Origin of the sequence: Polaromonas sp. (assembly GCF_029945925.1) — a bacterium.
Taxonomy (GTDB): Bacteria; Pseudomonadota; Gammaproteobacteria; order Burkholderiales; family Burkholderiaceae_C; genus Polaromonas.
The window spans coordinates 1-190,411 of record NZ_JAQSDN010000042.1; the positions used below are offsets into that span (position 1 = coordinate 1).

Sequence of the window (190,411 nt, forward strand, 5' to 3'; positions counted from 1 at the left end):
TGGTCGGTGTGAAAGGATTCGAACCTTCGACCCCTTGCACCCCATGCAAGTGCGCTACCAGGCTGCGCCACACACCGTCAAGCTTCAAATTATAGCGTGCTTGTTTGGGCTGTTTCAGTAAGTGGCACTGAGCAGATCGCGAATTTCGAACAATTCGCGGCGCAGCAGCTGCAGCCTTTGCTGCGCCGCACTGCCATCAGGCAAGGGCGCCATGTCGGACGCGCTGTCTTCAAAGTCCATCGAGTCGCCAAAGTCATCAAGAATCGAGTCGCCGGCTTCCACCACGTCCACACCTTCCAGCATGACTTCACCGTTGCGGCGCTTGTCACGTTCGGTCTGCACGATCTCCTGCAGCTTGTTGCGCGCACCGCTGATGGTGAACCCCTGGTCGTACAGCAGATCACGTATGCGCCGGATCATCAGCACTTCGTGGTGCTGGTAGTAGCGGCGGTTACCGCGCCTTTTCATCGGGCGCAACTGCGTGAACTCTTGCTCCCAATAACGGAGCACATGAGGTTTGACGCCACATAAATCGCTGACTTCACCGATCGTGAAGTAGCGCTTGGCGGGAATGGGGGGGAGAGTTTTCTCCAATTAAATCAATACGCTATGAGGTGAAGCTACAAATCTACTCTAACAGGAAACTTAGTGCAAATAGTTACAAACACCAAAATCGGATGTGTTGTTTAAGCCACAAGCGGTAACGCGACGGCCCCAGCCGGAAAAGTGATGGATAAAGCGTCCAGAGACGCATGTCTGCGCACCGGCGAGGTCAGGGGAAATCAGGTCCCTGGATCGCCATGTGCATGAAAGAGCCCATTGCCGGGAAGGCGGGTGGCAGCCTGGATCGGGGGACGGGGCTGGCGCCTGAGTTGGCGGCACTGCCGCCCTTCAACCGGGTGCGGTCTGGCCCTGGATCTGCTCTTTGAGTTTGTGGCTGGCGTGAAAAGTCACCACCCGGCGGGCCTGGATGGGGATGGATTCACCGGTACGCGGGTTGCGACCCGGACGCGGCGCCTTGGTGCGGATCTGGAAATTGCCGAAGCCGGAAATCTTCACATCGTTGCCATCGACCAGGCTGTCCGACACAAGGTCGAAAAACGCGTCGATCATGTCCTTGGATTCGCGCTTGTTCAGGCCGATCTGCTCAAACAGCAACTCCGCGAGATGGGCTTTGGTCAGCGCCGGGCTCTCAAGACTTTCAACGGAAAATTCCACGACGCGCTCCTCGCTGTTAACTGTTGTTATTGTGTTCCCGGAACCTAGGCACGCAAACGCGCCTGCAGGCTGCTGCCGAGATTGTCGAGCACGGCCTTGATCGCCGCCTCAATCTGCTCGTCGGTCAGTGTAGCGTCGTCGCTGCCAAGCACCAAGCGCACGGCCAGACTTTTCTCACCGAGCTGCATCGCGGCATTGGCCTGTTGCGGCCGGTAGATGTCGAACAGCGTCGCCGATTTGAGCAGGCCATGCGTGTCTGCGCCATGGATGGCAGCCATCAACGCCGAATGGGTCACCGCTTCGGCAACAATCACCGCGATGTCACGCTCGACCGGCTGGCGCTTGCTCACCGGCTGGAAGCCGGGCATAGGACGCTGCAGCACGGCATCGAGCGCCAGTTCGAAAACAATGGGCGCCTGCGCCAGCTCGTAGCCCTGACGCCACTGCGGATGCAGCTCGCCGACAAAACCAACCTCCACGCCGTCGATGGCAACGCTGGCGCAACGGCCCGGATGCATGGCCGGGTGGGCCGCAGGTGCAAACACCGGCTGCAACGGCGCCAGCAGGGCCTGCACGTCACCCTTGACGTCGAAGAAATCCACACCCTTGTCGGACGTGCTCCATTGCAGGGTCTCGCGCGGCCCGTAGGCCAGGCCGGCCACCCGCATCGGCTGGTCAAAACCGGCGACGGTGGTGTCGGTATTCTGGCTGCGCGCGTCGCGCAGGAAGACCCGTCCCAGCTCAAACACATTGACGCGACCGGCTTTGCGGTCGAGATTGAACTTGAGTACCTGCAACAGCGAGCCGATCAGCGACGAGCGCATCACGCTCATCTGGCTGGCAATCGGGTTCAGCAACTTAATGGGGTTGGGGTTGCCGGCAAGCTCATGCTCCCAGCGCTCTTCGACAAAACTGAAGTTGATGGTTTCCTGGTAGCCCAGGGCCGCCAGCGCGCGGCGCACGGCAAAGGCACTGCGCCGCGCCTCCGGACGGATACGCGCGGTGATCGGTGCCAGCGGTGGCGTGGCCGGCAGCTGCTGGTAACCCACCATGCGCACCACCTCCTCGATCAGGTCTTCTTCGATCTGCAGGTCAAAGCGGTAGCTGGGCGGTGTGACGGTCAGCGTGCCCTCGCCTTCCGCCACGGGCAAGCCCAGGCGCCTGAGCGCATCGGCGCACTGCGCCTGCGTCAAAGGCATGCCGATGACCTTGGCGGCCCGCACCACACGCAGCGTCACCGGTTCGGCCTTCGGCAGATTGGCCTGCACATCGTCGATGGGGCCACACACCGTGTCCGGCGTACCGCAGATGTCCAGGATCAGTTGCGTGATGCGTTCGATGTGTTCCACCGTCTGTCCGGGGTCCACGCCACGTTCGAAACGGTGGCCGGCATCGGTCGAAAAGTTGTAGCGGCGCGAACGCCCGGCAATCGCCTTGGGCCACCAGAACGCGGCCTCGACATAGACATGTTTTGTCTCGTCGGACACGGCTGTTGCATCGCCGCCCATGATGCCGGCCAGCGACTCCACCTGGCTGTCGTCGGCAATCACGCCGACTTTGTCGTCCACCGTCACCGTGGTGCCATTGAGCAGCTTGAGCGTTTCGCCGGGTTGGCCCCAGCGCACATCGAGTCCGCCATGGATCTTGTCCAGGTCGAAAATATGCGAGGGCCGGCCCAGCTCGAACATCACGTAGTTCGAAATATCCACCAGCGCCGTCACGCTGCGCTGGCCGCAGCGCGCGAGCCGGTCCACCATCCACGGCGGGGTGGCAGCTTTTGTATTGACGTTGCGCACGATGCGGCCGGAAAAACGGCCACACAGATCAGGCGCGCTGATGCGGACCGGCAACTTGTCCACGCTGGCCACAGCGACCGACGGAAAAGACGGGCTCACCAGAGGCGCGCCGGTCAGCGCAGCCACTTCACGGGCAATGCCGTACACGCTCAGGCAGTGCGCGAGATTGGGCGTGAGCTTGAGGGTGAACAGGGTGTCATCGAGTTTCAGGTGTTCGCGGATGTCCTGGCCCACGCGCGCGTCCGGCGCCAACTCGAGCAGTCCGCCATGGTCGTCGGACAGCTTGAGTTCGCGGGCAGAGCACAACATGCCCTGGCTCTCCACGCCGCGCAGCTTGCCGACCTTGATCAAAAACGGTTTGCCGTCGTCGCCGGACGGCAGTTCGGCACCGACCAGCGCACACGGCACCTTGATGCCGACACGGGCATTGGGTGCGCCGCAGACGATGTTGAGCAGGGAGTCCTGCCCCACATCAACCTGGCAGACGCGCAGGCGGTCGGCATCGGGGTGCTGCACCGCTTCCTTGATCTCGCCGACCACGATGTGGGTAAAGGGCGGCGCCACCGGCTTGAGTTCTTCGACCTCCAGACCGGCCATGGTCAAGGTCTCGGCCAGGGCCTCGGTGCTCAGCGGCGGATTGCAGAATTCGCGCAACCAGGATTCGGGAAATTGCATTTTTATAAGGCCTGATGGGTTACTGGAATTGCGACAGAAAGCGCAGGTCACCGTCGAAGAACAGCCGCAGGTCGTTAACACCGTAACGCAGCATGGTCAGCCGGTCCGGACCCATGCCGAAAGCAAAACCGATGTAGTGCTCGGGGTCCAGCCCCATGTTGCGCACCACCGTCGGGTGTACCTGGCCGGAACCGGCCACTTCCAGCCAGCGGCCCGCCAGCGGACCGGTCTGGAACTGGATGTCGATCTCGGCGCTCGGCTCGGTGAAGGGGAAAAAGCTGGGGCGAAAGCGCAGCACCAGATCGTTGGACTCAAAGTAGGTGCGACAGAAGTCGGTGAAAACGACTTTCAGGTCCTTGAAGCTGACGTTCTGGCCTATCCACAGGCCCTCGCACTGGTGGAACATCGGCGAGTGCGTGGCATCACTGTCCACCCGGTAAGTGCGGCCCGGCGCGATCACGCGGATCTCGGGCATCACGCCGCCGGCGTCAATCAGCGCGCGATGTTTCTTGACATGCTGCACGGCATAACGGACCTGCATCGGACTGGTGTGCGTGCGCAGCAGGTTGGGCGCGGCTTCCGTGCCGCCTTCCACATAAAACGTGTCGTGCATGGAACGCGCCGGATGGTCTTCGGGCGTGTTCAGCGCGGTGAAGTTGAACCAGTCGGTTTCAATCTCGGGGCCCTCGGCCACATCGAAGCCCATGGAGCCGAAAATCGCCTCGATGCGCTCCAGCGTGAGCGACACCGGGTGCAAGCCGCCAGCTGGCCGCTGGCGGCCCGGCAGTGAGACGTCCAGTGCCTCGGCCTTGAGCTGCACCTGCAGTTCGGCGTCCGCCAGCGCCTGGCGGCGCGCTGTCAGCGCGGCTTCGATGGCCTGCTTGGCCAGGTTGATGGCGGCGCCGCGGGATTTTTTCTCTTCCACGGGCAGCGCGGCCAGGCCCTTCATCAGCTCCGTGATGCGGCCGGACTTGCCGAGGAACTGCGCCTTGGCGTTTTCCAGGTCGGCAGGCGTGACGGCCTGCGCAAAGCTGGTTTTGGCCGAATCCACCAGAACATCGAGTTCGTTCATATATTTCTTGTCATTAACAAACCAGCCCGGACGCCGCCTTCGCCTGTCGCCCGGACAAAGAAAAAGGGCCAGAGCCTTTTCAAGCTCTGGCCCCCGTCTTTTGTGCGCAACCAGCTATCAATTCAATAGCTGGGTGCCCCTCAAAAATCAAGCAGCAAGCTTGGCCTTGACCTGCTCCACGATGGCGCCAAAAGCAGCGCTGTCGTGAATCGCCATGTCGGACAGGACCTTGCGGTCGATCTCGATGCCGGCTTTTTTCAGGCCGTTGGCAAACTGGCTGTAGGTCATGCCGAATGAGCGGCTGGCAGCGTTGATACGCGCAATCCACAACTGGCGGAACACACGTTTTTTGTTACGGCGGTCACGGTAGGCATATTGCCCGGCCTTCATCACCGCTTCTTTGGCGATGCGATAGACATTGCCGCGGCGGCCGCGGAAACCTTTTGCAAGGGCTAAAACTTTTTTGTGGCGGGCGCGAGCCGTTACACCACGTTTGACGCGAGGCATGTGAGTACTCCTTGTTCGTCGTTAATTAAATGCCCATGCCGGGCAGCATCTGCGCCATGTGACCCATATTGGTCTCATGGACAGCAACTGCACCACGCAGGTGGCGTTTGTTCTTGGTGGTCTTCTTGGTCAGGATGTGACGTTTGAAGGCTTGGCCGCGCTTGACGGTACCACCTGGACGAACGCGAAAACGTTTCTTCGCGCTGCTCTTGGTCTTCATTTTGGGCATGTGAATGCTCCTTTTCATTTGTGCTCGTGAGGCGCTGCGAACCTTACGCAGACTTGATGGCCCCGAGCCACTTGTAGTGGCGAGTGTTTAATTCACCACTTGTCCGTGGCGAGTTTTAAGTTCACCACTGGCTGGTGGCGGGCTTTGACACCTGCCACCTTCGCAAAGGCAGGATTTCCCTGCCTTCACCGGACATGCTTTCGCATCCCCGAAAAACCTGCCGGTAAAAACACCCGCAGGTTGAACTCCTTGTCGGCGACAGCCCGCCCTCAGGCGCCTGTCGGTGCAGCCGGTGCCGCCGGTGCCGCTTCCGCGGGTGCCGCTGCGGGCTTGGCAGCCACCTTCTTCTTGCCCGGCGCGATCATCATGACCATTTGCCGGCCTTCGAGCTTGGGGAACTGCTCCACCAGAATCAAATCAGCCAACTCGTCACGGATACGCGCCAGCAGGGCTAGGCCCAGTTCCTGGTGCGTGATTTCGCGACCGCGAAAGCGCAGGGTAATCTTGCACTTGTCGCCCTCTTCCAAAAAGCGCTTGATATTGCGCAGTTTGATGTTGTAGTCACCATCGTCGGTGCCAGGCCGGAACTTGATTTCCTTGACCTCGATCACCTTCTGCTTGGATTTCGCGTCCGCGGCCTTCTTCTGCTCGGCGTACTTGAATTTGCCGTAGTCCATCAATCTGCACACCGGCGGAACCGCCGTGGGAGATATCTCAACCAGATCCACGTCATGTTCACCGGCGAGGCGCAAGGCTTCCATGATGCTGACAACACCCAGAGGTTCGTTGTCTGGCCCGGTCAGACGTACTTCGGGGGCCATGATTTCACGGTTCAAGCGATGCTTGCGTTCTTCGCGGTGGCGGCGGTCACGAAATTCAGTAGCGATGGTTCTAATCCTTTAACGTTTGCTATAAAAGCTATAGCAGCTTGCGCCCGCCCAACAAGGACGACAGGCCAAAATCATTCACAAATGTGTCAGAAATCAGGCTTTTTGGGTAATGTCAGAAGCAATTGTTTGCGCAAAGGCTTCGAGTGACATGACGCCAAGGTCTTTATTACCCCGGGCGCGCACGGCAACTGCGCCGGCTTCCTTCTCCTTGTCACCTACGACAAGGATGTAAGGCAGCTTTTGCATGGAGTGCTCCCGTATTTTATACGTAATTTTCTCGTTGCGCAGATCAAGATTGACCCTAAGCCCTTGATTTTGAAGCCTTTTAGCTATTTCACGACAGTAATCGGCCTGGGCATCGGTGATATTGAGCACCGAAACCTGCACCGGCGCCAGCCAGGTGGGCAGCGCGCCGGCATGTTCCTCGATCAGAATCCCGATGAATCGCTCCAGGCTGCCGACGATGGCCCGGTGCAGCATCACCGGGCGGTGCCGGGCACCGTCTTCGCCCACATATTCGGCGTCCAGCCGCTCCGGCATCGAAAAATCAACCTGCATGGTGCCGCACTGCCATTGCCGGCCAATCGCATCTTTCAGCGTGTATTCGATTTTGGGGCCGTAAAACGCGCCGTCGCCGGGTGCGATTTCGAATTCGCAACCGGAGGCGCGCAGGCTTTCCATCAGCGCATTTTCGGCCTTGTCCCAGCTCTCGTCGGAGCCGATGCGCGCTTCAGGCCGCGTCGCCACCTTGTAGATGATGTTCTTGAAGCCGAAGTCGGTGTAGACCTTCTGCAGCAGGGTCGTGTAGTCGACACATTCCTTGAGGATCTGCTCTTCGGTACAGAAGATGTGGCCGTCGTCCTGGGTGAAGCCGCGCACACGCATGATGCCGTGCAGGCCGCCCGAAGGCTCGTTGCGGTGGCACTGGCCGAACTCGCCGTAACGCAGCGGCAGGTCGCGGTAGCTCTTGATGCCCTGCTTGAATATCAGGATGTGGCCGGGGCAGTTCATCGGCTTGAGCGCGTACTCGCGCTTTTCGCTCTCCGTCGTGAACATGTTGTCGCGGTACTTGTCCCAGTGGCCGGTTTTTTCCCACAGCGTCTTGTCAATGACCTGCGGGCCCTTGACCTCCTGGTAGCCGTTGTCCTGGTAGACCTTGCGCATGTACTGCTCGACACCCTGCCACACCGTCCAGCCCTTGGGGTGCCAGAACACCAGGCCAGGCGCATGGTCGTCGATGTGGAACAGGTCGAGTTCACGGCCCAGCTTGCGGTGGTCGCGTTTTTCCGCTTCTTCCAGCATCAGCAGGTACTGCTGCAGCTCGTCCTTGGTCGCCCAGGCCGTGCCGTAGATGCGCTGCAGCATTTCGTTGTGGTGGTCGCCGCGCCAGTAGGCGCCGGCCAGCTTCATGAGCTTGAAGAACTTCAGCTTGCCGGTGCTGGGCACGTGCGGGCCGCGGCACAGGTCTTCGAACTTGCCCTCGCGGTAGAGCGACACGTCTTCGTTGGCCGGGATGCTCGCAATGATCTCGGCCTTGTAGTGCTCGCCCTGCTCCTTGAAATAAGCCACAGCCTCGTCGCGCGGCAACACGCGGCGCGTCACCGGCTCGTCTTTGGCCGCCAGCTCGGTCATCTTCTTTTCGATGGCCGTCAGGTCTTCCGGCGTGAAGGGGCGTTTGTAGGAAAAATCGTAGAAAAACCCGTTCTCGATCACCGGGCCGATGGTGACCTGGGCATCCGGAAACAGCTCCTTGACCGCGTAGGCCAGCAGGTGGGCGGTCGAGTGGCGAATCACCTCCAGGCCTTCCGGGTCCTTGGCGGTGATGATGGACAGCGGGCTGTCGGCAGAAATCAGGTAGCTCGTGTCCACCACCTTGCCGTTGACCTTGCCGCCCAGCGCAGCCTTGGCCAGGCCGGCGCCAATGGAGGCGGCGACCTCGGCCACCGTCACGGGCTGGGAAAATTCGCGGATCGAGGCGTCTGGCAGCGTAATTTTGATCATGGTGGGCAGGCTCTGGAAAACAAAAAGCGCGGGAACTGCCGCGCTTGGTAAAGGATGGGGATGGAGGCTTGCTATCTATTGAGTAGCTACAAATCACCAAGGGATGCGGCTAGCGCCCGGGGCGACTCCAAACTGGAGGCGTGATCGTAGTTCGCGGTGTCATAACCCGCGCGATCCTTCCTGTTTCCGGTTTGATTGATTGCATGAGGTTATTTTACGGCAGCTTCGGGCTCAGGCCCCACCCGGCACGCCCGGAGGGGAAAAAGCCAGCCCCAGGCAGCGCGGGCACTCGGTGATGACCGTCTGTTTTTCGACCTCGAAATCCTCGGTGATGTTTTCACTGTCCATGCGGAGTTCGCCCGTTGCGTTGCAGTCGGGGCAAGGCGTACGGTTGAATCCCATGGTGGCCTCTGACATGGCACGCTCCCGGCAGTGTGGGTTCTGGATCAGCCGCACTCTACGCGAAAACCCGGCACATGCCAAAAGGAAAGGCCCGGGCAAGCGCATCGCTTGGGCCGGGCTACCGGTCGCCTCGCGAGGCAACCGTTATTTCAATGATCCGCTCAGTGGAACTGCTCTTCTTCGGTCGAGCCGGTCAGCGCGGTCACGCTGGACTTGCCGCCCTGGATCACCGTGGTGACTTCGTCGAAGTAGCCGGTGCCCACTTCCTGCTGGTGCGACACAAAGGTGTAGCCACGCTCGCGTGCGGCGAACTCGGGCTCCTGCACCTTCTCGACATAGGCCGACATGCCGCGCTTGACGTAGTCCTGGGCCAAGTCGAACATGTTGTACCACATGGAGTGAATGCCGGCGAGCGTGATGAACTGGTACTTGTAACCCATGGCGCCCAGCTCTTTCTGGAACTTGGCGATGGTCGCATCGTCCAGGTTTTTCTTCCAGTTGAACGATGGCGAGCAGTTGTACGCCAGCATCTTGCCCGGGTGAACTTTGTGCACAGCGTCGGCAAACTTCTTGGCAAAAGCCAGATCAGGCGTACCGGTTTCGCACCACACCAGGTCGGCGTAATGGGCGTAGGCAATGGCGCGGCTGATGGCCTGGTCAATACCCTTTTTGGTCTTGTAGAAACCTTCTGAGGTGCGCTCGCCCGTCAGGAAAGGCTTGTCGTTCTCGTCATAGTCGCTGGTCAGCAGGTCAGCCGCTTCAGCGTCGGTGCGGGCAATCACCAGTGTGGGCACGCCGCAAACGTCGGCGGCCATGCGCGCGGCGATCAGCTTCTGGTTGGCTTCCACCGTCGGCACCAGCACCTTGCCGCCCATGTGGCCGCATTTCTTGACCGAAGCCAGCTGGTCTTCCCAGTGCACGCCGGCCGCACCAGACTTGATCATGGCCTTCATCAGCTCAAAAGCGTTGAGCACGCCGCCGAAACCGGCTTCCGCGTCAGCAACGATGGGCGCGAAGTTGTCGATGTAGCCCTTGTCGCCGGCATCAATGCCCTTGGAGTGCTGGATTTCGTCGGCACGGCGGAAGGTGTTGTTGATGCGCTCAACCACCTGCGGCACGGAGTCGACCGGGTACAGCGACTGATCGGGGTACATGGACGAGTAGCTGTTGTTGTCGGCTGCGACTTGCCAGCCCGACAGGTAGATCGCTTTTACGCCGGCTTTCACTTGCTGCATGGCCTGGCCACCCGTCAGCGCGCCCAGGCAGTTGACGTAGGGCTCGGTGTTGACCAGGTCCCAGAGCTTTTCGGCACCGCGGCGGGCCAGCGTGTACTCGATCGGGAAGGAACCGCGCAGGCGGATCACGTCGGCAGCGCTGTAACCGCGCTTGATGCCTTTCCAGCGGGGGTTGGTCGCCCAGTCTTTTTCGAGGGCGGCAATCTGCTGTTCGCGGCTCAGTTGTTCGGTGAGGGTCTGTGGCATGAGGTCACTCCGGAGGTTGAAAAATGGGGGGTACAAACAGCGCTGCACTATCCATGCCTCTGCCGTTTGCTCTGGCGTCAACTTTAAGTCTTCTACAAGACTTTGTCAGCCTCTTATGTCTTATATAAGATAAAATTTATTTTCAATGAAATCAAAGGCTTTTTCATATTATTTCATGATGAGAAAAGTATTTTCTTATATTGAGAAATATTACTGCGCTGCAGCATTTTGATATTTCGTAATGCGGAATGTTTTTACCGGATCATGAAATTACGAGTTCGGACGGCTCAGCCGTTTTATCGCTGCGGGCGACATGGTGGGGCAGGCAAGCAGAGTCCACCCACAGACGACCGCAGTCCTCCGTCTACCCTCACCCCGCGACCTCAGGGACGCTGCCGAAGGTGGCCGAGCCAGTCGCCACCGGTGATCACCGGTTGGCCCGCCGCGCGGGCCGGGTTGATTTCATAAACCAGGCAATCCAGTTCCACCGCGCCGGACAGCGCCTGCGGCTGGCCCAACTGCACCCTCACCGCCTGCTTGCGGTATTCGCCCGTCTGCTGCGGCCAGACCTCCTCGATGGCGTCGAGCTGGCGCTCCAGTTCGGCAGTGATGGCATAGACCTCGCCGGTCACGCGAGCCGGGCCGCCCAGCACCACGCCCGGGTAAGGCCCCAGATCGTAGAGCACGCCGGCCACGCTGGCCATGCCGACATAGTGCGGCGCCGGGTGCAGACGCGTGATGTCACGCACACCGCCGCGGCGCAACGTGCCGTACACAAAGACATGGCGGCTGGCGGAAGGCGTCGTCGGTTCAGGCATGAAAGTAAGGCATGATTTCGGGCAAGTAGAAAAGTGACCTGGAAGAACAAGCATCCCGGACTCTGCGGCGCACAGCAGCCAACAGCGCTGATGGCGGCCGCAGGAGCCACTCAACCCTCAACGGAAAACCCGGTGGAATGAACCGCATTGTGGCCTACGCCTGCCTGGCGCTCAGCATGTCCCTGGTCGGCAGTTATGTCGCGCTGTCCAAACCACTGGTCGCGGTCTTCCCGGTCTTCCTGCTGGCCTGGCTGCGTTTTGGCATTGGCGGGGCGGCCATGCTGCACTGGCTCAAAAAACCGGCCGGAGAAGCCCCGATGACGCGGCAGACCCGGCAACTGGTGTTCCTCGAATCCTTTCTCGGCAACTTCCTGTTTTCGATCTGCATGCTGTTCGGTGTGAGCCTGAGCAGCGCGGTGGCCGCCGGCGTCATCATGGCCGCCATTCCGGCCGCGGTGGCGGTGCTGAGCCGGCTCTTTCTCGGCGAACGCATCCGCCCCCGGGTCGCGCTGGCCATTGCCTGCGCGGTCTTCGGCATCATGCTGGTGTCGCTATCAAAAACAGAGCTGTCTGCGCAAGCACAGAAAGGGCTGGAGCCCGATTTGACATCAAGCCGGGTATGGCTGGGCAACCTGCTGCTGGTCGGTGCCGTGCTCTGCGAAGCCGCTTATGCGGTGATCGGCAAAAAACTCACCGGCGCGCTCGGCCCCAAACGCATCACCGCGCTGATCAATCTCTGGGGCTTTGCGCTGGTGACACCGCTGGGCCTGTGGATGGCCTGGGGTTTTGACTTTGCCGCCGTGGCGCCCGGCAGCTGGCTGCTGCTGCTGTTTTATGCGCTGGCCGCCAGCGTCTGGACCGTGTGGCTGTGGATGACGGGCCTCAAAGGTGTGCCCGCCAGCCAGGCTGGGGTGTTCACCGTGATGCTGCCTGTCAGCGCGGCGCTGGTCGGCGTGGGCGTGCTGGGGGAGTCCGTGGGCGCGGCGCAGTTGGCCGCTTTTGCACTCGCGCTGGCGGGCGTGGCGCTGGCCACCTTGCCGGAGAAAACGCGTCCCTGAGCGCAGCCCGGAGAAGCGTCAGGCGTCAGGCAAACAGGGTCTTGTGCTGCTCCCGCAGCACGTTTTTCTGGACCTTGCCCATGGTGTTGCGCGGCAGCTCGCCGACGATGAAGCAGCGCTTGGGAATCTTGAAGTTGGCAAGCTGCGCCTTGAGCCGGGCAATGATCTGCTCGGCGTCCAGCTTCGCGCCAAGCTTGGCGATCACGATGGCCACGCCGACTTCGCCGAAGTCCGGGTGCGGCACGCCGACCACCGCGCTTTCGGCCACGCCCGGCATGTCGTTGATGTAGCCCTCGATCTCGGCCGGGTAGACGTTGTAGCCGCCGCTGATGATCAGGTCCTTGCTGCGCCCGACGATGGTGATGTAGCCGCGCTCGTCGATCTTGCCGACATCGCCGGTCTTGAAATAACCATCGGCGGTGAACTCTTCCTTCGTTTTCTCGGGCATGCGCCAGTAACCCTTGAAGACGTTGGGGCCCTTGACCTGGATGCCGCCGATCTCGCCGGTGGGCAGCGGCTGGCCGGCATCGTCCTGCACCCGCAGGCTCACGCCGGGCAAGGCAAAGCCGACGGTTCCGCCGCGCCGTTCGCCTTTGTAGGGGTTGGAGGTCAGCATGGCCGTCTCGCTCATGCCGTAACGTTCGAGAATCGTGTGGCCGGTACGCTCCTGCCATTCGGTGAAGGTTTCAATCAGCAGTGGTGCGGAGCCCGCGACGAACAGGCGCATGTGGCGGCAGGTTTCGCGGTTCAGCCCGGGCTCGGCCAGCAGGCGCACATACAGCGTGGGCACGCCCATGAACACCGTGGCCTCGGGCAGCTTCTGCACCACCAGCTTGGGGTCGAACTTCGCCAGCCAGATCATCTTGCTGCCGTTGATCAGCGCGCCGTGGATGGCCACGAACAGGCCGTGCACGTGGAAGATGGGCAGCGCATGGATCAGCACGTCGCCGGGTTCCCAGGCCCAGTAGTCCTTGAGCACCAGCGCATTGCTCAGCATGTTGCAGTGCGAGAGCATGGCGCCCTTGCTTCGGCCCGTGGTGCCGCTGGTGTAGAGGATGGCCGCGAGGTCGTCCGCGCCGCGCTGAACCACCTCGTGCCGGTCGCTGCAATGCGCAGCGCGCTCCAACAGCGAGCCGCTGCGGTCGTCGTCGAGCGTGAAGACGTTCTGCGTGCCGGCCTTGAAGGCGATCTTGCTGACCCAGCCGAAGTTCTTTGAGCTGCACACCACCACCGAGGGCTCGGCGTTGCCGATGAAATACTCGATCTCTGCGCTCTGGTAGGCGGTGTTGAGCGGCAGGAACACATAACCGGCCCGCAGCGTGGCCAGGTAGAGCATCATGGCCTCGACTGATTTTTCAACCTGCACGGCAATACGCGCACCGGCCGGAAGGTCCAGCGATTGCAGCAGGTTGGCCATCATGGCGGTCGAGCGTTCGAGGTCGCGCCAGGAATAGTTCAGGCCGGTGTCGGTTTCCACCGCCACCGCATCAAGGTCTTCCGGAAAGGCTGCGCGCAGGGCGGCAAACAGGTTGTTGTTTTTCATCGCGTGGTTACCTGGAAATCGAAAAAGTCAGAGGTCGCCGCCCACCGGGAAAAGCGGCGGACGTTTTTCAACAAAGGCCGACACACCTTCGCGGTGTTCGGCGGAGTCGGCGTAGGCATATGCCGTTGCTATCATATAAGTAGCAGGCTGCGCCCGCCCTTCCTGGGCCAGAGCCCGAAAAGTCTGTTTGTTCAGGCGTGCCGCCGCGGGTGCCAGCCTGGCCACACGGCCGGCCGTCGCCAGGGCCTGCGCCCCCACCTCGCCGTCCGGCAGCACGCGGTTCAGAAAGCCGCGCTGCAGCAAGGTGGACGCATCGAGGACCGCCGCTGCCAGCAGCATCTCGCGCGCCGTCAGCTCGCCCGCGGCGCGCATCACGAGCGCGGCCTCGCGCGGCGCCATTGGAAAACCGAGCTTGCCGATCGGTGCGCCGAAGGTGGCCGACCCGCCGGCCAGCCGCATGTCGCAACAGCTGGCGATCTCCATGCCCGCGCCCATGCAGGCGCCCTCGATCTGCGCCACGATAGGCAGGTCGCAGTCGAGCATGGCCTGCAGGCCGCCCCAGACCTCGTTTTCATGGAAGCTGCGCAGGGCGGCTTCGTCAAAGCGGAAGTCCGGGTACTCGGCGATGTCGCCGCCCGCACAGAAACTGGCGCCCTCCCCGCGCAGCAGCACACAGCGCACATCGCCGCGCTGCTGCAGGCCGGTGAACACCTCGCGCAGCTGCTGCCACATGGCACGCGACATGGCGTTGAGCTTGCCCGGATGGGACAGGGTGACCATGGCGATGGGGCCATCCGTGGCCAGCAGAACCTGTCCTGTCATGCAAGTCTTGAGTTCAGTCCAGCTTGGCGCCGGACGCCTTCACCACTTGCGCCCATTTCTTGACCTCTGCGCTGATGAAGCTGCCGAACTGCGGCCCGGCCAGCCCGGTGAACTCGGCACCCTGGCGCGCCCAGACGGCCTTGGCTTCGTCGGTGGTGCAGGCCTTGCGGATTTCCTCGATCGCGCGCGCCTGTGCATCGGCCGGCATGCCCTTGGGGCCCCAGACACCGTACCAGGTCGTCACGTTGTACTCGGGCAAGCCCATCTCGGCGGCGCTCGGCACATCGGGAATCGCCGGGTTGCGCTTGTTGCCCGACACCATCAGCGCCTTGATGCGGCCGCCGGCAATGTGGCTGGCCGATGAACCCAGGCCGTCGAACATCATTTCGACGTCACCGGCAATCAGGCCCTGCAGGGCCGGGCCGGCGCCGCGGTAGGGAATGTGGGTGATGAAGGTTTTGGTCTGCTGCTTGAACAGCTCACCGGCAAGGTGGTGGGATGTGCCGGCGCCGGCCGAGCCGTAGTTGAGTTTGGCCGGATTCTTGCGGGCGTACTCGAGGAACTCCTTGAAGCTCGGCACCGGAAGTTTTTGCGGGTTGACCACGACAACCTGCGGCACGCTGGCCACCAGGATCAGCGGCACCAGGTCTTTTTCGATGTCGTAGTCGAGCTTCGGGTACATGCTGGGCGCAATGGTGTGGTGCACCGCGCCCATGAACAGGGTGTAGCCGTCGGCTGGCGCCTTGGCGGCAATGCTGGCCCCCAAGGTGCCGCCCGCGCCGCCGCGGTTGTCAATGATCATCTGCTTACCGGTCAGGCGTGCAAACTGCGCCGACATGGGACGCGCAAACGCATCGGTACCGCCGCCTGCGGGAAAGGGAACAATCATGGTCACCGGCTTGGCGGGCCAGCCCGATTGCGCATGGCTGCCCAGGGAGAACGCGGCAACGCCGGCGGCCGCTGCACGCAGCACGTTGCGCCTGGACGCGTTGATGTCAAAGCTCGATGTCATGTCGGTCTCCTGTCATTGTTGAACCAAAAAAAAATGAAATGGGTGTCTCGATCAAATATACAAATCTTCGATGTCACCCGATACGGGGATTTTCCCCTGTGACAGCAGCGCCCTGTGCTTGTCCAGGCGTTTGAGGTCATAGAGGTAGTTGACCATCAGGCCGCAGGACTGCTTGAGTCCCTTGGCCGACGGATCGCCCATCCAGTTGAGCCGCTCGATGCGCGCACCGTTGCCCAGGTGAAAACGCGCCACGGCATCGAGCGGCTTGCCGTCGTCGAGCTCGCGCCCCAGGTAATGCGCCGCGCAACGCAGCAACATGCGGCGCACCGGCGACTTGTCGTCCAGAGACGGCGCATTGTCGGCGGCGGTGAGGAAATGCTGCGCGGTGGGGGGTTCAAAGCCGATGGCCCGGCCCAGCGCGGTGCGTTCCTTGTCATCGAGCAGCGCCAGCATCGCGCCGGCATTTTTTCCCAGCCAGTGACGGAAGCCGGGGATCGGCGAGAGGGTCGCAAAGTGTTTGAGCCTCGGAAATTCGGCACGCAGAGTTTCCACCACGCGCTTGATCAGCGAGTCACCGAAACTCACGCCGCGCAGGCCCGCCTGCGTGTTGCTGATGGAGTAAAAAATCGCGGTGGTCGCCCTGGCCAGATCCGCCGGTGCGGCCGACTCGTCCAGCAGCGGCGTGATGCCGGCGGCCATCTCGTCCATCAGGGCCACCTCGACAAAAATCAGCGGCTCGTCAGGCATGCGCGGGTGGAAAAACCCATAACAGCGCCGGTCGCTGTCGAGCCGGTTTTTCACATCGGCCCAGCTCTTGATGTCGTGCACCGCCTCGTACTTGATCAGCTTTTCGATCAGCGATGCCGGTGAGTCCCAGCTGATGCGGCGCAGGTCCAGAAAACCCACATCAAACCAGGTCGAAAACATGTACTCCATCTCGACATCGAGCGCCTGCAGCCGCCTGTCCGCCTTGAGGTAAGGCAACATGTCGGCGCGCATGTCGACCAGAAAACGTATGCCTTCCGGAAACGCGCTGAAGCGCTGCAGCAGACGCCTGCGCGGCGACACCGTGGCGCGGCGGTAGCGCACTTCCGCTACCGCCTCGTCGGGCGTGCCCACCGCGGCGGCAAACTGCGCTTGCGCCAGCTTGACCTTCTGCGCATCGGCCACAAACTGCTCGCTCATCAGCAGCCACATGTCGCGCCGCTCGTTCAATGCGGCCCCGGCATACCAGCCGGCCACACCCTTGGCGCGGCGGCCGCCTTCAACTTCGCTGACCTGCGGGTCCACGATGGCCTTGAGCTCCTCCAGCGTGCGGCGCAGGACGCGCGGCGACAGCGCCTCCTCCTTTTGCCGCAAGGTGGCCTTCAGGCGTTCGCGGGTAGAGCGGACTGGCGACGGCGCCTCCGGCGAGGCGACGGACGCTACTTTTTTAGGAGCATCTGGCGCAGGCACCGCGGCGGCTTCAGCCGGTTTGGAGCTCACTTTTTTCTCGCTTGAAAAGCGCGACACGCTGCGGTTGAGCCAGTCGGCGGCGGTCATGAGGCCACCCTCGTGCGCTGATGGCGGGCCAGTTCGCGCAAGGCTTCGCGCTGGCGCGTCAGGTGGGTGCGCATGGCCGCGTCGGCACCTTCGCTGTCGCGGGCCTTGAGCGCGGCAAACACCGCCATGTGCTCCGACAGGCTTTGCGCCAGCCGCCCGGGCGCATGCAGCTGCTGCGCACGCGCCAGCTTGAGGATCTTGCGCAGGTCGGCAATCGCCGTGGCCAGCCAGCGGTTGTCGGCCAGCGTGATGATGGCTTCGTGGATCGCGAAATTGGTGTCGTAATACTCGTTGATGCGACCGGCCTTGGCGTGGCCGGCCAGCCGCTCGTGCAGGGTATCCAGCGCCGCCAGATCGGCGCCGCTCGCATTGCGCGCAGCTTCGTAGGCGCAGCGGCCTTCCAGCAGCGCAATCACCGGAAAGATATCGTCCAGGTCTTTCTCGGTGACTTCGCTGATGAAGCAGCCGCGCCGCGGCTCGTGGCGCAGCAGCCCCTCCGCCGTCAGCACCTTGAGCGCCTCGCGCAGCGGCGTGCGGGAAATCTGCAGCCGCTCGCACAGGACCAGCTCGTCCAGAAAACTGCCGGGCGCGTAGGTGCCGTCAAAAATCTGCTCACGCAGGGTGGCAGCCACTTCCTGGTGCAATGAATTCTGGACGAGTCGCATGGTGGTATCCGTTGGTCGTCGTGTGGCGGAGAAGGCCCGGTCGGGTCTGGCGGTTGGCGGTTGGCGGGAGCCTCGCTTCTGCCGGCCCCTCGTTCCCCCGTTCTTTTTGGCTATCTGATCCGTAATTTCCTGTAATTACGCATAATTATGATGAGCAAGCCCGTGGAGCGCAAGCTGCCTCAACGACAAACCAGCAGGTGAAAACCCGTGGTTTCTGCGATGTCAGGAAAGGGAGGCGACCGCTGCCACAAGTGTTTCGGGCCTGAATCAGCTATCAAAAATATAGCTGCATGCAACCGACCAGCAAGGGATGCCACCGTTTTCAGGCTCTTCTTTCAGCCCACAACCAGAGCCAGACGCCGGCCGCGATCATCGGCAGGCACAGCCACTGGCCCATGCTCATGCCCAGCGCGAGCACGCCGAGGAAGTCATCGGGCTCGCGGAAAAACTCGGCAATGAAACGGAACACGCCGTAACCGACGAGAAACGCCGCCGACACCTGTCCGGTCTTGCGCGGCTTGCGTGCATACAGCCACAGTAGCACAAAAAGCAGCAGCCCTTCCAGCAGGAACTGGTAAACCTGCGAGGGATGGCGCGGCAGCATGGAGCCGCTGTGTTTGAACACCATGCCCCAGGGCAGATCGGGGCTGCTGAAACGGCCCCACAACTCGCCGTTGATGAAGTTGCCGACCCGCCCTGCCGCCAGCCCGGTGGGCACGCAGGGCGCGACCAGGTCCATCACCTGCAGCCAGGGCTTTTGCCGCGTGCGGGCAAACCAGACCTGCGAGACCAGCACGCCGATCAGGCCGCCGTGAAAACTCATGCCGCCCTGCCAGACGTAAAAAATTTCAAGCGGATGCGCCAGGTAATAACCGGGCTTGTAGAACAGGCAGTAGCCGATGCGCCCGCCCACCACCACCCCCATCACTCCCAGAAAAAGGATGTCCTCGATGTCCTTGCGGCCCCAGGCGGCCGCCCCGGTCATCGACGCATAGGGTTCATGTCGCAGGCGGCGCAAACCAAGAAACAGGAACAGGCCGAAGGCCGCCAGGTAAGTCAGGCCATACCAGTGGATGGCCAGCGGCCCCAACTGCAGGGCGACAGGATCGATGGTGGGGTGAATCAGCATGCGGCTTATTGTGCCAGTGTGCGCCCGCGGCAGGCGAGGCGCAGGGCCGTCAGTCCGGCAGCGCCGGGGCAAACGCCAGTAGGCGCTGAAGGCAGGGGTTGGCAGCGTCCGCAGGCCAGAACAGGCTGGTCTCGCAGACCGGCACGGGTCGACCTTTTTTACCCGCCACGCTGCGGTACACCACGCCGGGCCGCTGGAACTGCCGCACACTGTCGGGCACCCAGGCCACACCCAGGCCGGCCGACACGAGGTTCACGATGGTCTGCATCTGGATGGCCTCCTGCGCCACCTGCGGTGACTGCGCGCCGGCATGGTACATGCCGAAGATCGCGTCATACAGCGAGGGCAGGATGCGGCGCGGAAAAATCACCAGCGGCAGCGCCAGCACCTCGTCGAGCGCCAGGGACGCCTTCGCAGCCAGCGGATGCTGCTCGGCCAGCGCCAGCACCAGCGGTTCCCGGGCAATCAGCCGGCGCGTCAGGCCCGGCGGCGCAAAACCCGGGGAATGCAGCATGACTCCGGCGTCGATGTCATGGTGTTCAAAAGCCTGCAACTGCATGTCGCCGGTGGCCTCGAGCAGTTCCAGATGGACCTGCGGGTCATGTTCGCGAAAAGCCCGCACCCAGGCAGGCAGCAATGAAAACCCGGCGGTCGATACGAACGCCAGCCGCAGGCGGCCGACTTCACCGGCCGCCGCCGCCCGCGCCTGCTCGGGCAGGGCCTGCGCGCGCGCCAGCAGGTCCAGCACCTGCGGCAGCAGCGCCACGGCCGCCGCCGTCATGTGCACGCTGCGTTTGGTGCGATCGAACAGCCGCACCGCCAGCAGCTTTTCCAGATGGGCAATCGCCTGAGTCAGCGGCGGCTGCGTCATGTGCAGGCGCGCCGCGGCACGGCCGAAATGCAGTTCTTCGGCCACAGCCGCAAACTGGCGCCAGAGCCGGAGTTCAATGGTCGGGGTAGTCATACGCCATACATATTAATGCAACCTGAAAAATATATTGGAGGCGCTTGACGAGGCGGCGCATACTCTGCCTTTTGCCTCACCTTCCCCTCCTTCCCCACCTTCCCCACCGCAGAGACACCCCATGACACAACAGGACAAAGACAGCGTCGGCGACGCTATCAACCGCCGCAGCAAAAACATCACCGAAGGCACCTCGCGCGCACCGAACCGTTCGATGTACTACGCGATGGGTTACGAGGCCGAGGACTTCAAGAAACCCATGGTCGGCGTCGCCAACGGGCACAGCACCATCACGCCCTGCAACAGCGGCCTGCAAAAACTCGCCGATGCCGCGATTGACGGCATCGAGGAAGCCGGCGGCAATGCGCAGGTGTTCGGCACACCGACCATTTCCGACGGCATGGCCATGGGCACCGAGGGCATGAAGTACTCGCTGGTCTCCAGAGAAGTGATCTCCGACTGCATCGAGACCTGCGTGCAGGGCCAGTGGATGGACGGTGTGCTGGTGATCGGTGGCTGCGACAAGAACATGCCGGGCGGCCTGATGGGCATGTTGCGCGCCAACGTGCCGGCCATCTACGTCTATGGCGGCACCATTCTTCCGGGCCACTACAAGGGCAAGGACCTGAACATCGTCAGCGTCTTCGAGGCCGTGGGCGAACACGCGGCCGGCCGCATGAGCGACGAGGACCTGCTGCAGATCGAGCGCCGCGCGATTCCCGGCACCGGCAGCTGCGGCGGCATGTACACGGCCAACACCATGTCGTCCGCCTTCGAGGCGCTGGGCATTTCCCTGCCCTACTCGTCGACCATGGCCAATCCGCACGACGAAAAAATGAACTCGGCCAAAGAGTCGGCCAAGGTGCTGGTCGAAGCGATACGCAAGAACATCAAGCCGCGCGACATCGTGACCAAAAAGTCCATCGAAAACGCCGTCGCCGTGATCATGGCGACCGGCGGCTCGACCAACGCGGTGCTGCACTTCCTGGCCATCGCCCATGCCGCCGGCGTGGACTGGACCATCGACGACTTCGAACGCGTGCGCCAGAAAACCCCGGTGCTCTGCGACCTCAAGCCCAGCGGCCAATACCTCGCGGTGGACCTGCACCAGGCCGGCGGCATTCCGCAGGTCATGAAGATGCTTCTCAAGGCCGGCCTGCTGCATGGCGACTGCCTGACCATCACCGGCCAGACCATTGCCGAGGTGCTGAAAGACGTGCCCGATGCCCCGCGCGCGGACCAGAAAGTGATTCGCCCCATCGACAAGCCAATGTACGCCCAGGGTCACCTGGCCATTCTCAAGGGCAACCTCTCGCCCGAAGGCTGCGTCGCCAAGATCACCGGCCTGAAAAACCCGGTGATGACCGGCCCGGCCCGCGTGTTTGACGACGAACAGTCAGCGCTCGAGGCCATTCTGGCCGGCAAGATTGTCGCGGGCGACGTGATGGTGCTGCGTTACCTCGGCCCCAAGGGCGGCCCCGGCATGCCGGAAATGCTGGCACCGACCGGCGCGCTGATAGGCGCGGGCCTGGGCGAAAGCGTGGGCCTGATCACCGACGGCCGATTTTCGGGCGGCACCTGGGGCATGGTGGTGGGCCACGTCGCACCGGAAGCGGCCGCCGGCGGCAACATCGCCTTCATCAACGAAGGCGACTCGATCACCATCGACGCCAAACAATTGCTGCTGCAACTGAACATCAGCGACGCCGAACTGGCCAAACGCAAGGAGGGCTGGAAAGCACCCCTGCCGCGTTACATCCGCGGCGTGCAGGCCAAGTTCGCCTTCAACGCCTCCAGCGCCAGCAAGGGCGCGGTACTCGACGACTATTGAGATCGCAACAGCGCACCGTCTATTAAAAAAGCCCCTGCAGGTCTGCAGGGGCTTTTTATCGAATCACCCGTAAGAGGAGCGAGCGAAGCAAGCGGGTTCCCCTTCAAGCAGGGGCCGCGGGTCCGGCTCCGCCGGCCCGCAGGCGCAGCGCCCCCTCGGGGGGCAGAGAGCTACACGCAGTGAGCGAACGTGGGGGCTCTATCTACTTCCTTTTTTTGAGCATCCCCATGGCATCGCGTTGCCGGTCAATCCGCTCCTTCTTGCGTTTTTCCATTTTTTCCATGGCATTCTTTTCGGTGAGGCCGGACTTGTCCGCCCACCACCACCAGAGCACCGCCAAGCCGAACGGCGCCAGCACCACCCACCAGGGCCAGCCCGCCACCGGCGCGACCTCCAGGTACTTCAAGGCAATGCCGACGATGCCCAACAACAGAAAAAACATGGCTGACTCCTGAAAAACCTGTGGTAACCCTTTGAAAGCAAGGTCAACCCGGCCCACTACAATGACGTTGAACGACTGTAACCGAATCCATAACTCCCCCCACGAGGTTTAACGATGAAACGTCTCTGCTTAGTGATTGCTTCCCTGGCCGCAGGTTTTGCCGTGTCCACCCCGGCGCTGGCTGACCTGCAACTGGCGACCGCCAAAAATTGCATGGCCTGCCATGCCGTGGCGACCAAGCTGGTGGGTCCGTCCTACAAGGATGTGGCAGCCAAATACGCGGGTCAGAAGGACGCCGTTGACAAGCTTGCTGTAAAAATCGTCAAGGGCGGTGCTGGCGTGTGGGGCCCTGTGCCCATGCCGGCCAATGCCCAGGTCAATGCCGACGATGCCAAGAAACTGGCGGCCTGGGTCATGACGCAAAAATAAGCCCGGCCCTCCAGCACAAAAAAGCCCGTTGGATCAACGGGCTTTTTTCATGGGCGAGGCGCTCCTGGCACCGCCGCTTAAAGGTTTTCCGACAACTGATCCAGGATCGCCGGGTTTTGTGGCCACCTCACATCGCTTTGCGATATGAGTGTCCCCCAATCCCGCCACAGCTTCGCTGACGCGGCTTGCGCCGCCCTCGATCAAAGGTTTTCCGACAGTTGATCGAGGATGGCGGGATTTTAGCTACGGCGTGACAAGCCCTGCGGGCAATTGTCAGCCTGCGCTGAAACCCGGCTCAAAGGTTTTCAGACAACTGATCCAGGATCGCCGGGTTTTCCAAAGTCGAGGTGTCCTGGGTGATGGCCTCGCCCTTGGCGATGCCGCGCAGCAGGCGGCGCATGATTTTCCCGCTGCGGGTTTTCGGCAAGTTGTCACCGAAACGGATGTCTTTCGGCTTGGCAATCGGTCCGATCTCCTTGCCGACCCAGTCGCGCAACTCTTTCGCAATCGCCTTGGCCTCGTCGCCGGTCGGCCGCGAACGCTTGAGCACCACAAAGGCCACAATCGCTTCGCCCGTCAGGTCGTCCGGCCGGCCCACCACCGCGGCCTCGGCCACCAGCGCCGAATGCGACACCAGCGCCGACTCGATTTCCATGGTGCCCATGCGGTGGCCGGAGACGTTGAGCACGTCATCGATGCGGCCGGTGATGCGGAAGTAGCCGCGATCAAGGCTGCGCACCGCGCCGTCGCCGGCCAGGTACATGGTGCCGCCCATCTCCTCGGGGAAATAGCTTTTCTTGAAACGCTCGGGATCGTTCCAGATGGTGCGGATCATCGACGGCCAGGGGCGCTTGACCACCAGCATGCCGCCGGAGCCGTTGGGCACGTCCTTGCCGAGTTCATCGACGATGGCTGCCATGATGCCGGGCAGCGGCAAGGTGCAGCTGCCGGGGACCAGGGGCGTCGCGCCCGGCAGCGGCGTGATCATATGGCCGCCGGTTTCGGTCTGCCAGAAGGTGTCGACCACCGGACAGCGCTCGCCACCGACGTTTTTGTAGTACCACATCCAGGCTTCGGGGTTGATGGGTTCGCCCACCGTGCCGAGAATGCGCAGGCTGCTCAGGTCAGAGCGCGCCGGATGGATTTTTTCGTCGGCTTCGGCCGCCTTGATCAGCGAACGGATCGCGGTCGGCGCGGTGTAGAAAATGCTGACCTTGTGTTTTTCGATCATCTGCCAGAAGCGGCCTGCGTTCGGGAAGGTCGGTATGCCCTCGAAGATCACCTGGCTCGCCCCAGCCGCCAGCGGGCCGTAAGCCACGTAGGTGTGGCCGGTAATCCAGCCGATGTCGGCCGTGCACCAGAACACATCGGACGGCTGGATATCGAAGGTCCAGTCCATGGTCAGCTTGGCCCACAGCAGATAACCGCCTGTGCTGTGCTGCACACCCTTGGGTTTGCCGGTCGAGCCGGAGGTGTAGAGGATGAACAGCGGATGTTCCGCGCCGACAAATTCCGGCTCACAGGTGGCCGGCTGCTTTGACGTGACCTCGTGCATCAGGCTGTCGCGCCCGGCCACCATATTGCAGGCCGTGGCCGTGCGCTGGTAGACGATCACGTTCTTGATCGACTCGCAGCCGCCCATGGCGATGCCTTCATCGACGATGGCCTTGAGCGGCAACTCCTTGCCGCCGCGCAACTGGTAGTTGGCGGTGATCACCGCGACCGCGCCGGCGTCCTGGATGCGCTCCTGCAGGCTCTTGGCGGAGAAGCCGCCGAACACCACCGAGTGGGTGGCGCCTATGCGCGCGCAGGCCTGCATGGCGACAACGCCCTCCACCGTCATCGGCATGTAGATGATGACGCGGTCGCCCTTTTTGATGCCCATGGCCTTGAGCGCGTTGGCGAACTGGCAGACCTTGCCGTGTAGTTCCTTGTAGGTGACGTTGGTCACCTTGCCGTCGTCGCTCTCGAAGATGATGGCCTTCTTGTTCTCGGTGGCGGTGCCGAGGTGGCGGTCCAGGCAGTTGCAGGAGGCGTTGAGCTCACCGTCGGCAAACCATTTGTAGAACGGCGCGTTCGACTCGTCCAGTGTCTGGGTGAAGGGCTTCTTCCAGCTCAGGTTCTCGCGCGCCAGCCGGGCCCAGAAACCCTCGAAGTCTTTCTCGGCTTCGGCGCACAGCGCCTGGTAGGCGTCCATGCCGGAAATGCGGGCGGATTTGGCCAGCTCCGGATTGGGGAAAAAGACCCGATTTTCAACCAGTGTGGATTCGATGGCGGATGATGAAGGCGCGCTCATGGTGATGGTCTCCTGGGTTTATAGTTGAATCGCTGCTAAATGTCATGTTCGGCACTTACAGTGCACTGACGGCGTCTCTCCCCATTTAACACCAGACTCACCCGCCCGCCTACAATCCGGCAAATCCGTAGAAACCCCAAGCACCATGTCCGAACCCCAACCCATCCCCCCCAAGGCTTCGCCGTTGCGCCCCATTCCCAACATCATTTTCGCCAGCCGCTGGCTGCAGTTGCCGCTGTACCTGGGGCTCATAGCCGCCCAGGCGGTTTACGTCTTTCACTTCTGGGTCGAACTTGTGCATCTGTTGGAGGCGGTCTTTGGCAGCCAGACAGCGCTGCAGGCCCTGGTCACCAGCATAGGTTACAAGTCCGACATCCAGGTGAGCGAGCTCAACGAAACCATCATCATGCTGGTGGTGCTGGCGCTGATCGACGTCGTCATGATCTCCAACCTGCTGATCATGGTGATCGTGGGCGGCTACGAGACCTTTGTGAGCCGCATGAACCTCGAAGGCCACAGGGACCAGCCCGAATGGCTCAGCCATGTCAATGCCTCGGTGCTCAAGGTCAAGCTCGCCACCGCCATCATCGGCATCAGCTCCATCCACCTGCTCAAGACCTTCATCAACGCCGCCAATTACGATGTGAAGGTGCTGATGTGGCAGACCATCATTCACGTGGTGTTCCTGCTCAGCGCCCTGGCCATTGCGCTGACGGACAAGCTGATGAGCCGCGCCGAGCCCCCCGCCCACTGACCCCTCGCACGAAAGCACCGCATGACCATCCTGCTGTTCATAGGCGGCCTGATCGGCCTGGTGGCGGGCGCCGAGCTGCTGGTACGCGGCGCATCGAAGCTGGCGCTGTCTTTTGGCATTTCACCGTTGGTCGTCGGACTGACCATCGTGGCCTTCGGGACCAGCGCGCCGGAGATGGCGGTTTCCGCCGGCGCGGTCCTCAATGGCCAGACCAACCTGGCCTTGGGCAACGTGGTCGGCAGCAACATCTTCAACGTGCTGTTCATTCTGGGCCTGTCGGCGCTGGTCACCCCGCTGGTGGTCAACATCCAGCTGATTCGCCAGGAGGTGCCCATCATGGTAGGCGCCAGCCTGCTCCTGCTGGTCTTTGCCCTGGACAACAGGCTGGGCTTCATCGATGGCGCCATCCTGTTCGCGCTGTTGATCTCCTACACCGTGTTCCTGATCATCCAGTCGCGCAAGGAGACACGGGCGGCGCAGGACGAATACGCCGCCGAGCTCCTTCCGGCCCGGCCCGGCGGCTGGGATGCCAGGCTACCTGTCCAGCTGCTGCTGATCGTCGTCGGGCTTGGCTTGCTGGTGCTGGGGTCTGAATGGCTGGTGAGCGCGTCGGTGGTTTTTGCCAAAGCCCTGGGCATCAGTGACCTGGTCATCGGCCTGACCATCGTCGCGGCGGGCACGTCCATGCCCGAGGTCGCGACATCGTTGATGGCCGCGATCAAGGGCGAGCGCGACATCGCCGTCGGCAACGTGGTGGGAAGCTGCACCTTCAACATTCTGGGATGCCTCGGTCTGGCCGCCATGCTCTCGGGCAACCTGGGGCTGGTCGTGCCCACTGCCCTGCTCAACTTCGACCTCTGGGTCATGATGGCAGTCGCCCTGGCCTGCCTGCCCGTGTTTCTGACCGGCCGCGAAATTGCGCGCTGGGAAGGTGGCGTGTTCGTCCTTTACTATGTGGCCTATGTCGTTTATCTGGTTCTGGCCAACCAGCAGCACGGTGCGCTGGGCGTATTTTCCATGGCCATGATGGGGTTTGTGATTCCCATCACCGTGGTCACGCTGATCGTGGTGCTCATCCGGCGTGCGCCGCCGGCACAAAACCCGCCCTGAGGCATGGGGGTGACCGGCATGCCACCGGGCCGGCACGGTGCGGTGAGCGCAGGGGCTTGAAGCCGCCTGGGAGATGGGCCTGCGGCCGCCACGCCGGGATATTCACACCTCTCGAAGGGCCAATGCAGATGCAGCCCCTAGAATGCCATTGACACTGAAAAATTAAAAACTTTGCTACTGCTGATCATTTTCCTTCCGCTGCTTGTAGGCACTGTGCTGACAGCCTGGTCCGGCTCAGCCGCACAACCGTCTTCCAGCCAGCGCAGCCGAACCGCCTGGCTGGCAGCCGGCGTCACTGCCACCAGCTTGATCCTGCTGCTGGCCCAGGCGCCCGCCATCATGGGCGGACAGGCACAAACCAGCTTCACCGCATGGGTGCCCGAGATCGGCCTCAATCTCGGCCTGCGGCTGGACGGCCTGTCGCTCATGTTTGCGCTCTTGATCACCGGCATCGGCCTGCTGATCATCTGTTACGCGCATTTCTACCTGGGCAAGGAAGATCCGGTCGGGAAATTTTTCAGCACCCTGATGCTGTTCATGGCCGCCATGCTGGGCATTGCGCTGTCGGACAACCTGCTGCTGCTGATCGTGTTCTGGGAACTGACCAGCATTTCCTCTTTCCTCCTGATCGGTTACTGGAACCACCGCGCCGAGTCGCGCGAAGGAGCGCGCATGGCGCTGGCGCTCACTGGCGGCGGCGGCCTGGCCATGCTGGGCGGCTTTGTGCTGCTGGGCCAGATGGCCGGCACCTACGAGCTGAGCCAGATGCTGGACCAGGGCGCACGTATCCAGGCCGATAGCCGTTATCCCGCGGCGCTGATCCTGATTCTGCTCGGCTGCTTCACCAAAAGCGCGCAGTTCCCTTTCCATTTCTGGCTGCCCCAGGCCATGGCAGCACCCACACCGGTGTCGGCTTACCTGCACTCGGCCACCATGGTCAAGGCCGGCATCTTCCTGATGGCCCGCCTGACCCCCGTGATAGGCGGCACCGAACTTTTCTTCGGCATCGTATCCGTCACCGGGCTGGTCACAATGGCCTTTGCAGCCTTCATCGCCATTTTCAAGCACGACCTCAAGGCCCTGCTGGCGTATTCAACCATCAGCCACCTGGGGCTGATCACCTTCCTGATCGGGCTGGGTTCGCCGCTGGCGGCCGTGGCGGCGATGTTTCACATCCTCAACCATGCCAGCTTCAAAGCAGCGCTGTTCATGGTTGCCGGCATCGTGGACCACGAGACCGGCACGCGGGACATGCGCCTGCTCGGCGGTCTGCGCCACCTCATGCCCTGGACCGCAACGCTGGCCATGGTGGCCGCCGCCGCCATGGCGGGCGTGCCGCTTTTCAACGGTTTCCTGTCCAAGGAAATGTTCCTGACCGAAACCGTGAGCTTCGCCCAGGCCGGCGGCTGGCGCTGGCTGGTGCCCGCCGTCGCCACATTGGCCGCGCTGCTCAGCGTGGCCTACTCGGTGCGGCTGGTTCACGACATCTTCTTCAACGGACCAGCACGCGACCTGCCCCATGCGCATCCGCACGAACCGCCCCTGGGCATGAAAGCCCCGGTGATCCTGCTGGCGGGGATCTGCGTGGCGGTCGGCCTGCTCCCTTCGCTGCTCCTCGGGCCCATGGTGCTGGTCGCCGCCACCGCCATGCTGGGCACCGCCCCACCCGCCTACCAGCTGGCGATCTGGCACGGCCTGAACCTGCCGCTGCTGCTGAGCGTGCTGGCGCTGGCCGGCGGCGCCGGCCTGTATTTCATGCTGGCGCGCGGCCGCCTCCTGCACCGCCTGAATTCCGAAAACTGGTTCGGCCTGCTGACCGGTCTGCATCTGTTTAGCCGCGGCTCGGACCGGCTCTTCAACATCGCCGGCCGCCTCACCGCCAAGCTGGAAACAGCCTCGCTGCAACGCTACATCGCCTGGATGCTGATCACCACGGTGGCGGTGGCGGCCGTGCCGCTGCTGTCGGGTGAGGCACCCGGTACCGGTTCGCGTGTTTTATTGCCGGTGTCGCTCGCTGCGCTGGTGGTCTGGGGCCTGCTGCTGCTGGCTTGCGCCTGGCTGGTCCTGTACCACCACCAGCGTTTCCAGTCGGTGGTGGTCGTCGGCGTGGTCGGTCTGGTGACAGCGCTGGGTTTCGTCAGTTTCTCGGCCCCCGACCTCGCGCTCACACAACTGACCGTGGAAGTGGTTTCCACCGTGCTGCTGCTCATGGGGCTGGCACTGCTGCCCCGGCATTCTCCGCACGAGTCGTCCACCGGGCGCCGCACGCGCGACGCCGCGCTCGCGCTGTGCGGCGGCGCGGGCATCGCCTGGCTGGCCTGGGTCATGCTCACACGCGACCACGATTCGATCGCCTGGTACTTCCTCAACCAGTCGGCCATTGCCGGCGGAGGCACCAATGTTGTCAACGTGATCCTGGTTGACTTCCGCGGTTACGACACCTTCGGCGAGATCACCGTGCTCGGGATCGCGGCCATCGGTGTGCTGGCGCTGATGGACGGCATGCGAACACGGCGCCCGGCAACCGATGACCAAGGCCTGGCCTGGACTTTTGCCGCCCAGCCGCTGATGCTGCGCGTGGCTGCACGTGTGGTGCTCCCGCTGGCGCTGGTAGTCACGCTCTACATCTTCATGCGCGGCCACAACCAGCCCGGCGGAGGCTTCATTGCCGGGCTCATCACCGCCGTGGCACTGGTGCTGCAATACATGGCCATGGGCCAGTCGCGCGCCGAGGCCCTGCTGCGGGCCGATGGCGGAAGCCGCTTCGTGCGCTGGATCGGCATGGGCCTGGGCATCGCAGGGCTCACGGGTGTCGGGGCCTTTGTGTTTGGCCAGCCCTTCCTGACCAGCGCCCATGGCCATCCCCATGTCCCCTTGCTGGGAGACATCCCACTGGCCACCGCCGCGCTGTTTGACCTGGGCGTGTACATCACCGTGGTCGGCGCCACGCTGCTGACGCTGTCCACCCTGGGCATGGTCACCCGCGAATCCGGCAGAACCCAGACGCCACGCGCCACCGGGGGGGACCAGGCATGAGCCTCGAGTTTCTGGTGGCCAGCGGCATCGGCGTCGTCACGGCCACAGGCATCTACCTGATCCTGCGCGGGCGCACCTGGCCAGTGGTGCTGGGCCTGAGTCTGCTGGGTTATGCCGTCAACGTGTTCATCTTCGCCATGGGCCGCCTCTGGCAGGATGCCGCGCCCATTCTGTCGGCCACGGGGCGCGTCGCCGACCCGCTGCCCCAGGCGCTGGTGCTGACGGCGATCGTGATCGGCTTCGCCACCACGGGCTTTGTGATTGAACTGGCGCTGCGCAGCCGCCACGAGTCCGGCAGCGACCATGTGGACGGGCACGAGCCCGATCATGGCCCTGGCAAGGCCAGGGACGAGGCGGCATGACCGACCTGCTGAACGCGCTGTTTTCCACCCACCTGCCGGTGTTGCCGGTGCTGTTGCCGCTGTTCACGGCCGTGGCCCTGCTGCTCATGGGCGACCAGGGTGGCGAAGCCAGCCACGGCGGGCCGCTGCTGCAACGCAGGCGCCTGCTCAGCCTGGTCTCGGTCGTGTTCGGTGCCGTACTGGCCTGGCGCCTCATGACCGAAGCCGCCACAGGAACACTGACCGTTTACCCCCTGGGCGGCTGGCCGGCGCCCTTTGGCATCGTGCTGGTCATCGACCGGCTCAGCGCCCTGATGCTGGCCCTGACCTGGACCATCGCGGTACCGGTGCTGTGGTACGCCGCCGGTGGCTGGGACACGCACGGCCGCCACTTTCACACCATGTTCCACTTCCTGCTCATGGGGGTGTCGGGCGCTTTCGTGACGGGCGACCTGTTCAACCTGTTCGTGTTTTTTGAAGTGCTGCTGATTGCTTCCTATGTGCTGCTGGTGCATGGCCAGGGGCGGGAGCGTTTCAAGGCAGGCGTGCATTATGTCGTGCTCAACCTTGTGGCCTCGGCGCTGTTTCTGGTTGGCCTGGCCATCGTCTACGGCGTGACCGGCACCCTCAACATGGCTGACCTGGCGCTGCGTGTGGCCCAACTCGGCGCCCCGGAGGCCACCCTGTTCAAGGCCGGGGCCTTGGTGCTGCTGATCGTGTTCGGCCTCAAGGCGGCCATCGTGCCGCTCTACCTGTGGCTGCCCGGCACCTATGCCGCAGCCAGCGCACCCGTCGCCGCGATGTTTGCCATCATGACCAAGGTCGGTGTGTACGGCATCATCCGCGTGCATGCGGTGATTCTTGGTGAAGGCGCAGGCCACGCCGCGCTGGCCGCCGAGCCCTGGCTGCTGCCGGTCGCGCTGATCACCATGACGCTCGGCGTGCTGGGCGCGCTGGCGGCGCACAGCCTGACGCGGCTGGTGTCCTACCTCACCGTGGCGTCCGTCGGCACCATCCTGGCCGGTATTGGCCTCTTCACCCCGCAGGCCATGTCGGCCGCGCTTTATTACATGGTGCACAGCACGCTGGTGATTGCTGCGCTTTTCCTGCTGGTCGAACTCGTGGCCTCCCAGCGCGGTGAAGCCGGCGGCCGGCTGCAGCCGGCCACACCCGTGGGACAGCCCGTGCTGCTGGGCTTGATGACCCTGCTGGGTGCGGCCTCCGTCGCTGGCCTGCCGCCGCTGCCCGGCTTTCTCGGCAAGTTGATGATTCTCGAAAGCTCGGCGCCTACGCCGGCCCACGCGTGGGTCTGGACGGTGGTGCTGGTGGTGAGCTTCCTGACGCTGATCGGTCTGGCGCGAGCCGGCTCCATCCTGTTCTGGAGCGTGCTGCCGACGCACGGCCTGGCGGTCCGCCCGGGCACCAGCTCGCGCCTCACGCTGGCGACGCTGGGCCTGCTGGCGCTCAGCGTGCTGCTTGCCGTGGCGGCCTCCCCGCTCAAGCGGTACACCGACGCCGCAGCCTTGCAGCTGGCCGACCGGGCCGCTTACGCCCGGGCCGTGCTGGGCCCGGTCGGCGGGGCAGAGGCCGCCACCACACGGCCCTACCGCGGCGGCGAGGGCGAGGTGCGGCTGCCCGCAGCGAAAGGCCAGTGATGAAAAAAGTACCCTGGTTCGCCCACCCCTGGCTGTCCGTGCTGCTGGCCGTCAGCTGGCTGCTGCTGCAACATACGCTGGCACCGTTTCACCTGATCTCGGCCGTGCTGATCGGCCTGCTGGTACCGCGCCTGCTGCACAACTTCCTGCCGGTCACAACAACCCTGCGTTTTGCACCTGCACTGCGTCTGGCGCTGGTCGTGCTGTGGGACATCGTGGTGTCCAACATCACGGTGGCGCGGCTGGTGCTGGGGCCCCTGTCCAGGCCGCAGCCAGCCTGGGTCACGGTGCCACTGGCACTGAGCCACCCGACAGCCATCTCCCTGCTGGCCAGCATCATCACCACCACGCCGGGGACGGTCTCCTGCCTGATCGACGAAGAACGCAAACACATTCTGGTTCATGCACTCGATTGCAGCGATCCGCTCCAGATGGCGGCCGACATCAAGGCGCGGTACGAAAACCCGCTGCTGGCCATTTTCGAACCCCGGCCAGACACCCCCGGAGCAAGCCCATGAGTATCCTGATCCTCGCGCTCAATGTCGCCGTCGGCGCGATCTCCCTGTCCATGGCACTGTGCGCCTGGCGCCTGATGCGCGGACCCCACATCACCGACCGCATACTGGCCATCGACACGCTCTACCTCAATGCGGTGGCGCTGGTCGTCCTGCTGGGCATCCGCCTGCAGACGCCCGTGCTGTTTGAGGCGGCCCTGGTCATGGCCATGCTCGGGTTTGCTTCCACCGTGGCGCTGGCGCGTTACCTGACCCGCGGCGACGTGATCGAATAAGACGAAGGGCATGACCATGGGACTTCATCCTGTCGCTGAATGGCTGGCCGCCTTTTTCCTGCTGGTCGCGGCCTTCTTCTCGCTGGTCGGCGCGATCGGCCTGGTACGCCTGCCAGACTTTTTCATGCGCCTGCATGCGCCCACCAAGGCTTCCACGCTGGGTGTGGGTGGCGTGCTGCTGGCCAGCATGATCCTCGCGGCGGCTCAGGGACGGGCCGGCTTCGCGGAACTGCTGATCACGCTGTTTGTCTTCGTGACCGCGCCGGTGTCGGCCAACATGATGGCGCAGGCAGCACTGCACCTGCGCCTGCCGGGCAAGGCCCCGGTCCCTGACGACGTGGTGCCCGAGCGCCGTCCGTCCTGAGGCTGCGCGGTCGGCGCTGTTGCGCTGGAAGAAAAGTGACGCCCAACGCTCTGGTTATGTGACAAATCGGCCCGTAGCCCTTGTCCTACCTGCGCAGACAGCTATCAATTAGATAGCAATTTAGCGGCTCGGACACTCAAAGCCCGGTCATGCTGCCCGGCACGACCCACTGGTCAAACTGTTCTGCCGTCACATGGCCGGAGGCAATGGCCGCATCGCGCAGGCTGCTTCCCTCCTTGTGCGCCTTCTTGGCGATGAAAGCCGCCTTGTCGTAACCGATGTGCGGGTTGAGCGCCGTCACCAGCATCAGCGAGCGGTCCACCAGTTCGGCGATGCGCTCACGATTCGGCTCAATGCCGACAGCGCAGTGGTCGTTGAAACTGACCATGCCGTCGGCCAGCAGGCGCACGCTCTGCAGGAAGTTGTGCGCGATCATGGGCCGGAACACATTGAGCTCGAAATTGCCCGAGGCGCCGCCCATGTTGATGGCCACGTCGTTGCCGAACACCTGACAGCACAGCATGGTCACGGCTTCGCTCTGCGTCGGGTTGACCTTGCCCGGCATGATGGACGAGCCCGGTTCGTTTTCGGGAATCGACAGCTCGCCGATGCCGCTGCGCGGGCCGCTGGCCAGCCAGCGCACATCGTTGGCAATTTTCATCAGACTGGCGGCCAGGGTCTTGAGCGCGCCGTGCGCATGGACCAGCGCGTCGCAGGAGGCCAGGGCCTCGAACTTGTTCGGTGCCGTCACAAACGGCAGGCCGGTCAGGCGCGCCAGTTCGGCCGCCGCCTGTTCGGCATACCCCTTGGGCGCGTTCAGGCCGGTGCCGACGGCCGTGCCGCCCAGCGCCAGCTCGCACAGATGCGGCAAAGCGGCCCTCAGGTGCTGCTGCCCGTGCGCGAGTTGCGCCACGTAGCCCGAGAACTCCTGGCCCAGCGTCAACGGCGTGGCATCCTGCAGATGGGTGCGGCCTATCTTGACGATGCCGTCAAAATCACGCGCCTTCTGCGCCAGCGTGGCGTGCAGCTTGTCGATGGCCGGCAGCAGCCGGTGCGTGATGGCATCCACCGCCGCCACATGCATGGCGGTCGGAAACACATCGTTGGACGACTGGCTGCGGTTGACCTCGTCGTTCGGATGCACCAGCCGGTTTTCGCCGCGCTCACCGCCCAGCAGCACGCTGGCGCGGTTGGCCAGCACCTCGTTGACATTCATGTTGCTCTGCGTGCCCGAGCCGGTCTGCCAGACCACCAGCGGAAACTCGCCGGCGTGCTGCCCGGCGATCACCTCGTCGGCCGCCGCCATGATGGCCAGCGCCTTCTTGCCGTCGAGCAGGCCCAGGGCCAGGTTGACGCTGGCCGAAGCCCGCTTGACCTGCGCCAGCGCCCGGATGATCTCGCGCGGCTGCAACTCGCCGGAGATGTCGAAGTTCTGCAGCGAGCGCTGGGTCTGTGCACCCCAGAGCCTGTCCGCCGGAACCTCCAAAGCGCCGAAAGTATCGCGTTCGATCCGTGTCTTCATGGCTGGACTCGCTGCCTTGTCACGTTGTCAATAAACCCCGGCGGCCACTGTACCAAACTTGCGGTTGCCTGCTGGTCCGCTGCGGGAAGACGGTACGTTCTGTGACGCTCCCCGTAAAAGCTGATCTATATCAAGTCGGCTCCAACAAGTTGCGCAACGGCGCGGCGGAACCCCCCTACGATCCACCCATGTTAAAGCCGCTACATCGCGACGGGAAGGGGGGGTTCCGTTTTGGGCTGGCCCCATGGTCAAGCGCGGGGTCCATCCTGGCAGCCGCAATCGCTTTGTGGCTGGCCCTGGTAGCCGTCACGGCCCTGCTGCTCTGGAACAAGAGGCAGGGCGACATCCAGGACGCCAAGTTGCGGGGGGCCGCGATAACTGCGCTTTTGCAGGCGCACACGGCTAGCACCCTCAATGCCATCGACAACGCGCTGCTCGATCTGGCCAGAACGCTGGAGCGCGAGCGCCCCGGCCGGCACGACAGGAGATTCCGCGACGAGATGGACAGGCGCGTGTCCACCATGCCATATGTGCACGCCCTCTACGTGATCGGCCCCGATGGCGAGATCCAGCACGACAGCAACTATCCCCGCGCACCGGAAGTGTCTCTTGCCGACCAGCACTACTTTCGGCAGTACCTGCAGGCCGACCCGCCCGAGACGGCTGTGTCGGGGCCCCTCTGGAGCCGCTCCGGCTCGGGCTGGGTTGTGACCGTGACGCGAAGAATCGGAAGCGGCGCCGGCTTTCGCGGCGTCTCGGTGGCGTCGATCCAGCTCGAGTACTTCTCCAGGCTGTACGAGGAGGTGGGACTGCGCGAGGAAGGCGACATTCTCCTCTTCCATCGCAACGGGAAACTGCTGGCCCAGTACCCCGGCACGTTCGGGCGGGTGGGCGAGAGCTATGCGCACCTGCCCCTGTTCAAAGACTACCTCACGCAAGCGGGTTGGGGCGCAGCCCTGACGCCGGCGGCCGTGGCCTCCTACCCGCGTCTGGTTAACTACGCGGCGCTGGAAGGTGTGCCCCTGGTGGTCGCGCGGATGCAGAACATGACGAAGCAGCTCGCCGCCTGGCAAACCCTGGCGATTGCCAGCGGCGTCGGCCTGTCGCTGCTGCTCGCCGCCATCCTCTTCGGGTTGCGCAGGTATATGCACGCGCGGCTGGAGCGCCGGCGCCGGCAGGATCGGATTCTGCAGATGGAGAAAATGGAAGCCCTGGGGCAGCTCACCGGCAGCCTTGCCCATGACTTCAGGAACATCCTGGGAATCCTGGCGACGAACATCGCGCTCATTCGCAGGCTCGGCACCGGCGATGCACGCATCCAGGCCGCGCTCGACCGGGCCGTGCGGGCGGTGGACAACGGCGCCGCGATCACCCAGCGGTTGATGTCGTTCGGCCGCAAGCGCCATCTCCAGGTCGCGTGCTGGGACCTGAACGCAGCCGTCCCGGCGGTGCTGCCACTGCTGGAGAACGCCGCTGGCAGCCAGTGCAAGGTCGTGTTCGAGCCGGGGAAGGGATCGCACCTGTGCCGGCTGGACCGGACGCAGCTGGACACGGCGCTGATCAACCTGGTGGTCAACGCCCGCCACGCGATCGAAGGCCAGGGCCTCATCACCGTGCAAACCAGCAACATCGCCACCAGCGACCTGCACCTGCCGGCCGACGTGCTCCGCAAGCAGTCCGTGTGCGTGACGGTTCGCGACAATGGCAAAGGCATGACGCAGGAGGTCCGGCAGCACGCGCTGGAACCCTTCTTCACGACCAAGGGGGAAGAAGGGACAGGCCTGGGCTTGGCGCAGGTCTGTGCGTTCATGCAGCAGCTTGGCGGCGACATCGCCATCGAAAGCCAGGTCGGGGTGGGCACCGCAGTCCATCTCTGTTTTCCCGCCTGCGCACTGGACGCGGAGAGTGCTGAGGGCGCAGCGCCGCAGTCACAAAACGAAACCCGTGGGAAGCAGCATCCGGCTGCAGGGTGCGGCCCGCACTTGCCTGCAGGGTGACAGCTGCGATCACTGCCGACGGGGCCATGGACAATCCGCGCATGCTCGATCCCACGCTCCTGTCGCCACGGCAGACCGCGGTGGAAGTCGGCGCGACGCCAGCCTTTGCCCTGTGCGGACTGATGGAGGCGGCCCGCAAGCGCCCGGACGCGTCGCGATCGGGCTGTTGACGCTGAAATCACCTGCTTGCCGACCACGGGCACGCCCTGCGGACAGGGCGAGCCGGAACACCATTTCAGTGGTTTCGTTGCCGCCGTCCGGCGGCGTCTGGGATAATCCGGTGGCCCCCTGCATCACCCTCTCAAGACCATGACCACCATCATCCAACAAGCCGACCTCATCGAATCCGTTGCCGCCGCCCTGCAGTTCATCAGCTACTACCACCCGGCCGACTACATTGCCCACCTGGCGCGCGCCTACGAGCGTGAGCAGAGCCCGGCGGCCAAGGATGCGATTGCGCAGATCCTGACCAACAGCAAGATGAGCGCGACCGGGCATCGCCCGATCTGCCAGGACACCGGCATCGTCAACGTGTTCCTGAAAGTCGGCATGGACGTGCGCTGGGGCGGCTTCACCGGCAGCCTCGACGACGCCATCAATGAAGGTGTTCGGCGCGGCTACAACCACCCCGACAACACGCTGCGCGCATCGGTGGTGGCCGACCCGCAGTTCGACCGCAAGAACACGAAAGACAACACGCCGGCGGTGATCTTCACCGAGATCGTTCCCGGCAACACGGTGCAAGTCACCGTGGCGGCCAAGGGCGGCGGCAGCGAAAACAAAAGCAAGCTGGCCATGCTCAACCCCGGCGACTCCATCGTCGACTGGGTGCTCAAGACCGTGCCGACCATGGGCGCCGGCTGGTGCCCGCCCGGCATGCTGGGCATAGGCATTGGCGGCACCGCCGAAAAAGCCGTGCTGATGGCCAAGGAAAGCCTGATGGACGACCTCGACATGTACGAGCTGCAGGCCAAGGCGGCCTCGGGTGCCGAACTCAGCAAGGTTGAGGCGCTGCGGCTGGAACTGTTCGAGAAGGTCAACGCACTGGGCATAGGCGCGCAGGGCCTGGGCGGCCTGACCACGGTGCTCGACGTCAAGATCCAGATGTACCCGACCCACGCGGCCAGCAAGCCGGTCGCGATGATTCCCAACTGCGCCGCCACGCGCCACGCGCACTTCGTGATGGACGGCAGCGGCCCGGTGTATCTGGACCCGCCCAGCCTGGACCTGTGGCCCAACGTCAACTGGACGCCCGACTACGTGAAGAGCCAGAAGGTCAACCTCGACACGCTGACCCCCGCCGAGGTGGCCAGCTGGAAGCCCGGCCAGACCCTGCTGCTGTCCGGCAAGATGCTGACCGGCCGCGACGCCGCGCACAAGCGGATTGCCGACATGCTGGCCAGGGGCGAAAAGCTGCCGGTGGACTTCACCAACCGCGTGATTTATTACGTGGGCCCGGTGGACCCGGTCGCCGGCGAGGCGGTCGGCCCCGCCGGCCCGACCACGGCCACCCGCATGGACGGTTTCACCGAAATGATGTTGTCGCAGACCGGCCTGATCTCCATGATCGGCAAGGCCGAACGCGGCCCGGTCGCGATCGAGGCCATCAAGAAACACAAAAGCGCCTACCTGATGGCCGTCGGCGGCGCCGCCTACCTCGTCAGCAAGGCCATCAAGAGCGCCACCGTCGTCGGTTTCGCAGACCTCGGCATGGAAGCGATTTACGAGTTCGACGTGGTCGACATGCCGGTGACCGTGGCGGTGGATTCCGGCGGCACCAGCGCCCACATCACCGGCCCGGCCGAGTGGCAGAAAAAGATTGCCACGGGCGAGTTCAAGGGCATCGCGGTCGCGGCCGCCTAGTTGTGCGTGCAGGGTCTGTCGGAATTTTTGACAGCGGCATCGGCGGCCTCAGCGTCCTCAAGGCGCTGCGCGCCGAACTGCCGCATGCCAACTTCCTCTACATCGCCGATAGCGGCCACGCACCCTATGGCGAGCGGGACGAGGCCCATGTGATCGCCCGCTCGCGCGCCCTCACCACGCATCTGCTGGACCAGGGCGTGCAGGCGCTGGTGATCGCCTGCAACACGGCCACGGCGGCGGCCATCGACCTGCTGCGCGCCGAGCATCCCCAGTTGCCCATCATTGGGGTGGAGCCGGCCCTCAAGCCCGCAGCTGCGCTCAGCAAGACCCGGCGCATCGGCGTCATGGCCACACGCAGCACGTTGGGCAGCAGCCGCTTCCGGGCTTTGCTGGGCAGCCTGGCGACGCAGGCCGAGTTTGTGCTGCAGCCCTGCGACGGCTTGGCCGACGCGATCGAGCGCGGTGTGGCCAACGCGCAAAACTCTCAAACCGCTACTGAAATAATAGCTGCCTGCGCCCGCCACACAAGGGCCATGGGCCAATTTGGCTTGAAAGACGGGGAGATCGACACGCTGGTGCTGGGCTGCACGCATTACCCGTTTGCCAGTGCCGTGCTGGGTGAACTGGTCGGGCCCGATGTGCAACTGGTGGACACCGGCGAGGCGGTAGCCCGGCAAACCCGCCTGCGGCTGGCGGGCGCCGTCCCGCCAGGCGCGGCAGACAGCACGCCGGGGCGGATCAGCCTGTTCAGCACCGGGCAGGCGGCCCACCTGCAAGCCGCTGCGCAGCGCTGGCTGCAGCTTGACGGCCCCGTCGGAACGCTACACTTTTAAGAGCAGTCCGCGCAGGCTTATCAAGGGCTGGAGGCATAAAACACTCGAAAACCTGTAACTACTCAGAACACTGCATGCAGCATGCCTTTCTTGCCCCCTCGCCCTGTGGGAGAGGGTTGGGGTGAGGGCCAGCAAGCCCCAACTTGCGATAGCTCTCTGCACAGACCGCCAGCCCTCACCCCCGCCCTCTCCCAGGGGGAGAGGGAGTCAAACCAGCCCAGACGACCTGAGTAGTTACGAAAACCTGACCTTCGCCCAGCGCCGCCCGCAGTGGCAGCGCGGCCTATGCCGGTCTATTGAGCGTTTCAAAACTCTGGACAGTCGGAACGCTCAATCCCTCACCCCGACCCTCTCCCGGAGGGCGAGGGTGAGAGCAGTCCAGGTCACTGTCGTATCCTTGGAAAAAATCAATAGGACGGTCAGGGCGTGGTGGTGCCCGCTGCTGCCGCAGCCGCCACCGGCTCTTTCCAGCCCCCACCGAGCGTCTTGTACAGCGTGACCTGGTTCTGCAACTGCAGCAGCCGCGTCTGCACCACCGCTTGCCTGGCCGCAAACAGGGAGCGCTGTGCGTCCAGCAGGTCGAGCTGGCTGGTTATGCCGTTCTGGTAACGCAGGTCCGAGAGCTTGAAGCGGGTGGTTTCGGCGCTGGCCTGGGCCTGCTGCGCGCGCAGCTGCTCACCCAGCGTGGCACGGCCGGCCAGCGCGTCGGCCACTTCGCGGAACGCGGTCTGAATCGCCTTTTCGTACTGCGCCACCGCAATGTCGCGCCCGACATTGGCCGAGTCCAGCCCGGCGCGGTTGCGACCGGCGTCGAACAGCGGCAGAAACAGCTGCGGCGCCAGGGTCCAGCCGTAGGTGCCGCTTTCGAACAGCCCCGACAGGTGGTTGCTGACACTGCCAGCCGAAGCCGTCAGCGAAATGCGCGGGAAAAACGCGGCACGCGCCGCGCCGATGTTGGCATTCGCGGCCAGCAGTTGTTGCTCGGCCTGGCGAATGTCGGGGCGTTTGGTCAGCAGGTCCGAAGGCAGGCCCGCGGGCACGTCCACCATCAGCGGCGCATCGGCCAGCGCCTGGCCGGCCGGCAGCGCCGCCGCCAGCTCGCCGGTCAGCGGCTGGCCCAGCAGCAGCGTCAGCAGGTTTTCATTGAGCGCGCGCTGGCGTTGCAGCTGCGCCAGGCTGATGCGGGCCGCCTCGGTCAGCGACTCGGCCTGGCGCAGGTCCAGCTCGGACGTGGCACCATTGTCAAAACGCAGCTGGCTGAGCTTGAAGGAGTCCTCGCGCGTGGCCAGTGTCTGCTGCGTGATCGTCAGCAGCTCCTCGGCGGCCAACAGGCTCAGCCAGGTGTTGGCCACCGTCGCGATCAGGCTGATCTGGGTGGTCTTGCGGCCCTCCTCGGTCGCCAGGTACTGCGCCAGCGCGGCGTCCTTGAGGCTGGCGACGCGGCCGAAGAAATCAATCTCGTACGAGGTCATGGCCAGGCCGGCGGTGTAGACGCTGGAGATGCTGCCATTGCCGCTGGCATTGGGCTGCCGCGAGCCGGTGGCCGCCGCTCCCACGGTCGGGAACTGGTCGGCGCGCCGGATCTGGAACTGCGCCCGCGCCTGCTCGATGTTGAGCACCGCGATGCGCAGGTCACGGTTGTTGCGCAGCGCCGCCTCGATCAGCAGCCGCAGCTTGGGATCGCTGAAAAAACTCTGCCACTCGATGTCGGCCGCCGCGGTGGTCTGCACGGCGGTCGAGGCCGTGGTCGGGGCGACGGCGAGCGAACGTGCGAGACGCAGACCCGGCCAGTCGGTCGCGACCGGGGCCTCGGGGCGTTCATATTTTGGCGCCATCGAGCAGCCCGCCGCCAGCGCGACTGCGCTCAGCATCAGCACCTGCGTCAGCCGGGTCTTAGTCATGGGCTTTGCCTTCATTTCCATCTCCGTCAAAACCAGCCGCCTTGGCGTGGTCGGAATACATTTTTCGCTGCCGCTCGCTGCTTTTGAACAGGCTGCGCACCACGACAAAAAAGACCGGTACAAAAATCACGGCCAGTGCGGTCCCGGTGATCATGCCGCCGATCACACCAGTGCCGATGGCGCGCTGGCTGGCCGAGCCGGCGCCGGTGGCCAGCGCCAGCGGCAACACACCCATCATGAAGGCCAGCGAGGTCATCACGATGGGCCGGAACCGCAAGTGGGCGGCGGCCAGCGCCGATTCGATGGCGCTCTTGCCCTGCGCCTCCAGGTCTTTCGCAAACTCGATGATCAGGATCGCGTTCTTCGCCGACAGGCCGATGATGGTGATCAGGCCGACCTGGAAATACACGTCGTTCGAGTAGGCGCGCAGCAGCGTGGCCAGCAGCACGCCGAGCACGCCCAGCGGCACCACCATGATCACGGCCAGCGGAATGGTCCAGCTTTCATAAAGTGCGGCCAGGCACAGGAACACCGCGAGGATGGCAAAGCCGTAGAGAATCAGCGCCCGCGAGCCGGCGAGTTTTTCCTCGCGCGACTGGCCGGTCCACTCGAAACCAAAGCCGGCGGGCAGCTGGCCGGCCAGCTTTTCCATCTCGGCCATGGCCGCGCCCGAGCTGTAGCCCGGCGCGGCGGCACCCGAAATACGCATCGCCGGATAACCGTTGTAGCGAATCGTCTGCTGCGCACCGGTCACCCAGCGCGTGCTCGCAAAGGCCGACAGCGGCACCGGCCGGCCCTGGCTGTTGCTCGCATTGAGCCGCAACAGATCGTCCGGCTGCATGCGCGCCGGCGCATCGGCCTGCACCACCACGCGCTGCAGGCGGCCCTGGTTGGGGAAGTCGTTCACATAGCTGGAGCCCAGCGCCGTGGACAGCGTGCTGTTGATCGCGTCGAAGGACACGCCCAGCGCATTGGCCTTGTCGCGGTCAATGTCGATCTGCAATTGCGGACCGTCTTCCAGGCCGTCCGGGCGCACCTGCGCCAGCACCGGGCTCTTGCCGGCCATGCCCAGCATCTGGTTGCGTGCGTTGACCAGCGCCTCGTGCCCGGCCCCTGCCCGGTCCTGCAGGCGGAAGGTGAAGCCGCTGGCTGTTCCCAGCTCGGGAATGGGCGGCGGGCTCAGCGGAAAGATGAACGCATCGCGGATGCCGGACAAGGCGCCGAAGGCCCGGCCCGCCAGCGCCTCGGCCGACTGGCCGGGACCTGCGCGCTCGGACCAGTCCTTGAGCGTGACAAACGCCAGCGCCGCATTCTGGCCCTGGCCCGAAAAGCTGAAGCCCAGCACACCGACCATGCTTTGCACTTCGGGCTGCTTGAGGATGTAGGCCTCGACCTGCTGCATGACAGCCAGCGTCCGGTCCTGGGTCGCACCGGGCGGCAGCTGAACGTTGACCAGCATGGTGCCCTGGTCTTCGCCGGGCAGGAAAGACGTTGGCAGCCGGGTGTAGACCACCGCCACCGCGGCGATGATGGCCACGTAGATGATCAGGTAACGCGCAGCCCGCTTGAGCACACGGGCGACCATGCTTTCATACCCCTTGGCGGTGCGTGAAAAGCTGCGGTTGAACCAGCCGAAAAAGCCGCGCTTTTCGTGGTGGTGGCCCGCTTCCACAGGCTTGAGCAAGGTCGCGCACAGGGCCGGGGTGAGGGACAGCGCCATGAAGGCAGAAAAACCGATTGACGCCACCATCACCGCCGAGAACTGGCGATAGATGTTGCCGGTCGAGCCGGCAAAAAAGGCGAGAGGCACAAACACCGAAATCAGCACCACGGTCACGCCGATGATGGCGCCCGAGATCTGCCGCATCGCCTTGCGCGTGGCTTCCAGCGGGGACAGCCCCTCCTCGCTCATGATGCGCTCGACGTTCTCGACCACCACGATCGCGTCATCCACCACGATGCCGATCACCAGCACCATGCCGAACATGGTCAGCACGTTGATCGAAAAACCCAGGGCCAGCAGCGTCCCGAATGTTCCCAGCAGCGAAATCGGCACGACGATGGTCGGAATCACGGTGTAGCGCCAGTTCTGCAGGAACAGGAACATCACGAGAAACACCAGCGCCACGGCTTCAAGCAGCGTCACGGCGACCTGCGAGATCGAGATCTGCACAAACCGCGAGCTGTCGTAGGGAATGGTCCAGCTCACGCCCTGCGGGAAATACCGCTCCAGCTCGGCCATCTTCTCGCGCACGGCTTTAGCGGACGCCAGGGCGTTGCCGCTGGGCGACAGCTGCAGGCCGATACCGACCGCCGGCTTGCCATTGAGCCGCGCCGAGGTCGCATAGGCCTGGCCGCCGAGCTCGATGCGCGCCACGTCCTTGAGGCGCACGGCCGAACCGTCGGTGTTGGCGCGCAGGATGATGTTGCCGAACTGCCCGACATCGGACAGCTGGCCGTTGACCACCACGGTGGCGGCGATGCCCTGGCCCGCCACGTTGGGCAGGTCACCGATCGTGCCCGACGACACCTGCGCGTTCTGCGCGCGGATGGCGGCGGTGACCTCGGCGGATGACAGGTTGAAGCCCGAGAGCCTGGCCGGATCGATCCAGATGCGCATGGCGCGTTCGGAGCCGAACAGCTGGGCCTGGCCGATGCCGGGCAGGCGCTGCAATTCCGGCACGACGTTGCGTGACGCGTAGTCGCCCAGCGCGATCGGATCGAAGGCCGGGTTGGTCGACGAGAGCATGGTGAACATCAGGAAGTTCGAGCGCGACTTGTCGACACGCACGCCCTGCTGCGTCACGGCCTGCGGCAGGCGCGGTGTGGCGCGCGACAGGCGGTTCTGCACGTCCACCTGGGCCAGGTCGGCATTGGTGCCGGGCTGGAAACTGATGGTGATGCTGCCGGTGCCGTTGGCCTGCGCCACCGACTCCATGTAGATCAGGCCGGGCGAGCCGTTCATCTCGCGCTCGATCACCGACAGCACGCTGTCCTCCAGCGTCTGGGCCGAGGCGCCGGGGTAGGAGGCATTGATGACAATCGACGGCGGCGCCACCGGCGGGTACTGGGAGATCGGCAGCTGCGTGATGGCCACGCTGCCCATCACGATGATGAAAAGCGCGATCACCCAGGCAAAGATAGGCCGATCAATAAAAAACTTGGCCATGCAGTGCGCTCCTTATTTGGCGGCTGCGGAGGCAGCAGGCGCGGCGGACGCTGCAACTGGTGCACTTGGTGCCGCCGGCGCGGAGGCAGTTGCGGCGGCCGGCGCTGAAGCCGCACCAGCGGGCGCTGCGCCTGCGGGCTGCCAGGGCACGGGCTTGACGCTGGCGCCGGGGCGCAGTTTCTGGAAACCGTCGACCATGACCTGCTCGCCGGTTTTCAGCCCCTCGAGGATCACCCACTGGTTGCCTTTGGCGGAACCGATTTTCACCGGTCGCGGCGAGACCTTGCCTTCGGCATCGACCACCATGACCGTGTCGCCCTGTCCCGAACGCGTGACGGCCTGCTGCGGCAGGGTCATGGCGTTGGTGGCCTGCGCCTGCTCCAGGCGCACCCGCACGAACAGGCCGGGCAGCAACTGGCCGCTCGGGTTGGGCACCTCGGCGCGCAGGGTGATCTGACCGGTGGTGGCGTCGACCGTCAGGTCCGAAAACAGCAAGCGGCCGGGACGTGCATACTCCGTGCCGTCCTCGAGCACGATGCGCACGCTGGCCGCATCACCGCCGCTGGCGCGCTTGAACTGGCCGCTGTCCATGGCAGCGCGCAGCTTCATCACATCCGAGGCCGACTGCGTGAAGTTGACGTACATGGGGTGGATCTGCTGGATCACCGCGAGCTGGGTTGCGTCGCCCTGCCCGACCAGCGCACCTTCCGTCACCAGGGCGCGACCGATGCGGCCCGAGATCGGGGCGGTCACCGAGGCATAACCGAGGTTGATGCTGGCGGTCTGCACATTGGCCTTGCCCACGGCCACGTCAGCTTCGGCCTGCTTTTCCGCCGCCACTGCGTTCGCGAACTCCTGCTTGCTGATGGCGTTGGCCTCCACCAGCGGCTTGTAGCGCTGCGCCAGTGCCGTGGCCTGCGCCAGATTGGCTTCGGCACGGGCCTGACCGGCTTTGGCGCTGGCCACCGCGGCGGCGTAGGGCGCGGCATCTATGCTGAACAGCGGCTGCCCGGCTTTCACGTCACTGCCTTCACGAAACAGCCGTTTTTGCAAAATGCCGGCGGCGCGCGCCCGCACCTGCGCCACGCGGGAGGCCTCGAGCCGGCCGGGCAGCTCGGTCACCAGCCCCACATCGCCCTGGGTCACGGTCACCACCCCCACCTGCGCAGGCGGAGGAGCGGCGGGTGCCTGGCTGGCGCCCTTGCCGCAGCCGGCGAGAAGCAGGGACAACATCGCAAGGGCCACCAGCCGCTGATGATGGCTGGAGGGGAGCGCCGCAAAGGGCGGCTTGACGCGGGACATGGGCATGCTGATCCTCGAATTTTCTGGAGTAAAGCGCAAAACGTGGGTCCTCGATGGCAACCTTGATGGCAATGGTCACGCGGCCCCATCGGACGAAAGGCAAAAGAGTAAGGGTTTTTGCGAGTGTTATAGTTTACATACATTTGTGAATGTATAAATCCACCCTCTTAAAAATCTGTTTTCTGGAGAAGCATGGTCCGACGAACCAAAGAAGAAGCCCTGGCCACCCGCCACAAGCTGCTCGATGCGGCCGAGCACCTGTTCCAGGCGCAGGGCGTCTCGCGCACCAGCTTGCAGGACATCGCCCGGCGGGCAGGGGCGACCCGCGGCGCGGTCTACTGGCACTTCAAGGACAAGGCCGATCTCTTCAACGCGATGATGGAACGGGTCACCCTGCCCCTGGAACAGTCCTTCCAGAACCAGCTGGGGCAAGAGGAGCAAGGGGGACAAGAAGAGGCGCCAAGGGGGTACGCCGACCCGCTGGCACGCATTCGCAACGGCGTGGCTGCTGCGCTGCTGCGTATCGCCAGCGACCCGCAGACGCGCCGTGTCTTCGAAGTGGCCACCCACAAGGTGGAATATGTCGGCGAGCTCCAGGCGTTGCGGCTGCGTCACCTGAAGAGCCGGAGCGACTTTCTGGCGCAGGTTGAACGGGGTTTGCAAGCGGCCGCCCGGCACCATGCGCGGGAACTGCCGGTTCCGGCCGCTGCGGCGGCGCAGGGCCTGCATGCCATCATCGACGGCCTGATCCAGAGCTGGTTGCTGGAAAGCGCCGACTTCGATCTGGTGTCCCTGGGACGGGACGTGGTGGAGGTCTATCTGCGCGGGCTGGGATTTCCCGGCACAGGCAAGGACGGGGCGGCTCCGTCTTAGTGCAGATGCCGCGGCTTGCGTCCGCCGCCGCCGTGGCCGGAGCCACCTTGGGGGCCACCCATTCCGCGCGGAGGCCTGCCCAGTTGCATGGAACTGACCAGCGCATCAAAACGCTGCTCGAACAACTTGTCGACAGCGGACACCACATCGCCGAGTTCGGAGGCATCAAAATGACGCTCCATCAGGCCGATCATGTCCTGCACCAGCAGATCGCGCTGGACCTGCATGATGGCAGCCGGCGTGGGACCGACAAAATACATCGCAAAGTCGTCCCGGGCCTCTTCGCCGTCGGGCTCCTCATCCTCGTCAAAATCCGCGTCGTAGAAAGTGACCTCGAGGGGCGCACCGCTGGCGGACAGCTCGTTCAGGGCCATGCAGACCTCGTCGAGCACCTGCCGGAAATCCTCGTCACCGGGAACCGTCCAGCACAGTTGCAGCAGATGCTGGTGGACATCGAAGCGTATGCCGGGTTCTTCCTCATAGGCGCTGGCGGCACCGTCTGCCAGCGACTTGGCGCCCGCGTATTTCCAGAGCGGCTTCAGGGCTTCCTGCAGTTGCTCAAAGCCGACATCCTCACGCAACGGCACTTCGCCGTGGACGTGTATTTCGAAAGGAGGGGTGGTGTAGCGGGCCATGGAATCTATCTTAACCAGTTGCGGCCCTTGTGAAGGCCTTTCAATGGCGGTACTTGTCAGGTAGCGCGGCGTGACTCGGCAGGAGGGTGCCAGGACCGAAATTCTGTCCCATGTCGCACGGACAGGCACCACGCGAAACGCTCATTGTAGGGGGATTCACTCTGACCGTGGGAGCGTTCCCATGCTGGTTTTCAGCCTCTGGTGCTGGACGCAGCGCAGCAATGGCGCACCCTATAATCTACAGGGAGAACCCGCCCCGATGATGAAATAGGTAGACATACGGGACTTAAAATCCCGGGACGCAAGTCGTGCCGGTTCGATTCCGGCTCGGGGCACCATTTTCAACCTCCGTTTTCTGGCATTTCCGGCTCCCTGGAACAGTAATTTTCTGCCTCTTTTCAGGATGGCGTGTGAGCCCTCGATCAGCCCAACCCCAGCCAGCACGGGATGACGGATGTCCGCCTGGGGCGGCAAGCCCCTGCACCCTCCTTCCACCACTGGCGATGTCGCTCATCGCCGTCGCGGGCATCACCATTGGCTCACTGTTGTTCCACGTTGTGACCGAGATGTTCTCCATCTTCATTGCCACGACGGCCTTGGTTGTTGCACCCCTGTCACGGCATTTCACAAAAAGCCGTTTGTGGTGTTTGTCGTATCCCTGACTGGCGGGTGCGCCATGGCTGCGTTGCAAACCCATGCGACACCTGCGGGTATCGCTTTGGTTTGCGCCTTGCCCTGTCTCAAAATTCATCGCTTATATTTATTCCCTCAAGCAGGCAGCACTGCACTAGTATCCGTGGGGTGACCCCGATAAAAATACAGCCATGAGGTCTTGAATGCTAGAAAAACCGCCAGTCCTTGCCGAGCTGGGCATCAAAAGCCCGCTCGGTCGAAAGCTCAAAGCCCTGGCAGACGCCTTCTTGCTGCCACTGGTGCTGTCGGCCATCGCTGTCGCAGGCACCGCGTTCAGCTACCTTTTTTTCCACGTTTTTGCGGAACTGTTTTCCATTGTCATTGCGTCGACGGCGCTGATTGTGGTCGCCACATCGCGGCGCTTCACCAAAAACAACTATCTGGTCTTTGTCGCGTCCCTGATTGGCTGGTGCGCCGTCGTGGACCTGCTGCACATGGTCACTTACAAGGGCATGACTCTCACGCCTTTCCAAAGCTCCAATACCGCCACCCAATTCTGGGTACTTGCCCGCTCGCTGCAAGCGGCCGGATTGTTGCTTGCGCCTTACTATCTGCGGCGGGAACTTTCATTTGCGCGCCTGCATGCAGCTCTGGCACTGCTGGTTGGCCTGGGGGTGGCCAGCATCGGCTATGGCTGGTTTCCCGACTGTTATGTTGAAGGCCAGGGACTGACGGCCTTCAAGATTTACACGGAATACGCCATCATTGTGGTGCTGGCCGCCAGCGGCTGGCGGCTGTGGCGGAATCGCCAGAGCATGCCCCGCCCCCTTTTATGGGGCATGACAGCGGCCATTTTCACGATGATGCTGTCGGAGTTTGCACTCACGCTGTATGTAGACATCAACGCCCCCGCCAATCTGCTCGGCCATGTACTCAAGTTTTTTGCCTACTGGTTCATCTACCTGGCCCTGATTGAAACCACGCTGCGCAAGCCGTTTGAGATGCTGGCGAGCGCGGCCAACACCTACGACGCCGTCCCCGACCCGACCCTGGTCGTGAGCGCAGACGGCATCATCCTGGAAGCCAATCGTGCCGCAGCCATGCTGGTGGGTAGCACAGCAGAACAACTGCGTGGAAGCTCCAGCCACTTGCTGTTTCATGACGCGCAGCTGCCGCAGGAGAAATGCCCCGTCTGTAACGCCTTGTTGAAATCAAGGGAACGCTTCGTGATGGATATTCTGGTCAAGCATGGCGCGCGAACCATTGAATGCAATGTGGCGCCTCTGCTTGGGCAGCGTGAACAAGACCTGTTTGTTCAGTTGCTGCGCGACACGACTGCCCAGAAGGCCGTGGAGGCCGAGCGGGACCGCCTGCTGGAACAACTCCGCCGCCAGCAGGCCCGCGCTTGAGCCCCGCTCATTGGGAAACGGACATTTCCGAGCTGGCCTGCATCTGGACAGGACTCAGCGAAATAATGGACGGCCAGACGAAGACAAACTCATAGCTTGCCTGCACGCGAAAAACGGCGCCTGGCGAGCTGCCGGCAGGCCAGGCAGGCAGCACATCGACCACCACGCGCCCGGTATCCAGGCCAACGGCGTAAAAAAGTACTTTCTGCCGGATATCCTCGAGGCTGGCAGGCGCCGGTGAATCCTGGCCGCGGACCAGCGCAAAACGCGCGCCTTCCCGCGTGGCGTGCATGAGGGTGGCGTAACTCCAGACCATGCGGCTCATCTCGATGGAGATAAACACAAACAGCAGCAGGACGGGCAAGACCAACACCAGTTCGACGACAAGGCTTCCCCCCTGTCTCGCACGGAAGCGTTGGCACAGGCGGGCGGGGTCATGGTGTTGCATGGCCAGGCCGCCTCAATCCAGGCGAAGCTTGATCCCGGCTTCCAGGGTCAGGAATTCAGGCCAGCCGGGCGCGCGCCAGCTCAAGGCATGAGGTGTTTGCGCCGTGATGCTCAGGTAAGACCAGGGCCGGGTATCGGCGCCATTGCCGCTGCAGACGCCCGAGCCACAATCCACGGTCGACAAGCCGGGACCGGGCGACGCGGGACAGACGCAGCTCTGCGCAATCTCAACCACCACCGGGGTCGAAACGCTGCCGAGGTTGGCGCGGACCGCGGCCTCAACGGCGGCAAAATCATCGCCCTGCGAAACACCCTGCCCCGCCCATTGGGCGCCGGCGCGGACAGCCTCCGCCAGGGTGGCTTTGACCGGGACCGCCAGGGTCACGCTGTAAACGCCAACGGCCATCAGGACAAGGACGGGCGCCAGCAGCGCCAGCTCCAGCGCGACCAGGCCTGATTGGGTTCTGCGCGCTTGCATCATTCGACCAGGCGCACCATTTGCCGCGTGGCCGGAGCAGCCAGACGATTGGAGAAATTCACCCGAAGACAGCCCGAAACATGCACGGTGCTGGCGATCAGTGACAGGTGGGGCGACGCACTGTTGGCACACCCGCTGTATGCACCCAGGAATTGCAGCGCCGATTTCGGCAGATAAATGGCGCCGACCAGGCTGTTGGTCGCCGGCCCGTTGAACATGTGCCAGTAGGTATTCAATGGCACAGAACGTGTTTCAAAAAAAAGAATGCCTGCGTAGACCCCGCTGCCTGGCGCCGACAGCCCGGCCACGGTCCCCGCGTTCATCTGGATGCTTCCGTGCTGCAGCAGCTTTGGCGTGCTGGCAAAGGTGTTGAAGAGGGTCACGCCCTGGCCCTGAATGCGCGTACCGGCCCTGAAAGACAAACCACCCCCATACAGGATGTAAAGCCCGGGCAGCAAGGTGATGTCGGCACCACTGTTGGCTGTGATGCCGCCGCAATAGGTCCCGGGAGAAAGCGTGACGGCCGTCGCCACCACGAGGCTGGTCGCGATGCAAGTGCCCGGAATGGGCTCGGGAAGATCGGTCAGCGGATCGCCGAGCAAGGGAGCGCCCGTCACCGGCGCAGGCGTGACCGCCGCGCCATTGCCCAGACTGACATTGCCGCGAACCCGAACGGAGTGCGCCGCGAGCGTCGCGGATTTGGCCAGGGCCAGGGCGTTTGCAGCCAGCGAGTTGACCTGGACATTGCAGTCAGGCGCCTGAATCATCGCCGAATTCGACAGCGACATCGCACTCGTGTTGGAACCGGGGTCGATCTGGAAAATACAGGATGATCGGCGCCCGACGGACGTCGCCGTGGCCTGGACCCTCGGATTGCCCAAGCCCAGCATGTGCAGGAACAACAGATCCACGTCATGCGCAACCGTCGCTTGCGAGTGCAGGTCGACGCCCATGTAGGCGCCCGATGCGGGGGGCGAGGAAATATCGACCGTGGTAGTTGCATCGCCGGTAAACCCATTGGCCGCGGCATCACTCAATCCGGCCGCGACGACGGTGCCGGCCTGCTCCCTCAGAATCTGGAAAGTGGCGGCCAGGGCCGCCATGTCCGCCGCAGCCTGCACCTGCCGGCGCTGGAGAAACATCTGGCTGGCATCCACCGCCATGCCGAGCATCAAGAGCATGGCCGGAAGCAACAAAAGAACGATCAACGTCGCCAATCCCCGCTGGCCGCGTGACGCACATCGCCATCGACAGGGTCGCGCCAAGGTCATCCGCCCGCGCCTGTCTGAAACAGGCTTCTCAGCGACAGAATCGCCGGCCCCATCAGGATGATGAGCAACGCTGGAAGCAGGCAGAAAATCAGAGGGAACAGCAGCTTGGTCTGAAGTTTTCCGCTCATTTCCTCCGCACGCAAACGCTTGCGGATACGCAACTCGTGCGAATAGGTCTTTAATGTGGTGGCCATGCTGGTGCCCAGCTTCTCGGATTGAAGCAGGCTGCTCACCAAGGGGGCCATTTCATCCAGATTCAGAAAACGCGGCAGGTCGGCCAAGGCCTGGGTGTGCGAAGCGCCGGCCTGAATTTTCAGGCTCACGGCCTGGAAAGCATGGTGCAGCAAGGCGCTGTTGTTCTCGAACTCCTGACCCACCCGGTTCAATGCCGCGTCAAGACTCATGCCAGCTTCGACACAAACACGTATCAGGTCCAGCGCATTGGCGAAATGTATCTGGACGGCTTGTTGTGCCGAATTCGCTATCCGCAGCAACAAAAAATAAGGCACAAAAAAAGCCGCGATGCCTGCCCCCGTCATTTTCAGGACAGTCACCGCCGCGTCAGGCGCGAACCCCGGGTCCTGACGCTGCAGGAGAACAAAGCCGGTCAGCGCAGCGCCCAGCAATGCGCAAGCCAGCCGCAACAACAAAAAATGCCTGGCGTCGTCCGCGTCATAAAACCCCGCAAAAATCAGTTGGCGGCGTGCACGCGAGGACAGCAAAACCGGCCAGAGGCCCGCGCTGGTTTTCGCTTCAAGCGATGACCTCAAAAGCCCGCCCTCCGGAGCGGGTGAGTTCAAAGGTGAATACTGCTCTTTCAGATTGCGCAGCCGCTGCTCGGCGGCTTTTGACTGCCACCAGACCAACAGGACATACATCCATGCCGTGCTCGCCAGAAAACCGAATCCGAGCAAGCCCATGATCAGCCAATCGACAGTCATGGCGTCAAGCTCTCGCGTCCGGTTGAACCAGTCGCCAAAGCCAGAAAATACCGGCAGCTTGCAGCGCCACCCCAATTTTCAGAAGCGTGAGGCCTGACGGGGTGTTCCACAACAGCGAGAGCTGCCCGGGAGACAGGATCAGCATGCCGCCGGCCACAATGAAAGGCAACACGCCCAGAATCCAGGCGGACAGGCGGGCCTCGGACGACAGCGCATGAATTTTCCCCCGGAGCTCCTGCCTTTCGCGCAAGAGGGACGCTTGATCGCCCAACAACTGCACCAGGTTTCCTCCGCTCTGATGCTGAATGCGCAGGGCCGTCACAAAAAACTTGAGGTCGGCGCTGGGGCTGCGGCTGGCCAGATTTTCCAGGGCGCGGTCAATCGACTCCCCGAACTGCAGTTGTTCATGCACGCGATAAAACTCTTCCTGCAGCGGCATGGGCAGTTCGTGCGCCAAGGCCCCCCAAACAGACGACAAGGCCTGCCCCACCTGCAAGCTTCGAATCATTCCGTCAAGTGCGCCCGGCAACTGGCGCTCGATGGCCTGACAGCGCCTGGCTCGCAGCCAGAAAAGCCAGCCCAGGGGCATGCTCATGGCGACCAGCCAGGCAAGTCCAAGAAACCAGCCGCGAAGGCCGGACAGCCACAAGATGGCCTCGCCAAGCGCCGCGCCGATCAAGGTGAACTGCGTCAGTGTTCCGGACGCCAGGTGCAAACCCGCCTGATTGCGCAGTGCGTCCAGTTTCCCAGCCCATGAGTTGCGCCGGATCAGCCCCTCCAACAGGGCTTTTCTTGTCTGCCCTCGGCGCAGGAATTGGGGCTGCGACAGATCGGCCTGGGCCGCGCCCTGTTCAAGGCGACTCATGAAGCGTTGTGCACGCCGGCTTCGGGTCTCCTGCCACAACAGGTAAGCGGCGTACAGCGCGACAAACGTGCAGAAAAACAGCAATACGGGCAACGCGATTTTCAGATTCATGTCATGCGTGATCGTTGACAAAGACATCCGGCGACAACCCGGCCCCACGCATCTGGAGTCGCTCCAGAAACCCGGGAATCACGCCGGTGGCCATGAAGTAACCGTTCACGCGTCCATCGGCGGCAAGACCGGTGGGCTGGAACCTGAAGATTTCCTGCATGGTGATGGTTTCGCCCGTGAGGCCGGTGATCTCCTGGATACTCACGATTTTTCTCTTGCCATCGCTGAGGCGCGCAATCTGGATCACGGCATGAAATGCCGCAACCATCTGCTGCCGCAGCGGCAGATAGGGCACGTTGAGTCCCGCGAGTGCGACGATATTCTCGAGCCGTATCAGGGCATCGCCGGGTGAGTTCGCATGCACGGTGGTCATCGACCCTTCATGGCCGGTGTTCATGGCTTGCAGCATGTCTATCACCTCGCTGCCACGGACTTCGCCAACAATGATGCGATCAGGACGCATGCGCAATGCGTTCTGAAGAAGATCGCGCTGGCTGATTTTCCCCTTGCCTTCGATATTCGGCGGGCGCGTCTCCAGACGAACAACATGCGCTTGCTGCAGTTGCAATTCAGCCGCGTCCTCAATGGTGATGACGCGTTCCGCTTTGGAGATAAAACTGCTCAAGGCGTTCAACAAGGTTGTCTTGCCACTGCCCGTCCCGCCAGAAATCAGGATGTTGCACTTGCCCAGCACCATGGCCGTCAGCAATTGCAGCATCTTGGGGTTCAGGGTCCCGTTGTCCAGCAGCGCCTGCATGTCCAGGGGTTTGACGGAAAAGCGTCGAATCGACAGGACCGGGCCATCGAGCGCCAGCGGTGGAATGATGGCGTTGACCCGGGAACCATCGGGCAGCCTGGCGTCCACCATGGGGCTGGACTCATCAATGCGACGACCGACACGCGAGACGATTTTGTCGATGATCTTGAGCAAATGCAGGTCATCGCTGAATTTCACCGGAGTCAACTCAAGCCGTCCCTGCCTCTCGACATAGACCTCGTGGCAGTTATTCACAAGAATGTCGGACACCGTGGGGTCGGCCAACAGGGGCTCCAGCGGCCCCAGACCCGTCACTTCCTGCTGTATTTCGACGATCAGACGCTCCCTCTCCTGCTGGGGAAGAATCTGTTTTTCTTCGAGCAGAATGGCTTCAATCACTTCTTTCAGGGAGTGCTTGATCTGCTCTGGCGAGAGATGCGCCAGGGCGCCCAGATTGAGCTGGTCTAACAGTTTTTCATGGACGGAAGCCCTGAGCCCGTCCCGGTCAAGTGACGAGGCGGCGGCCGACGCTCCGGGAAGCCTGCCTGGGGCATCCGCGCTCATTCGGCTCAACACATCACGAAGTGTCATGGGGTCCTTCCTGAATATCCCGAAGGCATCAAATCAGGGCTCGAAAATGAATTCGCGAACCCGTTCGAGCAATCCGGGTTCAGCCACAGGCACTGCCAGCAGCGACGCCGCCAGCGCGATCAATGCCCGGCTGGCAGGGCTCCGTGGGGCCAGCAAAAGAATCGGCTCGCCCGTGGTACCGGCCAGAAGCGCCTTGTCAGCGTCATCGGGAATGCGGAAATAGTTCCTGCCTTTGAGTTCATGCTCCACGCGTCGCTCCAGATCGCCGAAAAGACCTGCACGGTTGAGCACAACGTGGATTTTCTGACTCGGGTAACCGAGCTGGTTCAAAAAATGGGATTGCTTGTGCAGGTTGCGCAGGTCGGGAATCTGGGCCTGCATGATCTGCAGGATGTCGTTGGCGTGATCAAGCGCCTTCATGAACAAGGCATCTATTTTTTTATCGAGATCGAGAACCACCACATCAAACAGACGCTCGCACTGCCTGAGCAAGCGCTCCAGCTGGTCGGGCTTCAAGCGGGCGGCTTGCTCCACATCAGCGGGAGACTGGAGCAGGAACAAATTCTTGCCCAGCGGGAAACAGGCGGCCATCAGGTAGGCATCATCGTCCGCCTCCTGCCCGGCCACCGTCACCACATTAAGGGGATTAAGCATTTCAGTCATCGCAAAAGACGCATCGCCGTATTGCAGATCCAGGTCGACCAGCAGCGTCTTCCTGTTGAACTCGGTGGCCAGTGCATACGCCAGATTGGTGGCCACAAAGGTGGCGCCGCTACCACCTTTGCAGGGCAATACGGCGATCAGGCGTGCATGACGGTCCTTGCCTTCGTAGCCATAGTGCTTTTGATCGCATTTTTGCAGAGCATGGAGAAAATCTTCCGGGCGGACCGGCCAGCGCACCACCTCTGCCACCCCGGCATCCATCGCCTTGATCAGCAACTGGGTGTCGCCATCGCGCCACAAAAGCAGGATCAGTTGGTCCGGATTCTTTTTTACCAGGGCTTGCAGCTCTGTCACATCGGTGGTCTGCGTAATCAGGTCGTCCAGAATCAGTACATCCACTGCAGGCATGTCACGGGCCGTGGCCGCCCAATGCGCAGCCTCGACAACGCTTGCGGCAAAACTCGTGACACGACTGTGCTGGCGAACCAGCGGCTCAAGCGACGCGGCTGAGGACGGATTCGCGGACAAAAGATGGACCCGCATAGGCCTGGTCTCTCCTGCCTAGGGCGTTGTCGAAGATGGGGCGGGGACAGCAGGTGAAGGCGTCTTCTCCAGCTTTCCTTCCATCATCAACTCAAAACGCCCAGGCGGCTGGTAGCTGTCGGTCGGCAAGGCAATGACACGGGTTTCGGGATTGACAAGATGCACCGTCACCACAAAAACCAGTTCACTGCGGTCATTTTGAAAATCACTGCTGCGGAACAAGGCGCCCAGGATGGGAATCTCTCCAAGCAGAGGGAATTCGGAAACGGAAGCGTTCACATTGTTTTTGATCAGGCCACCGATCGCAAAACTCTGACCATCCTGCAGTTGCACCGTCGTGGAAGTCCGCCGCGTTGTGATGGTTGGCAACACACTGCTGACTTGCCCATCCGCCTTGATGGTGGTTCCGGTCACGGACAACTCCGACACCTCCGGTGTGACCTTGAGCTGGATCTGCCCCCCTGGCATCACCGTCGGCAGAAATTTCAGGCCCACACCGTACTCCCGCTCCTGCAGCAAAATGGCATTGGTGCCCGTCGTGGATGACTGCGGCACGGGAATGAATATTTTCCCCCCTGCCAGGAACGACCCTTCCTGTCCGCTCAGCGCAAGAATCGAAGGCTCGGCCAGAATCTTGATCAAACCCCTCTTTCGCTCGGCATCCAGGGACAGGCTTGTCCCGCCACTGACGGCCTTGACGACCCCGGAAGCCCCGGTCAGGAAGTCAGCCAGCAAGGAGATGGGACGCGGCCCGCCCGTTCTTGCGTTGACGTTTGCCCCCAGGCGATCGGAGATCACTTTGGAGACTTCGGCAATCTTGACCTCCAGAAGAACCTGGGGCACCGAAGCGCTGGTCAGCAAATTGATGATTTTCTTGCTGCCCGTCGATTGCTCCACCATATCGATGGCTTGCTTGATTCTGGCCGCGTCGGTCAACTGGCCCGACAACACAATGGCGTCGCCCGAAGAAGCCACGCGCAAATTCTGCTCTGACGGCATCCACAGCCTGAAATTGGCCTGCAATGCAGAGGTGTCCAGTTCCACCTGAAGATCGATCACTTGCGGTGCGCCGCTGGCCGGCCAGACCGACAAATTCGTGGTCCCGGCCTTCTTGCCCAACAGATAGATCTCGCGCCCTTCGAGTGGAATCACGTCCGCCACCTCGGGGTTGCCAACGGACACCCGTCGGTAACTTGCGGGCAAGGTATAGATGGTCGACTTGCCTGCGACCAGACGCAACTGGCGCGCCTGCACAGGGTCGGCAGGAGTTTGTCCATACCCGACCAGGACAAAGCCCAGCGTCAGGGCACCGGCTATCCATTGGCGTGCACGTTGAATTCTCATGGCGCTGCCTGTTTTTGAAGTCCGCGAATAACCTCTATCGCCGGCTGGGTGGGTGGGGGCGTCCATGGCGCGGAGCGTTCGCCCGTGCTGTTTGTCGCAGCAACGGGAGACGACGGGATCAGGCTGTCTTTACCCGCCCCCTGAGGATGGGAGCTCAGCAGATCACCCTGGTTGCGCAATGCCAGGGTCAGGCTGCCAATGCTGCGCGCCAAATCAAGACGCTCGGCGTCCTGAGGCGACACCTGCAGCGTCACCGCAGTGACGGCACGCCGTGCCGTGTTCTTCTGGCCTGACGCACTCGCCGGCGCTTGAGGAACAGACAACACCTGAACGTGCTGCAGAACCATTCTGGAAATCGGCTGGTTATTGTCGTCGCGCGTGGAAAGCAGGATATCCACATAGGCGCCAACCAGGGAATCAGCATCCAGCCCCGCCACGTCATTGACCTTGACAGACACCGCCCGGCTGCCCGGAGAAATGAGGTCAAACAGCCCCCCTTTGCTACCCAGGGGCCAGAGCTTTCCAGGCAGCAGGAGCTCCCCTGCCACGATGTCCGATCTGACCATCCGTTGCGTGACGTCTTCAATGGATCGATAGGCGTCCGGTGGCGCCGTGCTGGCCGGCCAGTCCGCCCGCTGAACCTGCCGCGCTTCAATCACGGCGCCCTGGTCCAGATTCTCCCTGGCCACCACCACGGAAACCATCGACAGGCTCGAGCGGGTTTCAATCACTTTCATCATCAACAGCGTCGCCACAAGACCGACAAGGGCGGAAACCAGCAAGACTATTTTTTTATTGAGCTGCATCCGACAAAAAGACTGTGAAGACCGTGAGAAAAAATCAGATCATGTGCAGGTGCCGGCAACGATCTTGTTGCACAGATCTTTGAATCCCGCAGCCAAGCCGGTTTCAAGAGGGGTCACCAGTGTCACCGTGATGATGCCAGCAATGATCACGGCCAAAAGAATGTACTCAATGGTGGTAATGCCGCGCTGCACTTTAAAAAAAACAGTCTTGGCCTTTTGGAGTTGGTTCATCAACATCTCTCCTGATTGTTAAAAAAAGTATCTTCCATATCATGGTACAAAAGAATTAACAATTTCAACTGATCCATGTCATTTCAATTGATCTATGTCATTTATCGTTACGGGAACAAAAAAAAGCCTCGTCAGTTGCTTTGACGAGGCCTTCATGATTGAAATCGAATCAATTTTCTGGAGGCGCGGGCCGGAGTCGAACCGACCTACTCGGATTTGCAATCCGGTACATAACCGCTTTGTTACCGCGCCGTAATCTGTCTGCTTCCAGCAGAACCAACAGGATGATTCTACTGAATCGCTTGTGAACTATCACCAATGAAAAAGGACAGCATTTTTAAGTGCTGCCCTTTTCGAATTGGAGCGGGAGAAGAGTCTCGAACTCTCGACCTCAACCTTGGCAAGGTTGCGCTCTACCAACTGAGCTACTCCCGCGTTATCAGCCTCGAATTATAGCGTGATTTTTTGCGCTTTGCGAAGAAACTTGAAAAATTTGCACAGACTCAATGCTTGATGCTGCCCGCCACTTCAACCACCGGCGCGGCAGGAGCCGTTGCCGCAACAGCGGGCTCGTCGTCAGGCAGGGGAACCGGCTGGCGCACCAGTGCAATCTGCAGCACCTGGTCAATCCATTTGACAGGCACGATCTCCAGGCCGTTCTTCACGTTCTCCGGAATCTCCTGCAGGTCCTTCGCGTTCTCTTCGGGGATCAACACGGTCTTGATGCCGCCGCGCAATGCCGCGAGCAGTTTTTCCTTCAGACCGCCAATCGCGGTCACCTCGCCGCGCAGCGTGATCTCGCCGGTCATCGCCACATCGCCGCGCACGGGAATGCCGGTGATGGCCGATACAAAGGCCGTGGTCATCGCCGCACCGGCGCTCGGACCATCCTTGGGGGTGGCACCGTCGGGGACGTGAATGTGGATGTCACGCTTTTCGAACATTTCGTCTTTGATGCCCAGCACCCGTGCACGGCTGCGCACCACCGTGCGCGCGGCTTCCACGGACTCCTTCATCACGTCGCCGAGCGAGCCCGTGCGCGTGATCACGCCCTTGCCGGGCATCATCGCCGCCTCGATCGTCAACAGATCGCCACCGACTTCCGTCCAGGCCAGTCCGACCACCTGGCCGACCTGGTTGATTTCCCCGGCGCGGCCGTAGTCGAACTTGCGCACGCCCAGAAAATCGTTCAGATTGTCGGCGGTCACCACCACCTTGGGCTCCATCTTCTTGAGCTGGATGCCCTTGACCACCTTGCGGCAGATCTTGGACAGTTCGCGCTCGAGTGAACGCACACCGGCCTCACGCGTGTAATAACGCACGATGTCGCGTACCGCCTGCTCCTGGATCTCCAGCTCGTCTTCCTTGACGCCGTTGTTCTTGAGCTGCTTGGGCAGCAGGTAACGCATGGCGATGCTGGTCTTTTCGTCTTCGGTGTAACCCGACAGGCGGATCACTTCCATGCGGTCCAGCAGGGCCGGCGGGATGTTCATCGAGTTCGAGGTGGCCACGAACATCACGTCGCTGAGGTCGAAGTCGACCTCGACGTAGTGATCGCCAAAGGTGTGGTTCTGCTCGGGGTCCAGCACCTCCAGCAGCGCGCTGGACGGGTCGCCGCGAAAATCGGTTCCGAGCTTGTCGATCTCGTCGAGCAGGAACAGCGGGTTGCGCGTGCCGGCCTTGGTCAGGCTTTGCAGGACCTTGCCAGGCAGCGCACCAATGTAGGTACGCCGGTGGCCGCGGATCTCGGCCTCGTCACGCATGCCGCCCAGCGCCATGCGCACGTACTTGCGCCCCGTGGCCTTGGCAATCGACTGGCCCAGCGAGGTCTTGCCAACGCCCGGAGGGCCGACCAGACAGAGAATCGGCGCCTTGAGTTTGTCAACGCGCTGCTGCACCGCGAGGTATTCAACAATGCGGTCCTTGACCTTTTCCAGGCCGTAGTGGTCTTCGTCCAGCACGGCCTCGGCGTTGGCCAGGTCATGTTTGATCTTGGTCTTCTTGCTCCACGGCAGACCGGTCAGCACATCGATGTAGGAGCGCACCACGGTCGCCTCGGCCGACATCGGCGACATCAGCTTGAGTTTTTTCAGCTCGCTCTCGGCCTTCTTGCGCGCTTCCTGCGGCATTTTGGCGGTCTTGATCTTTTTCTCGATCTCTTCGATGTCCGCGCCCTCTTCGCCTTCGCCAAGCTCCTTCTGGATCGCCTTGACCTGCTCGTTCAGGTAGAAGTCGCGCTGGTTTTTCTCCATCTGGCGCTTGACACGGCCGCGGATTTTCTTGTCCACATTGAGGATGTCGACTTCGCGTTCGAGCTGCTCGTAGAGGTTTTCAAGACGGGCCTTGACGTTGTCCAGATCGAGGATGACCTGCTTGGCGTCCAGCTTGAGCGGCAGGTGCGCGGCAATGGTGTCGGCCAGCCGGCCGGCGTCATCGATGCTGGAGATCGAAGTGAGGATCTCCGGCGGAATTTTCTTGTTCAGTTTGACGTAGTGGTCGAACTGCTGCATCACGGCGCGGCGCAGCGCTTCGGTCTCGCTGGTCTTGTCGCCGGGCGTGAGCACGGCCGCCTCTACCGGCGTCACATTGGCGCTGAAGTGGGCCTCACCCTCTTCGATCTTGTTGACCACGGCGCGTTGCTGGCCTTCGACCAGCACCTTGACCGTGCCGTCCGGCAGCTTGAGCATCTGCAAAATCGTGGCCACGCAGCCGACCCCGAACATGTCTTCGACAGACGGTTCGTCCTTGGCTGCGGCTTTCTGGGCCACGAGCATGATGCGGCGCTCGGCCTCCATCGCCGACTCCAGGGCCTTGATGCTCTTGGGACGGCCCACGAACAGCGGAATCACCATGTGGGGGAACACCACCACGTCACGCAGCGGCAACAGCGGCAGGTCGATGGGGCTGGAAGGCAATGTGGTTTGTGCGGACATATCAACCCTTAAAGGTAGGCCTTAAACGAAAACCGTGGCGCCAGGGCGTCCGGGGATTTTCAGTATCGGTGAAAACAGTTATCTCGAAAGTGGGGAACAGCGGCCACTTTTCAAGCCTGCCGCCCATTTATGGCACTTCAGGCGCCACATTACCGGGGCCCTTCTTCGGCTGGCGCGTCTCAGGCCTGCTTGGCGGCTTCACGGTATACAAGCAGCGGCGGCTTGTTTTCCTCGATCGTCGACTCGTCAACCACCACTTTTTCCACATTACTGGTATTGGGCAGGTCAAACATGGTGTCAATCAGGGACTGCTCCAGGATCGAGCGCAGGCCGCGCGCGCCGGTTTTGCGGGCCAGCGCCTTGCGGGCAATGGCCTTGAGCGCCGAGGGGCGAATCTCCAGATCGACCCCTTCCATGGACAGCAGCTTGCTGAACTGCTTGACGACGGCGTTTTTGGGCTCCGTCAGGATCTGCACCAGCGCGTCCTCGGTCAGTTCGGCCAGGGTGGCGACCACCGGCATGCGCCCCACGAGTTCGGGGATCAGGCCAAACTTGATCAGGTCTTCCGGCTCCACGTCCTTGAAGGCCTCGGTCAGGCTGCGGGCTTTTTTGCTCTTCACCGAAGCGCCGAACCCGATGCCGGACGACTCGGTGCGGTTTTCAATGACTTTTTCCAGCCCCGAGAAAGCCCCGCCACAGATAAACAGAATGTTGGTGGTGTCAACCTGCAGGAAGTCCTGGTTCGGGTGTTTGCGGCCGCCCTGCGGCGGCACCGAGGCCATGGTGCCCTCGATCAGCTTGAGCAGCGCCTGCTGCACGCCCTCGCCCGACACGTCGCGCGTGATCGAGGGGTTGTCGGACTTGCGCGAGATCTTGTCGATTTCGTCGATGTAGACAATACCCTGCTGCGCGCGCTCGACTTCATAGTTGCAGCTCTGCAGCAGCTTCTGGATGATGTTTTCGACGTCTTCGCCGACGTAGCCGGCTTCGGTCAGCGTCGTGGCGTCGGCCATCACGAAAGGAACGTTGAGCGTACGCGCCAGGGTCTGGGCCAGCAGGGTCTTGCCGGAGCCGGTGGGGCCGATCAGCAGGATATTGCTTTTGGTCAGCTCCACATCGTCTTTTTTGGCTTTTTCCTTGTGGCGCAGGCGTTTGTAATGGTTGTATACGGCGACGGCCAGCGTGCGCTTGGCCGGTTCCTGGCCGATGACGTAGCCGTCCAGTGTGGTCTTGATTTCCAGCGGCGTCGGCAGGTCGCCACGCGTTTCGCGCACATCATCCCCGGCGGGCAGCTCGTCGCGGATGATTTCGTTGCACAGGTCGATACATTCATCACAGATGAAAACCGATGGCCCTGCAATCAGCTTCTTGACTTCGTGCTGGCTTTTGCCGCAGAAGGAGCAGTACAGGGTTTTTTCGCTGGAAGAGCCTTTTTTATCGGCCATGAATGTAATGCCTTTGGGTGCCCGTAGGACGTGTTAGCTAATGATAACCAAATAAACCTGGCCCCCACGTTTCGCGGCCCCCGAGGAGGCTTTTTGTCCTGGGGCGGTCCGGGGACAAAAAAACGGCGTTTCCTGTCACAGGAAACGCCGTTGCTGCAGTGCAACTGACGGGAAAGCCCGTGCCTTCAGGGGCGCTTGGCAATCACCTGATCCACCACACCATAGGATTTCGCTTCATCGGCAAACATGAAGTAGTCGCGCTCGGTATCGCGCTCGATTTTCTCAATGGTCTGCCCGGTGTTTTCGGCCAGGATGCGGTTGAGCTGGTCACGCGTCTTGAGGATGTCGCGGGCGTGGATCTCGATGTCGGAGGCCTGACCCTGCGCGCCGCCCGAAGGCTGGTGAATCATCACGCGCGAGTTGGGCAGCGAGAAGCGCTTGCCCTTGGCGCCGGCCGCCAGCAAGAAGGCGCCCATGCTGGCCGCCATGCCCACACACAGGGTGGACACATCGGCCTTGATGAACTGCATGGTGTCGTAAATCGCCATGCCGGCGGTCACGGAACCGCCCGGGGAGTTGATGTAGAACGAAATGTCCTTGTCCGGGTTTTCACTTTCGAGGAACAGCAACTGCGCCACCACCAGATTGGCTGTCTGGTCGTTGACCGGGCCCACCAGGAAAATAACACGCTCCTTCAGCAGACGCGAATAGATGTCATAGGACCGCTCGCCGCGGCCGGACTGCTCAATCACCATCGGCACCATGCCGAGGCCCTGGATGTCCTGTGCACTGCTGTAAATGTTCATGTTTTCTCCAAATGTTGGGACTACTTTACCCAAAATAAATGGGGCTTGAAGCCTTCGCCGCAAGCCCCTGCACCAGAAATCAGCTTGGCGCCGGGCCGGCAGCCCGCCGTACGCTTCAGTTCTGCGCCATCAATTCATCAAAAGGCACTGATTTTTCGACGATTTTGGCCTTGCCCAGCACAAAATTCGTGACATTGTTTTCAATCACGACGGACTCGACCTCGGCCATGCGTTTTTCGTCGCTGAAGTACCAGCGCACCACGTCTTCCGGTTTTTCGTAGCTCGAAGCCAGTTCTTCGACGTGGGCCTTGACCTGTTCGGTCTTGGGAAACAGGTCGTTGGTACGGGTCAGTTCGGCCACCACCAGACCCAGGCGCACGCGCTTTTCAGCTTGCGGGCGGAAGATGTCGTCGGGAATCGGCGCCTTGTCGGCGTCCTTGATGCCGCGCTGCTTGAGGTCGGCGCGTGCGCCTTCGACCATGCGGTCCAGCTCCGACTGCACGATGGCTTGCGGCACATCGAGTTCGGCGTTCGCCAGCAGCGCGTCCATGACGGCGTTTTTGTTGCGGGCCAGCAGGCGGAACTTGACTTCGCGCTCGAGGTTCTTGCGGATGTCGGCGCGCAGGCCTTCGACGGTGGCGTCAGCGATGCCCAGGGATTTGGCCAGGGCTTCGTTGACTTCAGGCAGGTGGGCGGCTTCGATCTTCTTGACGGTGACCATGAAGTCGGCCTGTTTGCCGGCGACATCCTTGCCATGGTAATCGACGGGGAAATTGAGCGGGAAGGTCTTGCTTTCGCCGCTTTTCATGCCCCGCACCGCGTCTTCGAACTCCTTGAGCATCTGGCCTTCGCCGACCAGGAACTGGAACGCTTCCGCCTTGCCGCCGGCAAACGGCTCGCCGTCGATCTTGCCTTCGAAGTCGATGGTGACGCGGTCGCCGTCCTGCGCAGGCGCGTCGATGGCGCGCTGGGCAAAGGTGCGGCGCTGCTTGCGCAGGATGTCCACCGTCTTGTCGATGGCTTCGTCGGTCACTTCCGCGGTGATTTTCTCCACTTCGGCGCTGGCCAGGTCGCCGATCTTGACTTCCGGGTAGACCTCGAAAATGGCGTCAAACGCCAGCTCGCCCTCGGGCGCGCCTTCCTTTTCGCTGATGCGCGGCTGCCCGGCCACGCGTAGCTTGGCTTCGTTGGCGGCAACGGAGAAAGCCTCGCCGACCTTGTCGTTCATGACTTCGTAATGCACCGAGTAGCCATAACGCTGGGCGACCACGTTCATGGGCACCTTGCCGGGACGGAAACCGTCCATCTTGACCGTGCGGGCCAGGCGTTTCAGGCGCGAGTCCACTTCGGACTGGATGGTGCCTACGGGCAGCGTCAAAGTGATCTTGCGCTCCAGCTTTTCAAGGGTTTCAACAGTCACGGCCATGATCTACTCCTAAATATCCGAAAAATGTGTAAAAGACAAAGGGCGCACCGGTCAACCCGTGCGGCCATCGTCCTGAAAGTCTCAATCGTGGTGCGCGGGGGGGGACTCGAACCCCCACATCCTTGCGGACGTCAGGACCTAAACCTGGTGCGTCTACCAATTTCGCCACCCGCGCGCCTGAAATAAAAACGGGAATCCTCAGCTTTTCGGCTTCCGGACCCCCGCCTGAAATCGGTCAACTTTCTATTTTAGCCTGTATCGGCTGCCGCTTCAGCGCCCAACCACCCCGCAGGTGGGGTCAGGCCGGGACCGGTGACTCCCGTTTCACACGGAACCACGCTGCGTACATCGCCGGCAAGGCCAGCAGCGTCAGCACCGTGGCGACAATCAGGCCGCCCATGATGGCGACCGCCATCGGCCCCCAGAACACGCTGCGCGACAGCGGGATCATGGCTAGCACGGCGGCGGCGGCCGTCAGCACGATGGGTCGCAGGCGCCGCACCGCCGACTCCACGATCGCGTCCCAGGCGGGAACGCCGGCCGCCCGGTCCTGCTCGATCTGGTCGATCAGGATCACCGAGTTGCGCTGGATCATGCCCATCAGTGCGATCACGCCCAGCAGGGCCACAAAACCGAAGGGCCGGCCCAGCAGGAGCAGGGCCCCGGCCACGCCGGCAATGCCCAGCGGTCCGGTCAGGAAGACCAGCATGGCGCGGCTGAAGCTGTGCAGTTGCAGCATCAGCAAGGTGAAGGTCAGAAACAGCATGACGGGAATACCTGCGGCAATCGAACTGGAGCCCTTGCTGCTTTCCTCGACGGCGCCGGCGACCTCGATGCGGTAGCCGCCCATCCCGGTTTGCTGCCACTTCGCTTCCAGCGCCTTCAGGCCGGGCAGGAGCTGGTTGGTCACCGTGGCGCCCTGCAGCCCTTCGACGATGTCGCTTTGCACCGTGATGGCGTAGTCGCGGTTTTCACGCCACATCACGCCCGGCTCCCAGGTGAACACCGGCTTGGCGATCTGCGTCAGCGGGATCGACTTGCCCGACGCCGTCGGCAGGTAGGCGTTGGCAATGTCGGTGATGGCGTTGCGCTCGTCCTGCGGCTGGCGCAGCACGATGTCGATCAGCTTGTCGCCTTCGCGGAACTGGCCCACGTTGGTGCCGGCCAGGATGGTTTTGGACGCCTGGGCAATCGACTGGCTGGTCACGCCCAGCGCGCGCGCCTTGGACTGGTCCACTTCCAGGCGCAGCACCTTGACCGACTCGTTCCAGTTGTCGTTGACGCCGCGCGTGTTGGGGCTCTCGCGCAGCGCGGCCTTGACCTCGTCGGCGCGTTCGCGCAGTACCAGCGGGTCGATGCCGACCACACGGAACTGCACCGGATAGGGCACGGGCGGGCCGTTGGGCAGCAGCTTGATGCGGCCGCGCACCTCGGGGAATTCCTGGGCCAGCAGCGCCGGCAGCTTGATGCGCAACGACTCGCGCACCTTCAGGTCCTGCGGCAGCACGATGAATTGCGACACGTTGGTCTGCGGGAAAACCTGGTCCAGCGGCAGGTAAAAACGCGGCACGCCCGAGCCGACCCAGGTGCTGACCGAGCTGACGCCGGCTTCCTGGAGCAGGCGCGCCTCGACACGTTTGGCCGTCAGTTCGTTGGCGGCGAACGAGGTGCCCTCCGGGAACCAGATGTCGACCATGATCTCTGGTCGGCTGGAATCCGGAAAGAACTGCTGCTGCACCTTGCCCATGCCGACAATGCCCAGCGCAAAAAACAGCACCGTCGCGCCTATCGTGATCCAGCGGTACTGCACACACCAGTTCACCGCCCGGCGAAACGTGTTGTAGAAGGGGCTGTCGAACATCTCGTGCGGGCTGTCCTGTCCGGCTGCCACCTCCTGCACATGCGGCGGCACCTTGAGCAGCAAGGTCCCCAAGTAGGGCACGAAATACACCGACACGATCCAGCTCAGCACCAGAGCGATGACGGTGACCGCAAAAATCGCATAGGTGTACTCGCCCACGGCCGATTTGGCCATGCCGATCGGCAAGAAGCCGACCGCCGTGATCAGCGTGCCGGTCAGCATTGGCATGGCGGTGATTTCATAGGCAAAGGTCGCGGCGCGCACCTTGTCGTAGCCCTCTTCCATCTTGCGCACCATCATCTCGACCGCAATGATCGCGTCGTCCACCAGCAGGCCCAGCGCAATGATCAGCGAACCCAGCGAGATCTTGTGCAGCCCGATGCCGAAGTAGTTCATGGCCAGAAAGGTCACGGCCAGCACCAGCGGAATCGTGATGCCCACCACCAGGCCGGGCCGCATGTCGATGTAATAACGTTTCCACAAGGGGTGCTGCCCGGGGCGGCGGTGAAAACCCAGCGCGATGAAACTCACGGCCAGCACGATCACCACCGCCTCGATCAACACCTTCACGAACTCATTGACCGAGGTCGCCACCGCGGTCGGCTGGTCCTGGATCTGCACCAGCTCGATGCCGGCCGGCAGGCCGCTTGCAATGCCGGCGGTGGTCGCCTTCAGCGCCTTGCCCAGCGCAATGATGTCGCCGCCCTTGGCCATGGAGACACCAAGCGCAATGACTTCCCGGCCCTGGTGCCGCACCTTGACGGCCGGCGGATCGACGTAGCCGCGCTTGACTTCGGCAATGTCACCCAGCCGCAGCTGGCTGCCCGAGGCGCCACGTATCGGCATGGCGCGCAGCTGCTCGACCGCCTCGAACTGCCCGGCCACCCGCACCTGCACCACGTCCAGCGGTGTCTGCACCGCGCCGGCCGACTCCACCGCGTTTTGCTGGCCGAGCTGGTTCAGCACCTGGTTGAAGTCCAGCCCCAACTGGGCCAGGCGCTTTTGCGAGATCTCGATGAAGAGCTTTTCGTCCTGCACGCCAAACTGCTCGACCTTGGCCACATCGGGCACACGCAGCAGTTTCTGGCGCACCTCGTCGGCAAAGGTCTTGAGCTCGGCATAACTGAAGCCGTCGGCCTGCAGCGCGTAAATCACGCCGTAGACATCACCGAAGTCATCATTGAAAAACGGGCCCTGCACCCCGCCGGGCAGCGTGTAGCGCATGTCGCCTATCTTCTTGCGCACCGCATACCAGACGCCGGCCACATCGGCGGCTTTCGACGAATCCTTGATCTGAAAAATGATCTGCGACTCTCCGGGTTTGGAGTAGCTGCGGATCTTGTCGGCAAACGGCACTTCCTGCAGCGTGCGCTCGATCTTGTCGGTCACCTGCTCGGCCACCTGCTGCGCCGTGGCGCCCGGCCAGTAGGTGCGCACCACCATGGCACGGAAGGTGAACGGCGGGTCTTCGTCCTGGCCGAGCTGGAAGTAGGCGGCAAAGCCGAGCAGCATCAGCACCACCATCAGGTAACGCGTCAGCGCCGGATGGTCCAGCGCCCATTTGGACAGGTTGAAGCCGTCCTTCGGTTGTACTTGCGTCATGCCGGCCTCACTTCGCGGCAGGCGCAGCGACCGGGGGCAGCGTGGCCGCCGCGGCAGACGCTACCGGATTGATAGCTGTCTGCGCAGGTGGGGCAAGGGCTGCAGCCACTTTTGGCTGATAAATCGTGACCTTCTGTCCGGGCGAGAGCACATGCACCCCGGCGCTGACCACCAACATGCCGGGCTGCAGGCCAGAAGCCACCACCGCATCGTTGCCGTCGGCCGTGGCAACCTGGATGAGTTGCGACTTCACCGTCATGCTCGCCTTGTCCAGCACCCAGACCGCCGTTGACCGGCCTTCCTGGCGCAGGGCCGTGGTCGGCAGCTTGATGACCTGCACGCCCGCGGCACCCAGGCCCTGCGGCAACACGTAGACCGTGGCGCCCAGCACCGGCGGCTCCCGGGTGGCCAGCGCCACTTTCACCGGGTAGGTCCGCGTCAGCGGGTCGGCGCTGGCGCCCACTTCGCGCACCTTGCCTTCCAGCCCGGCGTCCTGCGCCCAGACCCGCACCTTGACCGGCATGCCGACCTTGATGGCCGCCACCTTGTCTTCGGGCACGGAAAACACCACATCGCGCGGGCCGTCGGCGGCGATGCGCAGCACCGGGGTGCCGGCAGAGACGACCTGCCCGACCTCGGCTTCCACGGCCGTCACCACGCCCGACACGTCAGCCAGCAGCACGGCGTAGCCGGCCTGGTTGCCCTGCACCGCCAGTTGCGACTGCGCCTGCTCGAGTTGGGCCTGCGCCGCCTTGAGCGTGGTCTCGCGGCGCTCGAGTTCGGCGCCGCTGATGAAGTTCTGGTCCCGGAGCTCCTTGTAGCGTTTGTAGTCGGCCGAGGCCAGGTCGCGCTGCGTGGCCGCCGCCGCGACCTGAGCGCGCGCCGCATCGGCGGCCAGCCTGTAGTCCTGCGGGTCCAGCTGGGCCAGCACCTGCCCGGCCTGGACGCGCTGGCCCAGTTCGGCCTGGCGACGGATGATTTTTCCGCCGACCCGGAACCCCAGCCGCGACTCGACCTGGGCCTTGACCTCGCCGGCAAACTCGTAAGCGGTCTCTAAGGAATCCGTCCCCACGGTCATGACCTTGACGGCACGCACCGGCTCCTCGGGCGGGGCTGGCTTGGAACAGGCGGCCAGCAACAAGGCGCTGCTGAGGACGGCAAAAGCGGTTTTATTCATGATGGCGTTGAGGAAAGACGGTGGCAAAAAGACCTGCAAAGCAGGAAGCAGGCATGCCTGAAAACCCAGTTAATGACTGACTGGTTAGTAATCTAGGGTAATTCCCAAGGCTTGTCAAGCGACAATCCAGCGCATGACTTCCGGCCCCCATCCCGACCTTCCGCAGCCGCTGCAGCCTCCTTCCAGCCACTACGAAAACTTCCCCGTAGCCTCGCTGCTGTGCCCGCCGCGCCTGCGGCCTGCGGTGGCGGCGATCTACTGGTTCGCCCGCACGGCCGACGACATCGCCGACGAAGGCGACGCCCTGCCCGCCCAGCGACTGGCCGACCTGGCGGCCTGCCGCGCCGACCTGTTCGCCGCGGCCGAGGGCCGGCCGGTCTCGGCGCGATGGCCGGCCGTCTTTGCCGCCCTGGCGCCGGTGATCAGGCAGTTCCAGCTGCCGCTGCCGCTGCTGGACGACCTGCTCAGCGCGTTCGAGCAGGACGTTGTCAAGCAGCGTTACGCCACCGAAGCCGAGCTGCTGGACTACTGCCGCCGCTCGGCCAATCCGGTCGGCCGCCTGCTGCTGCATCTCTACGGCGTCAACGATGCGGCGTCACTGGTGCAGAGCGACCACATCTGCACGGCGTTGCAGCTGATCAACTTCTGGCAGGACCTCAGCGTGGACATTCCACGCGGGCGCATCTACCTGCCGCAGGAACTGTGGGCCGCACACGGCGTCGATGAAACCCGGCTGCAGGCCCTGGATGTGAACCCGGCCACTACGAAATTGATAGCTGCCTGCGTCCATTCGGCAAGGGCGCGCATGCTGAAAGGTGTGCCCTTGGTGAAGAAGGTGCCGGGGCGCGCGGGCTGGGAGTTGCGCCTGGTGGTGCAAGGCGGCCTGCGCATCCTCGACAAGATCGAAGCGATCCACTTTGCCACGTTGCGCCAGCGTCCCAAGCTCACGCCCCGGGATGTGGCGCTGATGCTGTGGCGCGCGATCCGGATGTAATCCCGACAGCGGCCGGCTTGCCATCGCCCCAAGCCTGCGACAATCCCGCCCATGAACCCCGAGGAATACGTCCAGCAGAAAGCCGCCGCGTCCGGCAGCAGTTTTTATTACGCCTTCCTGTTTTTGCCCAGGGAAAGGCGCGCCGCCATCACGGCCTTTTATGCCTTCTGCCGCGAAATCGACGATGTAGTTGACGAAGTGACCGACCCCGGCGTAGCGCACACCAAGCTCGCCTGGTGGCAGGCCGAGGTGCTCAAGTCCTACGCCGGCACGCCCAGCCATCCGGTGATGAAGGCGCTGATGCCGCTGGCCCCCATTTACCAGATCGAAGCGCGCCACCTGCAGGCGGTGATCGAAGGCTGCCAGATGGATCTCACGCAAAACCGCTTTCTCGATTTCCCGGGCCTGAAGACCTATTGCCATCTGGTCGCCGGCATCGTCGGCGAGGTGGCCGCGCGGATTTTCGGGCAGACGCAGCCGCAGACCACCGCGTACGCACACAAGCTCGGGCTGGCCTTCCAGATGACCAACATCATCCGCGACGTCGGTGAAGATGCCTTGCGCGGACGCATTTACCTGCCGGTCAACGAGTTGCAGCAGTTCGACGTGAAAGCGCATGAAATCCTCAAACGCCAGTACTCCGACCGCTTCACCGCGCTGATGAAATTCCAGACGCAGCGTGCGCTCGGCCTGTACGACGAAGCGCTGGCGCTGCTGCCCGAGGCCGACCGCCGCGCGCAAAAGCCCGGGCTCATGATGGCCAGCATCTACCGCACCCTGCTGCGCGAGATCGAGGCCGACGGCTACCAGGTGCTGCACCAGCGTGTCAGCCTGACGCCGCTGCGCAAGTTCTGGCTGGCGTGGAAGACCCAGGCTTTCGGAAAAATTCAGTGAGCGCGCCATCTGTCCTTGCACGGAGTGTCCCGCGCGGCTCCCTGGCGGCCATTCCGGCGAAAGCCGGAATCCACGAACCCGCTCCCCAGCAAGCGAAGCCGAGCAGCCTGGATTGCGGGTCAGGCTCGCAATGACAAGCCGGACGGTTGTGGTCGCGACATCACCATGAAAGTGGCCGTCATCGGTGCCGGCTGGGCCGGCTGCGCGACGGCGGTCGAAGCCACGCGGCTGGGCCAGCAGGTCAGCGTGTTTGAAGCGGCCCGTGTTCCCGGTGGACGCGCGCGGCGCGTCGACAGCCAGTGGCCCGACGGCACGGCGCTGGCGCTGGACAACGGCCAGCACATCCTGATCGGTGCCTACAGCGAAACGCTGCGCCTGATGGCCGACGTCGGCATGGTGGCTGACACGGCCCTGCTGCGCCTTCCGCTGACTCTGCAGTTCCCCGACGGCACGGGTCTGGCCTTTCCCCGGCTCCCCGCCCCGCTCGATGCGCTGGCGGGCATTGCGCGTGCGCGCGGCTGGACCTGGCGCGACAAACTCTCGCTGCTGCGTGCCGCCGTCGGCTGGCAGGTCTCGGGGTTTCGCTGCGCGCCGGAGCTGTCTGTCGCACAGCTGTGCCGCCATCTGAGCCCGGCGGTGATGGCCACGCTGATCGAGCCGCTGTGTGTCTCGGCGCTGAACACGCCGGCCGACCGCGCCAGTGGCCAGGTGTATTTGCGTGTGCTGCGCGACGCGCTGTTCGCAGAATCGGGCGGCTCCAACCTGCTGCTGCCGCGCGTGGACCTGAGTGCGCTGCTGCCCGACGCGGCACTGGCCTGGGTCATGCAGCATGGCGGCGAAATCGGCCTGGGTCGCCGCGTGCAAGGTCTGGCCCACGTGGCCGGAAGCTGGCAGGTCGATGGCGCCCCCTTTGACCGGGTGGTTCTCGCCTGTCCGCCGGCGGAAGCTGCGCGGCTGGTCGAAACAGCCGGACTGCCCTGCCAGGCGTGGCTGGCGCTCACCCGCGCACTGCAGTTTGAAGCGATCACCACCGTGTATGCGTTTTCATCGGGCGCACGCCTGGCGCAGCCCATGCTCACGCTGCGCGCCGGTGCACCCGATGGCGAGGCGCCGGCGCAGTTTGTGTTTGACCGCGGCCAGCTCGGCGGGCCCGCCGGCCTGCTGGCCTTTGTGGTCAGCGCCAGCAGCGCCGACAAGGACACGCTGACCCGGCGCGTGCTGGCCCAGGGCGAGCGGCAACTCGGGCTGGCGGCCCTGCAGGCCGTGCAGACGATTGTGGAAAAACGCGCGACCTTCGCCTGCCTGCCCGGCCTGCAGCGCCCCGCCGCGCAGGTGCTGCCGGGGCTGCTTGCCTGCGGCGACTACCTCGACGGGCCCTACCCGGCCACGCTGGAAGGTGCGGTGCGCTCGGGTTTGCAGGCCGCCAGAAACGCTATCAAATAAGTAGCTGCATGCGCAACAGCAGCGAGGGCTGGAGCCAGATTTGGCTATAAATTCCGGCCGCTGTCACGCCGTGCCAGCGCGCGCACTTCTTGCTGCGCGGGCCGGTCCAGGCAACGCACCAGCCAGGCGCTGACCCGCGGACATTGCGCGTTCAGTTCACCCGAACGCTGCACCCAGGCCAGCACCGACGCCACGCAGATGTCGGCCACGGTGAAACGCTCTCCGGCCAGGAAGGGGCGGGTTTGCAGATGCTGATCGAGCACACGCAGCGCCGGCAGCAGGCGACGCTCGGCCTCCTGCGCCAGCTGCGGCTTGCGCCGCTCCTCGGGCATGGCCACGGTGTGCATCAGGAAGGTCAATGCATCTTTCTCGCATTCGGTCACGGCCCAGAAGCTCCAGCGCAGGATCTCGGCCTGTTCGGCGTGGTTCACTGCAGCGAGCGGTTCAGCGCCCTCGCCCTGAAAACGCCCGGCCAGATAGAGCGCGCAGGCCATGGACTCCCAGACCAGCACGCCGTTGTCGTCGACCACGGGGATGTGCCCGTTGGGATTGAGCGCCAGAAACGCCGGCGTGCGTGTCGCGCCGCCCTGGTAAGGCAGGGCAATGTGTTCGTGGGCCAGGCCCAGTTCATGCGCCACCCACAGCGGCCGTGATGCGCGCGAGGCCGCAATGCCGTAGATCTTCAGTGTCATGGCTGCGGGTCCGCCAGGCGAAACAGGTCGCACAGCTCGGTCAGGCTGGTCACGGTTTCGTGCGGCACGGCATCGTGCGTCCACAGATGGTCGGCCCGGTTCACCCAGGCCGTCTGCATACCCGCGTTCAGCCCGCCCAGCACATCCAGCGTGGCGTCGTCGCCCACATGCAGCACGTGGTGGGGCTGCACATCCACGGCGCCGGCGGCGGCATGGAAAATCCGCGGGTCCGGCTTGCCCACGCCAAAGGACTGCGCGCTGATGGCGGCCCGGAAATACGGGGCGAGCCCGATGCGGGCGATATCGGCATTGCCGTTGGACAGCGCAACCACCGGGTAACGCGCGGAAAGAAACTCCAGCGCCAGCATCGCGTCGTCGAACAGCGTCACTTCATGGCGCGCGGCAAAAAAAACTTCAAAGGCTTCTTCCGCCAGCAAGGGGTTTTCCCGGGAGCGGTACAGGGCCAGGCGGATCGCCTCGCGCCGGATGGCACTGAGGTTGTGCCTGAGCTCGGGCCGGGTACGGACGATCTGCTCGCGGATATCGTGGCGCGCCGTGGGGTTGGCAAACAGGGCCGCGGTCATGGGCGCGTGGCGGCCCAGCCATTCGTCGAGTGCGGCTTCGGCTTTTTCTATCACCGGCCAGACCGGCCAGAGGGTGTCATCAAGGTCAAGGGTTATGGCTTTAATAATTGTCAGGTCAAGCATAGGTAGGGGAGAATAACCCATGTCTTTTTCCCCTGAACCCCCCTTTGAGCATGGGAAACCGCCCAGCGCGGCCAGCGGCACCGCCGTGTTGTACTGCAACCTCGGAACCCCCGACGCGCCCACCGCCGCGGCGCTGCGCCCCTACCTCGCGCAGTTCCTCAGCGACCACCGCGTGATCGAAATCCCCAAGGTCGTTTGGTGGTTCATCCTGCACGGCATCATCCTGCGCGTGCGGCCCAAAAAGTCGGCCGCCAAATACGCCAGCATCTGGACCGCGGAAGGTTCACCGCTGAAGGTCTGGACGGCCAGACAGGCGAAGCTGCTGCGCGGCTACCTGGGCGAGCGCGGACACCACGTTGAAGTGCGCTACGCCATGCGTTACGGCCAGCCCTCCGTGGCCGCGCAGCTCAACTCGCTCAAGGCCGAAGGCGTGACACGCATCCTGGTGCTGCCCGCCTACCCGCAGTACAGCGGCACCAGCACCGCCAGCGTGTTCGACGCGGTTTACAGCTGGGCCGCCAAAACACGGCGCATTCCCGAGTTTCGGTTCGTCAACCACTACCACGACCACCCGGGCTACATCGCGGCGCTGGCGGCGCGCGTGCGCGCGCACTGGGCAGCCCATGGCCGCGCCGAAAAGCTGGTCATGAGTTTTCACGGTGTGCCCGAGCGCACGCTGCATCTGGGTGACCCCTACCACTGCGAGTGCCACAAAACCGCCCGGCTGCTGGCCGAAGAACTGGGCCTGGCCAAAGAGCAGTACCGCGTCACCTTCCAGTCGCGCTTCGGCAAGGCCAAGTGGCTGGAGCCCTACACCGAGCCCACGCTGGTGGCACTGGCCAGGGCCGGTGTCAAAAGCGTCGATGTGATGTGCCCGGGCTTCACCGGCGACTGCCTCGAGACCCTCGAGGAAATTGCGCAGGAGGCCAAAGAGGCTTTTGAACATGCGGGCGGGAAGACCTTCAACTACATCGCCTGCCTCAACGACAGCCCCGAATGGCTGGCGGCCCTGAGCGACATTGCGCAGCAGCACCTGTCCGGCTGGCCGACCCAGGGCGTGCCCGATGCGCAGGCGCTGGCCGCCTCGCGTGCCGCGGCGCTGGCCCGGGGGGCAAGGCAATAAAAAAACAAAACCCGACCGGGCGCCCGGCGGGTTTACCGCCTGGTGATCACCACGGAACCGCCAGCGCCCCCGGCATCGTTGTTCTGGCCGCGCATGACATTGGAACTGCCGATGGTCATGGTGTAAGTGTCGGGATCGTAGTTGCCCGAACCCTGCAGGTAGACAGGGTTGCTGCCCTTGATCGTGACGATGTTTCCGCGAACCGTGATCAGCGTGTTCTGCTGAACCTTCTTGGATTGGCCCTGGTTGTTGGTGTAAGCCAGAACCATCACGCCCTGATAGACCCCGTTGCCGGATTTCTCGTTGACCCGCAAGGTCCCGCTGTAGGGGAATCCGGCGGACCCGGCATAGTCCACCTGCCAGTCACCCTGCATCTGGAATTCCGTGCTGGCCGCGCCGTTGTCCCTGGACCCGGAATCCTGGTTGGCCGAGGCCTTGGTGGCATCACAGCCCCATGAACGGACCTTGCAGCTTGAGCCGCCCCTGGCCCGGCATTCCGACAACGCGCGCTGCTGGACGATGGAGCTCGTCGCACCCGTGCCCCAACCGTAGGCATTGGAGCCCCTGGCCTGGTCTGCGGCGTAGGCGCCGCATTCGGCGCGGAAGCGCAACACCACAGCGCAGTCCGACCCACACTCCCTCATCGCACGCTGATCGGCCTGGTCGGACGTCGGATGGTTGAAGGAGAACCCGTATTTTTCACCCTGCAGGCTGTCAATGGCCAGCGCGCCCGCGGCCATGGCATGGCCTCCGGCAAATGAAAGCAGCAAGGCAAAAGCAAGTCTGGCTGCGACAGCCTTGATTCCAGAAATCATGATTGTTTCCTGTAAAAATATTTTGAACACAAAGCGCAAAAAAACCGGGATGCGCGGCAGGCCTGGCATGGGGAGATCCCTTCCCGCATGACAGGTCAAATTATGGATGCCCGGAGCAACCAAAAACCAGAGGCTGACGACAATTCGGACCCCATGAACATGGGGTTTACACAGCGGCCGGGCCGTTTGGTTGACAATCACGGGTTGACCCCAAGATGACCCCCATGACCATGACCCCTTCAGAAACAAGCGCAGCCCCCGGTGAAACCGTCCTGGCGGACGAGATCCCGCCAGCTGGGCAGCCCTCCAGCGCGCCGGCAGGCGAGCCCACCCCCGCAGCGGGTCGTTCGCGTTCGGTGCAACCCGTGCTCGAAAAGCTGTTCGAGCTGTACCCGCACCTCTTCGGCGCCAATTTCCTGCCGCTCAAGCTCGGCATTTTTCAGGAACTGCTGGCCGCGCACCCCGAACACTTCCAGCGCGACAGCCTCAAGGCGGCGCTGGGCATCCACACACGCTCCACGCGTTACCTGCAATGCGTGACCGCCGGCAACAAGCGCCACGACCTGCAGGGCCATGCGGGCGACGACGTGGCGCCCGAACATGTCTACCTGTCCCTGCTGGAACTGTTCCGCCGCCGCCAGGCCCGGGCCCGCGAGGACCTGCGGCCCAAATTCCGTGCGCAGTTGATGGCCGCTTTCGAGGCCAGCGGCCTGACCCGCCAGGACTACCAGGCCCGGGTCCAGACCCATGACCTGGCGGCCACCGCCCTGCTCGAGGAAGCCTTTGCCGAGCGCGACCAGAAGCTGGCCAAACGCGAAGCACTGCGCCGCACGTTTGAAAGCAGTGGCAAGACTGCCGAAGAATTTGCCGACATGTACGGCCTCGACAAACGCGAGCTCTTCGCGGCCATTCAGGCCTGACGATGGCCGGCCCCTGGGCTGATCCGGTCGAGCGAAAGTGAATGACCGTGCAAGCCCTGACACTCAGCCAGGTCAATGACGGCGTGTACCGCGTGCTCACCGGTCCGGGCCTCCATGTAGGCAACCTCAAGCTGATTGGCGGGCAATGGAAGTTCAAGGCGATCGGTTACGGCCCCCAGGGTGAGGTCATTCCGGGCGGCGGCCCCCTGACCGGGCGGCACAACACCACCTTCGCAGCGCCCGACGCGGCCGTGATCACCGCCGTGCTGGCCCCGCCCTGAATTCATGTCCAATAGGGGAATGGACCGCCCCTCCGACATCGGCCCGCAGGCCTTGCAGCACCCATGACCATAGAAGCAGCACCCGGCTTCAATGCCCGCCTGTGGCGACGCTTCGTCGCGATCGCCCGGCCCTACTGGCTCTCGGATGAACGCTGGCGTTCCCGGGGTCTGCTGGCCCTGCTGATTTTGCTGCTGCTGGCGCAGACGGCCGTCAGCGTGCTGTTCAACCACGAGACCGGCGAGTTCACCTCGGCCCTGGCCGCGGGGGACACCGAACGCTTCTGGGCTTCGATCTGGCGCTACACGGCCATCCTCGTCGCGGCGGTTCCGCTCTACGGCCTGTACTACTTCGTGCGCGACACCCTGGGCCTGCGCTGGCGCCGCTGGCTGACGCACCACTTCCTGGCGCGCTATTTTCATCAGCGCGCCTACTACCGGCTCAACGCCGTCGCCGGCATCGACAACCCCGACCAGCGCATTGCCGAGGACATCAACACCTTCACCCAGCAGTCGCTGTACTTCTCGATGATCGTGCTGGGCTCCTTCATCCAGCTGATCGCCTTTTCCGGCGTGTTGTGGACCATTTCCCAGGGGCTGGTTTACTTCCTCATCGGTTATGCCGTGTTCAGCACCTGGTTCACCGGCTCGGTCTTCGGCAAGCGGCTGATCGGCCTGAACTTCCGCCAGCTGCAGCGCGAGGCAGACTTCCGTTTCAGCCTGGTGCGGGTGCGCGAACATGCGGAGCCGATCGCGTTTTACGACGGAGAAGCGCGCGAGATGTCGGCGCTGCAACGCATCTTCCAGGCGGCTTATGCCAACTTCCAGCAGGTGATTCGCTGGCAGTTCAAGCTCAACCTCTTCCAGTTTGCCCACAGCTTCCTGACGGTGGTGCTGCCCACCGTGATCATTGCAGGCGATGTGCTCTCCGGAAAATTGGAGGTCGGCCGGGCGATCCAGGCCGCCGGCGCGTTTGCCGCCATCCTGAGCGCACTGACGGTGATCGTCGAACACTTCGAGGGCCTGAGCCGCTTTTCGGCCGGGGTGGACCGGCTGCATGCCTTCTCGCAGGCGCTGGATGCCCAGGCCGACCCGCCCCCCGGGCCCGGCGATGACGCCCCGCCGCAGATCCGCACCACACCCGGCTTTGAGCTGTCCTTGGACCGCCTGACGGTGCTCACGCCCAACCGGGAGCACCTGCTGGTTCAGGGGCTCACGCTGGCTGTTCCCCCGGGCGAAGGGCTGCTGATCGTCGGCGCCAGCGGCTCCGGCAAAAGCTCCCTGCTGCGGGTGATGGCCGGCTTGTGGAACACGGGCTCGGGCGAGGTGGTGCGCCCGGCCGGGCCGGACATGTTGTTCCTGCCCCAGCAGCCCTACCTGCCCCAGGGCGATCTGCGCTGCCAGCTGACCTACCCCCAGACCGATCGCGAAGTCTCGGACGAAGAACTGCTGTCATGGCTGGACCGGGTGAACCTGCCGACGCTGGCGGAACGTTTCGGCGGCCTGGACGCCGAACTGGACTGGGCCAAGGTGCTGTCCGTCGGCGAGCAGCAGCGGCTGGCCTTCGCCCGCGCCCTGCTCGCCAAACCGCGCTACCTGCTGCTCGACGAGGCCACCAGCGCGCTCGACGCGAGCAACGAGGAGCGCCTGTACGGCCAGCTCGCCGGCCTGTCGATCACTCCCATCAGCGTCAGTCACCACCAGGCGCTGCTCAAGCACCACCACCAGGTGCTGGAGTTGCCCGGTGACGCCAGCTGGACGCTGCATGCGGCGGCCACCTACCACTGGGCCCCATAAGATGGTGGCCCTTGATTGATCAGGAGAACAATGTGCCGCGGGTCTGGACCCACCTCATTGACAACGTCGACTGGAACGAACTCTCCGCGCTCTACCTCGCGGCGCCGCTGGGGAACAAGAAGCCGGTCGACCTGAAAACTGTCTTCACGAACAGCATGTTCCGGTGCTTCGTTCACGATAGCGGGAAACTGGTGGGAGTTGGCCGGGCGCTGGCCGATGGCGTGGACCGTGCCTGTATCTGCGACATCGCCGTGTTGCCCGGCCACCAGGGCACCGGGCTGGGCATGAAGATCGTCGCCCACCTGGTGGACCGTGCGCGCGGCCACCGCAAGATCATTCTTTATGCGGTGCCAGGCAAAGAGGGGTTTTATCGCAAGCTGGGTTTCAAGCGCATGACCACCGCGATGGCGATCTTCGACGACCAAGCCGGGGCGCTGGCGCCTGGGTACATCAACGAGAAGTGATACATGGATTGCGGGTTCAACCCTGCAACGACTGACTCCGCCCAGCCTCCGGATCAAGTACCAAATCGGCCTCCAAACCTTGTCCAGCAAGCGCATGCAGCTATTGATTGAGTAGCAGCCGCAGCTCCCGCCGGTGCACTCCGGATGCTAAGCTGTCGATCCACGTTGACCGGTCAGCCGCAATCTTCGTTGTTGTCTGCGGGCACTACAAAGAAGAACGCAGCGCCCTTGCCTTCTTCGCTTTCAGCCCACACCCGCCCGGCGTGGCGGTCGATGACACGTTTGACGATGGCGAGCCCTACCCCGGTTCCGGTGAACTCGGTCGGAGAGTGAAGGCGTTCGAAGGTGCCAAAAAGTTTTTCGGCATAGGCCATGTTAAAACCGGCGCCATTGTCCCTGACAAAATAAAAGACGTTGCCTTCCGAGTCCTGCTCGCTGCCCACTTCTATCCGTCCGCCGCTTTGTTTGGCGGTGAACTTCCATGCGTTGGTCAGCAGGTTCTGGATCACCAGCGACAACAGCAGGAGATCGCCGCGGATCATCAGCGACAAAGGGATCAGCACCTCCACCTCTCGCGCCGGCTCGCGTTCACGGCACTCCTGCTCGACGCGCCTGGCAATGATGGCGAGGTCCACATCCTGACAGTGCAGGGGGTCTCTGGCTGATTTCGCAAGCGACAACAGCCCGTCGATCAATTCCCCCATTTGTTTGGTACCCGCGCGGATGCGGCTGACGTAATGTTTGCCCTTTTCACTGAGCCTGTCGCTGTCCAGTTGAGCCAGCAAGTGGCTGAATCCGTCGATGGTGTTCAGGGGCGAGCGCAAGTCGTGGGAGACGGAATACGAGAAGGCCTCCAGTTCGGCGTTCATGGCCTGCAGCTCGGCTGTGCGCCGCTTGACCCGGTCCTCCAGTTCGGCATTGAGCTGGTCCATCGCCGCCTGGATCAGCTTGCGTTCGGTGATGTCCCGCTCCACCGAAACCCAGTGGGTGCAGTGCCCGTCGCCGTCGACAATCGGCACGATGTCCAGCTCGACCCAGATCCTTTCACCACTTTTACTGTAATTGATCAACTCGGTTCGCATCGGCCGCTTCGCCTGCATCGCCTCCCCGATGCAGTCCAGTTCGGCACGATCCGTTTCCGGCCCATGCAGGATACGAGTCGACTGGCCCAAAACCTCGTCACGGCCGTAACCCATGCGCCGCACAAAAGCGTCGTTGACAAAAACGATGCGGCGACCTGAGGCATCAGCAGGCTCACCCTCGGTGATCAGCACAATGTCGTTCAGCCGGGATACTGCAACGTCCAGCAAGTGCAGCTGCGCTTCGCTTTTCTTGCGTTCGGTGATGTCCATGACCATGCCAGTGCGGCGGGTCTCGTTGCCCGATGAATCGAAGCTCAGGTTGCCGCGTTCGAACATCCACCGGATTTCGCCATCGGGACGCCGGACCCGGTACTCCACGTCCCGCATCTTTTTCTCTGTCGCGCCGAGCCTCCGGGACCGCAAAATGCCGGGCCTGTCTTCCGGCAGGATGGCGGCAAGGTAGGTTTCATAGCGGCCGTCGAAGGCTTCCGGCGCCATGCCGAAAAGCTGGCAGGCCTCGGGCGAAAACGTCAGCCGGTGATTGACGATATCCATGTCCCAACTCCCCATGTCGGCAACGCGATGCGCAACCGTCAACAACTCGCTGGCGGTCTCGGCCTGGTGTTGGGCGCCTCGCAGGTCGGTAATGTCCAGCACCGTGCCGGTCATGGCCACCGGGGAACCTTCTCCGTCCAGCACCAGTTCACCACGTTCGCGCACATACCTGATCGCGCCATCAGGCCCGACAATGCGGTGTTCGTGATCCACGGGCAAGCGGTTGCGGATTGCCGACTTATGGGCGGCATCCATGTCTGCCCGGTCTTCCGGATGCACCATCTGGAGAAAAGCCTCATAAGCAGGCGTGACGTCACCAGCCTGGATGCCAAAAATCCGGTAAAACTCTTCTGACCACGTCGCGGACCCGTCCTTCAGAGACAAATTCCAACTGCCGAGATGAGCCAGCCGCTGGGCCTCCGTAAGCTTGTGAACAATGGTGGACAGTTCCTCCTGGGTCACCAGTTGTTGTTGTATTTGAAGCTTCAGCAAATCGGCAGTCTGGTCTCGCTCCTGCTTGCGGACCAGCAAGGCCTGCGTCAGACGGTGGAAGGCGTCCGACAGTTCAATCAGTTCGTTGCTGGTTTCAGGCAGGGAGATTGAATTGCCCGATGGCATGTCCGAGCCGCCGAGTTCGTTCACCTGAGATAACAGCCGGCGCATCGGTACAACAATGGTGCGGGAGCCCACCCACCTCGCACCGGCAATGCCCATGCCGGCCAGCAGGGTCAACAAGGCCAGACTCAGCGCAAGCCGGTCCTTGGCGGCCGACAGTACATCGTCTTTTCTGATGCTGGCCGTAACCAGAAGGCCTGACGCAATCGCCTCGCCCACCGGCGCGGTTGCGTAGAAGCGGGGGTGACCATCGCGACCCGCTTTCTCGAACACAGGACTTTTAAAAGCAGGTGTCTCCGACGGGTCGGCAAATTTCGTGAAACGTGTGCCCAACAACCTGGTTATGGATTTGTCACCACCGACGATGACATTGTTGCGGTCCGTGATCACCAGTTCCACACCTGTCGTCACATCGATGGGAATGTTGATGGCCAAGGTTTGCAGGTCCATGAATGCAAACGCAACCCCGCTCAACTTTCCGGAGGCATCGTGGACCGGGCCTGCAAAGGGCACGCCCGGCATCCCCGTCAATCGGCCGACGGTGTAGCCACCAATGGCAAATTTGCCTGTCGCCAGCACCTGTTGAAAATAGTCCCGGTCAGTGAGGTTGCTGGGCCTGGCCCCTTTGGCCAGCTGGCAGGACACCTTGCCGTCCAGATCAATGATGCCGGCGTTGACGTACGAGGTAAGTTTTCCGTCAAGGTTGGCGAAATACTCTGCGCACCGCTCCAGATCGCCGCTTTTGACCGACGGTGCGCTGGTGATGGCACTCAGCAATAGGCGGGCAGCCTCCACGCTGCGGTCAGCACCCAAGGCCGCCAGCCTGGTGGCTGCCAACAGGTCGTTCTTGGCGTGGAGCAGGCTTGCATCCTGGCTCTGAATGGAAATGTGGATGACCAGCGCAAAAACAGGCGAAAGTGCCGCAATGACCACGGTCACCAAGCTGGTTTGGAGCCGGGGAATGCGGGCCAAGCGATTGAACGATGAAAACATCATTGACTGTAACTAAACATTACAGGCACCACAGGCGTGGGGGTTGTTTTCTGGCTTATTCCTATATGAGAGGCCTATCCACAACAGTTTGGTTGCAATCAGCTTGCGAACAGCTGCCGTTTTCGCTCAGTTCGGGGTCAGCGGCGCTGATTCTGCGCAGGGCGCGCCTGGGAAGGTGCTCGCCGCTGCCGCGTCGCTGGCGGTTGTGCCGAACCAGTTCCAGCAGCGGTGCGGTGGCGTCCTGCTACTGATCCGCATACAGCACAAAAAAAACCGGCATGCCGGCCGGCAAGGTCATGCGGGTTCCTGCGGCGACGTCGTCCGGGTTCTGGGTGCAGCCGTGCAGCATCACCTCCAAGGCGCCCAGCACCTCCAGCGAGCCGATAGTGGTCAGCGCAAGTCGGGTGTGACGTCATCGGCAATCGTGGCCAGGCCCAGCACACGAATCTGCAAGGTCTGGCTGGCGGCCTGCACGGCACGCAGGTCCGCCGCACTGAGGTGTTGCAGCCCAGCACGAGCATTGCGCGCCACCACCTGCTTGACCGCATCCGAATGCGCGCTGAGCTGGTTGCGGATGGTGGTGCGGATGAAATCGGTGCAGTTGCCGCAAAAGCCGTCGCTGACCAGAAAATCGATTTGGCCGAGGTCCACGTAACCGAGGTTGATGGTGATTTTCTCGGCCTCTGCAGTTTTGCATCTGGCAGTGACCGGGGATGGGCTTGTTGTCATGCCACCATCCCAATACATCCATATGGATGTTAAAGGGAGGGCTATTTCAAAGCCAAAAAATCATTTCCGAGCAGTTTTTTTTCATTGAATCAACTTTTATCCCACGACCAGCAAGCATGAGCAGCTATCTATTCAGTAGCAATTCGGGTCCGGCTGGCGGCCTCTATGAAGGCCGCCACGCGCTCCAGCTGATCGGGCACGTTGAGCGCCGGCGCATGGCCGCAGCCCTCAATCTCCACCACTTGCGTCAAACCAGCCGCACCCGGTCCCCGCATCAGCATCTCGGTGGTGGTGTCGCGCAGCACGAGGTCGGACTCGGCGCCGCGCAGGCACAACACCGGAATCTCCAGTGCGTCGTAATGCTCCCAGATCAGGTAGTCGCCCGGGTGGTGGGTGAACTGCTGCACCATGGCCGGGTCGTAGTGCGGCGTCAGGCGGCCGTCGGGCAGGCGGCGTGCCGAGGTCTCCGTCATGCTGCGCCACTGGACGTCGCTGAGCCAGCCATAAGGCTTGTACACCTGCCGGAAGAAGGCTTCGAGCGCCAGCATGGTGTCAAAGGCCGGCGGGTTGCCGGCGTAGGACTTGATCCGCTCGACCGCCGGGTCGGCAATCTGCGGCGCCGTGTCGTTGAGCACCAGGCTCCGGATGCGGCCCTTCATGGCGGGCTCGAACAGGCCGGACGCGCAGACCGTGCCGATGGCGCCGCCCATGGAGGTGCCGACCCAGTGCGCCTTGTCGATGTGCAGTTGCTCGAACAGGTCTGCCGCAATACGCGCGTAAAACGCCAGCTGGTATTCCCCTTTCGGGTCGGGGCTCCACTGGCTCAGGCCGCGTCCGATGGTGTCGGGGCAGATCACGCGGTAGCGGTCGCTCAGGTGCGCCGCCAGTTCGTCCATATCGCGCCCGGTGCGGGCCAGCCCGTGCCAGGCAATGACGGTGGCGCTGTGCTGGTGGCCCCATTCGGTGTAATGGATCTCGCGCCCGGCGCAGGTCAGGTATTCGGACGTGTGTTGCATGAAGCTGGACTTTCCGTGATCAGTTTCGTTTCGACTCAGGCCTGCCCGGCTGACCGGACACGCGCGGCCCTTAGCCGCCCCACCACACCGGTGGGAAAGTAATACACCGATAAAACAAACAGGACGCCGAGCCAGAGCAGCCACCGGTCGGGCGACAGCAAGGCCGCCAGCCACGGCAGGCCGGCCGCGGCTTCGCTGCCCAGGCGCAGCAGGTCCTGCAGGTAGCTCTGCGCCACCAGGAACAGGGCCGCACCGATGGCTGCGCCGTAAATCGTGCCCATGCCGCCGATCACGACAATCAGCAACACGTCGATCATGATTTCGAAGGACAGCGAGGTGTCCGGGCCGTTGTAACGCAGCCAGAGCGCGAGCATGGCGCCGGCGACGGTGGCAAACAGGGCTGACAACACGCTGGAGGTGGTACGGTAGACCACCACACGGTAACCAATGGCTTCAGCGCGGAACTCGTTCTCGCGAATCGCCTGCAGCACGCGGCCGAAAGGCGAGTTGACGATGCGCAGCAGGCTCAGCAGCAGCACCAGCGCAATCACAAACAGCAGGTAGTAGCAAAGCAGGCGACCGTCCATGGACACGCCCAGGAAAGGTTGTTCCATGAATTCGAAGCTCGGCGACAGCAGCTCGGGCACCTTGAAGGTCAGGCCGTCTTCACCGCCGGTGATGTCCGACAGCTGCGAAGCCAGCGTCTGGAAGGCCGAGGCCACGGCCAGCGTGATCATGGCAAAAAAGATGGCCTTGACCCGCAGCGAAAACAGCCCGACGGCCAGCGACAGCACAAACGACAGCGCCAGCGCGCACAGCAGGCCCACGGCCAGCGCTCCCCAGGTCGGGCCCAGGTGGGTGGTGGCCACCGCAATGCCATAGGCACCGATGCCGAAGAACATGGTGTGCGCAAAACTGACAATGCCGGTGTAGCCCAGCAGCAGGTCGAAGCTGGCCACCAGCACGATGAAAATCAGCACCTTGGCGGCGACGTTGAGCGCCTTGACGCCGGGAAAAATGAAGGGTGCAAAAGCCAGGGCCAGCAGCAGGCCGACCAGGATCACGGCCAGCACGCGGCTGCGCGGAAAGTCGCCGGAAAGAATTCTTGTCAGCATGATGAGATCCAGAAAGACGGCCGCAGCGCCGGGCCGCCCCAAGCAAGGCCAGCCCCTTCTTCCGGTGAAAGGGGCAGCGTAACGCCGGAGGCACACGAAGTGAAAAGCGTGGGGGCCATATTCATCCTCAGCGGTTGGTCACGGGGTAGATGCCCTGCGGCCGCCACAGCAGCACCGCAGCCATCAGCGCGATGTTGGAAAACAGCGCCACCTTGGGCGCCAGGAAACCGGTGTAGTTGGCCATCAGGCCCACCAGCAAGGCGCCTATCAGCGCGCCGCCGGTCGAACCCAGGCCGCCGATGATGATGACGATGAAGATCAGCACGTTGACCTGCGCGCCCATCTGCGGAATCACGTTCTGCTGGTACAGGCCCCACATCACGCCACCCAGGCCGGCCAGCGCACTGCCGACCACAAACACGCCGACAAACAGGCGTTTGATGCGGTAACCCAGCGACTCGACCATCTCGCGGTCCTGCACGCCGGCACGGATCAGCAGGCCGATCTTGGTGCGCGCCAGCGTCCAGGCCAGCAGGGCAAACACCGCCAGGCCCACGACCACGGCAATCAGCCGGTATTTTTCGATCGCCGCATCACCGATCAGCAATGAGCCGCGCATGGCTTCGGGCAAAGGCAGCGCGATTTGCGCCGGGCCCCAGATCACCTTGATCAGTTCCTCGCCGATGATCATGCCGCCCATGGTGATGAGGATCTGCTTGAGGTGCTGGCCGTAAACCGGCCGCACGATGAAACGCTCAAACGCCAGGCCGACGGCACCGGCCACCAGCATCGCCACCAGCATGGCCGGCAGCACCGCCACCAGGTTGCGCCACAGCTCCTGCGAGCCGGTCCAGTCGCTCATGGCGCCCAGCACACTGGTGGCCACAAAGGCTCCCAGCGCGATGAACACGCCATGGCCGAAATTGAGCACGTCCATCAGGCCGAACACCAGCGTCAGGCCCGAGGCAATGATGAAAATGATCATGCCCATGGCCAGGCCGGCGACCGTGAGCGTGAGCCAGGTCGAGCTGGAGCCGATGAAGGGGAACACCCCCACGGCGAGCAAGGGCACCAGCGCCAGCGGTTTCCAGTCAAAGTCGATAGTTTTCATAGTGCCAGTCCAAGCAGGGATTGCTGCAGCGCCGCATCTTCGGCCAGTTCGGCCATGGACCCGGCATGCACGACGCGGCCGTTGTCCATCACGGCCACGGTGTCGCCCAGGCGTTTGGCGAAACTGATGTTCTGCTCCACCAGCAAAATCGTCACGCCGCTGGCCTTGAGCTGCGCAAACGCATCAATCATGTTGTTGATGATGGCCGGCGCCAGGCCCTTGCTGGGCTCGTCGACGATCAGCAGTTCACGCGGCTCCACAATGGCGCGGGCCACGGCCAGCATCTGCTTTTGTCCGCCGGAGAGTTTGCCCGCCGGGTGGTTCCAGAATTTTTCGACCGCGGGAAACAGCGAGAAGATCCATTTCAGGCGTACCTCGTCCATCTGGCTGGCGCGTTTGGCGCTGCGGGCCGCCAGCAGCATGTTTTCCTTGACCGTGAGGTCCGAGAAAATGCCCATGCTTTCAGGCACGTAGGCAATATTGAGTTCGGCAATCTGCGGCGTGCTGAGCCTGGTGATGTCGCGCCCCGCAAAACTGACCCGCCCTTGCGAGGCCTGCCACAGTCCCATGATGGTGCGCAGCGTGGTGGTTTTTCCGGCGCCGTTGCGGCCCAGCAGCATGGTCAGCTGGCCGCGCGGAATGGCCAGGTCCACGCCATGCAGGATGTGGTACGCGCCGATGTGGGTGTGCACACCCTCAAGCGTCAGAAGATTTTCTTTGTTCATGGCTGTTCGCTCCTTCCCCCTCGAGGGGGAAGGTCGGGATGAGGGGGCGTCCTGTCTTGCGCCGAAGCGTTCTGAGGGCTTGCCCCCAGATAAGCTTCCTGCACAATCGGCGACGCAATCACCTCGGCGGGCTCGCCATCGGCGACCAGCGTGCCGTTGTGCAGCACGATGATGCGGTCGGCGAGTTCGCGCACCACGTCCATCTTGTGCTCCACCAGCAAAATCGTCTTGCTCTTGTCCTGCTTGAGCTGGCGGATCAGGTTCAGGATCACGGGCGCCTCGTCGGTGCTCATGCCGGCGGTCGGTTCGTCGAACATGAACACCTGCGACTCCAGCGCCATCAGCAAGGCCACCTCGAGCTTGCGCTGGTCACCGTGCGGCAGGCTGGCCACCGGCATCGCGGCCTTGCCCTGCATCGCCACGATTTCCAGGATTTCTTCGGCGCGCTGCAGCAAGGCCTTGTGGTCGCTCCAGATGCTCCACAGGTTCAGGCCGCGCCGGTGCTTGCCGTGGTGCGTGGCCTGCACCGCCAGTCGGACGTTTTCGAGCACCGACAGGTTGGGAAACAGGTTGGTCAGCTGGAAAGCCCGGCCCAGGCCTGCCAGCGTGCGTGCCGAGGCGCTCAGGCCGGAGATGTCCTCGCCATTGAGAAAAACCGTGCCGCTGCTGGCCTTGAGTTGACCCGAGATCAGGTTGAAATACGTGGTCTTGCCGGCGCCGTTCGGGCCAACAATGGCCGTCAAGGTGCCAGGCGCAAAGGTGCAGCTGACAGCATTGACCGCCACGTGCCCGCCGAAGCGGATCGTGAGTTCTTTGGTTTGAAGCATTTCTATTCCCGTTGAATCGGGGAGCGGCGTAGCGAGCGGGCAGGAGGCCAGACGGACTCCCTTGACTGTCATCCCGGACCAGATCCGGGATCCATGTGGGCACAACGCAAATGGTTGGGTCAGCGTGGCATGGATTGCGGGTCAAGCCCGCAATGACAAGACAAAGAAATCAGCGTTTGTTGCGGATGGGGATGGCCATCTCTTCCGCCTTGATCTCGCGCACGAGTTCAGGCACGCCCCAGGCAAAAGCCGGGTCCACCTTGATCTTGAAGTGGTACATGCTCTGCATGGCCTGGTGGTCTTCCTTGCGGAAGGTCATCTTGCCTTTGGGCGTGTCGAAGCTCATGCCTTCCATGGTCTTGATCAGGGTGTTGGCATTGGTGTCGCCATTGCTGTTTTTCAGCGCGGTGACGACGGCCATCGCGGCCGAGAAGCCGCCGGCGGTGAAGAAGTCAGGCGGCGCCTTGAACTGGCTGTAATGGCGCGAAACCATGGCTTCGTTGATCGGGTTTTTCGGCATGCCGAAGTAGTAGTAGGCCGCGCCTTCCATGCCGGGGAACTGCTTGTAGGCCACCATCGCAGGCAGGATATTGCCGCCGGTAGCGATCTCGATGCCGTGGCGCTTCAAGTCCATGTCGGCAATCTTGAACGGGTTGCCACCGGCCCAGATGATGAAGATCACCTTGCGGCCCGGCAGACCCTTGAGCTTGTCGATCAGGCGCTGGCCGCCGGCCGTGAAGTCGGTGGTTGCCGGCGGCAGGTACTCTTCGTGAACCAGCTTGCCCTTCTTGATGGCTTCCTTGAAGGCCTTGACGCCGTCGCGGCCGAATGCCGAGTCCTGCGCCATGGTGGCAATCGTCACACCCTCCTTGTCCAGCGCCACAGCGTTGGAAATCGCGTCCTGCGAGCTGTTGCGGCCGGTGCGAAAAATGTACTTGTTCCACTTGTCTCCGGTGATGGAGTCGGCCACCGCGGGCTCGACCAGCAAGATCTTCTTGTACTCTTCCGCGACCGGCAGCATGGCCAGCGCCACGGGCGAGGCGGTGGGGCCCACGGCCAGATCAACCTTGTCATCGCCATAAGCCGCAGCCAGCAGGGATTTGCCCTGGTCCGGCTTGCCCTGGTCGTCCTTTTCAATCACCACGATTTTTTTGCCGGCCACCATCATGGTGCCGCCGGTGGCGTAGTCCAGGCCCATCATGAAACCGGTGGCCGTCTGTTTGCCATAGGCCTCCAACGGGCCGGTCTTGCTGTAGATGTGGGCGATCTTGATTTCTTTGGCCTGGCTCAGGGCCAGTGGCGAAACGAAAGCGGTGGCGAGTGCGGCAAGCGCGATCAGCGTGCGACGATGCATGGATGTCTCCTGTTGTTTGGCGATGCACCATGATTGCACATGTCGTGCCAGGAAAAAACCGTTGATCTATATAGGTTTTTTCAGACCAACAACTAAATTGTCTGTTTTTAAGCCATTTACATTGACTTATTATCAGGCAATTGTCTTATTCTTATACAGGGTTATCCAGACGCTCATACAGTTTGGCGCGAGAAATTCCAAGCAGGCGTGAGGCGGCCAGCTTGTTGCCGCCGGTCGCCGCCATGGCGGCGGCAATGGCGCGGCGTTCGACCTGCGCCACCTGCTCGGCCAGCGGGCGCAGCGGGTCGGAGGTGGGCTCTGCGCCGTCTCCAAATTCGGCCAACGGCAAAGGCGCAATACGCTCGATGCCCGCCTCCTTGAGCACCTCTTCAAACTGCGCGCGGCCGATGCTCGGCGAGTCGCTGCGCATCACCGCCTGCTCCAGCACGTTGCGCAGTTCACGGATATTGCCGCGCCAGGTTTGCGCCGACAGCAGGGCCAGCGCATCGGGCGCCAGCTCGGGCTGGCGGTCGCCGCTGCGCAGCGCCATTTCCTCGCCCAGCACCTCGAGCAGCGCCGGAATGTCGGAGCGGCGCTCGCGCAGCGGCGGCACCCTGATCGGCAACACATTGAGGCGGTAAAACAGGTCTTCGCGAAACTTGCCTTCGCGCACCAGCGCGGCCAGGTCGCGCGAAGTCGCGGCAATCAGGCGCGCGTCAAACGGAATCACTTTATTCGAACCCAGCGGCTCGATCTCGCCCTCCTGCAGGGCACGCAGCAGCTTGGCCTGCAAGGCCTGCGGCATGTCACCGATCTCGTCGAGAAACAGCGTGCCGCCGTCGGCGATCTTGAACTTGCCATCGCGCCCCTTGCGGTCGGCGCCGGTGTAGGCGCCGGGAGCAACGCCGAAAAATTCGGCCTCCAGCAAGGTGTCGGGCACAGCCGCAATGTTGACGCTGATGAAGGGCCCGCGCGCCCGGCTGGAGGTGGCATGGATGGCGTGGGCCAGCAACTCCTTGCCGGTGCCGGTTTCGCCGAGCAGGAGCACCGGGCTGGAGGTCTGGGCGGCGCGCCGCGCCTGGCGCTTGACCTCGACCGCGGCCGGGCTGGTGCCGACAAAACTGGCAAAGGTGTATTTGGACTGGCGCTGGCCCGGTGGCTGCAGGCGCTGGCTGGCCAGTTCGCGGCGGGCGTCATCGAGGTCGCGGTGCAGCAGCGCAAACTTGCTGATCAGCGGCTGCAGCGTGGTCTCGGGGTGGTCGAACAGCACGATGCCGATGGCACCGATCACGTCGCCGCCGCTTTCATCGCGCAGCGGGATGCGGCTGACGACAAAGGTGCCGGCGCGGTTGGTCAGCAGGTCAATCAGGAAAGGCTCGCCGGTTTCCAGCACGCGGCGCATCTGCGTGTTGGGAATGACCTCCTCCACCATGTGGCCGACAAATTGCTCTACGGAAGAAAAGCCCAGCGCCGGCAGAAAACGCTTGTAACCCTCGTTGACCCAGACAATGCGGCCGGTGCGGTCCACCAGGAACATGCCCTGGCTGATGCTGGAGAACAGCTGGAACATGGACCTTGCGGCCAGCTCCAGAATGCTCTGCGCATCAAGCGGCAAACCGTGCGGCGGGGTAGCAGTGTGTTCCATGCGCCGATGGTAGCGCGGCACCTGGGCCACCGCCGCCGGCCAGGTGCACCACACACCGGTCAAGGCGCATGCCGCTCTTCTTTTGATAGCTGTCTGCGCCCATGGAAAAAGGGCTGGAGACCTATTTCGTGATGAACGCCGGCCTCAGGCTGCGAGCCGGCGCGCCGACCAGCGTTTGGCCAGGCGCGGCAGGATCAGCACCGCCAGCACCACCACGATCAGGATCACCGACATGGGCCGCTGGAGAAACACCATCGCACTGCCCTCGCCGATCGACATGGCGTTGCGCAACTGCGCTTCGGCCAGCGGGCCCAGGATCATGCCCACCACGACGGGCGCGGTCGGGAAATCAAAGCGCCGCATCACCACCCCGAGCACACCGATGCCATAAAGCAGGAACAGATCAAACGCACTTTGCCGCATGCCGTAGACGCCCACCGTCGCAAAAATCAGGATGCCCGCATACAGGTAAGGTTTGGGAATTTTCAGCAGCTTGACCCACAGGCCCACCATCGGCAGGTTGAGCACCAGCAGCATCACGTTGCCGATGTACAGCGAGGCGATCAGCGCCCAGACCAGGGCGGACGACGAGGTGAACAGCTGCGGCCCCGGCTGGATGCCGTAGTTCTGGAAAGCGCCCAGCAAAATTGCCGTGGTGTTGGAGGTCGGAATGCCCAGCGTCAGCAGCGGAATCATGGCCGCCGTGACCGTGGCATTGTTGGCCGCCTCGGGGCCGGCCACCCCTTCGATGGCGCCGGCCGTGCCGAACTCCGCCCTGTCGCCGTCCCTGGCCAGCTTTTTCTCGGCGGCGTAGCTCAGGAAGGTCGGGATCTCTGTGCCGCCGGCAGGAATGCAGCCGAACGGCGCGCCAATGGCGGTGCCGCGCAGCCAGGCCGGCCAGGAGCGGCGCCAGTCCCGGCCCGTCATGTGGACCCGGCTCATCTTGTTTTGCGACTCGACCACGCGGCCCTCGTAAAGCACGGCGTACATGGCTTCAGCCACGGCAAACAGGCCGACGGCCACCAGAACGATCTCGACACCGTCTAGCAGCTCGGGCACCCCGCCGGTGTAACGCGCCTGGCCGGAAATCTGGTCCAGCCCGACCAGGCCCGCCGCGAGCCCGACAAACAGGGCGGTCAGGCCGCGCACCGTGCTTTTGCCCAGCACGGCACTGACGGTGGTGAAGGCCAGCACCATCAGCATGAAGTACTCGGGCGGACCGAGCTTGACGGCCAGTTCCGCCACGATGGGCGCAAACAGGGTGACCAGCACGGTGGCAATCGTGCCCGCCACAAACGAACCCACGGCGGCCGTGGCCAGCGCCGCACCGGCACGTCCGCTCTTGGCCATGCGGTTGCCCTCCATGGCCGTGACCATACTCGCCGTTTCCCCCGGCGTGTTCAGCAGAATGGAGGTGGTGGAGCCGCCGTACATGGCGCCGTAATAAATGCCGGCGAAAAAAATCATGGAGGCCGTGGCCTCGACCCTGGCCGTGATGGGCAGCAGCATGGCCACCGCCACGGCGGGCCCGATGCCGGGCAGCACGCCAATGGCCGTGCCCAGCGCACATCCCACAAAACACCACAACAGGTTGACCGGTGTGGCCGCAGTGGCGAAGCCCTGCAGCAGCTGATTGAAAATGTCCATGGATATTGATGCTCAGAGCCAGCCGGTGGAGGTGAGGCCCGGCAGGTTGATCGCCAGGAATTTCGTGAAGGTCCAGTACACCGGCGCGGAAATCGCGATGCCGATCAACACGTCCTTGAGCCAGGCAACCGGCCGCCGGTCGGCCCTGCCCTCCGCACCGCGCAGCCCTTGCACGGCCAGCACAAAACACAGGGTGCAACTGAAAATGAAACCGATGGTGGTGATCAGCGCCGCATTGGCCAGCAGGCCCGCCGACACCCAGGCAAAGCCCGGCCAGTTGCCATGGACCGCGTCCGTGGGCGCCTCCAGGGAACGAAAGCCGCCGGTGCGCGCTTCGCGCACGATGAGTACGCCACAAATGAGCAGAGCCGCGGAAATCATCCAAGGCAGAAAGTTCGGCCCGACGCCGCCGTAGCCCGCCGCCGACGGGATGCTGACGGCACCTGCCGCCAGTCCGAGGGCGAGCAGCACCACGCCGGCACCGACCGCGGTCTGCAGACGGATTTGCGCAGAAGAAGGGGTTGCTTGTGTCATGAGTTGTCTCGTTGGAATGCGGGCTGTCATCCCGGCCTTGAGGAGCCTGCCCCGGACTCCGATCCGGGGGGATCCATGCGCATCAACTGCAGCCCTGCGTGCGCGAACATGGATGGCGGCACAAGGCCGCCATGACAAACCGAAAAGGCCGGTAAGCCAGTTGCTTTAAACCATGCCTGACTTGACCATGGTGGCACGCAGGCTGGCCATGTCGTCGTCGACAAACTTGTCGAAGGCGGCGCCTGTCAACACGGCGGCCGTCCAGTTGTTTTTCTCGGACGCTTCCACCCAGCTCCTGGATTTGACGGCCTTGAGAATCATCTCGGTCAGCGCCTGGCGCTCGGCAGCCGAGATGCCGGGTGCACCGTAAACGCCGCGCCAGTTGCCGATCACCACATTGATGCCCTGCTCCTTGAGCGTGGGGACATTGACACCCTTGAGGCGGGTGTCGGAGGTAACGGCCAGCGCCTTCATTTTTCCGGTGTTGATGTATTCCGCAAACTCGCTGTAGCCGCTGCCGCCCACCGTGACGTTGCCGCCCAGGATGGCTGCCGTGGCTTCACCGCCGCCCCGGAAAGCCACGTAGTTGATCTTGGAAGGGTCCACGCCGACTTCGCGTGCAATCATGGCCGCGGCGATGTGTTCGGTGGAGCCGCGCGAACCGCCGCCCCACTTGACGCTGCCGGGGTCTTTCTTGAGCTGGGCCACAACGTCGGCCATGGTCTTGAATGGCGAGTTGGCGGGCAGCACAAACACGTTGTACTCGCTGGTCAGCCGCGCAATCGGCGTGACCTGCGACAGGCTGACCGGCGGCTTGCCGGTGATCAGGCCGCCCAGCATGACGGCACCCATGACCATCAGCGCATTCGGGTCGCCCTTGCTGCCGTTGATGAACTGGGCCAGGCCCAGGGCACCGGCGGCGCCGCCCTTGTTGTCATAGGTGACTGTGGATGCTGCGCCCGAGTCCGTCAGGGCCTTGCCCAAGGCGCGGCCTGTGGTGTCCCAGCCGCCGCCGGGGTTGGCCGGAATCATCATTTTTACATTGGCGGCAGCCAGGGCCGACAGGGGGAAAGCCCCGGTGGCGGCCAGCGCGGCCAGGGATTTCAAAAAGGTATCGCGACGCATGTATGTCTCCTTGTGTGTGGGTAACAAACGGATGATGCGCTTCCTGTCTGTCAAACGGCTGTCCGAAAGCCCTAGGGAAAGTGCTAATGTCCCGCCCATGCTGATGCTAATGTCCTGCCCATGCTGTCCACCCTGAAATTGCTGCTGATCGAGGACGACCCTTCCATGCAGGCAGCGCTGCAGCGCGCCCTGGGCCGGCGCGGCATGGAGGTGCTGGGCTGCACCGACGGCCGCAAGGCACTGGGGTTATGGACGGCCGCCCAGCCCGATGTGGTGGTGCTGGACCTGAGCCTGCCCGGGCTGGACGGCCTGCAGGTGCTGGAGCAGGCGCGCCGCCAGGGACTGGCCACCCCGGTGCTGATCCTGACGGCGCGCGGCACGGTGGGCGACCGCATCATTGGCCTGAACCTGGGGGCCGACGACTACCTGCCCAAACCCTTTGACCTCGATGAACTCGAGGCCCGGCTACGCGCGCTGAGCCGCCGGCGCACGGCGTCCAGCAGCGAGCCGGGGGCCGGCGACCACCTGGTGGGCCAGCTTCGTTATGAAAAGGACAGCGGCGCGATTTACCACCGCGACCAGGTCCTCGAACTGACGCCCCGCGAGCTGGCCCTGCTGCAGGCCCTGATCGTCAAGCCCGGCCAGGCGGTGTCCAAGGAAAAACTGTTCGAGCTGGTGTTTCCCGGCGAGACCGATGTGCAGTACGAGGCCGTGGAAGTGGTGGTGTACCGCCTGCGCAAGAAAATGGCGCACACCGGCGTGACCCTGGTCACCTTGCGCGGCCTGGGTTATTTGCTGAAAGTGGACGCGCAATGAAAGGCATTGAGGCCGGCGTGCGTAGCGCCGGGCCGCCCCAAGCAAGCACAGCCCCCTCGGGGGGCAGCGTATTACACGAAGTGAAAAGCGTGGGGGCCATATCGCTCAGACGCTACCTTCTGCTGGGCATCCTGCTGCCTGTGGGCCTGCTGGTCACGCTCAACACGGCCAGCCTGTACAGCCAGGCGCTGGGCGCGGTCAACACCGCCTATGACCGCACGCTCCTGGCCTCGGCCAAGTCGATAGGCGAGCAACTGGACGTGAGCGGCTACGACGGGCAGTCCGAACTGCGCGTGACCGTGCCGTATGCGGCGCTGGAAGCCTTCGAGGCCGACAACCAGAGCCGGCTGTTTTACCGGGTGTCCAGCCTCAACGGCGAAATGGTGTCGGGGTATGCACAGCTGCCTTTCTGGCGCGGCCGCATTCCGGCCAAACCGCCCTACGCGGCGCTGGTTGATTTTTACGACGATGTGTATGCGGGCGACGCCGTGCGGGTGGCCGTCCTGCTGCAGCCGGTGGCCAGCTCGAACGGACGCGGCATGGCCGTCATCCAGGTGGCTGAAACACTGGAGCTGCGCACCACGCTGGCGCGGAAAATCCTGTTCGACACCCTGTGGCGCCAGGCGCTGCTGCTGGCCGTGATCGCCCTGGTGGCCGTGGTGGTGGTGCAGCGCGCCACGCGCCCGGTGCGCCGCCTCAGCGCCGAGCTGCAGGCGCGCCCCGAGGGCGACCTGACGGCGATCGCCGCACCGGACGCGCCGCGCGAGCTGCTGCCCCTGGTCGACGCCACCAACGAGGTCATGGCCCGGCTGCAGCACCTGCTGGACAACCAGAAACGTTTTGTGCGCGACGCGGCGCACCAGTTGCGCACGCCGCTGGCGGTACTGAAGGTGCAGGTGCAGTCGGCGCTGCACGGCGACATGGACGCCCAGGCGGCGCTGGCCGAAATCAACCAGACCGTGGACCGCGCCACGCTGCTGGCCAACCAGATGCTGGCGCTGGCCAAGGTCGAGCAGTTGCGCCAGCAGGCGGACCTGGGGCCGGTGAACATGGACGCCATCGTGCGCGCGGTCGCGCTGGACCTGGCACCGCTGATTGCCGAGAAGGACCTGGACTTCGACATTGAAACCAGTGCGGCCAGCGTCAATGCACACGAATGGATGCTGGGCGAACTCTGCCGCAACCTGCTGCACAACGCGATCAAGCACAGCCAGCGCGGCGGCTCGCTGTCGGTGCGGCTCGTCACCGACACCCGGTACCTGGCCCTGACCGTCAGCGACAGCGGCCCCGGCATTTCGGGCGAACTGGCAGCACGCCTGTACCAGCCCTTTTCGGCCGGCAATGTGCGCCACGGCTCGGGCCTGGGCCTGGCGATCTGCCGCGAGATCACGCAGGCGCTGGGCGGCAGCATCACGCTGGAAAACCGCGAAGACCATGGGCGTATTGCCGGGCTGGACGCCACCGTGCGCCTGCCGCTGGTACAAAATGACGGGCAATGAGGCACACGTTTCCCCTTCCCTGGCATGGCGGCGCACGCGAGGTCACCCATGCGTCTTGACAAGTGGCTGTGGGCCGCGCGCTTCTACAAGACCCGCTCGCTGGCGAGCGATGAAATCGGCAAAAGCCGCGTGCAGGTCAACGGCCAGGACGCCAAGCCCGCGCGTGAGGTGAAGGCCGGCGACACGGTGGCGATGCGTCAGGGGCAGGTCACGCGCACCGTGCTGGTCCGGGGCCTGAGCCAGCAGCGCGGACCGGCGCCGGTGGCGCAGCAGCTCTACGAAGAAACGCCGGACAGCATCAAGCTGCGGGAAGCGGCGGCCGAGCAGCGCCGGCTGAACAATGAACCGGCCGGCAGCCTGGAGCATGGCCGCCCCACCAAACGCGACCGGCGCAGCCTGGACAAAGCCCAGGACAAGGCTTGGGGCGACCGCTGGAGCGCCTCGGTCGATTCCTGAGACGCTCTGTTTTTAATAGCTTCCCCCGCAGATCGGACGGGGGCAAAAGCCATATTTCATCACTATTTCGGGCTGCGCCGCCCCCGCACACGCTGCAGACCCATGATCAGCAGCAGCAGCGCTGCCGCAGGCAGGAACAGCCACTCTTTGGCCGGCCGCTCGGCGGGCAGTTCGACGCCCACTATTTTCTGGCCCGGCGCCAGTCCAAGCTTGGCCGCCCGTGACCCGAATTGCACCTGCGCCACCTGCACCTCGCCGGCAAACGAGGTCACGCTCAGGCCAATGCGGCCCAAGCGCTCGCGCGCCGTGCCCACGTCGCCCAGCGGCAGCAACACGCCTTTTCTGACCTCGCTGCCGTCCAGTTTTTCGCCCTCTACCCAGACGCGCTTGCTCGTGTTGGCAGGCGCCTCCTGCACCAGCTTCATCAGTTCCGCCGCTGGCGCGTCCACATAAGGCGGATAGACCATGTCCAGCCAGAAGCCCGGGCGAAATAGCGTGAAGGTCACCAGCAGCAGCGCGATGGTCTCGTACCAGCGCGTTCGCACCAGAAAGTATCCTTGGGTGGCGGCGGCAAACACCAGCATGGCAACCGTGGCACTGGTCACCGTGAGGATCAGATGCCAGGCCGTGTCCACCCCGATCAGCAGCAACTGCGTGTTGAAAATGAACAGAAAAGGCAGGATGGCCGTGCGCAGGCTGTAGAAAAATGCGGTCACTCCGGTCTTGATCGGGTCGGTGCGCGCAATGGCGGCCGCCGCAAAGGAAGCCAGTCCCACGGGCGGCGTCACGTCCGCCATCAGGCCGAAATAAAACACAAACATGTGAACCGCGATCAGCGGCACCAGCAGGCCGCTCTGCGCGCCGAGCTCCACGACCACCGGCGCCATCAGTGTGGACACCACAATGTAGTTGGCCGTGGTCGGCAGGCCCATGCCCAGCACCAGGCTGATCAGCGCGACCATGACAAGCATCAGCATCAGGTTGCCGCCCGAAACAAGCTCCACCACCTCTGTCATCACCAGGCCGATGCCAGTGAGCGAGACCGTGCCGACAATGATGCCGGCCGCGGCTGTGGCCACGCCGATGCCGATCATGTTGCGCGCGCCGGTGACCAGGCCATCGAGGAGGTCGGCCACGCCGCGGCGCAACGCCACGCCCAGCGCGCCCTGCCCCCGCATCAGCGCCAGGATGGGCCGCTGCGTCAGCATGATGAAGACCATGAACATCGTGGCCCAGAAAGCAGACAGCCCGGGAGACATCTGTTCGACCATCAGGCACCAGATCAACACCACGACGCTGAGCAGGTAATGCAAACCCGACTTGAGCGTGGGCGCCGTTTCCGGCAGTTCGAACACCGGTGCATTGGGGTCATCCAGCATGAGTTCGGGCTGGCGCGCGCTGATCCACAGCAAGCCCAGATAGGCGGCCAGCAACAGTGTCCCCACGGCCCAGATGGCCCCCGCGCCCAGGGCGGACTTCATCCAGCCAATGCCCCAATACACGGCGCCGGAAAGCACCACGAAGCCGGCCACCGTCATGGTCAGCGACACCAGCCGCTGCATCGCCGTGCTGTTGCCGCGGCGCGGCAGGCCTTGCAGGTCGGCCTTGAGGGCCTCCAGATGCACGATGTAAAACAGCGCTATGTAGGAAATGATGGCCGGCAAAAAAGCATGCTTGATGACCTCGGTGTACGGAATGCCGACGTACTCGACCATCAGGAAGGCGGCCGCCCCCATCACCGGCGGCATGAGTTGGCCGTTGACCGAGCTCGATACCTCCACCGCGGCGGCCTGGTCGGGCCGGTAGCCAACACGCTTCATCAGCGGAATGGTGAAGGTGCCGGTGGTCACCACGTTGGCAATCGACGAGCCCGAGATGATGCCGGTAGCAGCCGATGACACCACCGCCGCCTTGGCTGGACCGCCGCGCATGTGGCCGAGCAAAGCAAATGCTGACTTGATGAAGTAGTTTCCCGCCCCTGCCTTGTCAAGCAGCGAGCCGAACAGCACAAACAGGAAAATGAAACTGCTGGAAACGCCCAGGGCCACACCGAACACACCCTCGGTGGTCAGCCACTGGTGAGAGGCCACGCGCGCCAGCGACGAGCCTTTGTGGGCAATCATGTCAGGCATGTAGGGGCCGGCAAAGGTATAGATCAGGAACACCACGGCCACCACCACCATGGGCAGGCCCAGCACGCGGCGCGTCGCCTCCAGCAGCAGCACGACGCCAACGGCGGCGGTGGCAATGTCCATCTGCGACGGCTGGCCGGGCCGGGTGGCGATTTCTCGATAGAACACAAACAGGTAGGCCGCGCAGAAGGTTGCGGCCACCGCCAGGATCCAGTCTGTCACCGGAATGCGGTCACTCGGCGAACGCTTGAAGGCCGGATAGGACAGAAAGGCCAGAAAGACGGCAAACGCCAGATGGATGGAGCGCGACTCGGTGTCATTGAGGACAAACACCCCGAAGACAAAGGGCAGCGGCGAGGCGATCCACAGCTGGAACAGCGACCAGGCCAGCGCCACCGCCAGCAGCACGCGCGACATGAACGGGCCCGGATTGCGGGCGCCCATGTCGGTGTCGGTCACCAGCTTGTTCACATCGACCGTGGCGACGTCTTCGGACTTGCGCTTGAACATGGCTGATCTCCTCAAAGCAGGTAAATGGTCACCTCTTTTCGGCGGGGTGACCGAAGCGCACGGGAGACCCGGCAACAGGTAAAAAAAAGCCCCGTCGTGCGGGGCTGGGTGTCAGAGTCGCAGGGAAGGAACGCTCAAACCGCTCCGCCCTGCGCCTGTGGTCCGGCTTACAGCCAGCCCTTTTCCTTATAGTACTTGACGGCACCGGGATGCATGGGCGCCGACACGCCGTCCTTGACCATCTTCTTCGGGTCCAGGTTGGCCAGCGCCGGGTGGAGTTTCTTGAACTCGTCGAAGTTCTCGAAAACCGCCTTCACCAGTTCATACACCGTGGCGTCCGGCACCTTGGCCGAGGTCACGAAAGTCGCCAGCACGCCATAGGTACGCGTCGGGCTCGGGTTGCCGGGGTACAGGCCGCCCGGAATGTCCACCGCAGCGTAAAACGGGAACTCCTTGACCAGCTTGTCCACACCGGCATTGGCCAGCGGCACCAGCTTGGCGCCACAGGTGGTGATCGGGTCCTGGATGTTGGCCGAAGGATGGCCGACGCCATAGAAGAAGCCGTCGATCTTGTTGTCACACAGCGCGGCGCCGTGCTCGTCGGCCTTGAGCTCGGACGCCAGCGAAAAGTCACTGGTCTTCCAGCCCATGGCGGTCAGCAGTTGTTCCATCGAGGCACGTGTGCCCGAACCGGGGTTGCCAATGTTGAAACGCTTGCCCTTGAAGTCCTCGAACTTGGTGACGTTGGCTTCCTTGCGGGCCAGCACCGTGAAGGGCTCGGGATGCAGGGAGAACACCGCGCGCAGGTCAGTGACGGCGCCGTCTTTCTGGAAAGTCGCGGAACCCTTGGTCGCATGGAACTGCCAGTCGGACTGGGTCACGCCAAAGTCGAGATCGCCCGAACGAATGGTATTGATGTTGGCGACCGAGCCGCCGGTGGACTCGACTGAGCAGCGAATGCCATGCCTGGCGCGGTCCTTGTTCATGAGGCGGCAGATAGCGCCACCTGCCGCGTAATACACACCAGTGACACCACCGGTGCCGATGGTGATGAATTTCTGCTGTGCGACCACCGGCGCGCTGGCAAGCGCACCGGAAAGGGCCGCTGCTGCGGCAAGGGCCTTAAAAACAAATGCTCTGGACATTGCAATACTCCTCGTTGAAAAAACGTTACATCAAGATGATGAAAGTGAGGCCCGGATGGCGGCATCGAGCCGCTCGACGATCTGTGCCAGCTCAGAATCGCTGGTGATGAAGGGCGGGGCCAGCAACACATGGTCACCATACCGTCCATCGACGGTGCCGCCCATCGGGTAAACCATCAAGCCGCGCGCCATCGCCTCCTTCTTGATGCGTGCATGCACTTTGCGTGCCGGATCGAACGGGGTCTTCTTCGCGCGGTCCTGCACCAGCTCGATGCCCCAGAACAAACCACGGCCGCGTATGTCTCCGACATGGGGATGCTCTCCCCAACTGCCCTGCATCAGCGTCTGCAGGAAGGCGCCCCGTGTGCGCACCTGGGCGATGAGCTGGTCCCGCTCGAACACCTGCTGCACGGCCAGCGCCGCCGCACAGGCCACCGCATGGCCCAGGTAGGTGTGCCCATGCTGGAAAAAGCCGGTACCGCCCCGCATCGCATCCACAATTTTCTTCTGCGCCAGCACCGCACCAATCGGCTGGTAGCCGCCGCCCAGACCCTTGGCCACGGCAAGCAGGTCGGGTGACACCCCCTCCTGCTCGCACGCATGCAGGGTGCCGGTGCGGCCCATGCCGCACATCACTTCATCGAGGATCAGCAGCACGCCATACCGGTCGCAGACTTCGCGCACCGCCTTGAAGTAGCCCGGTACCGGCGCCAGCACGCCAGCGGTCGCGCCACCCACGGTTTCGGCAATGAAGGCGATCACGCGGTCTGCGCCTTTTTCAAGGATGGCGTGCTCGAGTTCCTGTGCCAGGCGCTGGCCATAGTGCTCCGGCGTTTCGCCGGCCTGCTGCTCGCGGTAGGGGTAACAGGGCGACACATGGGTGGCCGGCATCAGAATGGGTGCGAACGGTTCGCGCCGCCACTGGTTGCCGCCTATCGCCAGCGCACCCAGCGTGTTGCCGTGGTAACTCTGCCTGCGCGCGATGAAATGCGTGCGCTGCGGCTGGCCGATCTCGACAAAATACTGGCGCGCCATCTTCAGCGTGGCCTCCATCGCCTCCGAGCCGCCGCTGACGAAATACACATGGCTCATGCCTTGCGGCGCCGTCCTGATCAGCTGCGCGGCCAGTGTCTCGGCGACTTCGGTGGTGAAAAAGCTGGTGTGGGCATAAGCCAGCTTGTCGATCTGCGCATGCATGGCGGCCAGCACGTCGGGATGGCCGTGGCCCAGGCAGGACACCGCAGCGCCACCCGAGGCGTCGATATAACTCTTGCCATCGGCATCGGTCAGGTACACCCCCCGGCCGCTGACGGCCACCGGCGGCGTGTGCTGCAACTGGCGGTGAAAAACATGGGTGGAGGCTGCAGGCATGGGGCTTATTTCCTTGTTGAAGAAGTCAGTGGCCGGCCAGTGGCGGCCTTGTCGGCGCGTTCGTCCCAAGGCACCCTCGCTGTCCAGGCGGTCCTGCCGGGTTTGCAGGTGGGCCAGCACCTTGCGACCGCCGCGCACCGCCACGGCGGCAGCCAGCGCTTCGGTCAATGCCAGGGCGCCGACCATGGAATGGAAATACGAGGGGCTGTCGGTACGGAACAGCAGCGTGCGGGTGGCCGACCGGGCAATCGGCGAGAGGGCGCTGTCCGTCAGGGCCAGCACGTCGGCGCCCTGCGCCCGCGCCTTCAGCGCGGCATCCACCGTCTGGCGCGTGTACGCGGCGGCAGAAGTCACCACCAGCAGGTCCCCCGGGCCGATGTCGCCGATCTGGTCGGTCAGCGTGCCGCCCAGGCCCTGCACCAGCACGCCGTTGGATGCCAGCAGGCCGTAGGTGTAGTGCAGGTGCAGCGCCAGACCATGGCTGGCGCGCAGGCCGAGAAAATAAACGCACCGCGCCTTGAGCATGGCATCGGCCGCGGCCTCCAGCTGCGCGGCCTGGTTCAGCCCGCTGACGGACGCGGTGTTCGCATGTTGCGTTTCGTTGAGCAGCGCCAGCCAGTCCTTGTCATGCCGCGCGCTGGCCTGCAGCACCTCGGCCCGCCCGGCATAACCGGCCTGCGCTGAAAAAGACTCCTGGCAGAGATGCTTGATCGCCTCGAAGCCCTGAAAACCCAAAGCCTGCGACAGGCGGCTCAGGGTCGCCGGCGCCAGAGCGGCCCGGCGCGCGCATTCACGCATGGAATGCAGCGCTACCTCGCGCGGATGCGCCTCGATCCAGCGCGCCGCACGGAGCAACTCCGGACTCAGGCCGTCAAGCGGAAGGTTGGCAAACAGTGAGGAGGTCGACATGAAACATTTGTATCAATATTTCTCAAAATATAGCACAAGTGTTTCATACAACAAAACAGGCGCGGACCGCGCCCGGCGGTCTTCAGCCGCAACGCACCCGGCGAATCACGCCAGCAGCGTCAAGCTCCAGGTTGAGTCGCTGGGCGTTGAATTCCATGGTGACGGCCTGGTTGGGACGCAGCACCCGCGCCATGTAGGAGCCCGAGCGCTGGCGCGCGTCCTCGACCACACTCGCACCCGGCGCCTTGCCGATCGCGAACCGGGCACCGTCCGCATTGCAGGCCGTCCCCGGGGGAGGTGGCGGCATGGGGCTGGTGCCCGTCGAGGGTGCACCGGGCGCGGCACAACCGGCCAGAACGGCCAGACATGCCAGCGTCGCGCTGATCAGGGGGGTCTTCAACAACATGGGGTCTCCGGAAAGTAAAGCGCCACCATAACGTCTGCGCCCCGGCGGCGCCCGCCTTTTTACGACTGGTTGCGACACGGCTCGCGGCGTCATCTGAAGCAGGATAAAAAAAAGCCACCTTGCGGTGGCTTTTTGTCTGGCGGAAACGGAGGGATTCGAACCCTCGATGAGGCTCTACACCCCATACTCCCTTAGCAGGGGAGCACCTTCGGCCACTCGGTCACGTTTCCTGAATTCTGTCTGAGCCCGGATTATCTCACGACTTGGCCAGCTGTCCAGCAATCAGGGGCTTGCGGCAGGCTGGTCCAGGTCAAAAGCCTTGTGCAAGGCGCGCACGGCCAGCTCCATGTATTTCTCGTCGATCACCACCGATGTCTTGATTTCGCTGGTGGAGATCATCTGGATGTTGATGCCTTCTTCGCTCAGGCAGCGGAACATCTTGCTGGCAATGCCGACGTGGCTGCGCATCCCGATGCCGACGATGCTGACCTTGCAGATCTTGGCGTCGCCGGTGATCTCCTGCGCGCCGAGCTTGGGCAGGACCTCGGCCTTGAGCAGGTCGATGGCCCGCGCGTAGTCGTTGCGGTGCACGGTGAAGCTGAAATCGGTTTTGCCGTCTTTGCTGATGTTCTGGATGATCACATCGACTTCGATGTTGGCGTCGGCCACGGCGCCCAGGATCTGGTAGGCAATGCCCGGGGTGTCCGGCACGCCGAGAATGGAGATTTTGGCTTCGTCGCGGTTGAACGCGATGCCCGATACGATGGCTTGTTCCATTTTTTCGTCTTCCTCAAAACTGATCAGGGTGCCGGACTTGGCCTCTTCGTCGATGTCGATGTCCCAGGGCGTGAAGCTCGAGAGCACGCGCAGGGGCACCTTGTACTTGCCCGCAAACTCGACCGAGCGGATCTGCAGCACCTTGGAGCCCATCGAGGCCATCTCGAGCATCTCTTCAAAACTCACGGTCTGCAGGCGGCGTGCTTCGGGAACGACACGCGGGTCGGTGGTGTACACGCCGTCCACGTCGGTGTAGATCAGGCACTCATGCGCCTTCATGGCGGCCGCCACGGCCACGGCCGAGGTGTCGGAACCGCCGCGGCCCAGCGTGGTGATGTTGCCCAGGTCGTCCATGCCCTGAAAGCCGGTGATGATGACCACCTTGCCGGCATCCAGGTCGGCGCGCACGCGCTTGTCGTCAATCGACTCGATGCGGGCCTTGGTGTAGGCGCTGTTGGTCCGGATGGGCATCTGCCAGCCGGCGTAACTGACGGCGTCCATGCCCTCGGCCTGCAGCGCGATTGCCAGCAGCGCACTGGAGGCCTGCTCGCCGGTGGCGGCCAGGGCGTCGAGTTCGCGATGGTAGGCGTCGCTGGCCTTGCCAGGCGCCAGTTCCTTGGCCAGGCCCAGCAGGCGGTTGGTTTCGCCGCTCATGGCACTGGGCACCACCACCATCTGGTGGCCGGCTCTGGCCCACTTGGCCACGCGTTTGGCGACATTGCGGATGCGCTCGGTCGAGCCCATCGAGGTGCCGCCGTATTTATGAACGATCAAAGCCATTGCAGGGGGGTCAATCAGGAGTTGGTGGTGCTGTCTTTTTTTGCTTTTTTGGCGGCAAGCGCTGCGAAAAGCGCCCTGGCGGCAGGCCAGCAAAGCTTTTGATTATAGCCAGCGGCCTCAGCAGGCCGGCTCCGCGGCGTAGTGCAAATGCGCGCCAGCCCGTGTCACGTGGCCATTGGCCACCTTCAGGTGAATCCGGTGGCCACGCGTGGTGCAGGCCGCGACCTGCGCCAGCAACTGGTCGAGCTGCGCCGTGCTCGGTGTGGCCTGGTGGGCGTCAAGCAGCCAGTGGCGCAGGGCGTTGGCCTGGCGCGGGCCGGACAGGAGCTGCAGGGCCCTGATCTCGGGCGGACTGCCGAGCAGTTGCAGGTCTTCGCGCGCCACCTCGAGCAGCACGGCCTGCGCCTGCGCGGCATGCCGGGCGCTGCGCGCAAAGGTCTCGCGGAACTGCGGGAAAGCCTGCGCCAGCGCCGGCAGCAGGCGCGCACGGATGCGGTTGCGCGTGAAACGTTCGTCGGTGTTGCTCGGGTCTTCGATGAAGGCGGCACCGCGCCGCGCCAGCCAGGCGCGGATCTCGGGCGCCGGCACCTGCAGCAGGGGGCGGTGGTAGTCCAGGCCGTCTCGCTGCCAGTGGGCGGGCATGGCGCTGAGGCCGGGCAGCCCGGCCCCACGGCTCAGCGCCAGCAACAGGGTTTCGACCTGGTCGTCGGCATGCTGCGCAAGCGCTATGCTTTTAATAGCTGATTGCGCCCACTCCTCATGGGCCAGAGCCCGAAATGCTTCATAACGTGCCTTGCGGGCAGCGTCTTCCGGACTGTCCCCGGGCGCATGCCTGGCCATCACCCGCACGACCCGCAAAGGCACGTGCAGCTGCGCGCAAACGGCTTCGCAGTGGCTGGCAAATCCGTCGGCGGCGGCCTGCAGGCCGTGGTGCACATGCACCGCCCTCACCTGCCCCGGCCACTTGTAGTCGCAGGCCAGCAGCAAGGCCGTGGAGTCGGCGCCGCCGCTGTACGCCACGGCCACAGGCAGTTGTGGTGAAAAGACGCCAATGGCGTCGTCGACGGTGGTCATGTGAAGTCAACCACCCGTCGGGGGGGGCTATTTGGCGTCGGCCTTGGTGTCGGTGTAGCGGCCATAACTTTGCAGGCGCTCGTAGCGGCGGTCCAGCAGCTCCTTGACCTTGAGGTCGCTGACCTGGCGGAAGGCGTCGTTGAGGGCGCGCTTGAGGAAAGCGGCCATCTGCTTGTGGTCGCGGTGCGCGCCGCCCACCGGCTCGTTGACGATCTTGTCGATCACGCCGAGCGCCTTCAGGCGGTGCGCGGTGATTCCCAGGGCTTCGGCAGCTTCCTCGGCTTTTTCCGAGGTTTTCCAGAGGATGGAGGCGCAACCTTCCGGGCTGATCACCGAGTAGATCGAGTACTGCAGCATCACGACCTGGTCGGCCACCGAGATGGCCAGCGCGCCGCCGGAGCCGCCTTCGCCGATGATGGTGGTGATGATGGGCACTTCGAGCTGCGCCATCTCGAAAATGTTGCGGCCGATGGCTTCGGACTGGCCGCGCTCCTCGGCGTCAATGCCGGGGTAGGCACCCGGCGTGTCGACAAAGGTGAACACCGGCAGCTTGAACTTCTCTGCGGTTTTCATCAGGCGCAGGGCCTTGCGGTAACCCTCGGGCTTGCTCATGCCGAAGTTGCGCAAGCCGCGCTCTTTCGTGTCGCGGCCCTTCTGGTGGCCCAGCACCATGCAGGCGGTGCCGTTGAAACGCGCCAGGCCGCCGACGATGCTCAGGTCATCGGAAAAATGCCGGTCACCGTGCAACTCGACAAAGTCGGTGAACAGCTCGTTGACATAGTCCAGCGTGTAGGGCCGCTCGGGGTGGCGCGCGATCTTGGTGATCTGCCAGGGCGTCAGGTCGCTGTAGATGTCCTTGGTGAGCTGCTGGCTTTTCTTGGCGAGCTGGTCGATCTCTTCGGAAATATCGACGGCCGACTCGGTTTGCACGTAGCGCAGCTCTTCTATTTTTCCTTCAAGCTCCGCAATCGGCTGCTCGAAATCGAGAAAGGTCTTTTTGGCCATGGTCTGCTCCTCAGGCTTGCTTTGAAATTCAGGTCTTCTCGGCACCCAGGACCGGCAAGGGGTCCAGCGAGCGCCAAATATACCAAGTTGCGACGCTGCAAAACGGCGCCCAGGCGGCGGCGACTTCGCGCGCATCGCTGCGGCTGACCGATTCGCCGGAAAAATAGTTCTGGCTGATGCCGTTGATCAGCCCCACATCGTCGAGCGGCAACACGTTGGGGCGTGTCAGGTAAAAGATCAGGAACATCTCGGCGGTCCAGCGGCCAATGCCGCGAATCGCCACCAACTCGGCAATGATGGCCTCGTCGTCCATCGCCTCCCAGTCCTTGACGTGCACCGTGCCGGCGTCAAAGTGGATCGCCAGGTCGACGAGGTACTCGACCTTGCGCGCGCTCAGGCCGGCGGCGCGCATGTCGTCCACCTTGAGCTTGAGCACGTTGCCGGGCGTCATTTTTTTCGGCAGCGCATCGAAACGGTGCCAGACCGTCTGCGCCGCCTTCACGGAAATCTGCTGGCCCACGATGCTGCGTGCCAGCGTGCTGAAGGCGTCCCCGCGCGACTGCAGGCAGGCGTCGCCGAACTGCGGAATCAGGCGTTTCATGACCCGGTCTTTCTTGACCAGGTGTTTGCAGGCCTCGGCCCAGTAGCCCGGCACGATGGTCGCAACCGGCTCGGCGACATCGGCCAGTTCGGTGCTGGCCGGGCCGCTTTTCACTATCTTTTTCATAGCTTCTTGCGCCCGTCCGTCATGGGCTGAAGGCCTTTTTTAATTGAAAACTGCGTCACGAACCGACCTCCCAGGTCGTTCCGGCCGGTGCGTCTTTCAGCACAATGCCGCGTGCCAGCAGGTCCTGGCGGATGCGGTCGGCTTCAGCAAAGTTCTTGCCAGCCTTGGCGGCGGCGCGCTGCTCGATCAGGCTCTGGATGGCGGCCTCGTCCAGGCCGGCGCCGGCCTGCAGGAAAGCGGCCGGGTCGTTTTGCAGCAGGCCCAGGCAAGCGCCCAGGGCCTTGAGCAGCCCCGCCAGTTCGGGCGATCGGGTTTTGTTGACTTCGCCGGCCAGGTCGAACAGCACGGCCATCGCCTCGGGCGTGCCGAAATCATCGTCCATGGCTGCCTTGAAACGGGCGGCAAAGGGATCAGTCCAGTCAATCCCCGTTCGGGCTGAGCCTGTCGAAGCCGGCCCTTCGACAAGGCCTGTCCTGAGCTTGTCGAAGGGCTCAGGACGAACGGACTGCAGCGCGGTGTACAGGCGCTTGAGCGCATTGCGCGCATCGTCCAGGTGCGCATCGCTGTAGTTGAGCGCGCTGCGGTAGTGCGCACGCACAATGAAAAAGCGCACGGTCTCGGCATCGTATTTGGCCAGCACCTCGCGGATGGTGAAGAAGTTGCCCAGGCTTTTGGACATCTTCTCGTTGTCCACCCGCACAAAACCGTTGTGCACCCAGAAGCGGGCCAGCGGCTTGCCGTTGGCGCCCTCGCTCTGGGCGATCTCGTTTTCGTGGTGCGGAAACTGCAGGTCGGCACCGCCGCCGTGGATGTCGAAGGTCTCGCCCAGGGTCTGGCAGCTCATGGCCGAACACTCGATGTGCCAGCCGGGCCGGCCAACGCCGTAGTCGCTGGCCCATTTGGCATCGTCGGGCTCGGTCGGCTTGGCCGACTTCCAGAGCACAAAGTCCAGCGGGTCTTCCTTGCCGTCCAGCACGGCGACACGCTCGCCGGCGCGCAGTTCGTCGAGCGATTTGCCCGACAGCTTGCCGTAACCCTCAAACTTGCGCACCGCGTAATTCACATCGCCGTTGCCGGAGCGGTAGGCCAGGCCCTTCTTTTCCAGCGTGTCAATCATCTGCAGCATCTGCGGCACATAGTCGGTGGCGCGCGGCTCCAGCATGGGCGGCTCGATGCCGAGGGCGCCGATGTCCTGGTTCATGGCCGCAATCATCTCGTCGGTCAGCGCGCGGATGGTGATGCCCCGCTCAACGGCGCGCTTGATGATCTTGTCGTCGATGTCGGTGATGTTGCGAACGTAGGTGACCTGGTAGCCACTGACCTTGAGCCAGCGCTGGATCACGTCGAAGGCCATCATCATGCGGGCATGGCCGATGTGGCACAGGTCGTAAATGGTCATGCCGCACACATACATGCGCACCTGGCCGGGAACCAGGGGCGAAAAATCTTCTACGGCACGCGTCAACGTGTTGTAAATGCGAAGGCTCATGAAAAGTCTGGGTGTTCAGTCTGGCTGGAATCGCCGGAACCGGAAGGGGCCGCTGGAGCGGGGACGGGTCATCAGGTGCATCAGCAAGGGGGAAAGCTGCTCCGAAAGGTCTATCAACAGGATGCGAATGGTGATTTTTCGCCGGAGCTTAAACTATACCCCTCAGATACAATCGCCCAGTATATCCAGCCAGGAAGAGCCCATGCAGCAAGCTGCACAGCCGGCTTCTTCGTTTCCTGTTTGATACCAGCCACTCCATGCGTTCCAGAGGAAATATGTCCAAGTCAGCTTATTTTTCAAACCAGGCGCTGCCGACTGCCCTGCGCTTGCTGGCTCTGGTTGCGGCCCTGTGCGTGCCGCCCGCACATGCCGACGATTACACCGAGGTGAACGCCCTCGTGCGCGCAGGGCAGCTGGGGGAAGCCATGGCCAGGGCCGACAAGTACCTGGCCACCAAGCCGCGCGACCCACAGATGCGTTTCATCAAGGGTGTGATCCAGACCGAAGTCGGCAAACCGGCTGACGCAATCACCACCTTCACCAAGATCACGCAGGACTACCCGGAGCTGCCCGAGCCCTACAACAACCTGGCCGTGCTTTACGCCGGCCAGAACCAGTTCGACAAGGCCAGGGCCGCCCTCGAAATGGCCATACGCACCAACCCGAGCTACGCCACCGCGCATGAAAACCTGGGCGACGTGTATGCCAAGCTGGCCAGCCAGGCGTACAGCAAGGCGTTGCAGCTTGACGGCGGCAACAGTGCCGTGCCACCCAAGCTGGCGCTGATCCGCACGCTGTTCACACCAGAGGCCAAAGCCCAGAAGCCGGCTGCAGCGGCACCCGCCGTGACGGCCCAGACGCCTGCCGCGCCAGCCAAACCTGCGGCGGCAACGCCAGCAGCGCCAGCGCCTGCTGCACCGGTGACACCGGCCGCGCCCGCGGCACCCGCCCCTGCGGCCCCCACCGCCCCGGCGTCATCGCCCGCACCGGCCGCTGCCACACCGGTCAGCGCCGCCGAAAAGGAAGTTGAAAACGCCGTCAGGGCCTGGGCCAGCGCCTGGGCCGGCAAGGACATGAGCGCTTACCTGGCCGCCTACGCCAAGGACTTCGACACACCGGGCAACCAGTCGCGCAAGGCCTGGGAAGAAGAGCGGCGCAACCGCATCGTCGGCAAGTCAAAGATCAGCGTGAAGATCAACAACCTGTCGGTCGACGTCAAGGGCAGCAAGGCCACCGCCAAATTCAGGCAGGATTACAGCGCCGATGCGCTCAACATCTCCAGCCGCAAGACACTGGACATGGCCAGGGCCGGCGAACGCTGGCTCATCGTCAGGGAATCCACCGGCGGTTGATGGCCGACCGCTGCGTGCGCCCCCCCCCTGGCACTTGCCTGACATTTTTCACGGCCCCTGACCCCTCACCCATGCAACGGGCATCCGCCACCCTCCTCGTCACGGCACTGTCGGTGATGTGCGGCTCCGCCCCGGCCCAGAGCGTGGACAAGCGCAAGCCCCCCGCCACCACCGCCACTTCCCCCGGCAGCGCAGCAGCTGACAAACGCAGCGCAGCGCCGTCCCGGGCAATCGTGCGGCCGGTGGTCAAGGACGGCGAAGCCGAAGCCCGCCTGATCGAAATCTACAAACTCGCCGGCCAGGCCAGGGGGCGCGAGGCACTGGTCAAGGCCGAGCGTCTGGTCAATGACCACCCCAACTTCCAGCTGGCCCAGCTGGTCTACGGCGACCTGCTGGCCGCCCGCTCCCGACCGCAGCGCGCGCTGGGCGACGTGTCCGACGGCACGGCCAAAGCCGGGGCCAGCACGCTGGCCGAGCTGCGCCAGGAATCCCTGATGCGGCTGAAGGCGCTGCGCGAGCGGCCCGCGCCTGGCACCATTCCCTCGCAGTTCCTGGCGCTGTCGCCGCGCAACAAACATGCGATCGCGGTCGACGCCTCGCGGGCCCGGCTCTACCTGTTTGAAAACACCGACACCGGTCTCAAGCTGGTGAGCGACTACTACATCTCGGTGGGGAAATCCGGCATCGAAAAATCCGTCGAGGGTGATTCGCGCACCCCGCTGGGGATTTATTTCGTCACCAGCAACCTGGACCCGAAGTCGCTGAAAGACTTTTACGGCTCGGGCGCCCTGCCCATCAACTACCCCAATGCGCTGGACCTCAAGCGCGGCAAGACGGGCAGCGGCATCTGGCTGCACGGCACGCCGCCGGCCCAGTTTTCACGCGCGCCGCAGGCCAGCGACGGCTGTGTGGTGCTGGCCAATCCGGATCTGGAGCGCATCATCCGTACCGTGGAAGTGCGCACCACGCCGGTGGTGATTGCGCAAAGCCTCACATGGGTGGCGCCGCACGGCATCAAGGCCGACAGCAAGTCCTTTGAGGAGGCGCTGAACAGCTGGCACCAGGCCAAATCGGTCGGCGACCTGGCCACCCTCACCAACCTGTACAGCAGCGACTTCAGCAGTTATGGCAAGACGCGCGACGACTGGACGGCCCAGTTGCGTTCCGAGGCCGACAAACGGCGCGGCCGCTCGGTGCAACTCAAGGACGTGTCCTACCTGCGCTGGACCGACAGCACCGATACCATGGTGGTAACCTTTGGCGAGGTGCTCAGCGGCTCGCGCACCGGCCCGGTCCGGCGCCAGTACTGGATGCGCCAGGGCAAGCACTGGAAAATATTTTTTGAAGGAGTGATTGGATGACTTTCAGCAACAAGGCCATCGGCAGGCGTGCCTGCCTGGCGGTCGCAACGCTGGCCCTGGTGGCCGGTCAAGCCTGGGCGCAGGGCGCGGCCAGCGCACCCAGGGTCAGGTTTGCGACCAGCGCCGGCGATTTCGTCGTCGAGGTCTATCCCGACAAGGCACCGAAAACGGTCGCCAACTTCCTTCAGTACGTCAGGGACAAGCACTACGACGGCACGGTGTTTCACCGCGTGATCGACAACTTCATGGTCCAGGGCGGCGGCTTCGATGCAAGCTACGCGCAAAAGCCCACACGGCCGCCGGTGGTGCATGAGGGGCGCGAAGCGCTGGCCAAAGGCGGCGACAAAAACGTCGTCGGTACGCTGGCCATGGCGCGCACCAACGACCCGGACTCCGCCTCGTCGCAGTTTTTCATCAACGTCAGGGACAATGACTTCCTCAACCCGAGCGCCCAGTCCCCGGGCTACACCGTGTTCGGCAAGGTGGTCAGCGGCATGGACGTGGTCGGCAAGATCAAGGCCAGCCCCACCGGCCCGGGCGGCCCCTTCCCCAGCGACGTACCCCGAACACCCATCCTCATCAACTCTGCAACCCTGGTCAAATAAACCCCCATCATGAGCAACCCCAAAGTCGAACTCCACATTGCCGGCCACGGCGTCATCACCCTTGAACTCGATCAGGACAAGGCACCGAAATCGGTGGCCAACTTCCTCAGCTATGTCAACAAGGGCCACTACAACAACACGGTGTTCCACCGCGTGATCCCGGGCTTCATGGTCCAGGGCGGCGGTTTTGAAGTCGGCATGAAACAAAAACCCACCGACGGCGAGATCGAAAACGAAGCCAACAACGGCCTGAAAAACGACCACTACACCGTGGCCATGGCGCGCACCAATGCGCCGCACTCGGCCAGCTCGCAGTTTTTCATCAACGTGTCCGACAACGCCTTCCTGAACCACACCGCGCCCAATGCATCGGGCTGGGGTTATGCGGTGTTCGGCAAGGTGGTGGGCGGCACCGACGTGGTCGACAAGATCGCCGCCGTCAAGACCGGCCGCAAGGGCTTTCATGACGACGTGCCGCAAACCGATGTGATGATTGAAAAAGCCGTCCTGCTGGCCTGATCTCCGCCTGGACTGAGCCCGTTCAAGTTCAGCCCGTGAAAATCCCGTCGACCGTTCCCCGGATTGCGGAGCTCCAGGCACCGCCTGCCTGGGGCACGGTCGATTTCATTTCCGACCTGCATCTGCAGGCGGCCGATGGCGCCACGTTTGCCGCCTGGCGCGACTACATGGAAAGCACCCCCGCCGACGCGGTGTTCATTCTGGGCGACCTGTTTGAAGTCTGGGTCGGTGACGACGTCGTTGATGCAACGGCAGGGACGACAGGAACAACGAAAGAGCAAGGCAGCTTCGAGGGCCGCTGCGCCCGCCTGCTCGGCCAGACGGCCGGCCGGCTGGCGCTGTTTTTCATGCACGGCAACCGCGACTTCCTGGTCGGCCCGCGCCTCATGGCGCTGTGCCACACCACCTTGCTGGCCGACCCGACCGTGCTGGCTTTCAACAACCAGCGCTGGCTGCTCTCGCACGGCGACGCCTTGTGCCTGGGCGACGTGGACTACCTGCAATTTCGCCGCGAGGTGCGCAGCCCCGCCTGGCAACGCAGCTTTCTGGCCAGGCCGCTGGCCGAGCGGCAGGCCATTGCGCGCGGCCTGCGCGAGCAAAGCGAGGCGCGCAAGCAGTCCGGCGCCCCTTATGCCGACGTGGACGGCAGCGCGGCCCGCGAGCAGCTCGAAGCCGCCAACGCCCAGATCCTGATTCATGGCCACACCCACCGGCCGGCGGTGCACGACCTCGGTCACGGCTACTCACGCGTGGTGCTCAGCGACTGGGACGCCGCAGCGGCCGTGCCGCGCGCGGAAGTGCTGCGCCTGACGGCCACCGGCCTGCGCCGCATCCCGCTCATCCCATGCTGAACTGGTTGCGCCAGCTGTTAGGAAGCACGCCACGCGCCGACACCATTCCCGACGCCCTGTGGCAGGCCACGCTGGTCGCCCACCCTTTTCTGGCCGAGCGACCAGCGGCGCAGCGGCTGCAGTTGCGCCGCCTGGTCGGCGAATTTCTGGCGCACAAGGAATTTACTGGTGCGCACGGCCTGGTGGTCACCGACGAGATGGCGGTGGCGATTGCCGCGCAGGCCTGCCTGCCGGTGCTGCACCTGGGCCTGGGCTGGTACAGCGACTTCGTCGGCATCGTGGTTCACCCCGGGCAGATGATCGCGCGCCGCGAAATGCAGGACGCCAGCGGTGTCGTGCATCGCTACAGCGAGGTGCTGTCCGGTGAAGCCATGGAGCGCGGCCCGGTCACGCTGAGCTGGCAGGACGTGGCCTCGGCCGGCGCGCTGGCCGGCCACGGCTACAACGTCGTGATCCACGAGTTCGTCCACAAGATCGACATGAAGGACGGCGCCGCCGATGGCTGCCCGCCCCTGCCCTCGCGTGCCGCGCACAAGGCCTGGCACGAGGTGATGCAGCCGGCCTACGACGCCTTTCGCGAACAGGTCACCATGGCCGAACGTTTCGGCGGCGAGCCGCCCTGGCTGGACGCCTATGGCGCCACGGCCCCGGCGGAATTTTTTGCGGTGAGCTGTGAAGCCTACTTTGTGAACCGCGAGCGCTTCACGCAGGACTTTGCGACACTGACCGCGCTGTTTGACCAGTTTTTCAAGGTCAGCCGGTCTCCAGCCCTTTAAACACGGGCGCAGTCAGCTATTTAATTAATAGCAAACTATTGAGCGTTTCAAAACGCGTGACCATCGGAACGCTCAATCCCTCACCCCGCCCCTCTCCCAAAGGGCGAGGGCGAGTGAGGTCCAATTCGCTGTCGTGTATTTGGAAAAGATCAATAGTGCGGTTCCACGCGGCGCGCCGGGGCGACGCCGCAAGGACGCAGCCATTTCAGCGCTTGATCAGCGCCTTCAGCACATTCTGCAGACGCCGCACATGCGCCGCGTCATACGGCGCGGCCAGCACTTTGGCCGCGTCCTCACCCCAGGTCTGCGCCGGCGCCGGGTCGTTGCGTTTGGTCAGCAGCACCAGTTGCAACATGCGGCGCGCGCTGATGTGTTCGGCCGGCGTCGGCAGCTCGGCGGCAATTTCCAGGCGCAGCAGGGTCTCCGCGGCATCCCCTTTGGGCGCCGACGACAGGGCCTTCATCCACGCGCTGCGTGTGGCCGGCGTCACCAGCTTGCCCAGGGCCGGCGTATCCGGCAGCAGCGCGGGGTCGCGTTTTTCCCAGGCCGTCAGCAGGTTGGTCAGCACCTCGCCATGCGCCTGTTCGGACAGTTTGCGCAGCGCCTGCTGGGCGTGTTCGAAAGCTTCGCGCTGCGCGCGGAAGGCTGCGTCCCCCAGCCGTGGGCCACGCTCTTCGTAGGCCGGCCTGTCGCTGAAACGGCTCTCACGCTCGGGGCGGTAAGGCTCGAACTTGTTGTCGGCCGGCCGGTTGCCGCGGCCGTCGGGCTTGCCGCCACCGGGGCGCGCATCCTTGCGGTCGCCGAACTTGCCGCCGCGGCCTGCGGGCGCAGCTTCGGCCTTGCGCATGCCGGGGCGGTCATCGCCGCGCATGGCCACCACCGGCTTGGCGGGCTTGGGCGGCGGCGCGGCCGGTGCCGGCGCAGCTTCTTCTGCTTCCGCAGCGGGTTCGGCGGCGGGCTCGGCAGCAGTTTCAGCCTCGGCCGGGGCCTCCTCTTTTGCTACTGTTTCAGGAGCGGCTGGCGTAGGTGCATCGGGCGCTGACGCTTGATTGGACTCCGCATCCTGAGGTGCTTCGGTCGCTGCAGGCGCAGACGCAGGCGCTGCTGCGGCAGCCGGTGCAGCCGGCTTGAACTGCCCGCGCAAACCGGCTTCCAGATCGGCCATCGCGGTGCGGATTTTCTGCACGTCGCCGGTGGCGTTGGCGGCGTCCAGGGCTTTGGACAGCTCGAGCACCAGGCGGTCATGTTCGCCCAGAGCCGACGCGGCTTTTTCACGCTCGGCGGTCTTGCGCTGGAAGGCGTCGTCGATCGGTTTGCGGAAAGCGTCCCAGAGTTTTTGCTCCTGCTTGCGCTCGATCGGCACCGCCTGTGCTTCGTGTTGCCAGCGCTGCTGCAGTGCCTTGACGGCGTCGATGTGCAGCTGCGGCTCGGCGCCCAGCACCTGCGCCTCCTCGATCATGGCCTTGCGGCGCGCCAGGCTCTCGGCGCGTGCGGCTTTGAGCGGCGCATCGGCAGCATCCATCGCGGCCTTCCACTGCGGCTGGATCTCGGCAAAGGCTTTCTCGCCCAGATGGCCGGCGGCCGTCCACTTCTCGACAAAACCGTTGAGGCTGCGGATCTGGTGCTTCCAGTCGGTGTTGCCCTTGTTGGCCTCGGCCCAGGCCTGCACTTCGTCGATCAGCGCGCGGCGCTCGGCCTTCACGGCTTCGCTTTGCTCCTTGACCTTCTCGAGCCAGACCTCGACCACCTTGTGGGCTTCGTTGCAGGCGTCGTCAAACCGCTTCCAGAGCGCGTGGTTGGGAATGCCACCCTGGTCGCTGGTTTTCCAGAGTTCGCGCATGGCGCGCAGCGCCTCCTGCTGCTTGCGCCCGCCCAGGGGCTTGGCGACCAGTGCTTCGGCCTTGGCCACCAGTTCCTCGCGGATCTGGTCGGCACGCCAGCGCTGCCAGCCTTCGAGTTCGCCGGCCGCCGTCAATGCGGCATGTGCAGCGGCTTCGAGTGCGCTGTCGATGTTGCGGATGTTTTCCTTCAGCGCCTGACGCAGCTCGGCCGCAACCTTGGGCGTGGATTTGCCATGGCCTTCGGTGACCTCATGCTCGAGCTTGGCCAGCGCGGCCTGCACGATGGCCGCTGATTTTTCACGCATGTCTTTGAGCACGGCGGGATCGATCTTGACCTTGGGCGCACGCGCGGGCTGCTCACCGGCAGCGGCGTCGCCGCCACGTGGCGTGCCGCGTCCGCTGCGCAGTTCATCGGCCCAGACCGGCACCGCCGGCAGCGGTGCTGCGGCGTCTTCGGCGGCCGCGACGGCCAGCGACAGCGCGCCCTGAAAAGCTTCCCACACTGCCAGCAACTGGCCGCGCGAGGCGTCGAGCAGCGGCGGGAACTTGGCGTCCACGCTGGGCCAGTTGGCGTCCTGCGCGAGTTCGTCGGCCTGGGCCTGCCAGTGCGTCACATCGGCGCGCAGGGCTTCCCACACGCCTTGTGCGTCGCGCCAGGGTTTGGTCGACAACACTTCAATGCGCTGGGCAATCAGCACGGCGGCTTCGCGCTGCACCTGGGTGCGGTGCTGCAGGTCTTCAATCGTCTTGACGCGTTCGGCCAGCTGGGCTTTCAGGCCGGCCAGCGGCTCGCGCGACAGCGGTGCACCGGCTTTGGCGGCATCACGCTGCCAGGCCAGGGCGTCGGCCATGTTGAGTTTTTTCAGGGCCAGCAGGGCATGGCCTTTTTCAGCCCACTCGGCGGCCACGGTCTCCTGGCTTTTCAGGCGCTTGGCTTCGTCGAGCTTTTCCTTGAGCGGCTTGGCAGCACCCTTGTCGCGGTTGGCCAGGTCCTTGTAGACCTCGGCCATCTGCTCGGCCGTGGGACCGGTGGCGAGCCACTCGCGGATGCGCGTGGTACGTTCACCCGACGTGGGCGCGGAGAAAGCCCCGCCCGTCAGGCCGTCGAGCGGATGGCTGTCGGCGCTCTTGGTGGAGGGCGTTTTCACGGCGGGGGTTTCGGGCTTGGCAGATTTGGACATGGGGAAACGCAGCATATGGATAAGTAGGACCGGCGAAGCGGGGACCCTCATGGATCAGGACATTGCAGGTCTGCCCCTGGGGCTTGACAGCCTGCCGGCATCAGCAGGCACAGGGTGGGACCGGCGTAAAAAAGAGGAGCCGCTGGGCAAATGCACGCGACCCCGACCCAAGCTTCAGAAATAAAGCAATGCAGCTATTTTCGCTGTTTTTAAGGCATCGCCAAATTAAGTTCGGCGCGCGGTGTCCATTTGGCGTCCGAAGGAACACTTTTGGGTGCACCCAGGAAGAGCCTTCCGGGCGAAACACCCCCGGCAGCGAGGTAATCCCTGACCGCCACGGCGCGCTGCACAGCAAGCTCGCGCATGGCGTTGTCGTCCACCGCGATGCCGGCCATCAGCAATTTTTCCATCCCGGCAACGGGCAGGTCTTTGGCCAGGCCCACCAGGTTGCGTGGTTTGGCCAGGTCGGCGCGCTGGTAGACCTGCTTGAGCAGCGCCGGATATTCCGCCGCGCTGACGCTTGCCACCTCGTCTGTGCTGCCGCCTTCCCGCACGATGGCGCGGCGCTTTTCGGCGCGCAGCATCGCGTCGAGCCGTGCACGCCGCCAGCCTTCCCGCTCGGCCTCGAGGCTGCTGGTGCCGACCACGGTCAGCTGCAGCGCCGGACGGTCGGCCAGCGCCTTGCCCACCTTGTCCAGCCCGGCCTGGCCTTCGGGCGCCAGCAAGGCACTGCCCGATGCAAAACCAACCACGCCGAGCTCTTCGGCACTGCCGCCGAATGCGCCGGCCATCAGGCTGAACGGCGCGGTGATGGCCTTGGCAATCAGGTTGAGGATGACCTTGACGATGACCGGGCCCAGGCAGAACTGCGGATCATTGAGCGAGCCGCTGATGGGCAGGTCGATGTCGATCACCCCGTTGCGGTCGGCCAGCAGGGCGACGGCCAGCTTGACCGGCAGGCTGACGTTCGAGCCTTCGACCTTGTCGCCAAAGCCGAGCTGGTTGAGCACCAGCTTGTTGCTGGCGGTGAGCCGGCCATCGGGCAGCACCACGTAGTTCACGTCGACACTGAGTTTGCCGCGGTTGATGCCGTAACCCGAATACTTGACGGCGTAGGGCGACAGCGGCGGCAACTCCAGGTCAAGCACCTTGCCAGTGATGTCCAGCGCCAGTGGTTTGGCCAGCGGGTTGAGCTTGCCGAGGATTTCCAGCGAAGAGGTGCCCTCGGCCTTGCCGCGCAGTGCCAGCGTGGCGTCGGTCTTGCGGGTCTGGGCAAACGGCGTGCCGACGGCAGCAGTGTCGAAACGGCTGCCATTGAGTTTGAAGGCCAGGTGCGGAGAGGTTTTGACCTCGCGCCGGGAGCGCAGGTTGCTCAGAAAAGGTATCGACAGGCGCAGGTCGCGCACCACATGCGTCCGGCCTGCCGGGAGGTCCGCAAAGTCAAGACGGCCGTCGCTGAGCACAAGGTTGTAGAGGGCAAAACGCACCGGATTGCCGGCCGGTTCGTCGGCCGGAGGTTTCAGACGCGCAAGGATGTCGTCAACGTCATAACGGCCCTGGCCCAGATGGGTGAGCGAGAGCGCCAGGCCATCGACCTCGATGGCGTCGGCGACCGGTGCAAGGCGCAGCAGTGACTGCATTTCTGCATCTATATAGAGACGTGCAATTTTCAGCTGGGGCGCCCCTGGGGAAAGCAGGCTGTTTTCCGGCCCACGCCAGGCGCTGCCGGGCTGCCGGCTTTGGCGATGACCAGGTCGCTGAGGGTCAGCTCCATCGACCAGGGACGGAAGTCCACTGCGCCCACCGTGAGCTGCCGGCCCAGCTTTTCAAAAACCGCTTTTTCAAGTTGCGACTTCAGCACCACCGGCACCAGGGCATAGGCCAGCACCCAGAGCAACACCAGACCACCCATGGCCCAAGCTGCGCGGCGATGCCAGAGCGGTGAACGCAGCACGGCCGCTGCTTTGCCGGGAAGAGACTTGAGGAGACTGGAGAGTCGGGAGGGATTGCGTTTCAGTTCATGGCCGGGCATAGGCCTTGAATCATGGCCGGGCATAGGCCTTGAGTCTTGAACGCGCGGGGGAAAAGGTCAATGACTGATTGGGCTGATTGGGTGAAAAGGCCCGGCACCAATTAAAAACCCCGGACAGCAAGGCCGACCGGGGTTGACGGCGAGCATGATGCTCATGCCGTCTGGGCTTCGCAAAGAAGAGAAGATCGTCTCCAGTGCGATGAAAGCAAGTGATTGCTCTCAGTTTGACCGGGGTTGGTTACCCGGCTGATGCTTGAAGTACTCAAGCAATTGCAGATTAGACCTCCAGCGCCCGCGGCGCAAGTCGAAATTTGTAATCAAAAATCAGCCCGCGATTGCCATTTTCTTCTGAGTTACATCTTTGCGCTCCTGTCCTACATGGCGATGAGGCATTGGCCGCATCTCCCCCCAAAACAGTCCTGCTCGAATGCTCCGGCACTTTCTCTGAAAAACGCTGCAAGCACTTGAGTTAAAAGCCCTTACTGGCAAAACATACAGCCTTTTTCTCAAAAAACCGCTTCAACTTCACGACCTAGAGAGAAACCCCAAAAAACCGTTCAAACGGGAGAAACAGGGGGTCTTGACCGCTTATTTCAACTTTTAATGCATTATTTTGCATATCAAACAGACTTGATATTATTGACAAGTTATTTAGAGCCCTCTTAGAATCCGCCGTCCCACTCAAAACCACGGGACAACCCGAATCCGCTGCCGAACCCGGCAAAGTCAGACAAGGGGTCAACACCCCAAGGCAAGGCCTTGGTTTGATGGCGACCCAATCAAAGCGTACGGCTCAAAAAAGTCGATGCGCATAGAAAGGAGTGCTATGACAGCGCCAGAACAATCCACCCCCGCATCGGTAATGCGGACACTTCAGAAAAACGTGAGCAACAGTCTGGCAAACATTGCCGACGACATCGCCCAGGGCTTTTTTGAAATTACCCACAACAGCTTCGCGCTCGTCGGCCTGGCCGTCGTGTTCGCCGTGATCACGCTGACCGCCCGCCCCGACCTGCGTCAGGCCGGCGAATCCCGGCTGATGACCTGGCTGCAGGAGCGCCAGGAAGCCGCCATTGGCTTCACCGAGCCTGACGCCATCGACCGGGCCACGGCCGCCAACCCCAAAGACCTGCCCCGGCAGCAGGCGGCACTTGCCTTCTGGCTCAGCAGGAAGTACGGCGTTGCACCTGAGCCCTTGAGTGTGCTCGTCGCGGAAGCCTTCGAGATCGGCCAGAAAGCCAAGCTGGACCCGACGCTGATCCTGGCCATCATGGCGATCGAATCGGGCTTCAACCCGTTTGCGCAAAGCCCGGTGGGCGCCCAGGGCCTGATGCAGGTCATGACCAACATCCACCATGCCAAATACGAGAACTTCGGCGGAAAACTCGCCGCCTTCGACCCGGTCACCAACCTGCGGGTAGGTGTCAAGGTGCTGCAGGAATGCATTGCCCGCGCCGGCTCGGTGGAAGCCGGCCTGAAGTTTTACGTGGGCGCAGCCAATCTGGAAAGTGATGGCGGTTATGCCGCCAAGGTGATGGCCGAACGCGCCCGCCTGCTGGCTGTTGTCGGTGGCCGGGCACCGGCCTACATGACGACCGTACGCCCGCCGCTGGCCATTCCGGCGTCCCTGCCTGCGAACACAGACGCTGAAGACCTGCCCGGCGACAAAGTCGCCAGCCTCGCCAGCTCCTGAGCGCGACCCGGCCTTTCACAGGCCGGTGGTCAGCCAGGCGCCGGGTCCGTTACACTAGGGGTGTGCGCGACTGGCGATAGGCAGCCCCCTGTTTTGCAGGGCGACTGCTGACGTGGGATACCACTGGGAAGCGCACCGCTGGGCTCAAACAATGACCACAGCGTTCAGCCGTTCGCCTGGGCAGCCCTTGTTTCATTCATCCGATGACAGGGACCACGTCTTGAAGGACTGCCATGTACGACCGCACCATTCTTGTGGAACAAACCGACCCCGAATTGTGGGCGGCCATCGTAGCTGAAAACGCGCGCCAGGAACACCACATCGAGTTGATCGCCAGCGAAAACTACGCCTCGCCCGCCGTGATGGCCGCGCAGGGTTCGCAACTGACCAACAAATACGCCGAAGGCTATCCCGGCCGCCGCTATTACGGCGGCTGCGAACATGTGGACGTGGCCGAACAGCTGGCCATTGACCGCATCAAGAAAATCTTCGGTGCCGAAGCCGCCAACGTGCAGCCGCATTGCGGCGCCTCGGCCAACGAAGCCGTGTTCCTGGCTTTCCTCAAACCCGGCGACACCATCATGGGCATGAGCCTGGCCGAAGGCGGCCACCTCACCCACGGCATGGCGCTCAACATGAGCGGCAAGTGGTTCAACGTCGTCTCCTATGGCCTGAACGACAAGGAAGAGATCGACTACGACGCGATGGAGCGCAAGGCCCACGAGTCCAAACCCAAGCTGATCATTGCAGGCGCCTCGGCCTACAGCCTGCGCATCGACTTCGAACGCTTCGCGAAAGTCGCCAAGGCCGTCGGCGCGATCTTCATGGTGGACATCGCCCACTACGCCGGCCTGGTGGCCGCGGGCGTGTACCCGAATCCGGTGCCGCACGCCGACGTGGTGACATCGACCACCCACAAGAGCCTGCGCGGCCCGCGCGGCGGCATCATCCTGATGAAGGCCGAACACGAAAAAGCCATCAACAGCGCGATCTTCCCCGGCCTGCAGGGCGGCCCGCTGATGCACGTGATCGCCGCAAAAGCGGTCGCATTCAAGGAGGCGCTGGCGCCCGAGTTCAAGACCTACCAGCAGCAAGTGCTGAAGAACGCACAGATCGTCGCCGAAACGCTGACGCAGCGCGGCCTGCGTATCGTCAGCGGGCGCACCGAAAGCCACCTCATGCTGGTGGACCTGCGCGCCAAAGGCATCACCGGCAAGGAAGCCGAGGCCGTGCTGGGCAACGCCCACATGACGATCAACAAGAACGCCATTCCCAACGACCCGGAAAAACCGATGGTCACCAGCGGCGTGCGCATCGGCACCCCGGCCATGACCACGCGCGGCTTCAAGGACGAGGAAGCGCGTTTGACAGCCAACCTGATCGCCGACGTGCTCGACAACCCGCGCGACGCCGCCAACATTGATGCGGTTCGCGCCAAGGTCAATGCACTGACGAGCCGGTTTCCGGTTTACCGTTGATGGGCTGGTGCATGTGCAAGCGCTACTCTTTTGATAGCTGCTTGCGCATTCCCTGTGCGGGCCAGAGGCCAATAATGCTTAAAAGTTCGGGCGAAGCCGCATGAAATGCCCTTTCTGCGGCCACCTTGAAACCCAGGTCGTGGAAACACGGGTGTCGGAAGACGCAGACTTCATACGTCGCCGCCGCCAGTGCGGCGCGTGTGAAAAACGCTTCACCACCTACGAGCGGCCCGACGTCAACTTTCCGGCCATCGTCAAAAAGGACGGCCGCCGCATCGAATACAAACGCGGCAAGATCCTCGACTCCATGAACCTCGCGCTGCGCAAGCGCCCGGTCAGCACCGAACAGGTGGACTCGGCCATAGAGCGTATCGAGGAAAAGCTGCTCAACCTAGGCCTGCGCGAGGTCCCGTCGGCCCGACTCGGCGAACTCGTCATGCGCGAGCTCAAAAAGCTCGACAAGGTCGCCTACGTGCGTTTTGCCAGCGTCTACCGCAGCTTTGAGGATATTGACGAATTCAAGACGCTGGTGGATGAAGTGCGAAGGTAGGGCCCCTAGTAGAAGCACCAGTTACCGCAGTCAGGCCTTGATCACAGCAGATTAGTGGTAGCTGGAGCCCGACGGTCGGAGCCAGTGATTTCAAGCACGGTTCCTATACTGAACCCATGCCACAGTCTTCAACTGCCTGCCTGAAACCATTACGTTCCAATCCTGATCGGCCCTGGCTTGCCCCGCGAGGCTCCATGTCGGGATTCACCATCATTGAGCTGATGGTCACGATGGTGATTCTGGGCTTGATTCTGGCGTTCGGCCTGCCGAACTTGAGAGAGTTTCTGGTGCGCAACCAGGCCGCCGCCATCACCACCGAATTTTCCAGCGACATCGCCCGGGCCCGAATCGAAGCCATCAGCCGAAACAACTGTGTGACCATTTGCATGTCCAGCAACACGGCCAATGCCTTGACGGGCGGCACACCAACCTGCGCAACGACGGGCGACAACTGGCAAGCCGGCTGGATTACTTTTTCCAACCCCAGTTGCAGCGGCACCCAGAACAATCCGACCACCAATGGCTCCAGCCTGATTTCAGTCCGACAGGCAGGTTCTGACGCATTTCAACTGAAGGCCAACCCCACGGCTGTGCGGAGGTTCATGTTTGAGTCGAGAGGCCTTGCCAATAGTGGTCAGTCGAACTTTACGCTGAGCTATGAACCGGAGAGTGTCAGCAGCCCTCACTATCGATCTATTTGCATCAGCTCAGCGGGACGAGTAACCATCAAAGAGTATGCAGGGGTAAGCGCATGTCCATGATAACCAGCCAGCGAGGTGCGGGCTTGATTGAAGCCCTCGTAGCCATTCTTGTGCTGTCCATAGGCCTGCTGGGCATGGTGGGCATGCAAACGGCCTCCATCAAATACGAACAGACCGGATGGGTGAGGTCCGCGCTTTCTTCCAACATCAGCAGCCTTGCAGACCGTATCCGGGCCAACGCCAGTGCGGACGCTGATGCCTACACTTTTTCCAGAACATATGCCGCCGAACGTGCGTCCATCGAGGCCACACCTTTGCCCAACACCTACCTCACGCCTGCTAAAGACTGCAACACGACGGTTTGCACCAACGCCGAACTGGCCACTTATGACCTGGTGGTCTGGCGCAACGACCTGAATCAACAACTCCCAGGCGCCGTGGGTTTTGTAACCCCCACGGGTGTGAAAGGGGTTGATTTGCGTTTCGGCGTCACTGTCGCCTGGTTCAACAAAGACAACCTGGACGGCACGACCTTGCGGCAGCCCGAAATATGCCCTGACCCCGCCGTGGGAACCACAGGCATTGCCGCCCGCAACTGCTGCCCGGCAGCGGTAGGAACTGCCGCGGCCCTGGCAGGCATTCAGTGTGTCAACCTGGAGATTATTCCGTGATCAAAACCGGCCATCACCGTAAGACATTCTTGGGCGCGCAAAGCGGGCTGAGCCTGGTCGAACTGCTGGTGAGTCTGGTCATCAGTCTGGTGATCGCGCTGGCGGCCGCCGCCGCCTATCTGGGAACGCGCAGTACCGCCACAGCGGTGGCCAACATTGCGGGCATGAACGAAACCGGGAAACTTGCGCTGGACATGGTCGGACGCGAGTTGCAGATGGCCGGGTACTACCCCGCCATCGTTCCCACGAGCAACGCCAACCTCAACCTCATGGGCCGGTTCAGCAACACAAAAAACACGGCTATTGCAGCCTACAACCAGGGGTTGTTTGGCTGTGACGGCGGCGTGTTTAATCCGACCACAGGGACGTGCCCCGCCGCGACCGCCGGCGCACCTGACTCAGTGGTGATCAATTATTTTGCGACGGCCGAACTGGACGCAGCAACCTTCGTCGGTGGCTTCGATTGTCTGAGAGTCAACGTTTCTGTGGACCCCAGCAACGTCGTTCAGGCGGCGACGGGACGGCCTCTTTATGTTTCCAACCGGTTTGGACTCACCAATACAAATTACACCAAGCCGGGGCCAGGCGGCACCACACAAACCGTCACCACCAAAAGCCTTGCCTGCAACGGCAATGGAAAAGCCGCGGAGGACACCGTGTATCAGCCCCTCTTCGAGGGGATTGAAGACATGACCTTTGCCTATGGGGTGCATGACGGCACGGGAAGCCTTTCTCCGCAAACTTATTACACAGCGGCAGAAGTGACCGCTTTACCCACTGTGGGAACCTTGACCAGCTGGCAACGCGTCACCGCTGTGCGGGTTTGTGTGCTGACACGCGCGCCCGACAACATCAGAACCCAGGACAAGGCCGGCAGCTTGCGCACCTATGCCAATTGCAGGGGCGCCACCGTCACTTACGCCGCGTCTGACCGATCTCTGTACAAGAGGTATGAGCGTGTATTTGCGATCCGCAACAACCTGAACGGAACTTTCTGATGAAGCCTGGCATGTTTCGACGAAGCCAAACATCATCGGGTCACGCCGAAAACGGCGTTGCGCTCCCCGTGGTCCTGATGTTTCTCCTGGTCATCACCATCCTCGGTACGCTGGGCATCCGACGCGCCACCACTGGCGAAACCCTGTCCAGAAACCAGCTGGACTATGAGGTGGCACGGCAGGCAACCGAGGCCGCCCTGCGCGATGCCGAGCGCGATCTCTTGCTGAATGCATCGGCCATCATGCCCAACGCCCTTTGCTCACGCGGTACTGACAGACCGCTAGGGAGCGCGCTTGGTTCGCCCGCCTTTGACACCAATTGCCCGCGCGGCCAATGCCGGTTTGAATTGTCTTATTACGACGCAAGCAACTACACCACGGTCACCAACCCTGAACCCTGGTGGCCCACGATCAACGCCAAACAAGGCCGTTGGGACGGTGACCCCGCCAGTGCGGCCAGCGCCAAACCGGGTGACGCCACCGGCGCCAACACCAATTGCACCTTTAACGGCTCCGTCCCATTGGGAACCTTCACCGGTGTGGCACGCATCGCGGGTGTGGCGCGGCAGCCTGAATACCTCATTGAATACCTTGCCCGAGCGGACGACAAGGTGATGCGCATTACCGCGCGGGGTTTTGGTGCCGACATCAACACTGAAGTTGTCATGCAGACCTATTTCCGACCGTATCTGCGATAAGGAACACGCCATGAAAAAAATTCTGACCATTGCCGGGCTATTTCTGGCGGCTGCTTTTTCGCAAGTCACTGCTGTCGCAGCGCCCTTGTCGCCGGCGATTCCGCCCAACATCGTGACCTCCACACCGCGGCCGATGATCATGCTGAACATGTCGAAAGACCACCAGCTTTTCTACAGGGCTTATGACGAATTTTCCGATCTCGACGGAGACGGACTGCCGGAAACCACCTACAAGCACAGCTTTAACTACTACGGCTATTTCGACTCCTACAAGTGCTACAGCTACAGCGGTACCCAGTTTGAACCAGCAAGTACCAATACCGATAAATACTGTTCGGGAAATTGGAGCGGAAATTTTCTCAATTGGGCGACCATGACACGCGTGGACGTGGTTCGCAAGGTCCTGTATGGCGGCTACCGATATACCGACACTGCCACGGACACCGTGCTGGAGCGGGCCAACCTGCCGACCGACGCCCATTCATTCGCCAAGTATTACAAGGGTGATGACCTTGCCCAACTCACGCCCTTCACCGCATCCCAGCTGGCAGCATCGGCCACCATCAGCAACAACGATAACGACAACGCCAGGCGGCAGGTCCGGTTTATTGCAGCCAGCAACAAGGCGTATCGAAACAATGACGGCAACGCGCCATCTGCAGCAACTGCAACAACCTGCGAAAGCAAGGTCGTCGCTTATTACGCCACGCAGGATCCACCCACCACGCCTCCACCCGACTACCACTGCGTCACCCACTCAGTCACCCTAAGTGGCGCGTTCACCATAGAGGTGGGTGATCAGGTCAGGGCCGTTGACCAGGGCAATGCGGCACGTTATATGGAGGGTGTTGCGCTGGAGGTCAACAGTACCGATGGCTGGTTCAACATGGTGGTCACACCAAGCGGTTATGTAACACCGGGTAGCGCAAGCAGCAACTTCAAAAAATGGACCATTCAGAATTTAACGCAAACCTCGGCCACCATCTGTAACACCACTCTCGGAGTCGGCGATAACACAAAGGTCAATGGCTGGTCGCATACAAATACCAACCCACCTTTGATGCGTGTGGCTCGGGGCGACTACCAGTTGTGGAATGCCAACGAGCGGTGGCAATGTTACTGGAGCGGCGAAAAGAGTGCCTCCAATGGCAACAATGTGGGCATCACAGGCCTCGGGGCAGGCTCAAGCAACCCAGACGCCACAAAACAAGGTGTCAAAATAGGCACGGCCGGACCGGACTTCGTCGTCCGCGTGAAAGCCTGCGTCTCAACACTTCTTGGCACCGAAAACTGCAAGCTGTATCCCGATGCAAACTTCAAACCGCAGGGGCTGCTGCATGAGTATGGCGAAGGCAACCTGGCCGAGTTCGGGCTGATGACCGGCTCTTTTGCCAAGAACATCAGCGGCGGCGTACTTCGCAGCAATATCGATTCCTTTCGCAGTGAAGTCAACTACACCACTAATGGCACCTTCACATCGGTACAGGGCATTGTCTACACACTCAACAAGCTCAGGGTATACGGCTACCGTTACAGTGACGGCACCTACATTGGCGATGGCAACTGCACTTACCAGCTCACCTCGCTAACCGACAACCAATGTACGAGCTGGGGGAATCCAATGGGCGAGATGTTCACGGAATCCCTGCGCTATCTGAGTGGGCTCGCACCGAGCTCCATCTACGACTACACCCAGTCGGGCTCCAAGGACGCGGCCATGGGACTTCCCAAACCGGAATGGATCGACCCCGTAAACCGCGCCAATGCTGCAGCCAAAACCGCAGCCGACGCAGCATTTGGCCAAGGGCAGTGTCGCGCCATCAATGCCATCAACTTCAACTCCAGCGTCACGTCTTACGACAGCAACACGGGTACGCAATGGAGCCCGTTTTCGACCTTACCGACCAGCCCCAGCCTGGTGAACATGATCAACGTCATTGGCAACGATGAGGGCATCCACGACAAAAGCTGGTTTATTGGCAGCAACGGAACGACAAACGACGGAACTTGTACTGCCAAAACCATCTCCAGCCTGGCCACAGCCACTGGACTGTGTCCGGATGCCCCCTCCTATGCCGGGTCTTACGCGCTGGCTGGCGCTGCTTATTGGTCCCGCACCAATGCTGTGCGTACCCCCACAGCGGCGCAGCTCAAAGCCAACGCCGATGCCTTCAAAGTTAAGAGCTTTTCAGTGGCACTGGCGCCTGGTAAACCGCGTATAGAAATTCCGCATCCGACGGTGGCTGGTCAGAAAATTGTTCTCCAGCCCTCTTACCAATTGCTGGTGGGAGGCGGGATTGGCAGCGGTACCCTGGTCGATTTCCGTGTGGTCGGCACCCCAACAGCAACTTCCGGGAAATTCCTGATCGTCTGGGAAGACTCGGAACAAGGGGGTGACTACGACAGCGATGTCTCCGGCATCCTGCGTTATGAAGTTGTCGACGGCAAGCTTTACGTTTACACGCGTGTCTTCAATGCGGCTTCGGCGAATCCGCAAGGATTTGGTTACACCATCTCAGGGAGCACCAGAGACGGAGCGCACTTTCACTCAGGTATTTACGGTTATAACTTCACGGATGGAACTACCCTGTCTGTGAAGCGCACAGACGGTACCGTACACCCCAATATCAACACCTCAGGCGGTTGTTCAAATTGCCAGTCCAATCAGGACGAAAGCCGCGCGGAATATACCTTTGGTGCCGCGTCCGCCGGGCAATTGCAGGACCCGCTCTGGTACGCGGCCAAATGGGGTGGCTTCAGCAAGAACGAGAACGTGACCAGCCCACCGTCTGATCCCAAGGTCTATTTTGAGAAGCCTACGGCCGATAAAGCCAACTGGGACACCAAAAAGCTCGACGGTACATCTGGCGCTGACGGTTTCCCGGACAACTATTTCCTGGCGATTCGGCCAAGTGAGCTTGAAAAAGCCCTTAGAGCGGCGTTCAGTGCCATCGTGGGTGCCTCGAACACTGCCCCGGCCGTGGCGTCAGCCCAGATCCAGTCTGGCAGCCTGAAGTACCTGGCCAGCTTTGACGGAGACGACGGGCATGGCGAATTGCTGACCTTTATCGTCAAGCCTGACGGTAAATTTGATATCCGCCTGAAAACAGACGGCACGCTTGACCGCGAATACTATTACTGGGCGGCACACACCAAGTTGACGGCCCTGCCAGCTGCGTCGCGCCAGATCATCACCAATGTCGGCAACTCGAGTGGTTTTGCTTTCTCATGGGCTGCGCTGTCCAACGCCGCCAAAACGGTGGCTTTTGGGGGCACCAACGCCACCGCAGAGGCCAAACTGAATTGGCTGCGCGGCAGCAGGGCCGACGAAACCCCCAACGGACTGCGTTTCCGTAAACGCAACGCCAACTCCATCATGGGTCCGGTGGTGAGTTCAAACCCCACCGTCACGTCACCGCCAAGCGCAGACTTTTTCGGCACCCGATTTCCCGGGTATGGGAATTTTGTCACCACGTACAGGGGCCGCAAGAGTATTGTCTGGGTAGGCGCGGGAGATGGCATGCTTCACGGCTTCAATGCAGCCACATCTGCATCAACAGGTGGTACACCCATTGTTTCCTACGTCCCGCAGCTTCTGCATTCGCGCTTGCAGGACTGGGTGGATCCGGCCGGCGAAAAAGTGCAGGCCTTTCAGGATGGAACCCCCTACTCGGCTGATGTGCTGCTGGGTTCGACCATTACCAATACAGGGGATCCCGCTTACGATGCCGCCGCGCCTACGGCCGCATGGAAAACCTATTTATTTGCCTCCCTGGGACGCGGCGGCAAGGGCATCTTTGCGTTGGACGTGACTGACCCGGATGCCTTGACGGAAACCAACGCTGCCAGCATCTTTAAATGGCAGTTCTCCGAAGCAGATGACAGCAGCGGCGACCTGGGCTACAACCTGGCCCAGATGGGAACAATCAGCCGCGTCAGCGAGCAATCCGGAGCGGTCGCAAAAATGAACAACGGCAAGTTCGCCGTGCTCGTGCCGAACGGAATCAACAGCACCAATGGCTCGGCGGCCCTCTACATCCTGTTTGCCAATGGCCCTTACAGTGGTGTCTGGTCACCTTCAACCAATTACGTCAAACTTGTTGCCGATGTTGGACCCAACAATGGGCTGTCGCAGGCAACCTGGATTGACACGAACAATGATGGCGTTGCCGACTATATTTACGCGGGGGACTTGAAAGGCAATTTGTGGAAGTTCGACGTGTCAAGCGCCAACCAGGCCAACTGGAAGGTCGCGTACGCGAATGCAGATGGAACGAACAAACGCCCATTGTTTGTCGCAAAGCAATCTGACGCTTCTGCACTTCGTCTACCTATCACGTCTGCGCCCGAGTACCGCTTTCATCCGCTGGGCGGCGTTGTGATCAATTTCGCGACGGGGAAATCGGTCGCGTCATCGGACTTTCCGGACGGCTCGGGTCGGAATCACGCCATCTTCGGCATCTGGGACGCTCCGCTATATTCAAGCGCCGCCTATGTTGCAGATCCAACTTTGCTTGACAATGCAACAACCGGCCTGCCCCGCCTTCGTACCCAGCTGACAGCACGAACATTCAATCGGATCACCGTCGAAGATTCGGATCCGACGAACGGAATTGTCGGAGAGGGTTATGTCACCGGAAGCGCCATGGACTGGACCAGCAAGAAGGGGTGGTATGTCACGCTTCCAGACACCTCTGAAATGGTCGTCAGTAATCCGACGATCACTCAGGGCCTGCTCGCCACTGTCTCCATTGCGCCCGCCGCGACAAGCGCCGATGTATGTTTCAGCGGCCCAGTCGCCTATGCCACATTTGTGGATCCCATCACCGGCCTCCTGGACTCAAACGTCTTTGGAACGATTACCATCGGTGGCGTCACCTATCGCACCGCGTCGATAAGAATTACCGACCAGCGTGTTACCTTCTCGCGAGATGCGACCAACACCGCATGTGCAGCAGGTCAACAGAATTGCACCCGCATCATCGGTGAAACAACCGATGAAACAGCGCAATCGCCCAATGCTTCGGCGCGGATTTACTGGCGTGAGATTCCCTCCTTCAAGACAAGGTAAGGCAAGCATGAAACTCGTTCAACAAGAGTCAACAACCGGCGGCAGGTGGCACCCCACCAAACGCGTCAGCGGCGGCTTTACGCTTATCGAACTCATGATCGTCGTCGCGGTCATCGGAATTCTGGCTGCGGTTGCCGCCCCAAGCTACCGGGAATCCGTCGCCAAGAGCAGGCGGGCAGAAGTCCGAACCCTCCTGCTGGAAGCCTCTCAATGGATGGAGCGCCACTACTCCGAAAATTTCAGGTACGACCAGAACACCGCCGGAACGGCTGTGGCAGACATCTACCCCGCAAACCTGGCGCAGTCGCCTAGGGACGCAGGAGGCGCCTACACCATTGCAGTATCAGCGTCAGCTCAAAGAAGCTACACCCTCACGGCAACGCGCGTTGCGGGGGGGCCCGTGGCGTCTGACAAATGTGGCAATTTTCAAATTACCAACACTGGGGTAAAAAGCAACCCCGGATTCTCCACATCATCCTTCAGCTCGGCATCGGCAGCAGCTACGGCTTGCTGGAAATAGTTGTCGTTCGGGTGCGTGAAAAAAAAGGCCTGAATTGAAACTCCGTGAACTGCCGGACATGCGGTGGATAGTCGCAATTGCTGCCTCCATGGCTCTGCACTACGGAGTTTTTGTCGCACAACCGCTACTCTCGCGTTTTGGCGCGCCTCAAGGCCAAATCCAGTCCGGCGGTGGCGTACAGCGCATCGTTGTTCGCGTCATCGAACAAACACCGGTGTCCGTGGGCAGCCCCCCAATGGCGTCAACTATGGCCACACGTGAAATGCCGCAACCAGCCAAGATCGAAGCGGATCGTGTGCGGGACGCTGCGGATACGATGCTTCTAGACACTTGGCGCCCCGACGCAGACACGAGGTTTTACGCCATTGAAGAGGTCGATCAACCAGCGCTCCCTGTCCTGAATTGGCAATTTCCTTCGCAAACTCCTGTCTTTATCCAACTTCGACACCTGATCGTCCAAGTCTGGATCGCGGAGAATGGAGATATCCTGAATGTGGCGTTACTTTCCTCACACCCGCAAATCCCGCGGGAGCAGAAGCAGGACATCGAATGGAGCTTGATGCAAACCCCAATGACTCCTGCCACTAAAAATGGCCGACAGGTAGCCAGCCAACGAACACTCGAAATGGCTCTTGAGTTCTGACTTTTTTCGCTTGCGTCATTGCAGGTACGTTTTTCCAGATCCGGACTGCACAAAATTGGCTGACTTACCTTGACCTCAAGCAACATGACAAGCGCCCTGGAGCTGGCCAGGGACTCCCTGCTCCTGACCTCCCCCAACCCCCGAGTCGGTTGCGTACTTGCGGATAGCGATGGCATAGTCCTGGGCAAAGGCCACACCCAACGCGCTGGCGGCCCCCACGCCGAAATCGTGGCCATGCGGGACGCAGAAGCGCACGGCCACTCGCTGCGCGGCGCCACCGCCTGGGTCACCCTCGAGCCCTGCTCCCACCACGGGCGCACCGGGCCCTGCTGTGACGCCCTGATCGCCGCCGGCATCAAAAAGGTCGTGGCATCGGTTGCAGACCCCAATCCCCTGGTGGCCGGACAGGGCTTTGCGCGCCTGCGGGCCGCGGGCATTGAGGTCGAGGTCGGGCCCGGCGCGCAGGAGTCGCGCGAGCTGAACATCGGTTTTTTCAGCCGCATGATTCGCAAGACGCCCTGGGTGCGGATGAAGGTGGCGGCCTCGCTCGACGGCAAGACGGCGCTGGACAATGGCAAAAGCCAGTGGATCACGTCCGACGCTGCTCGGACCGATGGCCATGCGTGGCGCGCGCGCTCCTGCGCCGTGCTCACCGGCATCGGCACCGTGCTTGAAGACAACCCGCGCCTCGATGTGCGGCTGGTCGACACGCCGCGCCAGCCGCATCTGGTGGTGGTGGACAGCTGGCTGGAGACGCCGCTGGACGCTCATCTTTTCATAGCTGGTCGCGCGCTCTACATCTACGCTGCCGAGCAAAATGATGCCAAAAAAGCAGCCCTTGAAGCGCGCGGTGCAACCGTGGTTTATCTGCCGGACAGCGGCGGCAAGGTGGACCTGGCAGCCATGTTGCGCGACCTGGCCGTGCGCGAGGTCAACGAAGTCCACGTCGAGGCCGGGCACAAGCTCAACGGATCGCTGATCCGTGAAGGCCTGGTCGATGAGTTTCTGGTCTACCTGGCCCCCAAACTGATAGGCCAGGGCAGCGGCATGGCCAATTTCGGGCCGATCACCGAGCTTTCACAGGCGGTGGACCTCGAGTTTCGCTCGACCGACCGGCTGGGCTCCGATCTGCGTATCGTGGCCAGAGTCAGGGGACACGACCTCTTTTAGCCCTGCTTTATCGGCCCGGCCCATGGCCGCCCGCAATCTCTGCGAAAATAGCGCCATGTTTACCGGAATCATCACCGGCGTGGGGCGCATCGTCGCCATCCATAGCCTGGGCAGCTCTTTGGACCATGGCAAGCGACTCACCATCGAAGCGCCATCGGGCTACCTCGACGACGTGGGCCTGGGCGACAGCATCGCATTGAACGGCGCCTGCATGACCGTGACAACGCTTGACCTCTCCAACAACCAGTTCCTGATTGAAATATCGGCTGAATCGCTGGCAAAAACCAGCGGTCTGACCGAGCCCGGCCCGATCAACCTTGAAAAAGCGCTGCGCGCCAACGACCGGCTGGGCGGCCACATCGTTGCCGGCCATGTCGATGGCATTGGCACCGTCACACATTTCGCCCAGGTGGGTGAAAGCTGGGAGTTGCGCATCTTCGCCCCGCGCGAACTGGCGAAGTACCTGGCCTACAAAGGTTCCATCACGGTCAATGGCGTCAGCCTGACCGTCAACTGCGTCACCGATCTGGAAGGCAACCAGGCCGGCTGCGAGATCAGCATCAACCTGATTTCCCACACGGTTCAAAACACGGCCCTGGGCCATCTGCGACCACAATCGCAGGTGAACCTGGAAATTGACCTGATTGCGCGTTATGTCGAACGCATGCTCCAAAGCGGAAAGAACACCTGAACCCATGACGATCGCCATCTCCCCTGTTGAAGACATCGTGGCCGACATGCGGGCCGGCCGCATGGTCATCCTGGTCGACGAAGAAGACCGCGAAAACGAAGGCGACCTGGTGCTGGCCGCCGATCACGTGACCCCGGAAGCCATCAACTTCATGGCCCGTTACGGCCGGGGCCTGATCTGCCTGACATTGACGCGCGAGCGCTGCGAGATGCTGCAATTGCCGCCCATGGCCACCCGCAATGGCGGGAAATACAGTACCGCCTTCACGGTGTCGATCGAGGCCGCCGAGGGCGTGACCACCGGCATCTCCGCGGCAGACCGGGCCCGCACGGTGCAGGCCGCTGTCGCCAAAAACGCCCAGGTCAGCGACCTCGTGCAACCGGGCCACATCTTCCCCTTGCAAGCGGTCGATGGCGGCGTGCTGATGCGCGCCGGCCACACCGAAGCCGGCTGTGATCTGGCCGGCATGGCAGGCTGCTCGCCAGCCGCCGTCATCTGCGAGATCATGAAAGACGATGGCACCATGGCCCGGCTGCCCGACCTGCAGGTCTTTGCCGCAGAACACGGGCTGAAAATCGGCACGATTGCCGACCTGATCGAACACCGCAGCCGCCACGATTCGCTGATTGAAAAAATCGGCACACGGACACTGCAGACCGCGTTTGGTGAATTCACCGCGCATGCCTTCAAGGACAAGACCAGCCAAGGACTGCATCTGGCCTTGGTCAAGGGACAGTGGTCCCCGGAAGACACGGTGGCTGCGCGGGTGCACGAACCACTGTCAGTGCTTGACGCGCTGGAAACCGGCCGCTCCATGCACTCCTGGAGCCTGGACCAGAGCTTGGCGCATATTGCCAAAGAGGGCAAAGGCGTGGCGGTTCTGCTCAATTGCGGCGAAAGCGCGGCGCAGCTGCTTGAACAATTCGAAGGCACGGCACGCGCCAGCCAGGCCCCCGAGCGCGGCCGCATGGACCTGCGCACCTACGGCGTGGGCGCGCAAATCCTGCGCGAGTGCGGCGTGCACAAAATGAACCTGATGGGCAACCCGCGCCGCATGCCCAGCATGACGGGCTACGGCCTTGAGATCACCGGCTACATTGCCAACAAAAAGGATTAACCGTGTTTGGTGCAGAAAAAGGTACGGCCGACAAGCTGGACGGCAAAAAACTCTCGATTGGCATCGTCCAGGCGCGTTTCAATGAAAGCATCACCAATGCGCTGGCCAAGGCCTGCTGGCAGGAACTGCTGGCGCTCGGTGTCGAGGAAAAAAACATCCACCATGTGAAGGTGCCGGGCGCGCTCGAGATTCCCTCGGCCCTGCAGGCCATGGCCGAGCGCGACCAGTACGACGCGTTGGTGGCGCTGGGCTGCATCATTCGCGGTGAAACCTACCACTTCGAACTGGTCGCCAACGAAAGCGGCGCCTCGGTCAGCCGGCTGGCCCTGGACTACCAGTTGCCGATTGCCAACGCCATCCTGACCGTCGAAAACACGGCCCAGGCCGAAGCCCGCCAGACCGACAAGGGCCGCGATGCGGCGCGCGTGGCGGTGGAAATGGCCAACCTGCTGAACGAACTTGACTGATACCCTGGTCCTCCCCTCCCCCAACAAGCGCGCCATGACTGAAACGACCCCTCTCAAACCCAAGCGTCCGCCACAGACCCGCAATGGCCTGACCGACACGGGCGTCAAAAAAGCCGCCGACAAGTCAGCGCGCACCCGGGCACGCGAGTTTGCGCTGCAGGCGCTGTACCAGCATCTGGTGGGGCGCAACGAAGCGTCGTCCATTGACGCGTTCACCCGCGACCTGGTGGGTTTTCACAAGGCCGATGCGGCGCATTACGACGCGCTGCTGCACGGCTGCATTGCCGAAGCCGCGTCGCTGGACGACAGTGTGACGCCTTTGCTGGACCGCAAGATGGCGGAAATATCGCCGGTGGAACATGCGGTGCTGTGGATTGGCACCTACGAGTTCAAGCATTGCCTGGACGTGCCTTACCGCGTGATCATCAACGAATGCATCGAGCTGGCCAAGGCCTTCGGCGGCACCGACGGCCACAAATACGTCAACGGTGTGCTGCACAAACTGGCACCGGCCTTTCGCGCCGCTGAAGTCGCCGCCGACAAAAAAGCCTGAGGCGCACGGTGAGCGACATCAGGATTGCCCGGCGCGCCCAGCGCATCGAACCCTTTTATGTGATGGAAGTTGCCAAGGCCGCGGCAACCATGGCCCAGCAGCTTGCCCACACGGCAGAGCCCATGATTTTCCTGAACATCGGCGAGCCGGACTTCACCGCGCCGCCGCTGGTCCAACAGGCCGCGGCTCGCGTCATTCAAGATGGCAACACCCAGTACACCCAGGCGACCGGCCTGCAGCCGCTGCGCGAACGCATCAGTGACTGGTATGCCACGCGCTTCCAGGCCGACGTGGCGCCCGGCCGCATCATCATCACCGCCGGCGCCTCGGCGGCGCTGCAGCTGGCCTGCCTGGCCCTGATTGAAGCGGGCGACGAGATCCTGATGCCCGACCCGAGTTACCCCTGCAACCGGCACTTTGTCAGCGCCGCCGACGGCAATGCGGTGCTGCTGCCGACAACGGCTGAAGAGCGCTTCCAGCTCAGCAGCGCGAAAGTGCAGGCCGCCTGGACCGACAAAACCCGCGGTGTGCTGCTGGCCTCGCCGTCCAACCCGACCGGCACATCGATTGCGCCGGAAGAGCTGCGGCGCATCCACGAGTTTGTGCACAGCCGCGGCGGCATCACCCTGATTGACGAGATCTACCTGGGGCTGAGTTACGAGGCGCATTTCGGTCAGACAGCGCTGGCGATGGCGGGCGGCCTCGGCGACAGCATCATCAGCATCAACAGCTTCAGCAAGTACTTCAACATGACGGGCTGGCGCCTGGGCTGGCTGGTCGTGCCCGAGGCGCTGGCGCCGGTGATCGAGCGCATCGCGCAGAACCTGTTCATCTGCCCCAGCACCGTAGCCCAGCACGCCGCCCTGGCCTGTTTTGAACCCGACAGTCTGGCCGAATACGAACGGCGCCGCGCCGAGTTCAAGGCCAGACGCGACTACTTCATCCCCGAACTCAACCGCCTGGGCCTTCGCGTGCCTGTGATGCCCGACGGTGCTTTCTACGCCTATGCCGACTGCACAGACGCCGCGGCCCGGTTGGGCGTCAGCGGCAGCTGGGACTTTGCGTTTGAGCTGATGAAACGTGCCCACCTGGCGGTGACCCCCGGGCGTGATTTCGGGACGATGGCACCGGAGCAGTACGTCCGCTTTTCCACGGCCAATTCCATGGCCCAGCTGAAAGAGGCCGTCGCCCGGCTGGAGGCCGTCCTTGGCTGAGGCCGCCGGTGCCGGGGCGGCCGCCACATTCCAGTGGCCCCTGCGGGTCTATTGGGAAGACACGGATGCCGGCGGCATCGTGTTCTACGCCAACTACCTGAAATTTTTTGAACGCTCCCGCACCGAGTGGCTCAGATCACTGGGCATTGAACAACACAACCTGCGTGAGAGCACCGGCGGCATGTTCGTGGTGACGCAAACCAGCGTTCGTTACCTGCGCCCTGCGCGCCTGGACGACGAACTGATTGTTACCGCGAGCCTGATCGAAAAGGGCCGGGCGTCCTTGATAATCGGGCAGCAGGCGCTATTAAAATCAGAGCATTCGCAAGACCTCCTGTGTGAGGGCACGATACGCATCGGCTGGGTGGAGGCCGCCAGCCTGAAGCCCGCCAGAATTCCCGCCACCATCCTTGATCGTCTGGAAGCCAAAACATGAACCAGGATTTATCCATTGTCAGCCTCATTCTCAACGCCAGCTGGGTGGTCCAGGGCGTGGTGGCACTGCTGATCGGCGTGTCGATCGCGAGCTGGGCCGCCATCTTCCGCAAGATCGTCTCGCTCAAGCGCGTGCAGTCGCTCAACGACGAGTTCGACCGCGAGTTCTGGTCCGGCACCAGCCTGAACGACCTGTTTGCCGCCGCCAACCAGAATGCCAAACACAGCGGCCCGATGGAGCGCATTTTTGCCAGCGGCATGCGTGAGTTCCAGAAGCTGCGCGAGCGCCGCATGGAAGACCCCGGCACCCTGCTCGACGGCGCCCGCCGCGCCATGCGTGCCAGTTACCAGCGTGAAATGGATGCGGTGGAATCCAACCTGTCCTTTCTGGCCACGGTCGGCTCGGTCTCGCCCTACGTCGGCCTGTTCGGCACGGTCTGGGGCATCATGCACGCGTTCACCGGCCTGGCCGCGCTGGAGCAGGTCACGCTGTCCAGCGTGGCGCCCGGCATTGCCGAAGCGCTGGTGGCCACGGCCATCGGCCTGTTTGCCGCCATCCCTGCGGTGGTGGCCTACAACCGTTTTGCCCACGATATCGACCGCGTGGCCAACAAGCTGGAGACCTTCATCGAAGAGTTCTCCAACATCCTGCAGCGCAACCTGGGCGCCCATTCGCCCTCCGGCCACTGAGATGTGGGCCCCCACACTTTTCACTTCGTGTAATGCGCTGCCCCCCGGGGGGGCGCTGCGCCTGCGGCCCGGCAGAGCCGGTTCCGCGGCCCCTGCTGACGAAGAGATCCCGGCGCAGCGGCCGGCTTAGGAGAAACATATGCCTGCAGTTTCATCCCGCGGCCGAGGCCGCCGCACCATCAGCGAAATCAACATGGTGCCTTTCATCGACGTGATGCTGGTGCTGCTCATCATCTTCATGGTGACGGCGCCGTTGATCACGCCCAGCATGATTGCGCTGCCCAAGGTCGGCAAGGCGCCGGGCCAGCCGCCCAAGCCAGTCCAGATCGAGATCAGCAAGGACGAAATCATCCAGATCAAGTCGGCGGGCGTGACCACACCGGTCAAGCTCGGCGAGGTCGGCGCCGCCGTCAAGCGCCTGCAGCCGGCGGTGCCGGCCGGTGAGCAGGTCACACCGGTGGTGATCAGCGCCGACAAATCCATCAAGTACGAAACCGTGGTCAAGGTCATGGACGCGCTGCAAAAGGCCGGTGTGGCCCGCGTCGGCCTCTCGGTGCAGACCGGCAACTGACCCCCTCCCTGCGCTGAATTTTTTCATGCCCATCGCAGCCGAACGCCCCGAGTTTGCCCCGCACCGCGAGCCCGGTGCGTTGCGATCCTTCGGCCTGGCGGTGCTGGTTCACCTGCTGTTGATCGCCGCTCTGACCTGGGGCGTGAACTGGAAGCACAGCAACCCCGATATCTCGTTCGAAGCCGAACTCTGGTCCAGCGTACCGCAGGAAGCCGCGCCCAAACTGGTGGAAGCCCCGCCACCGCCACCCCCTCCTCCTCCCCCACCGGAGCCCGTGGTCAAGGCGCCACCGCCGCCCCCCGCACCGGACGTGGACATCGCGCTGGAGCGGGAGAAAAAACGCAAGCTCGAACTCAAGAAGAAGGAAGCTGAACTGGCCAAAGCCAAGGCCGAGCTGGACAGGCTGAAAGAACTCCAGGCCAAAAAGGACAAGGAACTCAAGGCGAAGGAAGAATTGGCCAAACGCAAGGCGGAAGAAGCGAAAAAACTCGAAGCGAAAAAAGCCGACGACAAGAAGCAGGACGCGAAAGACGCAGAAAAGAAAAAGCTGGCTGACGCCGCGGCAGAAAAGCAGCGGCAGGACAACATCAAGCGGGCCATGGGCCTGGCCGGTGCCACGGGCAGCGCCGACGCCAAGGGCACGGCACAAAAAGCCAGCGGCCCGTCCGCCAGCTACGGCGGCAAGGTGCGCGCCAAGGTCAAGCCCAACATTGTCTTCACCGAGGACATCTCCGGCAACCCGACCGCCGAGGTCGAGGTGCGCACCGCGCTGGACGGCAGCATCATCAGCCAGCGCCTGATCAAGTCCAGCGGCAACAAAGCCTGGGACGACGCGGTGATCAAGGCCATCATCCGCACCGAAACCATGCCGCGCGATGTGGACGGCCGGGTGCCGACGCCGATGATTCTGGAATTCCGGCCGAAAGACTGAGTACCTGCGCCCTGACTGTCATCCCGGACTGAGTCTGTCCCGGGCTTGATCCGGGAATCCTGGATCCACGCGGCATGAACCAGCGGCCGGGTCAATCCAGCATGGATTGCGGGTCAAGCCCGCAATGACGCCCCTGGAAGCAGGTTAGTTCAAGCTCGAAACAACAGCCCGTTCGCTATATATTTAATAGCTGTCTGTGCCCGTGAAATAAGGGCTTGAGCCATTATTTACTCATAAACTATGCTAGCCAGCCCCTGGTCGGCCTGCGCCATCCAGCTGGCCAGTGCCGCGTCGGTCGGGAAAAATTTCGCGGCTTCACCGAGCTGCAGTTCGGCCACCACGCTGTCGCGCTTGAGGCTCAGGCGCACCGGCAGGCCGCGGCTGACCTCGCCCTGCTCCGACATTTCCTTGCGCGGCGGAAAGTCCCGCACGATACGCTGCACGTCCGGCGCCGTGCCGTTGACCGCCACGCGCAGGTACTTGCCGAAGCGGCAGCGCGCCGACTCCAGGCTCCAGACCTGCGTCACCTTGAAGCGGCGGCCAAAGCGCTCCGACGCCGGTTGCAGCGTGCCCTGCACGATCACCAGTTCATCGTCTTTCAGCAGGTTGCGGTTGGCGTTGAAGGTGGCCTCGTCCACCGAGGCTTCCAGCGTGTCGGTCTTGTCGTCGAGCTTGAAGATGATCAGCTTGCCGCGGTTGCCGTTGATCACACGCAGGTCGCTGACGATGGCCGCCAGCAGGGTCTGGTCGCGCGAATCGATCAGGTCGTCGATCCTGCGTTTGACGAACTGCCGCACCTCGGTCTCGACCTCGTCGAACAAGTGCCCTGAAAGATAAAAACCGATGGCGGTTTTTTCCTGCACCAGCCGCGCCTTGACACCAAAAGGCACCGCCTCCAACAGCGGCGGCTCCTGCGTGCTGGCAGCATGGGAGTCCATGTCGAACAGGCCGCCCTGGTTGACGTTGGCCTCGGCCTGGGCGGCGAATTCGAAGGCGCGGTCCACCGATGCCAGCAGCGACGCGCGGTTCAGTTGCAGGTTGTCAAAAGCGCCGGCCTTGATCAACGCTTCGACCGTGCGCTTGTTCATTTTTGACTTGTCGACCCGCAGGCAGAAGTCGTACAGCGAGGTGAAGGGCCCGCCCGCCTCGCGCGCTGCCACGATGGCGGCAATCGCCTGCTGGCCGGTGCCCTTGACGGCGCCCAGGCCGTAACGGATGCTCTTGTCGGTGATCGGCTCGAAGCGGTAATGCCCGCGGTTGACATCGGGCGACTCGAAGCTGATGCCCATCTTCTGCGCGTCGCCGAAAAGAATCCTCAGCTTGTCGGTGTCGCCCATCTCCACCGTCATGTTGGCGCAGAAGAATTCAGCGGTGAAATGCCGCTTGAGCCAGGCGGTGTGGTAGGCCAGCAAGGCGTAGGCGGCCGAGTGCGACTTGTTGAAGCCGTAGCCCGCGAACTTCTCCATCAAGTCGAAAACCTCGTCGGCCTTCTCCTGCGACAGGCCGTTGATGCCGGCACCCTTGCGGAAAATTTCCCGCTGCGCGGCCATCTCCTTTTCGTCCTTCTTGCCCATCGCGCGGCGCAGCATGTCGGCGCCGCCCAGCGAATAACCGCCCAGGATCTGCGCGGTCTGCATCACCTGCTCCTGGTAGACCATGATGCCGTAGGTCTCTTCCAGGATGGGCTTGACGCGCGGGTCCGGGTACTCGGGTGTTTCCTTGCCCTGCTTGCGCGCAATGTAGGTCGGGATCAGGTCCATCGGACCCGGCCGGTACAGCGCATTCATCGCAATCAGGTCTTCCAGCCGGTTCGGGCGCGCATCCTTGAGCATGCGCTGCATGCCGATACTTTCAAACTGGAACACCGCCTCGGTCTTGCCTTCGGCAAACAGCGCGTACACCCGCTGATCGTCGAGCGGCAGATTCTCGAACTTGAAATCCTTTTGCGCCGGGTGCCGCTGGACGATGAACTCGCGCGCCAGCTCCAGGATGGTCAGTGTGGCCAGGCCCAGAAAGTCGAACTTGACCAGGCCGATGGCCTCGACGTCGTTCTTGTCGAACTGGCTCACCGCCGAGGTGCTGCCGGGCTGCAGGTAGAGCGGGCAGAAATCGGTGAGTTTGCCCGGCGCGATCAGCACACCGCCGGCATGCATGCCGACATTGCGCGTCAGGCCTTCGAGCTTGCGCGCGAGCTCGAGCAGGGTGCGCACGTCTTCTTCCTTGGCCTCGCGCTCGGCCAGCACCGGTTCGGCCTCCAGGGCGTACACCATCTTGTCGTTTTTCTTGCGATCAGCAGGCACCAGTTGCAGGGTCACGGCCTGGCCCGGCTTGTTCGGGATCAGTTTGGAAATGCCATCGCAAAAGCCATAAGAGAAATCGAGCACGCGGCCGACGTCGCGAATCGCGGCGCGTGCGGCCATGGTTCCGAAGGTCACGATCTGGCTGACCGCCGCGTGACCGTATTTGTCTTTCACGTAATCGATCACACGGTCGCGGTTGGTCTGGCAGAAGTCGATGTCGAAGTCGGGCATGGACACCCGCTCCGGGTTCAGGAAACGTTCGAACAGCAGGTTGTACTGCAAAGGGTCCAGGTCGGTGATCTTCAGCGAATACGCAACAAGGGAGCCGGCACCGGAACCCCGTCCCGGCCCGACCGGGCAGCCGTTGTTCTTGGCCCAGTTGATGAAGTCGCCCACGATCAGGAAGTAGCCCGGAAAACCCATCTTCAGGATGGTGTTGATCTCGAACTCCAGCCGCTCCACGTATTGCGGCCGCTTCTCGTTGCGCACCGCTTCATTCGGGTACAGATGCGCGAGCCGCTCTTCCAGCCCCTGAAACGACGCGTAGCGGAAATACTCGTCGGGCGACATGCGCACGCCGTCGACTTCGGGCGTCGGATACTCGGGCAGCATGGGCTTGCCGAGGTCGAGCTTGAGGTTGCAGCGTTTGGCGATTTCCACTGTATTGGCCAGCGCCGAAGGCAGGTCGGCAAACAGCTCGGCCATCTGCGCCGAGGACTTGAAATACTGCTCGCGCGTGAACTTGCGCACGCGCCGCGCATTGCCGAGGATCTCGCCCTCGGCAATACAGACGCGCGCTTCATGGGCCTCGTAATCCTCGTAACCCAGAAATTGCACCGGATGCGTCGCCACCACCGGCAGCTTGAGCCGGGCGGCCAGTTGCACCGCCGCCGCCACATGCTGCTCGTCGTCGGCGCGTTGCGCGCGCTGCAGTTCCAGGTAAAAGCGGTGCGGGAACAGGCCCGCAAAATGCAGCGCACATTCCAGCGCGCGCGGGCCGTCGCCCTGCACCAGCGCCTGCCCCACCGCGCCGCCCTGCGCGCCGGACAGCGCAATCAGCCCCTCGCCGAGCTCCTGCAGCCATTCCAGGCTGATGATGGCCTGGTCGCGCACCACGCCCCGGGTCCAGGCCCGGGTCAGCAACTCCGAAAGATTCAGGTAGCCCTGGCGGTTTTGCACCAGCAACAGCAGCCGGGCCGGCGCCGCACCCGCTTCCTTGCCCGGCACCTGCACCCACACGTCCGCACCGATCAGCGGCTTGACCCCGGCGCCGCGCGTTTCCTTGTAGAACTTGACCGTGCCGAACAGGTTGCCCAGATCGGTGATGGCCAGCGCGGGCTGGCGGTCGGCCGCTGCGGCGGCCACGATTTCATCGATGCGGTTGGTGCCATCGACGACTGAAAACTCGGTGTGGATACGTAAATGGACAAACATGGCTTCATTTTAGGGCGTGGATGTTGCCCCCACGGTTGCTCGCTTCGCGTAGCGCCCTGCCCCCCGAGGGGCCGCTGCGCCTGCGGCCCGGCAAAGCCGGTTCCGCGGCCCCGGCTTGAATTAAAGGCATCCCCCTACAATTCCGGCATCATGAAAGTTCTGAACATTGCGGCCTACAAGTTTGTCGCCCTGGAAGGCCTGGCAGAGCTGCAGGCCGGGGTGCGGGAAGCCCTGCAGGACCGCGCCATCAAAGGCACGGTGCTGCTGGCCGAAGAAGGCATCAACCTGTTCCTGGCCGCCCCGCGCGCCGACATTCATGATTTTTTGGCATGGTTGCGGCGTGATGCCCGTCTCCATGACCTGGAGGTCAAGGAAAGCTGGTCCCATGCCCAGCCTTTTCGCAAACTGCTGGTCAGGATCAAGCCTGAAATCATCCGCATGAACCACCCGGCCATCCAGCCGGCGGCCGGCCGCGCCCCGGCGGTGGATGCGGCGACGCTCAAACGCTGGCTGGATGCGGGCCACGACGATGACGGGCGCCCCGTGGTGACGCTGGACACGCGCAACGACTTCGAGGTGGATGTGGGCACCTTCCGGCATGCCATCGACTGGCGCATCACCAAATTCACCGAATTCCCGCACGCCCTGTTACAGCACCAGGAGGCGCTCAAGGGCAAAACCGTGGTGAGCTTCTGCACCGGTGGCATACGTTGCGAGAAGGCCGCCATCTTCATGCGCGAGGCCGGCGTCGAACATGTCTTCCAGCTTGACGGCGGCATCCTCAAATATTTCGAGGAAAGCGGCCACACCCACTTTGACGGAGAATGTTTTGTCTTCGACGAGCGGCGCGCACTCGACCCGGCATTGAAACCCCGCGTGAATGTCGGGGCATTGTCTGACAGCCCGACATCGGAAGACATGGAAAGCTGAACGGGTTTTTCGGGCCCTGCCGCCCTTCCACCTTTTTTGCATCGAGCCGCCATGCCCACACCCAATGCCGCCCGCCACGCCGCCACCGGGACTTCCAGCCTGGCGCAACGCTTCCAGCAGGTCCGCAGCCAGACCGAACGGCTCGTTCAGCCCCTGAGCGCCGAGGATTGCCAGTTGCAGTCCATGCCCGACGCCAGCCCCGCCAAATGGCATCTGGCCCACCTGACCTGGTTTTTCGAAACCTTTGTCCTCGAGCGTTTTGAAAAGGACTTCCGGCCTTTCGATGCCAGCTTCAGGGTGCTGTTCAACAGCTATTACAACGGCGTTGGCGACAAGTACCCGCGGCCGCAACGCGGCCTGATCAGCCGGCCGACCCTGCAGCAGGTGCTGGCCTACCGGGCCGAGGTGGACGAGCGCGTGCAGACCCTCCTGCGGCGGACCCCGGCCGGTCCTGCCGAAAACGAGCTCGCGCAACTGCTGACACTGGGCCTGCACCACGAGCAGCAGCACCAGGAACTGCTGCTGACCGACATCAAACACGCCCTGTCCTTCAACCCGGCGCGGCCAGCCTATGCCGGGCACTGGCCGCTGGCGGGCATCAGCCCGCAGCCGCTGCGCTGGATGGGTTTTGAAGGCGGCCTGCTGGAGCACGGCTTCGACCCCGCCATGGACGGCGCCTTTGCCTTTGACAACGAGACGCCGCGCCACAAGGTGTATGTGGCGCCGTTTGACATCGGCCACCGGCTGGTCACCAACGGGGAGATGATGGCTTTCATGGCGGACGGCGGTTACCGGCGGCCCGAGCTGTGGCTGGCCATGGGCTGGGACTGGGTGCAAGGCACTGGGGCGACGATGCCGCTGTACTGGCAGATGCCTGACACGCAAAACGGCCCGTATCGCAACTTCACGCTGCAGGGCCTGGTGCAGGTAGACCCGCACACGCCCGTCTGTCACCTCAGTTATTTCGAGGCCGACGCCTATGCACGCTGGGCCGGTGCGCGCCTGCCGACAGAGTTTGAATGGGAGCTGGCGGCGCGCAGTGTGTCAGCCCCGCCCGGCCAGCGCGCCGAGGGCAACTTTGTCGAAGGTGGCGCCTACCACCCGATCCCGCTGCAGCAGCGCAGCACAGGCCACCCGGCCCAGATGTTTGGCGATGTCTGGGAGTGGACCCAGTCCAACTACAACCCCTATCCCGGCTACAAGCCCTGGGAGGGCCTGGTCGGCGAATACAACGGCAAGTTCATGTGCAACCAGTTCGTGCTGCGCGGCGGCTCCTGCGCCACGCCGCAAGGCCATGTGCGCACCAGCTACCGCAATTTTTTTCCGCCGGAGGCGCAGTGGCAATTCAGCGGTTTGCGGTTGGCACGCGACGGCGCCGCCGCCTGAAACTCACGCTGCGGTAAAACGGCGCTCGGGCAGCGCAATCAGCTCCGCATCCCCCGGCACCTGGCCCATGGTCTGGGCCTCCCAGTCGCGCGAGGCCTGCACAATCCGCTCCTTGCGGCTGGACACGAAGTTCCACCACATGAAGCGGTGGCCATCCAGCGCGTCGCCGCCTATCACCATCAGCCGCACCGCTTCGCCGGCCGTGATCGATGCCGCCGCGCCCGGCGCCAGCACGGCCAGCGTGTGCGCAGCCACCTGTTCGCCGTCCACCAGCACCGAGCGGTCCACGGTGTACAGCGCCAGCTCCTCGGCCAGCGGCGGCAGTTCGAACACCGCGCCGGCAGCGAGCTGCACATCGAGATAGAGGGTCGGAGAAAAAGTGCGTACCGGCGAACGCTGGCCAAACGCGTCGCCGATCAACACACGAACCTGCGCGTCGCCCAGCACCAGCGACGGAATGGCCGACGCCGGGGTGCGCACGAAATCCGGCGGGGCCTCTTCATGCTCGCGCGGCAGGGCCGCCCACAGCTGGATGCCGTGGTTGACGTAGGTGCTTGCCTCGAGCTCCTGCGGCGCACGCTCGGAATGCACGATGCCGCGTCCGGCCGTCATCCAGTTGATGGCGCCGGGCTCGATGCGCTGGCTGGAGCCCAGGCTGTCGCGGTGCATGATGGCCCCGTCAAACAGGTAGGTCACCGTCGCCAGGCCGATGTGCGGATGTGGCCGCACGTCGTGCGAGTCTCCGGGGGCCACCGTGACCGGGCCGAAATGGTCAAAAAACAAAAAGGGCCCCACCGCCTGCCGCTGCGCGGCGGGCAGCAGACGGCGCACCCGAAAGCCGCCCCCGAGGTCCTTGTCGTGTCCGGTCAATGTCAGGTCAACAGGCATGGCGGTGACTCCAGAACGTGGTTTATTGAGATCTCCATCAATCATGACAGGCCACTTGCTACCGTTCGCCCTGAGCTTGTCGAAGGGCTTCGACAGGCTCAGCCCGAACGGCGGGGTGTCATGAAGGACGAAAACATCAATAGCTGGCGGGTGAGGTCAGGCGTGAAATTTCGCGGCCACATCGGCCACCCGCTGGCCGAACAGCCGGGCCGTGGCCAGGTCGCCCGCGGCCATCTCGCTGGCGCCCGCGTCGGAAGGCGACTGCGCGATCGCTCCGCTGTAGGACACGAGGTAGTTGATGTCGTCGCGCTGGGCGGCCTTGCTGTTCGACGGCATCAGGCCCTGGCTGACCCAGACCATGCCATGCTGCATTGCCAGCGTGAACAGCGTGGTGAGCGTGCCCTGCTTGTCGCCGTTCATGCCCGCGCTGTTGGTGAAGCCGGCGGCGAGTTTGTCCTTCCACTCCTGGCTGAACCACGGTTTGGAAGATGCATCGGCAAACTTCTTGAACTGCCAGCTCACGTTGCCCATGTAAGTGGGCGAACCGAAGATGATGGCGTCGGCAGCTTTCAGCTGCTCCCAGCCACCCTCGGGGAGGTTGCCATCGGCGTCGATGGCCAGAAGCTCGGCACCGGCACCTTCAGCAACCGCCTGCGCCATGCGCTGGGTATGCCCGTAACCGGAGTGGTAAACGACGACGACGTTGGTCATGGTGTGTTGTCCTTGGGTTCAGAAAAGGAAGGGAAGAGAAGAGGAAGAAGACAAGGAAGAGGAGGAAACAGGCAGGCCGGCACTGGAGCCAGCCTGCGGAAAGCAGATCATGACGTTTCGCGATCAGCCTTTGAGTTTGCCGTCCACGCTCCAGGCACCGGCACCCCAGGCGACGATGGTCAAAAGGCCACCGACCACGGCGATGTTCTTGAAGAAGGCCTGCTGTTGCTGCATGACCATCTCGGCCGGCACCGCCCAGAAGTTGTGAAAGATGAAGGTGATCACCAGGGTGAACAAGGCGATACCCAGCGCTGCCCAGCGGGTCTGGAAGCCGATCAGCAGCAGCAGGCCCAGGCCCAGTTCGATGCCAATGGCGGCGGCCGCGGCCAGTTCTGGCAGAGGAACACCCTTGGAAGCGATGTAGCCGGCCGTTCCGGTGAATCCGGCGATCTTGCTGAAGCCGGCTGGCACAAACAGCAGGGCGATCAGTATGCGGCCGAACAGGGAAAACGGGTTCTGGAGGGAGTTGAGCATGGTGAGTCCTTTTTATTGAGAGTGATGAAAGAAAAAATTTGAACCAAAGCGCCCGGCCGTGCAAGTCCCGGGCCGCTTCGGCACTTCGGCGTTCAGGCCGTCAGATCGAAAACCAGTACCTCGGCGTCCTTGCCATGGGACAGCTGCAGCCGGCCCTCGGCTTCCAGCTGGAGCGCGTCGCCCGCCTTCAGAGCCTGGCCATTGACCTGGAGTTCCCCGCGCACCAGGTGCACATAGGTCTTGCGTTGCGGGTTCAGCGCCATGTCGGCCGTCTCGTCGCCGTCGAACAGGCCCGCATAAACCCGGGCGTCCGCGTGAATCGTCACCGAGTCCTGCGCGCCGTCGGGCGATGCCACCAGCCGCAACGCGCCGCGTTTGTCGCTGTCGGGAAAACTTTTCTGCTCGTAGCTGGGCGGGATGCCGGTGACATTGGGCTCGATCCAGATCTGCAGGAAATGCGTGGTCTCGCCTTCGGCATGGTTGAACTCGCTGTGCTGCACACCGGTGCCCGCACTCATGCGCTGCACGTCACCGGGCGGAATGCCCTTGACGTTGCCCATGCTGTCCTTGTGCGCCAGTTCGCCGCTGAGGACATAACTGATGATTTCCATGTCCCGGTGGCCATGCGTTCCGAAGCCCTTGCCAGCAGCAATCCTGTCTTCATTGATGACGCGCAGGTTGCCAAAACCCATGTGGGCCGGGTCGTAATAACCGGCAAACGAGAAGGAATGGAAGGACTTGAGCCAGCCGTGGTCGGCGTAGCCGCGTTCGCTGGATGATCGGGGGGTCATCATGGGGAGCTCCTTTCGGGGTGCATGTGAAATGCGTTTGCAATGACTCCAATGTAGGGGCCGGCGCGCCACTGGCCATTGCAGTTATTTGATGGCATCATTCAAATTGTTTGAATCATCAACCCCTCAATGAACAACCGCGTGCGCGATGCGCTGACCCCCGAAACCATAGGCCTGATCGGCACCGTTCACCGCACCGGCAGCATGGCGGCGGCCGCACGCGAGCTCGGCGTGGTGCCCAGCGCGCTGACCTATCGCATCCGCCAGGTGGAAGATGCGCTGGACGTGCTGCTGTTCGACCGCTCCTCCCGGCAGGCCAAACTGACCGAGGCGGGCAAGGAGCTGCTGCGCGAAGGCACACGCCTGCTGGCTGAACTCGACGCGGTGGCCAACCGCGTCAAACGTGTGGCCACCGGCTGGGAACCCCAGCTGACGCTGGCGGTGGACAGCGTGATCTCGCGCACCACCGTGATGGAATTGTGCGAGGCCTTTTTTGCACTGAACCCGCCCACCCGCCTGCGGCTGCGGGAAGAAGCCCTGTCCGGCACGCTGGAAGCCCTCACCTCGGGCCAGGCCGATCTGGCCATCGGCGTGGCCATCGAGCCCGGCATCCACAAGTCGGTGCAAAGCAAGCCGCTGGGCAGCATCCATTTCATTTACGCCGTCGCGCCGCACCATCCCCTGGCGCAGGCCCCCGAGCCCGTCACCGATGCCATGCTGATGCCACACCGCGCGGTGGCGGTCGCCGACTCGGTGCAGCGGGGAAGCGGCGTCTCGGTCGGGCTGCTGGGCGGCCAGGACATCTTCACCGTGCCGGGCATGCAAGAAAAACTCGATGCGCAGCTGCGCGGCCTGGGTGGCGGCTTTCTGCCCGAATACCTCGCGCGGCCCCACATCGCCACCGGCAGGCTGGTTGAAAAACGCGTGCAGCGGGCAGAGCGCCACATCCCCGTCAGTTATGCCTGGCGCCGCGTGACCACCGGCAGCGAGGGCCGCGCCCTGCAGTGGTGGCTCAAACAGCTGGACAGCCCCGCGACGCGAAAGGCCCTTCTGGAGCGCGACCATGCTGTGTAAAACCCTGACCCGCAGCGAATGTCCGGCCGGCCGGCTACGCCAGCGTGTAGAGTGTGATCATGATTTCCATTGATGTTTGCGCTGTGCTGCCAAAATCCGGAAAAGCCCGCCACCGAGACCTGCAGGCCAACCGCCCTTTTCACCCCGCCATAAAAAGTACAAAGACATGACCAAAAAATCCCGCTCCGCTTCCCCCGCCATGCCCGTGCCACGCCATATCGCCGTGGTCGGCGCGGGCATGGCCGGCATCGCCTGCGCCCGCACACTGATGCAGGCGGGCCACCGCGTGACGGTGTTCGAAAAAAGCCGCGGCCCGGGCGGGCGCATGGCCACGCGCAACACGGAATTTGGCGGCTTTGACCACGGCACGCAGTACTTCACCGTGCGTGATGCGCGTTTCGAAAAGGCGCTGGCCACCAGCCCCGGCCTGGTGCGGCCCTGGAGCGCCAACACCGTGCGCATCCTCGACGAGGCGGGCCGTGTCGTGGCGTCCGCACCGCCACCCAGGGAAGCCCACTGGGTGGCGACACCGGGCATGAGCGCGCTGCTCAAGCAGTGGGCCCAGCCCCTGGCTGCGGCCGGCTTGCTGACGCTGGAAACCCAGGTCATCCGGATGGAACGCGACAAGCTGCACCCCGAGCGCTGGCAGTTGCAGACCGAAGGCCCCGGTGCCAGCAGCCAGGTGTATTCCGGCTTCGACGCCGTGGTGCTGGCCGTGCCCGCACCGCAGGCACACGCCCTGCTGCTCAGCTCCCAGCAGGGCAAGGCCTTGATGCCGGCCCTCGCCGGCGTCGCCATTGCCCCCTGCTGGACCCTGATGCTGGCTTTTCCGCAAGGGCAGCAGCCGACGCTGCCGCACCTGGGGCCGCAGTGGAATGCGGCGCGCAGCACCCACCACCGCATTGCCTGGCTGGCACGTGAGTCGTCCAAGCCTGGGCGCAGCCCGATCGAACGCTGGACCGTGCAGGCCAGCCCGGAGTGGTCCACGCGGCATCTGGATGACGACGACGAGCGCATCAAGGCCAAACTCCTCAGGGCCTTCACCGAGGTCACCGGCATACGCGCCGAACCACCACACGCCGCGGTGCACCGCTGGCGTTATGCGCAAACCACCGAACCCCTGGGCCAGACCCACCTGTGGGATGCCAAATCGCGCATCGGCAGTTGCGGCGACTGGTGTGTCGGCCACCGGGCCGAAGACGCGTTTGTCTCCGGCCTGGAAATGGCATTGGCCATCTGTTAGCCCCGACGCTTTCTGTTTTCCGTTCGTCCTGAGCCTGTCGAAGGATGGGGCGACCTGTCGGAAAATCCATGCAGACCTTGGTTGATCAAGCTCTCCCAGCTCGCTACGTCGGCCGCTTTGCGCCCTCACCCACCGGTCCGCTACACGCCGGGTCCCTCGTCGCCGCGCTGGCGAGCTGGCTTGACGCGCGGGCGCATGGCGGCCAGTGGCTGGTGCGTATCGAAGACATCGACACGCCGCGCTGCGTGCCCGGCGCCGACACCCTGATCCTGCAGCAGCTGGCAGCCTGCGGGCTGCGACCGGATGCGCCGCCGCTGTACCAGTCGCAGCGTGGCGGCCACTACCAGGCCGCACTGGACCAGCTGATTGCCGCCCACCTCGCCTACCCCTGCGCCTGCACACGGCAGGACATTGCACGGGCACTGGAGGCCCGCGGCACGCTGCGGCCACGCCACGGGGAACTGGTCTACCCCGGCACCTGCCGCCATGGCCTGCAGGGTCGTCCCGCGCGGGCGTGGCGCTTCCTCACCGAGAATATTGAACAAAATCGGCCTCCAGCCCTTATGGGGCGTGCGCAAGCAGCTCCTGATTCAGTAGCAGAGCAGATTGTCCGCTGGCAGGACCGCCGGCTCGGCGCGCAGCAGCAGGACGTCGCGCAGGAGGTCGGCGACTTTGTGCTCAAGCGCGCCGACGGCCTGTGGGCCTACCAACTCGCCGTGGTGGTGGACGATGGCGCGCAGGGCATCACCGATATCGTCCGCGGGGAAGACCTGGCCGACAACACGGCGCGGCAAATCCTGCTGCAGCGCGCGCTGGGCCTGCCCTTGCCGCGTTACCTGCACACGCCGCTGGTGCTCGGGGCCAACGGCGAAAAGCTGTCCAAACAGAACGGCGCCAGCGCACTGGACACCACCCAGCCGCTGCAGGCACTCGATGAAGCCGGGCAGGTACTGGGTCTTCCCGCAGGCTTGTCTGCGCGGACGCCCGCTGACTGGCTGCAGCAAGCCGTGGCCCTCTGGAGCCGGGCGACTAAAATTGAGCGGTGATTGAATCCCCCACCTCCAACCCGCCATCAGACCCGCCGTCCAACCCGCCGGAAGGCGCGTCACCCGACCCCATGCGTCTGCGCACCATCCGCAGCTTTGTCCTGCGCACAGGCCGTACCACGGCCGGCCAGGCCAGGGCTTTTGCAGATGCGGGCCCGAAGTTTCTTTTGCCTTATTCGGCAGCGCCGCTGGACGTCGAAGCCGCGTTTGGACGCGTGGCCCCCACCATCCTGGAAATCGGCTTCGGCATGGGCGAAGCCACGGCACAGATTGCAGCCTTGCTGCCGGGGAAAAACTTCCTCTGCTGTGAAGTACACACGCCCGGCGTGGGCGCCTTGCTCAAGCGCATTGGTGAGCAGGGCCTGGCAAACATCCGCATCCTGCAACACGACGCGGTGCAGGTGCTGGACCACATGCTGCCCCCCGGCAGCCTTGACGGTGTACACATCTTTTTCCCCGATCCCTGGCACAAGAAAAAACACAACAAGCGCCGGTTGATCCAGGCGCCATTGGTGTCCAAACTGGCGGCCCGCCTCAAGCCCGGCGGCTACCTGCACTGCGCCACCGACTGGCAGCCTTACGCCGAGCAGATTCTTGAAGTACTCCAGGCAGAGCCTTTGCTGAAAAACACGGCGGACAGTGCCGACGGTTATGCCGCCAAGCCCGACTACCGCCCGTTGACCAAGTTCGAAAACCGTGGCATCAAGCTCGGTCATGGTGTCTGGGACGTGGTGTTTACGCGTGTCCAAGCCGCCTGAAACTGTAGAAGCCCGGGCCCGTACGGCCGCCGAGGCTCTCTCTTCACCAGCAGGGGCCGCGGATCTGGCTTTGCCAGTCCGCAGGCGCAGCGCACCCGAGGGGCTGGAGCCTGCGGCTCCAAAGCTGCTTGAGCAGCTTTGGACAGGCGACAGAGGCGAAGCGTCCCGCGAGCCGCGGCCTGCAAGGCCTCGCGCATTACACGAAGTGACAAGCGTGGGGGCTAAATACGGAGGCCTGCCTACGCGCGAAGGGGTCGGCCCGAGTTGTGTCAGCCTGCCTGCCGGCAACTGGCCCACCATCACCGACTTTCTGGTCCAGCGTTTTCCTGACATTCCGCGTGCGATGTGGCTCGAACGCATGGCCGCTGGTGAGGTTGTCGATGAGTTCGGCGAGGCAGTCACGCCGGCGCGCGCCTACCGCGGCCACATGCGGCTGTATTACTACCGCACCCTGCCAGCGGAGACCCGCATTCCCTTTGACGAAGAACTGCTGTTCCAGGACGACCACCTGGTCGTGGTCGACAAACCGCATTTTCTGCCTGTGACCCCGTCCGGCCACTACCTGCAGGAAACCCTGCTGGTGCGGCTGAAAAACCGGCTGGGCATTGCAGAACTCAGCCCCATCCACCGGATTGACCGCGAAACGGCCGGGCTGGTGCTGTTTTCAGTGCAAGCGCAGGAGCGCGCTGCCTACCAGGACCTGTTCCGCCAACGGGAGGTCAGCAAAGGGTATGAAGCGATTGCGCCATGGCGCGCGGAGCTGACGTTTCCGCGCGTCTGTACCAGCCGCATCGTCGAAGGCCAGCCCTTTTTCCGCCAGGCCGAAGTGGCCGGCGTAGCCAACAGCGAAACCCGCATCGAGTTGCTCGAAGTCAGCGGGCCGCTGGCACGTTACGGCCTGAGCCCGGTCACCGGCAAGAAACACCAGCTGCGCGTGCACATGTATGCGCTGGGCCTGCCTATCGTCAACGATCGCGTGTATCCGCCGCTGGAGCCAACGCCTGAGGACGACTACCGCTACCCTCTGCAACTGCTTGCCCAGCGCATTGCCTTTGACGACCCCTTCACCGGCCAACGCAGGCAGTTCAGCAGCAAGCGGCGGCTGGAACTCCCCTGAACACGGGACGTTGAACACCCGCTGCCGGGCCCCCAGTCAGGCCGGGGCCGCGGAACCGGCTCTGCCGGGCCGCAGGCGCAGCGGCCCCCGAGGGGCTGGAGCCTGCGGCTCCAAAGCTGCTTGAGCAGCTTTGGACAGGCGACAGAGGCGAAGCGTCCCGCGAGCCGCGGCCTGCAAGGCCTCGCGCGCTACACGCAGTGAGCAAGCGTGGGGGCTTAAATCTCTTTTGCAGTGATCTGGTACCTGAAGTCATCGGGCGCATAGGAGTCAAAGCGACCCAAGGCGTTTTCTGCCACCGGGTACATGAAAAAGCCCAGCTTCTCGAATTTCGAATTCGGCAGGGCGATGTCGTGGGCGGTGTTGTAGGCCATCCAGTTGCCTTCCCAGCCGCCGAACAGCGCCTTGTTGACGGGCGCCACCACCGGGTCCGTGGTGTTCTTGATCCAGTCGGCCGTTTCCAGGCGCATGACCTTGGCCACATCGGCCGGGTCCATCGCCACCCAGCCGTAACCCTTGAGGAACACTTCAGAACGGCAGTGCTGCGCGCCCTTGAGGCTGACCGGGTTGCCGCTGAGCTCCTTGTAGCCAAAGGCCGAGGGCACCAGGCGGATGCCGTACACATCGCGCGCCGGAATGCCGACCGAGCGGCACAGGCCGACAAACAGCGCATTCAGGTCGGCGCACTTGCCGCCCAGGTTGCCGGTTTCCAGCATGGTCTTGATGTCGCCTTCGCCGCAGCCGCGCACCTTGGGGTCGCGGTAGGTGTTGGCCATGATCCAGTCGTAGAGCTTCTGCGTTTTTTCGACGTCGGTTTTTGCACCGACGATGGCTTTTTGCGCCGTCGTGCGCACGATGCCGTCGGTGGGCAGAAACTTGGTCGGGCGCGTGAAGTAGCGCAGCGTGTCGGCATCCTCGCGCACCGCGGTCTTGTGCGCCCAGTCAAGCGCACGGCTCTGGGTCTGCACGCGGCTTGTCAGTTCGACAAAAGGCTGGGCCTGGCCTGCATCAAATTCGGCGTACAGCATCTTGGCGCCGTCCACGCCGTCTTCGGTCAGGTCGGTTTTGCCGTTGCTCGAGAAGCTGTTGCCCTGCGAACGCTGGTAGTCGCTGTTGACCGATGGAATCGGCAGCCAGACCTTGGTGACGCCCTGGGGCTTGACGATGTCGACACGCGTCGTCACGTCAAAGGTGCGCCAGGCGCCGCTCTGGGGCGCGAAGACGCGGCGTGGCGCGGCCTGGGAAAAACTGATTGCAGGCAATGCGGCAGCCATGGCGGCTGCAGCGGTATTTTTCAGGAAGGTGCGGCGTACGGTGGTCATCAAAAGGAACTCCGGAAGCTGGGTTGGCAGACGTGACCGGGCATGAAAAGGTGCACCGGGATGTCCATGCGGCGCAAAGCAGAACGCTTGTGCCGAGCGGCAATTATGGCGGCTTTCGTCCTGCCGGTCACGATGACTGAAACGACTCGGTTACATTTATCGGGCAAGCTCCTGGCGTCCCGCGCGCCACCAGCGTTGCAGGCTCCCACGATAACGACACATAAAAGCCGGAGACGATGGCATGGGCAAATCGGGCAAACAAGCAGCGGGGCCGCAAGGCATCCTGATACGCGAGACCGCCGGCCAGGGGCCGGCGGCGACGCTGCAAGCGGTGCTGACGCGGCTGGACGCGCAGGACCTGGCGCACTGCGTGCGCAGCACGGAAGGCGACGATGACGCCGGCCACTTCATCCGGATCAGCCTCAGTGCGGAACAGGGCGAGGCCTGGGCCCCCGGCTACGACACACTCGCGCTGGCTCGCCGGCTGCAGCTGCACACCGACGATCAGCCGGCCGACCTGACCCGCGAGATCGTGGCAGCCATGCTGATGGGACCGGTGGCCTTTGAATTCCCCAGCGTGGATGAACTGGCGTCCGCCGTCCGCATTCGCCACAACATCGCGCGGGCGGCCCGTAAGACCAGCCTGTCCTTTCACACCAGCCAGGCGGAGCGGCCGCAGGACTGCTGGACCTACCGGAAGGACATCGGCTTTGTCATCCGGCCCGGCGTGTCGCTGGTGACGGCCCTGGCCAAGGCAACCCAGCCCGAGGTTTCCGGCACGCTGTATTCCTTCTCCTGTTACCGCGCCACCGAATACGTGATGCTGCTGGGCATTGCCGAGGAACTCGCGCATTGCAACCCCGCCCTGTATGCGCAGTTGCAGACGCTCTGGACCGCCCGGCCCATCATGTCGGGCCCGTTTCACGATGTTTTTTTGCGCGAACAGGGCGCCATGGAAGCCCCCCTGCCCCCGCATTATTTTGTGCCGGGCGACAGAACCTGGTTCCGCAATCCCGACGAAGCCTCGGCCGAGGCATCGGGTTATGAAGGCTCCTGGGTGATCTACCTCGGCGGTGGCCTGTTCTGCAACTTCTGGAAGCGTGACCAACCTTACACGCTGGCCGACAAATGCCTGGAAATCTACCAATGGCGCAACGCGCTGTACCGGGACGCAGAAGGCCATGAACGCATCGATGAAGCCAAGGTCGAAACGCTGGTGGCGGCCGCGCAGCAGGATGAGCCCGAGCTTGAACGCATTCTGGCCCTCATGCAGCGCTACCGCGAACCGCGCGGCGTGTACCGCGACGGCGGCTGCCTGGACACCACGCGGGAGTTTGCGCGCTGGGTCTGCCCCGGCACCGCGGACCTCGTCCTGCCCAAGGAATAAGGCCCCACGCTCGGCACTTCGTGTCCTCGCGAGGCCTTGCAGGCCGCCGCTCGCCAGAGGCTTCGCTTCTGTCGCCTGTCCAAAGCTGCTCAAGCAGCTTTGGAGCCGCAGGCTCCAGCCCCTCGGGGGCCGCTGCGCCTGCGGACTGGCAAAGCCAGATCCGCGGCCCTGGCTGGCAGGAAAAAGATCCCCACGGTCGCTCAACTGACCATGGCCGGTTCGCCTACTGCTTGAGCAAGGGCTCCAGCCACTGTGTGGCGGCGGTGCCGGTCCAGTCAACCTCGCCCTGCACACGCTGACGCGGCCGGCCCTGCCGGTCCACCAGCACCGTGGTGGGAAAAACCTTGACGCCCCAGGCACGCGCCGTCTGGCCCTGGGGGTCCAGCAGCACGGGCAGGCTCAGCCCGGTGCTGGCCGCAAACTGGAGGGCACGCGTCGGGTGTTCCTTGAAATTGATGGCCAGCACCAGCAGCTTGTCGGGGCCGTAGAAGTCAGCGATCTGCTGCAGGGTCGGCATTTCCGCGCGGCAGGGCTCGCACCAGCTGGCCCAGAAATTAAGCAGCACTGCACGGCCCCGGAGGTCGGACAGGCGCCAGGTCTTGCCCTGGGTGTCGACCGCCTGCAGCGGCGGCACAGCGCCCTGCCAGGGCGACACCGCATAGGCGGCTTCGCCGGCGGCACGGGCATCACGTCCCAGCAGCGATGCGCCGACTGCACATGCGGCGCCCTGCAGAAAAAGACGCCTGGACGCCACCGGATAGAAGAATGAAGACATGGCCACCCCCAGCTTAGCAGGGCCGGATTAACGCAGACGGATACAGGGCATCTGGCATGGACAGACAATCAACCGGCCATCACCCCCTTGCAAGCAAAGCGAAACAGTCCTACAAAGGCAGGCCGTGCCCTGCCGTAAATTGCCTGAACCCACACCAGCACACGCTGAACCGATTTTGAACTTCCCCCTTCCACACCCCGGGCTCGCCCTTGCGCCGGCGTCGCCGCAGTTCATCAACCGCTACAACGCGTCCGACCATGGCCGGCCCGGCGCTGCACGTGAGCTGGCGGACGGCCTGAACGCGGTTGCCGCGAGTGTGTCGCCCAAATATTTCTACGATGCCCTGGGCTCGCAACTTTTTGAAGCCATCACCCTCCTCGATGAGTACTACCCGACGCGTACCGAGGCCGGCATTTTCGATGCGGCCCACGGCCACATGGCGGCGGCGCTGGCCGGCGCCGGCATCACCCGCCCCTGCCTGATCGACCTGGGCGCCGGCAGCTGCGCCAAAGCCATGCGGCTGATCCCGCACCTGCAGCCCCGCCAGTATGTGCCGGTGGACATTTCGGTGGACTTTCTGCGCGATGCGGCGGAACAGGTGCAAAACACATTTCCGGAGCTGGCCATTGTTGGCGTGGGCATGGATTTTTCGGCCGCGCTGGTGCTCCCGCCGCAGGTGCAGCGCCAGGACCGCGTGTTTTTCTACCCCGGCTCCAGCATCGGGAATTTTTCACCGGACCAGGCGCTGGCGTTTTTGCAGCGTATCGCCGACCCGGCACAGGGCGCTGCACGCGGCCTGCTGCTCGGCATCGACCTGGTCAAGGACAAGGCCACGCTGGAAGCCGCCTACGATGACGCGCTGGGCGTCACCGCCGCCTTCAACAAAAACCTGTTGCGCCACGTCAACACGCTGCTGGGCGCCGACTTCGACCCGCATCAATGGCGCCATGTCGCCTTGTTCAACGAAGCGCAGTCGCGCATCGAGATGCACCTGGAAGCGTGCTGTGAGCTGACCGTGCACTGGCCGAAGGGTGAACGACGTTTCGGGATGGGTGAACGCATCCACACCGAGAGCTCGTACAAATACACGCTGGACAGCATGTCGGCGCTGCTGCGGCTGGCGGGGTTTTCGCAGATCAAACCCTGGGCCGATCCAAAGGACTGGTTTGCGGTGTTCTGGGCGTCGGTTTAAGTCGATCAAACCTGCTGCTGTTTGATTCGGCCGCTCGTGGCTGGCCTGCAATCCGGGTTTCGCTGTGGCGGACACGGTAGTTTTCTTGTCAATGCCGCAGGCATCACGCCGCGCCTCGGGCTAGCCCTGGGCAGCAGGTCTAACTCCCCACTCCCACCCCTATCCCCTGCCCTCGCCCCGCTGGGCGATGGAGGGGGACTTCATTTGGCTGCGTGTGCTGCGCTCGCGTGCATGAATGACAGTCCCCGAATCTCGACCTGACGCGCTACGCGCGTCAGGTCTCCCCGCATCCGCATTCGTTCCCCCACCCGTCGGGCTGGGCCGAGGAGCGCAGGCAAAAGCGGATCAGGGCTGGCGTTGTATGAGCCGAAGGCGAGTTTAGCCCGACCCCGCTTTTGACAAGCACCGGAGGTCGAGTTATTGGGGTCAGACACCAATTTCGCTGCGGTGCATCGCACCGCACCCTGTGGGGCGAGCCATAGGCTCGGCGAATTTTGGCTCTGACCCCAAAAACTCCCCAGACCATCGGGTCGCCTTTCTTTTGGGTACTTTTCTTTGGCGAAGCAAAGACAAAGTGCCTCGCCCGCCGGGGCGAGACCCGGCTTGCTGGCAAGCCACACCGATTCGAGATCAGGGAGGCTTGGCCCCTGGCCCAGCCTGAGCGGCCTCATAAGAAATAGCGACTCAGCCCAATAACCACGGGCGCAAGCAGCTATCAAAATTATAGCGACTACGACCCCGTCATTCGACCCGGGCAATACCCGCCGGCTTGAAGCCCAGGTCCGCCGCCTTGCCCTTGCGCCCGCGCGCGGCCCGGGCATTGTTCAGGCTGCGGATCTCCAGCGTTTCCTCGCGCTCCTTGCCGCCACGGCCTATACCCTCGATCTTCACGCTGCGGGTATACGCCGCCGCGCCGGCCAGGGTGTCCTTGGCATCGAGGTCGATCAGCATCAGGCCGCGGCCGCCGGCGGCCTGGGTCTTGAGCTCGCTGATCTCGAAGGTCAGGATGCGCCCGCCGGTGGAGGCGCAGGCCACGTGGGACGCCGGGCTCAAAGGTGCGGCGCCGCCGCAGCCCGCCACAGGCGAGGGCTTGCAGATGGTCTCGCCTTCACCGCAGCTGATGAAGGCCTTGCCGGCCTTCAGGCGCGAGCTCATGTTTTCCACCGTGGCCAGGAAGCCGTAACCGCCGCTGCTGCTGAGCAGCAAGGTGGCGCTGGCCGGTCCGGCGAAATAATGCGCCGGGTGTGTCCCGGTTTCAAGTTCGATCAGCGTGGTCACCGGCTGCCCATCGCCGCGGGCGCCGGGCAGCATGGCCACCGGAATCGAATACACCCGGCCCGTGCCTTTGGTCGCCGTGCCGAACACCAGCAGGGTATCGATGGTGCGGCATTCAAAGGTACCGTACAGGCCGTCGCCGGACTTGAAGGCGAAGCTGGCCGCATCGTGGCCGTGGCCGCTGCGCGCACGCACCCAGCCCTTGGCGCTGACCACCACGGTGACCGGCTCGTCGAGCACCTTGACTTCCAGCACGGCTTTTTTCTCGGCCTGGATCAGGGTACGGCGCGGGTCGGCAAACTGTTTGGCGTCCGTCTCGATTTCCTTGATCATCAGGCGGCGCAAGGCGGCCGGGTTGCCGAGGATTTCCTCGAGCTTGCCCTGCTCTTCGCGCAGGCCCTTGAGCTCCTGCTCGATCTTGATGGCTTCCAGCCTGGCCAGCTGGCGCAGGCGGATTTCAAGAATGTCTTCGGCCTGCCGCTCGCTGAGATTGAAACGCGCGATCAGCGCGGCCTTGGGCTCATCGGACTGGCGGATGATGGCGATGACTTCGTCGATGTTGAGCAGCACCAGCTGCCGGCCCTCGAGAATATGGATGCGGTCCAGCACCTTGTTCAGGCGGTGCTGCGAACGCCGCTCTATCGTGGTCTGGCGAAAGGAGATCCACTCCTGCAGCATTTGCCGCAACGTCTTCTGCGTCGGCCGGCCGTCCAGCCCGATCATGGTCAGGTTGATGCTCGACGAACTTTCCAGGCTGGTGTGCGCCAGCAAAGTGGTGATCAATTCGGACTGCTCGATGCGGCTGGTCTTGGGTTCGAACACCAGGCGCACGGCCGCGTCCTTGCTCGACTCGTCGCGCACCACATCGAGCACGGCCAGCACGGTCTGCTTGAGCTGCACCTGGTCCAGGCTCAGCGCCTTCTTGCCGGCCTTGATTTTCGGGTTGGTGATCTCTTCGATTTCTTCCAGCACCCTTTGGGTACTGACGCCGGGCGGCAACTCCTGCACCACCAGCTGCCACTGGCCGCGTGCCAGGTCTTCGATCTTCCAGCGCGCGCGCACCTTGAGCGAGCCGCGGCCGGTGCTGTAGGCCGCCGCGATGTCGGCAGCGGTCGAGATGATCTGGCCACCGCCCGGGTAGTCGGGACCGGCGATCAGCGTGTACAGCTCGTCGTCGCCGAGCTTGGGGGTCTTGATCAGCGCGATGCAGGCGTCGGCCACCTCGCGCAGGTTGTGGCTGGGAATCTCGGTGGCCAGGCCGACGGCGATGCCGCTGGCACCGTTCAGCAGGGTGAACGGCAGACGCGCCGGCAGTTGGCGCGGCTCCTCGAAAGAGCCGTCGTAGTTCGGCACGAAGTCGACCGTGCCTTCGTCGAGTTCGTCGAGCAGCAGCGTGGTGATTTTCGCCAGCCGCGCCTCGGTGTAACGCATGGCCGCCGCGCCGTCGCCGTCTCTGGAGCCGAAGTTGCCCTGGCCGTCGATCAGCGGGTAACGCTGGGAAAAGTCCTGCGCCATGCGCACCATCGCGTCATAGGCCGCCTGGTCGCCGTGCGGATGGTATTTGCCCAGCACGTCGCCGACCACACGCGCACTTTTGACCGGCTTGGCGCCGCCGGCGCCGGAAAAGCCCAGCCCCATGCGCGCCATGGCGTACATGATGCGCCGCTGCACCGGCTTCTGGCCGTCGCAGACGTCGGGCAGCGCCCGGCCCTTGACCACGCTGAGCGCGTATTCGAGGTAGGCACGCTGGGCATAGGCGGCCAGCGATTCCTGGTCAGGGACGTCGGAAGGGGCAGGCAGGGCAGGCGTAAAAAGATCGTCCATCGGGGGTTCAAACTGGAAAAAAGGATAGAGGTCAAAAGAGGTGGCCGGACCGATGAGCCGGCTGGCCGTCGCAGGGGATTATGGCCGCACGCGAAACTGCGGTTCCACGTCAGGACTCCATCAGAACACTAGTCGCGCTCGACCCGGAATTCCGGAGCGACCGGGCTTTGCACGACCAGGGTCGGCAGCTGGTTGCCGCGTCCGGTGGCGCCGCCAGCGGGCTGGACGGACGACGTATTGCTGCCGCCCATCATTTCCATCCTGACGCGGCCCGAGCGCCGCGCCTCACCGATCATGCTGGGCGGCTTGAGATGGCTGTACAGCTGCATCACGGTCTTGACGTAATTTTTGGTCTCGGGATAGTTGGGAATCTTGTTGCCATAACGCTGGACCGCGCCTTCGCCGGCGTTGTAGGCCGCCACCGCCAACTCAAGCTGGCCGGGAAAAAGATCGATCAGGTAGCGCAGGTAACGCGAGCCGGCCCGAATGTTGGTTTTGGGGTCGGTCAGCTTTTTTTCGATCGGGGAATTTTTGTCTGCCCGCACGCCGTACCGCTGGGCCGTGGGTGGCATCAGTTGCATCAGGCCCACCGCACCCTTGGGCGACACCGCGTGGGTGTTGAAGCCCGACTCGGTGGCGATCAGCGCCTGCAGCAGTTCGTAGTCGATGTCATGGGCCACCGACGCCTCGCGCAGCAAATGCTTGACGGCCTTGTAATTGGGTGAAACGTCGAAAAAGGCCAGCAGCTTGGGCGGTGCACCCGGCATGCCGTTGCCATAGGCGCCCGGGGAAGCCTTTCCACCACGGCTGGTGTCAAAACTCTCGCCGCTGCGGAAAAACAGCTGGTAACGCTCGTCGAGCCGCTCGGCCGAGAAATGCGCCACCCCCTGGCTGTCGACATAACCCCAGACATCGGCGCGGGCAGGTGTGCCGGCCAGTAGCAGGGCTGCAGCGGCTATCAAAAATGATAGCTGCCTGCGCACTAACCACAAAGGCTGGAGCCATTTCTGACGTAAAAAATGGCTCATGCCGTGCAGATCCGCAGCTTGCGCATGGAAGTCCTTTAAATATCGATCTCCACGGCATCGCCGTGCAGTTCCATCAGTTCGCGCCGCGCCGCGGCTTCGCCCTTTCCCATCAGCTTGGTCACCAGACTCTCGGTCTGGGCAAAGTCGAAATTACCGAGTTGCACCGGCAACAGCCGGCGCGTATCAGGATTGAGTGTCGTTTCCCACAATTGTTCCGCATTCATTTCGCCCAGGCCCTTGAAGCGACTGATGGCCCAAGCCCCTTCACGCACACCTTCCTTGCGCAATTTGTCGAGAATGGCGGTCAACTCACCTTCATCGAGCGCGTACGCCTTCGACGCAGGTTTTTTTCCGCGGGCCGGGGCATCCACCCGGAAGAGCGGTGGCCGCGCCACAAAGATGTGTCCTGTGGCAATAAGTTGGGGGAAATGCCGGAAAAACAAGGTCAGCAGCAGCACCTGGATGTGGGAGCCATCCACGTCGGCATCACTGAGGATGCAGATCTTCCCGTAACGCAGGCCGCTGAGGTCCGGGGAATCGTTCGGGCCATGCGGATCAACACCAATGGCCACCGCGATGTCGTGAATCTCGGTGTTGGCAAACAGCCGGTCGCGCTCGACCTCCCAGGTGTTGAGCACCTTGCCGCGCAGCGGCAGGATGGCCTGGCTCTCCTTGTCGCGCCCCATCTTGGCGCTGCCGCCGGCGGAGTCGCCCTCGACCAGGAACACCTCGTTGTGCGCCAGGTCCTTGCTTTCACAGTCGGTCAGCTTGCCCGGCAGCACGGCCACGCCCGAACCCTTGCGTTTTTCCACCTTCTGGCCGGCCTTCTGGCGGGTTTGTGCAGCCTTGATCGCCAGTTCAGCCAGTTTTTTGCCGTAGTCCACATGCTGGTTCAGCCACAGTTCCAGCGTCGGCCGCACAAAACTCGAGACCAGGCGCACCGCATCGCGTGAATTGAGCCGCTCCTTGATCTGCCCCTGGAACTGCGGGTCCAGCACCTTGGCCGAGAGTACATAACTGGCACGGGCAAACACGTCTTCCGGCAACAGCTTGACACCCTTGGGCAGCAGCGAATGCAGCTCGATGAAACTCTTGACGGCCTGGAACACGCCATCACGCAAGCCGCTTTCATGCGTGCCGCCGGCGCTGGTCGGGATCAGGTTGACGTAACTCTCGCGCACCGGCTGGCCGTCTTCGGTGAACGCCAGGCACCACTGGGCGCCCTCACCTTCGGCAAAACTGTCGTGCGCCGCATCGGCGAAACCCTCGCCCTCAAACAGTGGAATCACCGGATCGGCATTGAGGGTCTGCATCAGGTAGTCGCGCAGGCCACCCTTGTAGACCCAGGTCTGCACCTCTTTGGTCTTCTCGACGACCAGCGTCACGGTGACGCCGGGCATCAGCACGGCCTTGCTGCGCAGCAGGTGGGTCAGCTCGGCCATGGGCAGGGCCGACGCTTCGAAATATTTGGCATCCGGCCAGGCCCGCACCGTGGTGCCGGACTTGCGGTCGCCGTCAGCCGCCTTGCGCAGCTCCAGCGGCTCGGTGACGTCGCCAGCCTCAAACACCAGCCTGGCCACCATGCCGTCACGGTACGAGGTGGCTTCCAGGCGTTTGGACAGGGCGTTGGTCACGCTGACGCCGACGCCGTGCAGGCCGCCGGAAAAGCTGTAAGCCCCGCCCTTGCCCTTGTCGAACTTGCCGCCAGCGTGCAGCCGGGTGAAGACGAGTTCGATCACCGGCGCCTTTTCCTCCGGGTGCAGGCCGTAGGGAATGCCGCGGCCGTCGTCTTCGATGCTGACGGAACCATCGGTGTGCAGCGTGACCTTGATCTTCTTGCCATGGCCGGCCAGCGCCTCGTCGGCCGAGTTGTCCAGTACTTCCTGGATGATGTGCAGGGGATTGTCGGTGCGCGTGTACATGCCGGGCCGCTGCTTGACGGGCTCCAGGCCCTTGAGCACGCGGATCGAGCCTTCGGAGTAATCGTTGGGTAGTTTGGTCGCCATGGGGGGTGGATTGTAGTCCCGGGTGATTTTAAGACTGGATAAATATACAGTTTTTATCCAGCACATTCCGAAACTCATGCCCGGCGCTCATCAATGAGCCCAAAAACTTTCAAAAACAGAACGCAGCGCATTGGGTACATTCTCCGGATGCAATCTTCGAGCCGAAATCTCTCCATGGCCCAGGTGCTCATCTGCGGCGCCGCCATCGTCACCCTGTCCATGGGCATACGCCACGGCTTCGGCCTGTGGCTGCAGCCGATCACCCAGGCCCAGGGCTGGACACGCGAAACCTTTGCCTTCGCCCTGGCCGTGCAAAACCTGTCCTGGGGCGTGTTCGGCATTTTTGCCGGCATGCTGGCCGACCGCTTCGGCGCCTTTCGCGTCATAGCGGGCGGCGCCGTGCTGTATGCGCTCGGGCTGGTCGGCATGGCGCTGTCGCCCACCGGCCTGATGTTCACGCTGACCGCCGGCGTGCTGATAGGCGCGGCGCAGGCGGGCACCACCTATGCCGTGATCTACGGCGTGATCGGCCGCAACATTCCGGCCGAAAAACGCTCCTGGGCCATGGGTGTGGCAGCGGCGGCAGGCTCTTTCGGGCAGTTCCTGATGGTGCCGGTCGAAGGTTTCCTGATCAGCGGCCTGGGCTGGAAAGAGGCGCTGCTGGTACTGGGCGCGGCGGTGCTGCTGATCGCCCCGCTGGCGTTTGGCCTGCGCGAGACGCGCTTCGGCCCCGGCCAGGCGCCGCCGCGCGAGCAGACCATCCTGCAGGCGCTCAGGGAAGCCTTCAAGTACCCGAGTTTCCAGCTGCTGATGGCCGGCTATTTCGTCTGCGGCTTCCAGGTCGTGTTTATCGGCGTGCACATGCCCAGCTACCTGCGCGACAAGGGCTTGTCACCGCAGGTGGCCAGCTACGCGCTGGCACTGATCGGCCTGTTCAATGTGTTCGGCACCTATGCGGCGGGCGCCCTCGGCCAGCGGCTGCCCAAAAAGAACATTCTGGCCTTTATTTATCTCGCGCGGGCCGTCGTCATTGCCGTGTTCATCGCCGCGCCCCTGAGCCCGGCCAGCGTCTACATTTTTGCCAGCCTGATGGGCCTGCTGTGGCTGTCCACCGTGCCGCCTACCAACGCCGTCGTGGCGCAGATTTTCGGCATCCAGCATCTGTCCATGCTCAGTGGTTTTGTCTTTTTCAGCCACCAGATCGGCTCCTTCATGGGGGTCTGGCTGGGCGGCGTGCTCTACGACCGGACCGGCAGTTACGACATCGTCTGGTACATCACGATTGCGCTGGGCGTGTTTGCGGCGCTGATCAACCTGCCGGTGCGCGAAGCGGCCATCCACCGGCCTGCGGCGGGCCGCCTGCCTCAAGGCGCCTGAGACATGGCACGCAAGCTCGCCTTGTATCTGCTCGCCATCGCGGCCACGCTGGGCGTGTTTGCGCTGTATTTGCGGCCCGATTTTTTGCTGACGCTGGCTGACCAGCTCTGGGCCTGCTTTTAGACCCCGCCTCACTCTTCGTCGCGTACCCGGTACTGCCCGGCCAGCTGCTGCTGCACCGCAGGCGGCACGGCCTCGTAGTGGCTGAAGGCCAGCGTGTAAGCCCCCTGCCCGCCCGTCAGCGCGTTGAGCCGGGACTGGTAAGCGGCCAGCTCGGACAGCGGCACCTGGCCCAGCACCGCCAGCGTACCTGCCTGCAGCCCGCGCGTGCCGCTGACCTGACCGCGGCGCGCCGACAGGTCGCCGGTGATGTCACCCATGACGGCCTCGGGCGCCGTGATCTCGATATTGACCACCGGTTCGAGCACCACCGGCGACGCGGCGCGCACCGCCTCGATCACCGCCTTGCGTCCGGCCGTCGCGAAGGCAATGTCCTTGCTGTCCACACTGTGATGCTTGCCGTCGTACACCACGACCCGCACATCGCTGACCGGAAAGCCCGCAACCACCCCGCCATCAAGCGCCTGGCGCACGCCTTTTTCCACCGCCGGCATGTACTGGCCGGGAATCGTGCCGCCCCGGACCTGGTCGACAAACTCGATGCCGGCGCCGCGCGCCAGCGGCTCGATGCGCAGGAAGACCTCGCCGAACTGGCCGCCACCGCCGCTTTGCTTCTTGTGGCGGTGGTGGCCGGCGGCCGGCGTGGTGACCGTCTCGCGGTAGGCAATACGCGGCGGCCGCGTGTTCACCTCGCACTTGTAGACCTCGGTCAGCCGCTCGATCAGCGTGCGCAGGTGCAGCTCGCCGAGGCCGTAAACCACGGTTTCATTGGTCTGCGCCACATGTTCCAGCCGCAGGCAGGGATCTTCATCGACCAGTCGTTGCACCAGGTCCCACATGCGCTGCTCGTCGCCGCGGCGTCTGGGCTCGATGGCCAGCCCGTGCACCGGCACCGGAAAGTCCAGCGGCTGCAGATGGAGGTGTTCGTCTTCGGCGGCATCGTGCAGCACGGCGTCGAAATGGATCTCGTCGACCTTGGCCACGGCACACAGCTCACCCGGCCCGGCGCTGGCGATTTCCATGTGGTCCTTGCCCTGCAGCCGGAACAGGTGGCCGACCTTGAAGGGACGCCGACCGTCGCCGACGTAGAGCTGGCTGCCCGGAGTCACCGTGCCCTGGTGCACCCGGAAGATGCCCATCTTGCCGACATAAGGGTCCACGCTGACCTTGAAAACGTGTGCCAGCACGTGACGCGCCGGGTCGGGCTCGGCCCGCACCGGAACGGCGGCGCCACCCTCACCGCGCAGAAACTTCGGCGGGTTGCCCTCGGCCGGATCGGGCAGCAGCCTGACCATCACATCCAGCAGTTCGGCCACGCCGGCGCCGGTGCGCGTCGACACAAAACAAACAGGAATCAGGTGCCCCTCGCGCAGCGCCTGCTCCAGCGGCGCATGCAGTTCCTGAGGATCCACGTCGCCTTCGTCCAGGTAACGCTCGACCAAGGCCGGATCGACCTCGACCACCTGCTCCACCAGCGCGCGGTGCGCCAGCGCCACGCTGGAAAAATCGGATTCCCCGGCCGGATTGAAAAAGCAGTCCACCACTTGCGTGCCTCCGCCGGCGGGCAGGTTCAGCGGCAGGCACTCCTTGCCGAAGGCGGCCTGGATGGCGGCCAGCAGGCCGGGCAGGTCAATGCCCAGCGCATCGATCTTGTTGATGATCACCATGCGGCACAAGCCGCGGCCGGCGGCCCAGTCCATCATGCGGCCGCTCATGAGCTCCAGCCCGCTGGCGGCGCTGACGACCAGGGCTGCGGTTTCCACCGCCTCCAGCGCGGGCAGCGACTGCCCGAGAAAATCCGGTGCGCCGGGGGTGTCGATGATGTGAATGCGCGTGTCCCGGTGCTGCAGGTGGACCAGCGCCGACTGCAGCGAATGCTGGGCGCGCCGCTCCAGCGGATCGAAGTCGCTGACCGTCGTGCCGCGCTCCAGGCTGCCCGGGGCGCCAATGGCGCCCGCCTGGTGCAGCAAGGCCTCGACCAGGGTGGTTTTGCCGCTGGCCGCTGCGCCCACCAGCGCCAGTGTGCGCAGGGCGGGGACGGCCGAAGGAACCGGATGCATGGGAGAGGACATGGCGCGCTCCTGGGTGCCGGGCGTGGCGTCTGCGCCCGAGGGATTGGCCTGACGCCTGAATCAGATGCACAGCGTAAGGGATAGCCCGCGCCGGGGCAAGGGGCCGGTGCGGACATCAAACGGTGGTAGTCTTTCGCCTCCACACAAGCAGGGGACAGCAGGGCCATGAAAACCATCGTCATCACCGGGGCTTCCGACGGCATAGGCGCGGAAATGGCGCGTCAGCTGGCGCAGCGCCACGGCACGGCGGTGGCGCTGGTGCTGGCCGCGCGCAACGAAGCAGCGCTCGATACCGTCGCCGCCCAGTGCCGGGCCAGCGGGGCCGCAGCGCTGGTGGTCCCCACCGATGTGTCCGATCCTGCCCAGTGCCGCGCGCTGATCAGCACGGCCGCCCGGGCGTTCGGCCAGATCGACGCCCTGATCAACAACGCCGGCATGTCGGCGCAGGCCCTGTTTGAAGATGTCAAAACAGAAGACCTGGGCTGGTACGAGGACCTGATGCGCATCAACCTCTGGGGCAGCGTCTGGTGTACCCATGCCGCCCTGCCCTACCTGAAACAAAGTCGCGGCAACCTGGTGGCGGTCTCCAGCCTGGCCGGGCTGGTGGGCGTTCCCGGGCGCACGGCCTACAGCGCCAGCAAATTCGCCATGACCGGCTTTTTTGAAGCCCTGCGCGCGGAACTGAAAACGGCCGGCGTCGGCGTCACCACCGCTTATCCCGGCGTGGTCGCCACGCAGATCCGCCACCGGGGCTTCAACGCCGCGGGTACACCCGCCGGCGCCAGCGGCCTCAAGGAAGACGATGCCATGAGCGTCGAGACCTGCGCCCGGCTGATCCTGGACGGCATGGACCAACGCGCGCGCGAGGTCGTGATGACGCCCAAAGGCAAACTCGGGCGCTGGCTCAAGCTGCTGGCGCCCGGGGCCGTCGAATCCATGGCGCTGGCCGCCCTCAAGGACGAGGTCAAACCCCATTGAAGAATATGACCCCCACGCTTGTCATTTCGTGTGCCTTCGGCGGTGCACTGCCCCTGGCACGAAGAAGAGGGGCGCTACGCCTGCGGCCCGGCCCTTCGACAGGCTCAGGACAGGCCAAGCCCGGTTGCGCGGCCCCGGCTGGTGAAGAGGCAGTTCCCACGCCTGTCGCGGCGCAGTCAAACTCCGATGGGGCAAGCTGATGCACGGAAGCGAAGCACCGTCGGCCTGGGTCCGGCGCTGGTCACACCTGGTGCCCGCCCAGGGCCGCGTGCTCGACGTCGCCTGTGGCCATGGCCGGCACGCTTACTGGTTTCATCAGCGAAATCACCCCCTGACCCTTGTGGACCGGGCGCGGGAAGCTATCGATTCCATAGCAATTGAGGCGGCCTCCTGCGAAGCCGTGGTGGCCGACATTGAAAACGGCCCCTGGCCTTTTGCGGGCCGGCAGTTCGACGCCGTGGTGGTCACCAATTACCTGTGGCGCCCCCTGCTGCCAACGCTGCTGGCCAGCCTGGCGCCGGGCGGCGTGCTGATTTACGAAACCTTTGCCCAGGGCAACGAGACCGTGGGCAAACCCTCGCGGCCCGATTTCCTGCTGCGCCCCGGCGAGTTGCTGGAGGTCTGCCGTAGCCTGCGGGTGGTCGCCTTTGAGGACGGTTTCCAGCAAGCCCCCGACCGCTTTACACAGCGGATTGCAGCCGTGCGGGAACTGGTGTCGCCGGGGACGGTCCCACGCTACATGCTCGACCAGCGCACTGGGTAGAATGCTGAATTGGCTTTACCGCAGCATTGGCCCCGGCCAGCGCTCCACCCCTGACACAAAGACATGAAAACCATTACCGGCAGCATCGTTGCACTGGCGACCCCCCTGCATGAAGACGGCAGCGTTGACTACCCGACCCTGCGCAAGCTGGTGGACTGGCACATTGCCGAGGGCACCGACTGCATCGGCGTGGTGGGCACCACCGGCGAGTCGCCCACGGTCAGCGTCGAGGAACACTGCGAGATCATCCGCGTGTCGGTGGAGCAAGCCAGGGGCCGGGTACCAGTCATGGCCGGCTGCGGCGCCAACTCCACCGCCGAAGCCATCGAGCTCGCACGTTTTGCCAAAACCGTCGGCGCCGACTGCCAGTTGCAGGTCGTACCCTACTACAACAAGCCAACGCAGGAAGGCCAGTACCGGCACTTCACCGCGATTGCCGAAGCGGTGGACTTGCCCATGGTGCTGTACAACGTGCCCGGCCGCACCGTGGCCGACATGCTGCATGCCACCGTGCTGCGGCTGGCGCAGGTGCCCGGCATCGTGGGCATCAAGGAAGCGACCGGCAACATCGAACGCGCGCAGTGGCTGATCAAGGAAGTGCCGGCCGGTTTTGCCGTCTATTCCGGCGACGACCCGACCGCCGTGGCGCTGATGCTGTGCGGCGGCCAGGGCAACATCAGCGTGACGGCCAATGTGGCGCCGCGCCTGATGCATGAACTCTGCGTGGCCGCCATCGCCGGCGATACGCGCAGCGCGATGAAGATCCAGCTGCAGCTGCTGCCGCTGCACAAACACCTGTTTGTGGAAGCCAACCCGATTCCGGTCAAATGGGCCATGGCCCGCATGGGACTGTGCGGCGGCACCCTGCGCCTGCCCATGACACCGCTTGAAACGGCCAACGAGGCCACGGTCGAAAACGCCCTGCGCGTTTGCGGCCTGCTCTGATTTTTAAGGAAACCCCAGTGATGACATTGCACACGCCCAGCGCTTCCGGATCTGTATCTGCACCACGGCTTGCCGCGGCCCCGCTGCTGGCGCTCGTCGCCGCGCTCCTCCTCTCGGGTTGCTCCTCATTGAGCGAGTCCATGCAGGGCGACAAGGTCGATTACAAAAGCGCCGGCAAGGCACCCTCGCTGGAAGTTCCTCCCGACCTGACGCAGCTGTCGCGCGATACACGTTACGTCGTGCCCGGCAGTTCCGTCACGGCCAGCGGCTACCAGGTCGGCCAGACCACCCAGTCCGTGCCGACGGCAGCCCTCACGGTCGGCGACGTGCGTATCGAGCGCGCGGGCACACAGCGCTGGCTGGTGGTCAACCGTCCGGCCGACAAGCTGTGGGGTCCGGTGCGCGAGTTCTGGCAGGAAAACGGCTTCCTGATCGCCACCGAGCAGGAAAACCTGGGCATCATGGAAACCGACTACGCGGAAAACCGCGCCAAGCTGCCACAGGACTTCATCCGCGCCACCCTGGGCAAGCTGCTTGATAGCCTGTACTCCACCGGCGAACGCGACAAATTCCGCACCCGCCTGGAGCGCACGCCGACCGGCGGCACCGAGATTTACATCAGCCACCGCGGCATGGTGGAAGTACTGACGGGCACGGTCAGGACACCGCAGAAAAGCGACGGCACGGTGTGGCAGCCACGCCCGGCCGATCCGGAACTGGAAGCGGAATTCCTGCGCCGCCTGATGGTCAAGCTCGGTGTCAGCCAGGAGCAGTCCAAGGCGCTGGTCGCCACCGGCCCGGCACGGCAGAGCGCGCGTGTCGCCAATGTCAACAACATGCCCGTGGTTCAGATCGACGAAGGTTTTGAGCGCGCCTGGCGCCGGGTCGGCCTGGCCCTGGACCGCACCGGTTTCACCGTTGAAGACCGTGACCGCGCGCAGGGCACTTATTTTGTGCGCTACGTCGAGCCTACCGGCGACAAGAAAGAAGCAGGCTTCTTCAGCAAGCTCTTCAGCAGCTCCTCGGCCGGCCCGGCTCCCCTCAAATACCGGATCGCCGTACGCAGCCAGGGCGAAGCGACCACCGTGTCCGTGCTCAACGCCCAGGGCAATCCCGAAGCGTCGGCCAATGCCCAGCGCATCGTGCAGGTCATTGCCGACGACCTGAAATAAGGCGTCGCGTGGAGTCTGTCCGGTGCTGAGGTTCAAAAGCCTGGGCAGCGGCAGCACAGGCAATGCCACGCTGGTGGAGGCAACCGGGCTGCGGCCCAAGCGGCTGCTGGTCGATTGCGGTTTGGGGATCCGGCAACTTTCGGTGCGGCTGGCCGAGGCCGGTCTGGCCGACGGTGACATCGACGCCATCTTCATCACCCACGAGCACAGCGACCACATTGGCTGCGCGCGCCAGTTCGCCCGCCGCCACCGGGTCCCGGTCTGGATGAGCCGCGGCACCCAGGAGGGCATCGGCCTGCCCGACTTCGACGGGCTGCTCCACACCGCCCGCGATGGGGAGGCGATTGACCTCGGCGAACTGCAGCTGATGCCGTTCACGGTTCCGCATGACGCACGTGAGCCCCTGCAACTGACCTGCACGGACGGCGCTTCCAAACTGGGGCTGCTGACCGACCTCGGTCACGCCACCGCCCACCTGCTGGCGCATCTCGCGCACTGCGATGCCCTGCTGCTCGAGTGCAACCATGACAGCGAGTTGCTGGCCCAGTCGGCCTACCCGCCTTTTCTCAAGCGGCGCGTGGGCGGCATGTATGGCCACCTGTCCAATGCGGCCGCCGGCGAGATTGCCCGCTCGGTCGCGCATGGCGGTCTCAGGCAGCTGGTCGCGGCCCATTTGAGCCAGCAGAACAACCGGCCTGAGCTGGCGCACCAGGCGATGTCCGAGGCCCTCGGCAGCAGCGCCGAGCTGGTGATTGCCGACGCCAGTACCGGCTCCCCCTGGCTGAGGCTGTAAGGCAGGCCTCAGACTGCGCTGTGCCCTGTTCCCAACGAAAAAAGCCGCCCGGAGGCGGCCTTTCGGGAGCGAAAAGAATTATTTCGCTGCGCTGGCAGGCGACATGGCTTCCGCAGGCACAGGAGCGGACGAAGGTGCAGGTGCGGATGCGTTGGCTGCGGGAGCAGAAGCTGCCTCAGCGGGAGCAGGTGCAGGTGCTGGCGTGACGACGACAGGCGCAGGTGCAGCCGCTTCTTCTTTTTTACCGCAGGCAGCCAGGGCAACAGCAGCGACGATGGCGGCCAAAACGAGGGACTTGTTCATATCGAGATCCTTGATGAATGAGAGAGGAAACTTATAAATCCGTCAAAAAAAAACCCAAACCTGACGATTCGAGTTTTTTCGACGGGAGGGCCAGTGAAGCGAGCTCAAACTGCCCTGGGAGCGAGTATATGCGGGTTTTCACCGCCGTAAAAACCCTCAATTCACAAAAAAGCAACGTCAGACCACTGCCAGCCCGCCCCTTTCACCAGCTTGGCTCTCTGCTGCATCGCCCCGCCGCGTCAAATCCCCAATGTGGTCGCAGGGAAGGCCGGACTGCTGCGCAGCAGCTTTTCCGTCAACCTTTCCCTCAGTGCGACGCGCCGTGCGGCTTCAGATCCCGCCACACCGATGCTGCGCACGAGGTCCAGCCGTTCGAACACCCAGCCCGGGCTCCAGAAGGCGCTCGGCAGGTCGCTGGCCGCCACCGCACCGCTGCCGCGACATTCAACAATGTGCGACCAGGTGCGGCGCCAGGTCACAAACCGCGCGTGCCGGCGCGTCACTTCGTCATAGTTCTGGGCCAGCATGGTCAGTGTGCGGCCCGATGTTGACCAGTCGTTGAGGGATTGCGCGACACTGCGCTCGCCCAGCGGCCAGTCCTCAAACGTGGCGTCGCAAAGAATGATTTCACGCCAGCCCTGAGCGGCCGCTGCCGCGAAGGCTTGCCGGACCAGATCGGCGAATGCCGAGCGCCCTTCGAAGCGCCCCTGCAGCAGCACGGACGAAGAAGGCGTGGGCGAAGCAGGTGCGGGCGAAGGATGGGGATCGTTCATCATCGGCTCCTTGAAGGCATGACAGCAGGTATGGCGCCAGGTTCAGCGACTCTCCGGATGGGCCAGCCAGCCGGCCGCGTGCCAGTCTGCCAGCAAGTCCAGCGCCGAAGGACCCGCGTGGCGCAGGTCGGCGGCAGCGAGCCGGCGCTGGTCGGCCAGGCGCCGCATCAGGGTCGCGTCGGCCCCTCTGGCGCGGTAGCTTTCTCCATTGATGAACACGTGCTGCGCGTCGTACATCATGCGGGTGCGCGGATCCAGGCGGAGGCCCTCCGCGCTGCGCGGGTCCCAGCGTCCCGACGGGTCGTCAAACCAGACCGATGCCTTGGGTTCCGTGAGGTATTCACCGAGCGCACAAGCCAGCGCCAGCGGATCCTTCAAGGCCTCATGCACCGCCTTTTGCGCAAACGCGAGCAGGCCTTCGGGCAGGGCCGCGGGCGTTGGCGTTGCGGCCTGCGATGGATCGCGGTACAGGCCCTGGCTGACGGCACCATCGTCCTCATCATCATCCGCAAAATCCGCCAGGCGCTGCAGCAGTTCACCCGCCAGCTCGGCGCGTTTGGGCGCTCGAAAACCAATGGAGTACGTCATGCAGTCCTGCGCCTTGCCACCCTCATCCTGCGACGGCTCTGCCAGCCCGTCATGGGCATAACGCGGCGGCAGGTAAAGCATGTCGCCGGCTTCCAATACAAACTCCTGTTCGGGCTCGAAGTTCTGCAGGATTTTCAGCGGCACACCTTCCTGCAGCGTCAGGTCTTTCTGCCGGCCTATCTTCCAGCGCCTGCGGCCGCTGGCCTGGAGCAGGAAAACGTCGTAACTGTCAAAGTGCGGGCCCACGCCGCCGCCCGGCGTGGCAAATGAAATCATCAGGTCATCGAGCCGGGCGTCGGGCACAAAGCGAAAGTGCTGCAGCAGTTCATGGGCCCGGTGGTCATGCAGGTCCACGCCCTGCAACAGCAGGGTCCACTGCGGCCGGCTCAGGGCCGGCAGGCTGCGCGGCCCGAAGGGTCCGGGCTTCATGCGCCAGCCGGTGGGCTGCTGCACCACGAGGCGCGACTCCACCTGTTTCTGCGCCGCGAGGTCGAACAGTTCCCTGCGGCTGAGCAAAGGCTTGAAACCGGGCATGGCCTGGCGCACCAGCAGCGGCTTTTTCTGCCAGTGGCGGCGCATGAATTGGGCCGGGGTCAGACCGGCGAGAAGGGCAAGGGGTTGATTGACATCCATGGGACAATTGTCCGATGAAAATCACCCCGCAATGCGTTGTTGCCCTGACCTGGACGCTGAAAGACACCCTGGGCGAAATACTGGACGAACTCGACGAGCCAGTGGAGTTTCTGCTGGGCGGCGATGACCTGCTGGCCAAAATCGAGGAAAGCCTGCAGGACCATGAGGCGGGCGCCGCGATTGACCTGCATCTGGAGCCTGAAAACGCCTTCGGCGACTACGACGAAAACCTGGTTTTTCTCGAAGCCCGCACGCTGTTTCCGGCCGAACTCGAGGAAGGCCTGACCTTTGACGGCGCCGCCCTGCCCGCCGGCGTCAACCCCGACACGCCGCCGGACCGCATTTACACGGTGACTGAAATTTACCCCGAACATGTGGTGCTCGATGGCAACCACCCGCTGGCCGGCATCGCGATCCGCCTGAGCCTGAAGGTCGAGTCGGTGCGCGAGGCCACCGAGGCGGAAATCGGCCAGGGTTCCATGGGGACCGGTTTTTTCAAGCTTGAATCGCAAGCTCCCGGCAACAACACGCTGCATTAAAGTCGCCCAATAAAAAGCCGGCCTGAGCTGGCGCCGCAGCGGCTTAACGCATGCGGTACAGCTGGTTGTTCTCGATCTTCACGCGGTCACCAATACGCAGCTCGCCGTAAGAAGGCACGTCATAAGCACGGGTACCGCCGTTGTCCAGCTGGACAGACACGCGGTAGCTTTCATTCACGGGCTGGGTGTTGCGGTTCTTCTCGATGACATTGCCGGCAACGGCACCGCCGACAGCGCCGATCACGGTGGCTGCCGTGCGTCCACTACCGCCGCCGATCTGGCTGCCCACCGCTGCACCGGCCACGCCGCCGAGCACGGCACCCAGGCCAGAGGTCGAGGCCGGTTGTTGCGTACGCAGGACTTCCACATTGCTGACACGGCCGTATTCGATGTAATTGCCCTGCGGGTTCTGCGCCGGGTAAGTGGATGCGGGGTAGGTGGCGGCAGGGTAGGTCGAACCCGGGGCCGGCTGGCTCATGGGCGCAGCACAGGCGGCCAAGCCAGCGACAACAACCACCGATGAAACGACTGAAATGAAACGGGAAGCTTGACGCATGGAAATCTCCTGGGTGTGAATAGTCAGAGGGCCCGCTACATCCATGCCGTTGAAGACAAGTTGTCTGAGGACCCTGCTGCATTGATTACACCCACACCGCGCCGTCAAACAGGTGGGGTCCCAGGCTGTCCCGGCGTGGGAGCCCACTGCCGGCAGATGTAGGAAAAGCCTGACGCTGGGCCTGGGCCTCTCAGGCCTTGCCGGTCGAGCCGTAGCCGCCTTCGCCGCGCTCGCTGGCTGCCGCGAAATCATCGACCACATGGAACTCGGCCTGCACCACGGGCACGATCACCAGCTGGGCGATACGCTCCATGGGTTCTATCGTGAAGGCCACATCGCTGCGGTTCCAGGCGCTGACCATGAGCTGGCCCTGGTAGTCGCTGTCGATCAGCCCGACCAGGTTGCCCAGGACGATGCCGTGTTTGTGCCCCAATCCGGAGCGCGGCAGGATCATGGCCGCGTAACCGGGGTTGTGCAGATAGATGGCCAGGCCGGTGGGCACCAGTTGCCAGGCATTGGGCTGCAGGGTCAGCGGCGCGTCCAGGCAGGCGCGCAGGTCCAGCCCCGCGCTGCCGGGCGTGGCATAAGCTGGCAGGTTGCCGCGCAGGCGCTCGTCGATGATCTTGACGTCGATTTTCATGTCACTTGTCTTGTTTGAATTCTTTGGCGGCCTGCTCAGCCAGCGCACGCATGCGCGGCTTGAGCAGTTCCGGCGGGTATTTTTTAAAGCGGTAAATGGCCCACGCGGCAAAAGCGATCAGCAGCGGCAGGGCCAACATGCCGGCGCGCGGAATCATCGCAGAGACCAGTTGCAGGGCGACCCAAGCCATCAGCACCCATTTGCCCACGGTCCACAGGGACGGCCCGGCGGGCCGGCTCGACGCAGCGTCCCTTGCGGCTTCCTGGCGTGGCGGCGTGGCGGCCACAGACATCAGGCCGGTGCCCGGCTGCGCGTCAGCCTTCGCCTGCCTGGCAAGGACAGCCGCCGCCGCGGTGGTACTCAATTTTTCCACATACCGGGCAAAGTCCCCGTCGGGCGGGGTGTCGGAAGGCAGTTGCACCTTGTCTCACCCTGCCCGCTTGATCCGGCTGGCGATCTCCGCCACCAGTTGCCGCGCCAGCGACAGCTTGGAGGCACGCGCCAGTTCCCGGCTGCCCTGCGCATCGACCAGCAGCAGCGCGTTGTCGTCACGGCCGAAGGTGGCCGGGCCGATGTTGCCCACCAGCAGCGGCACACCCTTGCGCTGGCGCTTGGCCTGCGCGTTGTCCTCGAGGTCGTGGCTCTCGGCGGCAAAACCGACGCAGAACAGTGCGCCCGATACGCCGCGCGGCGATTGCGCCAAGGTCGCCAGGATGTCGGGGTTCTCGGTAAAAGCCAGCTGGGGCGCCTGGCCCGAGCCGTCTTTCTTGATCTTGCGTTCCGCGCTGCTCGCCGGCCGCCAGTCGGCCACGGCTGCGGTTGCTATGAAAACAGTAGCTGCCTGCGCCCGTTCCGTAACGGCTTCAAGCATATTTTGTGCTGATTTGACGTCGATGCGCGTGACGCCGCGCGGCGTGCTCAAGCTGACCGGCCCGGCCACCAGCGTGACCTGCGCGCCGGCCTCGCGCGCGGCGCGGGCCACCGCAAAACCCATCTTGCCGCTCGACAGGTTGGTGATGCCGCGCACCGGATCGATGGCCTCGTAGGTCGGGCCCGCCGTCACCAGCACGTGCTGGCCCGCCAGCACCTTGGGCGTGAAAAAGGCGACGATGTCTTCGAGCAGCTCGGGCGGCTCCAGCATGCGCCCGTCGCCGGTTTCGCCGCAGGCCTGGAAACCGCTGCCCACCCCCAGGATGGTCGCGCCATCGGCGGACAGCTGCGCCATGTTGCGCTGGGTGGCGGGATGGGCCCACATTTCACGGTTCATCGCCGGCGCGATCAGCAGCGGCACCGTGGCGATGGGCCGGGCCAGGCACATCAGGCTGAGCAGGTCGTCGGCACGGCCATGCAGCAGTTTGGCCATGAAGTCGGCGCTGCAGGGCGCGATCAGGATGGCGTCGGCTTCGCGGCTGAGGTTGATGTGCGCCATGTTGTTGGCCTCACGGCTGTCCCACTGGCTGGTGTAGACCGGTCGGCCGCTGAGCGCCTGCAGCGTCACCGCCGTGATGAATTGCCCGGCGGCTTCGGTCATCACCACCTGCACGGTGGCGCCCTGCTTGATCAGCGCGCGGCACAACTCCGCCGCCTTGTAGCAGGCAATGCCGCCCGACAGGCCCAGCACGAGGTGCCGGCCGGCCAGATCGCCGCCTGCGTCGGGGACTTCTTCATTTGCTTGCTTCGTCATGCCCCGCAATGTATCCCAGTTTGTCCGGGCCCTTGACGGCGCGAACCGGGGCGGACGCAGACTCACTCGTATAATCCCCGTTTACCACCTAAGCGAACTTGCGGTTCGTACCTGACATGACCAAATTTGTCTTCGTCACCGGCGGTGTGGTGTCTTCCCTGGGCAAGGGAATCGCCTCAGCCTCCCTAGCAGCGATCCTTGAATCGCGAGGCCTCAAAGTCACTTTAATCAAGCTGGACCCCTACCTCAACGTCGATCCCGGCACGATGTCGCCGTTCCAGCATGGTGAGGTGTTTGTCACCGACGACGGCGCGGAAACCGACCTGGACCTGGGCCACTACGAGCGTTTTGTCGAAACGCGCATGCGCAAGGCCAACAATTTCACGACCGGCCAGATCTACAAAAGCGTGCTTGAAAAAGAACGCCGCGGCGACTACCTCGGCAAGACCGTGCAGGTCATCCCGCACGTCACCAACGAAATCCAGGAATTCATCAAGCGCGGCGCCGGTTACGACACGCCGCAGGCGGTGGATGTCGCGATTGTCGAAATCGGCGGCACGGTGGGCGACATCGAGTCGCTGCCCTTCCTCGAGGCGGTGCGCCAGATGAGCCTGCGCCTGGGCGCCAACAACACGGCCTTTGTGCACCTCAGCTATGTGCCCTGGATCGCTGCCGCGGGCGAGCTCAAGACCAAGCCGACCCAGCACACCGCCAAACAGCTGCGCGAAATCGGCATCCAGGCCGATGTGCTGCTGTGCCGCGCCGACCGCCCCATCCCCAGCGAAGAGCGTGAAAAGATCTCGCTGTTCTCCAACGTCCCCGAGTGGGGCGTGATTTCCATGTGGGACGTGGACACGATTTACAAGGTGCCGCGCATGCTGCACGAGCAGGGCCTGGACGGGCTGATCTGCGACAAGCTGCGCCTGAACACGCCACCGGCCAACCTCAAGCGCTGGGACGAACTGGTTTACGAAACTGCGCATCCGGCCAATGAAGTGCACATTGCCATGGTCGGCAAGTACGTGGACCTGTCGGACAGCTACAAGTCGCTCAACGAAGCCATTCGCCACGCCGGCATGAAAAACCATGCCAAGGTCGTCATCGAGTATGTCGATTCGGAAACCCTGACGCCGGACAACGTCTCGCGCCTGGCCAAGTTCGACGGCATCCTGGTGCCCGGCGGCTTCGGCATACGTGGCGTGGAGGGCAAGATCTGCGCGGCGCGTTTTGCGCGTGAAAACAAGGTGCCTTACCTCGGCATCTGCCTGGGCATGCAGGTCGCCACCATCGAGTTTGCGCGCCATGTGGCGGGCCTGAAGGACGCCAACAGCACCGAGTTCGCGCCGGGCACACCGCATCCGGTCATCGCGCTGATCACCGAGTGGAAAGACGAAGACGGCACCATCAAGACGCGCAACGAGCAGTCCGACCTCGGCGGCACCATGCGTCTGGGTGCGCAAAGCTCCGACGTGGCCAAAGACACGCTGGCGCACAAGATCTACGGCGACGTGGTCACCGAGCGGCACCGCCACCGCTACGAGGCCAACGTCCACTACCTCGACCGGCTGCGTGAAGCCGGCCTGGTGATCTCGGCGCTGACCCAGCGCGAACACCTGACCGAAATTGTCGAGCTGCCGCAGAACGTGCACCCCTGGTTCATCGGCGTGCAGTTCCACCCTGAATTCAAGTCCACGCCCTGGGCCGGCCACCCGCTGTTCAACGCCTACGTGAAAGCCGCGCTGGACCACCAGGCGGCCGGAAAAACATTGAAAGTAGTGGCATGAAGCTCTGTGGTTTTGAGATGACGGCCGCAGGGCTGGAGAGGGGCCCCGGCTCCGCCGGGGATCGGAACCCGAAGGCCGTCGTGCCCACGTCGCAAGAGGTGTCGGCATGAAGTTGTGTGGCTTCGACGTGGGCCTCGATCAACCGTTCTTCCTGATCGCCGGCCCCTGTGTCGTCGAGTCCGAGCAACTGCAGATGGACACGGCGGGCACGCTCAAGGAGATCACGGCTTCACTGGGCATTCCCTTCATCTTCAAGTCCAGCTACGACAAGGCGAACCGCTCCAGCGGCACCAGCTTTCGCGGCCCCGGCATGGAAAAAGGCCTGGAGATCCTGGCCAAGGTCAAACGTGAGCTGAACCTGCCCATCCTGACCGATGTGCATTCGGAGTCCGAAATTGCCGCCGTGGCGGCCGTGGTGGACGTGTTGCAGACGCCGGCCTTCCTGTGCCGGCAGACCGACTTCATCCACGCGGTGGCGCAATCGGGCAAACCGGTCAACATCAAGAAGGGCCAGTTTCTCGCGCCCGGCGACATGAAAAACGTCATTGACAAGGCCCGCGCCGCAGCGCGTGAAAAAGGCCTGAACGAAGACAACTTCATGGCCTGCGAACGCGGCGCCAGTTTTGGCTACAACAACCTGGTCAGCGACATGCGCAGCCTGGCCATCATGCGCGAGACCGGTGCGCCGGTGGTGTTTGACGCCACGCATTCGGTGCAGCTGCCCGGCGGCATGGGCACCACCAGCGGCGGCCAGCGCGAGATGGTGCCGGTGCTGGCCCGTGCCGCCGTCGCGGTCGGCATTGCGGGCATCTTCATGGAAACCCACCCGGACCCGTCCAAGGCCATGAGTGACGGCCCGAACGCGGTGCCGCTCAAACACATGAAAGCCCTGCTGGAGACGCTGCTCGAGCTCGATCGTGTGACCAAGAAGAACGGTTTTCTCGAAAACAACTTTGAAGCCTGATCATGACCAGTGCCTACATCATTGCCAACGTGACGGTCACCAACCCGGTGCAGTACGAGGAATACAAGAAGTGGTCCAGCGCCGCCATGCAGGCGCATGGTGCCGAGGTCTGCGTGCGCGGTGGCAAGGTCGAGGTGCTCGAAGGCGACTGGGCGCCCGAGCGCCTGGTCATCCTGAAGTTTCCGACGTTTGAAGCGGCGAAGGCCTTTGACGCCTCCCCCGAATACGGCAAAGCCAGGGCCGCGCGGCAAGGCGCGGCCATCATGCGGATGATCATCGTCGAAGGTGTCTGACCCTTCGTCTGCCAGTTTTTAATCTTGATTTGAAAGACCTCCATGAGTGCAATTGTTGATATCGTTGGCCGCGAAATCCTGGACAGCCGGGGCAACCCCACCGTCGAGTGCGACGTGTTGCTCGAATCCGGCGTCATGGGCCGCGCCGCCGTGCCTTCCGGTGCTTCCACCGGTTCGCGCGAAGCCATCGAGCTGCGCGACGGCGATGCCTCGCGTTACCTCGGCAAGGGCGTGCTCAAGGCCGTCGAGTACATCAACACCGAAATCTCCGAAGCCGTGCTGGGCCTGGACGCCAGCGAGCAGGCCTTTCTGGACCGCACGCTGATCGACCTGGACGGCACCGAAAACAAATCGCGCCTGGGCGCCAATGCCATGCTGGCCGTCAGCATGGCCGTGGCACGCGCCGCTGCCGAGGAAGCCGGGCTGCCGCTGTACCGCTACTTCGGCGGCATGGGCGCCATGCAGATGCCGGTTCCCATGATGAACGTGATCAACGGCGGCGCCCATGCCAACAACAGCCTGGACCTGCAGGAGTTCATGATCGTGCCGGTGGGCGCGCCGAGCTTTCGCGAAGCCCTGCGCTGGGGCGCCGAGGTGTTCCACGCGCTCAAGAAAATCCTGCACGACCGGGGCATCAGCACCGCCGTGGGCGACGAAGGCGGCTTTGCGCCCAGCGTTGAAAACCACGAAGCGGCGATTGCGCTGATCCTGGAAGCCATCGACAAGGCCGGCTACACCGCCGGCGACCAGATCGCGCTGGCCCTGGACTGCGCCGCCAGCGAGTTCTACAAGGACGGCTTGTATGTGCTCGAAGGCGAAGGCGGCCTGCAACTGAACGCCCAGCAGTGGACCGACATGCTGGCCACCTGGTGCGACAAGTACCCCATCATCAGCATCGAGGACGGCATGCATGAGGGTGACTGGGACGGCTGGAAAATCCTGACCGAGCGCCTGGGCACAAAGGTGCAACTGGTCGGTGACGACCTGTTTGTCACCAACACCAAGATCCTCAAGGAAGGCATTGACAAACACATTGCCAACTCCATCCTGATCAAGATCAACCAGATCGGCACCCTGACCGAGACCTTTGCCGCGATCGAGATGGCCAAACGCGCCGGCTACACCGCGGTGATTTCGCACCGCTCCGGCGAAACCGAAGACAACACGATTGCCGACATCGCGGTCGGAACCAACGCCGGCCAGATCAAGACCGGCTCGCTGAGCCGCTCGGACCGCATGGCCAAGTACAACCAGTTGCTGCGTATCGAAGAAGACCTGGGCGACATCGCGACCTATCCCGGCCGCGATGCCTTCTACAACCTGCGCTAAACACAACTAATTGATCGTGGGTAACCGCGTTGTCCCCGCCCTTCTGATTGCGCTGCTGGTCATCGTGCATGCGCAACTCTGGATTGGCCGGGGCAGCCTGACCAGCGTCAACGAGATGCAGCGCAGGCTCAGCGAGGAAACCCTCAAAAACGCCCAGGCGCAGGCGGACAACGAACGGCTGGCTGCCGAGGTCAAGGACCTCCGGGAAGGCCTGGAAATGGTGGAGGAAAAGGCGCGCCAGGAGCTGGGCATGGTCAAGCCCAATGAAATTTTTGTGCAGATTGCGCGCTGACCGCGGCCATCTCGCCTCTTTCTTTCTCTCTGTTTTTGCTCATCTTTTGATAGCTATCTGCGCTTTACCCATCAGGGCTGGAGCCTGATTTGACGCATGATCTGGCCGCCCGGCCTGGCCACGTGCCCGCTCTGCGCCACATCGCGCTGCTGGGCGCAGCGGGTAGCGGCAAGACCCGGCTGGCTGGCGAGTTGAGGGCGGCGCTAGAACGCTGTCCTGCCCCACAGCCCGCCCTCATCTCCATCCTGATTGCCGACAACCCGCCGCTGGCGACTGTTCGGCAGGCCCGCGCCGGCGCACTGACCGGCCCACGCGACTTCGGCTTTCATCAGGTCCTGCTCATGGGGCTGGATCTGCCCGCACCCGCCGGTGTCGTGGCAACACAGGAGGCGGTCGACCAGCAGCTGCGCCTGACGCTTGCCAACGCGGAGGTGCCCTATACCGTGGTTTACGGTCAGGGGCCGCAGCGCCTGGCGCAGGCACTGGGCGCGCTGCAGGGGCTGCTGGCCGGCGGCACGCCGTCTGAGCCGGCGGCCGGTGGCCGGGAGCACCGCCCCTGGGTCTGGGCCTGCGACACCTGCAGCGACCCGGGCTGCGAACGCCGCCTGCTCAGCGACCTGCTGGAACGCCGGTTGCGCTGACGGCAGCCGGCACGGCGACTACTGCACGGTAGGCGCGGGCGGCAGCTGGCTTTCCTGGCGCGTGAAAATCTGCGCGGCATCGACCGGATCAAAACCGTACTGCGCGCCGCAGAACTCACAACCCACGTCGATGCGGCCCTGCTCGGCGATGATGCTTTCCACCTCGGCCGTGCCCAGGCTGCGCAACATGCCGCTGACACGCTCCTGCGAGCAGCTGCAGGCAAACGTCGGTGTGCTGGGCACAAAACGCGTGACTTTTTCTTCCCAGAACAGGCGGTGCAGGATGGTGTCGGCGTCCAGGCCCAGCAACTCCTCCCGCTTGAGCGTGCCGGCCAGCATGGCGATGCGTTTGTAGTCTTCGTTGCGGCCGATCTCGTCTTCGTCGGCGCGCTGGCCGCCCTGCAGGTTGCCCTCACCCTGCACCGGCAGGCGCTGGATCAGCAGGCCGGCAGCCACTTGGCCGTCGGCCGCCAGAATGAGCCGGGTGTCGAGCTGCTCGCTTTGCAGCATGTAGTGCTCCAGCACTTCGCTGAGGTTTTCGAGCTTTTCATGCTGGTCGCCAAACAGCGGCACCACGCCCTGGTAGGGCTGCTGGCCGGGCAAGCGGTCTTTCGGGTCCAGCGTGATCGCGCAGCGGCCCTGGTTGTTGACGTTGACGAGACGGCTTAAGGTGTCGCCCGGCAACACGTCACCGGTCACGGTGGCGGTGGCGCGCAGGCTCAGGTCGGGCTGGACTTCGACCACGGCCAGCTTGACCGGGCCGTCCCCGAAGATCTGCAGAACCAGCGCCCCGTTGAACTTGATGTTGCCTTGCATCAGCGCCCCGGCGGCCGTCATCTCACCGAGCAGCTGCATGACTTCGGGCGGGTAGCCGCCCCCGGCCTCACGCCGTTTGAGGATTTCCTGCCAGGCGTCCGTCAGGCGCACCAGCATGCCGCGCACCGGCAGACCGTCGAAAATGAATTTATGCAGTTCGGACATTAAGCCCCCACGGTCGCTCACTGCGTGTAGCTCCCTGCCCCCCGAGGGGGCCGCTGCGCCTGCGGGCCGGCGAAGCCGGACCCGCGGCCCCGGCTGGAATGAGAGTCATCGTGTCGGCTCTCTGTGTGTACTTGTTGGGTTGGGTCATGTTCGGTGTGGTGCTCAGGCGATCTTCTTGAGCCCGGTCTTGTAGCGCCGGGCATTGTCTACATAGTGCTGCGCGCTCATTTTTAAACCCTCGATCTGTTCGGGCGTCAGTTGCCGCACGGCCTTGGCCGGGCTGCCGAGAATCATGGAGCCGTCGGGAAACTCCTTGCCTTCGGTCACCAGCGAGCCGGCGCCCACCAGGCAGTTCTTGCCGATTTTTGCGCCATTGAGCACCACGGCCTGGATGCCGATCAGCGAACCGTCGCCGATGGTGCAGCCGTGCAGCATGACCTGGTGGCCCACGGTGACGTTGTCGCCGATGGAAAGCGGCATGCCCATGTCGGCATGCAGGACGCTGTTGTCCTGGATGTTGGAGCCCTTGCCCACGCGGATGGTTTCGGTGTCGCCGCGAATCACCACGCCGAACCAGACACTGCTGCCCTCGGCCAGCGACACGTTGCCCATGACCTGCGCACTGTCGGCGACCCAGGCGGATTCATGAACGGCAGGGGTCAGGTCGTCGAGTTGGTAGAGGGCCATGGGTCTTTGTGAAGTCGAGGGGAAGGGGCCGCCTGTCGCGGCGCGGCAGGGCGGGAAGAGCCCCAATTGTAGGCAGGCGCCTGCCCCCTGTCTTTGTCGGGCGCTGCCCGCATGCTGCGCGCTATCGCCGACAATCCAGCCATGACGGCGACACCCGCACCCTCCGAACTGCGCCAGCAGGCCCTGCGCGCGCTGATGGAACCCGATCCACAGCAAAAAGTGCTGCTGGCCCAATCCCTGTGGGCGCGGGCAGCTACTCTTTCGATAGCATATCAACACCCGCCGCAGGCGCCCGCCGGCCTGCCCGGCTGTCCGGCGCGGCCCGAGCTGCGCTCCCACCTGGACGTGCCCAAGCGTTCACCCTTCACCCCGCAAGGCCTGGCCGCCCTGCTACACGCGGTGACCCACATTGAATTCAACGCGATCAACCTGGCGCTCGACGCCGCCTGGCGCTTTGACGGCATGCCGCCCGCCTATTACCTCGACTGGCTCCGGGTGGCCGCGGAAGAGGCGCAACACTTCAGCCTGCTGCGCGAGCATCTGCAGACCCTGGGGTATGACTACGGCGACTTTCCCGCCCACACCGGCCTGTGGGACATGACCGAAAAAACCGCCGGCGACGTGCTCGCGCGCATGGCGCTGGTGCCGCGCACGCTGGAAGCCCGCGGGCTGGACGCCACCCCCGCGATGCAGGCCAAACTGCGCCGGGTCGGCAACCCCGCCGCCCTGCGTGCGGTGGCGATTCTGGACATCATCCTGCGCGACGAAATCGGCCATGTCGCCATCGGCAACCACTGGTACCGCCACCTGTGCAGCGAGCGCGGGCTGGACCCGGTCGCCACCTACGCTGAGCTGGCCACCGCCTACGGCGCGCCGCGGCTCAAGGGGCCGTTCAACCTGGGTGCGCGCCGTGCTGCCGGGTTTGACGAGGCGGAGTTGGCGCTGCTGGACCAGGCGTGAGGCCAGCCGCACACCCAGCGGCGTCAGGCCACGCTGCAGCATTGTGGCCAGTCCGCAACGGCGCTGTCGCCGATCAGGCCTCGCCGCTCTGCTAAGGCGCCGACCCAAGCTCAACCTGCAGAAGGATTTTCAAAATCGAACTTAGAGGACCTGTGGTTTTCGTGAGGTTTTAGACGCAACAGAATATGTGAAACCTCTCGCCTTCGGCTGTCATTGCGACAGCCCTTTTTTGTTGCACAGGGGATTACGTCAATGTACTAAGAGGCCACCCTCCCCCAAAATCGCTGGTCAACAACAAAAATCAGGGATGACAGCGCAATGGCAGCAGTGACCTTCACAGAAGTTAGCGACTCGATAGTCTTTTACTTCGATACAGAAAAGCCCCGAATTCGGGTCGCAACTCTAACGAAAATTCTCGAGGGCATACAGCAGGCGGTCAACGCTACCTCCCGAGCAAACGGTGGAGATGACATCGCCGTCTACTTGGGTAAAGTTAAAACCGGAAGCGTTTGGGTCCAAATAATCACGGCAGCTGAGACCGTGACGCTTGGCGTTATTTCCTGCGCAATTTATGACGCCCTAAAGCAATTGCCGGCGGATCGAGGCCAGAACGTTGTCTATCTGTCAATGGCGAATGGGGGCGTCGCTGTAGATGAACAAAACTACGACCGGTGCCAAGCCCTCCAAGACAAAGCACTACTGGACGGTGTTGCAAAAGCTCTAGCAGCGGTGGCGGCTGACGACGAAATTCGCGGTGCGATCATTTTGCCCAAGGAACAGGACGATCCCCCTCCTTTTATTGTCACCAGCAGCGAGTTTGAGCGAGCTGCAAAGAAGACAAAGGAACGAATAAAAGAACTGAGACAGAATTTATTGCAGCCCAAGATACAGGTGGCGACTCAGCGAGAGGCCATGGTCTCTACGTTTTCAAGGGAGCGCTTGGTTTCACGTGAGATTGTGCAGGAGACAGACATTGCACTGGTACGGCGAGCTTCCAAAGGCACAGAATGGAACGCGGTTTTAGATGGATTTGACATCAGGGCAACGCTCGAACAAAAGGCTCTAGACAGCCTGTCCAAGTTCCCCGCGATTCGACCTGGCGACGTGGCAACTGCACGACTTCGAATTTTGCAAACCCAAGATTCAGAGTCAGAAACCTTTTCCAACTTTTCGTTCGTCATCGAAGACATTCTTGCGCACAAACCGAAAAACCGCCCCCGCTTGGGTAGGCCTAAGTAGGGGCGGCTATTGTTCTCGCTCGGTCACGATGGGCTGAGCCACAACGCAGCCGCATCAGTCGTCGGCATCGACCGCAGCATTGGATCCTGCCAAAGATCGACAGCGACCTCCTCAAGCTGAGCAGCATCCACCGTGCGCCACCGCTCGTGCAGCTGCTCAGCGCATAGGAATAGGCTTCGCTTCACTTTGACAAGTCAGCAGCGAGTCGTATGATCAGAAAGTAACTGAATGTCACGGAGACAAGGGATGCTGGATTCGTTAAGTAAATCGTTAGGGAGGATCTTCGAGGAGCGATTCTCTAGTCCCCTTTTAAGCACGTTCGCCCTTTCATGGGTCGCCTGGAATTACAGATTCTTCGTAATACTATTTTCCGACGCCTCAGTGACAAGAACGTTTGAGTTGATTGGGTCCGAGTGCTATCCAAATTGGTGGTATCGGCTTGGTTTTGGTTTTTTCGGCCCGCTGCTTACTACAGCAATTTATTTCTATGCACTGCCGAAGCCTTCGCGGTGGGTCTACGACCGGTGGAAAAGGACCCAGCAGGAACATAACGAAACTCAATACCAATACGACGCTAAATCGATGCTCACGAATGAGGAATCTGTCGCATTACGGGCAGAATTGCGAGAAACAGTACGAACTCTCGATGCCACGCTAAGCGAGGTCGACAAGTTGAAAATCGACTTGCGAGCTGCGGATGAAAAGATGAAGACGGCAGTGCGAGAGTCAGCAGAAGCCGTGGCTGGATCAGGCGGATTGAACGCGAAGATGCTGGATATGGAACGAGAATTGCAGAGGTTAAGAAAGTGGGAGAGTTCCAGCAGTTTGGACCCGGCAAAGGCGTGGCCATTTGACACTCTGACGGGCGAACCACGAAAGGACTCTCCTTCTGATGAAATAGCCGACCAGGTCGCCCAAGCGCTGGGAGAAGGCTCCAGCCGGGATCGCGATCCTCGCGATTACTTCGGACCCGGCCCCACTGAACCCCGCGCACCAGTTTTAACTCAACGTCAGAGAGCGTTGTTGCAGCAAATAGCCAGAAAGAGATCGATGCCGCTGAATGTGGTTACGACTTCTGGTCCAGGAACCCAAGCAGCCAACGAAGCTTCGCTCGATGTCCTTCTGGAAAGGAACTTTGTTGAGTTGAAAGAGCTGCCTACTACTGGATGGACGGTCTATCCAACGGAAGAAGGGGCTGACTACCTCGAGAATCTGGGTTAGATCAGCAATCGAAGTCGCCCAATTCGAACGGGGGTGTCTGAATTTCTGTGTGTGAGGCGAGATTGCCTGCCCGAGGTTTGGGC

The 190,411-nt window shown here is 63.3% G+C and carries 166 protein-coding genes, 6 tRNA genes, 3 pseudogenes and 1 riboswitch; of the genes and pseudogenes, 80 read left to right on the forward strand and 95 right to left on the reverse strand.

Features of this window, described 5'->3' with window-relative positions; translation table 11 throughout:
• The 12 genes from PSV40_RS13380 to PSV40_RS13435 form a co-directional block, all read right to left on the reverse strand.
• Positions 1–77, reverse strand: a tRNA-Pro gene (locus PSV40_RS13380).
• Between the two features lie 37 nt (positions 78–114).
• Positions 115–594: a MerR family transcriptional regulator gene (locus PSV40_RS13385; RefSeq protein WP_293594767.1), complete on the reverse strand. Its 480-nt coding sequence runs from the start codon at positions 592–594 to the stop codon at positions 115–117.
• Between the two features lie 297 nt (positions 595–891).
• Positions 892–1,218 (reverse strand): integration host factor subunit alpha, encoded by a 327-nt coding sequence (locus PSV40_RS13390; RefSeq protein ID WP_300538390.1) that lies wholly within the window; start codon positions 1,216–1,218, stop codon positions 892–894.
• Positions 1,219–1,262: 44 nt separating this feature from the next.
• A complete protein-coding gene (gene pheT, locus PSV40_RS13395; protein ID WP_300538392.1) occupies positions 1,263–3,689 on the reverse strand; it encodes a phenylalanine--tRNA ligase subunit beta in 2,427 nt (808 codons plus the stop codon).
• 19 nt (positions 3,690–3,708) lie between these two features.
• On the reverse strand, positions 3,709–4,761 hold the full coding sequence (pheS, locus tag PSV40_RS13400) for a phenylalanine--tRNA ligase subunit alpha (RefSeq protein ID WP_300538395.1): 1,053 nt from the start codon (positions 4,759–4,761) through the stop codon (positions 3,709–3,711).
• 147 nt (positions 4,762–4,908) lie between these two features.
• Positions 4,909–5,268, reverse strand: coding sequence for a 50S ribosomal protein L20 (gene rplT / locus PSV40_RS13405; protein WP_096668383.1), 360 nt, complete (start codon positions 5,266–5,268; stop codon positions 4,909–4,911).
• A gap of 25 nt (positions 5,269–5,293) precedes the next feature.
• Positions 5,294–5,497, reverse strand: a complete 204-nt coding sequence (rpmI, locus tag PSV40_RS13410; protein WP_077595745.1) for a 50S ribosomal protein L35 — start codon at positions 5,495–5,497, stop codon at positions 5,294–5,296.
• Positions 5,498–5,766: 269 nt separating this feature from the next.
• Positions 5,767–6,393 carry a translation initiation factor IF-3 gene (gene infC / locus PSV40_RS13415; protein WP_300538801.1) on the reverse strand — a complete coding sequence of 209 codons (627 nt, stop codon included), beginning with the start codon at positions 6,391–6,393 and terminating at the stop codon, positions 5,767–5,769.
• A gap of 87 nt (positions 6,394–6,480) precedes the next feature.
• On the reverse strand, positions 6,481–8,388 hold the full coding sequence (thrS, locus tag PSV40_RS13420) for a threonine--tRNA ligase (protein ID WP_300538398.1): 1,908 nt from the start codon (positions 8,386–8,388) through the stop codon (positions 6,481–6,483).
• Between the two features lie 231 nt (positions 8,389–8,619).
• Entirely contained in the window at positions 8,620–8,805 is a 186-nt protein-coding gene (locus PSV40_RS13425; RefSeq protein ID WP_300538401.1) for a hypothetical protein, read from the reverse strand.
• Positions 8,806–8,951: 146 nt separating this feature from the next.
• Positions 8,952–10,271: an isocitrate lyase gene (aceA, locus tag PSV40_RS13430; RefSeq protein ID WP_300512622.1), complete on the reverse strand. Its 1,320-nt coding sequence runs from the start codon at positions 10,269–10,271 to the stop codon at positions 8,952–8,954.
• Positions 10,272–10,654: 383 nt separating this feature from the next.
• On the reverse strand, positions 10,655–11,089 hold the full coding sequence (locus PSV40_RS13435) for a gamma-glutamylcyclotransferase family protein (protein ID WP_300538404.1): 435 nt from the start codon (positions 11,087–11,089) through the stop codon (positions 10,655–10,657).
• A 137-nt stretch (positions 11,090–11,226) separates the two neighbouring features.
• Between PSV40_RS13435 and PSV40_RS13440 the strand changes: the two genes are divergently transcribed.
• Positions 11,227–12,147, forward strand: a complete 921-nt coding sequence (locus PSV40_RS13440; protein ID WP_300538407.1) for a DMT family transporter — start codon at positions 11,227–11,229, stop codon at positions 12,145–12,147.
• A 25-nt stretch (positions 12,148–12,172) separates the two neighbouring features.
• Here PSV40_RS13440 and PSV40_RS13445 read toward each other — a convergent pair whose 3' ends face one another.
• From PSV40_RS13445 to PSV40_RS13475, 7 genes are all read right to left on the reverse strand, one after another.
• Positions 12,173–13,690, reverse strand: a complete 1,518-nt coding sequence (locus PSV40_RS13445) for a malonyl-CoA synthase (RefSeq protein ID WP_300538409.1) — start codon at positions 13,688–13,690, stop codon at positions 12,173–12,175.
• Positions 13,691–13,717: 27 nt separating this feature from the next.
• Positions 13,718–14,512: an enoyl-CoA hydratase/isomerase family protein gene (locus PSV40_RS13450; protein WP_300538411.1), complete on the reverse strand. Its 795-nt coding sequence runs from the start codon at positions 14,510–14,512 to the stop codon at positions 13,718–13,720.
• Positions 14,513–14,525: 13 nt separating this feature from the next.
• Positions 14,526–15,524, reverse strand: coding sequence for a tripartite tricarboxylate transporter substrate binding protein (locus PSV40_RS13455; protein ID WP_300538413.1), 999 nt, complete (start codon positions 15,522–15,524; stop codon positions 14,526–14,528).
• Between the two features lie 51 nt (positions 15,525–15,575).
• A complete protein-coding gene (locus tag PSV40_RS13460) occupies positions 15,576–17,066 on the reverse strand; it encodes a malonyl-CoA decarboxylase (RefSeq protein WP_300538415.1) in 1,491 nt (496 codons plus the stop codon).
• Entirely contained in the window at positions 17,063–17,731 is a 669-nt protein-coding gene (locus PSV40_RS13465) for a GntR family transcriptional regulator (RefSeq protein WP_300538418.1), read from the reverse strand. Before PSV40_RS13465 ends, PSV40_RS13460 begins: the two co-directional genes overlap by 4 nt.
• A gap of 322 nt (positions 17,732–18,053) precedes the next feature.
• Entirely contained in the window at positions 18,054–18,860 is an 807-nt protein-coding gene (gene lgt, locus PSV40_RS13470; RefSeq protein ID WP_300538421.1) for a prolipoprotein diacylglyceryl transferase, read from the reverse strand.
• 49 nt (positions 18,861–18,909) lie between these two features.
• Positions 18,910–19,824, reverse strand: coding sequence for a LysR family transcriptional regulator (locus PSV40_RS13475; protein ID WP_300538423.1), 915 nt, complete (start codon positions 19,822–19,824; stop codon positions 18,910–18,912).
• Between the two features lie 121 nt (positions 19,825–19,945).
• Here PSV40_RS13475 and ilvD point away from each other — a divergent pair, with 121 nt between their 5' ends.
• The gene (gene ilvD, locus PSV40_RS13480; protein ID WP_300538426.1) at positions 19,946–21,655 is read left to right on the forward strand and encodes a dihydroxy-acid dehydratase; all 1,710 of its coding nucleotides are present in this window, start codon (positions 19,946–19,948) and stop codon (positions 21,653–21,655) included.
• A gap of 202 nt (positions 21,656–21,857) precedes the next feature.
• Here the strand turns inward: ilvD and PSV40_RS13485 are convergent, their stop codons facing one another.
• The gene (locus PSV40_RS13485; RefSeq protein WP_293594784.1) at positions 21,858–22,097 is read right to left on the reverse strand and encodes a TIGR04438 family Trp-rich protein; all 240 of its coding nucleotides are present in this window, start codon (positions 22,095–22,097) and stop codon (positions 21,858–21,860) included.
• Between the two features lie 114 nt (positions 22,098–22,211).
• On the opposite strand from PSV40_RS13485, the gene PSV40_RS13490 reads away from it, so the two are divergent.
• Positions 22,212–22,526: a c-type cytochrome gene (locus tag PSV40_RS13490; protein WP_300538429.1), complete on the forward strand. Its 315-nt coding sequence runs from the start codon at positions 22,212–22,214 to the stop codon at positions 22,524–22,526.
• A gap of 295 nt (positions 22,527–22,821) precedes the next feature.
• On the opposite strand, the gene acs is transcribed toward PSV40_RS13490, so the two are convergent.
• A complete protein-coding gene (gene acs / locus PSV40_RS13495) occupies positions 22,822–24,822 on the reverse strand; it encodes an acetate--CoA ligase (RefSeq protein WP_300538432.1) in 2,001 nt (666 codons plus the stop codon).
• 145 nt (positions 24,823–24,967) lie between these two features.
• Between acs and PSV40_RS13500 the strand changes: the two genes are divergently transcribed.
• The 8 genes from PSV40_RS13500 (at position 24,968) to PSV40_RS13535 (ending at position 32,872) form a co-directional block, all read left to right on the forward strand.
• Complete coding sequence (locus PSV40_RS13500) at positions 24,968–25,576, forward strand: YqhA family protein (protein WP_300538435.1); 609 nt, start codon at positions 24,968–24,970, stop codon at positions 25,574–25,576.
• Between the two features lie 21 nt (positions 25,577–25,597).
• Positions 25,598–26,686: a calcium/sodium antiporter gene (locus tag PSV40_RS13505; protein WP_300538438.1), complete on the forward strand. Its 1,089-nt coding sequence runs from the start codon at positions 25,598–25,600 to the stop codon at positions 26,684–26,686.
• A gap of 171 nt (positions 26,687–26,857) precedes the next feature.
• The gene (locus tag PSV40_RS13510) at positions 26,858–29,722 is read left to right on the forward strand and encodes a monovalent cation/H+ antiporter subunit A (protein WP_300538441.1); all 2,865 of its coding nucleotides are present in this window, start codon (positions 26,858–26,860) and stop codon (positions 29,720–29,722) included.
• The gene (locus PSV40_RS13515; RefSeq protein ID WP_300538444.1) at positions 29,719–30,084 is read left to right on the forward strand and encodes a Na+/H+ antiporter subunit C; all 366 of its coding nucleotides are present in this window, start codon (positions 29,719–29,721) and stop codon (positions 30,082–30,084) included. Before PSV40_RS13510 ends, PSV40_RS13515 begins: the two co-directional genes overlap by 4 nt.
• Positions 30,081–31,718: a monovalent cation/H+ antiporter subunit D gene (locus tag PSV40_RS13520; RefSeq protein WP_300538447.1), complete on the forward strand. Its 1,638-nt coding sequence runs from the start codon at positions 30,081–30,083 to the stop codon at positions 31,716–31,718. The genes PSV40_RS13515 and PSV40_RS13520 overlap by 4 nt, the downstream gene beginning before the upstream one ends.
• The gene (locus PSV40_RS13525; RefSeq protein WP_300538449.1) at positions 31,718–32,236 is read left to right on the forward strand and encodes a Na+/H+ antiporter subunit E; all 519 of its coding nucleotides are present in this window, start codon (positions 31,718–31,720) and stop codon (positions 32,234–32,236) included. The genes PSV40_RS13520 and PSV40_RS13525 overlap by 1 nt, the downstream gene beginning before the upstream one ends.
• Positions 32,233–32,508, forward strand: a complete 276-nt coding sequence (locus PSV40_RS13530; RefSeq protein WP_300538454.1) for a K+/H+ antiporter subunit F — start codon at positions 32,233–32,235, stop codon at positions 32,506–32,508. The genes PSV40_RS13525 and PSV40_RS13530 overlap by 4 nt, the downstream gene beginning before the upstream one ends.
• 16 nt (positions 32,509–32,524) lie before the next feature.
• Positions 32,525–32,872 (forward strand): Na+/H+ antiporter subunit G, encoded by a 348-nt coding sequence (locus PSV40_RS13535; protein WP_300538456.1) that lies wholly within the window; start codon positions 32,525–32,527, stop codon positions 32,870–32,872.
• A 136-nt stretch (positions 32,873–33,008) separates the two neighbouring features.
• On the opposite strand, the gene fumC is transcribed toward PSV40_RS13535, so the two are convergent.
• Complete coding sequence (fumC, locus tag PSV40_RS13540; protein ID WP_300538459.1) at positions 33,009–34,394, reverse strand: class II fumarate hydratase; 1,386 nt, start codon at positions 34,392–34,394, stop codon at positions 33,009–33,011.
• Positions 34,395–34,678: 284 nt separating this feature from the next.
• Between fumC and PSV40_RS13545 the strand changes: the two genes are divergently transcribed.
• The 4 genes from PSV40_RS13545 (at position 34,679) to murI (ending at position 39,087) form a co-directional block, all read left to right on the forward strand.
• Positions 34,679–36,391: a hybrid sensor histidine kinase/response regulator gene (locus tag PSV40_RS13545; RefSeq protein ID WP_300538462.1), complete on the forward strand. Its 1,713-nt coding sequence runs from the start codon at positions 34,679–34,681 to the stop codon at positions 36,389–36,391.
• A gap of 41 nt (positions 36,392–36,432) precedes the next feature.
• Positions 36,433–36,561, forward strand: coding sequence for a hypothetical protein (locus PSV40_RS13550; protein WP_300538466.1), 129 nt, complete (start codon positions 36,433–36,435; stop codon positions 36,559–36,561).
• A gap of 139 nt (positions 36,562–36,700) precedes the next feature.
• Positions 36,701–38,254: a fumarate hydratase gene (locus PSV40_RS13555; RefSeq protein ID WP_300538467.1), complete on the forward strand. Its 1,554-nt coding sequence runs from the start codon at positions 36,701–36,703 to the stop codon at positions 38,252–38,254.
• Between the two features lie 2 nt (positions 38,255–38,256).
• A complete protein-coding gene (gene murI, locus PSV40_RS13560; protein ID WP_300538470.1) occupies positions 38,257–39,087 on the forward strand; it encodes a glutamate racemase in 831 nt (276 codons plus the stop codon).
• A gap of 419 nt (positions 39,088–39,506) precedes the next feature.
• On the opposite strand, the gene PSV40_RS13565 is transcribed toward murI, so the two are convergent.
• From PSV40_RS13565 to PSV40_RS13575, 3 genes are read right to left on the reverse strand one after another with little or no spacing between them, the layout of a single operon-like run.
• On the reverse strand, positions 39,507–40,988 hold the full coding sequence (locus PSV40_RS13565) for an efflux transporter outer membrane subunit (protein WP_300538472.1): 1,482 nt from the start codon (positions 40,986–40,988) through the stop codon (positions 39,507–39,509).
• Positions 40,981–44,157: an efflux RND transporter permease subunit gene (locus tag PSV40_RS13570; protein ID WP_300538475.1), complete on the reverse strand. Its 3,177-nt coding sequence runs from the start codon at positions 44,155–44,157 to the stop codon at positions 40,981–40,983. Before PSV40_RS13570 ends, PSV40_RS13565 begins: the two co-directional genes overlap by 8 nt.
• Positions 44,158–44,169: 12 nt before the next feature.
• Entirely contained in the window at positions 44,170–45,459 is a 1,290-nt protein-coding gene (locus tag PSV40_RS13575) for an efflux RND transporter periplasmic adaptor subunit (protein WP_300538803.1), read from the reverse strand.
• Positions 45,460–45,651: 192 nt separating this feature from the next.
• Here PSV40_RS13575 and PSV40_RS13580 point away from each other — a divergent pair, with 192 nt between their 5' ends.
• Positions 45,652–46,332: a TetR family transcriptional regulator gene (locus PSV40_RS13580; protein ID WP_300538478.1), complete on the forward strand. Its 681-nt coding sequence runs from the start codon at positions 45,652–45,654 to the stop codon at positions 46,330–46,332.
• Here the strand turns inward: PSV40_RS13580 and PSV40_RS13585 are convergent.
• Positions 46,329–46,967, reverse strand: a complete 639-nt coding sequence (locus tag PSV40_RS13585) for a DUF6806 family protein (protein ID WP_300538480.1) — start codon at positions 46,965–46,967, stop codon at positions 46,329–46,331. The two genes, PSV40_RS13580 and PSV40_RS13585, sit on opposite strands and share 4 nt — an antisense overlap.
• Before the next feature lie 253 nt (positions 46,968–47,220).
• Here PSV40_RS13585 and PSV40_RS13590 point away from each other — a divergent pair.
• Together PSV40_RS13590 and PSV40_RS13595 are read left to right on the forward strand one after the other, a co-directional pair.
• Positions 47,221–47,305 (forward strand) — tRNA-Leu (locus PSV40_RS13590).
• 498 nt (positions 47,306–47,803) lie between these two features.
• Entirely contained in the window at positions 47,804–49,009 is a 1,206-nt protein-coding gene (locus PSV40_RS13595; RefSeq protein ID WP_300538483.1) for an MASE3 domain-containing protein, read from the forward strand.
• A 7-nt stretch (positions 49,010–49,016) separates the two neighbouring features.
• Here the strand turns inward: PSV40_RS13595 and PSV40_RS13600 are convergent, their stop codons facing one another.
• From PSV40_RS13600 to PSV40_RS13690, 19 genes are all read right to left on the reverse strand, one after another.
• Entirely contained in the window at positions 49,017–49,457 is a 441-nt protein-coding gene (locus tag PSV40_RS13600; RefSeq protein WP_300538486.1) for a TadE/TadG family type IV pilus assembly protein, read from the reverse strand.
• Between the two features lie 12 nt (positions 49,458–49,469).
• On the reverse strand, positions 49,470–49,937 hold the full coding sequence (locus PSV40_RS13605; protein WP_300538488.1) for a TadE/TadG family type IV pilus assembly protein: 468 nt from the start codon (positions 49,935–49,937) through the stop codon (positions 49,470–49,472).
• Positions 49,934–51,151, reverse strand: coding sequence for a pilus assembly protein TadG-related protein (locus PSV40_RS13610; protein WP_300538491.1), 1,218 nt, complete (start codon positions 51,149–51,151; stop codon positions 49,934–49,936). The genes PSV40_RS13605 and PSV40_RS13610 overlap by 4 nt, the downstream gene beginning before the upstream one ends.
• A gap of 50 nt (positions 51,152–51,201) precedes the next feature.
• Positions 51,202–52,146: a type II secretion system F family protein gene (locus PSV40_RS13615; RefSeq protein ID WP_300538495.1), complete on the reverse strand. Its 945-nt coding sequence runs from the start codon at positions 52,144–52,146 to the stop codon at positions 51,202–51,204.
• Between the two features lie 4 nt (positions 52,147–52,150).
• The gene (locus PSV40_RS13620) at positions 52,151–53,122 is read right to left on the reverse strand and encodes a type II secretion system F family protein (protein WP_300538498.1); all 972 of its coding nucleotides are present in this window, start codon (positions 53,120–53,122) and stop codon (positions 52,151–52,153) included.
• A 1-nt stretch (position 53,123) separates the two neighbouring features.
• A complete protein-coding gene (locus tag PSV40_RS13625) occupies positions 53,124–54,470 on the reverse strand; it encodes a CpaF family protein (protein ID WP_300538501.1) in 1,347 nt (448 codons plus the stop codon).
• A gap of 33 nt (positions 54,471–54,503) precedes the next feature.
• Entirely contained in the window at positions 54,504–55,409 is a 906-nt protein-coding gene (locus PSV40_RS13630) for an AAA family ATPase (RefSeq protein WP_300538503.1), read from the reverse strand.
• Between the two features lie 285 nt (positions 55,410–55,694).
• Positions 55,695–57,086 (reverse strand): type II and III secretion system protein family protein, encoded by a 1,392-nt coding sequence (locus PSV40_RS13635; protein ID WP_300538506.1) that lies wholly within the window; start codon positions 57,084–57,086, stop codon positions 55,695–55,697.
• Positions 57,017–57,826 (reverse strand): Flp pilus assembly protein CpaB, encoded by an 810-nt coding sequence (cpaB, locus tag PSV40_RS13640; RefSeq protein WP_300538509.1) that lies wholly within the window; start codon positions 57,824–57,826, stop codon positions 57,017–57,019. The genes PSV40_RS13635 and cpaB overlap by 70 nt, the downstream gene beginning before the upstream one ends.
• A 39-nt stretch (positions 57,827–57,865) precedes the next feature.
• Entirely contained in the window at positions 57,866–58,057 is a 192-nt protein-coding gene (locus PSV40_RS13645) for a hypothetical protein (RefSeq protein ID WP_300538512.1), read from the reverse strand.
• Positions 58,058–58,235: 178 nt separating this feature from the next.
• Positions 58,236–58,309 (reverse strand) — tRNA-Cys (locus PSV40_RS13650).
• A 107-nt stretch (positions 58,310–58,416) separates the two neighbouring features.
• Positions 58,417–58,492, reverse strand: a tRNA-Gly gene (locus PSV40_RS13655).
• 68 nt (positions 58,493–58,560) lie between these two features.
• Positions 58,561–60,990, reverse strand: coding sequence for an endopeptidase La (gene lon / locus PSV40_RS13660; protein ID WP_300538514.1), 2,430 nt, complete (start codon positions 60,988–60,990; stop codon positions 58,561–58,563).
• A 179-nt stretch (positions 60,991–61,169) separates the two neighbouring features.
• The gene (clpX, locus tag PSV40_RS13665; protein WP_293594797.1) at positions 61,170–62,435 is read right to left on the reverse strand and encodes an ATP-dependent Clp protease ATP-binding subunit ClpX; all 1,266 of its coding nucleotides are present in this window, start codon (positions 62,433–62,435) and stop codon (positions 61,170–61,172) included.
• A 185-nt stretch (positions 62,436–62,620) separates the two neighbouring features.
• Positions 62,621–63,241 carry an ATP-dependent Clp endopeptidase proteolytic subunit ClpP gene (gene clpP / locus PSV40_RS13670; RefSeq protein WP_300538517.1) on the reverse strand — a complete coding sequence of 207 codons (621 nt, stop codon included), beginning with the start codon at positions 63,239–63,241 and terminating at the stop codon, positions 62,621–62,623.
• Positions 63,242–63,356: 115 nt separating this feature from the next.
• Positions 63,357–64,667, reverse strand: a complete 1,311-nt coding sequence (gene tig, locus PSV40_RS13675) for a trigger factor (protein ID WP_300538519.1) — start codon at positions 64,665–64,667, stop codon at positions 63,357–63,359.
• Between the two features lie 88 nt (positions 64,668–64,755).
• Positions 64,756–64,842 (reverse strand) — tRNA-Leu (locus PSV40_RS13680).
• 123 nt (positions 64,843–64,965) lie between these two features.
• Positions 64,966–68,130 carry an efflux RND transporter permease subunit gene (locus PSV40_RS13685; protein ID WP_300538522.1) on the reverse strand — a complete coding sequence of 1,055 codons (3,165 nt, stop codon included), beginning with the start codon at positions 68,128–68,130 and terminating at the stop codon, positions 64,966–64,968.
• A gap of 7 nt (positions 68,131–68,137) precedes the next feature.
• A complete protein-coding gene (locus tag PSV40_RS13690; RefSeq protein WP_300538524.1) occupies positions 68,138–69,307 on the reverse strand; it encodes an efflux RND transporter periplasmic adaptor subunit in 1,170 nt (389 codons plus the stop codon).
• A gap of 133 nt (positions 69,308–69,440) precedes the next feature.
• On the opposite strand from PSV40_RS13690, the gene hpnC reads away from it, so the two are divergent.
• The 3 genes from hpnC (at position 69,441) to hpnE (ending at position 72,638) form a co-directional block, all read left to right on the forward strand.
• Positions 69,441–70,301, forward strand: coding sequence for a squalene synthase HpnC (hpnC, locus tag PSV40_RS13695; protein ID WP_300538527.1), 861 nt, complete (start codon positions 69,441–69,443; stop codon positions 70,299–70,301).
• Positions 70,302–70,352: 51 nt separating this feature from the next.
• On the forward strand, positions 70,353–71,195 hold the full coding sequence (hpnD, locus tag PSV40_RS13700; protein ID WP_300538529.1) for a presqualene diphosphate synthase HpnD: 843 nt from the start codon (positions 70,353–70,355) through the stop codon (positions 71,193–71,195).
• Between the two features lie 165 nt (positions 71,196–71,360).
• The gene (hpnE, locus tag PSV40_RS13705) at positions 71,361–72,638 is read left to right on the forward strand and encodes a hydroxysqualene dehydroxylase HpnE (RefSeq protein WP_300538532.1); all 1,278 of its coding nucleotides are present in this window, start codon (positions 71,361–71,363) and stop codon (positions 72,636–72,638) included.
• 44 nt (positions 72,639–72,682) lie between these two features.
• Here the strand turns inward: hpnE and PSV40_RS13710 are convergent, their stop codons facing one another.
• On the reverse strand, positions 72,683–73,330 hold the full coding sequence (locus PSV40_RS13710; protein ID WP_300538535.1) for a glutathione S-transferase family protein: 648 nt from the start codon (positions 73,328–73,330) through the stop codon (positions 72,683–72,685).
• Positions 73,327–74,037 carry an HAD family hydrolase gene (locus tag PSV40_RS13715; protein ID WP_300538806.1) on the reverse strand — a complete coding sequence of 237 codons (711 nt, stop codon included), beginning with the start codon at positions 74,035–74,037 and terminating at the stop codon, positions 73,327–73,329. Before PSV40_RS13715 ends, PSV40_RS13710 begins: the two co-directional genes overlap by 4 nt.
• Positions 74,038–74,056: 19 nt before the next feature.
• Between PSV40_RS13715 and hemH the strand changes: the two genes are divergently transcribed.
• Entirely contained in the window at positions 74,057–75,160 is a 1,104-nt protein-coding gene (hemH, locus tag PSV40_RS13720; protein WP_300538537.1) for a ferrochelatase, read from the forward strand.
• Positions 75,161–75,192: 32 nt separating this feature from the next.
• Here the strand turns inward: hemH and PSV40_RS13725 are convergent, their stop codons facing one another.
• Positions 75,193–75,975, reverse strand: a complete 783-nt coding sequence (locus PSV40_RS13725; RefSeq protein ID WP_300538539.1) for a DUF4189 domain-containing protein — start codon at positions 75,973–75,975, stop codon at positions 75,193–75,195.
• 224 nt (positions 75,976–76,199) lie between these two features.
• On the opposite strand from PSV40_RS13725, the gene PSV40_RS13730 reads away from it, so the two are divergent.
• The 4 genes from PSV40_RS13730 (at position 76,200) to PSV40_RS13745 (ending at position 79,434) form a co-directional block, all read left to right on the forward strand.
• Positions 76,200–76,895 carry a ProQ/FINO family protein gene (locus tag PSV40_RS13730; protein WP_300538541.1) on the forward strand — a complete coding sequence of 232 codons (696 nt, stop codon included), beginning with the start codon at positions 76,200–76,202 and terminating at the stop codon, positions 76,893–76,895.
• 41 nt (positions 76,896–76,936) lie between these two features.
• Positions 76,937–77,176 carry a hypothetical protein gene (locus PSV40_RS13735; protein ID WP_300538544.1) on the forward strand — a complete coding sequence of 80 codons (240 nt, stop codon included), beginning with the start codon at positions 76,937–76,939 and terminating at the stop codon, positions 77,174–77,176.
• A gap of 63 nt (positions 77,177–77,239) precedes the next feature.
• Complete coding sequence (locus PSV40_RS13740; protein WP_300538546.1) at positions 77,240–78,970, forward strand: ABC transporter ATP-binding protein/permease; 1,731 nt, start codon at positions 77,240–77,242, stop codon at positions 78,968–78,970.
• Between the two features lie 11 nt (positions 78,971–78,981).
• On the forward strand, positions 78,982–79,434 hold the full coding sequence (locus tag PSV40_RS13745; protein WP_300538549.1) for a GNAT family N-acetyltransferase: 453 nt from the start codon (positions 78,982–78,984) through the stop codon (positions 79,432–79,434).
• 173 nt (positions 79,435–79,607) lie between these two features.
• Here the strand turns inward: PSV40_RS13745 and PSV40_RS13750 are convergent, their stop codons facing one another.
• The 13 genes and pseudogenes from PSV40_RS13750 to PSV40_RS13810 all read right to left on the reverse strand — a co-directional run bounded on the left by PSV40_RS13750 (position 79,608) and on the right by PSV40_RS13810 (position 94,507).
• Positions 79,608–82,682 (reverse strand): PAS domain-containing protein, encoded by a 3,075-nt coding sequence (locus PSV40_RS13750; protein ID WP_300538550.1) that lies wholly within the window; start codon positions 82,680–82,682, stop codon positions 79,608–79,610.
• A 241-nt stretch (positions 82,683–82,923) separates the two neighbouring features.
• Entirely contained in the window at positions 82,924–83,028 is a 105-nt protein-coding gene (locus tag PSV40_RS22850; RefSeq protein ID WP_366915020.1) for a PHB depolymerase family esterase, read from the reverse strand.
• A 6-nt stretch (positions 83,029–83,034) separates the two neighbouring features.
• Positions 83,035–83,408 (reverse strand): annotated as a pseudogene (locus PSV40_RS13760) (CopG family transcriptional regulator); the annotation flags it as partial.
• Positions 83,409–83,536: 128 nt separating this feature from the next.
• Positions 83,537–84,424, reverse strand: a complete 888-nt coding sequence (locus PSV40_RS13765) for an alpha/beta hydrolase (RefSeq protein ID WP_300538552.1) — start codon at positions 84,422–84,424, stop codon at positions 83,537–83,539.
• Between the two features lie 35 nt (positions 84,425–84,459).
• Positions 84,460–85,539: a branched-chain amino acid ABC transporter permease gene (locus PSV40_RS13770; protein WP_300538554.1), complete on the reverse strand. Its 1,080-nt coding sequence runs from the start codon at positions 85,537–85,539 to the stop codon at positions 84,460–84,462.
• A gap of 127 nt (positions 85,540–85,666) precedes the next feature.
• Positions 85,667–86,650 (reverse strand): branched-chain amino acid ABC transporter permease, encoded by a 984-nt coding sequence (locus PSV40_RS13775; protein ID WP_300538556.1) that lies wholly within the window; start codon positions 86,648–86,650, stop codon positions 85,667–85,669.
• Positions 86,647–87,375, reverse strand: a complete 729-nt coding sequence (locus PSV40_RS13780) for an ABC transporter ATP-binding protein (protein WP_300538559.1) — start codon at positions 87,373–87,375, stop codon at positions 86,647–86,649. Before PSV40_RS13780 ends, PSV40_RS13775 begins: the two co-directional genes overlap by 4 nt.
• Positions 87,372–88,202 (reverse strand): ABC transporter ATP-binding protein, encoded by an 831-nt coding sequence (locus tag PSV40_RS13785; protein ID WP_300538562.1) that lies wholly within the window; start codon positions 88,200–88,202, stop codon positions 87,372–87,374. The genes PSV40_RS13780 and PSV40_RS13785 overlap by 4 nt, the downstream gene beginning before the upstream one ends.
• A gap of 169 nt (positions 88,203–88,371) precedes the next feature.
• Complete coding sequence (locus PSV40_RS13790) at positions 88,372–89,556, reverse strand: substrate-binding domain-containing protein (RefSeq protein ID WP_300538564.1); 1,185 nt, start codon at positions 89,554–89,556, stop codon at positions 88,372–88,374.
• A gap of 151 nt (positions 89,557–89,707) precedes the next feature.
• Entirely contained in the window at positions 89,708–91,201 is a 1,494-nt protein-coding gene (locus PSV40_RS13795) for a sigma 54-interacting transcriptional regulator (RefSeq protein WP_300538567.1), read from the reverse strand.
• A gap of 144 nt (positions 91,202–91,345) precedes the next feature.
• A complete protein-coding gene (locus PSV40_RS13800; protein ID WP_300538570.1) occupies positions 91,346–92,848 on the reverse strand; it encodes a tripartite tricarboxylate transporter permease in 1,503 nt (500 codons plus the stop codon).
• A gap of 12 nt (positions 92,849–92,860) precedes the next feature.
• A complete protein-coding gene (locus PSV40_RS13805) occupies positions 92,861–93,382 on the reverse strand; it encodes a tripartite tricarboxylate transporter TctB family protein (RefSeq protein ID WP_300538573.1) in 522 nt (173 codons plus the stop codon).
• A 165-nt stretch (positions 93,383–93,547) separates the two neighbouring features.
• Positions 93,548–94,507 carry a tripartite tricarboxylate transporter substrate-binding protein gene (locus PSV40_RS13810; RefSeq protein WP_300538576.1) on the reverse strand — a complete coding sequence of 320 codons (960 nt, stop codon included), beginning with the start codon at positions 94,505–94,507 and terminating at the stop codon, positions 93,548–93,550.
• A 120-nt stretch (positions 94,508–94,627) separates the two neighbouring features.
• Here PSV40_RS13810 and PSV40_RS13815 point away from each other — a divergent pair, with 120 nt between their 5' ends.
• From PSV40_RS13815 to PSV40_RS13825, 3 genes are all read left to right on the forward strand, one after another.
• The gene (locus tag PSV40_RS13815; RefSeq protein WP_300538579.1) at positions 94,628–95,323 is read left to right on the forward strand and encodes a response regulator transcription factor; all 696 of its coding nucleotides are present in this window, start codon (positions 94,628–94,630) and stop codon (positions 95,321–95,323) included.
• A 98-nt stretch (positions 95,324–95,421) separates the two neighbouring features.
• Positions 95,422–96,822, forward strand: coding sequence for a sensor histidine kinase (locus PSV40_RS13820; RefSeq protein WP_300538809.1), 1,401 nt, complete (start codon positions 95,422–95,424; stop codon positions 96,820–96,822).
• A gap of 48 nt (positions 96,823–96,870) precedes the next feature.
• Positions 96,871–97,278, forward strand: coding sequence for a S4 domain-containing protein (locus PSV40_RS13825; protein WP_300538581.1), 408 nt, complete (start codon positions 96,871–96,873; stop codon positions 97,276–97,278).
• Positions 97,279–97,340: 62 nt separating this feature from the next.
• Here PSV40_RS13825 and PSV40_RS13830 read toward each other — a convergent pair whose 3' ends face one another.
• From PSV40_RS13830 to cysS, 11 genes and pseudogenes are all read right to left on the reverse strand, one after another.
• Entirely contained in the window at positions 97,341–99,920 is a 2,580-nt protein-coding gene (locus PSV40_RS13830) for a TRAP transporter permease (protein ID WP_300538620.1), read from the reverse strand.
• 167 nt (positions 99,921–100,087) lie between these two features.
• Entirely contained in the window at positions 100,088–101,065 is a 978-nt protein-coding gene (locus PSV40_RS13835) for a TAXI family TRAP transporter solute-binding subunit (protein ID WP_300538623.1), read from the reverse strand.
• 30 nt (positions 101,066–101,095) lie between these two features.
• Positions 101,096–102,436, reverse strand: coding sequence for an aspartate aminotransferase family protein (locus PSV40_RS13840; protein WP_300538811.1), 1,341 nt, complete (start codon positions 102,434–102,436; stop codon positions 101,096–101,098).
• Between the two features lie 159 nt (positions 102,437–102,595).
• Positions 102,596–103,345 (reverse strand): annotated as a pseudogene (locus tag PSV40_RS13845) (MurR/RpiR family transcriptional regulator); the annotation flags it as partial.
• Positions 103,346–103,427: 82 nt separating this feature from the next.
• On the reverse strand, positions 103,428–103,751 hold the full coding sequence (locus tag PSV40_RS13850; RefSeq protein WP_300538625.1) for an I78 family peptidase inhibitor: 324 nt from the start codon (positions 103,749–103,751) through the stop codon (positions 103,428–103,430).
• Positions 103,752–103,888: 137 nt separating this feature from the next.
• Positions 103,889–103,981, reverse strand: a tRNA-Ser gene (locus tag PSV40_RS13855).
• A 52-nt stretch (positions 103,982–104,033) separates the two neighbouring features.
• Positions 104,034–105,308 carry an aspartate kinase gene (locus PSV40_RS13860; protein ID WP_300538629.1) on the reverse strand — a complete coding sequence of 425 codons (1,275 nt, stop codon included), beginning with the start codon at positions 105,306–105,308 and terminating at the stop codon, positions 104,034–104,036.
• A gap of 117 nt (positions 105,309–105,425) precedes the next feature.
• Entirely contained in the window at positions 105,426–106,382 is a 957-nt protein-coding gene (tilS, locus tag PSV40_RS13865; protein WP_300538632.1) for a tRNA lysidine(34) synthetase TilS, read from the reverse strand.
• A 27-nt stretch (positions 106,383–106,409) separates the two neighbouring features.
• On the reverse strand, positions 106,410–107,387 hold the full coding sequence (locus tag PSV40_RS13870) for an acetyl-CoA carboxylase carboxyltransferase subunit alpha (protein WP_096669818.1): 978 nt from the start codon (positions 107,385–107,387) through the stop codon (positions 106,410–106,412).
• Between the two features lie 28 nt (positions 107,388–107,415).
• Positions 107,416–108,114, reverse strand: coding sequence for a DNA-3-methyladenine glycosylase 2 family protein (locus PSV40_RS13875; RefSeq protein ID WP_300538635.1), 699 nt, complete (start codon positions 108,112–108,114; stop codon positions 107,416–107,418).
• 55 nt (positions 108,115–108,169) lie between these two features.
• Positions 108,170–109,603: a cysteine--tRNA ligase gene (gene cysS, locus PSV40_RS13880; protein WP_300538637.1), complete on the reverse strand. Its 1,434-nt coding sequence runs from the start codon at positions 109,601–109,603 to the stop codon at positions 108,170–108,172.
• A 275-nt stretch (positions 109,604–109,878) separates the two neighbouring features.
• Here cysS and PSV40_RS13885 point away from each other — a divergent pair, with 275 nt between their 5' ends.
• The 6 genes from PSV40_RS13885 to PSV40_RS13910 all read left to right on the forward strand — a co-directional run bounded on the left by PSV40_RS13885 (position 109,879) and on the right by PSV40_RS13910 (position 115,067).
• A complete protein-coding gene (locus PSV40_RS13885) occupies positions 109,879–110,955 on the forward strand; it encodes a tetratricopeptide repeat protein (RefSeq protein WP_300538640.1) in 1,077 nt (358 codons plus the stop codon).
• Between the two features lie 71 nt (positions 110,956–111,026).
• Complete coding sequence (locus PSV40_RS13890) at positions 111,027–112,316, forward strand: L,D-transpeptidase (protein ID WP_300538643.1); 1,290 nt, start codon at positions 111,027–111,029, stop codon at positions 112,314–112,316.
• Positions 112,313–112,921 (forward strand): peptidylprolyl isomerase, encoded by a 609-nt coding sequence (locus tag PSV40_RS13895; RefSeq protein WP_300538647.1) that lies wholly within the window; start codon positions 112,313–112,315, stop codon positions 112,919–112,921. The genes PSV40_RS13890 and PSV40_RS13895 overlap by 4 nt, the downstream gene beginning before the upstream one ends.
• 9 nt (positions 112,922–112,930) lie before the next feature.
• Positions 112,931–113,440: a peptidylprolyl isomerase gene (locus PSV40_RS13900; RefSeq protein WP_300538649.1), complete on the forward strand. Its 510-nt coding sequence runs from the start codon at positions 112,931–112,933 to the stop codon at positions 113,438–113,440.
• Between the two features lie 35 nt (positions 113,441–113,475).
• The gene (locus PSV40_RS13905; RefSeq protein ID WP_300538651.1) at positions 113,476–114,291 is read left to right on the forward strand and encodes a UDP-2,3-diacylglucosamine diphosphatase; all 816 of its coding nucleotides are present in this window, start codon (positions 113,476–113,478) and stop codon (positions 114,289–114,291) included.
• A complete protein-coding gene (locus PSV40_RS13910) occupies positions 114,285–115,067 on the forward strand; it encodes a M90 family metallopeptidase (RefSeq protein ID WP_300538654.1) in 783 nt (260 codons plus the stop codon). The genes PSV40_RS13905 and PSV40_RS13910 overlap by 7 nt, the downstream gene beginning before the upstream one ends.
• Before the next feature lie 205 nt (positions 115,068–115,272).
• On the opposite strand, the gene PSV40_RS13915 is transcribed toward PSV40_RS13910, so the two are convergent.
• From PSV40_RS13915 to PSV40_RS13925, 3 genes and pseudogenes are all read right to left on the reverse strand, one after another.
• Positions 115,273–118,089 carry a DUF349 domain-containing protein gene (locus PSV40_RS13915; RefSeq protein WP_300538656.1) on the reverse strand — a complete coding sequence of 939 codons (2,817 nt, stop codon included), beginning with the start codon at positions 118,087–118,089 and terminating at the stop codon, positions 115,273–115,275.
• 209 nt (positions 118,090–118,298) lie between these two features.
• A pseudogene (locus PSV40_RS13920) lies at positions 118,299–119,330 on the reverse strand (DUF748 domain-containing protein); the annotation flags it as partial.
• A gap of 428 nt (positions 119,331–119,758) precedes the next feature.
• Complete coding sequence (locus PSV40_RS13925; RefSeq protein WP_300538661.1) at positions 119,759–120,043, reverse strand: hypothetical protein; 285 nt, start codon at positions 120,041–120,043, stop codon at positions 119,759–119,761.
• Positions 120,044–120,983: 940 nt separating this feature from the next.
• Here PSV40_RS13925 and PSV40_RS13930 point away from each other — a divergent pair.
• The 20 genes from PSV40_RS13930 to tolA all read left to right on the forward strand — a co-directional run bounded on the left by PSV40_RS13930 (position 120,984) and on the right by tolA (position 140,983).
• Positions 120,984–121,814, forward strand: coding sequence for a transglycosylase SLT domain-containing protein (locus tag PSV40_RS13930; protein WP_300538814.1), 831 nt, complete (start codon positions 120,984–120,986; stop codon positions 121,812–121,814).
• Between the two features lie 56 nt (positions 121,815–121,870).
• Positions 121,871–122,003, forward strand: a riboswitch (ZMP/ZTP riboswitch).
• A gap of 44 nt (positions 122,004–122,047) precedes the next feature.
• The gene (glyA, locus tag PSV40_RS13935) at positions 122,048–123,292 is read left to right on the forward strand and encodes a serine hydroxymethyltransferase (RefSeq protein WP_300538663.1); all 1,245 of its coding nucleotides are present in this window, start codon (positions 122,048–122,050) and stop codon (positions 123,290–123,292) included.
• Positions 123,293–123,392: 100 nt separating this feature from the next.
• Positions 123,393–123,842 (forward strand): transcriptional regulator NrdR, encoded by a 450-nt coding sequence (gene nrdR, locus PSV40_RS13940; protein WP_293595722.1) that lies wholly within the window; start codon positions 123,393–123,395, stop codon positions 123,840–123,842.
• A gap of 116 nt (positions 123,843–123,958) precedes the next feature.
• The gene (locus PSV40_RS13945; protein WP_300538665.1) at positions 123,959–124,603 is read left to right on the forward strand and encodes a GspH/FimT family pseudopilin; all 645 of its coding nucleotides are present in this window, start codon (positions 123,959–123,961) and stop codon (positions 124,601–124,603) included.
• A complete protein-coding gene (gene pilV / locus PSV40_RS13950; protein ID WP_300538668.1) occupies positions 124,594–125,214 on the forward strand; it encodes a type IV pilus modification protein PilV in 621 nt (206 codons plus the stop codon). Before PSV40_RS13945 ends, pilV begins: the two co-directional genes overlap by 10 nt.
• Positions 125,211–126,212, forward strand: a complete 1,002-nt coding sequence (locus PSV40_RS13955) for a PilW family protein (protein ID WP_300538671.1) — start codon at positions 125,211–125,213, stop codon at positions 126,210–126,212. Before pilV ends, PSV40_RS13955 begins: the two co-directional genes overlap by 4 nt.
• Complete coding sequence (locus PSV40_RS13960; RefSeq protein WP_300538674.1) at positions 126,212–126,910, forward strand: PilX N-terminal domain-containing pilus assembly protein; 699 nt, start codon at positions 126,212–126,214, stop codon at positions 126,908–126,910. The genes PSV40_RS13955 and PSV40_RS13960 overlap by 1 nt, the downstream gene beginning before the upstream one ends.
• A gap of 10 nt (positions 126,911–126,920) precedes the next feature.
• Positions 126,921–131,981: a PilC/PilY family type IV pilus protein gene (locus PSV40_RS13965; RefSeq protein ID WP_300538677.1), complete on the forward strand. Its 5,061-nt coding sequence runs from the start codon at positions 126,921–126,923 to the stop codon at positions 131,979–131,981.
• 7 nt (positions 131,982–131,988) lie between these two features.
• On the forward strand, positions 131,989–132,501 hold the full coding sequence (locus tag PSV40_RS13970) for a type IV pilin protein (protein ID WP_300538680.1): 513 nt from the start codon (positions 131,989–131,991) through the stop codon (positions 132,499–132,501).
• A gap of 34 nt (positions 132,502–132,535) precedes the next feature.
• On the forward strand, positions 132,536–133,144 hold the full coding sequence (locus tag PSV40_RS13975) for a hypothetical protein (protein ID WP_300538683.1): 609 nt from the start codon (positions 132,536–132,538) through the stop codon (positions 133,142–133,144).
• A gap of 84 nt (positions 133,145–133,228) precedes the next feature.
• Positions 133,229–134,314 (forward strand): bifunctional diaminohydroxyphosphoribosylaminopyrimidine deaminase/5-amino-6-(5-phosphoribosylamino)uracil reductase RibD, encoded by a 1,086-nt coding sequence (ribD, locus tag PSV40_RS13980; RefSeq protein ID WP_300538686.1) that lies wholly within the window; start codon positions 133,229–133,231, stop codon positions 134,312–134,314.
• A 55-nt stretch (positions 134,315–134,369) separates the two neighbouring features.
• Positions 134,370–135,005 (forward strand): riboflavin synthase, encoded by a 636-nt coding sequence (locus PSV40_RS13985; protein WP_300538687.1) that lies wholly within the window; start codon positions 134,370–134,372, stop codon positions 135,003–135,005.
• Positions 135,006–135,009: 4 nt separating this feature from the next.
• A complete protein-coding gene (ribBA, locus tag PSV40_RS13990) occupies positions 135,010–136,122 on the forward strand; it encodes a bifunctional 3,4-dihydroxy-2-butanone-4-phosphate synthase/GTP cyclohydrolase II (protein WP_300538689.1) in 1,113 nt (370 codons plus the stop codon).
• A gap of 2 nt (positions 136,123–136,124) precedes the next feature.
• Complete coding sequence (ribH, locus tag PSV40_RS13995) at positions 136,125–136,589, forward strand: 6,7-dimethyl-8-ribityllumazine synthase (RefSeq protein ID WP_293595733.1); 465 nt, start codon at positions 136,125–136,127, stop codon at positions 136,587–136,589.
• 34 nt (positions 136,590–136,623) lie between these two features.
• Positions 136,624–137,142, forward strand: coding sequence for a transcription antitermination factor NusB (nusB, locus tag PSV40_RS14000; RefSeq protein ID WP_300538692.1), 519 nt, complete (start codon positions 136,624–136,626; stop codon positions 137,140–137,142).
• 17 nt (positions 137,143–137,159) lie between these two features.
• On the forward strand, positions 137,160–138,356 hold the full coding sequence (locus PSV40_RS14005; protein ID WP_300538817.1) for a pyridoxal phosphate-dependent aminotransferase: 1,197 nt from the start codon (positions 137,160–137,162) through the stop codon (positions 138,354–138,356).
• Positions 138,349–138,792, forward strand: coding sequence for a tol-pal system-associated acyl-CoA thioesterase (ybgC, locus tag PSV40_RS14010; protein WP_300538695.1), 444 nt, complete (start codon positions 138,349–138,351; stop codon positions 138,790–138,792). Before PSV40_RS14005 ends, ybgC begins: the two co-directional genes overlap by 8 nt.
• Positions 138,789–139,481 carry a protein TolQ gene (tolQ, locus tag PSV40_RS14015; RefSeq protein WP_300538698.1) on the forward strand — a complete coding sequence of 231 codons (693 nt, stop codon included), beginning with the start codon at positions 138,789–138,791 and terminating at the stop codon, positions 139,479–139,481. Before ybgC ends, tolQ begins: the two co-directional genes overlap by 4 nt.
• Positions 139,482–139,620: 139 nt before the next feature.
• The gene (locus PSV40_RS14020) at positions 139,621–140,052 is read left to right on the forward strand and encodes a biopolymer transporter ExbD (protein WP_300538701.1); all 432 of its coding nucleotides are present in this window, start codon (positions 139,621–139,623) and stop codon (positions 140,050–140,052) included.
• A 25-nt stretch (positions 140,053–140,077) separates the two neighbouring features.
• A complete protein-coding gene (gene tolA, locus PSV40_RS14025) occupies positions 140,078–140,983 on the forward strand; it encodes a cell envelope integrity protein TolA (protein WP_300538704.1) in 906 nt (301 codons plus the stop codon).
• A 227-nt stretch (positions 140,984–141,210) separates the two neighbouring features.
• Here tolA and dnaE read toward each other — a convergent pair whose 3' ends face one another.
• Entirely contained in the window at positions 141,211–144,717 is a 3,507-nt protein-coding gene (gene dnaE / locus PSV40_RS14030; protein WP_300538707.1) for a DNA polymerase III subunit alpha, read from the reverse strand.
• Between the two features lie 147 nt (positions 144,718–144,864).
• On the opposite strand from dnaE, the gene PSV40_RS14035 reads away from it, so the two are divergent.
• Both PSV40_RS14035 and egtB read left to right on the forward strand, forming a co-directional pair.
• Positions 144,865–145,647, forward strand: coding sequence for a sulfurtransferase (locus PSV40_RS14035; RefSeq protein ID WP_300538820.1), 783 nt, complete (start codon positions 144,865–144,867; stop codon positions 145,645–145,647).
• A 51-nt stretch (positions 145,648–145,698) separates the two neighbouring features.
• Positions 145,699–147,033 carry an ergothioneine biosynthesis protein EgtB gene (gene egtB, locus PSV40_RS14040; protein ID WP_300538710.1) on the forward strand — a complete coding sequence of 445 codons (1,335 nt, stop codon included), beginning with the start codon at positions 145,699–145,701 and terminating at the stop codon, positions 147,031–147,033.
• Positions 147,034–147,036: 3 nt separating this feature from the next.
• On the opposite strand, the gene PSV40_RS14045 is transcribed toward egtB, so the two are convergent.
• The 4 genes from PSV40_RS14045 to PSV40_RS14060 all read right to left on the reverse strand — a co-directional run bounded on the left by PSV40_RS14045 (position 147,037) and on the right by PSV40_RS14060 (position 149,960).
• A complete protein-coding gene (locus tag PSV40_RS14045; RefSeq protein ID WP_300538713.1) occupies positions 147,037–147,921 on the reverse strand; it encodes a pirin family protein in 885 nt (294 codons plus the stop codon).
• Between the two features lie 156 nt (positions 147,922–148,077).
• A complete protein-coding gene (locus PSV40_RS14050; protein WP_300538716.1) occupies positions 148,078–148,632 on the reverse strand; it encodes a flavodoxin family protein in 555 nt (184 codons plus the stop codon).
• Between the two features lie 123 nt (positions 148,633–148,755).
• Complete coding sequence (locus PSV40_RS14055) at positions 148,756–149,166, reverse strand: DoxX family protein (protein WP_300538718.1); 411 nt, start codon at positions 149,164–149,166, stop codon at positions 148,756–148,758.
• A gap of 92 nt (positions 149,167–149,258) precedes the next feature.
• Positions 149,259–149,960, reverse strand: a complete 702-nt coding sequence (locus PSV40_RS14060; protein ID WP_300538721.1) for a pirin family protein — start codon at positions 149,958–149,960, stop codon at positions 149,259–149,261.
• A 126-nt stretch (positions 149,961–150,086) separates the two neighbouring features.
• On the opposite strand from PSV40_RS14060, the gene PSV40_RS14065 reads away from it, so the two are divergent.
• The 5 genes from PSV40_RS14065 to PSV40_RS14085 all read left to right on the forward strand — a co-directional run bounded on the left by PSV40_RS14065 (position 150,087) and on the right by PSV40_RS14085 (position 155,195).
• Positions 150,087–151,031: a LysR family transcriptional regulator gene (locus tag PSV40_RS14065; RefSeq protein ID WP_300538723.1), complete on the forward strand. Its 945-nt coding sequence runs from the start codon at positions 150,087–150,089 to the stop codon at positions 151,029–151,031.
• Between the two features lie 166 nt (positions 151,032–151,197).
• Positions 151,198–152,274 (forward strand): FAD-dependent oxidoreductase, encoded by a 1,077-nt coding sequence (locus tag PSV40_RS14070; RefSeq protein WP_300538726.1) that lies wholly within the window; start codon positions 151,198–151,200, stop codon positions 152,272–152,274.
• A gap of 68 nt (positions 152,275–152,342) precedes the next feature.
• On the forward strand, positions 152,343–153,320 hold the full coding sequence (gene gluQRS, locus PSV40_RS14075; protein WP_300538728.1) for a tRNA glutamyl-Q(34) synthetase GluQRS: 978 nt from the start codon (positions 152,343–152,345) through the stop codon (positions 153,318–153,320).
• Between the two features lie 71 nt (positions 153,321–153,391).
• The gene (gene trmB / locus PSV40_RS14080) at positions 153,392–154,078 is read left to right on the forward strand and encodes a tRNA (guanosine(46)-N7)-methyltransferase TrmB (protein ID WP_300538823.1); all 687 of its coding nucleotides are present in this window, start codon (positions 153,392–153,394) and stop codon (positions 154,076–154,078) included.
• Positions 154,079–154,292: 214 nt separating this feature from the next.
• Positions 154,293–155,195 (forward strand): RluA family pseudouridine synthase, encoded by a 903-nt coding sequence (locus PSV40_RS14085; protein WP_300538730.1) that lies wholly within the window; start codon positions 154,293–154,295, stop codon positions 155,193–155,195.
• A gap of 215 nt (positions 155,196–155,410) precedes the next feature.
• Here PSV40_RS14085 and PSV40_RS14090 read toward each other — a convergent pair whose 3' ends face one another.
• Positions 155,411–156,514: a transglutaminase-like domain-containing protein gene (locus PSV40_RS14090; protein ID WP_300538732.1), complete on the reverse strand. Its 1,104-nt coding sequence runs from the start codon at positions 156,512–156,514 to the stop codon at positions 155,411–155,413.
• A gap of 241 nt (positions 156,515–156,755) precedes the next feature.
• Here PSV40_RS14090 and PSV40_RS14095 point away from each other — a divergent pair, with 241 nt between their 5' ends.
• The gene (locus PSV40_RS14095) at positions 156,756–157,901 is read left to right on the forward strand and encodes a hypothetical protein (RefSeq protein ID WP_300538734.1); all 1,146 of its coding nucleotides are present in this window, start codon (positions 156,756–156,758) and stop codon (positions 157,899–157,901) included.
• Between the two features lie 223 nt (positions 157,902–158,124).
• Here PSV40_RS14095 and PSV40_RS14100 read toward each other — a convergent pair whose 3' ends face one another.
• The gene (locus PSV40_RS14100; RefSeq protein WP_300538737.1) at positions 158,125–158,676 is read right to left on the reverse strand and encodes a TlpA disulfide reductase family protein; all 552 of its coding nucleotides are present in this window, start codon (positions 158,674–158,676) and stop codon (positions 158,125–158,127) included.
• 175 nt (positions 158,677–158,851) lie between these two features.
• On the opposite strand from PSV40_RS14100, the gene egtD reads away from it, so the two are divergent.
• On the forward strand, positions 158,852–159,868 hold the full coding sequence (gene egtD / locus PSV40_RS14105; RefSeq protein WP_300538739.1) for an L-histidine N(alpha)-methyltransferase: 1,017 nt from the start codon (positions 158,852–158,854) through the stop codon (positions 159,866–159,868).
• A gap of 741 nt (positions 159,869–160,609) precedes the next feature.
• Here the strand turns inward: egtD and parC are convergent.
• From parC to PSV40_RS14120, 3 genes are all read right to left on the reverse strand, one after another.
• Positions 160,610–162,967 (reverse strand): DNA topoisomerase IV subunit A, encoded by a 2,358-nt coding sequence (gene parC, locus PSV40_RS14110; RefSeq protein ID WP_300538741.1) that lies wholly within the window; start codon positions 162,965–162,967, stop codon positions 160,610–160,612.
• A gap of 128 nt (positions 162,968–163,095) precedes the next feature.
• Positions 163,096–163,929 carry a lytic transglycosylase domain-containing protein gene (locus PSV40_RS14115; RefSeq protein ID WP_300538743.1) on the reverse strand — a complete coding sequence of 278 codons (834 nt, stop codon included), beginning with the start codon at positions 163,927–163,929 and terminating at the stop codon, positions 163,096–163,098.
• Positions 163,930–164,030: 101 nt separating this feature from the next.
• Complete coding sequence (locus PSV40_RS14120) at positions 164,031–166,001, reverse strand: DNA topoisomerase IV subunit B (RefSeq protein ID WP_300538745.1); 1,971 nt, start codon at positions 165,999–166,001, stop codon at positions 164,031–164,033.
• A gap of 147 nt (positions 166,002–166,148) precedes the next feature.
• On the opposite strand from PSV40_RS14120, the gene PSV40_RS14125 reads away from it, so the two are divergent.
• A complete protein-coding gene (locus PSV40_RS14125; protein WP_300538748.1) occupies positions 166,149–167,378 on the forward strand; it encodes an MFS transporter in 1,230 nt (409 codons plus the stop codon).
• A 131-nt stretch (positions 167,379–167,509) separates the two neighbouring features.
• On the opposite strand, the gene fusA is transcribed toward PSV40_RS14125, so the two are convergent.
• Positions 167,510–169,570 (reverse strand): elongation factor G, encoded by a 2,061-nt coding sequence (gene fusA / locus PSV40_RS14130; protein ID WP_300538750.1) that lies wholly within the window; start codon positions 169,568–169,570, stop codon positions 167,510–167,512.
• 165 nt (positions 169,571–169,735) lie between these two features.
• On the opposite strand from fusA, the gene PSV40_RS14135 reads away from it, so the two are divergent.
• The 5 genes from PSV40_RS14135 to PSV40_RS14155 all read left to right on the forward strand — a co-directional run bounded on the left by PSV40_RS14135 (position 169,736) and on the right by PSV40_RS14155 (position 174,221).
• Positions 169,736–170,548, forward strand: a complete 813-nt coding sequence (locus tag PSV40_RS14135) for an SDR family oxidoreductase (protein ID WP_300538752.1) — start codon at positions 169,736–169,738, stop codon at positions 170,546–170,548.
• A gap of 199 nt (positions 170,549–170,747) precedes the next feature.
• A complete protein-coding gene (locus PSV40_RS14140; protein WP_300538754.1) occupies positions 170,748–171,311 on the forward strand; it encodes a class I SAM-dependent methyltransferase in 564 nt (187 codons plus the stop codon).
• Between the two features lie 63 nt (positions 171,312–171,374).
• A complete protein-coding gene (gene dapA, locus PSV40_RS14145; RefSeq protein WP_300538755.1) occupies positions 171,375–172,256 on the forward strand; it encodes a 4-hydroxy-tetrahydrodipicolinate synthase in 882 nt (293 codons plus the stop codon).
• A 140-nt stretch (positions 172,257–172,396) separates the two neighbouring features.
• The gene (bamC, locus tag PSV40_RS14150) at positions 172,397–173,428 is read left to right on the forward strand and encodes an outer membrane protein assembly factor BamC (protein WP_300538826.1); all 1,032 of its coding nucleotides are present in this window, start codon (positions 172,397–172,399) and stop codon (positions 173,426–173,428) included.
• A 22-nt stretch (positions 173,429–173,450) separates the two neighbouring features.
• Positions 173,451–174,221, forward strand: a complete 771-nt coding sequence (locus PSV40_RS14155; protein WP_300538756.1) for an MBL fold metallo-hydrolase — start codon at positions 173,451–173,453, stop codon at positions 174,219–174,221.
• Between the two features lie 78 nt (positions 174,222–174,299).
• Here the strand turns inward: PSV40_RS14155 and PSV40_RS14160 are convergent, their stop codons facing one another.
• The 3 genes from PSV40_RS14160 to PSV40_RS14170 form a co-directional block, all read right to left on the reverse strand.
• The gene (locus tag PSV40_RS14160) at positions 174,300–174,524 is read right to left on the reverse strand and encodes a hypothetical protein (RefSeq protein ID WP_300538759.1); all 225 of its coding nucleotides are present in this window, start codon (positions 174,522–174,524) and stop codon (positions 174,300–174,302) included.
• A 239-nt stretch (positions 174,525–174,763) separates the two neighbouring features.
• Positions 174,764–175,297, reverse strand: a complete 534-nt coding sequence (locus PSV40_RS14165) for a hypothetical protein (protein WP_300538762.1) — start codon at positions 175,295–175,297, stop codon at positions 174,764–174,766.
• Positions 175,298–175,339: 42 nt separating this feature from the next.
• A complete protein-coding gene (locus tag PSV40_RS14170; protein WP_300538763.1) occupies positions 175,340–176,518 on the reverse strand; it encodes a cupin domain-containing protein in 1,179 nt (392 codons plus the stop codon).
• 14 nt (positions 176,519–176,532) lie between these two features.
• On the opposite strand from PSV40_RS14170, the gene PSV40_RS14175 reads away from it, so the two are divergent.
• Positions 176,533–177,057, forward strand: a complete 525-nt coding sequence (locus tag PSV40_RS14175; RefSeq protein WP_300538766.1) for a peptidylprolyl isomerase — start codon at positions 176,533–176,535, stop codon at positions 177,055–177,057.
• Positions 177,058–177,100: 43 nt separating this feature from the next.
• Here the strand turns inward: PSV40_RS14175 and PSV40_RS14180 are convergent, their stop codons facing one another.
• The 4 genes from PSV40_RS14180 to coaBC form a co-directional block, all read right to left on the reverse strand.
• A complete protein-coding gene (locus PSV40_RS14180) occupies positions 177,101–177,613 on the reverse strand; it encodes a glycine zipper 2TM domain-containing protein (protein WP_300538768.1) in 513 nt (170 codons plus the stop codon).
• A 190-nt stretch (positions 177,614–177,803) separates the two neighbouring features.
• Positions 177,804–178,253, reverse strand: a complete 450-nt coding sequence (dut, locus tag PSV40_RS14185; protein ID WP_300538771.1) for a dUTP diphosphatase — start codon at positions 178,251–178,253, stop codon at positions 177,804–177,806.
• Between the two features lies 1 nt (position 178,254).
• Positions 178,255–178,674 (reverse strand): hypothetical protein, encoded by a 420-nt coding sequence (locus PSV40_RS14190; RefSeq protein WP_300538773.1) that lies wholly within the window; start codon positions 178,672–178,674, stop codon positions 178,255–178,257.
• A 6-nt stretch (positions 178,675–178,680) separates the two neighbouring features.
• A complete protein-coding gene (gene coaBC, locus PSV40_RS14195) occupies positions 178,681–179,937 on the reverse strand; it encodes a bifunctional phosphopantothenoylcysteine decarboxylase/phosphopantothenate--cysteine ligase CoaBC (RefSeq protein ID WP_300538775.1) in 1,257 nt (418 codons plus the stop codon).
• A 116-nt stretch (positions 179,938–180,053) separates the two neighbouring features.
• Between coaBC and PSV40_RS14200 the strand changes: the two genes are divergently transcribed.
• The 6 genes from PSV40_RS14200 (at position 180,054) to PSV40_RS14225 (ending at position 185,240) form a co-directional block, all read left to right on the forward strand.
• Positions 180,054–181,721 carry a CTP synthase gene (locus PSV40_RS14200; protein WP_096698915.1) on the forward strand — a complete coding sequence of 556 codons (1,668 nt, stop codon included), beginning with the start codon at positions 180,054–180,056 and terminating at the stop codon, positions 181,719–181,721.
• Between the two features lie 106 nt (positions 181,722–181,827).
• Positions 181,828–182,685 carry a 3-deoxy-8-phosphooctulonate synthase gene (gene kdsA, locus PSV40_RS14205; protein ID WP_300538778.1) on the forward strand — a complete coding sequence of 286 codons (858 nt, stop codon included), beginning with the start codon at positions 181,828–181,830 and terminating at the stop codon, positions 182,683–182,685.
• Positions 182,686–182,687: 2 nt separating this feature from the next.
• The gene (locus PSV40_RS14210; RefSeq protein WP_293596516.1) at positions 182,688–182,978 is read left to right on the forward strand and encodes a DUF1330 domain-containing protein; all 291 of its coding nucleotides are present in this window, start codon (positions 182,688–182,690) and stop codon (positions 182,976–182,978) included.
• 42 nt (positions 182,979–183,020) lie between these two features.
• Complete coding sequence (gene eno / locus PSV40_RS14215; RefSeq protein ID WP_300538781.1) at positions 183,021–184,307, forward strand: phosphopyruvate hydratase; 1,287 nt, start codon at positions 183,021–183,023, stop codon at positions 184,305–184,307.
• A gap of 16 nt (positions 184,308–184,323) precedes the next feature.
• A complete protein-coding gene (locus tag PSV40_RS14220) occupies positions 184,324–184,599 on the forward strand; it encodes a septum formation initiator family protein (protein ID WP_300538784.1) in 276 nt (91 codons plus the stop codon).
• An 89-nt stretch (positions 184,600–184,688) separates the two neighbouring features.
• Positions 184,689–185,240 (forward strand): hypothetical protein, encoded by a 552-nt coding sequence (locus PSV40_RS14225; protein ID WP_300538787.1) that lies wholly within the window; start codon positions 184,689–184,691, stop codon positions 185,238–185,240.
• Positions 185,241–185,258: 18 nt separating this feature from the next.
• On the opposite strand, the gene PSV40_RS14230 is transcribed toward PSV40_RS14225, so the two are convergent.
• The gene (locus tag PSV40_RS14230) at positions 185,259–186,221 is read right to left on the reverse strand and encodes an Hsp33 family molecular chaperone HslO (protein ID WP_300538790.1); all 963 of its coding nucleotides are present in this window, start codon (positions 186,219–186,221) and stop codon (positions 185,259–185,261) included.
• A 162-nt stretch (positions 186,222–186,383) separates the two neighbouring features.
• Complete coding sequence (locus PSV40_RS14235; RefSeq protein WP_300538793.1) at positions 186,384–186,908, reverse strand: gamma carbonic anhydrase family protein; 525 nt, start codon at positions 186,906–186,908, stop codon at positions 186,384–186,386.
• A 141-nt stretch (positions 186,909–187,049) separates the two neighbouring features.
• Here PSV40_RS14235 and PSV40_RS14240 point away from each other — a divergent pair, with 141 nt between their 5' ends.
• From PSV40_RS14240 to PSV40_RS14250, 3 genes are all read left to right on the forward strand, one after another.
• The gene (locus PSV40_RS14240; RefSeq protein ID WP_300538795.1) at positions 187,050–187,868 is read left to right on the forward strand and encodes a ferritin-like domain-containing protein; all 819 of its coding nucleotides are present in this window, start codon (positions 187,050–187,052) and stop codon (positions 187,866–187,868) included.
• A 318-nt stretch (positions 187,869–188,186) separates the two neighbouring features.
• Positions 188,187–189,107, forward strand: a complete 921-nt coding sequence (locus PSV40_RS14245) for a hypothetical protein (RefSeq protein WP_300538797.1) — start codon at positions 188,187–188,189, stop codon at positions 189,105–189,107.
• 246 nt (positions 189,108–189,353) lie between these two features.
• The gene (locus tag PSV40_RS14250; RefSeq protein WP_300538799.1) at positions 189,354–190,328 is read left to right on the forward strand and encodes a hypothetical protein; all 975 of its coding nucleotides are present in this window, start codon (positions 189,354–189,356) and stop codon (positions 190,326–190,328) included.
• Positions 190,329–190,411 lie beyond the last annotated feature (83 nt).

Excerpts from the sequence above, each read along its gene's own strand:
- PSV40_RS13490 (WP_300538429.1), top strand. The coding sequence starts at position 22,212 with ATGAAACGTCTCTGCTTAGTGATTGCTTCCCTGGCCGCAGGTTTTGCC.
- PSV40_RS14060 (WP_300538721.1), bottom strand. The coding sequence starts at position 149,960 with ATGATGACCCCCCGATCATCCAGCGAACGCGGCTACGCCGACCACGGC.
- PSV40_RS13785 (WP_300538562.1), bottom strand. The coding sequence starts at position 88,202 with ATGCTTCAAACCAAAGAACTCACGATCCGCTTCGGCGGGCACGTGGCG.
- dnaE (WP_300538707.1), bottom strand. The coding sequence starts at position 144,717 with ATGTTTGTCCATTTACGTATCCACACCGAGTTTTCAGTCGTCGATGGC.
- PSV40_RS14135 (WP_300538752.1), top strand. The coding sequence starts at position 169,736 with ATGAAAACCATCGTCATCACCGGGGCTTCCGACGGCATAGGCGCGGAA.
- PSV40_RS14020 (WP_300538701.1), top strand. The coding sequence starts at position 139,621 with ATGCCTGCAGTTTCATCCCGCGGCCGAGGCCGCCGCACCATCAGCGAA.
- pilV (WP_300538668.1), top strand. The coding sequence starts at position 124,594 with ATGTCCATGATAACCAGCCAGCGAGGTGCGGGCTTGATTGAAGCCCTC.
- PSV40_RS13465 (WP_300538418.1), bottom strand. The coding sequence starts at position 17,731 with ATGCGACTCGTCCAGAATTCATTGCACCAGGAAGTGGCTGCCACCCTG.
- PSV40_RS13485 (WP_293594784.1), bottom strand. The coding sequence starts at position 22,097 with ATGTTTTTTCTGTTGTTGGGCATCGTCGGCATTGCCTTGAAGTACCTG.
- PSV40_RS13775 (WP_300538556.1), bottom strand. The coding sequence starts at position 86,650 with ATGAAAACTATCGACTTTGACTGGAAACCGCTGGCGCTGGTGCCCTTG.
- PSV40_RS13860 (WP_300538629.1), bottom strand. The coding sequence starts at position 105,308 with ATGGCTTTGATCGTTCATAAATACGGCGGCACCTCGATGGGCTCGACC.
- PSV40_RS13840 (WP_300538811.1), bottom strand. The coding sequence starts at position 102,436 with ATGCCTGCAGCCTCCACCCATGTTTTTCACCGCCAGTTGCAGCACACG.
- PSV40_RS13915 (WP_300538656.1), bottom strand. The coding sequence starts at position 118,089 with ATGTCCAAATCTGCCAAGCCCGAAACCCCCGCCGTGAAAACGCCCTCC.
- PSV40_RS13885 (WP_300538640.1), top strand. The coding sequence starts at position 109,879 with ATGTCCAAGTCAGCTTATTTTTCAAACCAGGCGCTGCCGACTGCCCTG.
- PSV40_RS13835 (WP_300538623.1), bottom strand. The coding sequence starts at position 101,065 with ATGTCCAGAGCATTTGTTTTTAAGGCCCTTGCCGCAGCAGCGGCCCTT.
- trmB (WP_300538823.1), top strand. The coding sequence starts at position 153,392 with ATGCGTCTGCGCACCATCCGCAGCTTTGTCCTGCGCACAGGCCGTACC.
- PSV40_RS13460 (WP_300538415.1), bottom strand. The coding sequence starts at position 17,066 with ATGACCGCCGCCGACTGGCTCAACCGCAGCGTGTCGCGCTTTTCAAGC.
- PSV40_RS13440 (WP_300538407.1), top strand. The coding sequence starts at position 11,227 with ATGAACCGCATTGTGGCCTACGCCTGCCTGGCGCTCAGCATGTCCCTG.
- PSV40_RS14240 (WP_300538795.1), top strand. The coding sequence starts at position 187,050 with ATGACGGCGACACCCGCACCCTCCGAACTGCGCCAGCAGGCCCTGCGC.
- PSV40_RS13645 (WP_300538512.1), bottom strand. The coding sequence starts at position 58,057 with ATGAACCAACTCCAAAAGGCCAAGACTGTTTTTTTTAAAGTGCAGCGC.
- PSV40_RS13435 (WP_300538404.1), bottom strand. The coding sequence starts at position 11,089 with ATGCCTGAACCGACGACGCCTTCCGCCAGCCGCCATGTCTTTGTGTAC.
- nrdR (WP_293595722.1), top strand. The coding sequence starts at position 123,393 with ATGAAATGCCCTTTCTGCGGCCACCTTGAAACCCAGGTCGTGGAAACA.
- PSV40_RS14170 (WP_300538763.1), bottom strand. The coding sequence starts at position 176,518 with ATGGATGTCAATCAACCCCTTGCCCTTCTCGCCGGTCTGACCCCGGCC.
- lon (WP_300538514.1), bottom strand. The coding sequence starts at position 60,990 with ATGTCCGCACAAACCACATTGCCTTCCAGCCCCATCGACCTGCCGCTG.
- acs (WP_300538432.1), bottom strand. The coding sequence starts at position 24,822 with ATGAGCGCGCCTTCATCATCCGCCATCGAATCCACACTGGTTGAAAAT.
- PSV40_RS13710 (WP_300538535.1), bottom strand. The coding sequence starts at position 73,330 with ATGACACTGAAGATCTACGGCATTGCGGCCTCGCGCGCATCACGGCCG.
- PSV40_RS14210 (WP_293596516.1), top strand. The coding sequence starts at position 182,688 with ATGACCAGTGCCTACATCATTGCCAACGTGACGGTCACCAACCCGGTG.
- PSV40_RS14160 (WP_300538759.1), bottom strand. The coding sequence starts at position 174,524 with ATGAACAAGTCCCTCGTTTTGGCCGCCATCGTCGCTGCTGTTGCCCTG.
- PSV40_RS14070 (WP_300538726.1), top strand. The coding sequence starts at position 151,198 with ATGACCAAAAAATCCCGCTCCGCTTCCCCCGCCATGCCCGTGCCACGC.
- PSV40_RS13520 (WP_300538447.1), top strand. The coding sequence starts at position 30,081 with ATGACCGACCTGCTGAACGCGCTGTTTTCCACCCACCTGCCGGTGTTG.
- kdsA (WP_300538778.1), top strand. The coding sequence starts at position 181,828 with ATGAAGTTGTGTGGCTTCGACGTGGGCCTCGATCAACCGTTCTTCCTG.
- PSV40_RS14175 (WP_300538766.1), top strand. The coding sequence starts at position 176,533 with ATGAAAATCACCCCGCAATGCGTTGTTGCCCTGACCTGGACGCTGAAA.
- PSV40_RS13530 (WP_300538454.1), top strand. The coding sequence starts at position 32,233 with ATGAGTATCCTGATCCTCGCGCTCAATGTCGCCGTCGGCGCGATCTCC.
- PSV40_RS13850 (WP_300538625.1), bottom strand. The coding sequence starts at position 103,751 with ATGTTGTTGAAGACCCCCCTGATCAGCGCGACGCTGGCATGTCTGGCC.
- dapA (WP_300538755.1), top strand. The coding sequence starts at position 171,375 with ATGAAAACCATTACCGGCAGCATCGTTGCACTGGCGACCCCCCTGCAT.
- PSV40_RS13900 (WP_300538649.1), top strand. The coding sequence starts at position 112,931 with ATGAGCAACCCCAAAGTCGAACTCCACATTGCCGGCCACGGCGTCATC.
- PSV40_RS13960 (WP_300538674.1), top strand. The coding sequence starts at position 126,212 with ATGAAGCCTGGCATGTTTCGACGAAGCCAAACATCATCGGGTCACGCC.
- PSV40_RS13945 (WP_300538665.1), top strand. The coding sequence starts at position 123,959 with ATGCCACAGTCTTCAACTGCCTGCCTGAAACCATTACGTTCCAATCCT.
- rpmI (WP_077595745.1), bottom strand. The coding sequence starts at position 5,497 with ATGCCCAAAATGAAGACCAAGAGCAGCGCGAAGAAACGTTTTCGCGTT.
- PSV40_RS13725 (WP_300538539.1), bottom strand. The coding sequence starts at position 75,975 with ATGATTTCTGGAATCAAGGCTGTCGCAGCCAGACTTGCTTTTGCCTTG.
- PSV40_RS14100 (WP_300538737.1), bottom strand. The coding sequence starts at position 158,676 with ATGTCTTCATTCTTCTATCCGGTGGCGTCCAGGCGTCTTTTTCTGCAG.
- PSV40_RS13750 (WP_300538550.1), bottom strand. The coding sequence starts at position 82,682 with ATGATGTTTTCATCGTTCAATCGCTTGGCCCGCATTCCCCGGCTCCAA.
- PSV40_RS13825 (WP_300538581.1), top strand. The coding sequence starts at position 96,871 with ATGCGTCTTGACAAGTGGCTGTGGGCCGCGCGCTTCTACAAGACCCGC.
- PSV40_RS13450 (WP_300538411.1), bottom strand. The coding sequence starts at position 14,512 with ATGACAGGACAGGTTCTGCTGGCCACGGATGGCCCCATCGCCATGGTC.
- PSV40_RS13585 (WP_300538480.1), bottom strand. The coding sequence starts at position 46,967 with ATGGCCCGCTACACCACCCCTCCTTTCGAAATACACGTCCACGGCGAA.
- PSV40_RS13595 (WP_300538483.1), top strand. The coding sequence starts at position 47,804 with ATGCTAGAAAAACCGCCAGTCCTTGCCGAGCTGGGCATCAAAAGCCCG.
- PSV40_RS13685 (WP_300538522.1), bottom strand. The coding sequence starts at position 68,130 with ATGACGCAAGTACAACCGAAGGACGGCTTCAACCTGTCCAAATGGGCG.
- PSV40_RS14045 (WP_300538713.1), bottom strand. The coding sequence starts at position 147,921 with ATGCCTGTTGACCTGACATTGACCGGACACGACAAGGACCTCGGGGGC.
- PSV40_RS13475 (WP_300538423.1), bottom strand. The coding sequence starts at position 19,824 with ATGACTACCCCGACCATTGAACTCCGGCTCTGGCGCCAGTTTGCGGCT.
- PSV40_RS13605 (WP_300538488.1), bottom strand. The coding sequence starts at position 49,937 with ATGATGCAAGCGCGCAGAACCCAATCAGGCCTGGTCGCGCTGGAGCTG.
- fumC (WP_300538459.1), bottom strand. The coding sequence starts at position 34,394 with ATGAAGACACGGATCGAACGCGATACTTTCGGCGCTTTGGAGGTTCCG.
- PSV40_RS13570 (WP_300538475.1), bottom strand. The coding sequence starts at position 44,157 with ATGGCCAAGTTTTTTATTGATCGGCCTATCTTTGCCTGGGTGATCGCG.
- PSV40_RS13620 (WP_300538498.1), bottom strand. The coding sequence starts at position 53,122 with ATGAATCTGAAAATCGCGTTGCCCGTATTGCTGTTTTTCTGCACGTTT.
- thrS (WP_300538398.1), bottom strand. The coding sequence starts at position 8,388 with ATGATCAAAATTACGCTGCCAGACGCCTCGATCCGCGAATTTTCCCAG.
- PSV40_RS14245 (WP_300538797.1), top strand. The coding sequence starts at position 188,187 with ATGGCAGCAGTGACCTTCACAGAAGTTAGCGACTCGATAGTCTTTTAC.
- fusA (WP_300538750.1), bottom strand. The coding sequence starts at position 169,570 with ATGTCCTCTCCCATGCATCCGGTTCCTTCGGCCGTCCCCGCCCTGCGC.
- ribBA (WP_300538689.1), top strand. The coding sequence starts at position 135,010 with ATGACGATCGCCATCTCCCCTGTTGAAGACATCGTGGCCGACATGCGG.
- PSV40_RS13555 (WP_300538467.1), top strand. The coding sequence starts at position 36,701 with ATGACCACCATCATCCAACAAGCCGACCTCATCGAATCCGTTGCCGCC.
- gluQRS (WP_300538728.1), top strand. The coding sequence starts at position 152,343 with ATGCAGACCTTGGTTGATCAAGCTCTCCCAGCTCGCTACGTCGGCCGC.
- PSV40_RS14090 (WP_300538732.1), bottom strand. The coding sequence starts at position 156,514 with ATGACCACCGTACGCCGCACCTTCCTGAAAAATACCGCTGCAGCCGCC.
- PSV40_RS13800 (WP_300538570.1), bottom strand. The coding sequence starts at position 92,848 with ATGGACATTTTCAATCAGCTGCTGCAGGGCTTCGCCACTGCGGCCACA.
- PSV40_RS14055 (WP_300538718.1), bottom strand. The coding sequence starts at position 149,166 with ATGCTCAACTCCCTCCAGAACCCGTTTTCCCTGTTCGGCCGCATACTG.
- PSV40_RS13830 (WP_300538620.1), bottom strand. The coding sequence starts at position 99,920 with ATGTTCAAGCGCAAGTCCGAAGACGTCGCCACGGTCGATGTGAACAAG.
- PSV40_RS13910 (WP_300538654.1), top strand. The coding sequence starts at position 114,285 with ATGCTGAACTGGTTGCGCCAGCTGTTAGGAAGCACGCCACGCGCCGAC.
- lgt (WP_300538421.1), bottom strand. The coding sequence starts at position 18,860 with ATGCTGATTCACCCCACCATCGATCCTGTCGCCCTGCAGTTGGGGCCG.
- pheS (WP_300538395.1), bottom strand. The coding sequence starts at position 4,761 with ATGAACGAACTCGATGTTCTGGTGGATTCGGCCAAAACCAGCTTTGCG.
- PSV40_RS13870 (WP_096669818.1), bottom strand. The coding sequence starts at position 107,387 with ATGGCCAAAAAGACCTTTCTCGATTTCGAGCAGCCGATTGCGGAGCTT.
- PSV40_RS13965 (WP_300538677.1), top strand. The coding sequence starts at position 126,921 with ATGAAAAAAATTCTGACCATTGCCGGGCTATTTCTGGCGGCTGCTTTT.
- PSV40_RS14180 (WP_300538768.1), bottom strand. The coding sequence starts at position 177,613 with ATGCGTCAAGCTTCCCGTTTCATTTCAGTCGTTTCATCGGTGGTTGTT.
- PSV40_RS13930 (WP_300538814.1), top strand. The coding sequence starts at position 120,984 with ATGCGGACACTTCAGAAAAACGTGAGCAACAGTCTGGCAAACATTGCC.
- PSV40_RS13525 (WP_300538449.1), top strand. The coding sequence starts at position 31,718 with ATGAAAAAAGTACCCTGGTTCGCCCACCCCTGGCTGTCCGTGCTGCTG.
- aceA (WP_300512622.1), bottom strand. The coding sequence starts at position 10,271 with ATGCCACAGACCCTCACCGAACAACTGAGCCGCGAACAGCAGATTGCC.
- PSV40_RS13575 (WP_300538803.1), bottom strand. The coding sequence starts at position 45,459 with ATGTCCCGCGTCAAGCCGCCCTTTGCGGCGCTCCCCTCCAGCCATCAT.
- PSV40_RS13715 (WP_300538806.1), bottom strand. The coding sequence starts at position 74,037 with ATGCTTGACCTGACAATTATTAAAGCCATAACCCTTGACCTTGATGAC.
- PSV40_RS22850 (WP_366915020.1), bottom strand. The coding sequence starts at position 83,028 with ATGCTGCACGGCTGCACCCAGAACCCGGACGACGTCGCCGCAGGAACC.
- ribD (WP_300538686.1), top strand. The coding sequence starts at position 133,229 with ATGACAAGCGCCCTGGAGCTGGCCAGGGACTCCCTGCTCCTGACCTCC.
- PSV40_RS13790 (WP_300538564.1), bottom strand. The coding sequence starts at position 89,556 with ATGCATCGTCGCACGCTGATCGCGCTTGCCGCACTCGCCACCGCTTTC.
- cysS (WP_300538637.1), bottom strand. The coding sequence starts at position 109,603 with ATGAGCCTTCGCATTTACAACACGTTGACGCGTGCCGTAGAAGATTTT.
- cpaB (WP_300538509.1), bottom strand. The coding sequence starts at position 57,826 with ATGCAGCTCAATAAAAAAATAGTCTTGCTGGTTTCCGCCCTTGTCGGT.
- dut (WP_300538771.1), bottom strand. The coding sequence starts at position 178,253 with ATGAAAATCGACGTCAAGATCATCGACGAGCGCCTGCGCGGCAACCTG.
- ilvD (WP_300538426.1), top strand. The coding sequence starts at position 19,946 with ATGACACAACAGGACAAAGACAGCGTCGGCGACGCTATCAACCGCCGC.
- tilS (WP_300538632.1), bottom strand. The coding sequence starts at position 106,382 with ATGACCACCGTCGACGACGCCATTGGCGTCTTTTCACCACAACTGCCT.
- PSV40_RS14250 (WP_300538799.1), top strand. The coding sequence starts at position 189,354 with ATGCTGGATTCGTTAAGTAAATCGTTAGGGAGGATCTTCGAGGAGCGA.
- PSV40_RS13505 (WP_300538438.1), top strand. The coding sequence starts at position 25,598 with ATGACCATCCTGCTGTTCATAGGCGGCCTGATCGGCCTGGTGGCGGGC.
- coaBC (WP_300538775.1), bottom strand. The coding sequence starts at position 179,937 with ATGACGAAGCAAGCAAATGAAGAAGTCCCCGACGCAGGCGGCGATCTG.
- PSV40_RS13985 (WP_300538687.1), top strand. The coding sequence starts at position 134,370 with ATGTTTACCGGAATCATCACCGGCGTGGGGCGCATCGTCGCCATCCAT.
- egtB (WP_300538710.1), top strand. The coding sequence starts at position 145,699 with ATGCCCACACCCAATGCCGCCCGCCACGCCGCCACCGGGACTTCCAGC.
- eno (WP_300538781.1), top strand. The coding sequence starts at position 183,021 with ATGAGTGCAATTGTTGATATCGTTGGCCGCGAAATCCTGGACAGCCGG.
- PSV40_RS14050 (WP_300538716.1), bottom strand. The coding sequence starts at position 148,632 with ATGACCAACGTCGTCGTCGTTTACCACTCCGGTTACGGGCATACCCAG.
- tolA (WP_300538704.1), top strand. The coding sequence starts at position 140,078 with ATGCCCATCGCAGCCGAACGCCCCGAGTTTGCCCCGCACCGCGAGCCC.
- PSV40_RS13765 (WP_300538552.1), bottom strand. The coding sequence starts at position 84,424 with ATGCAACACACGTCCGAATACCTGACCTGCGCCGGGCGCGAGATCCAT.
- PSV40_RS13500 (WP_300538435.1), top strand. The coding sequence starts at position 24,968 with ATGTCCGAACCCCAACCCATCCCCCCCAAGGCTTCGCCGTTGCGCCCC.
- PSV40_RS13635 (WP_300538506.1), bottom strand. The coding sequence starts at position 57,086 with ATGGACGCCCCCACCCACCCAGCCGGCGATAGAGGTTATTCGCGGACT.
- PSV40_RS13770 (WP_300538554.1), bottom strand. The coding sequence starts at position 85,539 with ATGCTGACAAGAATTCTTTCCGGCGACTTTCCGCGCAGCCGCGTGCTG.
- PSV40_RS13690 (WP_300538524.1), bottom strand. The coding sequence starts at position 69,307 with ATGAATAAAACCGCTTTTGCCGTCCTCAGCAGCGCCTTGTTGCTGGCC.
- hpnC (WP_300538527.1), top strand. The coding sequence starts at position 69,441 with ATGACTTCCGGCCCCCATCCCGACCTTCCGCAGCCGCTGCAGCCTCCT.
- PSV40_RS13515 (WP_300538444.1), top strand. The coding sequence starts at position 29,719 with ATGAGCCTCGAGTTTCTGGTGGCCAGCGGCATCGGCGTCGTCACGGCC.
- PSV40_RS13455 (WP_300538413.1), bottom strand. The coding sequence starts at position 15,524 with ATGACATCGAGCTTTGACATCAACGCGTCCAGGCGCAACGTGCTGCGT.
- rplT (WP_096668383.1), bottom strand. The coding sequence starts at position 5,268 with ATGCCTCGCGTCAAACGTGGTGTAACGGCTCGCGCCCGCCACAAAAAA.
- PSV40_RS14200 (WP_096698915.1), top strand. The coding sequence starts at position 180,054 with ATGACCAAATTTGTCTTCGTCACCGGCGGTGTGGTGTCTTCCCTGGGC.
- PSV40_RS14120 (WP_300538745.1), bottom strand. The coding sequence starts at position 166,001 with ATGGCGACCAAACTACCCAACGATTACTCCGAAGGCTCGATCCGCGTG.
- PSV40_RS13970 (WP_300538680.1), top strand. The coding sequence starts at position 131,989 with ATGAAACTCGTTCAACAAGAGTCAACAACCGGCGGCAGGTGGCACCCC.
- bamC (WP_300538826.1), top strand. The coding sequence starts at position 172,397 with ATGCAGGGCGACAAGGTCGATTACAAAAGCGCCGGCAAGGCACCCTCG.
- clpX (WP_293594797.1), bottom strand. The coding sequence starts at position 62,435 with ATGGCCGATAAAAAAGGCTCTTCCAGCGAAAAAACCCTGTACTGCTCC.
- PSV40_RS13625 (WP_300538501.1), bottom strand. The coding sequence starts at position 54,470 with ATGACACTTCGTGATGTGTTGAGCCGAATGAGCGCGGATGCCCCAGGC.
- PSV40_RS14095 (WP_300538734.1), top strand. The coding sequence starts at position 156,756 with ATGGGCAAATCGGGCAAACAAGCAGCGGGGCCGCAAGGCATCCTGATA.
- PSV40_RS13565 (WP_300538472.1), bottom strand. The coding sequence starts at position 40,988 with ATGACTAAGACCCGGCTGACGCAGGTGCTGATGCTGAGCGCAGTCGCG.
- glyA (WP_300538663.1), top strand. The coding sequence starts at position 122,048 with ATGTACGACCGCACCATTCTTGTGGAACAAACCGACCCCGAATTGTGG.
- hpnE (WP_300538532.1), top strand. The coding sequence starts at position 71,361 with ATGAAAGTGGCCGTCATCGGTGCCGGCTGGGCCGGCTGCGCGACGGCG.
- pheT (WP_300538392.1), bottom strand. The coding sequence starts at position 3,689 with ATGCAATTTCCCGAATCCTGGTTGCGCGAATTCTGCAATCCGCCGCTG.
- PSV40_RS13425 (WP_300538401.1), bottom strand. The coding sequence starts at position 8,805 with ATGTCAGAGGCCACCATGGGATTCAACCGTACGCCTTGCCCCGACTGC.
- hemH (WP_300538537.1), top strand. The coding sequence starts at position 74,057 with ATGTCTTTTTCCCCTGAACCCCCCTTTGAGCATGGGAAACCGCCCAGC.
- PSV40_RS13600 (WP_300538486.1), bottom strand. The coding sequence starts at position 49,457 with ATGCAACACCATGACCCCGCCCGCCTGTGCCAACGCTTCCGTGCGAGA.
- clpP (WP_300538517.1), bottom strand. The coding sequence starts at position 63,241 with ATGAACATTTACAGCAGTGCACAGGACATCCAGGGCCTCGGCATGGTG.
- hpnD (WP_300538529.1), top strand. The coding sequence starts at position 70,353 with ATGAACCCCGAGGAATACGTCCAGCAGAAAGCCGCCGCGTCCGGCAGC.
- parC (WP_300538741.1), bottom strand. The coding sequence starts at position 162,967 with ATGGACGATCTTTTTACGCCTGCCCTGCCTGCCCCTTCCGACGTCCCT.
- PSV40_RS13805 (WP_300538573.1), bottom strand. The coding sequence starts at position 93,382 with ATGACACAAGCAACCCCTTCTTCTGCGCAAATCCGTCTGCAGACCGCG.
- tolQ (WP_300538698.1), top strand. The coding sequence starts at position 138,789 with ATGAACCAGGATTTATCCATTGTCAGCCTCATTCTCAACGCCAGCTGG.
- PSV40_RS13445 (WP_300538409.1), bottom strand. The coding sequence starts at position 13,690 with ATGAAAAACAACAACCTGTTTGCCGCCCTGCGCGCAGCCTTTCCGGAA.
- PSV40_RS14165 (WP_300538762.1), bottom strand. The coding sequence starts at position 175,297 with ATGAACGATCCCCATCCTTCGCCCGCACCTGCTTCGCCCACGCCTTCT.
- PSV40_RS13730 (WP_300538541.1), top strand. The coding sequence starts at position 76,200 with ATGACCATGACCCCTTCAGAAACAAGCGCAGCCCCCGGTGAAACCGTC.
- PSV40_RS13735 (WP_300538544.1), top strand. The coding sequence starts at position 76,937 with ATGACCGTGCAAGCCCTGACACTCAGCCAGGTCAATGACGGCGTGTAC.
- PSV40_RS14235 (WP_300538793.1), bottom strand. The coding sequence starts at position 186,908 with ATGGCCCTCTACCAACTCGACGACCTGACCCCTGCCGTTCATGAATCC.
- PSV40_RS14230 (WP_300538790.1), bottom strand. The coding sequence starts at position 186,221 with ATGTCCGAACTGCATAAATTCATTTTCGACGGTCTGCCGGTGCGCGGC.
- PSV40_RS13780 (WP_300538559.1), bottom strand. The coding sequence starts at position 87,375 with ATGAACAAAGAAAATCTTCTGACGCTTGAGGGTGTGCACACCCACATC.
- PSV40_RS13815 (WP_300538579.1), top strand. The coding sequence starts at position 94,628 with ATGCTGTCCACCCTGAAATTGCTGCTGATCGAGGACGACCCTTCCATG.
- tig (WP_300538519.1), bottom strand. The coding sequence starts at position 64,667 with ATGGCCGTGACTGTTGAAACCCTTGAAAAGCTGGAGCGCAAGATCACT.
- PSV40_RS13810 (WP_300538576.1), bottom strand. The coding sequence starts at position 94,507 with ATGCGTCGCGATACCTTTTTGAAATCCCTGGCCGCGCTGGCCGCCACC.
- PSV40_RS13580 (WP_300538478.1), top strand. The coding sequence starts at position 45,652 with ATGGTCCGACGAACCAAAGAAGAAGCCCTGGCCACCCGCCACAAGCTG.
- PSV40_RS13895 (WP_300538647.1), top strand. The coding sequence starts at position 112,313 with ATGACTTTCAGCAACAAGGCCATCGGCAGGCGTGCCTGCCTGGCGGTC.
- PSV40_RS13615 (WP_300538495.1), bottom strand. The coding sequence starts at position 52,146 with ATGACTGTCGATTGGCTGATCATGGGCTTGCTCGGATTCGGTTTTCTG.
- PSV40_RS13795 (WP_300538567.1), bottom strand. The coding sequence starts at position 91,201 with ATGGAACACACTGCTACCCCGCCGCACGGTTTGCCGCTTGATGCGCAG.
- PSV40_RS14125 (WP_300538748.1), top strand. The coding sequence starts at position 166,149 with ATGCAATCTTCGAGCCGAAATCTCTCCATGGCCCAGGTGCTCATCTGC.
- PSV40_RS14065 (WP_300538723.1), top strand. The coding sequence starts at position 150,087 with ATGAACAACCGCGTGCGCGATGCGCTGACCCCCGAAACCATAGGCCTG.
- PSV40_RS13890 (WP_300538643.1), top strand. The coding sequence starts at position 111,027 with ATGCAACGGGCATCCGCCACCCTCCTCGTCACGGCACTGTCGGTGATG.
- nusB (WP_300538692.1), top strand. The coding sequence starts at position 136,624 with ATGACTGAAACGACCCCTCTCAAACCCAAGCGTCCGCCACAGACCCGC.
- PSV40_RS14140 (WP_300538754.1), top strand. The coding sequence starts at position 170,748 with ATGCACGGAAGCGAAGCACCGTCGGCCTGGGTCCGGCGCTGGTCACAC.
- PSV40_RS13875 (WP_300538635.1), bottom strand. The coding sequence starts at position 108,114 with ATGAAAAAGATAGTGAAAAGCGGCCCGGCCAGCACCGAACTGGCCGAT.
- PSV40_RS13550 (WP_300538466.1), top strand. The coding sequence starts at position 36,433 with ATGCTCGATCCCACGCTCCTGTCGCCACGGCAGACCGCGGTGGAAGTC.
- PSV40_RS13535 (WP_300538456.1), top strand. The coding sequence starts at position 32,525 with ATGGGACTTCATCCTGTCGCTGAATGGCTGGCCGCCTTTTTCCTGCTG.
- PSV40_RS13740 (WP_300538546.1), top strand. The coding sequence starts at position 77,240 with ATGACCATAGAAGCAGCACCCGGCTTCAATGCCCGCCTGTGGCGACGC.